This window comes from Lentzea flaviverrucosa (assembly GCF_003350445.1).
GTDB lineage: Bacteria > Actinomycetota > Actinomycetes > Mycobacteriales > Pseudonocardiaceae > Lentzea > Lentzea californiensis.
Window position 1 is genome coordinate 736,534 of the sequence record NZ_QQAU01000001.1, and the last position, 230,686, is coordinate 967,219.

Consider the following 230,686-nt stretch of genomic DNA (forward strand, 5'->3'; position numbering starts at 1 on the left):
GCCTGCCACCGGCCTACGTCGACGTCGGCTCGGTCGACGTGTTCCGCGACGAGGCCGTCGGTTACGCGTCACGCATCTGGCAGGCGGGCGGGGACGCGGAGCTGCACGTGTGGCCGGGTGGCTGTCACGGCTTCGACCAGCTCGTGCCGGAAGCGGCGTTGTCACGCCGTGCCCGAGCCACGCGGATGGCGTGGCTCAGGCGGACGCTCTACTTGTAACGCGGATGCGTGGTGTGCCATTCGAAGCCGCCGCCCATCCAGGCCTTGGTGCCCTTCAGGAACCGGTGCAGCTCCACCGACGGCACCGCGAGCAACGCCTTGTGCCCTGCCTCGAAGTCGCGCACCAGCTGGTTGTGCAGCTCCACGGTCCGTGCGGTGGCCTCGGCGATAGAGCACTCACGGTCCGCGGCGATCTGCAGCACCATGTTGCAGACCGGCTGCTCGTCGGCGGCGTCCTTCTCCACCGACACCAGGTCGTTCACCATCACCGACGCCGTGCCCGCGGCCGTGAGCAGCTGCCGCACGCGCGGGTCGTAGTACAGCGGCGCGGGCAGTTCGTAGCCGCCGACGGCGTCGATCAGCGTCATCGACGTGTAGAAGGTGTCGTGCTGCCTCGTCGCGAGGTACTGCCACGCGGGCGGGTAGTTGCCGGTGTGGCGCCAGGCCGCATAGGCGCCCCACGACACGAACATCGCGAACGTCGAGTAGCAGACCCGTTGCACCACGGTGGCCGTGCTGCGCGAGGTGAGGTGCGCGATGCCCGAGCGGAGGCCGGCTAGCACCGGGTCGGACGCGATCCTCTCCTCCAGGTCCACGGTGAACTCGGCGGCGGGCGCGACCGGGTCCATCGCGGCCATCGCCAGTGCGAGGCGCGGCGGCAGTTCGGTCGGGACCGCGCCCATCTCAGTGTCGTCCGCGTACAGGTCGTCCGCGGCCCACCACGCCGCGTTCAGCCTCGCCGCGATCAGCAGCTGGTCGACGTCGTCGGTGTCGACGTGGGTCAGCACCGCGAGCCGGCCGAACATGCCGCCCAGGAACCGTTCCGGCTCCTCGAACCCGCACTCCCCTGCCCACGCGACGAGGCGCTCGTCCACGGCGGCCGCCAGCAGCGCGTCCTCGCGTTCGAGCACCGGCACGTACAGCGGTGGCGCGGTGCCGTCACCCCACGGGCGTTCCGCGTAGCCGGGTTCGGGCGGCAGTGTGACGGCCTCGGGCCGCCCGAGCCGGGCAGCGGAGGTGCCCAGCCCGGACGGCCCGGTGAGGAGGTCCTTCATCAGATGCGGTCCGCGACGATCAGCAGGTAGTGGAAGCTGCCTTCCTTGTAGGCCGTCAGGAACGGGTCCTCCACACCTGTGGCGACCGACGACTGGGCGCGCAGCTCCCAGTACGGGATGGTCTCCGGCGTCAGGTCGACCACGCTGATCGGCACGAAGCCGTTGTCCGCCAACGCTCGGAAGTACTCGCTGCGCGGGTGGATGTTGCAGATGTAGTGCTGGTCGATCTGGCTGACCGCCCGCGACCGCAGGCCGGTCAGGTCGTTGGAGCAGCCGGTGATGCAGACGTACCGGCCACCGGGCGCGATCAGGCGCGCGAACTCGCCGTACAGCTGCTGCAGGTCCACGTACATCGTGGTCTCGTTGGTCCAGATGCCGTTGAACGAGCCGGTCTCGAAGCCGGTGTCGAGCATGTTCTTGAAGTGGAACCGGACCTGGTCGGCGACACCGCGCTCGACGGCCTGGTTGTTGGCGAAGGCGACCTGCTCCTCGGAGATGCTCACGCCGTCGATGCGGGCACCGAACCGGGCGTTGGCCATGAAGCTGGTGCCGCCGCGGCCGGAGCCGCCGTCCATCAGGTGGCCGCCGGCGGGCACGTCGCCGAACGCGTCGAGCAGCACCTCGGCCTGCGCGGTCTCCAGCCGGTGCATCTCGGCGATCATCGCCTGGTCCCGCACCGCGGCGGGCGCCTCCAGCACCGCGGGGTCGTACTGGCCGAGCCCGTAGTGGTGGTGGTAGAGACCGTCCACCTCACCGAGCTTGATGTTGACCGGGTCCTTCTCCTTGTTCCAGTAGTCCGCGACGGAACGCTGGTAGTCGGTGCGCAGAACCGGCTTCACAGTGGGGCTCGCCATGACCTGAGTGGCTCCTGTTCGTTGGAACGCTCACTGCCGAACAGCAACTGACCTTTGCAGCTTTCGGAGCAACGAACGATCCGCCGTTCAGGCTTGGTTCGGACACGAACGGGTAGGCCCGATGTCGCGTTCCGGTGGGCCTCTTAACCCCTGCTAGCAGGTCGTCATCCCCACCTTCGTGGGTTCTTCGCAACCGACCGGATGAGGGACGGGCCAGAATTCCGGGTCACCTGGACGACATCGCGGTCAAGCGTTCTGCCGCATTCCCCGCACTTCCTCCCGCAGCGCCCGGACCTCCTGCAGCAGCAGGTCGTCGTGCGACGCGGAACGGGGTGCGGGCAGCTGCTGCACGTCCGGTTCCATCGCGCTGCACACCACGGCGATGAACAGGTTGAGCATGGTGAACGTGCCGACCATCAGGTAGCAGAGGAAGAAGACCCACGCGAGCGGCTGGTGCTCCATCTGGTCGCGCATGACGTCCGACCAGCCGTCGCCCGTGGTGATCTGGAACAGCGTCAGCAGCGTCGACCCCAGGCCGGCGAACCGCGGGTCGCCGGAGTCGCCGAACAGGTTGCTCGCGATCACACCACCGACGTACAGCAGCAGCATCAGCAGCCCGGTGAGCGAGATCAGGCCGGGAACGGACTTCACCAGCGCGGACACGACCCTGCGCATGCTGGGCACCATCGCCACGAGGCGCAGCGCCCGCAGGATCCGCAGGGACCGCAGCACGCTGAGCGGTCCGGCGGCCGGCAGCAGCGCCACCGACACGATGACGAGGTCGAAGACGTTCCACGGGTCGCGGAAGAACCGCCAGCCGAACGCGTAGAGCCGGGCGGCGAGCTCGGCGACGAAGACGGCGAGCGCCAGGTGGTCGACGGCACTGAGGAGGTCACCGTGCTCGGCGACGATCGAGGGTGAGGTCTCGGCTCCCAAGGTGGCCGCGTTCACCACGATCACGCAAATGATCATCCACTGGAACCGTGTGCTCTCGACGACCTCGCCGATGCGTGCGCGCAACGTCATGCCTGACTACTCCTTGCCGGGGGGACAAGGGCACTATCGGTCCGCGGAGCCTCCAGCTGATCACCCGGTCGTGTTGATCATCTCCAGCCTGCCGGCGGTACGGGCGAGGTCGCGCGCCTCACCACCGATGATCTCGCCGAGCACGTGTTCACTCACGAGTGTCAGCCTGACGTCCTTGTCCACCAACACGTCCGCGACGTTCGAGAACCGCTGCCCGGCCTCCCGGTCGCGGTCCAGCAGCCGGCACGTCGACGATCACCCAGTCGCACGCAGGGCTCGTGGGAGACCGTGAAGCTCAACGGCCCCAACGACCAACCGCGCCAGTCTCGAACGCAACCGCTGGGCGCCCTGCGCGTGCCCGCCAGGAAGCTCTTGCCGCGGCCGACCGGCCCGTGCAGGTAGACGCCCCGGCGGCGCCGTCCGAGTTCCCCCAGCCGCGCGACGGCTTCCCGCTGTGCGCCGCCGAGCTCGTACCCCCGGTTCGACACATGTGCGTGAAGATCCACTGTTGCCCCCGCGCCAGCTTACGATCGACCCCGTGAGCAATGTCGAGGCCGAGCCCGCAGAAGTGACGTGCACCTCCACCCCAGGCGGTGTCGAGGTCCTGACCCCGCGCGACGTCCCGCTGGGCGGACCGCGGGCGATGTCGGTGCGCCGGACGCTCCCCCAGAAGCAGCGCTCGCTGATCGGGGCCTGGTGCTTCTGCGACCACTACGGCCCGGACGACGTCACCATGGACGTGGCCCCGCACCCCCACACGGGCCTGCAGACCGTCAGCTGGCTGTTCACCGGCGAGATCGAGCACCGCGACAGCCTCGGCGTGCACGCGTTCGTCCGCCCCGGCGAGCTCAACCTCATGACCGGCGGCAGCGGCATCTGCCACTCCGAGCAGTCCACCGCCTCGTCCTCGGTCCTGCACGGCGTGCAGCTCTGGCTCGCCCTGCCCGACGCCCACCGCGACGCGCCGCGCGACTTCCAGCACCACGTCCCGCCGACGGTGGAGGTGGACGGCGCCTCGGTGCGCGTGTTCCTCGGCTCGCTGGCGGGCTCGACGTCGCCGGTGCGGACGTTCACGCCGTTGCTCGGCGCCGAGATCGTGCTGCCCGCGGGTGCGTCGCTGACCTTGGACGTGGCGCCGTCGTTCGAGCACGGCGTCCTGCTCGACACCGGTGACGTGACGCTGGGCGAGACCGCCCTGGAGCCCGGCGACCTCGGCTACGTCGGCACCGGCCGTTCGACGCTGACGCTGTCCTCGGCCGGCGGCGGTCGGGTCGTGCTGCTGGGCGGTGTGCCGTTCGGCGAGGAGATCGTCATGTGGTGGAACTTCGTCGGGCGCACGCACGACGAGATCGCCGCGTTCCGGGAGGAGTGGCAGGCGGAGACCGACCGGTTCGGGCGGGTCGAGGGCTACCCCGGCGCCCGTCTGCCGGCGCCGCCGCTGCCCGGTGGGCGGCTGCGGCCGCGCGGCAACCCGGCCTGACCCGGACATCACTTTCCGTGCCGAAATAGCTACGGAAAGCACCTCCAGCTTTAACTGGAATTAAGGTTCTCCACCTCACCCCATCCCGCCATTCGGGCCGCGAGCCGCCCGTCTCAGCCCGTGATCCCGTCCACAGATGACCGAACCCCACCAGGTCGAATAATGCGAATGGCCTGGTCAGGCCAGGTGAGCGCTCTCGTCTCACCTGGCGGTCGGGGCTGCATGTGAAAAGTCATACTTGAGGACCATTGAAAATCACGTTCCGATCGCTTTTCCTGATCGAGGCATCCACGGAGGCTGCCGGACGTCCAAGGGGGCATGAGGAACGTGACACGAGTGGGCGCCGACTCGACATTCGCCTTCATCGCTCCGTCGGGGCGCCCGTTGCCCGTCGACGTCGAGCTCGGCTACCGCGCCGACGACCCGCACGCCGTGACCATGACGTTCCGCATGGGACGCCAGGAGACCGTGTGGCTCGTGAGCCGCGACCTGCTCGCCGACGGGTTGATCACCACCAGCGGCGCGGGCGACGTGCGGCTGCGGCCCCACAACTCCACGACCGCCGTGCTCGAACTGCGGTCCGACGTGTCGCAGGCCGTGTTCCACGTCCGGTCGTCCGAGCTGCAGGAGTTCCTGAACTCCACCTACGACGTGGTCGCTCCCGGCTGCGAGACCGACTACGTCGACTTCGACGCGGAGCTCCGCAAGCTGATCGACTAGCACGTTTTCACCCGAACGAGCCCGTACCATGGAGTAATTCCAACCCATACGTTCGAAGTCGTGACAGTGACGACTTCCACCGCGTACAGCAGGGACCTGGGCGACGAACTGCGCCGGCTCCGGCAGAGGTTCACCGGGTTGAGGGGCCGCGCGATGGCGCTGCAGCTCGGCTGGGACCCGAGCAAGGTCTCCAACCTCGAGCACGGCAAGATCCGGGGCAGCGACATCGACCTCGCGCAGTACCTCACGGTCTGCGGCAAGGACATCGACTACTTCGAGGACTTCCTCCGCCGCTACCACAACGCCTTCGACCCGTACCTCGCGCAGACGCCGGACACCACGCGCACGCTCGCGATGACGGAGTCGACGGCCACCGGCATCACGGCCTACGACGTGCTGACCGTGAACAGCCTCCTGCAGACGCCGGACTACGCGCGTGCCCTGCAGGCCGCCACCGGGCAGGCCGCCGAGGACCTGGACAGGCAGGCGGTCATGCGCCGCCCCAACGGCCCCAGGTGCGTCTTCTACCTGCACGAGCTGGCGCTGCGGATGCGGCTCGGCGGCAAGCAGGTCATGGAGGAGCAGTACGTGTGGCTCCTGGCGAACTCCGCCGTCATCCGCGTCGTGCCGGAAGAAGCGGCCACAGCGGCGTTCCAGTCGGCGTGCACGCTGTTCGAGTTCGAGAAGGCACCACCGCTCGTCTACGCGGAGTCCGGCCTGGCCAAGGTCTTCGCCCAGGGCGAGGCCGCCGTCGAACGCGGCCGCACGCTCTTCGACCTGCTCGACGAGGTCGCCCTGGACGAGGCCCAGACGCGGCGCAAGCTCGCGGAGTACCGCGGGCCCACTCCGCTACGCGCCCTGGCTCAGTAGCCGTGCACGAGGTCGAACGCGAGCTGCGGGTCGAACTTCCCGGCGTCGACACCCGGCGCCTTGCCGCACCGCCCGTCCGAGTCGCCGGGAACCTTGACCCACAGCAGCATCTCCGCACCGCCACCGGTGCGCGCGGGCGTGCCGAGCTTGCGGCCACCGGGGTTGCACCACTCGCCGTTGTGGCCGTTGCCGTTGCGGCTGGTGTCGATCACGTACGGCTTGGTGTAGCCGGGCAGCGCACCGCTGACCGAGTTGCCGTACGCCGTCGAGGCCGCGGTGGTGTGGTAGTTCGACACGTTGATCGAGAAGCCGCGGACGTTGCGCACACCGGCTGAGTCCAGCCGCGTCGCCATGGTCGCGGCCGGCACCCACTGCGCGTTGCCGGCGTCGAGGTAGGCCCACGTGTTGGGCGCCTTGGCCTTGAACTGCTCGGTGGCGTACTTGATCATCGCCGTCCGCTCGGCGACCTTGCCACCGTCCATGCAACCGAAGTCCGCCAGCGAGTCCGGCTCGATCACCACGACGGCCGGCCGCGAGCCGATCGCCGAAGCGAAGGAGGAGATCCAGGCCCGATAGGCCTCAGGCGTCCCCGCGCCGCCACCGGAGTGGCCACCGCACGCGTCGCGGCCGGGGATGTTGTAGGCGACCAGCACGGGCAGCTTCGTGCCGGTCTTGTTCACGTACCCGCTGACAGCGGTCTTGATGTCGCCGCTCCAGGCACCGAACCAGCGGGCGATCGGCTTGGTCGAGATGTTCGCCTTGATCGCGGCCTGGCGGCCGTCGCCCGCGTGGTCGCGCACCCACACGGCGGGGTTGGAGTCGGGGTCGACGTAGAAGCCGTCGGTCAAGCCGACGGGGCTGGCGGCGTGCGCGGCCGGGGCCGTGGCCACGACGGCCAGCAGGGCCAGCGCGAGTGCTCTGATCATGGCTTCGACCCTCGCGCGGGCCGCTTAAGGAGCGGTAAGTCGGGGTTGAAACGGCAGGGCGGCGCCAGTCACGGCCCGAGCAGTCCGGCCTGCAACGGCAACAACGGCGCGGCCACCCGAGCCAGCGACCCGCTCCGCACCACTCCCCCACCCGGCCCGGCGAACGGCGCGGCCGGGTCCACCGAGTCGGGCAGGCGGGCCCACACGGCCCACCGCTCGTCCCAGGCCTGGATCACGTCGAGGTGCCCGCCGGGGAGGAACCGGGCGAGGTGCACCCCTGCGACCTGCCCGGTGTTCCCCAGCAGCGGGAGCAGCCGGAAGCCGCCTTCCCGCCGCAACCTCTCGATCAGCTCCGCGCTGTCCATCTCATCTCGCCGCCAACTCCGTGTCAGCCCGATAGGTCTCCACAGCCGCGTCACGTTCGGACGAGGACCACCCCAGCGGGCCGGCGATCAGGTCGGCGACCTCGCCTGCGACCGACGCGCCGAAGTCCAGGTGCTCCATCGCGATGCGGGTCCGGCGGGCGAGCACGTCCTGCAGGCCCAGCGCGCCCTCGTGCGTCACGGCGTACACGATCTCCGCCGCCAGGTACCCGGCGACGGGCGTGGCGAGCGACGGGTCCTGCGCGATCATCGCCAGCACGTCGGACACGGCAGAGCCGTAGCGGCGCAGCAGACGTTCCACGGTGGACGTGGGCAGGCCGGACTCCGCAGCGACCCGAGTCCGGTCCGCCCACAGCTCTTGGAAACCGACGGCGCCGCACAACGGCAGCCGTGCGGTCAGGGAAGGCGCCACCGCGCGCCCCAAACCAGAGACCGCGGCGTTCACGACGTCCGCGGCCATCACGCGGTAGGTCGTGTACTTGCCGCCCGCGATCACGAAGAAGCCCGGCTCGGGCTGTGCGACGGCGTGTTCGCGGGAGAGTTTCGACGTGTCGCTCGACGCCCCGGCGAGCAGCGGCCGCAGGCCCGCGTACGCACCCACGACGTCGTCCACCGACAAGGGTGACCGGAGCACGGCGTTGACGTGGTCGAGGATGTAGGCGACGTCGTCGGACGTGGCCGACACGTCCTCGGGCGCACCGGAGTACGGCGTGTCCGTGGTGCCGATGATCCAGTAGGCGCCCCAGGGGATCACGAACAGCACCGACTTCTCGGTCTGCGTGATCAGGCCGCCGTCGAGCTGGATCTTCGACCGCTCCACCAGCACGTGCACGCCCTTGGACATCCGCACGTGGAACGGCGGCGTGCCGGGCGACATCGAGTTCAGCGAGTCGGTCCACACGCCGGTCGCGCTGATCACCCGCCGGGCCCGCACCACATGCGTCACGCCGGTCAGCTCGTCGCGCACCGAAGCACCGGAAACCCGGCCGTCAGTGCGCAGCAACGACGTCACCCGGGCCCGCGACACCACGGAAGCACCGTGTTGAGCGGCCGTGCGGACGAGAGTCGCCACGAGTCGCGCGTCGTCCATCTGCGCGTCGTAGTAGCGGATGGCGCCGGCGAACGCGGCGGAGTCCAGGGACGGTCCGACCGAGGCCATCTTGCGGCGGGAGAGGTGCCGGTGCATCGGCACGGCCCCGGCGCCGCCGATCGAGTCGTACAACATCACGCCCGCGCCGACGTAGGCGCGTTCCCACTGCTTCTTCAGCGGGAAGAGGAACGGCACCGGCCGCACCAGGTGCGGTGCGAGCCGGCGCAGCAGCAACCCGCGTTCCTTCAGAGCTTCCCGGACCAGCTTGAACTCCAGCTGCTCCAGGTACCGCAGCCCGCCGTGGACGAGCTTGCTGGACCGGCTCGACGTGCCCGCCGCCCAGTCGTCGGCCTCCACCAGGGCGACGGAGAGGCCGCGCGACGCCGCGTCGAGAGCAGCACCCGCGCCGACCACCCCGCCTCCGACGACGAGGACGTCGAACTCCGTGCTGCCCAGCGCTTCGAGCGATCGGGCACGGCGAGCCGGATCCAGCCTTGCGAACAACTTCTTCAGCTCCTAAAGAGAGAAGTCAGCGGACGTCTGCGTCGACCCAGTCGAACGACTTGGTGACGGCCTTCTTCCAGTTGCGGTACTCGCGCTCGCGCTCACCGGAGTCGAGCTCCGGCGTCCAGCGCTTGTCCTCGGCCCAGTTGGCGCGCAGCTCGTCGAGCCCGGACCAGTAGCCGACGGCCAGGCCGGCGGCGTACGCGGCACCGAGAGCGGTCGTCTCGGCGACCACGGGACGCACGACCGGCACGTCCAGCACGTCCGCCTGGAACTGCATCAGCAGCTCGTTCGCGACCATGCCGCCGTCGACCTTCAGCTCGGTCAGCGGCACACCGGAGTCGGCGTTCATCGCGTCCAGCACCTCGCGGGTCTGGAACGCCGTCGCCTCCAGCACGGCACGCGCCAGGTGACCTTTGTTGACGAACCGGGTCAGGCCGACGACCGCACCACGCGCGTCCGCTCGCCAGTACGGCGCGAACAGACCGGAGAACGCCGGCACGAAGTACGCGCCGCCGTTGTCGTCCACCGTCTTGGCCAGGGTCTCGATCTCCGCGGCCGAGCCGATGATGCCGAGGTTGTCGCGCAGCCACTGCACCAGCGAGCCGGTGACCGCGATGGAGCCCTCGAGGGCGTAGACGGGAGCCTCGTCGCCGATCTTGTAGCAGACGGTCGTGAGCAGACCGTTCTTCGAGGCGACCTTCTCGGTACCGGTGTTGAGCAGCATGAAGTTGCCGGTGCCGTAGGTGTTCTTCGCGGTGCCCGGCTCGTAGCAGACCTGGCCGAACGTCGCGGCCTGCTGGTCGCCCAGGATGCCCGCGATCGGCACGCCCTTGAGCACGCCGCCGGGGCCGCCGGTGCCGTAGACCTCCGAGGAGGAACGGATCTCCGGCAGCATCGACAGCGGGATGCCCATGTCGGAGGCGATCTCCGCGTCCCACTGCAGCGTGTCGAGGTCCATCAGCATGGTCCGCGACGCGTTGGTGACGTCCGTGGCGTGCACACCGCCGTTGGGGCCGCCGGTGAGGTTCCACAGCGTCCACGTGTCGGTGTTGCCGAACAGCAGGTCGCCGGCCTCGGCGCGCTCACGGGCGCCCTCGACGTTGTCGAGGATCCAGCGGATCTTGGGGCCGGAGAAGTAGGTCGCCAGCGGCAGGCCGACCTTCGCCTTGTAGCGGTCGGCACCGCCGCCGAGGGCACCGAGCTCCTCGACGATCGCCTGGGTGCGGGTGTCCTGCCAGACGATCGCGTTGTAGACGGGTTCGCCGGTGTTCTTGTCCCACACCACCGCGGTCTCGCGCTGGTTGGTGATGCCCACGGCGGCGAGGTCACCGGTGTTCAGGTCGGCCGTGGACAGTGCCTGGCCGATCACGAACCGGGTGTTCTCGGAGATCTCCACCGGGTTGTGCTCGACCCAGCCGGCGCGCGGGAAGATCTGCTCGTGCTCCTTCTGGCCCACGGCGACGATGGAGCCGCTGTGGTCGAAGATGATCGCCCGCGTGCTGGTCGTGCCCTGGTCGACGGCGAGAACGTACTGCGTCATCGAAACTGTCCTTTCCGGATGGTCAGATCAGAACGCGAGCGAGGCGATGACACCGGCGAGCGCGCCGCCGATGATCGGGCCCACGACCGGCACCCAGGAGTAGCTCCAGTCGGAGTCCTTCTTGCCCACCGCTTCACCGTCGGTGCCCTTGTAGGACAGGGGAAGCAGCGCGTGCGCGATGCGCGGGCCGAGGTCGCGGGCGGGGTTGATCGCGTAACCGGTGGGACCACCGAGCGAGGCACCGATGCCGACGACGAGCATGGCCACGGCCAGCGGGCCGAGCTGGGTCGGCGTCTTGCCGAGCGCGAGGACCACGAAGACCAGGACGAACGTGCCGATGATCTCGCACACCAGGTTCCAGGTGTAGCTGCGGATCGCCGGGCCGGTGGAGAACACCGCGAGCTTGAGGCCCTCGTCGGGGGTCTCGTCGAAGTGCGGCTTGTACGCGAGCCACGCGAGCACGGCACCGAGGAACGCGCCGAGCATCTCACCGGCGAAGTAGACGAGCGTCGAGCCCACGCCGACCGGCACACCGGGTGCGAACTCGTCCGCGCCGCTGGTGAGGATGCCGATCGTCACGGCGGGGTTGAGGTGCGCGCCCGACTTGTAAGCGATGTAGACACCGGCGAAGACACCGAGGCCCCAACCGAAGTTGATCAACAGCCAGCCGCCGTCGAAACCCTTCGACTTGGCGAGCAGCACGTTGGCCACCACGCCCGCACCCAGCAACAGCAAGATGCCCGTACCGAGCACCTCGCTGAGGAACACTGTCCCGAGACCCACGCTGGCCTCCCATTCGTCCTTGAACGGCTGATCACCACGTGGTGATTGAGGCGGAACGTAATGACCCAGGTCACGCCTGCTCAACAGGCACGTTTCGACAATGTCGACACCTGCGACCCACGAAGGTGTGACCGAGTGGTCACGCTGCGCGCAGACAAGGCGTTTCAGGCCTGTTTCCAGGGGTGACGGGTGCCCTAGCTGTTCGACATTGCCGACACGGGTCGTCTCAATTACGTTTCACGCGTGCCGGGACCCATCCAGTCGATCGAACGAGCCGCAGCCGTGCTGCGGCTCCTGGCGCGTGGCTCGGGCCACCACGGTCTCACGGAGATCGCCGACTCGCTCGGTCTCGCGCGGGGCACCGCGCACGGGATTCTCCGCACGCTGCAACGGGTCGAGTTCGTCGAGCAGGACCAGACGACGGGGCGTTACCGGCTCGGCGCCGCGCTGCTGCACCTGGGAACGTCCTACCTCGACGCGAACGAGCTGCGTTCTCGATCGATCAACTGGGCCGACACGCTCGCCGCGCGCAGCAGCCAGGAGGTCAGGATCGGCATGCACCACGACGGCGCCGTGCTCGTCGTGCACCACGTGTTCCGTCCTGATGACTCCGTGCAAACACTCGGCATCGGCGCGATGCTGCCGTTGCACGCCACGGCGCTCGGCAAGGTGCTGCTCGCCTACGACCCGGACCTGTCGGCGGCCGCACGCCGGCGGGAGCTCACGTCGTTGACGCGCCGGACGATCACGCGCACCCAGATGCTGGAGCGCGTGCTGACCGAGGTGCGCGGGCAGGGCTGGGCGGGCGAGGCCGAGGAGTACATGCCGGGCGAGGCGAGCATCGCCGCGCCCATCCGCATCCCCGGCGGGCTCGTGATCGGCGCGATCGGCATCTCCGGCGCGGCGGACCGGCTGTGCGACTCCACGGGACGTCCGCGTGCGACGCTGGTGCGCCAGGTCGTGCAGGCCGCGGAATCCGTCACCACTTCGCTTGTCGACGAGAACTGAGGGGCTCGCCGTGCAACGGTTCGTAATGGCGATCGACCAGGGCACGACGTCGACGCGCTGCATCGTGTTCGACCAGAACGCCCGCCTCGTCGCGGTCGCCCAGCGCGAGCACCGGCAGTACCACCCGCGGCCGGGCTGGGTCGAGCAGGACGCCGTGGAGATCTGGCGCAACGTCGACCGGATCGTGCCGCAGGCGTTGCGGCAGGCGGGGATCAGCGCCGACCAGGTCGTCGCGATGGGCATCACGAACCAGCGCGAGACGTTCGTGCTGTGGGACCGGCACACGGGTGTCCCGATCGGACGCGCGATCGTCTGGGAGGACATCCGCACCGAGGACCTCGTCACCGAGCTCGGGAAGAAGCAGGGCATCGAGGAGGTCCGCGACCGCTGCGGCCTGCCGCTCGCGACGTACTTCTCGGCGCCGTCGCTGCGGTGGATGCTCGACAACGTGGCCGGGCTGCGCGCGAAGGCCGACCGCGGCGACGTCCTGTTCGGGACCATGGACACCTGGCTGATCTGGAACCTCACCGGCGGCGTCAGCGGCGGCCTGCACGTCACGGACGTGACCAACGCGTCGCGGACGATGCTGATGAACCTCTCGACGCGGCAATGGGATCCGATGCTGCTGGAGTTCTTCGGCGTGCCGTCGTCGATGCTGCCGGAGATCCGCCCGTCGTCCGAGATCCACGGCAGGACCACGCGGGTGGTGCCGGGCATCCCGATCACCGCGGCTTTGGGCGACCAGCACGCGGCGCTGTTCGGTCAGACCTGTTTCGAGAAGGGGTCGATCAAGGGCACGTACGGCACCGGCGGGTTCCTGCTGATGAACACCGGGAACGAGTTGGTGCGGTCGAAGCACGGGCTGCTGACGACGATCGGCTACCAGATCGGCGGTGAACCGACGTACGCGCTGGAGGGCTCGATCGCCGTGGCCGGGTCGCTGGTGCAGTGGTTCCGCGACAACCTGGGGCTGATCCACAGCGCGCCGGAGATCGAGACGCTGGCGCGCACGGTGAAGGACAACGGCGGCTGCTACATCGTGCCGGCGTTCTCGGGGCTCTTCGCGCCGCACTGGCTCTCGCAGGCGCGCGGGCTCGTCGTCGGGCTGACGTCCTACATCAACAAGGGCCACCTGGCGCGGGCCGTGCTGGAGGCGACGGGCTGGCAGACCCGCGAGGTGGTCGACGCGATGAACGCCGACCTCGGCGTGCCGACGCCGGTGTTGAAGGTGGACGGCGGGATGACCGCCGACCACCTCCTGATGCAGTTCCTCGCCGACGTGCTGGACATCCCGGTGATGCGGCCGCTGGTGGCGGAGACCGTGTCACTGGGCGCCGCGTACGCCGCGGGTCTGGCCGCCGGGTACTGGCCGGACCTGGAGGGGTTGCGCAGGAACTGGCACCTGGCCGCGCGGTGGAACCCGGCGATGGACGCCCGGCACCGCGAGGACGAGTACGCGAACTGGAAGCGGGCCGTGGAACTCACGTTCGCCTGGGCCCGCTCCACTCCGTCCACTTAGGAACGGTGTTCGGCGTCAGGAACGCTGCTTGCGCACCCACGCGGCGACGTCGTCGGCCTCGATCGGCAACGCGTCCGACAGGACGTCCGCGCCGGTCGAGGTGACGACCAGGTCGTCCTCGATGCGCACGCCGATGCCGCGCAGCTCCGGCGGCAGCGTCTCGTCGTTCGGGTGGAAGTACAGGCCGGGCTCGACCGTGAGCGCCATGCCGCGTTCCAGGACGCCCTGCTGGTAGGTCTCCTGGCGGGCGTCGGCGCAGTCGTGCACGTCGAGGCCGAGGAAGTGCCCGGTGCCGCAGACGATGTAGCGGCGGTGGTGCTGACCGGACGGGTCGAGCGCCTTGTCGACGCTGACCGGCAGCAGGCCCCAGTCGTGCAGGCCCTCGGCGAGCACGCGCATCGCCGTGTGGTGGAACGCGCTGTAGTCGTTGCCCGGCCGCACTTCCGCGAGCGCGGCGAGGTGCGACTTCAGCACGAGGTCGTACACCTGGCGCTGCGGCGCGCTGAACTCGCCGCTGACCGGGAACGTGCGGGTGACGTCGGCGGTGTAGAGGGAGTTCATCTCGACACCGGCGTCGAGCAGCAGCAGGTCGGCGTCGTTCACGCGACCGTCGCAGCGCGTCCAGTGCAGGACCGGGGCGTGCGGGCCGGCGGCGACGATCGAGGTGTAGCCGGGGCCCTTGCCCTCGGTGCGCGCACGGCGGTCGAACGTGCCCTGCAGCCAGCGCTCTCCCCCGCCGCGCACGGCCTGGCCGAGCTCCATGGCGACGTCGGCGAAGCCCTTGACCGACGCGTCGACGGCCTGGCGGAGCTGGTCGACCTCCCAGTCGTCCTTGATCCGGCGCAGCTCGGCGAGCACGGTGCGCAGCTCGTCGCTGTGCGAACCGCTCAGCGCGTCGAGCAGCGGGTCGACGCCCTTGGCGACGAGCGTCTCCGGGTGGCGCCCGCGCAGGGCGTTCGCGAGGTCCTCGATCGGACGGGCCGTGATGCCGAGCGCCTGGCCCCACTCCTTCGGACCGGCGGCGGCGCCGATCCAGAACGGGCTGCGGTCGGCGTCACCGAAGAAGTCGACGCTGTGGGTCTCGCTCGGCACCGGCACGAACAGCGTCGCGTCGTCGCCGGTCAGCACCAGCACCGCGCCCTCGACCTGGCAGCCGGTCAGCCACACGAAGTCGCTGTCGGCGCGGAACTCGTGGAACGTGTCGTTGGACCGGACGTGCGCGCGCCCGGCGGCCAGCGCGATCCGCTTGCCGGGCAGCGCCTGCACGAGCCTGGCGCGGTGGGCGGCGGCCGCCTCCGCGGTGCCCTGGGGCAGGTCGACGGAACTGTCCCACTCACCCCAGCCGTCGCGGATGTAAGAGCGGAAACCGTCCGCGTCCACCAGTTTCGCCATGTCGCGGCGTGTCCGAGCCAATTCGCGTCCTCTCAGAGTGGTCCTTCCTGCCACCCTTCCTCCTCTCGGAGGGGTCGCGCCAATCCGGATCGGGGATAGCCTCAGGCTATGGAACTGGAGATCCGGCACCTGCGGGCGATCTGCGCCATCGGCGACGCGGGCAGCCTGTCGCGCGCGGCCACGCAGCTCGGCATCTCCCAGCCCTCGCTCACCACCCTGCTGCAACGAGTGGAACGCCTGGTCGGCGGCAAGCTCTTCGACCGCGGCCGCGCCGGCGCCGAACCCACGGCGCTGGGCGCGCAGATGCTGCAACGGGCCCGGTTGCTGCTGGTCGAGCTGGACGCGTTCGGCTCGGACATGACCCAACGAGACGGACCGTCTCGTCTCGGCTCGGTGCACATGGAGTGCGTCGCCTCGCTGTACACCCGGCTGGAGGAGGTGCTCACGGACATCACGCTCGTGGTCGACCCGTCCTCGACGGGACTGGCGCTGGCGCTGGCGAACGGCCACCTCGACGCGGCGGTCATCGCCGTGGACGAGGACGCCGACCTGGGACTGCCCCGCGGGGTGGCGCAGCGGGTCGTCGTGCCGTGGGTGCCGGTGTACATCGCCATTCCCGCCGCTCACCGACTCGCGTCGAAGACAGAGGTGGAGCTCGCCGACCTGGCCGGGGAGTCGTGGGTGGGGCCGCCCGGTGCCGAGGACGGCTCGTTGACGTCGTTGCGCGCGGCCTGCCGGGCAGTGGGGTTCGTGCCGCGGATCCGGTTCGAGATGCCGAGCGGCGCGGGCCGCCAGCTGATCGCGGCGGGCAAGGCCGTGCAGCTGGTCGAGCCGACGTCGCAGGGCGGTCCCGGCGTGGCGGTGCGGCCGCTGGCGGGGGCGCCGATGCGGATGCGGCTGGTGTTCGCGTGGCGGCGGGAGCGGCTGACCTGGAGCCAGGCCAGCCGCGTGTTCGCCGAGGTGCTCGGTGCCTATTCGGACCAGGCGCTCGCCAGCCCGGTGTTCCGCCCCTGGTGGGAGGAACGGGGCGCGGCCCTCACCGCGTCCGGCTGAACGGCGCGGGTCAGCCGGCGGCCGTCAGCGAGCCGAGCCACGTGTACCAGTCGGCGTCGTAGCGGTTGCCGATCACCCGCGTCAGGTGGTCCCGGGCGCCCGCCCAGTCCCCTGCCCGGTAGTCCGCCAGCACCGCCGCGACGTCGGCCGGGTGCTTCTCCACGAGGTACCTGACCGCCAGGTAACCCCAGTTGTAGACCCGTTTGGTGTCGTGGTCGTAGGTGGTGTCGAACAGCGTGCTCAGCGCGTACGTCCGGTTCTTCGCCTCGGCCAGCGCGGCGGTGTAGGTCTCGCCCCGGTAGCTGTACGAGAGGTGCTCGGCGAAGCCCTCGATCCACCACACCGTCGGCGTGGTCATGTTCTCCTCGAAGTCGCCGTGCATGTCGAACCGGCCGTCGAGGTAGTGGGTGTACTCGTGGTTGAGGTTCCAGATCGCGAACCCGGGCAGCCAGTCGGCCTCGTGCGCGATGAACCGCGCCTGGTTCAGGGCCGGGTCGCCTTCGAGGTACATGCCGCCGTTGTTGGTGGAGATGTCGAACAGCACCCCGGCGTACGTCCGGTAGTCGTTGCCGGTGTTGAAGACGACGACCTCGAGTGACGTGTTCTGGTCTCCGGCAACGGGTCCCGGGTCGCGCACGACCCGGTGGAACGCCGCGTCCTGGCCGGCGAGCGACGAGCAGGTCTGGCGCAGCTGGGTGCTGGTGAGCTGCTGGGCGCGGATCTTCAGCGTGGCACTGCAGGTGTGCCGGACGGTCAGGACGCGGCGGTCGATCTGGGCGCGGAAGTCGCACGTGCCGTACCGGCGGCAGTTCGCCTTGTCGTACCAGTCGACCATCTCCGCGACACCCACCCACAGCGGAGCGAGCCGGCCGACGACGCCACCGCGCGAGACCATGTCCGCGAGCAACGGCCGCACGCGCGGCGCGATGACGTTGTGCTGCAAGAACCTGCCCAGCTCACGGGTCGCGTTCTGGACGAGGTACTGGCGATCGGTGCCGAAGAGGTCCAGGTGCCCCAGCACGAACCGGCGCAGCGCCCGCAGGACCTCCGGCTCGGCGCGCACGGCGGCGAGGAACTCGGGCTGGGCGTGGCCGTAGTAGAGCAGCAGCATGCCGGCGTGCACGGCCGCGTCGTCGGCGCTGGTGTAGGTGTCGAGCAGGCGGGTCAACGCGCGCAGTTCGGCCGGGTAGTCGGCGACGGCGGCGGTGTGGATCGCCGAGTCGGGCCCGGCGTGCAGGATGGTCCTGGCGACGGCGGGCGGTAACAGCGGGCTGTTCGGCGCGCCGGGCACGGCGGCCTGCGCCGCGGCAGGGGCCAGCAACCCGGCCAGCAGAGCCAGGACCAGGGCGAGTGATCTCATCGGGGTTCCTCCGCAGGGTTCGAGGTGCCCCCGAGCGTCACACCGGCCGCCGCCTCGGAATCATCCCTTCCGCTCATAGCGCGCTGCTATGGAAGAGCTCACTGGTCCGGCTTCGCCGGCTCGGCGAACAGCAGGTGCCGCACGTGCGCGGGTCCCTTGGCCAGCGCCCGTGCCGTGTCCTGGTTCTGCTGGTCCACGACGGTGCCGCGTTCGACGTGCTGGCGCAGGTGCTCCTGCCACGTCGCCACGGTGAAGGTCTCCAGGAACGTCTCGGGCTGCTCGGTGTCCCGGAACAACCCCCACATCGTCGCCCCGGTGCGCCGCCGGGCCCTGCCGACGCGCTGCATGGCGTCGATGAACGCGTCCTCGTTCTCCGGCGCCACGGGCCACTCCACGGTGACGAGGACGGGGCCGGCTGCGGTGTCGGTGATCTCCGGCGGCTCCTCCCAGTACGTGGCGGGGCTGACGTCGAGCGGCCGGTCGTTCAGCGGCAGCCACCGGGTCGCCGCGAGCGCCAGCACGACCATCGCCACCGCGGGGGCGATCATGGCCACCTGCAGGCTGTACGCGTCCGCGATGGCACCCCACACGACCGCGCCCAGCGCCTGCCCGCCCATGAGGATCAGCTGGTAGTAGGCCAGCGCCCGCGCCCGTGTCCACGCGGGCAGCAGGACCTGCGCGGTGGCGTTGAACGTCGACAGGGTGGCGATCCAGCAGGCCCCCGTCAGCAGCATCGCCACGATCACCAGCGCGAAGCTCTGCGTCAGCACCGCCGTGCTCGTCGCTCCCGCGTAGACGAACGTCGCGATCAGGACCATCCGGTTCTTGCTCATGCGCCGCAACAGTTTCGGCACCACGAACGCGCCGCCGATGGCCCCTGCCCCGACGCTGCCGAGCAGCACGCCGTACCCGCTGGCGTCGAGTCGCAGCGGCCCGCGCGCGATCGCCGGCAGCAGTGCCCACAACCCGCTGCCGAACACGATGAACAACGTCAGCCGTGTGAGCACTCGCCGGAACAGAGGCGAACTGGCCACGTACCGCGCGCCCGTCCGCATCGCGGTCGTGATGTGCTCCGCGCCGAGCGGCCGGTGGTCCGACGGCCGCTTCCACCGCGTGAGCACGATCAGGACACCGAAGAAGCTCACCGTGTTGAAGGCGAACGTCGCCTCCGGCCCCGCGAGCGCGATCAGCAACCCGCCGAGCGCGGGGCCGATGGCGCGCCCGACGTTCATGTTGACGCCGTTGAGCAGCGCGGCCTGCGGGATCTCCTCGCGCGACACCAGTTCCGGCTGGATCGCCTGGAACGACGGCATCGACAACGCCTGCCCGATCGCCATCAGCGCGAGCAGCCCCAGCAGGCTCGCCGGGGTGGCCCTGCCGGTGCCCGCGAGCAGCATCAGCCCGCCCGCGCCCGCCAGCATCAACGCCTGGCCGGTGATCAGCACCTGGCGCCGGTCGAGGATGTCGCCCAGTGCCCCGGACGGCACCACGAGCAGGAACACCGGCAACGTCGTGGCGGTCTGGACGAGCGCGACCTGCAGGGCGCTGCCGCCGAGGTCGCCCATGAGCCACTGGGCACCGACGGTCTGCGCCCACGTGCCGATGTTGGAGGCGAACTGGGCGAGCCACAGCGCACGGAACGCGTTGCGGCGCAGGGGTGCCCATGAGGAGACGGTCACCCGCTGATCTTCACATCCGCGCCTGTGCCCCGCCGAATGCCGTGACCACTTCTTTTGGTCGACACTGAAGCTATCGAGGGAACTGCACATCGCCCGCCAGGGGTGATTTGGGTCACAGCACTCCGGCGGATCCGGCCGCCGCGGACGTGTGAACGGGCGCCGCACGTCCGCCCTGTTCACGTCCTGAAAGCGCTCTCGGAACCTGGGGAAACAAGCGTTCACACCGCCGGCGTTCGCCCGGAAGCTGCCCGATTTCCCGGACCGCGACGGATTGTGAACATTCGTCTCAACCGGGTGCGCAATCGCTCAATGGTGAACGGTTGCCCCAATTCTGCCTGATACTGCGCGCAAAGCAGGCAGAGCAGAAAGGTTCCGAGCACTCGTGATCACGCCCGAGTACTTGCTGTCGACCCGCGAGTTCGAGGTGCTGTGGCAGACGCTGCGGCTCGGCAGAATGCCGTACCCGCTCGACGTGCCCAGCGAAGGAGCGACCGAGCAGGACGTGAAGGCCCTGCAGGACAGGACCATCGCCGGCCTGCGCCGGCGCGGCATCGCCGACGACGTGCGGCTGGAGGACCTGCTGCGGGTGCTCGGCGACCACGAGGTGTCCGTGGACGCCGTCGCCGGGCTCGACCGGACGGTGCGGGCACTGGCCGCGTCCAGCGGGGACCAGGCAGTTCTCGCCGTCATCGACGGCGACAACGTCGGCCTTTCCGAGATCAGGGCCACCTCGCTCGCCCGCGAGATCGTCCGCGTGCTGCCCGAGGGTGTCGCGGGCCCCGGCAGCGCGCTGTCCGTGCGGCTGGAGACGTTGCAGCAGGCAGTCGCACTACAGGAGGCCGAGCAGGAGGAGGACTCCGAGGACCCGTGGGGCGCGGCCGACGAGGAGCTCGACGACCGCGAGGCGTTGCTGAAGGCCGGGCTGTCCGCGCAGGACGCGCGTCAGATGGACGAGCTGGCGCAGAACCGGGTCGCGGGTGGCCAGTTCGGCGTCACGCACGGGCGGCACCGCGCCGACGTGGTGATCAACTGGTTCGACACCCACCAGGGCCGTTACCTGATGGTCCGCTCCGACGGCTGGCTCAGCCTGTCGCCCACCGACAACGACCGGATCGCGACGCGGATCGACGCGGTGCTGGCCTGAAGGCGAACGCGGTGCGTCGCAGCGCACAACATTGATCCAAAACGGGCAAGACGGGCGTACTCTCCGGAGTGCGCCCGTGCTCTTGTGCGGCTCCGACGATTCAGCCGATCCGGTGAACGCCGAACCAGCTGGTGACGGACCTCAAGAGAGCCCTAAATCCCGGTTAAAGGCCCGTGTGATTTGGGTCACATCGACCCCGCGTCAAGGGCCGTTCCAGGGATGTGAACAGAGATCGAGAGCCCGAGCGGGCAGCACCCCGAGAGCGCTCCCACAACCAGCGCAAACGATCACGGCCGTTACACCATGTTCACCTGTTAGTGGCCCGTTTCGGCCCATGGCAACGCATTGTGAAGACCGGTCTCAATTGGTAACTCGCACGCCGCAAAGTGAGCGTTGCGCCAAAAGACACCCGATACTGCCCGCATGTACATCGTCGGTGACAAAGACGCTGTCCCGCTCGGGGACACCGTCAGCTCGGGTCAGGTGCAGATCGACCCGGACGCGGGCGAGGAACTACGCAAGCAGTTCCAGGCCCAGATCGACCAGGTCGACTCCTGGATCGAACGTGCCAACTCGAGCATCGCCCGTCCGGCGCCGCTCGGAGCGAACCCCGTGGGCGACAAGATGCGCGACAAGTTCACCCATCGTGCCGAGGGTGAGCAGTACTCGTTCGTCAGTGTCATGACCGCGTACCGCACGGTTCTGGAGCAGACGAAGAACTCGATCGTCGAGGCGGTCGGCAACTTCACCAGGCTCGACGAGGACCAGCAGGCCGAACTGAAGAAGCACATGGGTAACAGCTGATCTCGAGGCCAGCTGATCCAACGGAGTGAGAGGCGAGCCGGTCATGCCCCCCGAGACCGACCCGAGCGAAGTCGAGAACGTCCCGGTCCTCACGGACCCGCAGAACTGGGCGTCCCGATCGCACCAAGAGCTGTATGCCGCGGTGCACAACAACAACGACCCCGGTCAGGCCGGCCAGATCAGCTCCGAGTGGGGCAAGTACGGCAACGAGCTGACCGAGGCGTCCCGAGTCATCAACTCGGTCATCACCTCGTCCGAGTCGAAGTGGACCGGTGACGCCGCCGAGGCCGCCCGCGCGGCGATGAAGAAGCTCGGAACCTGGGTCGACGAGACCGCGCGCACGGCCGTCGAGGTCGGCAACAAGGTCGCCGACCAGGGCCGTGTCATGGAGACCGCCAGGGCGCAGATGCCCCAGCCCGTCCAGTTCGACTGGAACAAGGCCGCGGCCGCGCTCTCCCAGCCCGGCACGCCCGCCTTCGTGCTGGCCTCCGCCGACATCGCGATCGCCAACGCCGCCTCGCGCGCGGCGCACGACCAGGCGGTCGGCGTGATGACCAACATGGAGAACAACTCCCGGCAGATCGACTCGTCGACGCCCGCCTTCAAGCCGCCGTTCAACCCGAACACCGGCAAGGTCGAGGAACCGGTCATGGCGGTGCCGCGCTCCGGCGCGGTCGCGCTCGACAACGGTGTGGACGGCCTCATGTCCACCCAGACGGCGAGTGCCGGCACGGCGACGGCCGCCCCGCTCGCCCAGCAGCAGGGTTCCAGCGCCAGCGGCGTGCCCAACAGCGGCGCGGGCAGCGGCTACGGCGGCGCAGGCGGCGGCAGCGGCGTGAACCAGCCCGCCGCGGCGGCCTACACGCCTTCCGCTCCCGGCTACGCGGGACCCGGTGGCGCCGGCGGCGGTGCGGGTGGCGGCAGCAGCTACACGCCTCAGATGGGCAACACGAACACGAACACCGCGGCGGCCTACACGCCGACCGCCCCGGGTTACAACCCCGGCAGCACGTACACCAGCGGCAGCAGCGGTGGCAGCGGCGGTCCCGCGCCCTACACCCCGACCGCGCCGGGCTACACGCCGCAGATGGGTCCCGGTGGCAAGACGAACACCGGTGGCGGCAACCAGAACGTCCCGAAGGCCCCGGTCGTCGGCCGCGACATCGCGAACCCGAACTACACCCCGCAGAACATCAAGGGTGGTCCCGCTCCCTACACGCCGACGGCGCCCGGTTACAACGGTCCCGGTGGCGCGGGCGGCGGCGCCGGTGGTGGCGGCGGTGGCGGTGCCGGTGGTGGCGCCGGCGGCGGCGCGGGCATGAAGGGCCCCGTGCCGTACACCCCGCAGATGGGTCCCGGCGGTGGTGCCGGCGGTGGCGGTGGCGGCGCGTTCGGCGGCGGCGCGGGTGGTACCGCGGGTGCCGGTGGTGGCGCGATGCAGTCCGGCGGCGCGGCCGGTGTCCAGGGCCAGGCAGGCCGTGGCGGCATGCCGATGGGCATGGGTCCCGGTGGCGCCGCGGCGGCCGGTGCCGGCATGGGCGCGGGCGCGCCGATGGGTGGTGCTCCCGGAGCCGGTGGCCGTGGCGAGGATGACAAGGAACACCGTTCCGCCAGCTACATCATGGGCGGCGACCTGTTCGAGGTCCCCGGTGAGAACCTGCCCCCGTCGGTGATCGGTGCCGCGAAGGTCAAGAAGCAGAAGGGGACCGAGTCGTCTTGATCACGCCCGAGTTCCTGCTCTCGCCCCGCGAGTTCGACGTCCTGTGGCACGACCTGCGGCTCGGCAGGGTGCCCTACCCGCTCGACGTGCCGAACGAGGGTGCGACCGAGCAGGAACGCCGCGTGCTCGTCACGGAGACGATGGACGACCTGCGGTCACGGGGCCTCGTGGACAACCACCGCCTCGAGGACTTCCTGCGGCTGCTCGCCGACCACAAGGTGTCCGTGGACGCCGTCGCCGGTCTCGACCGCACGGTGCGGGCGCTCGCCGTCTCCAACGGTGAGCGCGCCGCGCTGGCGATCATCGACGACGACCGGGTCGGGCTGCTGGAGATCCGGGAGACCGGTATCGCCCGCGAGATCGTCAAGGTGCTGCCCGACGCCGTGCCCGGTCCGGGCACGGCGGTGAACGTGCGGGTGCAGTCCCTGCAGGACGCCGTCGCGCTGAAGGAGGCCGAGGAGGCCACCGCGGGCGACGACCTGTTCGGTGACGGCAAGGTGGACGACGAGGACGCGCTGCAGCAGGCCGGCCTGTCCGCGCAGGACGCGAAGCAGTTCGGTGAGCTCGCCTCGAACCGCGTCGCGGGCGGCCAGTTCGGCGTCACCCAGGACCGCCAGCGGTCGGGTGTGGTGATCAACTGGTTCGACACCCACCAGGGCCGTTACCTGATGGTCAACTCGGACGGCTGGCTCAGCCTCTCGCCGACCGACAACGACCGCATCGCCACCCGAATCGACGCCGTGCTCGCGTGATCTGACGCGTCACAGCCGAACCGCAGTTGAACCACCGCCGCCGGAGGACCGTGTGAACCCCGCGAACCCTTATCAGTGGGTCGAAGAGTACGAGGCCAAGCTGGCCGACCTGAAGGAGAAGTCGGAGAACCTCACGGAGAACGTCGCGGCGGCCTCCGCCACCGTGACGTCGAAGGACGGTGCGGTGACCGTGACGGTCGGGCCCAACGGCGGCCTGCAGAACCTGCAGCTGGGGCACCGCGCGATCGAGCTCGGCGGGCCCAGGCTCACCGCGCTGATCCTGGAGACCGCACGGGCGGCGCAAAAGCAGGCGGCCACCCAGGTCCTCGAGCTCTTCAAGCCGCTCGGCGAGGGCACCGAGGCCTACCAGATGGTCTCGGACTCGATCCCGGACGACGAGGTCGAAGAGGACGCCGACCCGTACGACGAGGTCGACGACGAGCCGGAACCTGCTCCGGCTCCCCCGGTCAGCAAGCCGGCGGCGACTCCGCAGCCCGCACCGGTCCGCGGCCGTGGCAGTGCGGCCGACGACGATGACGACGACAACCAGCCCTGGTAAGGAACAGCGATGACCGCGCCTGAAACTCCCCTCCCGTCACCTCCCGGGATGCACATCACCGAGGAGAACAAGCTCAAGGGCTCGCTGTTCATCGAGGCCTACGGCAGCTTGATCGACGGCATCAGCAAGGACGCCGAGAGCGAGACCGAGAAGGCGCTGGACATCACGTTCAACGCCATCGGCGCGGCTTCGGCCACGGTGATGTTCGCGATCGACCCGCTCGGCAGCATCATCGGTGCCGGTGTCGGCTGGCTGATCGAGCACGTGTCGTTCCTGCGTGACGCCCTGAACCAGCTGATGGGCAACCCGGAGGAGATCCAGGCCAACGTCGAGGCCAACAAGGCGCGCGCGGCCGAGCTGCGGGTGCTGGCCGAGGACCACAAGAGCGGCCTCGCGACGTTCGACGGCTGGACGGGCGCGGCGTCCGAGAACTACAAGAAGTCGATGGACGGAATGAGTCAGGAGCTCGACGACCTGGCGAACGCCGTCGAGTCCAAGGCCAAGATCGTCGCGATCATGGGCATGCTCGTCACCGTTCTGCGTGACATCGTGCGCGACCTGATCGCCCAGCTGATCGGTTCGCTGATCGGTGGCGCGATCATCGCCGCCGCCATGATGATCCCGACCTTCGGCACCTCGATCGCGGTCTTCGGTGGCTTCGCGGTCGGCAAGGCCGTCGCGCTGGGCGTGAACATCGCGTCCCGCGTCGCCCGCGTCGTCGCGGCTCTCGGCCGTCAGATGAAGCGCATCGGCGACCTCGACGACATCATGAAGAAGGTCAGCAAGGGCTGGGAGCGCTTCGAGAACTCCGCTGACGTCGCCGAGATCACCTACGAGGGCTACAAGGCCCAGGACGGCGTCAACAAGAAGATCGACGAGGCGATGGAGAACCGGGGCGCCGGCGGTGGCGGCAACACGCCTCCCGGTGCCACCGACGGCAAGACCGCCGCGGACGCCACCGGCACCGCGAGCGCATCGATGGTGAACGCGCGTGTCGGCACGGTCCAGGACGGGACCGTCCAGGCGACGCTCGCCAGCGCTCCTCTGAGGGCGACGGAACAGGGCGAGCCGATGCAGGCCCTCAGGCGGACGGAGGCAGTGGCCGCCGAGCCCATGCAGGCCCTCAGGCGGACGGCCACGACCGAGCCGATGCAGGCCCTCAGGGCGACGCAGGCCGCCGAGCCGATGCAGGCCGTCAAGCGGATGGACGCGGAGCCGCTTCAGCCGATGCTCCGGGGTGTGGCCATGTCCGAACCGGCACAGCCGATGCTCCGAGGCGTGGCCATGTCCGAACCGGCACAGCCGATGCAGGCCGTCCGGGCGATGGACGCGGCCGAGCCGCTGCAGGCCCGCACCGCGGCGGTGTACGCGACCGAGCCGGTGCAGGCGTTCCAGCGGGCCGAGGCGGTTCAGGCTCCCATGGCGTTCCAGCGGGCCGAAGCTGTCGAGGCTCCCATGGCGTTCCAGCGGGCCGAGGCCGTCCAGGCTCCCACGGCGTTCTCCCGCGTGGAGGCTTCGGACTCCACGATGGTGTCGGGCGTGAGCATGACGTCGGGAACGCCGGCCTACGAGGCCGTGCAGCCGATGCAGGCGCGTGAGATGTACATCAGCCCGGAGACGCCGTCGGAGCCGTTGCAGGCCTCGTCGGGTTACGAGCCGCTCGCGCGCACGCAGATGTCGCACGCGTACGACGCTCTCGAGCCGTCGCAGCAGCGTGAGGTGTACTCGCGCGTCGACGCCGAGCCCGTCTACGAGAGCGTCAACCCGCTCATGGCGAGCGAGCCGCTGCAGGCGACCACCGCTTACGAGGCTGCCGGCGGTGCCGCGGCGGAGCCTCTGCGGCCGACCATCGCGCACGAGCGTTCCGTCCGGCCGACAGAGTAAGTCCCAGCCAACAGCCGGGATCCCCGTGATCCCGCCTTGTTCTGACGCAGTTCTGGAGAATCGCCGCTCATGGCCAAGGGGAACGTCAACCCGAACCCGTCGTCGAACCCGGGAGCGAACCCTCCCCCCTCGGCGCCGCCCACGAGCGGAACGGGCGGAGGCGGCCCCACCGGCAACACCGGTTTCTCCATGAACGACTCCTCGATGCAGGGGTTGCAGAACAAGGCGGGTGACCTGGGGTCCCGGCTGTCGAGCATCTCGTCCGGCCTGCGTGGCCTGAACTTCAGCGGCAACGCACTCGGCCCCATCGGCATGTTCGCGGTGCCGGCGCTCAACAACTCGAACGACAACGCCGTCTCGCAGGCGGACCGCGGTGCCAAGGCGTTCACTGACGTCCAGGCCAACCTCAAGGCCACGCACCAGACGTCCACGCAGGTCGACACGACCAACCAGAACAACATGAAGTCGATCGACCCGACGACCGGCGTGAAGAACACGCAGGGCGGCGGCGTCAACTCGACCGGCAAGGCCGGACCCGGCGGCGGCCAGGCCAGCAACGTCAGCAACACCCAGGGCGGCGGCGTCAACTCGACCGGCAAGGCCGGACCCGGCGGCGGCCAGGCCAGCAACGTCAGCAACACCCAGGGCGGCGGCGTCAACTCGACCGGCAAGGCCGGACCCGGCGGCGGTCAAGCCAGCAACGTCAGCAACACCCAGGGCGGCGGCGTCAACTCGACCGGCAAGGCCGGACCCGGCGGCGGCCAGGCCAGCAACGTCACCAACACCAAGGGCGGCGGCGTCAACTCGACCGGCGGTGGGAAGGGACCCGGCGGCGGCGCCGTCGGACCAGTGCCCACCGTTCAGGGCGGTGGCAACACGACTGCCGGCGGTGCCAAGGGCCCCGCGCCCTTCACCCCCACCGCACCCGGCTACACCGGCCCCGGCAACGCCGGTGGCAAGGGCGGCGGCGCGACTCCCGGCGTCAAGGGCCCCGGTGGTGGCGCTGTCGGCGCGGCCCCGAACATCAAGAATGGCGGCGGCAACGCGACCTCGGGCGTGAACACGTCCGGCGGACCCGCGGTCGGGGCGCCTCCCACCACCAGGGGCGGTGGCGGTGCCACGCCCGGCAGCCCCAAGGGTCCCGCGCCCTTCACCCCGACCGCACCCGGCTACACCGGTCCCGGCAACGCCGGCGGCAAGGGCGGCGGCGCCACTCCCGGCGTCAAGAGCCCGGCTGCCTTCACCCCGACCGCGCCCGGTTACACCGGTCCCGGCAACGCCGGCGGCAAGGGCGGCGGCGCGACTCCCGGCGTCAAGAGCCCTGCCCCCTTCACGCCCACCGCACCCGGCTACACCGGCCCCGGCAACGCCGGCGGCAAGGGCGGCGCGACCCCGGGCACGCCCGGCGGCGCGACGCCTCCCGGTGGCAAGGGCACGACCCCCGGCGGTGGCACGACTCCCGGCGGCGGCACGAACTCCGGTGGCGGCAAGGGCCCTGCGCCCTTCACGCCCTCGGCGCCCGGTTACAAGGATCCCGGCACCTCCGGTGGCGCGGCGGGCACCAAGCCCTCCACGTCCGCCCCCGGCCCGCAGAACGCCGTGACGTCGCCTTCGCGCGGCGGTGCGACGCCTCCGGGCATGGCGCCCGGCATGGCCCCGCCGATGGCGCCCGGCGCGACCCCCGGTGCGACCGGCGGCGACCGCGGCGGCAGCAAGTTCAGTCCTCCTGGCGGCGGTGCGAAGGGCGTGTTCGACGCGCCCAAGCCCCCGACCCCGGACAGCACCATCACCAAGGCCCCGCCGGCCACGACGCCCTCGACGCCCCCGCCCGCGCCGAAGCCCACGCCCGTCGTGCCGCCGGCCGGTGGCACGACGCCCGCCACCCCTGGCGGCGCCACCCCTGGCGGCGCCACTCCCGGCGGCACGCCTCCCGGTGGCACGCCTCCCGGTGGCGCCGCTCCTGGCGGTGCGCCGAAGCCGGGTGGGGTTCCCAGCGTCCCCGGTGTTCCCGCCACCCCGGCTCCGACGACGCCCGGCTCGCAGAGCGCCGTCACCTCGACCCCGCCGCAGAGCGCGGGCCCGCGCGGCGGTGCCGTGGCTCCCGGCATGACGCCGCCCGCCTCGGCCGCACCCGGCATGGCCCCGCCGATGGCACCGGGGGCGACCCCTGGTGCGACCGGCGGCGAACGCGGCGGCAGCAAGTTCACGCCCGCAGGCGGCGGTACGAAGGGCGTGTTCGACGCACCCAAGCCCCCGACCCCGGACAGCACCATCACCAAGGCCCCGCCGGCCACGACGCCCTCGACGCCGCCTCCGGCGCCGAAGCCGACGCCGCTGTCCCCGCCCCCGGCAGCCACCACTCCCCCGGCGGCCACCCCGAACACCGCGCCGCCGGCCCAGTCCCGCCCGAGCACGCCACCGGTGTCGACGCCGCCTCCCGCGGCGAACGTGCCGCCGCCGGCCCAGCCGCCCCGCGCCGACGCACCCCCGGCACAGACGCGCCCGGCACCCCCGGCCAACACCCCGTCCCCCACGCCGAACACCAACACGCCCCCGGCCAACCCGACCACCAACGCACCGTCGCCGCGCACGGACACCACACCGTCCGCGCAGCCGCCGCGCACCGACGCACCCCCGGCGCAGACGCGCCCGGCACCGCCGGTGAGCACCCCGCCGGTGAACACGCCGTCGCCCACGCCGAACACCAACACGCCCCCGGCCAACCCGACCACCAACGCACCGTCGCCGCGCACGGACACGACCCCGTCGGCTCAGCCGCCGCGCACCGACGCACCCCCGGCACAGACGCGCCCGGCACCGCCGGTGAACACCCCGCCGGTGAACACGCCGTCGCCCACGCCGAACACCAACACGCCTTCGGCCAACCCGACGACGAACACGCCGCCGTCCAACACACCCGCACCGAACCCGGCGACCAACGTCCCACCGGCGAACACCCCGGCTCCCCGTCCCGAGACGACGCCGTCCACACAGCCGCCGCGCGCCGACGCACCGCCCGCACAGACGCGCCCGGCACCGCCGGTCAGCGCACCGCCGGTCAACACGCCTCCGGTCAACACGCCCTCGCCCACGCCGAACGTCAACACGCCCTCGGCAAACCCGACGACGAACACTCCACCGGTCAACACCCCGCCGGCCAACACCCCGCCGCCGAACGCCGCGACGCCGCCCACGGCTGTGCCGTCGCCGCGCCCGGAGGCGAACGTCCCCCCGGCCAACACGCCGAACCCGAACACCCCCGCGCCGTCGCCGAGGCCCGAGGCCAACGTTCCCCCGGCGAACACCTCGCCGAACCCGAACCCGAACCCGAACCCCGCCCCCAGGCCCGAGACGAGCGTCCCGCCGGCGAACACGCCGTCGCCCACCCCGGCGACCAACGTGCCGCCCACCAACACGCCGTCGCCCGCCCCGGCGACGAACGTTCCGCCGGCGAACACGCCGGCGCCGAAGCCGGACACCGCCGTCCCCGCGGCGAACACGCCGAAGCCCGAGACCAGCGCTCCCCCGGTCCAGCCGAAGCCCACCCCGGACACGGCCACGCCGCCTCCCGCCCAGACGCGGCCGGCTCCCGCGCCTCCCACCGGCGCGGCGCCGAACCCGAACACCACGGCGAACCCCAACGCCACTCCCGACCTCGTCGTGGCGCCGGTCGTCACGCCCGCGCCGAACAGCCAGGGCCCGCGGCCCGGCAACAACCCAGGCAACAACCCTGGCAGCGACACGGACAGCGACACGGACAGCGACACCGAGTCGATGTACGACGACGCCGTCGAGTTCCAGACGGTCGAGCAGCGGGTGGACAGCTACCGGGCGCAGGACCCGAAGAACGACTCGGGCTACTGGCCTGACGCGAACGGCGACCTCAAGCACGGGCCGAACCCGCCGTCGGAGTTCGTCGGCATCAGGGTCGACGAGAACACCACCGTCGGCCTGACGCCGCACATGGTCAAGCAGTGGCTGGCGGACAACGGGGTCACCGTGCCGCCGCGCACCAGTGTCGAGGCGGCGATCCACCCACTGCTCTACGACGCCGGTCTGGGCGGCGGCAACCGCAAGCCCGAGGTCTACGGCGTCGACAACGCCGCGGACTTCCGCGCCGAGATGCAGGGCGTCGCGGCCGAGCAGAACATCCAGGCGCAGCAGAACGTGCTGAACGCGGTGAACGACCTCGCCACCGACATCACGAACAAGTACCCGCCGGAGCAGTTCAACTACGTCGGCCTGGGCCGCAGCCCGGCCGCCGTGGTCGCCGCGCTGCAGAACCAGGGTCACGACGCGGTGTCCATCCCGCTGTCGAACTTCCGGCCGCTGCCCTCCGACCCGAACTCGATCCTCGCCCCGGCGTACAACGGACCCGACGGCAAGCCCAAGACCGAGCCGCTGACCGACCAGCAGCAGGACATGCTCGACCAGCACTTCGACGAGTTCCTGGGCGACCTGCCTCCCGGCAAGGACGTGCTGCTGATCGACTACACGCAGGGCGGTCTGTCGCTGGTGTCGGCGCAGAGCGAGCTGCAGCAGCACATGGCCAACAACGGGTCGGACGCCCACGTGCAGGCGTTCGCGATCCACGAGGCGACCAACCGCAACGACATCAACAAGACGATCAACGCCGCCGCGCAGCCGGGGTCGAGGATCCAGGGCCTCTACGAGCAGTACATCGACGGCACCGGCCGCGCGGACGCCCGCCAGGACTTCCGGGACAGCATCGAGACCCACGAGATCTCCTTCAGGCACCCGCTGGGCGACGCGTTCCGCAACGAGGCCTTCGACGACTTCGCCGAGCACGGGTCGTACAAGATCCTCGACCAGAACCCGGACACGTTCCCGCAGGACCGCCCGCGCAGGGACCACGACGTCGAACCCGGCGTCACGCCGGCCTGGGACGTGCTGAAGGACGCCGTCGCGGAGAACAACCCCCAGCCGAAGCCGGACACCACCGCCAACGGCAGTGGAAACGACAAGGGCAACGACGACGGTCCCCCCGACTCGGGCAGCGGCAAGGACGACTCGAAGGACAGCGGCTCCAAGGGCAACGACCCCAGGGACGGCGGCAGCAGGGACGGCACTCGGCCCGCACCCTCGTCGCCCGGCGACACCGACGGCAACGACAAGGGCGGTTCGAGCAGGGACGGTTCGGGCAAGGACACCGGCGACCAGGGCGGCGGACGCGGGCGCGGTGAGGACGCACCGCCGCCGCCTCCGCCCGCGGACAACGACGCCGGCAACGACTCGAAGGACGACGGGGACAAGGACAGCGGCAACGGCGACAAGGACTCCGACGCCGCGACGGACGCCGACGCGGACACCGGAGTCGACCCGGAGGTCGTCGCCGAGATCAAGTCGCAGCTCGACGACCTGACCACGGACGCGATGGAGAACGCGAGCCCGAAGGCCATGGACGTCGAGGCCGCGCTCGAGAACAACCCCGGCAAGTTCGTCTACAACGAGGCAGGCCTCGACCTGCTGCGCTCGTCGGTCGTGCTCGACACGAGGACCGCGGAGATCTCCGCGATGATCGAGCAGCACGGCGCGGCGAACGTCGCGGAGGCGTTCCGCCAGCAGTTCAACCGCCCGATCATCGAGGGCACCCAGATCGAGGCGTTCAACGACCCGAAGAACGGCAAGCAGAACTTCGAGAGCTGGGCGCACAACCTCTGGGGCACGATCGACAACACGCCCAAGTTCGACAACGACCCAGACGCCCTCGCGTCGGAGATCTTCGACCACGAGAAGGGCTACAACCGGGCGACCAACTTCGCGCAGGACGCCGCCTTCCAGGCGATGATCAACCCGGACGGCCCGCAGCTGTCCACCGAGGTCGAGTCGAAGCCCGCGCCGGCCGCGGACCCGATGTCCCAGGGCACCTGGATGCTCGACGTCCTCGGCAACGCCGGGCTCGTCCCGAAGGGCCAGGCCGTCGGCACGGACACGTTCGTCGACGTCGTCTCGAACCCGGAGACCAAGCACACGCTGGAGACCGTCCTCGGCCCGATCAGCGACGCCAAGATCCAGGAGATCAAGAGCGAGCTGGCCGAGTGGGGCATGCTCACCGAGCCCGGCGTCGACGACTCCACGGACGTCCAGGCGGACACGAACACCGGCACCAACGCTCCGGGCACCGGCACTCCGGGCACCAGCCAGGACCCCCAGGGCAGCCGCGGCGCCCCGCCCGCGAACACCCCGCCGCCCGCTCCCCCGGCACCTCCCGCGCCGGCCCCGAAGACCGACGCGCCGCCGAAGATCAAGAGCGGTGGCGCGCCGCCCAAGCTGGACGCGCCGAACCACCAGGGCAAGGACGTCCTCGCCGACGAGTCGTGGCGGCACGACCCGGCGAAGACCGCGGACTGGTTCGCACCGAAGGACCCGGTCGACCCGAGCACGTGGGCCGACCGCAGGGCCGACGCGCACGTCGGCAAGGTCGACACCGAGGTCGCCGACGTCAAGACGAACAGCACCCCGTCGAACGTCGACTCCTACAAGGGCATCGTCAAGTACGACCTGCGCCGCATCGAGACCTCCCCTGGCAACTTCGTGCAGGAGTACACGGTCAGGATGCACCTCGATCCGGGTGCGAACACGGACGCGAAGGTCGTCGAGGACCTCAAGACCAAGGTCACCCAGGGCGTCGACTCGCTGCTGAACCAGGGCCACCGCATGCCCAGCGGCGACCAGTTCCACGTCAACGTCGAGTTCACCGACAACAAGGCCGACGCGCACGCCCAGGTCACGGTGGGCGACAGCAAGACGAACACCGACCAGGACAACTTCAACCCGAACGCGTCCCCCGAGGTCCTCGCCCACGAGACGCTGCACTACCTCGGCATCCCGGACGAGTACAAGGACACGTCGCGCGTCTTCCAGCAGCACGACACCAACTCCGGTGTGCACCAGAACGACGGCGGCATGATGGGCGCCGACGTCCTCGACAAGAGCAAGGACCCCGGTCTGCGGCCGCGGCACCTGTGGCTGATCGAGAACACCTCCCACAACCAGACCGTGGTGCACGACACCAGGCTGGACACGCCCAGCCCCGCCACGACGCCGCCGCCCGCCCCGAGCACGGACACGAACACCGGCACGGACACGAACGCCGACACCAAGGCCGCCCCGGACGCCGACACCAAGGCCGATCCGAAGTCCGACACCGACTCGCGGCCCGCACCGACGAAGCGCCCCCGTGAGGACGAGGGCGGCGTGAACGTCCCCGCGACCGACGAACGGACGACCAAGAAGCCGCACACCGAGGGCCAGGCGGAAGCAGGTCCGTCCACTGTGGACGGCGACACGGCGATGGAGGTCGACGACACCACCGACTCCCAGGTCGACGCGCTCGCCGAGCAGATGGGCAACATGCGGCTCGACCAGATCGACCCGAACACCAGGTACAACGACGCGTTCAAGAACCTGGGCGAAGGCAAGATCGACGTCCCCACCAGGGACACCTACCTCGGCAAGCTCAAGGACAGCGTCGAGAACAACAAGCCGCCGTCGTTCGTGGTCAACATGATCGTCGGCCACGGCTCGCTGAACAACCCCGACCCGAACAACCCCGACGCCGACATCAACAGCGTCATCGACGCGATCACCCAGGACGCGGGCAAGCACAAGGACAACATGGTCTTCGTCATCGGCGTCAACGGCAAAGCCGCTGACATCGATGCGATGAACGCGGCCATCAACGAGGCCAACTCGAAGATCGCCGGCCGGCCGGAGCCGATCGCGCTGGTGCCGCTGGAGGTGCCCGCCACGGGCAAGTTCCCGTTCGGCGACATGCGCAACCAGACCATGAGCAGTGACGCCAACAAGTTCGCGGTCGGCGCCATGGCGGGCAAGGACACCCACCCGTACCTGTCCATTCAGGACTTCGACACCGGTTCACGGCGTGTCGCGGACGGCAAGACCGACATCTTCAACCACGTCGCCAACTCGATGAACACCGACGCGGGCCCGGTGCGTCCGCTGATGTACACCGGCGGCTACCGCGTGGGCGACCCGCAGGCGCTGGTCAAGGACGTCGAGGCGCGCATCAAGAAACAGCGCGAGAACGACCTGCCCGAGCTCAAGGGCAAGAAGAAGACCAAGCTCGAGAAGGACCTCGCCAAGGCCGAGTTCCAGATCAAGCAGCCGGACTTCGCGCAGCGCTTCGAGCAGGCCATGAAGAACGACATGGATGCTCGCGTGCGGCAGGGCAACGCCAACCCGATGCTGCCCTACGGCCCTGAGCCGAACCTGTTCATCGACGCGGCCGTCCCGCTGGTCGACCCGAACGTGAAGTTCAGCAAGGGCGAGGCCGAGTACAACGGCCTCGGCAAGTCGATGAACGACTTCGCCGGCAAGGAACTCGGCGACATCCACAACAACGGGCTGGCCAAGCCGGAGTTCAACCAGGACCTCAAGGACGCCCGGTCCAAGCTCGTCGCCGACGTCAAGGCCGAGAACCGCCCGCCGACGCAGCACGAGATGGCGCAGTTCAAGCAGCTCACCGACGAGATCAACGCCAACGAGAACGCGGCGGCGGCGGACCCGGGAGTCAAGGACGCGGCCGCGCAGGACGTGGTCGACAGCGCCATCAACGTCGACAGCCAGACGAACCGCAACCCGTACCGCGGCGAGACGTTCAAGAACGACTTCGTCGACGGCGCGGTCGCGACCGACCTGTCCCGTCTCGCACTCGGGTTCGCGAAGACCGACGGCAAGTCCTGGCCGCAGTCGCACGTGGACATGAAGGGCGTCCCGAACCGGCTCTTCGGCGGCGACACCCCGAAGGCGTCGAAGGCGGCCAAGGCGGACGCGAGCCTCGCGTCGATCCGCAAGGAGTTCAGCGGCAAGCCCAACGCACAGCGCGAGGCCGCCCAGATCCACGGCACGCAGTTCGACCCCGAGACCGGCGGGACCAAGACGATCGGCACCGAGTGGAGCCCGACCGTCGAGGACGCGACGAAGCTCGGCTGGCAGGAGAAGAACACCCTCAACAAGGCGGTCTCCGCGCCTCTGCCCGGTGGCATCGGCTACCACGGCATCGACCCCCAGAGCACCTCTCCCGTTCCGGGCAGCGCCGGCACCGACGTCGAGATGCAGGACGCCGACGCCGACAACGACGCGGACGTCGACGAGGACGCCGACATCGACGACGACGCGAGCGACGTCGACGAGACCGCGGACAACACGACGCCGACCGAGGACGTCGACCCGGACACCAAGCACCACAAGATGGCCACGGCGCTCGACGCCGCCATGTCGGAGAACAACGCGAACGTGCAGCGCACGTTCGGCGCGTTGCAGCACCAGGTCCTGCCGATCGCGGGCAACCCTCGCCCGGACGGCATGTTCCAGGCCGTCCACGACGCGATGAGCCCGAAGCCGGCGCCCGGCAAGAGCAAGGCGACCGGCAAGGCCGCACCGCCGCCGCAGGACCTCCGCGGCAGGACGGCGGAGAAGGCCGCCACGGCGTCACCGGACATCACCGCCCAGATCGCGGAGTTCCGGCAGCAGCACGGCATCCAGAACGGCCACCTGGTCAACGCGTTCGCCGAGCCCGGCCCGACGCCGGCCGTCGACATCGACCCGAAGTACCGGCCGAACAGCGGCGAGGTGAAGGTCGACAACAGGGGCACGGAGGGCACGAAGCCCACCGCGGAGGAGCAGGCGAACGAGAAGGCCGCGACCGACGCGGCCAAGGTGGACGACAACAAGGTCGCCGCCAAGGCCGAGGAGCTCGCCGCACGCGTGCTCGCGACGGAGCTCAAGCGTCCTGTCGTGTTCCACCACCCCGACGGCACGTTCACGCAGCACGACCCGTTCGTCGAACGGCCGAAGCCCGCGACCTTGGCCAAGCCCGAACCCAAGGCGCCCAGGGCCGCGAAGCCGGGCCAGCCGATCCACCTCAAGGCGGAGCCCCAGCCGAACGGCAAGACGAAGTACAGCCCGCACGTGCCGCCGGCCCAGCCCGGCTCGTCGAAGAGCAGGCCCGCGCCGGTCGCCGACCGTCCGGTGGACACCGGCACGCGCCAGACCCGCCCGGCACCGCAGCCGGCCCCGCCTGCGAACACCAACGCCGACACCACCACCGGCACGAACCAGAACACCGGCACGGACACGCGTTCGGCCCCCGAGGCCGAGACCCGTCCCGCGCCGCCGAAGCCGACGCCGAACCCGGCCATCCCGATGACCACCACGGCGCCACAGCCGGTCGGCCAGGTCCCGGGCACGAACCTGCCGAGCTTCTTCCAGGACAACAAGGCGCTGGGCTCGATCACGCCGACCGAGGTGCGCGGCGCCGACGCGGTCGTGAACGAGGTCCAGGGCCTCAAGCCGGACGACCAGGCGCGCATCAAGAACGCGCTGCAGAACGACTTCGAGACGTTCCTCGACGGTGGCCGCAACTTCCAGGTGAAGATCGGCGGCACCTGGTTCGAGGCGAACGTCCGCGCCGAGATGCACGCGGACGCCACCACGACCGTGACCGACGCGGCCGACACCAAGGTGGACAAGAACTTCCAGGCCGCCGCGTCCACCGGCACCACGAACAGCGTCTCCACGTCCAACGACGTCGGCGCCTCGGCGACGGCCGGTGTCCCGATGGGCCCGTACGGCTCGCTGGGCGGCAAGGCGGCGCTCGCGACGCCCGCGGTCTCGCAGTCGACCAGCAACTCGATCACCGAGCAGCGCGCGATCAAGGGCTCGGACGACGGCTCCAAGAAGGTCGCCGTCCCGGTCTCCTACGAGATCACGCTGACCGACGCGCACGGCAACCCCAGGCCGTCCACCACGGTCGACGGCGGGGTCACGCTCCAGGTCCCGACGGACCTGACCAAGATCGTCGACTCCGGTAAGTCCTCGAACTCCGTCACCCCGGCCGACGCCGAGTGGGGCGCCAAGGTCGAGAACGCGGTGCCGGAAGCGGTGGTGGTCAAGGACTCCGGCAAGGCGTTCACCGACGTCGCGGCGAAGCTGCACCCGTCGATCACGAAGATCGGCTCGCCCGGCCGCGAGGCGCTGCAGAACTTCCTGGCGCCCACCTCGATCCGCAACAACCTGCCCGCGATGCTCGGCGGCTTCGTCACGTCGCCCGACCTGATCAGCCCGCACGCCAGCAAGGGCGGCGCGGTGCAGATGACCGCGACGCTCAAGGACGCGAAGCTGGTCGGCACGGCGGCCGAGGCCGCGCTGGACCTCAAGGACACCTCCGCCTGGGGCAGCAGTGTGTCCGCGACCACGAAGACCGGGTTCGACGTCACCGCCGGGTTCGGCGGCAACATCGGTGTGCCCGGCCAGGTCGGCGGCACGGTCGGTGCCACCGCGACCTACTCGACGCGCACCGCTGAGGGTGTGAGCGCCGGGTCGAGCAGCAGCCACAAGTCCGGTATCGGCGTGAAGTCCGAGACCGGCCTGTACGAGGTCACGGCCGAGGTCGAGGTCCGCACGCCGTCCGGTGACAGCGTGAAGATGGAGGTCACCACCCACATGCGCATGGGCCTCAACGAGGCCGGTGCGGTGGGTCTGCCCACGCCCGAGGGCACCAGGAACACCACGACCGACCCGGCCACCGCGGACAAGAAGTTCCTGCCGCCGTTCGTCGCCGACACGCTCGCCGCCGGCAACGCCAAGGTCGGCGAGTTCGCGCCCGCGACCAAGGTGCAGGGCCAGGTCGAGGGCAAGCTGCGGGAGCTGCCCGGCTTCGAGAAGTTCCTGCCGAACTGGAACAACCCGGACGCGAACCCGCGCAGCAGCAAGGGTCAGGGCTTCGCGGACGTCGCCGAGCAGCTCGCGAACCAGCGCAAGATCACCGCGACGCTGTCCCCCGCCGCGCTCAAGGCGAACATGGACAGCCTGCTCGGCCCGGGCGTCTCGGTGCAGCTGAAGAACTCCGGCAAGACGACGAACACCTACGTGAACGTCACGGTCAAGGCCAAGGTCAGCAACCCGAAGCACCTCGGCCAGGCCGACGCGCGTCCGGTCAGCGACTCGACGACGACCGGACCGAAGCTCGACGCCAACACCAGCACCACCAAGGGCTGGACCGGCGGGCTGCAGGGCAGGGCCAACATCCCGGTCAAGACCGGCGTCGCCTCGCTCACCCCGACGCCGCAGGCCGGCGTGTCCTACAGCCACTCGTGGACCGACAAGACCTCGGCCGGCCCGGCGGTGTCCAGCACGTCGTCCAACTCCGGCAGCCCGGACTCCCAGGTCTTCTCGAACGACGTGGAGTTCGAGGTCGAGATCACGACCTTCACCCGGCCCCGCACGTGGGTGCGCACCCTCGTGCCCGGCGCGCCCGGCTTCCACTCGCCCGAGGTGACGACGGTCGCCAAGACCGGCGCGGGCCTCGACAAGATCGACGGCAAGGTCAACCTGTGGGTGTCGGACGGCGCCACCCTGGACAACGACCCCGGGGACGGCTTCAAGCCCGGTGACCCCAAGCCCACGCAGCTCGAGAACTCCCCGACCGTCAAGGACCTGCTGAACCCGAAGGACGCCCGGCCGAAGTCGCCGGAGTTCCTCAACGTGGAGGCGGTCGCGAACACGACCGCGTTGCGGGACCAGGCGATCGACGCGCTCAACCGCGCCGCGAACGGCGACTCGGCGCTCACCGTGCCGGGCACCGCGTCGCGTGCCCAGATCGACAAGATGTTCTCCCCGGAGAACATCAAGGCGAACCTGCAGCGGCTCATCGAGACCGGTGTGCAGGAGCAGGGCCTCAAGTACGACCGGCGCGTCACCGACCGGTCCGGCGCCATCGGCATGTCGGTGAAGCTGGGCGAGGCGAAGCTGGTGTCCATTTCGGACACCACCGGCTCGGACAACTCGGTCAGCGGCGGCTACAAGGCCGGTGAGTCGTCCACGACCAGCAGGTCGGTCGACCTCACCGCCGGCATCAACGTGCCGGTGCGCCCGAACGTCACCCCGCCGCCCGCCGGCACCCCGACGAACCCGAGCGGGTCCGGCGGCGCCGCGGTCACCGGCAAGATCACGCCGTGGTCGGACAGCAAGACCACGTCGAACGAGATCGGCGGCACCGTCGACCGCGGCCGCACCACGCCCGGCGAGGCGCGGACCGTGCTGGTCCAGATCGACGCCGAGTTCACCATCGTCGGTGAGAGCCGCGCCGGGAACTTCCTGCACGGCGGCACGCCGAACGCCGAGGGCGTCACGGTGGACATGCCGAAGTCGGTGTTCGTGCGGGTGTCCGAGGACGTCGCGCGCGAACTGGGCGCGCTGCCCAAGGTCGAGTCCAGTGTGCCGAAGCCGGACTTCCCGAAGATGGCGCCGCCGTCGACCGTGGCGGACAACGAGCCCGGTGCTCTCGGTCTGTCCAACGTGGAGTCGGTGCCGAACCTCTCCGGTGTGGTCAACGACCTCACCACTGAACTGTCCTCGAAGACCAAGAAGTTCGGCAGCGACGCGCTGATCCCGGACTCGGTCCTCAAGGACTCGATGAGCAACCTGCAGCGCATCGTCGACCTCAACTCGCCGGCCAGCGTCAAGGCGATGATCGACAGCGCGCTCGACGGCGGTGTGCCGCTGCTGGTGCACCAGCCCGGCACGTTCGGCAAGGACTCCTACCAGGTCACGTTGCGGGCCAAGGCGGGCACGCCGCAGTTCGACCAGGTCGTCAACGACGGCGTGGACATGTCGCACAACGCCGGCGGCTCCCGCAAGGACAGCGACGGAGTGGGTCGCGGCACCGGCTGGGGCGTCGGCGTGCGCGCACCGGGCCTGGCCTCGCCGGGCAGCGCGAACCCGAAGGTCTCGGGCACCGCGGGTGTCAGCGTGGGCGCGAACGTCGGTGCCTCCACGAGCAGTTCGATCACGAACTCGACGAGCGAGTCGTTCAGCCACACCCGCACGGCGAGCGGACCGGCGGCGCAGTACACCGTGCCGGTCGAGTTCGAGCTCGTCGTCGAAAAGGGCGACAAGGAGATCGCGAAGGCCGAGAGCGGCCCGCAGGAGATGAAGGTCCGCACGCACGCGGACAACCAGAAGGTCTCCCAGCCGACCACCGGTCATGGGAATCCGCAGCCCTACATGTCCGCGGCCAGCAAGCGCAGCAGCGATCACGGCACCCCGGCCGCGACGACCGCGTTCCAGGCCGACACCCGCGCCTCGCAGCTGCCGTCCACCGCGTCGGTGGAGAACCTGCGCGGTGCCAAGGACCTGCGCGACGCCGCGGTGAAGGCGATGACCGAGGCGGGCGCGGGCAAGGGCCTGACCGGCAAGGGCACGGGCTCGCTCAACAGCCTGTTCTCCACGCTGAGCCCGGAGAACCTGCAGCCGCACCTGCCTTCGATGCTGTCCGGCCCGCTCGACGTGCCGGGCCTCAAGGAAGCGGCGCTGACGTTCGGGCAGGACGCCGACGTCAAGGTCTACGCGAAGCTGGTCAACCCGCAGCTCGGGTCGCTCAGCGACGACGTCAAGATCGAGAACCCGCTCGTCACGAAGACCTCCGAGACCTCCAGCGAGGCCAAGGTCGCCGACAGCGCCGACGTGTCCGTCGGTCTCGCGCAGGGCAGCGCCGCGATCAAGCAGGGCGCCCCGACCGACACCGTCAACTTCGGCACCGGCGGCGTGGAGCTGCGGCACGCGAACGAGGACTCCTCCGCGGTGTCCGGCGGTCCGTCTCAGGCCCAGGGCGCCAACGTCAAGCCCAAGGACGCGTCCCGCACCGGTCTCGTGCAGTTCGACGTCGAGTACCGCGTGGTCGCGACGATCGGTGGCAAGACCGGTGTCGTCGACCTGACGGTGCCCGGTTCGGCCGGGGTGCGCATGCCCGCCGCCGAGGTCGAGACGATGCTGAACCAGCAGTTCAGCGACTCGCTCAAGGACGCGCAGGCCGACGTCAAGAAGACGGCCGACGACTGGCGCGAGGCCGAGAAGAACGTCGAGAAGGCCCGTCACGACGCTCAGGACAGGATCAACGAGGCCGCGGCCGTGCTGGCGCGGACCGACCAGCCGCTGGCCGCGGCGTCGGTGGACCTGAACACGGCGATCGACGCGCACCTCGACGCCGAGGCCAAGGTCATCCCTCTGCAGACGGCGTTCGACAACGCGATCAGGGACGCGGCGAGCACCCGCGCCACGATCAAGGACATCAACGCCCACGTCACGTCGTTGAGCCAGGACGCCCAGGTGTCCACCAACGCGCTCGAGGACGCACGGGCCAACGGTGCGCCCCAAGCCGAGATCGACCGGCTCACGCAGGAGGCCGACGCGGCGCACACCGCGTTGACCGACGCCCAGCAGCAAGTCGATGACGCGCGCGCACAGCTCGACCTCGACCGGCAGGCAGCGGCCGACGCCCGCACCGAACTGCAGGCGCAGAAGCAGGTCGCCGCCGAGGCGGACGCCGCCCGCACCGCCGCGGAGGACGCCCGCCAGAAGATCGTGGCCGAGCAGACCGCGGCCGAGAAGGCCATCAAGGACGCGGAGACCAAGCTCGACGAGGCCCGGCGCGACGCCGACGCCAAGCAGCAGAAGTGGTGGGACGCCAAGGCCAAGGTGGACCACGAGGTCGACTCGTTCAACACCACCCCGCAGACCCCACCCGCGCCTCCTGCGGACACCACGACCACCACCGCGGACACCGACTCGCCGTCGCTGCCGCCGCAGGACTCGTCCGTCGCGGAGACCAGCCGCAGCGGGGCCGAGACGAGCTCGTCGCGTCCCGCTCCCGCGAACGCCGGCACCCAGGCCGACACCAGGAGCGACGCGCCGCCGAAGAAGGTCCGCGCGGGCGGTGCGCCGCCCGCGATGGTCCCGCCGACCCCGGAGTCCCACCGGGGCAAGGACGTCATCACCGACGAGTCGTGGCGGCACGACCCCGCCAAGACCGCCGACTGGTTCGCCCCGGCCGATCCCGTGGACCCGGCAACGTGGGCCGACCGCCGTGACGGTGCGAACGTCCGCACCGTCGACGTCGTCGTGCACGACATCCGCACCGACAGCACGCCGTCGAACCTGAAGTCCTACAAGGGACTCATCAACTACGACCTGCGGCGCATCGAGACGAGCCCCGGCAACTTCGTGCAGGAGTACACCGTCAAGGTGCACATCGACCCTGCCGCGAAGGTGCACCCGGAGGTCGTCGCGCAGGTCAAGGAGAACGCCGCCAAGGGCGTGAACGACCTGCTGAACCAGGGCCACCGGCTGCCCAGCGGTGACCAGTTCCACCTGAACCTCGAGTTCACCGACAACAAGGCCGACGCCCACACCAGCATCAAGGTCGACCCGAAGAACCCCAACGTCGACCAGACGCACTGGAACCCGAACACCAGCCCCGAGGTCCTCGCCCACGAGACGCTGCACTACCTCGGCATCCCGGACGAGTACAGCGACAAGTCGCGGGTGTTCCAGCAGCACGACACGAACTCGGGCGTGCACAAGGACGACGGCGGCATGATGGGCGCCGACGTCCACGGCAAGGAGCCGGGTCTGCGGCCGCGCCACCTGTGGCTGGTCGAGCGCACGGCCAACAGCCAGGTCATGGTGCCCGACACCAGGCTGGACGCCCCCGGCCCGGCCACCGCACAGCCGAGCGGCACCCCGGGCACCACGCCCGACGGCGACACCCGGCCCCAGCCGAAGCGCGTCGAGCGGCCGGTGGACAGCGACAGCGAGCTCAGCGACCTCGACAGCGACACCGAGCAGGACACCGAGCCGCAGGGCAAGAGGACGAAGTACGACGGTCCCGACTTCGACCCGAACAACGTCGCGGGTCCGTCCTCGGCGGACGTCGAGAACCTGACCGCGCGGCTCGACGAGCTGTCGCTCGGCGAGGTCGACTTCCAGTACAACCAGGCGTTCGCGAAGCTCGCGGAGCACGCCGTGCCGCTGCCCAGCAGGCAGGAGCACATCGGCAAGCTCAAGCAGAGCATCGACGCGGAGAAGCCGCCGTCGTTCGTCGTCAACATGATCGTCGGCCACGGCCAGCTGAACGACCCGGTCAACGGCATCGACCAGGTCATCGAGTCGATCACCAAGGACGCCGGCGACCTCAAGCAGAACATGGTGTTCGTGGTCGGCGTGAACGGCAAGCCCGCCGACAACGCCGCCGTCGAGCAGGCCATCGCGGACGCCAACGCCAAGATCGCCGGTCGCACGGAGCCGATCGCGCTGGTGCAGCTGCCGCCCGCGCCGTCGGCACCGAAGGCCAAGTTCCCGTACGGGGACATGCGCAACAACACGATGAACAGCACCGCCAACAAGTTCGCCGTCGGCGCGATGCTCGGCAAGGACACGCACCCGTACATCTCGATCCAGGACTTCGACACCGGCTCACGTCTCGTGACCGGCAACGAGAAGGACGTCTTCAACCACTTCACCGAGTCGATGACCTCTCCGGAGATCGGCCCGATCCGCCCCCTGATGTACGCGGGCGGCTACCGGGTCGGTGACGTCGCGAACCTCAAGCCCGAGGTGGAGAAGCGGATCGTCAAGGAGGGCAAGGCCCTCGACGCCGAGCAGAAGAAGCTGAACGGCGACCGGGCCAAGGTCGACAGCGGCAAGCACAAGCTCACCGGCGAGAAGCTCCAGAAGGCCCAGGAGTCACTCGACAAGCGGCAGTCCGACATCGACAAGAAGCGCACCGAGCTCGAGACGGCCAAGACGGAGCTCGCCAAGCCCGACTTCGTCGAGAAGTTCGAGCAGGCGATCCGCGACGACATGGACGCGCGGGTCCGGCAGGCCGCCGTGAACCCGTTGCTGCCGTACTCCCCCGAGCCGAACCTGTTCGTCGACGCCGTCGTCCCGCTGATCGACCCCAGCGTGAAGTTCAGCAAGGAGGACGCGGAGTTCAACGGCCTCGGCAAGTCGATGAACCAGTTCGCGGCCAACGAGATCTTCGAGATCCACGCGGCCCAGTCCGTCGCGCAGCCCGACAAGGCCACCCGCATCGCCGACATCCAGTCCGGTGCCGCGGTCGACGGCGCGAACAACCGCAACCCGTTCCGCGGTGAGAACTTCTCGAACGACTTCGTGGGCGGGGCGGTGGGGACCGACCTGTCCCGCATCGCGCTCGGCTTCGCCAAGGACAAGGGCACCTCCTGGCCCCAGTCGCACGTCGACCTCGGCACCGTCCCGAACCGGTTCTTCGGCGGCGAGACCAGCGTCGAGGCGAAGGCGGCCAAGGAGGGCACCTCCCCCACGACGATCCGCAGGGAGTTCCAGGACAAGGCGCACGCGCAGCGCGAGCCCGAGCAGGTCACGCGGCACACCTATGTCCCGAACCCGGACACGGGCCGCCAGACGCACCAGTCCTCCCAGGGTGGCTGGACGCCGAGCGACGGAGACGCGCGCAAGCTCGGCTGGCAGGACAAGAACACGCTCAACCAGGCGATCTCGGCCGACATCAAGCTGGGCGCCGGTCAGTCGGGCATCGACGCGGGACTGCCTCCGAAGGCCCCGGCGGCCACCGCCGGCCCGTCCAAGGCCACGGGCGGCAGGAAGGGCAAGGCACCCGCACTCTCGCCCGAGGAGAAGAAGGCCAAGGCGGCGCTGAAGAAGGCGGAGAAGGCGGCCAAGGAAGCCGCGCTGCCGCCGATCGACGCCAAGACCAAGCAGCAGAAGATGGCCGCGATGGTCGGCCTGGCGTTGTCGGACAACAACAGCAACGTCACGCGCACGTTCGGCATGCTGGAGCACGGCGTCCTGCCCTACGCGGGGGCACCGCGCCCGAACGGCCTGTTCGACGCGGCGCAGCGGGCGCTGGCCTCGGAGGGCGACGTCCAGACGGCGAGCGACCTGCGCCGGCAGACGATCGACCAGGGCGCGGCCGCGTCCACCGACGTCACCACGAAGATCGCGCGGTACCGGCAGCAGCACGGCCTGGAGAACGGCCACCTGGTCAACGCGTTCGTCGAACCCGGCCCCACGCCCCAGACCCGCATCCCGGACAGCTTCAAGCCCCAGGACGGCAACACCCACGTCCCGGTCGACAACACGGGCACGCCCGGTGCCGAACTGGACGCGCAGGAGCGCGCGAAGCAGGACCAGGCCGACGCGAAGGCGAAGGCCGAGGACAACGTCAAGGCCCGTGCGGCGGAGGACCTGGCCGGCCACCTGCTGGCCACCCAGCTCGACCGGCCGGTGGTCATCCACCGTCCCGGCGAGGCGCCGGCGACCCTGCAGCCGTTCACCGGCGACTCGTCCGCGCCCGAGCTGCACCTGAAGGCCGAGCCGAACCCGAACGGCAAGTCGACCTTCGCGCCGCACGACCCGGACGCGATGGACGTCGACGACTCGCCGACCCGGCAGGCGCCGCCGTCCACCCAGGACGCCCCGGCGTGGACCGAGCCCGAGTCCGACGTGCAGACGCGGCCCGCGCCGCCGTCCTCCACGCCGAACCCCGTCATCCCGATGACCGTGATCGCGCCGCAGGGCGTCGGCCAGGTCATGCCGGGCACGCAGGCACTGCCGGACTTCTTCCAGACCAACAAGGCGCTGGGCACGATCGCCCCGACGGACGTCCGCGGCGCCGAGAACGTCACGGGTGCCATCGACAACCTGAAGCCCGCCGATGCCGCCCGCATCCAGCAGGCGATCAAGGGTGACTTCGAGTCGTTCCTGGACAAGGGCCGCAACTTCCAGGTCAAGATCGGCAACACCTGGTACGAGGCGAACATCCGCGCCACCATGCAGGCGCAGACGGACGTCGCCCCGGTCGTCGCGCCGGGCGTCAAGGTCGACGCGACCGCCCAGTCGGGCAACTCGTCCTCGGCCACGCACACCGTCGCCACCGCCAACGACATCGGCGGCGCGGCCACGGCCAGCAACGGGTTCGGCGCGTACGGCTCGCTCGGCGGCAAGGCGCAGTTCGCCACCCCGGCGCAGTCGCAGGGCATGTCGTCGTCGCTCACCGACCAGCGGATCATCCGCGCCGGCGAGGGGTCGACGCAGGCCACCGTGAACGTCACCTACGACATCACGCTGGCCGACCCCAGCGGTGGGATCAGGCCCGTCGCCTCGGTCAGCACCGGCACCGAGGTGACGCTGCAGATCCCGAACGACCTCGCCACGATCACCAACTCGGGCAACACCTCCGCCGAGGTCACGCCGCCGGGTGCCCAGTGGGGCACCAAGCTCGAGCACCCCGCCCCCGAGGCGGTGTCGGTCGACAACCCCGCGAAGGCGTTCACCGAGGTGGCGCGCGAGCTCCACCCGTCGATCGTCAAGATCGGCTCGCCCGGCCGCGAGGCGCTGCAGAACTTCCTGAGCCCCACCGAGATCCGCAACAACCTCGGTGCGATGCTCGGTGGCGCCTACGTGACGTCACCGGACCTGATCAGCCCGCACGCCAGCAAGGGCGCCGCGGTGCAGATGAAGGCCACGCTGCAGACCGCGCAGCTCGTCGGCACCCTCGGCACCGGCCAGCTCCGCCTGCACGAGACCTCCGCGCACAGCAGTGGTGTGTCCTCGACGACCAAGTCCGGTGGCGACATCACCGCCGGGGTCGGCTTCAACGCCGGCCTGCCGAACGTGGTGGGCGGCCAGGCCGGCGTCACGGCCGGCTACTCCGCGCGCACCGCGGAGAACGTCAACGCGGGCATCAACACCGCGCACAAGAGCGGTATCCAGCTCAAGGGCGACACGGGCCTGTACAAGGTGACCGCCGAGGTCGAGGTCCGCACGCCGAGCGGCAAGACCGTCAAGGTCCCCGTCACGACGTACCTGCGCGTCGGCCTGCCCGAGGCGGGTCAGATGGGCCTGCCGACGCCGGACGGCACGCGCGCCAAGATCGTCGACGAGTCGAACAAGGGCACGAAGTTCCCGCCGCCCTACATGGGTGACGCGATCGCCGCGGGCAACGCCAAGGTCGGCGAGTTCGAGGTCGCCTCGGAGGTCCAGACGCAGGTCGAGGACGCCCTGCGGGACGTTCCCGGTCTCGCGAAGTTCCTGCCGAACTGGAACGACACCACCGCGAACCCGCGCAGCAGCAAGGGCAAGAACTTCGCCGACGTCGCCGAGCAGCTCGCGAACCAGCGCAGGCTCACCTCGCAGCTGTCCCCCGCGGCGTTGCGGACCAACATGGACAGCCTCATGGGTCCCGGCGTCCAGGTGCAGCTGAAGAACAGCAGCAAGTCCACCAACACCTACGTCAACATCACGGTCAAGGCCAAGGTCTCCGACCCGAAGCACCTCGGTCAGGCCGACGCGCGCAACGTCCGCGACGCGTCGTCGACCGGCCCGAAGCTCGACAGCTCCTCCAGCACCACCAAGGGCTGGAGCGGCGGCATCGAGGGCAAGGTCGCGATCCCCGGCCAGACCAGCGTCGCCAAGCTGACGCCGACCCCGCAGGCGGGCGTCAAGTACAACCACTCGTGGACCGACAAGACCACCGCCGGTCCCACGGTCAACAGCACCTCGCTCAGCGTCGGCAGCCCGAACGCCCAGGTGTTCCGCGGTGACGTCGAGTTCGAGGTCGAGATCACCACGTTCACCCGGCCGCGCGCCTGGGTGCGGCGCATCGTGCCCGGCGCTCCCGGTTACCACGCGCCGGAGCAGACCACGGTCGCGAAGACCGGCGACGGCAAGCTCGCCCCCATCAAGGGCGAGGTCAACCTCTGGGTGTCCGACAGCTCCACCCTGGACGCCAACCCCGGCAAGGGTTTCGAGCCCGGCAAGCCGGAGCTGAGGACGTTGGAGGACGCGCCGACGGTCAAGAAGCTCCTCAGCACCAGGACCGGGGAGAAGGCACCGGACTTCCTGCACGTGGAGGCCGTGGCGAACACGACGGCGCTGCGGGACCAGGCCATCGACGCGCTCAACCGCGCGGCGGGCGGCGACTCGGCGCTCACCGTGCCGGGCACCGCGTCCCGGGCGCAGATCGACAAGCTGTTCTCCCCGGAGAACATCAAGGCGAACCTGCGCACGCTGACCGAGACCGGCATCCAGGAGCAGGGCCTCAAGTACGACCGGCGAGTCACCGACCGGACCGGCGCGATCGGCGTGAAGTTCGGGCTGAGCAACCCGAAGATCGTGTCGATCTCGGACAACACCGCCACCGAGAACGCCAGCACCGGTGGGTACAAGGCGGCGCAGTCGTCGTCCACCGGCAGGGCGGTCGACCTCACCGGCGGCATCAACGTGCCGATCAAGCCGAACGACCCCGCCCCGCCCGCCGGTGAGCCCACGCCCGCCAGCGGTGCCGGTGGCGTCGCGGTGGCCGGCAAGATCACGCCGTGGTCCGACTCGAAGTCGTCGGGCAAGGAGGTCGGCGGCAGCCACGACCGCAACCACGTGACGCCCGCGGGCGGCCGCACCGTGCTGGTGCAGCTCGACGCCGACGTCACCGTGGTCGGCGAGAGCCGGGCGGCGAACTTCCTGCGCGGCAGCACGCCCAGGTCCGAGGGCGCCACCGTGACCCTGCCGAACTCCGTGTTCGTGCGGGTCACCGAGGACGTCGCGCGGGACATGGGCCTGTTGCCCGACGTGCAGCCGCACGTCGACAAGCCGGACTTCCCGGAGATGGCGCCGCCGGCGACGGTGGCGAAGGACGAGCCGGGCGCGCTCGGTCTGTCCACCGTGGAGAGCGTGCCGGACCTGACGGATGTGGTCGCCAAGCTGTCTGAGCAGGTCAACTCGAAGACGACGAAGCGCTTCGGCGGTTCACTGCTGCCGGACTCGGTGCTCGACGACTCGATGAGCAACCTGCAGCGCCTGGTCGACTTCAGCTCGCCGGCCAGCGTCAAGGCGATGATCGACAGCGCGCTGGACGGCGGTGTGCCGCTGCTGGTGCACCAGCCCGGCACGTTCGGCAAGGACTCCTATCAGGTCACGTTGCGGGCCAAGGCGGAGACGCCGAAGTTCCAGAACGTCGTCAACGACGGCGTCGAGATGGAATCGACGATCGCCGGCTCGCACAAGGTCACCGACGGCCAGGGCCGCGGCACCGGCTGGGCGCTCGGGCTGAAGGCGCCGGGGCTCGCCGCGCCGGGCAGCGCGAACCCGAACGTCTCCGGCACCGCCGGCGTGGCGGCCGCGGCGAACATCGGCCAGTCGACCAGCAGTTCCGTCAGCACCTCGACGACCGACCAGTTCGCGAGCTTCCGCGCGGGCAGCGGACCGGCGGCGCGCTACACCGTGCCGGTCGAGTTCGAGCTCGTCGTCGAAAAGGGCGACAAGGAGATCGCGAAGGCCAAGAGCGGCCCGCAGGAGATGACCGTCCGCCTGCACGCGGACAACCAGAAGGTCGGCGCGACCGCTCCGCAGCCCTACACCAAGGACCAGCAGTCGCGTGGCGCCGACCAGGGCACCGCGCAGGCCGTCACGCAGTGGCGCCAGGGCAGCACCCCCGCGCTCCCGGCGGGCGCGTCGGTGGAGAACCTGCGCGGCACCCAGGACCTGCGCGCGGCGGCGATCGACGCGCTCAGGGAGGCGGGCGCCGGGAAGGGCCTGACCGGCAAGGGCACGGGCTCGCTCAACAGCCTGCTGTCCACGCTGAGCCCGGAGAACCTGCAGCCGCACCTGCCGTCGATGCTGTCCGGCCCGCTGAGCGTGCCGGGCCTGCACGAGGCCGCGCTGACGTTCGGGCAGGACGCGGACGTCAAGGTCTACGCCAAGCTGGTCGCCCCGTCGCTGAACTCGCTCAGCGACGGTGTGGCGCTGGAGAACCCGAAGTCGCAGGTCACCTCGACCAGCACCGACTCGAAGGTCACCGAGAGCGGTGACGTGTCCGTCGGTCTCGCGACCGGTGGCGCGGGCATCAAGCAGAACACCGACCCGCGCGACAACGTCGCGGTCGCGACGAGCGGCGTCGAGCTGCGGCACTCCGCCGAGGACTCCACGGCGAACTCCGGCGGCCAGACCGACAACAAGGTCAACAACCTCAAGCCGAAGGCCACGACCGGCCTGGTGCAGTTCGGCGTCGAGTACCGCGTGGTCGCCACGATCGGCGGCAGGACCGCCGTCGTCGACCTGTCCGTGCCGAACTCGGCCGCGGTCCGCATGCCCGTCGCGGACGCGCAGACCGTGCTGGGCAAGGACCTCAGCCCCGAGCTGGCGGCCGCCCAGGCCGAGGTCAAGTCCGCCGCGGACGCCTGGCGCACCGCGGAGGTCGACGTCGACACCCGGCGGCACGAGGCGCAGCAGGTGATCAACACCTCGGCCGCGGCGCTCGCCAGGAACGACTTCGCCTTCACCCCGGCCCAGATCGACTACAACAACGCGATCGAGGCGCACCTCACCGAGCAGGCGACGCTCGCGGAGCTGGAGGCCAAGGCGGAGACCGCCCGGCTGGAGGCCGCGCGCACGCTCGACGCCATCAACGAGCTGTCCCCCGAGGTCGGTGGCCTCGGGGCGCTCGCGATGACCGCGCAGTTCGAACTGGACGACGCGAAGTCGAACGTCGAGGCCAAGGCGAAGACGGTGCGAGGGCTGGAGGAACGGCTCGCCGCGGCGCCGGACGACGCGGCATTGCAGGGCCAGGTCGACACCGCGCGCCAGGCGCACGCGGACGCCCAGGCCGCGCTGAGGACGGCGGAGAGCACGTTCACCGGCACGCAGACCGCGATGCAGGAGGCCCAGCGCGAGCTGGACGCCGCCAACGCCGCGATCGGCGGCCTCCGGGCGGAAGCCACCGCCCGGCGTGCGGACGTCCTCGTGCAGGAGCAGGTGGTGGCACAGGCCCAGGCCGACCGCCTCGCCGCCAAGGCCGCGCACGACCAGGCCGCCGACCGGATCGCCACCGGTCGCGCGGAGCAGGAAGCCCTCGTCAGGGACGCCGAGACGAAGCTCGACGACGCCCGCAGGGAGGCCGACCGGCGGCAGCAGGAGTGGTGGGACAAGAAGTCGGCGGTCGACCAGAAGATCACCGAGTTCAACACCCCGCCGTCGACGACCACGGCGTCGTCCGCTCCGCCGCCCCCGCCCGCCCCTCCGGCTCCCCCGGTGTCCAGGTTCACGCCGCCCGCCGAGGCGTCCTCGTCCAGCGAGGCCTCGTCGAGCGGTGAGGTGCAGACGCGTCCGGCACCGCAGCCTCCCACTCCGTCCACTGTGGACGAGTCGGGCAGGGCTCCTGCGCGGACCGAGGTCGACGACCGGATCGAGGCGCTGACCGCCGACGCGATGGCGAACGCCTCCGACTTCGCGAAGTCCGTCGAGACCAGGCTGAAGGACGACCCGGGCAGGTTCGTGCAGTCCGAGGCAGGCCTGCACCTGCTGCACGCCTCGGTCGTTCTCGACACCAGGACCGACCAGATCGCCGAGCTGATCACCACGCACGGCGTGAACGAGGTCGCGGCGTCGTTCAACAAGGCGTTCGAGCGGCCCTACGTCGAGGACGCGCAGCTCGCGCAGTTCGCCGATCTGGGCGACCCGGCCAACCGTGCCAAGTTCGACGAGTGGGCGCACCAGCTGTGGAACACCGTCCGGGAGTCCGACGCCCTGATGGCCGACGCGGACAAGGTCGCGGACCTGTTCAACCACGACAAGGGTTACAACCGCGGGTTCAACATGGCCCAGGACGCCGCCCTCGCCGAGATCGTGCCGCCGCCGGCGCTGACCGAGGCCATCGCCGACACGGCAGTCTGGGGCACGGACCTCGACGACCAGGCGATGTGGGTGCAGACGGTCCTCGGCAACGCGCAGGTCATCCCGCCGCGCCAGGTCGTCAGCCCCGAGGTGTTCACCCAGGCCGTCACGGACAACCGCGGGGTGCTCGGGGACGCGCTGAAGGTCACGCTGACCGACGCGAAGATCGCCGAGCTGACCGCGGAACTGCAGGAGCAGGGCATGGTCTCCGCGACCAGCACCCGTTCGGCACCGCAACCGCCGAACGCGCCCTCCACCGCCACCGGCACCGGCACCGACGCCGGCGCGCAGGCGCCGGCGAGCGTGCCGGACGTCGTGGTGGCGAGCCACCTCAAGGCGTTGACGACGGACGCGATGACGAACGCCTCGCCGCTCGCCAGGCAGGTGGAGGCGGCGCTGAACTCCGACTCCGGCAGGTACGTGCAGTCCCAGGCGGGTCTCGACCTGCTGCGGGCCTCGGTCGTGCTCGACACCAGGACCGCCGACGTCGCCACGCTGATCCAGCGGCACGGCGTCGAGAAGGTCGCGCGGGCGTTCAACAAGGAGTTCGGCCGCCCGATCATCGAGACGGCGCAGCAGGCCCAGTTCGGTGACCTCAGCACTCCGGAGAGCCGGACCGCGTTCGACGGCTGGGCGCACCGGATGTGGGACACCATCGGCAACACGCCGTCCTACGCCGCGAACCCGGACAAGGTCGCCGCCGAGGTCTTCAACCACGACAAGGGCTACAACCGCGGCACGAACTTCGCGCAGGAGACGGCGTTCGCGGACCTGGTCGGCGCGCCACCGCTGGCGGACTCCATCGCGACCACCCCGCTCTACGGCACCGACTCCTACAGCCAGGCGCTCTGGGTGCAGAAGGTGCTGGGTGACGCGAAGGTCATCCCGTCCGACGCGATCGTGAGCCCGGAGGCGTTCACCCAGGCCGTCACGGACAACAGCGCGGAACTCGGTGCGGCACTGGGCGTCGAGGTGACGCCGGAGCTGATCACCGAGCTGAAGGAACACCTGCAGGGCGACGGCATGGTGGACGACGACCCGGCACCGGCCGCCGAGCCCGTGCCGCCGTCGGCTCCCGCACCGCGTCCCGAGGCCGAGACGCAGCTCGTGGCGCTGACCGACGACGCCATGGAGAACGCCGGCCCGCTGATGAAGCAGGTGGAGGCGGAGCTCAAGGGGAACCCGCAGAAGTACCTGGACCACAAGGCGGGCTTGGACCTGCTGCGTGCCTCGGTGGTCCTGCACTCCCGTTCCGGCGAGGTCGCGGCGTTGATCGACCAGCACGGCCTGGAGGCCGTCACCAGGGCGTTCAACGAGGAGTTCAAGCGTCCGGTCATCGAGAGCGAGCAGATCGAGGCGTTCGCCGGCGAGCACGGTCCCGGGAAGTTCGACGACTGGTCGCACCAGCTGTGGAACACCCTCGAGGGCAGCCCGACGTTCGCGGCGGACCCCGCCAAGATCGCCTCGGAGATCTTCAACCACGAGAAGGGCTACAACCGGGCGTTCAACTTCGCCCAGGAGACCGCGCTCGTCGACGTGATGGGCGCGCCGCCGCTGTCCGACTCGATCGGTGAGATCGCGGTCTACGGCCCCGACTCCTACAGCCAGGCGCTCTGGGTGCACCAGGTGCTGGCCAAGTCGATGCTCGTCCCGGACGGCCTCGTCAGCCCCGAGGCGTTCACCCGGGCCGTCACGGACAACAGCGCGGAACTCGGTGCGGCACTGGGCGTCGAGGTGACGCCGGAGCTGATCACCGAGCTCAAGCAGCACCTGCAGGGCGACGGCATGGTCGACGACGACCCGGCGCCGTCCGCTCCCCCGGTGGACGCGCCCGTGTCGCACCGGCCGCCGGCCGACCCGAGTCCGTTGCACAGCACGGAGACCAGTGCGGCGTGGTTCGACCCGCGGAACCCCGTGTCCTCCCAGGCGATCGCGGACGTCCGCGCCACGACCCCGGCGACCAGCTGGGTGCGCGGCGAGGACGGCGGTGTCCTCGACTCCACCAAGGTCGGCCCGCACGGCATCTCCATGAAGGCCTGGCGCGGCCCGATCGCCTACGACAACCGCGTGATGGACGTCGACGGCGTACCGGTGCGCGACTTCACCGTCCGGCTGCACCTGAAGAACGGCACCACCGACGTCCAGGACCGCACCCGTGCGGGCGTCGAGGAGCTGTACAACCAGGGCTACAAGCTGCCCGACGGCGAGCAGTTCCACGTCACGGTCGAGTTCACCGACGACCCCGCCGACGCGCACGCCACGATCAACGTCACGAACGAACCCGGCGCGCGCGCCAACCAGCTCACCTGGCCGGCGCACACCGACTCGCGGCGCCTGGCGCACGAGGTCGGGCACTTCCTCGGGCTGCGCGACGAGTACCTGGAGACCGGCGACGTGAAGCCGATCTTCCAGCACCAGGACGGCAGGGGACGCGTCGTCAACGACAACTCCCCCATGACCCAGGGCATCGACGCGGCGGACGCGCGGCTCAAGCCGCGCCACCTGCAGCTGGTCTCCGACCGGATGGCCGCGCTGCAGACGCACAACCCGCCGCAGCCCGCGGTCGAGGAAAGCTCCGAGCTGCCTCCGCCGAACATGCCGAAGCGCGGCAACGAACACCTGCCGAACGACCCGGCCGGGGACGCCGTCAAGCGCACCCGCGAGGACCTCGCCGAGCTGTCCATCGAGGACACCGAGGTCGAGATGACCGAGCCGGAAGCCGCGCCGTTCAACGAGAACGGCGTGCACAACGCGGCGTACGAGAACCTGGCGCAGGGGCACCCGCTCACGCAGATCACCGCGGAGAACTACCTGCGGCGGACGCAGGAGAGCATTGACGCGAACGAGAAGCCGTCGTTCGTGGTCAGCATGATCGTGCGAGCGAGTGAGCTCGGCCAGCTCGACGATGTGATCAACGGCGTCATGGCCGGCACGCAGGACATGGACGGCCGCGTGGCGTTCGTGCTCGGCGTGAACGGCGCGACGCAGGCGGAGATCGACGCCGCGATCGCCACCGCGACCCCGTCGGTCCACGGCCGCGCGGAACCGGTCGCGCTGGTGAGCGTTCCGCACGGGCCCAAGGGCTTCAAGTTCGGCGAGACCCGCAACGCCACGCTGGACAGCGACGCGCACGTGTTCGCGGTGACCGCCCTGGCGGCCACCGGCACGCACCCGTACGTGGCGGTCATGGACTTCGACGCGGGCGACCGCACGACGAGGCAGGGCGGGCACGTCTTCGACCACGTCACGAAGCTCGTCGACGGCACGGTCGGCGACGACGCCGGTGACCCGTCACGGCCGCTGATGATCGGCGGCGGCTACCGGGTCGCCGTCACGCCGGAGCAGCTGCACACCGACGTCCTCGCGCGCATCGACGGCGACTCGAAGACCACGGACGCGCAGAAGGAGGCCCTGCGGGCGAAGCTGGCCGAGCCGGACTTCCACGAGCGGTTCGTGCAGGTGATCGACGCGGACATGCACGCGCGCCGCAACCAGCAGGGCATCCACCCGTTGCTGCCCTACACGCCGGAGCCGAACCTGTTCGTCGACGGCCTCGTGCCGCTGGCGGAGCCGAAGGTGCGGTTCGGCGAGGGCCAGGCGGAGTTCGGGCAGCTGGGCCAGTCGCTCAACCGGTTCTACGCCGCGGAGCTCGCCAAGCTGCACACCCCGGCCGACGCCGCGGACATGGACGCCGCCACCGAACGCGCCAAGGTGGACGTGCAGAACAACCGGCACCCGGTGCGCGGCCAGGCGTTCACGACCGACTTCGTGGCGGGCGACACCGGCACCGACCTGTCCAGGATCGCCTACGGGCTGATCAAGGACGGCAAGCTGCCGCAGTCGCACACCGCGCTGCCGAACGTGTCGGAGCGGTTCCTCGACGGCAAGTCCTCCAAGGCGGGCACGAAGTTCGCCGACGAGCGCGAACGCCTCGCCACCGGGCCGCACGCGACCGTGGAGCCGTTCCTGCCCCCGGCCAACGGGCAGACCACTCACGAGTGGAACCCGCCGCGGAAGATGGAGACCCAGCTCGGCGCACCGCAGAAGAACCGGATGAACCCGGCGGTGTCCGCGCCGATGCCCGCGCCGTTCGAGCAGTTGCAGGCGGGCATCCAGAAGGACCAGAAGGTCGTCGCGGCCCACGGGCTGGTGGCGTCCGACCACGTGAGCACCGCGCGCCGTCAGCTGCGGTTCCTCAACGAGGACCTGCTGGTCCGCCAGCCCACGCCGCCGGTCACCGCCAACGGCCTGTACGCGGTCGTCGGCCAGGCCCGCGGGGTCGATCCGGTGACGCTGCGCCAGCAGGTCGTCGGGCTGGCCGCCGGTCACCAGGCCGTGACCAAGGCCGTGGCGGACTACTCCGTCGGCAGGCCGATGCACCAGGGCCACCTGTACGGGGCGCTGGTGGAGAACCAGAACTGGCACATGCACGCCGACGCCGCCGAGAACAGCGGCTGGACCAACGCCCGTGACCTGCTCGGGCACCTGATCGCGACGCAGCAGAGCGTCAACGTCCGGATCCACCAGGAAGGCCACGAGCCGGTGCTGCTGCGGCCGATGGGCCCGCCGTTCCCCGACACCGTCGAGGTCGAGGTGGTGATGGACGGCCGGCAGGTCACCTACCGGCCGTACCAGCCGGCTGGAGGGCTGCAGCCGGACGTGCAGATGCATTAGCGTGACCAGCGTGGACGAGTTCGCGCAGGCGCTCCGGACGGCGATCACGAATCGCGGTCTCGGTCTCGAGCGCCTGCGCGAGCACCTCTCCCAGAACGGCGTGTCCGTCTCGATGGCGACGCTGAGCTACTGGCAGACGGGCCGCAGCCGCCCCGAGCGGCAGAAGTCGCTGCAGGCCGTCGTCCACCTGGAACACATCCTGCAGCTGCCGCCGGGCCACCTGTCGGAGCTCCTGGGGCCACCGCGCCCGCGTGGCCGCTGGCTGCGCAACGCCCCGGCGCCGATGTCCGCGTTCTGGTCCCCGCAGACGCCCGTCGAGCACGCGCTGAACGGCCTCGACACGCAGTGGGACGACCAGCTCCTGCGCGTGAGCCAGCAGGACTTCGTGACGATCGGGGCCGACCGCACCGAACGGGTCTTCCGGTCGCGGCAGGTGCTGTCGGCATCGATGACCGGGCCGGACCGGTGGGTCGTGATCATGCACATCGACGACCACGACCGGCCGTTGCCGCTGGTCAGCGCCCTGAAGAACTGCACGGTCGGCCAGGTGGTCCGCGAGCCGGCCGAGGGGCTGCTGGTCGCGGAGCTGCTGTTCGAGCGGCCGTTGCGCAAGGGCGAGAGCGTCGTGATCGAGCACGAGCTGGTGAACCAGGACCCGTGTCCGCCCGCGACGAACTACGAGCGCAAGTTCCGGCTGCCGACGCGGGAGTACGTGCTGGAGGTGACGTTCGAGGGCACCGCTCCCCGTTCGGTGGTCCAGCTCGCGGACGGGTCCGCGGTGGCGCCCGGCCACACGTTGCTGGACGTGGCGCTCGACGTGCAGCCAGGCGTGCGCGGCTTCAGCTGGACCTGGTGAAGCCCCTGGAGCTCGGGACCAGTGCGGCGGCCGCGGGGGTGGCGAAGCAGATGACCGCGCAGGCGCCCAGCACGACGCCGGCCCCGAAGGTGTCGATGGCCGGTGCGATGAAGGCCAGGCCGACCGGTGCGAGGCCGAAGGAGAGCAGGAAGTCGAGCGAGGAGACGCGGGCGAGCTTGCCCGGCTCGACCTCCCGCTGGACCGCGGTGAACCACGGGATGTTGAACAGCTCGATCCCGACGCCGCCCACGACGTACACGGCGATCAGCACGACCCAGTGCACCGGCAGCAGCAGGGCCAGCGGGACCAGGCCGTAGCAGGCCAGTCCGGCCAGTGCGGCCCATCCCGGGTTCTTGGGGCGCCAGCGGCCCATCAGCGCGGCTCCCGCCAGCGCACCGAGGGTGTAGGCGGTCGTGGCGGCCACCAGCACCGCTTCCGTGTCGTAGCGGTCGCGGCTCACCACCGGCAGCAGGACGGCCGTGGCGGAGTAGCCGAAGGCGACCATCGCGGTCAGCGCGCCGAGTCCGGAGAGCAGCCACGGGTGCCGGCGCGCTTCGTTCAGGCCTTCGAGGAAGTCCGCCGCGAAGCTGGCCTGGGCGGTGGTGCGATCCGGTGCCCTGGTGCCCTTGGGGGGCACGAACGCGGCGACCAGCCAGAGCGCGGCGGTGATGATCAGCAGTGCCCTGGCGTCGACCAGGAGTGCGGCGAGAGCGGTGAGGCTCGGGGCGGCCAGCGTGGTCACCCTGATGGCGACGGTCGTCGCCGCGTTGGCCTGCTGCCGCCCCGACTCGGGCACCACCTCGGCCACCATCGCCTGGAACGCGGGCCGGCAGCCGCCCTGACCGGCGCCGACGATCGCGGCCGCGGCGGCCATGAGCACCAGCGACCTGCCCATGCCGAGCGCGATCACGGGTGTCATGACCGCGCCGGTGAGGCACGACCAGAAGACCACGGTGCGCCGTGCGTGACGATCGGCGAGCACACCGGCCACGGGTACCGCCACCAGGAAACCGACGGTTCTGGTGGCGAGGACGACGCCGAGCTCGACGGCGGTGATCGACCGTTCGAGAACGGCCAGGCCGAGCACGAACGGCAGTGCCCACATCGCGAGCCCCGACACGGTCGTGCCGATCCACAGCCGCACGAAGGGCACGTTCCGCAGGACAGATGGCGCCGTTGCTTTCTCCGTCACGACGCCCAAGGTTTCACCACTGGCGGACTTCTGACCACACTATTCGCGGTGACCGCGCAACGGCCGGGTGTTCCCCCGCGCCTTGAAGGGAACACCCGGCCGTCGCGGTGCACTGTCCGGAGTGGACAGATCAGCCGATCTTCTCGATCCGCGCGTTGCGGATCAGGAACTTGCCCGGCTCGCGGACCTGTTCGAAGGCCGCGTTGTTCAGCAGCGCACAACTGCCGGAGGCCGACGCCACCTTGACGGTCGTCGACTTGTTGTTGTCGAGGTTCGTCACCTTGAGCGTGGTGCCGATCGGGAACGTGCCGCTGGACGCGGCGGGCGCGCCACCTTCACCGGACAGCGTGACGGTCGAGCCGTTGCAGACCTGCTGGCCGGTAGCGCCGTTGTCGTCGCCCTGGTTCGCGTCGGGCTGCTGGGTCGGCTGAGCCGTGGGCTGGGCGGTGGGCTGGTTGCCCTGGTTCGCGTTGCCCTGGCCGGCCTCGGCCGCGCCACCGTCACCCTTGCAGCCCGCCGCCTTGCGTCGCTGCTGGATGAGGTCGACCACGGCCTGCCTGTTCGCGATGCGCGCCTCGGACTGCGAGTCCGGGCTGGACTTCTGGCCCGCGATGAAGCTCAGGTTGTTCTGCAACGCCTTGTCCAGCCCACCGCAGTCCTCACCGGACGTGGCGGCCTGCCCGGCCTCGGGCTTGGCCTGGACGTTGTTGCCACACCCGGCCGCCGCACGCCGCTGGTTGATGAGGCTCACGACCTGCTGGCGGTTCTGGATGCGAGCGTCCGACTGCGCGTCGGGGTTCGCCTGCTGACCGGCGATGAAGTTCAGGTTGTTCTGCAGCGCGGTGTCCAGCCCGCCGCAGTCCTCAGCCGCGTTCGAGTTGGTGCCGCTGAAGGCGAAGATGCCACCGGCGACAGCAGCGATCGCCAGCACGGCGCCCGCGCCGATCATGGCGGGCTTGCGGTGTCGAGCGCCCATTCTGTGTCTCCTCGGGGGGTCGAACGGTGTTGTACCGATGACTACGGGGAGGTCACGGACGGGGTTCAAAACGGTCTGGACCTTGTTGTTTTTAAATGCCTTTAAGGTTTTCGCGGCCGTGGTGATCTTGCTGGTCAGACTTGGTTTCGGGAGTGGGTGAGCGATTTCGCGGGTGATACCAGTGGGAGCGGTGGTCCGCACCGCCGGCGAAAGCGCACCGCGCCTACATCCGGTCCAGCAGCCTGGTCCGGGCGATCTCCAGGTGCGCCGTCATCGCCGCTCTCGCCCCCGCCTCGTCCCTCGCGACCAGCGCGGCCACGATCGCGCGGTGTTCGGTGATGGTCTGCACCCCGAACGGTTGCTGAAAATTCAGCCGGAACAGGTGCAGATGGCAGTGGGTCTTCGAAAAGGACTGCAAGACCGCGTCATTGCCCGCAATCCGCAGAATCAGCTCGTGCAGGCGTTGGTCGTGCGCGGTGAGGTTCTTGTAGTCGTCGTAGGCGTTGTCGGCGGGGGCCGCCGGACAGGTGGCCAGTTCCTCCTCGATGAGCGTCACGAACTCCGGGGTCATGCGCCCCGCCGCCAGAGCCGCGGAGGGCGGCTCCAGCAGCAGGCGCAGGGCGTAGAGGTCGTCCACCTGCTTGCGGTTCAGCAGGTCCGTCACGCTGTAGCCGCGCAACGGGAGCCTGCTGACCAGCTCTTCGGATTCGAGGCGTGCCAGGGCTTCGCGGACCGGCGTCGGGGACACGTCGAGCCGGCGCGCGAGTTCGTCGATGTTCACGCGCGCGCCCGGCTTCATGCCGTCGCTCATGATCAGGGCGCGGATCTGCTCGTAGACGTCGTCCGCGAGCACGCGCCTGGCCGGTATCCGCAACACCACTCTGGCTCCCGTCAGTTCTTGGCCAGTATCTCCTGTGAGACGCGTTCCATCTCGGGGAACACGTCGTCGGAGCGCTGGCCCGCGAAGTACGCCTCGAAGAGGGGCTGTTCGGCCGACTGGACCGCCGAGCCGTTCGCGTAGGCGCTGGACGGGTGCAGGACGCCGTCCTTCACGTACTGGTTGAACACGCTGAGGTCCACGCCCTGCGACTTCATCGAGGTCACGGTGTTGTCCATGGCGGCGGGGATCGACGGGAAGAACGTGCCGGTGGCGCCCGCCCTGGTCTGGCACTCCTCGCTGCCCATGTAGCTGACCCACTTCCAGGTCAGGTCCGGGTTCTTGGTGCCGGCCCAGATGTTGTTGCCGTTCGAGTTGGACAGCACGGAGCGCTTGCCCTCCGGGCCGAGCACGGTGGGCGCGATGCCGACCTTCACCCCGGGGATCTTGCCGAACGACGCGGCCGACCAGGAGCCGCCCATCGTCATGGCCACCTTGCCCGAGCCGATCAGGTCGACGTCGGAGATGGTGGACTGGTTGCCGGTGGTGAAGGTGCCGAGCTTCGGGGAGAAGCCGCGCTCGGTCAGCGACATGACCCACTTCATGGTCTTCGTGAAGCGCGGGTCGGTGTAGTTGAACTTGCTGGGCCACTGGTCCTTGTCGCCCAGCCGCCAGCCGAGGGTGTTCACGAACGGCGCCCAGCTGGTCTCGCCGATGAAGCTGCGGCCGGCCATCGCGCCGATGCCGTAGGTGGCGATCTGGGTCTTGTCGAAGCCCGGTTCGTCGCCGCGCCTGCCGTTCTTGTCCACGGTCAGGCGAGCGACGACCTTGTCGAACGCACCGCCGTCGTCCGGGTTCCAGGACAGCTTCTGCACGTCCGCCTCGGGCACACCGGCCTTGGTGAGCATGTCGGCGTTGTAGTAGAAGGCGGAGGCGGCCCAGTCCAGCGGCAGCCCGTACTGCGTGCCGTCGGTGAACTTCCACGTGTCCACGCCGACCGAGTACCTCTTCAGGTCCACAGAGGACTTGGTGATGAGGTCGTCCAGCGGCATCAGCTGGTTCTGGGAGGCGTAGGCCTGCAGGAACTGCACGGAGTTCTGGAACGCGTCCGGCGCGGTGCCGGCCACGAAACCGGCCGTGAGCTTGGTGAAGTAGTCGTCGACGTTGTAGCGGGTGATCTTCACGTCGACACCGCTGTTGGCGGCCTCGAACGCCTTCTCGCACTCGCCGTAGGCGACTGCCTGCTTGTCGTCCCAGGTCCACCAGTTCACGGTGTTGCTGCCGGAGCCGGTGTCGGAACTCCCGCAGCCCGCGACCACCAGGGCTGTTGCTGCTACCAGGGCAGCGGCGGTGATTTTCATGGCTTCTCCATCAGACGGGATCGGAAGGCGTCGAGTGCGATGTCGAGGTCGTCGGAGCCGCCCGCCTCGTGGGCGCTGTGCTCCCAGACGGCGATCTCCCGGGGTCCGGCGTAGGCGTGGTAGGCGCCGAACACGGTGGACGGCGGCACGATGTCGTCCATCAGGCCGACCGAGAACCACGCGGGAGCGGTGGCACGGGCGGCGAACCCCACACCGTCGAAATAGGACAGTGTGGAGAAGACGTCGGAACGCCGGTTGTCGGCGATGTACTTGGTCAGCTCGGTGTAGGGCGGACGGCCGCAGACGTTGAGCGCCCGGCGGAAGTCGCAGAGGAAGGGCGCCTGGGTGTGGACGGCCGCCAGGTCGGGGACGAGACCTGCGACGGCCAGCGCGATGCCGCCGCCCTGGCTGTTGCCGATCACGGCGACGTCCGCAGAACCCAACGCGCGCACGGCATCGACCGCACGTACCGCGTCGGTGAAGACGCGCCGGTAGAAGTAGGTGGAGCGGTCGGCGATGCCTCGGGTCATGAAACCGGAGCCGCCGCGCTGGTCGCGCACCTCGACCTGCAGGTGCGCGAACCCGGCGCTGGCCCAGGTCAGGTTCTCGACCGCGCTGCCCCGGTTGCCGCCGTAACCGTGGTACTGCACGACGGCGGGAAGGCCGGACTGTCCCCGGGGAGTCCGCAGCCACGCACGGATCCGGTCTCCGCCGAAGCCGGAGAACGACACGTCGTAGACGTCGAGCGTCCGCAACGGCGTGTCCACCGGCACGGCCTCGACATCGAGAGCGATCGACCGGGCCTCCACCAGTGTCGAGTCCCAGAACGAGTCGAAGTCATCTGGCCGCACATAGGAGCTGCGGTGCTCCCACAGCGCCTCCAAACCGAGATCGGTCAGCATGGAATCCTCCCGCGCACTTCCACGACATCGCTCACGACGACCTCGGTGACCTCGCCGCCGATGCTCACCGGCACGAGCTCCGAGGCGTCACCGGACAACCTCCGCAGCCGCACGGACACATCGCCGTCGTGCCACGTCACGTCGACGGAAAGCCCGCCACGGCACCGCAACCCGCGCGCCGAGCCGCTGGACCACCCGGCGGGCGACGCGGACAGCACGTCGATCACACCCGTGTGGCTCTGCACCACCACTTCCGCCAGCGCGGCGGTGAAGCCGTAGTTGCCGTCGATCTGGAACGGCGGGTGCGTGCTGAACAGGTTCGGCAGCAGCCCGCCCCACTCCGAGCCGTCGAACGGCGCGTCGCGGTGCCGGTCGCCGGTGAACGCCTGCGAGGCCTCGGACAGCAGTGACCGCACCGTCTCGCCGTCGCCCAGCCGGGCCCTCAGCGCCATCTTCCAGGCCCACGACCAGCCCATAGCCCCGTTGCCGCGCCGGTCCAGGACCTCGACGGCGGCGTCACCGGAAGGCGTGCCGGCGACGATCTGGCCCAGCGGGTAGACCGACACCATGTGCGACATGTGCCGGTGCGCCGGGTCTTCCTCCACGAAGTCGCCGGCCCACTCCCCCAGCCGTCCGTCGAACACCGGCACGGGCCGCAGCCGGGGCAGCGCGGCGGCGATCTCCGCGAGCAACGGGTCGGCGCGGCCGGAGGCGAGTGCCAGCGCCAGGGTCCGTTCGAACACGGCGCGGATCAGCACCACGTCCATCGTCACGGACCACGTGAGCGCCTGCGGCTCGCCGTCGACGAGGAACCAGTTCTCCGGCGACGTCGACGGGCACGTGTCGAGGTAGCCGTCGGGGCCTTCGACCAGCCAGTCGAGGCAGAACTCGGCGCAGCCGCGCAGCAACGGCCACGCACGCTCCAAAGTGGACCAGGTGCGGGCGAAGTCGTAGTGGTCCCAGGCGTGCTGGACCAGCCACGCGCCACCCATCTGCCAGATCGCCCACGACGGCGCGCCGTGACCCATGCCGACCGGCAGCGACCAGCCCCAGGCGTCGCTGTTGTGGTGCGCCACCCAGCCGCGCGCACCGTACAGCTCCCGAGCCACCTCGCCGCCGGTGACCGCGAGCTTCTCGAGCAGTTCCAGCAACGGGTCGTGGCACTCGGCGAGCCCGGTGACCTCGGCCGCCCAGTAGTTCATCTGCGTGTTGATGTTGATCGTGTAGTTGGACGACCAGGCGGGCCTCAGGTCGCCGTTCCAGATCCCCTGCAGGTTCGCGGGCGGCGCACCGGGCCGGGACGACGAGACCAGCAGGTAGCGGCCGTACGCGAACAGCACGGACGCCATGAGCTCCTCGTCCTTGCCGCTCACCAGCTCCGGCACGTCGACGACCTCGGGAACCTGGCCGAACCGCACCTCGCAGACGTCCATCAGCGTCCTGTGGTCGCCGTGGCGCTTTCCGGTCCAGCGCGACTCGGTCGTGGTGGAGCTGGTGAGCGTGAGCAGCCAGCGCTCGCCCCCGGTCACCTCGACCGTCACCGTGCCGCGTTCGCCCGAGCCGTAGACCGGCGCCTCGACCTGGGGTTCGTGACGGGGTGCGGAGTCGACCGGGATGTCGATCACGAGGTTCAGCCCGTCGCGCGACACCTCGCGCAACGGCGTCGAGATCTCGACGCCGACGGGCACCGCGCCGGTGATCTCCACGCACAGCGCGGTTTCCGAGGTCCACACCCGGCGGACGACGTCAGCACCGTCGATGGTCATCCGCTCGGTGACCACACCCGTGTCCAGGTCGAGCGTGCGGCCGTGCGACTCGCCTTCGGGCAGCGTGACCCACAGGTCCACGTACGGAAGGAAAGTCTGGCTGTACGGACCTTCGAACGACATCAGCAGCTCGGTGGCGCGGTCCAGGTCGCCGCCGAAGATCGCCGAACGCACCTGCGCGAGCCGTTCCGGGCCCGCCCCGGAGGCCAGCACCTCCGCCAGGGCCAGAGTCGGCCCGTCCGCGGTGCCGGACCACACGGTCGCGTCGTTGACCTGCACGCGGGACCGGCCGGTCCCGCCGAACACCATCGCGCCGAGACGGCCGTTGCCCACGGGCAGCGCCTCGGTCCACTCCGCCGCAGCCGACGGCCAGTGCAGTCTCACTTGATCCCCGTGAAGCCGATGGAGTTGACCAGCCGCCGCCCGAAGACCACGAACAGCAGCAACATCGGCAGCGCCGCGACCAGCGTCGCCGCCATCAGGCCGGCCCAGTCCAGCGACGCCTGCGGTGAGGACTGCTTGAACACCGCGAGCGCGAGGGTGAGCGGGCGGACGGACTCGTCGTTGGTGACGAGCAACGGCCAGAAGTAGTCGTTCCAGGTGGTGATGAACGTCAGCAGCGTCAGGGTCGCCATCGGCGCGACGCTCATCGGCAGCACTATCCGGAAGCACACGCGCAGCGGCCCGGCGCCGTCGATGATCGCGGCCTCCTCGACCTCGTTCGAGAGCCCGAGCATGAACTGCCGCAGGAAGAAGATGTTGAAGGCGGAGAAGAACGCGCCCGGCAGGATCATGCCGCCGAACGTGTTGAGCAGCCCCAGGTCCTTCATCAGCACGAAGTTCGGCAGCAGCGTGAACACCGACGGCACCATCAACGCGGTCAGCAGGACGCCGAACACGACGTCGCGACCCTTCCAGTGCAGCCGGGCGAACGCGTAGGCGGCCAGCGCCGAGAGCACGACCGTGAACAGCGTCAGAAGTCCCGCGTACACAACGGAGTTCCACAACGCCAGGGCGAGGTCGATCTTCGCGCCCGAACCACCCTCCGCGGCCGCCTCCGCAGGCGTCGCGAGGCCGAGGGCGCGCTTGAACGGGCCCCACGTGAAGTCCACCGGCAGCAACGACGACGGGTCCGTCGACATCGCGAAGTTGTTGGACAGCGCCGTTCGCACGATCCAGTAGAACGGGAAGATCGTGATCAGCAGCACGACGACCAGGTAGCCCCAGGCGACGCCCCTGCCGAGCTTCATCGAGAGGAACACCTGGCCTCCTCAGTTCGTGTCGGAATCGCCGGCACGGGCCATCCGCATCTGCGTGAAGGTCACCGCGACGAGCATCAGGAACAGGGCGAGCGACATCGTCGCGGCGTAGCCGAAGTCGAACTGGCCGAACGCCTTGTCGTAGATGTACATCTGCAGCACCAGCGACGCGTCCGCCGGACCGCCCTTGGTGCTGACCTGGACGATGTCGAAGACCTGGGTCGCGCCGATCACGTTGAGGATCACGACCATCACCAGGATCGGCCGCAGCAGCGGCAGCGTCAGCGAGCGGAACATCTGCCACTCCGACGCGCCGTCGATCCGGCCGGCCTCGTAGATCGTCGCGGGGATCGTCTGCAGACCCGCGAAGATGAGCACCGCGTTGTAGCCCATGGACTTCCACACGTTCAGCGCGGCCAGCGTCGGCACCGCCCAGGTGTCCGAGCCGAAGAACATGACCGGCTCACCGGTGACCCAGGTGATCAGCTGGTTCACGATGCCGAGCTGCGGGTCGAGCATCCACGTCCACACCAGCGCCGTGACGACGCCGGAGATGAGGAACGGCAGGATCATCAGCCCCCGCACCGTCGTGCCGACCCCCAGTCGGTGCAACACGACGGCGGTGATCAACGAGATCCCGACACCCAGCACCACGGACAGCACGACGAAGTACGCCGTGACGCCCAGCGAGTGCCAGAACCTGCCGTCGTTGATCAGCTGCCGGACGTTCTCGAGCCCGGTCCACACCGGTGGCGACAGGATGTGGAACTCGGTGAAGCTCAGGTAGACCCCGCGCAGCATCGGGTAGGCGAAGAACACGCCGAACCCGAGGATGGCCGGTGCCACGAGGAGCCACGCGACCCACGTGTCGTTGCGGCGCGAGGCTGGACCGCTGCGCCTGCGCAAGGGCGGAGGCGCCGTGGTGGCAGGTCCACGCACGACCTGGGCGCTTGTGTCTTGCACGGCTGTCACCACGGCACCTCCTGGTCTCAGATGCGGATGCTGTCGACGTCGAACACGGAGTCGTCGGGGTTGCCGAACCGGATGGTGTTGGTGCCCTTCAACAGGTAGATGGGCACGGTGACCTTCTGGGGCGTGTTCCAGTCGTCGTCGTTCGACCCGGCGACGGGCAGCTCGAAGCTGGTGCCGTTCACCGTGACGATGCCGGTCCTGCTGGCGTCGGCGGAGATGTAGGCCAGTTCGACGAGGTAGGTGCCCTCGCGCGGCGCGGTGACCGCCGGCATCGTGAGGATGCCGCTGCCGCCGAGGTAGCCGACCTTGCTGCCGCCGGAGCACGCGCAGCCGTAGACGGTCGCGCCGCCGCCGGGGCTGCCCTTCTCCGCCTCGTACGTCACGCTTTCCTGCGGCGTCACGAAGCTGACGGGCTTCGAGCGGGCGCCGTTCTGCACGACGGTGAACTCGTAGGAGGTCGCCGGGGTGAGACCGGTGACGGTCGCCTTGGTGTCGGTGGTCGTGGCGACCTTCCTGGTGCCCGCGTAGACGTCGTAGCGGACACCGGTCTTGCCGTACCACTTCAGCGAGACGCTGTTCGGGGTGGCCGCGGTGCCCTGCACGACGCCGGGCGCGACCGAACCGCGCGGGGTGATCGTGAACAGCTTCGAGCCGTGCACCGGCAGGTCCTCGGTGAGGGAGCCGGACTTCTGGCCGACGTCCTTCTTGGCCCACACGTCGCGGACCTTCGCGTTGCCGTGGATACCGAGCCGCGCGAAGTCGGCCGTGACCTTCGCGGGCGTCGCGCCGAGGTTGAACAGCGCCACGGTGTAGCTGCCGTCGCGGTTGCGGGCGTACCAGACCTGCTGGTCGGAGGACTGGTCCACCGGCCGGGCCGGCACTCCCGCCTGGTTGATCGCGATGACCTCGTTGTTGGTCAGCAGCCTGTACCCGAAGTCGTCGATCTTGGTGAGGTCGTCGCCGATGTAGAGCGGCGACGAGGAGATCGACCACAGCGTCATGTAGCTCTGCCGCTCGGCCTCGGTGAGGCCGTCCATCTGGCCGTTGCCGACGGCGACGCTGTCGAGGTTGTTCCAGTGGCCGGGGCCCGCGTCGTCGATCCACTGCACGACGTCGTTCCACCGCTGCTTCACCGACTGGTTCCAGGTGACGAGGGTGTCGCAGTAGCACTCGACGTCGGTGTCGACGCGCCAGCCGTTGGTGTTGGCCTTCCACACGTCGGCGTAGCGGTGGCTCAGCGCCCACGAGATGAGGAACTCGATCGGGCGGCCGGTGCTCTTGAGCGCGGAGTTCCACGCCTTCACGTCGGTCGTGTTGTCGTAGCGCTCACCGCCGCGGAAGCTGCCGGGGCCGACGCCGTCGAGCTTGAGGAAGTCGACGCCCCAGCCCGCGAGCGTCTGGGCGAGGGAGTCGATGTACTTCTGCGAGCACGGGTTCGCGAAGTCCATCTTGTAGGCCGAGTCCCAGCCGTTGGTCTTGCGCAGGTCCGGGTAGACGACGTCCTTGGTGGTGCAGCCGGGCGCGTTGTGGATCGGCGTCTTGCCGTCGTTGTACGCCTTGGGGTCCAGGCCTACCGCGAGGTACGAGCCGAACTTCATGCCCTTGCCGTGGATGTGGTCACCCAGCCACTTGAAGCCGCGCGGGAACTTCTTCGCGTCCACCACCGGCCGCCCGTACTCGTCGAACGAGCCGAGCCAGCCCGCGTCGACGTTCACGTGGTCGTAGCCGGCCTTCTTGAACCTCGCGGCCAGCACGTCGGCCTGTGCCACGACGTTCTTCTCGTTCAACCAGCTGGCGGGACCGTCCGGGTTCACCCCGGGGTAGTTGGTCGCCTGCAACGTCCAGCTGCTCCAGCCCATGTACGGTTTCTCGGCTTGGGCGGCGGTCTGCTGGTGCACCTGGGGTGCTTGGGCCACTGCTGCGGGGACCGCGATCAGCGACGCGAGCAGGCCGGCAACGACACCTAACGCTCTCAAGACCACTCCTTTGTGATTTCCGGCGGTGTTTCAGGCGGTGTTTCAGGCGACTCGGAGGTCGTCCATCGCGTCGCGGTCCCAGTCGATGCCGAGACCGGGCGTGTCCGGGGCGAGCGCGTGTCCACTCCGGACGGTCATCTCGCTCTTCGTGATCCCGCGCAGCTGCGGGATGTGCTCGACGAACCTCCCGTTGGGCAGCGCGGCCGCGAGGCTCACGTGCAGCTCCATCAGGAAGTGCGGGCAGACGTCGGCGTTGAACGCCTCGGCGACGTGCGCGACCTTGAGGAACGGCGTGATGCCACCGATCCGGGCGGCGTCGACCTGGATGATCGAGGCAGCACCGCGTTCGAGGTACTCGCGGAACTGGGCCACGGAGTACAGCGACTCCCCCACCGCGATCGGGATGCTCGTCGACTTCGCCAGCCTCTCGTGCCCGCTCACGTCGTCCGCCGGCAGCGGTTCTTCCAGCCAGGTGAGGTTGACGTTCCGGAACGCGTCGGCCCTGCGCACGGCTTCGGCACCGGTCATGGACTGGTTCGCGTCGACCATGATCGCGAACCGCTCGCCGACCGCCGCCCTGACGGCTTCGAGCCGTTCGACGTCCTCGGTCAGGTCCGGTTTGCCGACCTTCATCTTGATGCCCTGCCAGCCCTGCGCGGCCGTCTCCTTGGCGCCCGCGACGAGGTCCTCGGTGCTCAGGTGCAGCCAGCCGCCCTCGGTGTCGTACAGCGGGACCTCCTGGCGGAAGCCGCCCGCCATGCGCCACAAGGGTTCTTGAGCTCGCAGGCAGCGCAGGTCCCACAGCGCGGTGTCCACGGCGGCCAGCGCGAGCGAGGTGATCGCACCGACCGTGGTGGACCGCGTGTACGCGAAGAGGTCGCGCCAGACGTGCTCGATCCGGCGGGCGTCCGCACCTTCGAGGCGGGGCAGCAGGTGGTCCTTCAGGAGAGCGAGGACCGAGCTGCCGCCCGTGCCGATCGTGTAGGCGTAGCCGAGCCCGGTGAGCCCGTCGTCGGTCTCGACCTCGACGAAGACGGTCTCCTGCTTGATGAACTGCTGGACCGCGTCGGTGCGCAGAGTCTCCACCGGGACGTCGACCTGGAACGCCTCAGCTCGTCGGACCTTTGCCACGCCAACTCCTCGGATCTCTGATCCTATAGGATATTTGACGGGGATTGAACGCTGGCGTTACGAGGGTGTCAACCGTCGTTTGGCCACGGTCGCACGCCTTTGAGAGCGTTTTCAACGGGTTCGGGCATCCGGTTCTAGTTCCGGTCCTCCGATGTTTGCAGCTCACAGCTGCACCACACCGATCGATGGGGATGTGTCGGTGTGTTTAAAAGTGAGTGATTCTGTCTGGTTGTCAGACGGACTCGACGGCGAGCTTCAGCCGCTGCAGCGTCGCCTCGATGTTGTGCTGGTTCGTCACGGCGCGGTTGCCCACGCCGGTCGCCAGCCGCGTGATCGGCACGTACCAGCCGGGCCTGCGGTCCCAGGTCGACTCGGTGACGCGGCAGCCCTCGCCGGTCTCCTCGATGTCGTACTGCCAGCGCGACACGGCCATCCCCAGCGACTTCACCTCGAACGCGAACCTCGTCGCGGAGCAGTCGGTCACCGTGGAGGTCGTCGGCCAGATCCGCCAGCCGCGCTTGTTGACGCCGCGGAACCGTGCGCCGACCCGCGGGCCGGCGGCGTTCAGCCACTTGCCGCCGGAGTACTCCTCGGCGCATCGACTGAGCCCACGGAGGTCGCTGACCAGCTCGAACACCCGCTGCGGTGAGGCGGCAACGTCGATGTGAGCGGAAGCGTCCGGCGTCATGAGGCCGAACTTACTACGGGTAGGTTCGCTGCACCAGCCACTCGCGAACGGTCCGGGCGGACGGCACGATCGCCCTCGTGGCGCCGAGGTCGTACGCGACGGGATGCGTGCGCAGCCATCGCCACATCCTCGTCAGGTCCTCGCCGACGAACCTGTGGAACAGCCAGACCGGCATCGGGAAACCCCGCGGCGCACGACCACGGGTCTCCCGCCAGAGCGCACGGCACTCGTCGACGCTCCGCACGTCCGCGCACAGCGGCAGGTCCGCACCCACGAACCGGTCCGGCTCCGCGAACACGCTGGCCGCCACGGCGCCGACGTCGTCGGCCGAGAACCACAGCAGCGGCCGGTCCGCGCCGATCAGCTTCGGCATCAGGTGCCACATGGACACCGGCGGGTAGAAGTCCTTGTCGGTCATCAGTTCCATGAACGCCATCGGACGCAGGACGGTCAGCGGCAGGCCCAGCGATCTCAGGTGGGCCTGGACCACCAGTTTGTTCTCCCACTGCCGCACACCGGTTCCCGGCACTCCCGGCCCCGCCGAGGCGTACACCACGTGCCGCACGCCCTCCGAAGCCGCGGCGTCACCGACCGCGCGGCCCTGGTGGACCTCCTCGCCGAGACCGCTGGTCATCGGGTTCTGGACGCTGAACACCCCGTGTGCGCCCGCGAAGGCGGCGCGCAGCGAGTCGGCGGACGCCATGTCCGCGCGCACCACCTCGGCACCCGCCGAGGCGAGCCGCCCGGCCGCGGGTGACGAGGGGTCACGGGTCAGCGCTCGCACCCGCCAGCCGGCCGCGAGCAGGTGACGTGCGACCGAGCCGCCCTGGCGCCCTGTCGCTCCGGTGACCACGACCAGCCTGGTGTCGTCCACAGCGGACCTCCTGCTGGTCCATCGCCCGAACGCCCGCAGCCGCTACACGACCGGGGTCAGCACCCGGATGGGAGCTCCACGAAGGAACGCGTGGACGTCCTCGACCGCCTCCCGGAAGTACGTGCGGTAGTTCGAGGCGGTGACGTACCCCAGGTGCGGGGTCGCGAGCACGTTCGGCAACGTCCGCAGCTCGTGCGGGACGGGCAGCGGCTCGGTCTCGAAGACGTCGAGGCCCGCACCCGCGATCTTGTTGCCGCGCAACGCCTCGAGGAGCGCGGCCTGGTCGACGATGGCGGCCCGCGAGGTGTTGATCAGGAACGCGCTCGGTTTCATGTGTGCCAGCGCGGCCGCGTCGACCAGGCCGCGGCTGCGGTCGCCGAGTACGAGGTGGACGGACGCGAAGTCGCTCTGCGCCAGCAGGTCGTGCAGTCCCGTGGCCAGCCGGACGCCCTCGGCGCCGGTGCGGTCGGCGGTCAGGTTGGGACTCCAGGCGACGACGTCCATCCCGAACGCCTTGCCGACGCGCGCGACGGCCTTGCCGAGGTGTCCGAACCCGAGCAGGCCGAGGGTGCTCCCGGCCAGGTCGACGCCGACGGTGCTCTGCCAGGGCCCTCCGGCGTGGAAGGCCGCGTTCTCCACGGCGAGGTGGCGGGCGAGGCCGAGGATCAACGCCCAGGTCAGCTCGGCCGGCGGCGTCTTGGCGCTGCCGGTGCCGCAGACCGTCACGCCGTGCGCGCGAGCGGCGTCGAGGTCGATCGCCGCGTTGCGCATGCCGCTGGTGATCAGCAGCCGCAACTCGGGCAGCCGCGCGAACAACGACGCCGTGAACGGCGTCCGCTCGCGCATGATCACGACGCACTCCGCCTCGGCCAGCGCTGCGGCCGGATCGTCCAGGTGCTCGCGCAGCACCGTCACGTCGAGGCCGGACCAGTCCGCGTTCGCGAGGGCCACGCCCTGGTAGTCGTCGAGCACCACACACCGCATGGGCCGATCATGTCAGAGTAGGCGCATGGGAGCCTTCCACCTGGCACAGGCCAACAACTCGACCGGGCGGTGGGCCTTCGACCACTGGAGGATGCGCGGGTTCACGAGCAGGGTCGACGCGATCAACGACCTCGCCGAGCAGGCTCCCGGTTTCGTGTGGCGGCCGAGTTCCGGGCGGATGGCGGACGACCTGAGCCGGCTGGGCCGCGACCCGATGCGGGAGGCCTACAACCTCAGCGTCTGGGAGTCGGTCGAGGCGTTGTGGGCCTTCGCGTTCAGCGGCGTGCACCTCGAAGCGGTCAAGCGCACCAGGCAGTGGTTCGACCCCGAGAGCGTGCTGGACGTGATGTGGTGGGTGCCCGCCGGACACCGGCCCACGACCGAGGAGGGCCTCGCGAAGCTCGACCTGGTCAAGGAGAACGGGCCGACGCCGGAGGGCTTCACCTTCCGGCGCCGGTTCCCGGCTCCTGATTAGCAGTTGGGGCGCGTGGACTTCCCGGCGAAGCGGTCACCGAGCCACAGCATCGCGTTCGAACCCCACGCGCTCACAGCGGTGACGTGCCCGAGCAACGGCAGCGGGGTCCACTGCACGTCGGCGCCCAGCGAGCACCACTGCGAACGCAACTTCTGCCCGACGCCGAACGGGATCAGCTCGTCCAGCGTGCCGTGGTAGAGGTACACGGGCGCGGCGGGCTTGACCGAGCCGAGCGTGTTCTCCTTCAACCTCTGCTGCCACAACGGGTTCTGGATGACGTCCGGCGTGGTCGTCAGCGCGTTGAGGCGCGTGAACGGTGCCACCAGAGCGATCTCGGCGACGCACGCCTCGCGGATCCTGTCGATGACCTGCTTGCCGCGGGCGTTGAGCAGCGACGCCAGGGGCAGTTCGGGGTAGGCGGCGGCGTATCCGGCGGCGGCCGCGAACACGAGGCCCGATCCGGCGTTGCCGTCGTTGAACTTCGCGACCGCGTTCAGGTCGGCCGGCACACCACCGGCGGCCACGCCGACGACGTTGAGCGAAGGCGCGTAGGACTTCCACTGCTCGGCGGCGGCCGACGCGGCCTGACCTCCCTGCGAGTAACCGAAGAGGCCGATGGGCGCCTCCGCGGACAGACCCGGGACGCCACTCGCCGCCCGTGCCACGTCCAGCAGGGCCCGGCCCTCCGACTGCGCCACCGCGTACGTGTGGTCCCCCGGCGTGCCGAGGCCTTCATAGTCGGTCACCGCGACCGCCCAGCCGTTGAACATGGCCTGCGCGAGGAACGCGATCTCGACCTCGGTGCCGTTCTGCAACTGCCGCGACGGCGCGCACTGGTCACCCAGGCCCTGCGTGCCCATCGCGTACGCCACGATCGGCCGCGGCCCGTTGTTCCAGGGCAGCGGCGACACGAGCACCATGCCGGACACGACGGTGGACGCACCCGTCGCGGTCGTCGAGTTGTAGCGGATGTCGTAGGCCTTCACCGGTGCGGGTAGCAGCCTGAGCGGTTCCGGGTGCCACGCCACCTCCCGGCTGCTGACCAGCTCCCCCGGTGCGGCCGCCGTGGCGGGCGTGACCAGGGTGAACAGCAGGAAGACGGCGGCGAGCACGGCACGGAGCTGCATCGTTGGACCCCTTTGTGGTAACCGGCGTTACCGCAATGTAGGGCCGAACGCCGCAACAGGACAATAGTCCGTTCGGCTTCGTGGATTACGAGAGGCCCTGCGGGAACGTGAACACCCGGTCCGGGTCGTACTTGCGGGCCACCTCGCGCAGCCGGGTCAGCGACGAGCCGTAGTAGGCGTTCGCCCAGTCCGGCATCTGCGGGTCGATGTAGTTGACGTACCCGGTGGCACCGAACATCTTGCCGAGCTCGTCCCGCGCGACGCCCATCGCGCGCCGCGCGTTCGCCTGCCCGGCGGCCAGGGTCAGCTCGACCTGGATGCTCGCGAGCGCGGTCCGGTGCGGGAAGGCGGTGGCCGGGCCACGGCCGACCGCGCCGCCCAGGGCGTCGATCATGTTGTAGGAGTTCGGGGTGTTCTTGAAGATGTCCGCGAGCTTCTGCGGGTCGGTGATCGGTTTGGTCAGCATCCGCGACGTGGCGACGTAGCTGCCGCGCGACTGGCTGCCGCCGCCCCCGTTCCAGCTCGGCCGGCACGAGCCGTCGCTGACCCTGCACCACGCGAACCGTTCCATCGCGGCGAGGAAGCCCTGCTCGGTCTCGCGGCGGGAGCTGGGTTGCGAGCCGACGCGGCGGACGAGGTCGTCCAGCAGCGGACGGAGGTTCGCCGGCGTGCCGACGAAACAGCCGCCGACCTCGACGTACGGGTTCGGGCCGCTACCGGCGCCGACGGTCGAGGTGAGGGCGTCCGGCGCCTTGCCCTGCCAGTCCGGCCACGCGCTGAGCAACGAGGCCAGCGCCGCGGACGGGAACTGGAGCGTGAACGTCGTGAGGTCGCGCGCGGGTTCGGTGCGGAAGACGAACGACGTGACGATGCCGAAGTTGCCGCCGCCACCGCCGCGCAACGCCCAGAACAGGTCGGTGTGTTCGGTGGCCGACACCGTGCGGTGCACGCCGTCGGGCGTCACGATCCGCGCGCTGACCAGCCGGTCGCTGGTGAGGCCGAACTGCCTCGCGGTCACGCCGATGCCGCCGCCCAGCGTCAGCCCGGAGATGCCGACCGTCGCGCACGTGCCCGCCGGCATCATCCGCCCGGCGTTCGCCAGCGCGATGTAGAGGTCCATCAGCAGCACGCCCGCGCCGACCTCGGCCGTGCCGTCCGGCCGGACGTCGATGCGGTTGAGACCGCGCACGTCGACGACCAGCGCACCGTCCGCGGTGGAGTAGCCCGGATAGCTGTGGCCGCCGCAGCGAGCGGTGATCCTCGTCCGCTCCTGGCGTGCGATCTCGATGCACCGCTGCACGTCCGCCGGTGACGCGACCCGCGCGATCGCGCTGGGGCGCTGCGCGTCGTAGTGCGTGAAGTAGCCGAGCTTGGCGTCTCCGTAGGCGGCGTCGCCCGGCCTGATCAGCTGGACGTCCATTGTGGACTTACCGGCGAGTGCCGACACAGCTCCCAGAACGGCCGACTGCAGAAGTGCCCTGCGACGCAACATGGCACGAACGTAGGAGCCGGACGAACTGGGGCACAACGGATCCGAGGACCGGGAACGATCCCGGCTACGGGTTCACAGCCAGGAACAGGAACGCCGCCAGCAGCACCAGGTGAACGCCACCCTGCAGGCGGGTCGCCCGGCCCGGCACGACGGTCAGGACACTGACCAGCACGGTCAGCAGCAGCAGGATCATCTGCGTCGATCCGAGGCCGAGCATCAGCGGCCCGTCCAGCCAGATGGTCGCGAGCGCGATGGTCGGAATGGTGAGGCCGATGCTCGCGATGGCCGAGCCGTAGCCGAGGTTGATGCTGGTCTGGATCCTGTCGCGCAACGCGGCGCGGGACGCGGCGATCGTCTCGGGCAGCAGCACGAGCAGGGCGATGACGACACCGACGAACGACTGCGGGAACCCGGCCGCGCGCACGCCCGCCTCGATCGCGGGCGACTCGATCTTCGCGAGGCCGACCACCGCGACCAGGGCGAGGAGCAGGAAGCCGAGCGAGGTCAGCGCGGCCTTGCCGGACGGGGCCTCGGCGTGGTCGTCGGCCTCGATCACACCGTCCTCGTCGACGGGGAGAAAGAAGTCGCGGTGCCGGACGGTCTGGGTGAAGACGAACAGCGCGTACAGGCCGAGGGAGGCGAAGGCGGCGAACGCGAGCTGCGGGCCGGAGAACTCGGGGCCGGGCGTCGTCGTGGTGAACGTCGGCAGCACCAGCGTGAGGGTGGCGAGCGTCATCACCGTGGCGAGCGCGCCGCCGCTGCCCTCCGCGTTGAACAGGATCGTGTGGTGCTTGATCGCACCGAGCAGCAGCGCGATGCCGATGATGCCGTTCGTGGTGATCATGACCGCGGCGAACACCGTGTCGCGCGCCAGCGACGAGGCCTCGGGGCCGCCGGACACCATGAGCGTGACGATCAGCGCCACCTCGATGACCGTCACCGCGACCGCGAGGACCAGGGATCCGAACGGCTCCCCCACCCGCAACGCGACGACCTCGGCGTGGTGCACGGCGGCGAGGACGGTCGCGGCCAGGACCAGGGCGACGAGCGCGACGAGCACGCCCCCGAGGTCGCTCCCCCACGTCAGGGAGAGCAGGACCATGCCGAGCACGGGGGTGATGGTCGTCCAGTGGAGCAGCGGGAAGCGGGGGGCGGCGGCCATGATCCAACCTTCGCATACGGGATGGACCGTCCGCCATTCGGCGCAGCACTCATTCGCGATGCGACAAATGTGGAGCGGAGCGCCCCTGCCGCGCCCCGCTCCACATTTGTCTGAGGTGCCGTGATCGATTCCTAGAAATCGAAGAGGGCACCGGTGTGCGCCAACATGACGCACGAGTTCGGGTAGGTGTGCACTTCACTGACGGGCTCGCCGCGCCAGAAACCGAACATCGCGACTTCAACGGGCGCGTAGTGGAACGTGCACGCCCTGCCGTCGGCCTGCATCGTCTGCAGGTCGGCACCGGCGGAGGCGAGCGTCGCGCAGGCGAGGGCCCTGCGCGGGTGCTGGTCACCTCGCTCGCAGGTCAGGACGGTCGCCTTGAAGGCGCCGCCGTCGAACTCCGAGTACTGGGCGGTGAGCACGAGCGCGGTGCCACCCCGGGAAGCCGGCGCCGCGGGAGTGGCCTGAGCGGTGCCGGTGAAGGCGAAGAGCGACACGAACAGAGCAACGAACGCAAGAATGCGGCCGGACATGAAAGCGGTCCTCCTGAGACCTCACAAAAACGGGCCGGTTCTCGGCCGATGCAGATGTTGCCATCTTGAATAGCCATGGCGAAAGGGGCCAGGAACTGTTCACCGATCACATTTGCCGAACCACGGAAAGCGTCGTTGGTCCGAATGGATGTGGCGCTCGCCACGTTCACCGGGACACAGCTGCCGACGGACTGTTACGGGTTGCTGACAGACGAGGTTGCGCGCCGACGTATTATTCGAATCATGTCCAAGACCTCCAGACGCGTCGTGTTCGGCGTGCTCCTGATCGTCACACTCGTGGTTTCCACCGGCGGCGCACTGGGTTACCTGGGCAGATTGACGCTCGTGTTCGACCGCCATCCGGGAAAGCCGCTCGCGATAATCGAGGAGGTGCCCGGACCACCGGACGGGCCGAACTGCTCGATCGACGCGCGCTACTTCGACGAGGAACCCGAAGGCCTGCGTCCCGAGGTGTTGAAGGCATGGCTCCAGCTGCGCCAGAAGGCTTCTGAGCAGGGCGTCGAGCTCTGCCTGAACGACGGCAAGCGCAGCCGTCAGCAACAGCGGGCCGAGTTCGACGAGGCGGTCGAGAAGTTCGGGACCGAAGAACTCGCGTCGAAGTACGTGCTGAATCCACCCGACCGCTCGATGCACGTGATCGGCTTCGCGGTCGACATCCAGCCGATCGAATCAGCGAAATGGGTCGAGAAAAACGGCAACACCCTCGGCTGGTGCCGCCGTTACGAAAACGAGCAGTGGCATTTCGAGTACAACTCCGACTACCCCACCGGAGGGTGCCCCGCCCTGATCCCCAGCGCGACGGGCGGCTGAACCCCCGCGCAAAGGTCTAGACGCCTGGCATGCGCGTGAGGTTGCGCCGACGTAATCTGACAAGCCCAGTTACCAGATTGGAGCACCCCCCAGGTGGCCCGTGCGTACGGCGGCATCTCACCCGAGCAGCGCAGGGCCGAGCGCCGGGCGAAGCTGCTGCAGGCGGGCCTGGCGCTGTTCACGAGCACGGGTTTCGCGGGCACCAAGATCTCCGGGCTGTGCACCGAGGCCGGTGTCTCCACGCGCAACTTCTACGAGGAGTTCGCCTCGAAGGAGGACCTGCTGCGCGACTTGCACGACCTGATCAACGCCACGGCGTTCACGCGCGTCCGCACGGCGCTGGCCGAGTTGGAGACCGACGACGTGCGGGTCCGGATCACGGCGCTGCTGGACGTGTTCGTGCGCAGCGTGACGGCCGATCCCCGCGCGCCGCGCCTCAACTACGTCGAGGCCGTGGGCGTGAACGCGGAGATCGAGCAGCAGCACGTGCGCTGGGTGAACACGTGGGCGGAGTTCATCGAGTCCGAGGCGCTGCGGGCGGCGGCCGCGGGCGTGGCGCCGCAGCGGTCGTACCGGCTCACCGCGATAGCGCTCGTGGGTGCGATCACCGGCCTGTTGCGCGAGTGGCAGGCGCACCGGCCGCCGCTCGCGGTCGACGAGATCGCCGAGGAGATCCGCGAGCTCATGCTGGCGGCCGTCCTGCGGCCACACGTACCGCAGGAGCGCTGAACCGGTGGGGCACCGCCGTGCGTAATCCCCGATGTGAGCCGATTCGCCGTTCTCGCGCTGCTCGTGTGCCTGGGTGCCTGTTCTGCACCGCCGGAGCAGGATACCGCCTCGCCCGACGCACCGGAGGCCGCTGCCGGTCCGGTGGCGGGGCCCGCCCAGATCCTGCCGGGAGACATCGCGAAACTGCAGGTCGAGGAGTCCCCCGCGGTCGGTGCCGTCGTCGCCGACCGCGAGGGCAACACCCTCTACTTCAACGCCCAGGACGGCCCGTCGAAGCCGAGCTGCCTCGAACCGGAGTGCACGCTCGTGTGGCCGCCGTTGCTGGCCGCGGGCGGCAAGATCGAGGCACCGGGTCTCGACCAGTCGCTGCTCGGCACGACGAAGCGCCCGGACGGGCTGGAGCAGGTCACCATCGCCGGCAAGCCGGTCCACCGGTACGTCGACGACGAGGGGGCCGGCGACACGACCGGGCACGGCGTGGACGACAGGTGGTTCGCCATCTCGCCGGCAGGCACCAAGGCCGGCCGCTAGACGAGAATCGGGCGTCCGGCGCGACCGCGCCGGGTGACACCGGCACGACACACCGGAACCGGCGACCCCGCAGGGTTGCCGGTTTGTCGCGTTCGGGTTACTCAACCGATTCGTTTGTACCGGAAATCAAGAAACCGGTTTCGCCCGGAACCGGTTTCAGGTATCAACTGTGAGAGCGCTCCCATAGACGCTGCCGCCGCACGAGCCCTCTCGGAGACCACATGGATCGCGACGACGTGCCCTACCTCGACGCCACGCTGCCCACCGCAGAGCGGGTAGCCGACCTGCTGGGCCGCATGACGCTGGCCGAGAAGGTCGGCCAGATGATGCAGCTGGACTCGAGGGAGGACCTGGACGATCACGTGCTGCGCAAGCACGTCGGGTCGATCCTGCACACCTCGCCGGAGCGAGTGCTGCGCGCACAGGACCTCACCACGCGGACGCGGCTGCGCGTCCCTCTGCTGATCGCCGAGGACTGCATCCACGGCCACTCGTTCTACGAGGGCGCCACGATCTTCCCGACGCAGCTGGGCATGGCCGCGAGCTGGGACCCGGAGCTGGTCGAGCAGGTCGCCAGGGTCACCGCCGTCGAGGCCGCCGCGACCGGCGTGCACTGGACGTTCTCGCCGGTCCTGTGCATCTCGCGGGACCTGCGCTGGGGCCGCGTCGACGAGACGTTCGGCGAGGACCCGGTGCTGATCGGGGAGCTCGCGGCGGCGATGGTCCGCGGCTACCAGGGCGACGGCCTGACCGACGAGACGGCGATCCTCGCGACCGCGAAGCACTTCGCCGGGTACTCGGAGACCCAGGGCGGCCGGGACGCCAGCGAGGCCGACCTGTCGCGCCGCAAGCTGCGGTCGTGGTTCCTGCCGCCGTTCGAGCGGGTCGCCCGCGAGGGCTGCGCGACGTTCATGCTCGGCTACCAGTCCACCGACGGCGTGCCGATCACGGTCAACTCGTGGCTGCTCGACGAGGTCCTGCGCGGCGAGTGGGGCTACCAGGGCACGCTCATCACGGACTGGGACAACGTCGGCCGCATGGTCTGGGAGCAGAAGCTGCAGCCCGACTACGCGCACGCCGCCGCTGCCGCCGTGAAGGCCGGCAACGACATGATCATGACGACCCCGCAGTTCTTCGAAGGCGCGCTGCAGGCCGTCGAGGACGGGCTGCTGGCCGAGTCGGACCTCGACCGCGCGGTCACCCGCATCCTGACGCTGAAGTTCGACCTCGGGCTGTTCGAGAACCCGCGCAGGCCCGACGCCGAACGCCAGCGCGTGATGATCAACCACGACGACCACGTGGCGCTGAACCTGCAGGTCGCGCGCCGTTCGCTGGTGCTGCTGCGCAACGAGGGCGTGCTGCCGTTCAGCAAGCCGAAGGGCAAGATCGCGGTCGTCGGCCCTCTCGCCGACGACGCCCAGACCCAGCTCGGCGACTGGGCCGGCTCGTCCGGCCAGGCCGACTGGCTGCCCAACGGCCACCCGCGCGAGATGATCACGACGGTCCTGGACGGCCTGCGTGAGCTCTCGTCGCAGGAGGTCACCTACGCCCGCGGTGCCGACGTCCTCACGCTGGAGCCGGACCCCGAGGGCGACACGTTCCCCGACGGCCAGCCGCGCCCGCCGGTCGTGAAGGCCTGCGCGCCGGACGCGAACCTGATCGCCGAGGCCGTCGCGGCGGCCGAGGGCGCCGACTACGTGGTCGCCGTCGTCGGTGACGTGATCGAACTGGTCGGCGAGGGCCGCTCCACCGCCACGCTCGACCTCATCGGCGGCCAGATCGCGCTGCTCGACGCGCTGGCCGAGACCGGCACGCCGCTGGTCGTGGTGCTGCTCGCGTCGAAGCCGCTGGTCCTGCCCGCGTCCGCGCGCAACGCCGCCGCGCTGCTGTGGGTGGCGAACCCCGGCATGCAGGGTGGCCGCGCGATCGCCGAGGTGCTGCACGGGCTGGTCGAGCCCAGCGGCCGGCTGCCGATCTCGTTCGCGGCGCACGCCGGGCAGCAGCCGACGTACTACAACCAGATCCGCGGCCAGCACGGCACGCGCTACGCCGACCTGACGCAGGAGCCGGCGTTCGTGTTCGGCGAAGGCCTGTCGTACACGACGGTCGAGTACGGCGACCTGCACGTGGAGACGGCGGTGCTGCGTCCGGACGAGACCGTCAAGGCGTGCCTCTCGCTCACGAACACCGGGTCACGGCCTTCTCGCGAGACCGTGCAGGTCTACGTCAGCGACGCCGTCACGTCGGTGAGCTGGGCGGACAAGGAGCTCAAGACGTTCAAGCAGGTCGACGTGGAACCCGGCGAGACCGTGCAGGTCGACGTCGAGCTCCCCGTCTCCGCCTGCACGATCGTCGACGCCGCCGGCAACCGGGTGGTGGAGCCGGGTGAGTTCGTCCTCCTGGTGGGCCCGAGCTCGAAGGAGCTGCGCCGGGCGGAGTTCACCGTAAAGCCGCTGCCTTGAAGGGACCGGGGACGATCGTGAGGTAGCGGGGAGGGATCTCCACCGCCTTCGTGATCGCCTTCTTGACCGCCGGGACCAGGTCCGCGTCGACGAGTGCGACAGCGGGCCTGCCCGGCGGGTCGATCAGCAGGCTCGCGCCGCGTGCGCCGGCGGCCAGTGCGGCCTCGACCACCGCGTCCTGCTCCGGATCCGGGTCCTGAGCGCGGTGGTACGCCGTCAACGCCACGCCGAGATCGTCCGCTTCGCGCACGTACGGCTGTTCCACCTGCGGTTCCGGCCGCCGGATCCGGGTGTCGACGACGAGCAGCCGTTGGCCGGGCAGATCGAGCGCCTCGGCCCGCGCCTCCTCGAACCGCTCGCCCGAGAGGTCCTGGAGCGCCAGTTCCACGGCCGCGCTGAGCGCCTCGCTCGCGGACAGTCCACTCCCCCGCGGCAGGTCGACGCTGCACATCAACGCGGCCCCGCCCCTCGCCCGCACGCCCGCCGCCCAGGCCGGGACGTCGTCGGACGGCACCAGGGCGCGCTCGGTCGGCCGGTTCACCGACACGAGTTCGAGCAGGCCGTCGTCGCGCCGGTCCCCCGCCACGATGGCACCCCACTTGGCAGGCACCTTGATCGCACCGCCGAGCAGGTTCAGGACTCCGGGTGCGTACCAGACGCCTTCCGCGGGCCGTCCGAACGTGCGCCGGAACGCGTGCGGCACCAGCCTGAGCTCCGGCGCGAGCTCAGGCCGATCCGCGATGTCGACCGTCATGCCTGCTGCACCAACGCCTTCTGGGCCAGCAGCCGGTAGGCGTTGCCGTTGCCGGTGCGCGCGGCGAGGAACCGGTTGACCGTCTGGTCCAGCCCCAGCGCGACGAAGAACGCCGGGATGCCGAGTGACCACACCAGGAAGCTGCGGGTCCTGCGCAGCCTGACCTTCCCCGGCCGCCACGGCGCGGGCGTGCGGGGCGCCTTGTCGCCCAGCCACAACAGCAGCGCGAGCGTGAAGTCGTTGCACAGGTGGGCTTTCGCGCGTTCGGTGGCCACCGTCGTCAGGCCGCGGTCGGCGAGGGCGTCCTGCAGGTTGCCGATCGGCATCATGTGCTGGTGCTGCGGCTGGAACCACGGCATCCAGTACTGGCCGAACAGCCTGCCCAGCCGCCACTCGGGGTCCGGCAGCTCGATCAGCAGGTAGCCGCCGTCGGGCAGCACGTCCGCGGCGATGTCGAGCTCCTCCCACGGATCGCGCACGTGCTCCAGGTAGTGGTGCATGCTGATCACGTCGTAACGGCCCTTGAGCTCGCCCGCGAAGTCCTTGAAGCTGCCGCGGTAGGAGTTCTCGATCCGGCCGAGCCTGGCCGCGTCCTCGATGGCCGCGCCCTGGTCGAGCCCGTCGAACCTCGTCTGCGGCAGGACCTCCTTGGCCCCCAGGCAGAAGTGCGCGTGCCCTGATCCGACGTCCAGCCAGCGTTCGGGCTTGGTGAACGGCTCGACCATCCGCGCCCGGCCGTAGTAGGGCTCGGTCTTGCCGGAGAACACCGCTTCCGCCGACGTCTCGCCGAGGCCGTCGTAGAAGTCGCGGTAGTAGAAGCCCAAGCCCTCCTCGGTCAGGCGAGGGTTCTGCCAGACGTGTCCACAGCGGACACACCGGTCCATCGTGAACGTGCCGGGCTTGCGCTGCACCAGGTCCGTCGCGGTGACCCAGCGGCGCAGGTCCGCACTCCCGCACGACGGGCAGTTGTCGCGCGGCGCCTCGTGGAAGTTCCGGTCGCGGTTCTGCTCGTACCAGGGCGCGGCCTGCTCGAGGTGCTCGGCCTGGCGCTTCTCGGCCGTCGACTTCTTGCCGCCGGAGGTCGTGAACCACAGGTAGGGCGTGCGCAGGACGCGCGGCACCCACAGGTCACGCGGCTTCAGCGGCGTGCCGGCGAACACCAGGACCGGGTGCACCGAGTAGGCGGCCAGTGCGGCGAGACCCCACTGCCAGTTCGTGATCAGTGCGGCGACCACGGTCGCGTACCCGATGACCGAGCCCGCGATCCACAGCGACGGCCGCTTCCCGAACCGCCGCAACGTCGCCGCGCGGTACCCGAGGTCGTACGGCCCGGCCTTCAGCCCCGGCGCGACCGCGATGTCGACCCGCGCGTGCACGTGGTCCTTGACCCGCCGCACGTACGCCACGAACTCGGTGGGGTCGTCGGGGTCGACCTCCTCGACGTAGGGCTCGCGCACCAGAACGGCCTGCGACGCGCTGATCCCGCGCGCCCACTGGTCGTCGCGGTACTTGCCGGGATCGACCGCGCCGAGCAGGTCCAGCGCGGCCACGGTGGGCAGGTCGCGCGGGACGAGGTCGACGAGGTCGGCGTCGGACTCCCACGAGCCCTCCGGATGGACTCCGGTGGCGGTGAGGAGCGAGTGCCCGCCCACGCCCTGGGCGAGCACCCGCAGCTTGGACGCGCGGGAACGCAGGCGCAGCACGTCCAGCAGGACGACCACCACGACCAGCACGCTGAGGATCACCCGGCCACCACCTTTTCCAGTAGGTCGGCCGCGGCCGCTGCGCCGCCTGCCGCCGAGAACGATTCGCGCACCAGCCCGGCGGAGGCCGCGTACTCCGGCTCGTCCAGCACGGACGCCAGTGCGCTTCGGATGTCTGCCGCCCGCGCCCGCGAGTAGGTCAGCCGCACGCCGGCGCCGGCCTGCACGACCTGGGCGGCGACGGTCGGCTGGTCGTCGCGGATCGGTGCCACGACCAGTGGCAGCCCGTGCGCGAGCGCTTCGCAGACCGTGTTGTGGCCGCCGTGCGTGACGACGGCGTCCAGGTGCGGCATCAGCGCGAGTTGCGGCACCGACGGCAGCATCAGGACGTTCGCCGGGGCGGGCCTCGGCGGAGCGACCATCACGGCCTGCACGTCGAGTTCCGCGACCGCTTCCAGGGCCTGGCCGAGGAAGCGCTCGCCCGCGGGACCGTTCAGGGTGCCCAGGGAGATCAGCACCCGGCGCCCGCCGGTCAACCGCTCCCAGGGGAAGCCCACCCGTTCCACGCGATGGGTCAGCGCGGGTCCGACGAACGCCACTTCCTCGCCGAACTCCCCCGCCACCAACGCCTTCGAGCTGTAGACCAGCACCAGCCGGTCGGAGAACCTGACATCCCCACCGGCGAACTCGTGCAGCAGGTCGCGCACCCACGCGTCGACCTTCGGCATCGTCCTCAGTGGATTGACCAGCTCGGCGGACGTGCTGGCCGACGTCACCCACGGCAGTCCGGCACCGCGAGCCACCAGCGGTCCCGCCAGGGCCTGCTGGTCGGCGACGACCACGTCCGGGGCGAACACCGTGACGGCGTCCGAGACCCCCGGCACCATCGCGTGCCCCAGCGGGATCAGGAACTCCTCCCAGAAGAACTTGAGCACCGCCATCCCGCGCAACGCGAGCCAGCGCTCCCGTTGCGCGCGGATGCCGGTTTCCAGGTGGTCGTCGATCGCGGCGAACACCAGCGCGTCGTCCGGCAGGAGCGGTTCCAGCGTGCCGGGATGCCCGACCCACGCGACCTCGTGCCCGCGCGCCAGCAACTCGCCGCCCACGGAGGCGGTCGGGTTGACGTGGCCCGTCAGGGGCGGCACGACGAACAGGAACCGGCTCATGACGGCAACCAGTCGAACAGCACGTCGAGCAGTTCGGTCGTGGCCTCGCGGAGGACCGTGTGCCCCAGTCCGGAGACCACGTGCAGCCGGCACGACGGGATGCGCTCGCGCAGTTCGGCGGCGGCCCCGATCAGTTCGGACTCGGCACCGTAGACGCCGAGCACCGGGCACTGGACCTGGGTGAGGTCGAGCTTGGCGCCGGAGCCGAGGTCGTCGATCAGCGTCGTGCCGTTGAGCAACGCGTCGGCGTTCACGGCGAGCTTCGCGATCTTGCGCTGGCCCAGTGCCATCAACTGGTCCTGCGTGCGGTCGAACTCCAGGCCCAGTGCGGCGACGGTCAGCGTGTTCGTGATGTCCTCGAACCACGCGTCGCCCACCACTCCCCCGACGGCCGACTCGACCAGCACGACGCCGCCGACGCGGTCGGGAGCCTGGACGGCCGCGTGCATCGCGACGACACCGCCGTAGCTGTTGCCCAGCAGGTAGACCGGCTCGGTCACGCCGATCCCGTCCAGCACGGCGACGAGGTCCTGCGCGCTCTCCTCCGGCGTGTAGCCGTCGGGCGGCCGCTCGGACAGGCCGTGCCCGCGCAGGTCGAACAGCACGGTGCCGTACCCGGCGTTGGCCAGCGGCGCGGCGAGCGTGTAGTAGAAGCTGGACAGGTTGTCCATGACCAGGCCGTGCACGAACACCACGGTCGGCCGGTTCTGGGTGCCTTCTGGGGGCCCGAGCCGCTGCACGTGGAAGCGCAGCCCTCGGGCGTGGACCTCAGACACGGGCCGTGATGTGGTCGACGAGCCGGCCGACGGACATCGCCATGATCTCGTCGATGTCCATGTCCGCCAGGAAGGCCACGAGGTCGACGCCGTAGTGGGCGTTGAGCTTGTCCGCCAGGGCCACGAACTCGATCGACTCCAGGCCCAGGTCGTCGCTGAACGTGGTGTCGCGGGTGATCTCCACGCCCAGCAGGAAGTCGGGCCCGACCACCTCGGTGATCAGCTTCGCGACCTGCTGCAGCACCTCGTCCATCAGATCTCCGTTCGCACGCGGGCCGCGGCTCGCCCTTGTTCTGACATGACTTCGATCCGTGGCACGGCGAACGCGCCACGCACCTGGCCATCGGCGTTCACGGTCAGCTCCGCCGGGTAGACCGGACCGGCTCCGCGCTCCCACAGCCACGAGCGCACGGCGTCCTTCACCGCGATCACGCGCAGCAGCCAGTCCCGCTGGGCGGGCACGTCGAGGCCGCCGTAGTGCAGTCGCTCGGCGGAGTTCAGGTAGCGGCGCATGATCAGGTCGCGGGTCGCGCTGTCGGCCCAGTTCTCCACCACCCGCACCCACTCACCGTCCTGAGCGGACAGCATCTCGGTGCCGGGCTTGAGCTTGACCTGCCAGATCCGGTCGTCCGTGGTGAACCGGCGGGTGGTCCAGCCGGTGATCCGGCACCACAGCGCGCCGTCCACGGTCAGCTCGGCGTCCGCGACCATCACCTGCGCGGTGACCTCGCGGATCCACGCGGTGCAGCGGACGTCACCGGAGGGCGCCGGTCCGTGGAACGTCACCCGCTCGATGCCGGTCGGCAGCACGGTCTGGTCCTCGGTGCGGCAGACCTGCATCCAGTGGCCGATCAGCTGCCCGGCGCTGTCCAGCAACGCCCCCGGCGCGGGCAACGGAGTCAGCACGCCCGCGATCCCGTCGTCCGCCAGACAGTCGATCTTCGTGACGCCCGCGAACGCCGGTCCGTGGAACATCCAGTTGTCCCGGTACAGCTCGGCGGCGGTCACCGGCGCCTCACGGACGCCTTCGAGCTCCCTGCCGACCGGTTCCGGTGTCTGCGGCGACATCAGCACGATGCCCTCGGCGTAGTCGCCGACCTTCACCAGGACCCGGTCCTGACCTTCCGCGCGGGCGGAGATCTTGACGGTCGTCGCGGGCAGCGCGGTGAGCCAGCGCTTGGCCCTGACCTGCGCGAACCCGTGGACCGTGCCGCCGGTGAGGCGGCGCGCGGCGTCCGCGAACACCTCCAGCAGACCGGTCGCGGGCACGATCGGGAACCCGTCCGCGAGGTCCGGCCAGCCCGGTGCCTGCGGGAACACCGAGTGGTCGGCCAGTTCCGGCATGGTCCGCAGCGAGAACTCGCGGGTGAACCCGGCCTCGTTCGGCCTGAGCGCGCCGACGACCTCACGTGCGACCGCGTTGGTGTGGGCCAGGAGCTTGGTGACGGCGGCGGACATCGGGCTGTCGGCGGCCACCGGCACGGGTTCGGTGCCGAGCGCGTCGAGCGTGATCTTCGGGGTGCCGAGCCGGAGCTTGACCTTGTGCGCGGTGCCGCGCTTGAGTCCGAACGCCCACAACGCCTCCGGCGCGATGTCGGCGTTCACGGCGATGTGCGGCCTGTCGTACAGCGTGTCGCCGACGAAACCGGGCAGGCTGCCCTGCCCGATCTGGACGAACGCGCGGAAACCGGCGCCGTGCAGGCGTTCCAGCAGCGGCCGGAACCGGACGGGCTCGACCAGGTGGCGCAGGACCAGCTCGCGGACCTCGCCGGGGGCCATCGGCTCGAGGGAGTTCGCCGACCACACCGGGATGTCCGAGGCACGCACCGGCAGCTGGTCGAGCATCTCCTTGGCCCGCCCCAGGTACGGGGCGAGCGCCGGGGTGTGGAAGCCGGTGCGGAACGGCATCAGCTGCGCCATCACGCCGTTGGCCTTGAGGGTGACGAGGACCTGTTCGAGGCGGTCCACCGGGCCGCAGATCACCGACTGGTGCGGGCAGTTGTCGTGGCTGATCGTCACGCCGTCGACCAGGTACTGCTCAGCGGTGTCGGCGGAGCAACCCAGTGCGGCGTAGGCGATGTCGACGACCGCGACCGCACCCGGCCCGAGCGCCGAGACGAACTCGTCGATCGTCGGGTAGATGCCGCCGACGACCATCGCGGTCCACTCGCCCATGCTGTGCCCGGCGAGCGCTCCCGGCGTGATGCCGAGCGCCATGAGCTCGCGGGCCTCGCGGCGGCCGTCCTGCAACAACCCGACGGCGTGGTCGACGACCTCGCCGCTGAACTCGCGCTCGAAGCCGGGGAACACGAACGCGACCTGGTCGGTGCCGGTCAGCAGCGGCTGCGGGGAGAACCAGATGTCGTGGCGGCCGGGCCACGCCTTGCCCTGGGCCAGCACCCGTTCGGCGAGCTTGAGCTTGCGGTCGTCCGGGTTGCCGATGGCGAGCCGGAACGCCCTGTCGGCGCTCGAGGTGCGGCGTTGCTTCAACGCGTCGGCGAGCTCTTCCGCGGTGTCGGCGGCGAACGTCATGACGGGCTTGCGCGGCTTTGCGATGGTGTGGCCGTCGAGGACGACGTGGGCGTTGATCCCGCCGAACCCGAACGCGTTCACGACCGCGCGATGCCGTCCGGTCCACTCGCGAGCACTCGTCACGGGTGTGAACCTGGTGCCGGCCAGACTGCTGTGCGGGGTGTCGACGTGCAGGGTCGGCGGAAGCGTGTTGTGGTGCAGCGCGAGCGCGGCCTTGATCAGCCCGGCCATGCCGGCGGCGGGCATCGCGTGGCCGATCATCGACTTGACCGTGCCGATGCCGATCTCGTCGCCCTGCCCGCCGAACGCGTTGATCATCGTCTGCAGCTCGGCGGCGTCCCCGGCGGGCGTGGCGGTGCCGTGCGCCTCGATCAGACCCGGTGACTTCTCGCGGGGATCGAGGCCGGCGCTCGCCCAGGCCCGGTGCACGGCGAGGAGCTGGCCGTCCGGGTTGGGAGTCATCATGCTGGTCGCGCGGCCGTCGCTCGCGCTGCCGATGCCGCGGATCACCGCGTAGACGCGTTCGTCGCCGACGTCCTCCAGCCGTTTCAGCACGACCATGCCGACGCCCTCGGACAGCAGCGTGCCGTCCGCGCTCGCGTCGAACGGCCGGATCCGCTCGGTCGGGCTCAACGCCCGGAGCTGGGTGAACACGCTCCACAGCGTCGGGTGGTGGCAGACGTGGACGGCGCCGGCGAGCATGGCGTCCGCGCGACCCTCCTGGAGTTCGCGGACGGCGTGCTCGACGGCGACCAGCCCGGACGCGCAGGCCGCGTCCACGGTGTACGCGGTGCCCTTGAGGTCGAACCGGTTGGCGATGCGCGACGCCGCCAGGTTCGGCACGAGACCGATCGACGACTCCGGCTGCTCCGGGCCGAGGCGGTCGCGAATGGCCTGGCGGACGGCGTTCAGCTCGGCGCCGGCGAGGTTCGGGAAGAGGTCCCCGACCACCGACACGACCTCGTCGGCGAGCCTGACCCGCTGGTCCAGGCGCGCACAGCCGGGCGTGAGGTAGCCGCCGCGTCCCACGACCACGCCGACGCGGTCCCTGGACGGCAGCATCGACTCACCGCCCGCGTCGGCGATGGCTTCGGCGGCGGTGGCGAGTGCGAGCAGCTGGTCGGGCTCCGCGCCGTCCACTGTGGACGGCATGATGCCGAACCTGGTCGGGTCGAACTCCGCGAGGTCGTCGACGAACCCGCCCCTGCGGCAGTAGAACCTGTCACCGGTCCTGCTGTCCTGGTCGTAGTAGGTGGCCGGGTCCCAGCGGCCGGGCGGGATCTGGCCGATCGCGTCGACGCCGCTGACGATGTTGCGCCAGAACGTCGCCGCGTCCGGGGCACCGGGGAAGACGGCGCCGATCCCGACGATCGCTATGCCTCCCATCGGTAGACCACCTGCACGTCCTGACCGTTCGCGATCTCGTTGAGCAGCGCGTCCACGCCCTGCGCCGGCTCGATCATCGGGATGCCGCGCCGCGCGTACTCACCGGCGAGCCCGGACGCCATGCCCGCACCAGCCCAGGGACCCCAGTCGACGGCGACGACACGGCGTTGCGCGCCCCAGAATCGGGCCATCCGGTCGAGCGCGTCGTTCGCCGCCGAGTAGTCGGCCTGGCCGCGGTTGCCGAACACGCCGCTGACGCTGCCGAACAGCACGAGGAACCCGTCGCCGAACGCCTTGGCGCCGTTCACCTTCGTCGCCCAGACCCGGTCGAACGACTCCTGGGTCTTGGCCTCGATCAGCTTGTCGTCCAGCACACCGGCGCCGTGGACGACGCCGTCGAGCCGGCCGAACCTGGCTTTGACGTCGTCGACCACCCTGCCCACGGCTCCGGCGTCGGTGACGTCGCACTCGTGGTAGCGCACGCTCGACGCCTTGGCACGCAAACGTTCCATGGTCTGACGGACCTCGCGTTCGGCGAGGACCTTGCGCGCCTTGCTCGGCACGTCGTCCTTCTCGCCGAGCTCGAACAGCGCCTTCACGAGCTCGGGCTCGGTGGTCGCGTGGCTGAGCCGGTGGTCCTCGGGCGCGATGGGCGTGCGTCCGATCAGCTCGATGTGGCAACCGGTGCGCTCGGCCAGTCCGGTCGCGGCGAGCGCGGTGATGCCGCGGGCGCCCCCGGTCAGCAACACCACGCTGTCGGCGTCGAGGGCGAGCGGCGCGGCGTCGAGTTCGGTCTCGACCGCCTCGATGACCTGGCGCCGGCCGGCGTGGTAGCCGACGACGGCCGGACCGGGCCCGATCTCGGCGAGCAGCGCGGTGGCGATGTCGCGGTGGCTTTCCTTGGGGTTGACGTCGACCGAGCGGACCACGAGGTCCGGGTACTCGAGCGCGACCGTGCGGATCAGGCCGTGCAGGCCGATGTCCGCCGGCAGTTCGTCGGGCTGGTGGTCGAACCCGAACGTGCCGCCGCCCGTGGTCACCACGACGAGCGCGACCCCGTTCGTCACGCACGCCTTGACCTCGCTGAACGCCTCCGGCAGCCGTGCCTGGAGCCGGATCACGACGTCGACGCCGGTCAGGTCGGCCGGGAAGGACGGTTCGATGCGCGGCTGTGCGGTGTGGCGTTCGAGCAGGTCGGCGAGTTCGAGGCCGATCCCGTTGTCGTCGATGATCAGCACGGTCTTGCCGGTGAGGTCGACGGGGGCCGCGGGTTCCGCGGGCACGACCTGGGGCACGAGCCGCACGAGCCGGCCTCCCGAGGGGGCCGGCAGTGCCAGGGCCGGAGCCGCGGTGAGGGCCGGGGTCTCCCCGAACCACGCGACGATCCCGTCGATCGTCTTCAGCTGCGCCAGCTCGTCGACCTCCCCTGCCGCACCGAGTTCCTGGGCCAGCTCGCCCACGATCTCCGCGCGCTTGATGGAGTCGATCGACAGGTCCGCCTCCAGGTCCAGGCCCGGCTGCAACATCTCGGCCGGGTAGCCCGTGCGGGTGCTGATCGTCCGCAGCACGACCTCCCGGACGTCCTTGCCCACGGCGGCGACCGGGGCAGCGGCGCCGAACCAGCCGACGATGCCCTCGATGGTCTTGAGCTGTGCCAGCTCGTCCACCGACCCGGCGGCACCCAGCTCGGCCACCAGCTCGCCGACGATCTCGGTGCGCTTGATGGAGTCGATCGACAGGTCCGCCTCCAGGTCCAGGCCCGGCTGCAACATCTCGACCGGGTAGCCGGTGCGGTTGCTGATCGTCCGCAGCACCACCGCGCCCACGTCCTCCTGCGGCTTGGCCACCGGCTCCGCGACGACGGCGACCGGCTGCTGGTCGATCACCTGCCGGGGCGCCGGAACCGAGGCGGGCTCGGTGCCGAGGTAGCTCAGCAGGACGTCGCGCTGGGCGCTGACGGCGTCCCGCATCCCGTCCAGGAACTTCTCGATGATCTCGTCCCGCCCGAGCCCCGATCCCACTCGCAGCGTCGGGAACTCCGTCGCGGGCCGCAGCCCGCCGGGCAGTGCCTCACCGTTCGCGTCCCGCACGAGTCCTCCATCCACGTACCAGCCCGGCCTCGGCGGCACGGCCGTGGCCGGTTCGGCCCTGTCCTCGAACAGCGGTGCGGTGTCCACCTCGACACCGGCGACCGCGAGCGTCGCCAAGGTGCGCAGGAACGTCACGTGGTCGTCGCAGCGCAACGCCTGGTGCGGCCGGTCGGCGAGGGTCTTGCCGACCAGTGACGTCAGCACGCCGCCGGGTCCCGCCTCGACGAAGATCCGGGCACCCGCCGCGTACATCGACTCGATCTGGTCCACGAACCGCACCCGGCCCGCGAGCTGTGCGGACAACCCTTCGAGCACGTTCTCGTGCGGCGCCGCGGACACGTTCGACCACACCGGGAACCGCGTCTCGCCCAGGGATATCTCCGCGAGACGGGCCGCGAACCGGTCGCGGGCACCGGCCATCAGCGGGCTGTGGAACGCGGCGCCGACCGGGATGTCCTTCACGGTCAGCCCGGCGGCCCGGAGCACCTCGACCGCACGGGCCACGGCCTCGGTCGGACCCGAGATCACGACCTGCTCGGGTGCGTTGTGGTTGGCCACCACGACATCGGCCGGCAGCAGCGCCTCGACCTCGGCCACCGGGGCGGTCACCGCGGCCATCGTGCCGGGGTCCTCGCCGACCGCCTCCAGCATGGCCTCGGCACGCGCTGAGCTGAGCTCCAGCAACTCGGCGGCACCGAACGCTCCGGCCGCCGACAGCGCGACCAGTTCGCCGTAGCTGTGGCCACCGGCCAGGTCCGGACGGACGCCGACGGAGTCCAGCAGCGACGTGACCATGAGCCCGGCGATGCCGAGCGCGGGCTGGGCGTTGCGGGTGTCGGTGATCTCGGCGCGCTGCCGCGACACGTCCTCGGCGGTGAGCGCGGCCGGCGGGTACATCACCCGCTCGTAGCGCGCGTCGAGGAAGTCCTGCAGGCGTGGGAAAGCGGTGACGAGGTCGAGCAGCATGCCCGGCCGCTGGCTGCCCTGGCCGGGGTACAGGAACGCGACCCGGGGCCGCTCCCCCGTCCGCAACGACACGACGTCCGACGAACGCCAGGCCTCGACGTCCTCCAGCGCCTTGCGCAGCGCCGCGTGATCGCTGACCACGAACGCGGCCTGAACCGTGCCCTCACCACAGGCCGCGGCCAGCGAACGCAACGGCGTTCGCGCGTCGGCCAGCCCGGCGAGGCGGGCGGCTTCCCGTTGTGCGGCAGCCTGGTCGTCACCGCGGACGAGGAACAGCTCGGCGGGCCAGGCGGTCAGGCCGTGCCGGGGTTCGTCGGCTCCGGTGTAGCCCGCGATCACGGTGTGGAAGTTCGTGCCGCCGAACCCGAACGCGCTCACGCCCGCGACCCGGTCCCTGCTCGCCCACGTGCGGTGGCCGAACGCGAACGGGCTGGTCCGCGCGTCCCAGAAAGCGTTGGGCTGCTTGACGTGCAGCGTGCCGGGCCGCACGCCGGTGTGCACCGCCAGGGCGGCCTTGATCACGCCCGCGAGGCCGGCCGCGCACTTGGTGTGGCCGATCTGCGACTTGACCGAGCCGATCGTGCACGTGCCGGGTTCGACGCCGGAGAACATCTCGGTCAGCGACGCGAGCTCGGTGCGGTCGCCCACCACGGTTCCGGTGCCGTGCGCCTCGACCAGTCCGACGGCCGTGACCGGCAGCCCGGCGGAGGCGTAGGCGCGGCGCAGGGCCCGTTGCTGGCCTTCCGGACGCGGCGCGGTCAGGCCCAGCGACCGGCCGTCGCTCGACGCGCCGATGCCCTTGACCACCGCGTAGATGCGGTCACCGTCCCGTTCGGCGTCGGCGAGTCGCTTCAGGACGACGGCGGCCACGCCTTCGCCGAGTGCGATGCCGTCCGCCGCAGAGTCGAACGTGGCGCAGCGGCCCTTGGCGGACAGGGCTTTCACCGACGCGAACATCTGGTAGTCGTGCGCGCTGTTGTGCAGGTCGACCGCACCACAGAGGACCATGTCGCTGGTACCGCCGACGAGTTCCTTGCACGCCACGTCGAGCGCGGCGAGGCTGGACGCGCAGGCCGCGTCGACCGTGTAGTTCGCGCCGCCGAGGTCGAGCCGGTTCGCGACCCGCCCGGCGATCACGTTGCCGAGCACGCCGGGGAACGAGTCCTCGGTCAGCGACGGCAGGTGGTCGTCGAGGCCGCTGATGCCCAGGGCGGGCAACGCGGTGCGGACCGTGTAGGCGTTCGCGAGGTCGGCGCCCGCTTCGGCACCGAAGATCACCGACGTGCGTTCGCGGTCGAACACCCGCGTCGCGTAGCCGGCGTCCTGCAGCGCCCGCGCCGACACTTCGAGCGCCAGCAGCTGGGCGGGTTCGATCGAGGTGAGCGAGGTGGGCGGGATCCCGTACGCCAGTGGGTCGAAGGCCGTGCGCGGGAGGAAACCGCCCCACTTGAACGGGCTGCCGTAGCGCTCGGGCGACCAGCGGTCCGGCGGGATCTCGGTGATGGAGTCGGTGCCCGCCAGGACATTCGCCCAGAACTCCGCGACGTCACGGGCTCCCGGCATGATCGCGGCCATGCCGACGATCGCGACGTCCAGCGGTTCGGCCTCGACGATCTGCGTGCCGGTCTCGGGCAGCACGCCGGACACGATGTCCTCGTGCAGCTCCGCGATGGTGGTGCGTTCGGAGCGCAGTGTCGCGACCTGGCCGATCATGAACATGCCCTCGCGGCGCTGCTCGTCCTCGCCGACCGGCTTGAGGCCGCCGTCCTCGCGCACGAGACCGCGGCTGGCGAGCCGGAGCCGTCCCAGGTTGAGCTGTTCGAGCTTCTCCCAGCTCTCCTGCTTGGACAGTCCGGTCAGTTCGGCGCGCGCCTGCTCGAACGTGTCCACATAGGACGTCTGTGCACAGCGGACGGCGTGGCCCGGTGAGGTCTCCAGCAGCGCGGTGTCCTCGCACTCCAGCGCGACCTCCTGGTACACCGGCTGGATCGCGCCGTGCGACACGGCTTCCTCGGTGAACAGGTAGGCGGTGCCGACGAGAACACCGATCGCCGCTCCCCGTGCCGCGATCGGCGCGGTCATCGCGGAGATCATGGCGGCCGAGCGGGCGTCGTGGATGCCGCCCGCGAACAACGCGACGACGTCCTTCTCACGTCCGCGCAGCACGTCGATCTGCTGCTGCCACAACGTGAAGCTGGTGCGGGGACCGGTGTGCCCGCCGCACTCCGAGCCCTCGAAGACGAACTTGCGCGCGCCCTCGTCGAGGAACCGGCGCAGCAAGGCGGGCGACGGCACGTGCAGGAACGCCTCGATGCCGGCGTCCTCCAGTTCGCGCGCCTGCGCGGGCGTGCCCCCGGCGACGATCGCGTACTTGGGCCGGACGGCCAGCACGGCCTCCATCTGCCGGGCCCGCAGGTCCGCCGGGGCGAAGCCGAGCAGGCCGACGCCCCACGGCCGTTCGCCGAGTTTGGCCGCTGTGTGGTCCAGCAGTGCGCGGACCGCCGGGCCCTCCATCAACGCGAGCGCGAGGAACGGCAGCGCCCCGCCCTCGGCGACGGCCGCGGCGAACGCGGGCTGGTCGCTGACGCGGGTCATCGGGCCCTGCGCGATCGGGTACCGCAGGCCGGGGACGCGGTCGCAGAACGGCCCGCCGGACCGGATGGAGCGGTGCTCACCCGCCAGGGTGAGATTGTCCCTCATCCCCCGTTGAATGGCACCGACCACGCCTCCGACCGTGCCGAACGAGGTACGGTAAGAATCAGCCAGGGAACCTTCCTGACCAATTTCGAGCGCGTTTTGACGAACATGAACGCGTAACCCGTCGTTCACGACGGTGTCGGCGCCGTCCATCATCCGGACCGCGTTGACAATTTCGCCGGAAATATGTTTTCGGACCTCTGCGACGAGTGTGAGCTGGCCTTCCAGCACCACTCCGCGAGCACCTCCGGCGACCGCGGCCGCAGCCGTGTCGGGGCCGATCGACCCGGCCACCCAGACCGGCAGATCGGTCAGCGCGAGCACCTGCTGGAGCAACACGAACGCGGGTGAACCACCCACTCGGCCGCCGGACTCGGCACCCTTCGCGATCAGGCCGGTAGCTCCGAACTCGATCGCCGCAACGGCTTCCGCCACCGAGGTGATCACCGCGAGAACGCGGCGTTCACCCAGCTCAGCGAGGTTCGGAGCATGACGAACAAGATCCACCACAACGGTGTCGACGGTGTCCGGCAAGGGCACCGTCAACGGTCCGTGCAGCCGCACCCCGAAGGCGCGCGGGTGACGCGTGGTGACACGACCGAGGTCGGCGGCGGCGTGGGGCCCGAGGTCGAGCACACCGAGCCCGCCGGCTCGTTCGGCCGCGACCACGAGGGCCGGGTTGGGGGTGCTGAAAGGACTCAGGCACAGCACCCGTTCTCGATCCGACAGCATGTTCACTGCGCTCACTTCCTCACCCTGCAGGGGTGGGGAGAAAGGAATTCAGCTAGGGTTACTACTGACCGGTACGGTTACAGCGCGCTCACCGTACGCACAAACCCGAGGCGCCGTCGAGGGGGCTAGTGAAACTTTCTCATATACGTAACCTGACGAATGGACCCGGATGGCGGGGCCTCTTACTCCGGTTCGCGGATAGCGCGACGTGCTATGGCATCAGCAGCACGGGCTTGATCACCTCGCCCGCCTCCGCGGCCCGCATCGCGTCCCCCACTGCGCCGAACGGGAAGTGCGTGACGAGCTCGTCGAACGGGAACCTGCCCTGCCGGTGCAGGTCGACCAGCGTCGTGATGAGCGCCGTGCTCCGCCCCTCTCCGCCGAGCACGCCGACGACTCGCTTGCCCCACAAAGTGCTGAGGTGGTCCAGTTCGACGCGCGCCCCTGCCGGTGCTCCGCCGATCAGCGCGCACGTCCCGCGCATCCCCACCGAGTCCACGGCCTGACGGCACACCGCCACGGCCCCGGTGCACTCCAGGCTGAAGTCCGCGGGCCCGGAGCAGATCTCGTGCACCGCCGCGACGGGGTCGTCCACGGCGACGTTCACCGTGTCGGTGGCGCCGAACCGCCGGGCGAGCGCGAGCCGGGACTCGTGCCGGTCGACCGCGATGATCCGGGTCGCACCGCTGTTGCGCGCGGCCATGATCGCGGCGAGCCCGACCGTGCCGGCGCCGTAGACGACCAGGGACGAACCGGGGTGCGGCTTCAGCACGTTCAGCACGGCACCCGCGCCGGTGGACAGTCCACACGCCATGGGACCGAGCAGTTCCAGCGGGCCCTCGACGGGCACCAGGCCGCGCCACGGCACGATCGCGTGCGTCGCGAACGACGACTGCCCGAAGAAGTGGCTCGCCAGCGGCGATCCGTCGAGTCCGCGCAACGCGGTCGACCCGTCGTCACGGCCGCCGCCGACCAGCAGGTCTCCCAGCCGGAGGCAGTACCGCGGCTGACCGTCGAGGCAGTTGCGGCATTCGCCGCACCACGGCCAGCCGAGCACGACGTGATCCCCCTCGACCACACCGGACACCCCCGGCCCGACCGCCTCGACGACCCCCGCACCCTCGTGACCGAGCACGCCGGGCAGCGGGAACGGCAGGTCGCCGTGCCGGGTGATCGAGTCCGTGTGGCAGATCCCCGCCGCCACGATCCGGACCAGCACCTCACCGTCCCCCGGTTCGTCGAGGAACACCTCGCGCAGCTCGAACTCGCCGTGCCTCTCCCCCACGACGGCCGCCGTGATCCTCATGCCAGCACCTCCGCGATGTCCGCCCGCACGCTCAGGGCACGCCCGGCCAGATCCGCCGGCACCTCGGCGTGGGCGGTGTTGATCCGCACCAGCCGTGCACCCGGCAGTTCGCGCACCACCGACTCGACCGGGGAGCGGATGACACCGGGCGTGCTGTACCCGGCGCCGATCTCGAGGACGAGCACGCCGTCCTCCAGCCAGTCGCGCAACCGTTGCCCGGCAGGCAGGTAGTGGTCGGGCACGTACTCGGGTCCCTTGTGCACGTTCAGGAACACCGCACCCCCGCAACGCGGGCAGGACGGCACGGCGGTGGCCTCGCCCGTCTCCGCGTCGTAGGTGGCGAGCGCGGCCTCGATGATCGGCCTGCTCGGCCAGGTCTCGCGAGTGCACGGCGTCTCGCACTGGTAGCGGCCGTAGTCGCCCTGCGGCGTCCAGACCCGTTCCTCGTCGAACCCGTTGCGCGCGAACAACCCGTCCACGTTGGACGTCAGCACGAAGTGGTCGCGGGTGCCGACCAGCTCCCGCAGCCGCGTGTACACGGGGTTCGAATCCTCGCCGAACCGGATGTCGTCGACGTGCACGGACCAGTAACCCCACAGCAACCGGGGCGGCAGCGGCAGCCCGATCAACTGGTACCGCGCCCACAACCCTTTCTCGTGCAGCACGGGGAACAGCTCGGCGAACCGTTCGGCGTCCGAGTAGTCGTAGCCCGCCGCCGCGGACAGTCCCGCTCCCGCGGCGATCAGCACGCGGTCGGCCTCGTCCAGCCAGCGTTCCAGCGTCACAGAGACTCCCGGTAGAAAGCTTCGTCCTCGGCTTGGTAGGCCACGAACACCACGCGGTCGAACCGGCCGGGGCGTGCGGCGAGCCAGTCCCGGACCGTGTCGGCGGCGATCCGCGCGGCCGGTCGCTTGGGGAAGCCGAAGATCCCCGTGCTGATGCCGCAGAACGCGACCGTGCGGATCGCCGGCACCTCGGCGGCGAGGTCGAGGCACGCCCGGTACGAGTCGGCGAGCGCCGTTCCGTGGGCGGGCACCAGGTCCCCGCGGACGATCGGCCCGACGGTGTGCAGCACGAACGGCGCGGGCAGGTGGTAGCCGCGGGTGATCTTCGCGGTGCCGGTCGGTTCCGGTGTGCCCTGCAACGCCATGATCCGCCCGCAGCCGCGGCCCGGCGACGGCGTGGATCGCGTTGTCGACGCAGGCGTGGCCGGGCTGGAAGCACCCGAGCATGGCGTCGTTGGCGGCGTTGACGATCGCGTCGGCCGCCAGCCGGGTGATGTCACCGCGCCACACCGCGATCGGCGCGGCCAGCTCCAGCGCGTCGGCGGGCCTCGTGCGCTGCCGTTCGCCGCCGAGCAGGGCATCCAGCACGGCGACGAGCTCGGGGTCGAGCGGCGCGGGCCCGCGGATGGTCAGCAGTGCCCGCAGCAGGCGCCGCCGTTCGCCGCCGTTCTCAGGCATCTGGAACCGGCCGACCCACGGGTCGTCATCGAGCATCCGCAGGGCGAGGGTCGTCAGCAGGTCGAGTTCGCGGGCGGGCGCGGGCGCACTGAGCGGGCGGAAGGGCTCGTCCAGTGCGACCGCGTCCCGGTAGCCGGGGAGGGTGGCGAGCACGTCAGAACAGTCCGTTGGCGTGCGGCAGCGCGGCGGGGATCGGCGTGATGACGTCCCAGTGCTCGACGATCCGGCCGTCCTGGACGCGGAACAGGTCCCAGTAGGCGACCGGCTCTCCGAACTCGCCTTCCGACTGCAGCAACACGAGATCGCCCTCGGCCACGACCTGGTGCACGGTCTTGTAGACGAGGTTCTTGCCTTGCTGAGCCCAGGTCGCGGCAGCGGCACCGAACCCGTCGAGCCCGTCCGCGGCCTCCGGGTTGTGCTGCAGGTAGGTCTCGGTGGAGATGTAGTCGGTCAGCACCGAGTAGTCGGCGTCCTGCAGGATCCGCTGCGCGAACTCCTTGACGAGCGCACGGCTGAACTCGGTGTTCTCCTGTGCGGGCTGTGCGGGACCGTCCGTCTGGGACCGTCCACTCGCGGTGTTCTCGACGACGGGCGTGAGCGCGTCCCAGTGCTCGGCGAGCTTGCCGTCCCGCACCCGGAACAGGTCGAACGCGACCAGCGGCTCCGACCCGAACCCGTGGTAGACACCGTGCAGCGCAACGAGATCACCGTCCGCGATCACCCGCGCCAGTTCGTAGTGGAAGCCCTCCGGCAAGTTGGCGACGAGACCGCGCAGCGCCTCAGGTCCGTCCGCGATGAGCGAGCTGTGCTGGCGGTAGCCCGGCGCCACCCAGCGGTCCACAGCGGACGGGTCCTTGTCGCCGAACAGTTCGCCTGCGGCCTTGAGCACGAGTTCCTTGTTGTCCATGGCTCACACAGTGCTCCGCCGGCCGCGTCCGATCGAGGTAGGATCACGCCTCACCATGGTCAAAAGTGGACAGGTAGCGCAGTTCGGCTTCAGCAACCCCGACCGCGGCCAGCTGGGCCTGGAAGCGCTGGACCTGGGTGTCCTCCGCCGCCGCCTCACCGCGGAAACGCTGACGAAGGTGCACCGCACCGACTTCCACCAGCTGTTCCTGTTCACCGCGGGCACCGGCACCACCATGGTCGATTTCGTGGACCACCCGTGCATCCCCGGCACGTTGCTGCACATCAGCCCAGGCCGAGTACTCCGCCTGCCCGCAGGCTCGGCGGAGGCGCTCATGGTGCTTTTCACCCCCGCGTTTCCGCCGCCGGTCCTCAGCCCGTTCGGCCAGGTGCTGCACACGGTCCCTCCGGCGGAACTGGCGGTCTTCAGCCGAGCCGTGCAGGACCTCCGTCAGGAGTACCGCCGCAACCTGCTGACCAACGAACCGGTCGACCTGCTCCGCCAGCTGCTGGGCGCGCTGCTCCTCCGCATCGCCAGGCTGCCGGGCGACGCCCTGGGGCGCGACCCCCGTTTCGAGCGCTTCCAGCAGGAACTCGAACGCTCCTTCGCCACCACGCGCAACGCCGCCGAGTACGCGGCCAGGATCGGCTGGTCGACGCGCAGCCTCAACCGCATCTGCCTGGCCGCCACCGGCCAGTCCGCGAAGGCGCTGATCGACGCCCGCGTGACCCTGGAGGCCAAACGGCTGCTCGTGCACACCGACCTGTCGTCGGCGGCGATCGGGCACCGGCTGGGGTTCAGCGAGGCCACGAACTTCACGAAGTTCTTCGTGCGGGAGACGGGGTTGTCACCTGGGGCGTTCCGCGAGTAGCTGGGTGAGGGCGTGACGGGCCGGCATCAGTCGTCCCACCCAGGGCACAGCTGGTCGAGCGTCCGGCTGGCAATACCCGCGAGGAACAGGTTGGTCTCGCGGTAATACGGCAAAGCAAGCACAGCAAGGTGCAACGCCCAGCCCGCCGCACGGGCCCAAGCGGCATCGTCGTACTCGCTCATCTCCCGCCGAAAAGCCTTGCGCCCACGTTCATCGAGATACAACCAGGCCGTCATGAGGTCCGCCGCCGGGTCACCGACCCCCGAGCTGCCCCAGTCGATCACACCGGTCAGCTCCCCACCGGCGAAGAGCAGGTTGCCCACGTGCAGGTCGGCGTGCAGCCACCGCCCCGGCCGGTCCCAGCGCGGGGCTTCAAGACCGTCCTCCCAGACACCGACCAGCCTGGGATCACCGCCGACCTGCGCGATGCAGGAGCGAACGGCGTCGTCGTTGTCACGGGCGTCGAGACGCCCACGCCCAGCGGTCCACGGCCGCCCGGCGGCGTCCACCTCGTGCAGCGCCCGGATCAGGGCGGCGAGCCGGAGCGGAGTGTCCTCACGAACCTCCTCGACCGGGGCCATCTCGCCCACCACCCAGCGCACCACCGACCACTGGTACGGGTAACCCAGCGCGGGCTCACCCAGCGCCAACGGTTCCGGCACGGCGACCGGCAGGTACGGCGCGACCAGAGGAACGACGACCGCTTCCTTGGAAGGGTCGTCCCGGGCCCATTCGCGGCGCGGCAGCCGCACGGCCAGGTCGCCGCCCAGCCGGTAGAGGGCGTGGCTGGTGCCGCCGTGCACGAGCTCGGTGACCGGCAGACCGTGCCAGCGCGGGAACTGCGTGCGGATCAGTTCGTCCACAAGGGACACGTCGGTGGCGGTCACGCCGTCGAGCATCGATCAACTCCCCCGGATGAGCCTCCCATGCAACACCGCGTCCAGGGCCGCGGCAACTCGTTTATCCGGCGCGGCGGTCCGCCAGGCGCACCACGTTCGGCGAGCGCTCCACGCGGAACCGGCCGCTCGACGCGACCAGGTAGCCGACGCCTCGGACGGTCTGGATGATCTCCGCGGCGTCGCCCAGCTTCTGTCGTACCCGCCGGACGTGCACGTCCACCGTGCGGCCGCCGCTGTAGTCGTCGTCGACGCCCCACACCGCTGAGAGCAGCTCACGGCGGCGGTGCACCCGGTCGGTGTGGGAGCACAGGTGGAGCAGGAGTTCGAACTCCAGCCGCGTCAGCTCCACGGGCCTGGAGTGCACCAGCACCTGCCGCGTGTCCGGCAGGACCCGGACGTCCACCTCCTCGACCGCGGCCTCGACCGCCGGGACCAGGCCCGCGTCGGTCAGCGCGCCGAGCAGCCGCAGTGCGGTGTCCTCGTCCTCGGTGTCGATGGTGATGCTGAACCTCATGTCGCACCTCCTCAGCTCTTCGGCAGACCCTGCGGGTTGATCTCGGACGTCGGCACGGCCTCGTCGGACAGGCCCCAGCGCTTCAGCACCTCGGCGTACTTGCCGTTGGCGATCAGCTGGTTCAGGGCCTCCTGGACCGGAGTGACGAGACCGCTGTCCTTCTTCGTGGTCGCGGCGATCTTGCCCTGGACGGCGGCGCCGCCGGAGAAGTTGCCGATCACCTCGGTCTGCCCGGACGTCGCCGCGTGGTAGGCCGACGTGGGGTTCGGGCCGAGGTAGGCGTCGATGCGCCCGGACTGCAGTGCCAGGTAGTAGTCCGACGAGTTCTGGAAGTACTTGATGTCCGTGGCCTTCAGACCCGCCGAGACGTTCGCCGCACTCCAGTCGACCAGGATCTTCTCCTGGTTGGTGCCCGACGTCACGGCGATCACCTTGCCCGCCACGTCCTTGGGCTCCTCGACCTTCCAGGTGCCGCCCTTCTTCGCCTCGAACGCCAGCGTGTCCAGACGGTAGGTGGCGAAGTCGTACTTCTCCTTGCGCGCCTCGGTCACCGTGATGTTCGACAGGCCGAGGTCGTACGCGCCGCTGTCCAGGCCCACGAACAGGTTCTCCCACGACGCGACCTCGAGGCGGGGCTTCAGGCCCAGCACGTCGGCGACCAGCGAGGCGATGTCGGTCTCGACGCCGATCACGGTCTTGTCGTCGGTGGCGTAGAACCGCAGGGGTGGTGCTGTGCCGGCGGATCCGCCGATCACCAGCTCTCCCTTCGTTCTGAACTTCTCCGGCACCTTCGCCGCGATCGTGTCGTCCTTCGCCGCGGTGACGCGGTTCTGCTGCGGGCTGAGGTTCACGCTCAGGCCGGAGACCTCGGCGGGCTCCTCGCCACCGGCGGTGCCGCATGCGGCCAGACCGAACGCGAGCACGGCGAGAAGTACTTTGCGCACGACGAACTCCTTCTACAGAACCTTGGACAGGAAAGCGCGGGTGCGCTCGTGAACGGGGTGGTCGAGCACCTCGCCGGGTGATCCCTGCTCGACGATCAGGCCGTCGTCGATGAACACGATCCGGTCGGCCACCTCGCGGGCGAAGCCGATCTCGTGCGTGACGACGACCATCGTGGTGCCGGAACGGGCGAGGTCGCGCAGCACGTCCAGCACCTCGCCGACCAGTTCGGGGTCCAGCGCGGACGTCGGTTCGTCGAACAGCACGACCTTCGGCCGCGTGGCGAGGGCCCGTGCGATGGCGACGCGTTGCTGCTGGCCGCCGGACAGTTGTCGCGGGTAGGCGTCCGCCTTGTCCGCGAGTCCCACGCGCTCCAGGAAGTGGCGTGCGTCGGAGAGCGCCGCCACCTCCGCGACGTTCTCCAGCGCGGTGAGGTGCGGGAACAGGTTGAAGTTCTGGAAGACGAACCCGATGTCCTTGCGCTGCTTGAGGATCTCGCGTTCCTTGAGCTCGTGGAGCTTCCCGCCGCGACGCCGGTAGCCGATGAGCTCGCCGTCGATGGTGATGTACCCGCGATCCACCTTCTCCAGGTGGTTGATGGTGCGCAGCAACGTCGACTTGCCGGAGCCGGACGGCCCGAGCACCACCACGACCTCGCCGGCCGCGACGTCCAGCGACACCCCGCGCAGCACCTCGAGCGGGCCGAAGCTCTTGTGCACGCCCAGAACCTCGATCACCTGCGGTCTCCTCGCGCGAAGTAGCGCTCGACGTAGTGCTGGCCGATCGAGAGCAGGGTGGTCAGGATGATGTACCAGACGGTCGCGACCATCAGCAGCGCCACGACCCGCGCGTTGCGGCCGTAGATGACCTGCACCTGGTAGAAGAGCTCGCCGATCGCCATCACGGAGACGACCGACGTGCCCTTGAACAGGCTGATCACCTCGTTGGCGGCGTTGGGCAGGATCGAGCGCATCGCCTGGGGCAGGATGATCCTGCGGAACTGCCGGAACCTCGGGATGCCCAGTGCGGCCGCCGCCTCCAGCTGCCCGCGGTCCACGGAGATCACGCCGGACCGGACGATCTCCGCCGCGTAGGCCGCCTGGTGCAACGCCAGGCCGAGCACGGCCGCGCCCATCGGGCTGATCAGCGCGATCGTCTCGAAACTCACGAACTCCGGCCCGAACGGCACGCCGAGCGAAAGCCGTTGGTACAGGTAGGAGATGTTGAACCAGAACAGCAGCTGCACGATCAGCGGGATCGACCGGAACGCCCAGACGTAGGTCCAGCCCACCGCGCTCAGGAACGGGCTCTTCGACATCCGCAGCACCGCGACGACGATGCCGAGCGCGAACCCCAGCACGGTGCCGAGCACGGTCAGCACGATGGTCGTGCCGACGGCGGTCAGGACCGACCGGGCGGTGAAGTAGCGGGCGAACGTCGGCCAGTCCCACGCGGGGTTCGTGACCAGGCCGTGCACGAACTGCGCGGCGAGCACCAGCACGAACGCGACGCCGACCCAGCGCCACGGGTGACGGGCGGACACGACCGGCAACGAAGCCAGATCATCGTCCTTTGTGGACACCAAAGTCAGCGTGCCGGAGGTCATGGCGAGTCCTTGCTGCGGCGGGGAACGTGAGACGAGCGGGAGAGGTCAGCTCGTACAGGCGGTGCGACAGCGGGAGGACAGGACCAACGAGGCGGCGCCGTACATCCTGTCCTCCCTTCCCTGCGCTCTTGAGGAGAGCACTCACTCAACGACACCCACGTTAGGTACCGGTGGACCAACCGGGCAAGGACGTCCACGTGCTGAACAACTATCGGACACCGAGATGATCCCTCAGCGTCGGACCTGAGTAGTCGGACCGGAAAACGCCGCGCTCCTGCAGCAACGGCACGACGGTGTCCGCGAACTCGTCGAGCCCGCCCGGCGTCACGTGCGGCACGAGGATGAAACCGTCCGCGGCGTCCTGCTGGACCAGGTCGTCGATCTGCGTGGCGACGCTGTCCGCCGACCCGATGAACGTCTGCCGGGCGCTCACGTCGATCACGAGGTCGCGGATGGACAGGTTCTTGGCCGCGGCCTTCTCCCGCCACTCCCGCACGGTCTGCGTGGGGTCCTTGAAAATCCGCACGCTCGCGCGGCCCTTCGCGATGGTGTTCTCACCGGTCAGCGGCTCGACGTCGGGCAGCGGCCCGTCCGGGTCGTAGCCGCTCAGGTCCCGGTTCCACACCTGCTCCAGGAACCGGATGGCCGTCGCGCCGCTGACCTGCTGCCGTCGCACGACAGCGGCCTTCTCCTGTGCGTCGGCGTCCGTGTCGCCGAGGATGAACGTGGCCGCGGGCAGCACCACCAGCTGGTCGTGCGTGCGGCCGTACTTGGCCAGCCGGCCCTTCACGTCGCGGTAGAACTCCTGGCCCGCCTCCAGGGTCCCGTGGCGCGAGAAGATCGCGTCGGCGGTGGCGGCGGCGAACTCGCGGCCCTCCTCGGAGTCCCCGGCCTGCAGGATCACCGGACGGCCCTGGGGCGAGCGCGGAACGCCGAACGTGCCGCTGATGTCGAAGTGCTGGTCGGCGTGCTCGAACGGCCCGACGCCGGTGTCGAACAGCTTCCACGCGGTGCGCAGGAACGACTCCGCGCGCGTGTAGCGGTCTTCCTGAGCGAGGAACCCGCCGCGCCGGAAGTTCTCGCCGGTGAACGCGTCCCACGAGGTCACGACGTTCCAGGCGGCGCGCCCGTCCGACAGGTGGTCGAGCGAGGCGAACTGCCGGGCCACCTCGTAGGGTTCGTTGAAGGTCGAGTTGATCGTGCCCGCGAGGCCGAGCCGGTCGGTGACGGCGGCCAGCGCGGCGAGCACGGTGAACGTGTCCGGGCGGCCGACGACGTCCAGGTCGTAGATCTCGCCGCCCTGCTCGCGCAGCCGCAGCCCTTCTGCCAGGAAGAAGAAGTCGAACTTCGCCCGTTCGGCCGTTCGTGCCAAGTGGACGAACGACTCGAACTCGATGTGGCTGCCCGCCTGCGGATCGCTCCAGACGGTCGTGTTGTTCACGCCGGGGAAGTGCGCGGCCAGGTGGATCTGCTTGGTCATCTCGCTCTCCTCCTAGACGAACTGGTTGGCGGGCCGGGCGAGACCGAGGTGGCCGCGCAACGTCGTGTGCTCGTACTCGGTGCGGAACAGTCCCCGTCGCCGCAGTTCCGGCACGAGCTCACGGGTGATCCGGCGAAGGTCGCCGTGCAGCCGGAAACCGGCGAAACCCTCGTCGTGCCAGGCGATCAGGTGATCGACCGGAGTCGACGCGTCGACATCTCGGAACACGAGCCTGTCCGACGCCGAGGCTTCGTCCGCGAACACGATGTCCCCCAACGGCTCCGAGGCCGCGATCAGCGGATGACCCTGCGGCGGCCGCGGTGTGATCGACGGCCCACGCACCTTGAACCACCGGCCCTCGAAGTCGATGTAGTGCAGTTTTTCGCGGTCGACGAACCGGCCGGTGGCCACGTCGCGGATCTCCGCGTCGTCCTCCCAGCTGTCCCACAACCGGCGCAGCACCTCCGCGTAGTCCGCGGCCTCCTCCCACAGCTCGGCCTCGCCGCCGACCGAACGGCGCCCGAAATGCCTGGCATCGGCGGGATCGGGCGCGACGATCAGCTGAACGCCCGCCCGTCCCTTGCTCACGTAGTCGAGCGTCGCGATCGCCTTCGACACGTGGAACGGCTCGGTGTGCGTCACCACCGCCGCCGGGACGAGCCCGATGCGGGTGCTCAGCGGGGCGATGCGCGCGGCCGTGAGCACCGCGTCCAGCCCCGGCTCACCGCCGAGCGAGTCGCCGAACGTGACGAAGTCGAGCTTGGCCTCCTCGGCCTCGCGCACGAGTTCGGCCCAATGCCTTGCGGTGAAAGCTTCTTCGCCGGTCGCGTGGAGCGCGGCGGCCAGGTGCAGTCGTGTGCCCACCGGTCCCCCTCTCGTCGTTTACCCGCATTCTGTGGGCGGAGGAGGGGCTCGTGCCGGGGCGGCCACTGGGTGGGATTCCGCGCGCGATCGGGAATATTCTCGCGGACTTGCGTTGACGTGAGCGTCAAGGTTTAGCGTTCGGTCATGAGGATCGGCGAACTGGCCAAGCGAGCCGGCACCACGACCCGTGCGCTGCGCTTCTACGAGTCCGAGAGGCTCCTCGAAGCGGGACGGACGTCCAACGGCTACCGCGAGTACGACGAGCACCACCTGCGGCTGGTTCGCGAGATCCAGTCACTGCAGGCGGTCGGGTTGTCGCTGGAGGACACCCGGCCGTTCGTCGCGTGCCTGCGCGCCGGGCACGAGTCGGGCGACTCCTGCCCCGACTCGCGGGAGGTCTACCGGCGCAAGCTCGCCGAGGTGGACGCCTGCCTGGACCGGCTGAACACCGTCCGGGAGTTCCTGCTGGCCAGACTCGCCTTCCAGGACCCGTGCCTCGTGCCCGAACCCAAGGAGTTCCAGTGCAGCAGCTGACCGACGCCACGTTCTCGGACCAGACCCGGACGGGCACCGTCCTCGTGGAGTTCTGGGCGCAGTGGTGCGGGCCGTGCCACATGCTCACCCCCGTGCTCGAGGAGATCGACCGCGAGCGCGACGACCTGACCGTCGTCAAGATCAACGCCGACGAGAACACCGCCACCGCCCGCGACCACCAGGTCATGTCGCTGCCGACGATGCTGCTGTTCCGCGACGGCGTCCCGATCCGCCAGATCGTGGGAGCGCGACCCAAGTCCCGCCTGCTGGCCGAACTGGATGACGCGCTGAGCACCTGATCGGCCTATCTTCTAGCGCATGCTCGGTCTCGAACTCGTAGTGGTGCTGGGTGTGTGCATCCTCGCGAGCAGCATGGTGTCCGGCCGGTTGCGCGTCGCCGCCCCGGTGCTGCTGGTGGTGTGCGGCGGAGTGCTCGGCTTCGTGCCCGCCCTGGAAGAGGTCAGCCTGCCTCCGGAGGCGATGCTGCTGATCTTCCTGCCGGCGTTGCTGTACTGGGAGAGCCTCAACACGTCGTTGCGGGAGATCCGCAGCAACCTGCGCCCGATCGTGCTGCTCAGCACGCTGCTCGTGCTCGCGACGGCCGCCGCCGTCGCGTCCGTCGCCCACGCGCTGGGCCTCGACTGGGGCCCGGTGTGGGTGCTCGGCGCGGCTCTCGCCCCCACCGACGCGACGGCCGTCGCCGCGATCGCCCGCGGCATGCCCCGCCGGACGTCGACGATCCTGCGCGCCGAGTCGTTGATCAACGACGGCACGGCGCTCGTGATCTACGCGATCGCCGTCTCCATCACCATCGGCGAACAGGAGTTCAGCACCGGACGGGTCGGGCTGCAGCTGCTGCTGTCGTACGCGGGCGGCGCGGTGGCCGGGTTGGTCGTCGCGTGGCTCGCGGTGCAGGTGCGCAAACGGCTCGACAGCCCGTTGCACGAGAGCGTGGTCAGCATCCTGACCCCGTTCGCGGCGTTCCTGCTGGCCGAGACGGTGCACGGCTCCGGCGTGATCGCCGTGGTGACGTGCGGGTTGACGCTGGCGCGGGTCGGGCCTCGCGTCGTGCGCGCCGACACCCGCCAGGTCAGCTCGGCGTTCTGGGGCATCGCCACGTTCGTCCTGAACGGTTCCCTGTTCGTCCTGATCGGACTCCAGGCCCACAGCGCGATCCGGTCGCTGGACGGCTCGGAGACCCTCGCGACGTTCGGCGCCATCGGCCTGGTGGCGTTGACGGTGACGGGCACGCGCCTGCTGTGGAGTTACACGACTCCTTACGTGATCCGCGCTCTCGACCGCCGTCCGCAGCAACGGCTGCGGCGCGTCGGCGCCCGCCAGCGACTGGTGTCGTCGGCCGCCGGGTTCCGCGGCGCGGTGTCACTGGCCGCCGCGCTGGCCGTGCCCGAGACCGTGGTGGGCGGTGGGCCCTTCCCGTTCCGCGACGAGATCATCCTCACCACGTCCGGCGTCGTGGTGCTGACGTTGATCGTGCAGGCGGTGCTGTTGCCGTCGATCATCCGGTTCTCGCAGCTGCCCGAGGACACGGCGCTGGACGAGGAGCTGCGGCTGGCCCAGTCGACGGCGTCCGAGGAGGCCTACGAGGCGCTGCCTCGGTTGGCGGACGAGGTCGGGGTGTCTGACGTCGTCTACAAGCGGGTGCTCGCCGAGTACGAACACCACCTGGAGGTCGTGCGCGCCAAGGAGGCCGGTGACGAGGAGGTGGCGCAGTCGGAGGTCCAGTACGCGGCCCTGCGGCTGGAGCTGATCGCGCACAAGCGGGCGACGGTCGTGCGGTTGCGCGACGAGGCCGCGATCGACGACATCGTGTTGCGCACGATCCAGCGCAAGCTGGACGTGGAGGAAGTGCGGCTGTCCAGGCGCGAGGTCGAGGACGACTAAAATTCGGCTTCATGATCACTCCGCGGGAGCGCGTGCTGGGCAGGATCGCCGACCACCTCGTCGGCCTCGGGCGCCCGCTGCGAGTGGCGGTGGACGGGATCACCGCGTCGGGCAAGACGACGCTGGCCCGCGAGCTGACCGCGGCCGTCGCCGCACGGGGCCGGTCCGCCGCGCACCTGTCGATGGACGGGTTCCACAACCTGCGAGCCGTGCGACACCGGCAAGGCCGTGACTCGGCGGACGGCTACTACCTGGACGCCTACGACTTCCGCTCGTTCTCACGGCTCGTGCTGGAACCGCTCGGGCCCGGCGGCGATCACCGGTACCGCGAGCGGATCATCGACCTGCGCTCGGACACTCCCCTGGACGAGCCCCCGATCACCGCGCCGGACGACCTCGTCCTGGTGGTGGACGGGAGCTTCCTGCAGCGAGAGCTGGAGTGGGACGAGGTCGTCTTCGTGGACACGCCGTTCGAGGTGGCCTTCGAGCGCGGCACCCGGCGTGACACCGAGTTGCTGGGCGGGCTGCCGGAGGCGCAGCGGGCCTTCGAACAGCGGTACCACGCCGCGAGCCGCCGGTACCTGGACGAGGTCGGACCGGCGGAACGGGCTTCGGTCGTGGTCGGGAACGCGGACGTCACGCACCCGGTGCTGCACCGGATCGGCGGTGCAGCGGACGCCGTCGTGAACCTCTTCTCCTACGGGACGCTGCAGACCCCGCCGGTGCAGGTCGAGCACTTCGGGCGGACGCTGGCCGGCAAGGAGGACGTGCTGCCCGGCTACCGGCAGGACTGGGTGACGATCACCGACCCCGCCGTCATCGCGGTCAGCGGGACGGACCGGCACCCGATCGTGCGGCGCACCGGCGACCCCGCCGACGCGACCTCGGGGACCATGCTGGAACTGACGACCACGGAGCTCGCGGCGGCGGACGTCTACGAGGTGGACGACTACCGCCGGGCACTCGTGCGGCTCGGTTCAGAAGCCGAGGCCTGGGTGTACCTGGCCGGCGGTCACGGTGCGAACTCGGTGGACGGTTCGGTGGCGTAGTTCTGCCAGATCGGCACCATGGTCTCGCGCGTCAGGGGCTGCCCCGACTCGACCATGGCCTTGAGGTCGCGGAAGTACTGCACGTAGTGGTCGGGCGTGAACGTGGTCAGCATGACCGCCCGCTCGTCGCCCGGGTTGGCGAACGTGTGCGGTGCGCCCGGCGGGACCGTGACCCACGAACCGGCTTCGACGTCGTGGTCGTCCTGCCCGATGGTGAACCGCACGGTGCCCTTGAGCACGTAGAAGCCCTCGTCGTGCTGTGCATGACGGTGTTGCGGAGGGCCTGGGGTGTGCGGGGGGATGACGACTTCGCCGATCCCCAGGCGATGAGCGGTGTTGCTGCCGTCTTCGAGGATCCGGATCTGTGACGGACCGCTGGCGATGAGCTCGCCCTCGCCGGGACGGACGATCGACACCTCGGCCATGAGGAAGCCTCCCTGATGTGATTGCAGCTTGTGCAATCACCGTAGCACCAGTGACTGCACAATGTGCAGTCGCTAGGCTCAGGGCATGCCGCGATGGAAACCGGACGCAGCCGAGCGCCTGCAGACCGCCGCGTTGGAACTCTTCGACCAGCAGGGGTTCGAGCGCACCACCGTCGCCGAGATCGTCGCGCGGGCGGAGCTCACCCAGCGGACGTTCTTCAACCACTTCGCCGACAAGCGCGAGGTGCTGTTCAGGCTGAGTTCGGTGCTCCAGGAGGAGATCGTCCGCGAGATCGCGGCCGGTGACGAGGCCTCGCCGCTCGACGCTGTCGTGCGCGCGCTGGAAGTCGTTGCCGACAGGATGTTCGAGAACCAACGCGCCGTGGTGGCGCGCCGCTACGCCGTGATCGCCGCCAACCCGGAGTTGCTGGAACGCGAGCTCGGCAAGAACGCCGCCCTCACCGAGGCGATCGCCGACGCGCTGCACGCGCGGTGCGGTGATCCCGAAACGGCGTTCCTCGCCGCCGGTGCCGCCATGCTCGCGCAGCAGGCGGCGTTCCGGCAGTGGACGCGACCGGGCGAGACCCGGACCTTGCGCGATCTCCTGTCCGACGCGGTGCGCTCCCTGCGCATGACCGTCGGTTAGCCGACGAGGGACAGACCCCGGCGGACGGGCTCGGCGACCTTGGTCTCGGCCGACGGGACCTCGACCTCCTCGCCACCGATCTCGCGGGTGATCCAGGCGCCGGACTCCACCATGACCTTCAGCGTGCGGGTGTCCAGGGCGTTGACGCGGCCGTAGTACCACTCGTCGGTGGCCAGCGGGCCCATGCGGTCGCCCATGCGCTTCTTGATGCCGATGACGCGCTCGAACAGCGTCTGCACGAGCGCCGCGCGGTCGTACGGGCCCTGGAGGCCCTCGCGGATGCGGTCCTCGATGCCGCGCGGGGTGCCTTCGGAGTCGGGCATGAGCATGGTGGTCCAGGCGCGCGACTTCTCGCGGTACTGGAGCTGCTGCATGATGCCCTCGTGCTGGGCGAAGTCGGCGGCGCGGAAAGCCTTGCCGCGCCAGCGCTTCTGCAGGTTCACGGCGAGCGACAGGGCGCTCTTGAGGCCCGTGTTGAGGCCGCGGCCTGGCCAGAAGTGCAGCGAGTTCGCGGCGTCGCCGAGCAGGAAGCCGAACGTCGACGGCGCGAGCTGCGCGGTGAACTTCGACATCTGCTGCATGCCGAGCGTGAACGAGTTGATGCCGACGACGTCCGCCACGCCGACGCCGAAGAACCGCAGGCCGTCGAGGATCCGGGGCCACAGGTAGGAGAGCTTGTCGACCGACGGCTTGAAGACGGCGCGATGCCGGTCGCAGACGAACCGGCCGTTCGAGGCGGGACGCATGGTGCAGCCGAACTTGCCGATGCACGAGATCGGGCCGCTCTCCCCCAGAGCGACGATCTCGGAGGCCTCCTCGGCGGTCAGGCGCATGTTGATGAAGCCGCCGCCGAGCGAGTTGAAGAGGAACCTGTTCTGCGCCACGGTCAACGGGACGGTGTGCTCGTCGGGCGACTTGGCGGTGACCCGGATGCCGAGCACGCGCTCGTCGAGCGGCGAACCGTCCACGGAGAACAGTTCCCGGCTCGGCGTGCCGAACTGGTCCTTGAACGCCTCACGGGTCGCGGAACGGGCGCCGTCGGCGATCGCGAGCACGTGCAGGCCGTCGAAGCTGGTGGGAGGCGTGTAGGCGCCGGGAACGACCTCGATGCCGTAGACGTCCTGCGCCATGTCGAGCAGGCAGTCCTCGATCCAGCGGATCTTGATGTTGCGCGGACGGCCCTTGGACGCCGGGGAGTCGGGCCCGAGCGGCCACATCTCGGAGAACTTGCCGGGCGTGAAGAGCCGCTCCTGCACCGCGGCCGGCAGCGCCGCCCAGACGTTGCTCTGCAGCGTCACGACCTGCTCGCGGCGGTTGTTGCCCTCGGCCAGGCCCTTCCACACCACCCGGTTGCCCTGACGCATCCAGCGGCGGTCGTGCACGCGGACCGAGACCTGCTCCCCCAGCAACGACTTGATCGAGCACGCGAAGGCGAGGCCGACCGGACCGCCACCCGCCACGTCCACCCGCAGTGGCGTGGACCTGCGCAGCGGAACGATCTTGCTGCCCTGCTTCGGCAGCATGACCGTCGGGCCGCAGCGGCCGATCAACACCGTCTTCTCGTCAGCCATGGCCCATCCCCCTCGTTCCCGTTGTACGGCGGGAACACGTAGGGAGACGGGAGGCGGTTCAACGAGATTCGAGGAAATTTTTCCAGGCGGCAGAACTGAAGGTCAGGGCGCCTGCGGACGGGTTCTTCGAGTCACGGACGAGCGCGTCTGAGGACAAGGAAACCTCGACGCAGTTGTCGTCCTCGGTCGCGCCGCTGTAGCTGCTCTTACGCCAAGCGCGGGCCTCGCTCATTGAGTTCCTCTCGCGGTCGGCCGACGTAGTCCGCCAGCACCTTCCGCGATTGTTCCTCATCCAGGGCCACCTCGGCCAAGCGGTCGAACAGCAGTCGAGTCCTCGCGATGGCGCCCGGATCCTGCACGAACACCTTCGCCAGGTCGGTCGAGGTGAACGCCACGGGCATCGCCTTGTCGTACTCCCACAGCACGCAGCTGGTGGCCACGAGTTTCGCGGTCGCGGGGACGATTCGGATCGTGGGCGCGCCGAACAGCAGCTTGGCGTACTGGTCTTCCATGATCTGTGCGTCGCCGACCTGTGTTTGCAACGCATGCTCGTGGATGTAGAACAAGCAGGTCGGCCGATCGTGCCGGTTCAGGATCACCTGCCGGTCCATCCGGAACTTGACCACCGTGGGAATCCGCTCCTCCACGATGTACCCGCCCATCCGGTACAGGCTGTCGGCGTACTCCGGTGTCTGCGACAGGCCCGGCACCGCTTGCGGGTCGTAGCTGGTGATCATGATGGCGGTCGACTCGGCCATCGCCAGTGTGCGGAGGTTGTCCGACACCTGGACGATGTACTCCTCGAACGCGTAGCGGAAGCGGCGTTTGAAGTCCTCGAAGAAGTCGATGTCCTTGCCCAGCATCGACAGGTACTGCACGAGGTCGATCTCGCTGGGGCGGTACTTGCCGTTCTCCAGCGTGGAGACCTTGCTGGGATCCCAGCCCAGGCGGACGGCCAGTGCGGCGCCCGTGAGTGCGGACGACGTCTCGCGTACTTTGCGCAGCTCGTCGCCCAGATCCCGGCTGTATGCGGTGGAGGGAGTGCTGGTGGCCATTCCTCGACCGTAGGGCTTGCTCGAAGAGCAACAAGGGGCTCGTTCGGGTGAAAACGGACTGGCTACGACCGGTTGGGCCAGGTCCGCTCGTAGTGCTCCTCGGGGAAGTCGCTCGGGCTGGACCCGGTCGCGTGCGCGCGCTGGATCTCCTCGGCATAGCGGTCGTTGCGCGGGCACGAGGGCGCGGCCGGGATGTACATGACGTTGCCCCAGCCCTGCTGGTCCTCGACCGGCGCGACGCTGTGGATCATGTCGCAGTGCCACCAGACCGAGTCGCCTGCCTGGACGTCCGGGATGCCGCTGAGGGCCTCGATCAGGAGCTCGTGGTACTTCGGGTTGACCGGGAAGACCTGGTTGACGGTGACGCCGCACATGTCGTCGTCCGGGACGTCGTCGAGCAGCGGGCGCAGCATCAGGTACGCCATGGCGCCGGGGATCGGGACGGTGTGCAGGACGCCCTGGTCGTGGGCCATGTCCGAGAGCGCGGTCCAGCCCTGGAAGGTGCGGAACACCGAGCACATCGTGGTTCCCGGGTACTGCGGGCCGGTGGTGCGGTGGGCGGCGTCCCACGGGTCGTACTGCTCCGGTGTGCCGTTGAAGAGGTGCCGGAACGCCTGCTGGTACTCCCGCGTCATCCACAGGTCGAGCGTGCCGGGATCCAGGTGGGTGCCCAGGCCGTTCGAACTCGCACCGGGTGGGCGGCGGCGGATGCGGTCCGGGTAGCCGACGTCCGCGGCCGGGTCGAACCAGCCTTCGTGGTGCCACAGGCCGTTGAGGAAGCGCTGGACGGTGGCCATGCGCTGGTGCCGCCTGGCCTCGGTCTGCGCGGGTGACCAGTAGATCGGGTAGATCTCGGGTTTCGAGCCGACGCTGCCGAAGAAGTCGTCGCCGGGGCCGCGGTAGTGCGCGAAGAAGTCGTTGCCCTCCACGTAGTCCACAATGGACTTGTCCCAGGCCAGGGCCTGTTCGCGCTCGAAGTGGTTGCGCACCACCAGGCAGCCTCGGCGTTTCAGGAGCTCGGTGTCCGCCGTGCCGGCCTCGATGTCGGCGTAGTCGATCACGGGCCAGGCCTGACCGGCCTTGACGTCGTCGACCTCGCGCCGGATCTGCTGCTCGACGACGGCGAACACCTCCTCGACGGTCCGCCCGGACGCCTCGATGTTCGCGCGGATCGCCTTCTTCACCTCGCGGACGGCTTTCGGCAGGTCAGCGGGGGTCGTGTCCCAATGCGGCAGCACGGCAACTCCTTCCAGTAAGGCCTCCTAACTTGGGACTGTAGGTGTGTCGAGCCGTTGTGGGCAAGACCCCTAACTAGAATCCGCCGGGTGACCAAGCCGTCCCAGGAGTTGCTGCGCTCGATCTCGGACGAGCACGTGCTGCGCACGCTGATGGCCGCGCGCAAGCTGACGCGGGCCGAGCTCGCGATCGAGACGGGCCTGTCGAAGCCGACGGTGAGCGAGAGCGTGCGCCGCCTGGTCGAGAGCGGCCTGGTGGCCGACACCGGCGAGCGCACCCCCGGCGGCCGCGGCAAGGGCCGCGTCGGCTCGTTCTACAGCCTCGCCGAGGACGTCGGCGTCGCGCTGGTCATGACGATCGCGCCGGACGGCGTGACAGCGGAATGCATTGACGCGTACGGAGATGTCGCCGGTCGCACACACCGCCCGATCGCCTCACCGGCGGAGGTGGCGGCCGTACTGCCCGCCGTCGCCGCGGAAGCCGTTGCGGCGCACCACGTCCGGCTCTGCACGGTGAGCGCGGCCGACCCGGTGGACCGCCGCACCGGCAGGCTCGTCCACCTCCCCGACTCGCCGTTCCTGGTGGGAGAACTGGATCCGGTCGCGATGCTGGGGCCGCTGCTGCGCGGACGGGTCGTGGTGGACAACGACGTGAACTGGGCGGCGCAAGCCGAACACGCCGCCCTGGGCATCGCGGACTTCGCCTATCTGTTCCTGGGCGAGGGCTTGGGATGTGCGGTCGTCTCCGACGGCGAGGTGCGGCGCGGGCACTCGGGGCTGGCCGGTGAGATCTCGCACCTGATCACGGCAGGGCCGTCCGGTGCGACGCCGTTCATCGAGGTGTTCGGCGAGCTCGGGTTGCGCCAGAACGGATCTACGGCGATCGACGTGGCACGGCTGCGGACGGCGGATCCCGTCGTGCTGGCACGGGCGATCGGCGGCGTCGTCATGGCGCTGGTGACTCTGGCCGATCCCGAGGTCGTCGTGATCGGCGGGTCGTGGGGCCCCTCGCTGCTCGACGCGATCAGGGCCGAGTGCTCACGGTTGCCGCGTCAGGTCGACGTGGTCGCGGCGTCCGTGGCGTCCCCGTCGCTGACCGGGGCACGGGCGTCTGCCCTCGACCTGTTGCGGACAGCACTCGTCACGGCGTCGCGTTAGTTCATTTCCTCGCCGCCCACACCGTGCGTTCGGTGCGCAGGGAGAGGTCTTCGCGGCGCACCGCCTTGTCTGCGGCCTCGGGACCGAACTGCCTGCGCAGAACGATGTGGGCATAACGTTCCACCGCCTCGGACCGTTCGACGTGGACGGTGACCGTGCGTTCGCCCTCGACGGTGAACCCGGCTCCGGTCAGCATCGGGCCCCAGTCCGCGCCTCGGTGGGGCAGGCGTTCGTCGGGGCCGTCCGGAGCCTGTTCGGGGAAGAACTGCGGCATGCCGGCCAGTTCGACGACGGCGAGCAGCCCGCCCGGGGCGAGGGTGTCGTGGAGCTGACGCAGGGTGCGGCCGGGGTTCGTCATGTGGTGCAGGGAGGCCGAGGCCCAGATCAGGTCCGGGGTGCCCAGGTCCGGCCAGTCGGACTCCAGGTCGGCCAGGACGGTGTGGATCCGGTCGGCCAAGCCTCGTTCGCCGGCCTTCTCGCGCAGCCGTTGGAGGTGGTCCACCGAGGAGTCGACGGCGGTGATGTGGGCTTCGGGGTAACGCGCGAGCAGGGCGAACGTTCCCGCGCCGGTGCCGCTGCCCAGGTCCACGACGTGGCGGGGGGCCGAGGTGGGCAGCCAGTCGATGATGTCGGCGGTGTGACCGGCGAGGAGTTCGGCGTCGAGGTCCAGGACCTCGGCCTGATCGTCACTGTGGCCGTGTCCGTGCCCATGCCCGTGCCCGTGGCCATGTCCGTGTTCGCTCATGTGCTCAAAGTAGGTCGGCCGTGCGCTAGATGCACAGCGGCTTGCGCAAGACGCAAGAAGGTCGGCCCAACCGGTGCCGACCGCGCAAGATCACGCCTTCTTGTCGGCGTTGTGACCGCGCCGAGCCTCCCGGTCGAAGATGCCGAGGATCTCGCACGGACCGCCCGCCGTGCCGATCGCGTGCGGCAGCATCGTCGGGAACTCGGCGGCCTGGTTCGTCTCCACCCGGAGCCTTCGGTTGCCCAGCAACAGCACCGCCGTGCCCGACAACACCACCAGCCATTCGCGGCCGGAGTGCGCACGCAGGGAAGCGGGGTTGTCGGGCGGCGGAGTGGTCATCCGCTGGCGCATCACGGTCATGCCCGGCTCAGCCTTGATCGGCCAGCGCATGTTGCCGGACGCGCCGTCGAGCATCGGACTGACGATCACGTCGTCGGTGTCGGTCTCGACCAGCTGGTCCAGCGACGTGTCGAGCGCCCTGGCCAGCGTCACCAGCTGGTCCAGGGCGAGGCGGCGCTGGCCGTTCTCGATGCGGCTGAGGGACGACGGGCTGAGCTTGGCGCGGCCGGCGAGCTCGTCCAGGGACCAGCCCTGCGCGACCCGCAGGGCGCGGATTCGTTTGCGGACGAGGCCGTCCAGATCGCCGTCTTCTTGCGTCATGCGCACGACTGTATGCATCTGCGGCAAGCGCCGCCCAGCGATGTCCTCAGGCTTCGACGAGCAGGTCGAGCAGCTTCTGCGGCGGCTCGTCGCCGAACAGGCTCTGGACCATCTCCTCGGAGTCCTCCGCGGTGTGGGCGGCACGCACGAACATCGCCTCCTCGTACTCGGCGAGCGCGGTCTCCACGTCCTTGGTGGCCAGCGCCTGCCCGAGCTCGGCGGCGTCCAGCATGGCCAGGTTGGCGCCCTCGCCGTTGGGCGGCATGAGGTGCGCGGCGTCGCCGAGCAGGGTCACGCGCGGCACCCGTTCCCAGCGGTGCCCGGACGGCAAGGCGTAGTGCGGGCGGAACACCGGCTCCGTGTCGGACTCGGTGATCAGCTTCGTGATCTCCGGCGCCCAGCCCTCGAACTCCCCCACGATCCGGCCGAGGTCGTCGAACCACTCCAGCGGGCGGCTGAACTCCACGTAGGCGTGCAGCGTGCCGCCGCTCTCCCGGTGCGCGAAGATCCCCTTGCCCTGACCGGGGGCGAACATCGAGCCGCCACCGACGGCCTGCGCGACGTCGGGGTGGCGGGTGTCGGCGTCGTAGAGGTAGGTCTCGACGAACGACATGCCGGTGTACTCGGGCTTCGCGTCGGTGACCAACGCCCGCACCCGCGACCACGCGCCGTCAGCACCGACCAGCACGTCAGCGTCGACAGTGCTGCCGCCGGCGAACGTCACGGTCCTGCCCTCGACGCCGGTCACCTTGCACCCCCAGCGGACGGTGCCCGCAGGCAGCGAGTCGAGCAGCATCTGCCGCAGGTCGGCGCGCTGCACCTCGGGACGGCCGCCCGTGCCGTCGTCACCCTTCTCGAACAGCACGGAGCCGCCGGAGTCCAGCACCCGCATGGCCTGGCGGCCGGGCAGCACCAGGCGCTGGAACTCGTCCACCAAGCCCGCGGCCTCGACGGCGATCTGTCCGTTGTAGTCGTGGATGTCGAGCATGCCGCCCTGCGTCCGGGCCGACGGCGACTCCTCGGCCTCGTAGACGGTGGACGGGATGCCGCTGACGTGCAGCACGCGGGCGAGCGTGAGGCCGCCGAGTCCGGCACCGATGATCGTGACGTGCATGTGGTGCTCCCCTGGAGGTCGTGCCGCCTCCCTGACGGCACGACCAGGTTCGCCCGGCCCGCTGGCACCCTCCGCACACCTCACTGGCAGCGGCTGGCAGCCCCTGTCCGCGGCGCCGGAGACTGTCAGACCTCGCCGCTACGATCTTGAAATGGAGCAGGGACCACCCGATGACGACATCCGGTCAAGGCGCAAAGCGAGCGACGTGACAGCCAAGACGGCCGTCATCGAGGTGCACCGCGTGGTGGTGAGAAACCTTCGCTGGTCCTTCACCAAGATCGACGGCGACAACGACTACGGCGTGGATGCCCAGGTCGAGGTCGGCGACGCGTCCGGCAAGCTGCTCGCTCTCCAGATCAAGGGTGGGCACAGTTATTTCAGCCGCCCGGCACCCGAGGGCTGGTGGTACTACGCCTCAGCCGCACACGTCCGATATTGGACCGACTACTCCCTTCCGGTCGTGATGGTCATGCACCACCCCGACTCCGACGTCTGCTATTGGCAGCTGATCAGCCAGGAGACGTTGGTCCGGACCTCGAAAGGCGGCTGGAAGCTGCTGGTGCCGCAGGCCAACCTGCTCGACGAAACGGCGAAGGAACCGTTGGCCGCCATAGCCAACGGCAGCAAGGGGGCCGACAGACGTCTGATCAGGCTCCGGCACCGCGGTTCCGACCTGAGGCAGAAACTGTTCAAGCGCTACGGCACGAGGTGCGCGGTGACCGGCATCTCGCCGGCAGAACTGCTGGAAGCCGCGCACATCGTGAGGCTCGAAGGATCAGCGGAGCACGAGTTGAACAACAGCGCACTGCTGCGCGCCGACATCCACCGCCTGTTCGACGCCGGTCTCATGGCAGTCGACCCCGAAACGTGGCGGGTTGTGCTGGCTCCCAAACTGCACGCCAATCCCGCCTACGCGGAGCTGGCCGGTGCGGCATTCGCCGAAGGACCGTCACCCAAGGCGATCCGCCGTCATTTCAACGAGGTCACCGCGCTCTGGGACTGACTTCACCACTCGGCGAACGAGCCGTCGTCGTGCCGCCAGATCGGCGACCGCCACGCGTGCCCGATCTCGGCCGCCCTGCGCACCGCTGCCTCGTCGACCTCGACCCCCAGGCCGGGACCGGCAGGACGGGCGATCCAGCCGTCCACGACTCGCACCGGCGCCATGTCCACCAGGTACGACGGATCGGAGCCGTTGTAGTGCATGCCCGCGCTCTGCTCCTGGATCAGGAAGTTCGGCGTGGTGAACGCGACCTGCAACGACGCCGCGAGCGAGATCGGCCCGAGTGGGCAGTGCGGCGCGATCGACGCCCCGTACACCTCGGCCAGCGCCCCGATCCGGCGCAGCTCCGAGATACCGCCCGCGTGTGAGGGGTCGGGTTGCACGACCGCCACCCCGGCGTCGAGCACGGGCTTGAACTCCCAGCGCGAGAACAGCCGCTCCCCCGTCGCGATCGGCACCGTCGAGGCCCGCACGACCGACGCCAGCACCTCGGCGGGAAGCTCGGGCAGCACCGGTTCCTCGACGAACATCGGCTGCACCTCCTCGAGCATCCGCACCAGCCGGCGTGCCATGGCGGGCGACACGCGACCGTGGAAGTCGATCGCGAGGTCTCTTTGCGGGCCAAGGGCTTCACGGGCCTCGCGCGCCCTGGCGAGCACAGCCTCGGTGTCGGCGGGCGAGGCGATCGGGCGCATCTCCGCCGTGGCGTTCATCTTCACGGCGCTGAACCCCGCCGCGACCTGCCGCGCTACCGCCTCGTGCACGCCGTCCGGCCGGTCGCCGCCCACCCACGAGTACGCGCGCACCCGGTCGCGGACCGGGCCACCGAGCAGTTCGTGGACCGGCAGGCCGCGTGCTTTGCCCGCGATGTCCCAGAAAGCGTGGTCGTAGCCGGAAAGGGCCGACGACAGCACGGGGCCGCCGCGGTAGAAACCGCCGCGGCGCAGGACCTGCCACAGGTCCTCGACGCGCAGCGGGTCCTGGCCGACGACCAGCTCGGACAGTTCGTGGACGGCGGCGCGGACCGTCTCGGCCCTGCCCTCCACGACCGGCTCGCCCCAGCCGGTCACCCCCTCGTCGGTGCTCACCTTGAGGAACAGCCAGCGGGGTTCGACCAGGAACGTCTCGACCGCCGTCACCTTCATGAGGAGTCCTTCGCCGCGGACCAGCCGCCGTCGACCAGAAGCTCCGCGCCCGTCACGAAGGACGCAGCCGGAGACAGGAGGAAACCGATCACCGACGCCACCTCGGCCGGGTCGCCGAGACGTCCGGCCGGGGTGGATCGGGCACTGCGTTCCCGGTCCTCGGCGGACACCCGGTCCCACGCCGCGGTCAGCACGGGACCGGGCAGCACGGCGTTGAAACGGACGTCCGGCGCGTACTCGACGGCGAGCTGCCGGGTCAGTGCGACCAGCCCGCCCTTCGTGGCCGCGTATGCGCCGTGCCCGGGGATGCCGGAGTGCGCGTGCACCGATGACACGAGCACGACCGAACCGCGACGCTGCCGCAGTGACGGCAGGAAGGCCTGCACTCCGTGGAACGCGCCGCCAAGGTTGACCGCGAGCTGGCGTTCCCATTCTGCGGGGGTCGTCGCGTCCACGGGTTTGACGGTGACGGTGTAGGCGTTGCACACCAACGCGTCCACGCCGCCGTCGCTCAGCTCGACCGCCCGTTGCCAGGTCGCCGGGTCGCTGACGTCTCCCCGCACGGCCACGTCACCGTGCAGGTCGATCCCGACGACCCGGTAGCCGTCGTTCGTCAGGTGCCGCGCCGTGGCGGCACCGATTCCCGCTGCCGCACCCGACACCACCGCGCACTTCATGGTCGTGAGCCTTCCTCGCGCGTGACACAGGCGTCAACAATAATTCGTAATTTATATGCCGTAAGCTGGCGGACGTGAGCTACCGCTACGAGATCACCCAGACAGTCGTGCGGCAGGGCATCATCGCGATCGTCCGCACCGCCGATGCCTCCTCCGCCGTTCGGGCCGCTGTTCCGTTGCTGGACGCGGGGATCACGTCCCTCGAGCTGCCGTTGACGAATCCCGGTGCGCTGGAAGCGATCCGGCAGCTCCGCGCGGACCACCCGTCGGCGGTGATCGGCGCCGGTTCCGTGCTGGACGAGGCCTCCGCCGTCGCCGCCGTGCGCGCCGGGGCGCAGTTCCTGGTGGCGCCCAACCTGAACGCGTCGGTGATCCAGGCCGGGCACCGGTACGGCGCTGCCGTTCTGCCGGGCGCCGGGTCGGTCTCCGAGGTCGCGCAGGCGCTGGAGGCCGGAGCGGACGCGGTGAAGGTGTTCCCGGCGCCCACGCCCCAGTGGGTCAGGGACGTGCTCGCCGTGCTGCCCTACGCGCCGCTCGTGCCCACCGGTGGCGTCGCGCCCGCAGACGTCCCGGCGTGGCTGGAGGCCGGCGCGGTGGCGTGCGGAGTCGGGTCGGCCCTCACCCGCACGCCGATCGACGAGATCAAGGCGCTACTGCGGCGCTGACCAGCGTTCGATGATCCGGGTGGCGTCGGACGGGGAGATCGGCACGAACTCACCGTCGCACCGACCCCTGCCCCAGTCCTCCTGCAAGTAGCTGTCCCGCCATCCCGCACCGGGTGAGTAGCGCTGTTCCCCGCTGCAGACCCCGGTGGGAGTGCGCATCGTTCGCAACAGACCGTCCGGGTCGTTCAACGATGTCGTTGAACGCCTTCACCAGTGCGTCGATCGCCGCCTTGGCCGCAGGCGCCGAGAGGTTCGACTGGATCGTGGCCGTGCCGGCGGTCTGGGTGACCGGGCCGGTGGACGCCGAGGTGGCGCAGGATGCCGTGCCGCTGACCAGCAACCCGGCTCCGGCGGCAGCGGTGACGCGGAGGAAGTGACGCCTGTCCACGGCGGAGAGAGTGCGCGCAGGTCATGATCATGTCAAGAATAATTCATAATTTATGATGTCCCGTATGATCTGACCTCATGAACGAGAAGCGGCTTCGCGGCGTGCACGGCCAGACCGTCGAGGCGCTGGCGTGCCGCATCCTCGCCGGCGAGATCGGCGAGGGCGACACCCTCGACCTCCCGGCGCTGCGCGAGGAACTCGACGTGTCGCTGACCGCGCTGCGCGAGGCCCTGAAAGTCCTCTCCGCCAAGGGCATGATCGACGCCAGGCAGAAGCGCGGCACGTTCGTCCAGCCGCGCTCGTCGTGGAACCTGCTCGACACCGACGTGATGCGCTGGCAGACGCAGACCACCAACACCGACCACGGCCTGTTCGACGAACTCACCGAGATGCGCGTGATCGTCGAACCCGCCGCCGCCCGCCTGGCCGCCGAACGCGCCTCCGACGCCGACATCGAGGCACTCGGCGGAGCCCTGGACCGGATGGCCTCCGCACGCGACCTCGCCGCGACCGTCCGGGCGGACCTGGAGTTCCACCGGCTGCTGATGGCCGCCACGCACAACGCGTTCCTGACCCAGGTCGAGCGGATCATCGCGATCGGGCTGGCGGAGCGGGACAAGCTGGTGCACGGATCGGTGGACGACGACCCGGTCCCCTCCCACCGCGCGGTGCTGGACGCGATCTCGGCCCGCGACCCCGAGGCCGCCTACGAGGCGATGCGGGCGCTGGTCGACAAGTCGGGCGCGGACCTCGACCGCCTCCACTGAGGCGCATCGGCTCTTGATCGATACGACACCTTCGGGTCACCCTCCGACGGTTGTGAAAGAGTTTCACATCCGTCACCATCGGGCCTCATGCGCCTGATCACGCTCGCCGCTGCCGTCGTGCTGACGCTCTCGGTCGCCACCCCGGCGGTCGCGGCCCCCGCTGCCCCGAAGATCGCCACCTACAACGTCTTCATGCTGTCGCGGAACCTCTACCCGAACTGGGGACAGGTCGCCCGCGCCGACCTGATCGACAGCACCGGTGTGCTGAACGGCCAGGACGTCGTCGTGCTCAACGAGGCCTTCGACAACGCCGCCTCGGACCGGTTGCTGGCGAACCTGCGCGACACCTACCCGCACCAGACGCCGGTGCTGGGCCGCAGCAAGACCGGGTGGGACGTCACGAGCGGCAGGTACAGCGACTCGACGCCGGAGGACGGCGGTGTCGCGGTGCTGAGCCGGTGGCCGATCACCACGCGGGTCCAGCACGTCTACCGGGACGGCTGCGGCGCGGACTGGTTCTCCAACAAGGGGTTCGCGTACGTGCGGATCGAGGCGCCCACCGGGCCGCTGCACGTCGTCGGGACGCACATGCAGGCCGAGGACTCGGCCTGCACCAGCGCGCCCGGCGGGTACCGGGCGAAGCAGCGGGCCGAGATCACGGCGTTCCTGACGGCGCGGAACATCCCCGCGGCCGAGCCCGTGTACGTGGCGGGCGACCTGAACGTGGTCAAGGCGAGCGCCGAGTTCCCGCAGGCGGTCGCCGAGCTGGGTGCTCGGACGCCCGAGATCGGCGGGCACCCGTTCTCGTGGGACTGCGCGGACAACAGCGTCTGCCGTGACCAGTACGGGCCGGAGTACGCCTCCGAGCACCTCGACTACGTTCTGACGATCCAGGGTCCGGTGCTGCGCAACGAGACCCGGCGGGTGAAGAGTCCTGAGTGGTCGATCTGGTCGTGGGGGCGCAAGTACACCTTCAACGACCTTTCCGACCACTACCCGGTCTTCGCTAGCTGAGCGCGGGCGCGACCGTCAGGCCGAGCTCGGGCATCCCCAGCCAGTCCAGGGTGGCGCCCGACTCGGCCAGCTTGATCCGCACGGCGTAGACGCTGAGCAGCAGGGCTTGCAGCGAGTCGATGCCGTACGCGGCAGCGACCTCGTCGTCGCCGATCTGATGTGGACATTCCCAGTCGCCGTTGTCGCTCAACGGGTCCGGGCGCGGTGTACCGAACCTGATCACCACCTCGAAGGGTGATCCGTCCGGTGCCCTGCCCTCGATCTGCCGTTCGGCGATGACTGTGCCCAGGTCCATGGAAGTCAGCCTAGTGCGTTCACCAGCCTCCGGGCCTGGACGGCCGCCTTGCTGGAACCCTTGCGGGCCGCCACCTCCGCGAGGCCTTCGACGGTACCGCCGGGCCGCAGCCGCTGGGCCAGTTCGACCGCGAGCTCGACCAGGTCCGCGACCCTGTTGTGCGACCACGTCTTCGGCAGCGTGGTCGTCAGCAGGTCCCAGATCTGGGCGGTGGCACCGGAGCGTGCCGCGTCGCGCAGGCACGGCACCACGCGGTTCAGTGCGAGTTCGCCGCGTTCCAGCAGCAGACCGATGACCTCGCCCAGTGCCTTGCCGTCGAGCTGGTCGCGGGCCGCGAGGACCAGCAACGCGTCGACGGCGTGGGCGCGGCCGACCGTCCCCTCGGCGCCGAGCCCGTAGGCGAGCGCCAGGTGGGTGGCGACACCGATCGGGCCGTCCGCCTCGGCGAGGGCTGGAAGCAAGGCGCCCTCGCTGCCCTTCGACGAGCACCGGTGGGCGAGGTGGGGCACGAGGTGACCGGCTACGACCTCACGTTGCACGGGCAGAACGGCGGGCCAGCACTCGAGCATCTCCTCCCACTCGCTGTACCCGAACCAGAACCAGTCCGGCTCGGGCAGACCAGGCTCCAGAGTCACGAACAGCCGCTTCTCCCGCGGTGGCGGATTGACGTAGCCGGGTCGCGTCTGGCGTGTGCGCTCGACCAGTTCGACCACGGGATCGGCGAGGTCCGCCAGCCACTCGCGCAGCAACCTGCCCGCGTTGCTCGTCAGCGACGCGAAGTCGCCGGGCCGGGTGTCACGCGGCAGCCGGTGGTAGGCCTGCACCAGGTCGCGTGGCCACGGCTCCCAGGCATCCGTCTCCGCCTTCACGAGCCGGTCGAGGAGCACCTCCGGGGCGAGCAGGCCGGACATCTCGGTCGGCGTGGACACCAGCAGCGGGCGTGGTGATCCACCCAGTCCCCTGGCTATCTCGCGCAGTCTCCTGGTGAGCTGCCGACTGACCGAACCCGGCTCCAGGCTTGGGATCTCCTCGACCCACGCCCTGGCGGAGTCCTGCTCCGTGACGGGCACGGAGCCAATAATCATGATCAACATCGACCAGCAGTGGGACGACCGAGAACGGTCGAGGTAGGTCTCCTCGACACGGCGGTTCATGATCCACGGGTGCTTGTCGTAGATCGGCTCGAACGCCTTGGCGACCGCTTCCCTGTCCTGCCAGGTGAACCGGACCACTGCCTCGATGATCTGCTCGGTGGTGACCGGGTCGACGTGGCCCGAGGTGCGGCCGAACAACGCCCGCACCTCGCCGGTCAGCTCGTCCAGCGTGGCGATCGGATCCGGCCACGGTCGTGGCGTGAACGGCGCGAGCTCGAACACCTCCTCCGCCACCGTCTCGGCGCCGAGCTGGGCGGCGAGGTCGGCCGGCAGCTGCTCGGCCAGCACCAGCAGGTCGGTTCTCGTGCCATCGCTGATCTTGGCCTGACACTTGGCGATCAGCTTGACGGCTTGGCCGCGCAGGTCGTCCGACTCGTGCGCGAACAGCTCCGCGACGGTCAGCACGACCTCGTCCGGAGTGGACTTCGCGTGCTTGCCGAGCCACGTGAGCTGGGTGCGGATGAGCTTCTTCTCGGTGCGGCCGAAGACCCACCGGCTCGCGTCGGCGAGCAGGTCGAAGTCGAGCTTCCCCGCTTCGTCCAACGCCTTCAGCCGGTCCTGCGCGAGGGTGGCGACCGGCGACCGCGAGTCGGGCAGCATCGCGACGTAGTCCCGTGCGTGCTCGGCCGTTTCGTCCAGTGTCACGTCGAGAACCTTGTGCAGCGCGAGGAACCCCTCCATCTCCCTGGCGCTGCCGCCCTGCTGGAGTCGCGCGAGGCAGCCGTCGAGAAGAACCTGCCGGTCCGCGCGCTCGGTCAGGAACTGCGGCCACTGCCAGGTGTTCGCGAAGATCGCACCGGCTCCGACGACCTCCAGCATGCGCGGGATCAGCGCGTCGAAGGCCGGCCGCCAGCGCGTGTGGCCGCCGTAGTCCATGAACGCCAGCAGGAACCCGTCGGTGTCCGGCGGGTTGTCGCCGCAGAACTCCAGCACGATCCTCAGCAGGTCGTGCCGGCCGGGCTCGCGGGCCGGCATCCTGGTGGCGATCCGGGTGACCAGGTCCGGCAACCACGCGGGGTTTCGATGCCGCAGCACGTCCAGGGCCTCGAGCGTGCCGTTCTCCTGGCTCACGCGGTGCCACCAGATCTGGTAGCGCACCAGCCACGGCGTGAGCGTGGACGCGTTCGGCAGCAACCCGATGCCCGCGATGTGCAACGCGACGTGGTGCTCCCAGTTCCGGTCGGACACCCGTCTCTTCTTCTCGTACGCGACGAGGTCGGCGGCGCGCTCCTTGCGTTTCTCCGGCGTAAGACTCTTGAGCACCTCGCCCAGCGCGAGCAGCTGGTCCGACTCGATCAGGGCCTGGATCCTGTCGAAGCTCACGCCGTCCCTCCCAGTGCGTTCATCAGTCTGTTGGCCTGCACGACCGACTTGCTCGATCCCTTGCGGGCCGCCACCGCGGCGAGTCCCGGAACCTCACCGCCGGGCTGGAGCAGCTGGGCCAGTTCGACCGCGAGCTCGACCAGGTCCGCCACCCGGTTGTGGGTCCAGAGCCTCGGCAACGCGGCGGCCAGCACGTCCCAGATCTGCCGTGCCGCGCCGGAACGGGCCACGTCCCGCAGACCGGGCGCGACCCGGTTCATCACGAGGTCACCGATGTCGAGCAACTGCCCCAGGAAGTCCCCGAGGGTTCCACCGTCGAGCTGGTCGCGTGCCGCGAGGACCAGGACCGCGTCGACGGCGTGGGCGCGGTTGACGACCAGTTCGGCCCCGAGCCCGTACGACAGGGCGAGGTGCAGGGCGGGGCCCGCCGGGCCGTGGGCTTCGGCGAGCATCGGCAGGAGCGGGCCGTCAACGCCCTTCGACGCCGTGCGCGCCCGCAGGTGCGGAACGAGGTGGGCCGCGACGACCTCCCGCTGGACGGGCAGCAAGGAGGGCCACCACTCCATCATCGAGCCCCAGCCGTCGTTCTCGCGCAAGAACTGCTCGGGCTCCTCCAAGCCGGGGGTGACGGTCGCGTACAGGCCGGTCTCGGCCATGTAGGACGAGTACCGCCAGGGATGCCGGTAGGTGCGTTCCGCGATGGCGACCTCGGGGTCGGTCCTGGTCGCGAGCCAGTCGCGCACCTTCGCGCCCGCCTTGCCGGTCAGCGACGCGAACAGGCCGGGGTCCGTGTCGCGTGGCAGGCGCTGGAGGGCTTGGCGCAGGTCGCGCTGCCACGGTTCCCAGCCCTCGGCCTCGGCCCTGGCCAGGCGGCCGGCCAGTGTCGCCGGGTCGATCAGGCCGGACATCTCGGTGGGCGTGGAGACCAGGGCCGGCTTCGGCAGGTGGACGAGGCCTCGCCCGATCTCGTACAGCCGCTTCGCGAGTTCGTCCCCGACCGCCCCGATGCCGTCTTCCGGCTTCCGGTTGCGAGCGAAGTCCAGTTCGGTGCTCACCTCGTGCTTCAGCGGGCGCGGCTTGTCCCGCGCGTCGAGGACCGCTCCGATGAGCTCGGAACGCGGGGTGTGCTGGGAGTCGTCGAACCACGGGGTGTTCTCGGCGAAGGGCCGGATCGCCTGGGCGAGAGCTTCCCTGTCCTGCCAGGCGAACCGGACCACCGCCTCGACGATGCGTTCCGCTGTGGACGGTTCGACGTAGCTCGAGTTGCGGCCGAACGCGCTGAGCAGCTCCCTGGTGAGTTCGTCGAGGGTGGCGATCGGGCTCGGGAACGGCCTGGGCTCGAACGCGGCCAGCTCAGGGGCTTGTTCCTGGGACGTGGTGCCGCCGAGCTGTGCCGCCAGGTCGCCCGGCAGCTGCTCGGCCAGCGTCCGGATCTCGGCCTGCGTCGTGTCTCGAGCGTTCCCGAGGTGCTTCGCGATCACTGTGACGGCCTGGCCGCGCAGGTCGTCCGACTCGTGCGCGAACAGCTCCGCGACGGTCAGCACCACCTCGTCCGGGTTCGCCTTGCCGTGCTTGCCGAGCCAGACGAGCTGGGCGCGGACGAGCTTCTTCTCGGTGCGGCCGAACACCCACCTGCTCGCCTCGCACAGCAGGCCGAAGTCGAGCCTGCCGGCATCGTCGAGCCGCTTGCACTGGTCCTGGGCGAGGCCGGCGACCGTCGACCGCGAGTCCGGCAGCATGGCGACGTAGTCCCGCGCGTGCGTCGCGATCTCCTCGACCGTGACCTCGATGATCTCGTGCAGGACGAGGAAACCGCCCATCTCGGCGGCCGTTCCGCCCTGCTGCAGGCGGGCCAGGCAGCCGTCGAGCAGCACCTGCCGGTCCGCCCTGTCGCACAGGAACTCGGGCCAATGACGGCGGGCACCCATGATCCCGCCGCTGCCGACGACCTCCAGCATCCGCGGGACCAGCGCGTCGAACGCGGGCTTCCACCTCGTGTGGCCGCCGAAGTCCATGAAGTGCAGCAGGAACCCGTCCGAGTACGGCGGGTCGTCGCCGCAGAACTCCAGGACGACGCCGAGCAGGTCCTGCCGCCAGCGTTCGCGGGTCGGCATCCTGGCGGCGACCCTCGTGACCAGGTCCGGCATCCACGGGAGCTCGCGGTGCCGCAACACGTCGAGCACGACGTCGATGCCGTTGTCGGGCCTACCGCCCTGGAAGAAGATCCGGTAGCGCACGAGCCACGGTGCGAGCACCGCGGCGGTCGGCAGCAGCCCGGCGCCGGCGATCGCGAGCGTTTCCCCGTGGGACCACCGTTGGTCGCCCGCGCGGTGTTGCCTCTCGAACGCGACCAGGTCCTTCACGTACTCCTTGCGCTCCCCGGGCGTGAGGCTTTTCAGCACCTCCCCCAGAGCGAGTTTCTGATCCGACTCGATCAGGGCCTGGATCCGGTCGAAGCTCACGCCTTGCCCCTGACCATGTCCGCGGCCAGCACGTGCTTGCACTTGCCGCGCCCGCCGCGGTACTCGGCCCACCACTGGCAGGTGCACGCCTCGCCGTTGACGCGGTAGGAGCCGACGACCGCGGTGTCGCCGTCCCAGCTGACGGCGTTCTGCGCGACGAGCGCCTTCGCGTTGCGCAGCCTGGGGTTCATGGCCTCGACGTCGATGCCGCCGTAGGGCAGTTCGCGGTGGAAGTACGAGGCCTCGGCGAGGTCGTAGCCCACGCGGCCGGCCGTGCCCAGTTGTGCCAGCGCGTCCCTGACCCTGGCCGGGCTGAGCCCGGACCGGTCGGCCAGGTCGGCGACGTCCACGCGGGGTTCGAAGTCGAGCAGCGCGCCGACCAGTTCGGCGTCGGTGTCGGCGTCCCCGGCGGCGAGTCCGTCCAGGACCGCGCCTTCGCCGGACAGGCCGCGGGTCACCTCGGGCGACAGGACGAGTGTCAGGCGTTGCGCGCCCAGGTCGACCTCCCAGCCGCTCGCGACCGGCTTGCCGTCGGCTGGCGGACCGTAGAGCCGGACTGCCTTCGCGAAGCGCAGCAACGGGATGAGGGTCTCGAGGCGGTTCGGACCCGCCAGGCACACCGCGTTGGCCGAGGCCGATCCGCTGAGCCGCAACGACTTGCCGGACGGCACCGCCCACACCGCCGCACGGCCCTTGGGCAGCGTCTTGAGGAACCGCTGCGCGTCCGCGGCCGAGAGCTCGGCCTTCAGGTCGAACTTCGAGGTGAGGACCTGGGTCTCGGCGAAGCCCCGCAACCAGCGCGGCGGCAGCGGGACCTTCTTCTCGACGACCGCGCCGTCGAGCGTGCCGAACTCGACCTGGTCGGGCCCGACCGTGAGGTGCAGCGGGTCGCCCTTGGTCACGCGGGCGAGCGCGCGCCGCAGCGGCTCGTTGACGTCGACGTTCGTGGTGCCGCGGTCGTGCACCTCGCCGTCGAGGGCGTCGCCGAGGACGTCCAGGCGCGCGTAGACACCGCAGCAGCCGGAGAACGACTCGAAGCGCAGCCGGTCGCCGTTGCAGGTGACGACCGGGTCCCGCAGGCGCTCGGTGGTGGGCTGGAAGTAGCGGGTGCCGGCGATCTTGGCGATGGCGAGCAACGCCGTCGCGGCCTGCTGGGCGTCGCCGAGGAACCCGGTGAAGAAGCGCGGGTTCGGCGCCCGGCCGCCGGAGGTCTGCAGTCCGAGGGCGCGCCGCGTCTCGTCCAGCCGGGAGTCGGCCACGTAGGCGTACGAGTGCATCGCGCCACTCTAGGGAACAGACGTTCGACTCGGCGCCCGAATGATCAAACGTAGCGGCGCAGCAGGTCCTCCTCGGTCTCCCTGCGCACGATCGGCCTGGCGACCCCCTCGCTGACGGCGATGACCGGCGGCCGGCAGACCTGGTTGTAGTTCGAGGCCAGGGCGTGGTGGTAGGCGCCCGTCGCGGGGATGGCGAGCAGGTCTCCCGCGTGCACGTCTCCAGGGAGGAGCACGTTCTCGGCGAGCACGTCGCCGGCCTCGCAGTGCCTGCCGACAACGGTGACGGGCTTGGCTTTGCCGCCGCGGCCCACGAGCCGGACGGCGTACTTCGCGCCGTACAACGCGGGGCGCGGGTTGTCGCTCATGCCGCCGTCGACGGCCACGAACGTCCGGGTCGACTCCTTGACCGCGCACACCCGGTACAGGGTCACCCCGGCGTTCGCGACGATCGCGCGGCCGGGTTCGACGAGCAGACGCGGCGGTGGCACGCGGTGCAGCGCGCATTCGTAGTTGAGGGCGCCCTGGACCCGGTGCGCGAATCCCGCGAGGTCGAAGTCCGTGTCGCCCTTGAGGTACGGCGCGCAGAACCCGCCGCCGAGGTCGAGCTGGTCGATCCTGGTGCCGCAGGACGCGATCAGGCCGGCCATCCGCCGCACGGCTTGTTCGTAGCTCGCAACGTGTTTCACCTGCGAGCCGATGTGGCAGTGCAGGCCCACGAGTGTCAGCGACGGCTGCTCGACCACGCGCAGGATCGCCTCCAGAGCGGCGCCGGAAGCAAGTGAGAAGCCGAACTTCTGGTCCTCCACGCCGGTCGCGATCTTGGCGTGGGTGTGGGCGTCGACGCCGGGCGTCACGCGGATCATGACCTCCTGGCCGCGGGTCGCCAGGGCACCGAGCTGGGTGATCTCGTCTAACGAGTCGACGACGATCCTGGAGACGCCGTGCTCCAGTGCCGCTTTGAGGTCCTCGGCGGTCTTCACGTTGCCGTGCATGATGATCCGCGTCGCCGGGAAGCCGGCGGCCCTGGCCAGTGCGAGCTCTCCGGCCGACGACACGTCCAGCGACAGACCCTCCTGCGCCATCCACCGGTAGACCTCGGGACAGGGCAACGACTTCCCCGCGAACACGACCTCGGCGCCGGGGAGTGCGGCGCGGAAGGCCCTCGCCCTGGTGCGGACCGTCCGTTCGTCCAGGACCTGGCACGGGGTGCCGAAGCGGGCCGCGAGCTGCGTGGCGGGGACTCCACCGATGACCAGGTCCTGGCCGGCGATCCGGGTGCCGTCCGGCCAGAGACCGTCCTCCAGCACCGGTTCGGTGGAGCATCCGGTGCTGGGCAACAACTCCGCGAGTGTCATGCGTCCAGCACACGCCTGCCGCGGGTCCGTGCCCAGGTCCCGGACGAGACCCTGACACGGGCGGGCCCCGCCTTGACGCGATCCTGACGACCGCGGTGGCGGGGACCACATCAGTGCGCGCAGCACCCCGTCGGCGTCGCCGGTGCCTCGACCGGTTCCTGCGCGGCGGCCTCGATCTCCCGCAGGACGCGCGTGCGGTCGGCCGGACCGAGGTAGCGGCCCCGGCTGACGACGGCGTGGACGCGGCCGACGTTCGTGATGTCCCGCAACGGGTCCGCGTCCAGCACGACCAGGTCCGCCTGCTTGCCCGGCGTGACCGTGCCCGACTCGTGCTCCCGGCCGACGCAGCGCGCGGCGTCGCGGGTGGCGGCCTGGAGGGCCTGGGCCGGGCTGAGGCCCGCCTGGACCAGCAACGCCAGTTCGTCGTGCAGGGAGAAGCCCGGGAAGACGTAGGCGAAGCCCGCGTCCGTGCCCGCCACGACGCCCACGCCCGCCTCGTGCATCTGCTGGAGCAGGCGCATGCGGGCATCGCCGAACCTCCGCAGTTCCGCCACTTCCTCGGGCGTGCGGGTGGGGCGGCCGGTCATGATCTGCTGCCACTGCGCGCGCAGGCCGACGGGGATGTAGCGCATCCGTTCGAGCGCCACCGGGTCGTTCGTGATGGTCTCGGGCGAGCGGGACATGTTCCGTTCGACGAAGAGGGTCGGCGACTGCCACGTGCCCTGCCTGGCCATCGCGGCGAACAACTGCCGGGCACGGGCCGGTGAGTGGGTGGCGACGGCCGCGCGTTCGATCCGGCCCGCGTGGCGGCCCCACCAGTTCGGGTCGGCCGGGTCGTCGGGCATGGCACGGAGCTGCGCGTACAGGGCGTCGGCGTTGTCCGATGTGGACGTGAACAGGTTGTAGAGGTGTTCGTGGGTGTGCTGCGCCAGCGCGTCCTGCACCGGCACGCGGGCCGGAACGTGCCCGGCGAACGGGATCCGCAGCCGGCGGGCCTCGTCGGCGACGGCGGCGTGGCACTCCGGCGAGAGGAACGAGTAGACCTTGACGAAGTCCGCTCCCCCGTCCCTGGCCCTGCGCACGGCGGCGCGGGCTTCCGCCGGGGTGCGGACGACGTCCGAACCGGGCCAGATGGAGCCGGGGCCGTCGACGATCGTGCTGGCGACCACCATGCGCGGGCCGAGGATCTCGCCGGTCTCGATGCGGCGGCGGGTGTCGTGGGTCTCGGGCTGGCCCCACATCTCCCGAATGCCCGTAACGCCTTGGACGACGTGCAGTGGCGCGACGGTGTTCTCGTAGAACGTCGCGTGCGTGTGCAGGTCCCACAGGCCTGGGATCACGTACTTCCCGGCCACGTCGATCACCCGCACGCCGCGCGGGACGTCACGGTGACGGCCGGCGGCCAGGATCCGGTCGCCGGCCAGCACGATGGTCGCGTCACGGACGGGCGGGCGGCCCGTGCCGTCGACGAGCGTCGCTCCTCGCAACGCGGTCACGCCGCTCGCCGCCCTCGCGGGTTGCCCCACGGCACCCAGCGCGACCGCTCCGAGTGCGCCCTTCCCCAGCCAGGACAGCACGTCCCGGCGCGCAAGCTCCCCCACCGCTCCACCTTCCCCCGAAGTCCCCTGCCTCCAAGCTAGCGACTTCGGGGCGGTGGAACAGTAGGGCTAGCCGGAGGATCTACGGCCGGGTCCACACCGCCACGTGGTCCACCAGCATCGGCCTGCCCGGTGTCGTCTGCGCGGTCGGCGTCGCCCGGCCCGCCACGCCGTTCGTGAACGGCCAGTAGCCCAGCGCCGCCGCACCGGTGACGTTCGGCATCTGGAGGCGGCTCTCGATGCGCAGGACGCCGCCCGCGGGTGCCTTGGAGTTCGCCCGGCGGGTCTCGATGCGTCCCGAGGTCCACTCGCCGTTCGCCGCGCCCAACGGGGTGATGCGCAGGTTTCCGGAGCCGTCCAGGGCGAGGTTGGCCCGGTCGTTGGTGTAGCGCTGGATCTCGCCGGTGCCCCAGTTCCCGGGGCCGCCGGGGTAGCCGTGGCCGGTGTCGACGATCCAGTTGTCGCCGTTCGGCGCGGTGTTGTTCGCGCCGGTGAAGTCGACCGAGCAGGCCAGGCTTCAGCCTGGCGGGGTGGGCGGGACCGCTGCCTGCTTCCGGTCGACCTCACACCTCGAATCGGTACCCCATCCCCGGCTCGGTGATGAGGTGGCGGGGGCGGGCCGGGTCGTCCTCCAGCTTGCGCCGCAACTGGGCGAAGTAGACGCGCAGGTACTGGGACTCGTTGACGTGCATCGGCCCCCACACCTCCTGCAACAGCTGCTTCTGCGACACCAGCCGGCCGGGGTTGCGCGCGAGGATCTCGACGAGGCCCCACTCGGTCGGCGTCAGGTGGACCTCGCGGCCACCGCGCCGCACCTTCTTCACCGCCAGGTCGACGACGAACGACGCCGTCTCGACCACGGGATCGCAGTCCTCCCGAGCCGCGTTGCGGCGCACCGCGGCCCGCAGGCGCGCCAGCAGCTCGTCCATCCCGAACGGCTTGGTCACGTAGTCGTCGGCGCCCGCGTCGAGGGCCTCGACCTTGGCCGACGAGTCGGTGCGCGCGGACAGCACGATGATCGGGATCGTGGACCAGCCGCGCAGGCCGGCGATCACGTCCACGCCGTCGATGTCGGGCAGGCCGAGGTCGAGCACGACCACGTCCGGCTTGCCCTCGACGGCGACGCCCAGGGCGGATCTGCCGTCGTAGGCCGTCATCACGTCGTAGCCCCGTGCGCTGAGGTTGATCCTCAGCGCACGCACGATCTGCGGTTCGTCGTCGACCACCAGCACTGATGTCATCGGGAACTCTCCTCGTAGGCGGGCAGGGAGATGACGACGGTCAGTCCGCCGCCCGGGGTGTCCTCGGCGCTGATCTCCCCGCCCATGGCGGCGGTGAAGCCCTTCGCGACGCTCAGCCCGAGCCCGACGCCCGGTGTGGCGGAGCGGTCGCCGAGGCGCTGGAACGGCGCGAACAGCTTGTGTCCCGCCTTCTTCGGCAGTCCTGGGCCGTGGTCCACGACCCGCAGCTCGACGGAGGTGCCGTGGCTGCTCGCTCGGATCGCCACCGGGGACGGGCTGCCGTGCCGCAGGGCGTTGTCCACCACGTTCGCGACCACGCGTTCCAGCAGCCCCAGGTCCGCCAGCACGGGCGGCAGGTCCTCGGCCACCACCACCGACACCTCTCCCCCGATGCCGGCGAGTGCCCTGGCCACGACCTCGTAGTAGCCGACCGGCCGCAGCACCGGCTCGACCGAACCGGTCGCGAGCCGGGACGAGTCCAGCAGGTTGTCCACGAGGCCGGTCAGCCGGTCCGCGGACTCCTCGACGGTCGCCATCAGCTCGCCCACGTCCTCTTCGGACAGTGGCAGTGAGTCGTCGCGCAGGCTGCCGATCGCCGCCTTGATCGACGTCAGCGGTGTGCGGAGGTCGTGGCCCACCGCCGACAGCAGGGCCGTGCGCAACTCCGACGTCTCCGCCTTCCGTTGCGCGTGCAGGGCCTCGGCGGCCATCCGTTGCTGCCGCAGTGCCACGAACGTCTGTCCTGCCGCGGCTTCCAGCACCCGCTGGTCGCTCGCGGGCAGCACGCGCCCGCTCAGCCTCAGCCGCACGTCACCGGTGACCGTCACCTCGGTCACGGGACCTAGATCCCTTCCAGTGCGCTCCACACACGTCCACACACCGTCCCGTCGCTCCACGAGCACGACCGACTCCAGGCCGAAGTTCTCCCGGATCTTCTCCAGCAACCGGGTCAGCGGGTACGGGTTCGTGAGCACGGTGCGCGAGTAGGAGGCCAGCAACGCGGCCTCGGTCCGCGCCCGCGCGCCCTGCTCCGCCAGCCGCGCCGCCCGGTCGACCGTCAGCGCCACCACGGTCGCGACGATCACCATGGCCGCCAGCGTGATCACGTTCTCCGGCGTCCGCACGGCCAGGCTGTAGTAGGGCTCGGTGAAGAAGTAGTTCAGCAGCCCGGCCCCGAGGACCGCGCAGAACAACGCGGGCCCCAGCCCGCCCGCGATCGCCACCACGCACGTGACCAGGAGGAACGCCACCAGGTCGGTCGAGAAGTCCAGCTCGTCGCGCCACAACATGCCCAGCGCGGTCACCGCGGCCGGCAACGCCAGTGACAGGCCCCAGCCGATGAGGCGGCGCTGGAACGACAGCGGGTCCACGCCGGTCTTCCAGCGCAGCCCGCGCCGCGACTCGTCGTGCGTGACCATGTGCACGTCGATCGCGCCGGACTCCTGCACCACGGCCGCGCCGATGCCCTCGTCGAACGCCCGCGCGACCCGTGACCTGCGCGAGGTGCCCAGCACGAGCTGGGTGGCGTTGACCCCGCGAGCGAACTCCAGCAGTGCCGTCGGCACGTCGTCGCCCACCACCGAGTGGAACGTGGCGCCGACGTCCTCGGCGATCCTGCGGGAGCGCGCGATGTGCTCGGGTGTGGCGCCGGACAGGCCGTCGCCGCGCAGCACGTGCAGCACCAGGAGTTCCGCGCCCGCCCTCGTCGCGATCCGGCGGGCGCGGCGGATCAGCGTCTCGCTCTCCGGGCCGCCGGTGACCGAGACGACGACCCGTTCCCTGGTCTCCCAGGTGTCGGTGATCTCCTTCTCGCTGCGGTACCGCTGCAACGCGACGTCGACCTGGTCGGCGACCCACAGCAACGCCAGCTCGCGCAACGCTGTCAGGTTGCCGAGCCGGAAGTAGTTGCCCAGAGCGGCGTCGATCCGGTGCGCCGGGTAGACGTTGCCGTGGGCGAGCCGCCGTCGCAACGCCTCCGGCGTGATGTCCACCAGCTCGACCTGCTCGGCGCGGCGGACCACCTCGTCCGGCACCGTCTCCCGTTGCCGCACACCGGTGATCCGCTCGACGACGTCGTTGAGCGACTCCAGGTGCTGGACGTTCACCGTCGACAGGACGTCGATGCCCGCTTCGAGCAGTTCCTCGACGTCCTGCCACCGCTTCTCGTTGCGCGAGCCCGGCGCGTTGGTGTGCGCGAGCTCGTCGACCACCGCGACCTCGGGCCGGCGGGCCAGGACCGCATCCACATCCATTTCGGACACTTCCAGCTCGCGGTGCCGCACCACCCTGCGCGGCACCACCTCCAGGCCTTCGAGCAGGGAGGCGGTCCTGTCGCGGCCGTGTGTCTCCACGAGTCCGACGACCACCTCCGTGCCGCGCTCCCGGCGCCGGTGGGCCTCGCCGAGCACGGCGAAGGTCTTGCCGACGCCGGGAGCGGCGCCGAGGTAGATCCTCAGCTCACCCCGGCGACCGTCAACTGGCGCTGTCGATGGCACGGTTCAGCGCAGTCACGTTGACGGTGGTGGTGAAGGTGCCGTGAGTGTTGGCAGCGACCAGCTCGCGGACCTTCTCCACGGACAGCCCGGACGCGCGGGCCACACGCGGCACCTGCAACGCCGCGTACTCCGGGCTGATGTGCGGGTCGAGGCCAGAGGCGGACGCGGTGACGGCATCCTGCGGAACCTGGCTCTCGGGCACGCCCTCGCGTTGCGCCACAGCAGTTCGGCGCTCAGCGATGACCGACGTGTAGTCCTCGTTCAGCTCACCCTTGTTCGAGCCACCGGACGCGGGCAGCGTCGCGGCGGACGGCCTCGGCACGAAGTACTGGTCACCTTCGCGGGCGACCGCGACCAGCGTCGTGTCCGTGGCCTCGGCGTTGGCGTGCAGGCCTGGGATCCGCGACACGCCCCACACCGACAGCGGGTAGAGCACGCCGAGGAGCACCGTGAGCGCGAGCAGGATCCGCAGACCCGCCCACGACTGCTTCAGGAAGTTGTTCATGGTTCAGCCGATCCCGGGGATGAGTCGCACGAGCAGGTCGATCAGCCAGATCCCGGCGAACGGCGTCACGACGCCGCCCAGTCCGTAGACCAGCAGGTTGCGCCGCAGCAGGGCGCTCGCACTGGACGGCCGATACCGCACACCCTTCAAGGCCAGCGGGATCAGCGCCACGATCACCAGCGCGTTGAAGATCACCGCAGACAGGATCGCGGACTGCGGCGTGGCCAGGTGCATGATGTTGAGCTTGTCCAGTGCCGGGTAGATCGCCGCGAACATCGCGGGCAGGATCGCGAAGTACTTCGCCAGGTCGTTCGCCACGGAGAACGTCGTCAGCGCACCGCGCGTGATCAGCAGCTGCTTGCCGATCTCCACGATCTCGATGAGCTTGGTCGGGTCCGAGTCGAGGTCGACCATGTTGCCGGCCTCCTTCGCGGCCGACGTGCCGGTGTTCATCGCGACGCCCACGTCCGCCTGCGCCAGGGCGGGCGCGTCGTTCGTGCCGTCACCGGTCATCGCGACCAGCCGCCCGCCCTCCTGTTCCTTGCGGATCAGGGCCATCTTGTCCTCGGGCTTGGCCTCGGCCAGGAAGTCGTCGACCCCGGCCTCCTCGGCGATGGCCTTGGCGGTCAACGGGTTGTCGCCCGTGACCATGACCGTCCGGATGCCCATCGCGCGCAGCTCGGCGAAGCGTTCCCTCATGCCGGGCTTCACCACGTCCGACAGCCGGATGATGCCGAGTACCTTGTCGTTCTCGGCGACGACGAGCGGGGTGCCGCCCTGTGCGCTGATCTCGTCCACGATCTCCCGAGCCGTGTCGCTCAGTTCGAACGCGGACGCGGCGCCCTTGCGGATGCTCCGCTCGCCGAGGTCGATGCCGGACATGCGGGTCTGTGCCGTGAACGGGACGAACTCGCCGGTCTTCTCGTGCTCGCTGGCCGGTTCGCCGCCCGCGAGTTCGAGAATGCTGCGGCCTTCCGGGGTGTCGTCGGCCAGGCTTGCGAGCCGGGCGGCCGCGACCAGTTCCTCGTGGGAGGTCGGGCCGACCGGGATGAACTCGGTCGCGCGCCGGTTGCCCCACGTGATCGTGCCGGTCTTGTCGAGCAGCAACGTGTCGATGTCGCCGGCGGCCTCGACCGCCTTGCCCGAGAGGGCCAGCACGTTGCGCTGCACCAGCCGGTCCATGCCCGCGATGCCGATGGCGGACAACAGCGCGCCGATGGTCGTCGGGATCAGGCAGACCAGCAAAGCGGTCAGCACGACCACCGACTGCTCGCCGCCCGAGTAGATCGCGAACGGCTGCAGTGCCACGACGGCCAGCAGGAAGATGATCGTCAGCGTCGACAGCAGGATCGTCAGCGCGATCTCGTTCGGCGTCTTCTGCCGTTCCGCACCCTCGACGAGCGCGATCATGCGGTCCACGAAGGACTCACCGGGCCTGGTCGTGATCCGGACGACGATCCGGTCCGACAGCACGGTCGTACCACCCGTGACCGCACACCGGTCACCGCCGGACTCGCGGATGACGGGCGCGGACTCGCCGGTGATCGCCGACTCGTCCACGGTCGCGATGCCCTCGACGACGTCGCCGTCGCCGGGGATCACCTCGCCCGCCTCGACGACGACCAGGTCGCCGATCTTCAGTTCGGTGCCCGCCACGACATCACCGTTGACGAGCCTGGCGACGGCGTCCTTCTTGGTGCGCCGCAACGAGTCCGCCTGTGCCTTGCCCCGTCCCTCCGCGACGGCCTCGGCGAGGTTCGCGAACAGCACGGTGAACCACAGCCACGCCGCGACGGCGGTGGTGAACACGCTCGGGTCGGTCACCGCGAACACGGTGACCAGCAGCGAGCCCGCCCAGACGACGAACATGACGGGACTGCGCAACTGGTGGCGCGGGTCCAGCTTCTTCAGGGCCTCGAGAAGAGCGGCCGCGAGACCGGGTTTGGTGGTCACAGCAGTGCCTCCGCGATGGGACCGAGAGCGAGTGCGGGAACGAAGGTGAGCGCGGCGACCAGGACGATCGAGCCGGTCAGGAGCGTCGCGAACAACGGCCCGGTGGTGGGCAACGTGCCCGCCGTGACCGGCACCTTCTTCTGCGCCGCAAGGGATCCGGCGAGGGCGAGCACCGCGACGATCGGGACGAACCGGCCGAACAGCATGCACAGGCCGAGCGACGACTGGAACCAGTCGTTCGTGACCGTGATGCCGGCGAACGCGCTGCCGTTGTTGTTCGACGCCGAGGCGTAGGCGTAGAGGATCTCGGACAGGCCGTGCTCTCCCGGGTTGTTGAGAGCGCCTTGCGTGCTCGGCAGGACGGCGGCGATGCCGGCGCCGATCAGCAGCACCGTCGGCATCGCGAGGATCGACACGGCGGCGGCCGTGACCTCCTTGCGCCCCAGCTTCTTGCCGAGGTATTCGGGTGTGCGGCCGACCATCAAGCCCGCCAGGAACATCGCGATGATCGCCATCACGAGGATGCTGTAGAGCCCCGTGCCGACGCCGCCGGGCGTCATCTCGCCGAACAGCATGTTGAGCAGCGCGGCACCGCCGCCGAGCCCGGTGTAGCTGTCGTGCAGGGAGTTGACCGCGCCGGTCGACGTGCCGGTGGTGGCGTTCGCGAAGAGCGCGCTGCCGGGGATGCCGAAGCGGAGTTCCTTGCCCTCCAACGGCCTGATGCCGTTCGCCTCGGCGGCCCAGATCACCGCGAGCATGGCCGTCCAGATGACGCCCATGACGCTGAGCAGGACGTAGCCCTGCTTCCTGTCACCGACGAGGCGGCCGAACGTGCGGGTCAGCGCGACCGGGATGACCAGGATCAGGAAGATCTCGATCAGGTTGGTCCACTCGCCCGGGTTCTCGAACGGGTGCGCGGAGTTCGCGTTGAGGACGCCGCCGCCGTTGGTGCCGAGCTCCTTGATGACCTCCTGGCTGGCGACGGGCGCGTTCGCCACGGTCTGCCCGTCGACGTCCACTCCGGACTTGAGCGACATCGTGACACCGAACGCGATGAGCACGATCGCGCCGGTGAACGCGATCGGCAGCAGGATCCGCAGGGTGCCGCGGACGAGGTCGACCCAGAAGTTGCCCAGCCGGTCGGTCTGGTGCCGCACGAACCCGCGGACCAGCGCGATGGCCACGGCCAGGCCGACCGCCGCCGACACGAAGTTCTGCACGGTCAGGCCGATCATCTGGACCGCGTGGCCCATGACGGCTTCCGGCACGTACGACTGCCAGTTCGTGTTGGCCACGAAGCTGATCGCCGTGTTGAACGCCATGCCGGGACCGACGTTACCGCGGTCGAAACCGAACGGCAGCAACGATTGCGCGCGTTGGATGACGTAGAGGAACACGATGCCGACGAACGAGAAGCCCAGCACGCCGTACGCGTAGGTGCTCCACTTCTGCTCGGCGTCCGGGTTGATGCGGGCGAAGCGGTAGATGGCCCGCTCGACCTTTAAGTGGCCCTTGGCCGTGAAGACGCGGGCCATGTAGTCGCCGAGGGGCCGGTACACGACCGCCAGGGCCGTGAGGAGGATGCCGGTCTGCAGGAGGCCGGCCACGAGGGGTGACATCAGAACTTCTCCGGCCTGACGAGTGCGATGAACAGGTAGACGATCAGCCCGAGTGCGATCACGCCGGCCACGGCGTTCGCGACGAGTCCCGTGCTCACAACTTCTCCAGTCCACGCACCGTCAGGCCCAGCACGACGAAACTCACGATCAGCAGCAACGCATAGGCCAGGTCGGCCATGACGCCGCTCCCTTCAACGAAAAGACGTTCTTGATGACGCCCGGAAGCGTGCATCAGGAAATGCCTGATCAGGGGGTGCCTGACAACGTCCTTACGGGGGCGGGTCCGGCTTTTACGCGTTCTTGAGGCCGGGGAGACCTGGGTCTCATCCGATCGGTCCTGCCGCGGTCACGAAGTGTGAAATCGTGCCGTGGTGCTGAACGAAGTCGCTGATCTGCTGCCCGCACGAGGTCTGGTCGGTGTGGACGGTGTCGACGGGGCGGGCAAGACGACGTTCTGCGACGCCCTGGCCGAGGTGCTGCGGTCCCGTGGCCGCGAGGTCGTGCGGGCCTCCGTGGACGACTTCCACCACCCGCGGGCGATTCGCTGGCAGCGCGGGAAGACCTCGCCGGAGGGGTTCTTCCTCGACAGCTTCGACCACGCGCGGTTCGCCGGCCACCTGCTCACGCCGTTCGCCGACGGGCGGCCGTTCCGCCGTGCCAGCCACGACCTGGAGACCGACGCGTACGTCGACCCGCCTTTCGAGGTCGCGTCACCGGACGCGCTCCTGCTGGTGGACGGGATCTTCCTGCACCGCGACGAGCTCGTGGCGCACTGGGACTTCTCGGTGTTCCTGGACGTCAGCTTCGCGGTGTCCGTGGCGCGCATGGCCGGGCGCGACGGCAGTCCGCCCGATCCGGACGACCCCCGCAACCGCCGGTACGTCGAGGGGCAGCGGCTGTACCTGGCGGCGTGTGACCCGGCCTCGCGGGCCAGTCTGGTGGTCGACCACTCCGAGCATCGACCCCCTAATCGTTACCCGGCGTGATAACGCCTGGTGGCTCCCGGACGACGTAACGGCCACAGCGTCCGAACGGCGTAACGAGGAGGCCTCCATGGCGACCACGTTCTGGGCTTGGATCGTGTCCGCGCTAGTCATCGTGCTGCTCGCGGTGGTGGTCCCCAGCCGCCTCGGCGCGCAGAACGTGCTGAGGGACGGCCGCGGGCGCTACAGCCTCTCGCGGGTGCAGGTGACGGTGTGGACCGTCGTGCTGCTCTCGCTCATCAGCGGCATGGCGTTCGGCCGGTTCGCGGCCGGGCAGGTCGACGTGGCCGGGTTCCAGATCCCGGACCAGGTGCTGTGGCTCCTGGGCATCTCCGTCGGTTCCGGTGTCGTGGCGGGCGCCATCAAGGTCACGAAGAGCGCGAGCCACCCGGACTCCGTGGCCGCGTACCCGCTCGGGGCCGGGGGCGGGCGGTTCTGGGAGATGCTGACCGCCGAGGAGGGTGCGTCGGCGGGCAAGTCGATCGACCTCGCGAAGTTCCAGAACTTCGTGATCACCGTGCTGCTGGTGCTGATCTACGTGGCGCAGGCCGTCTCGGCGTTCAGGGTCGTGGACAACCCCGCCGGCATCGCCGGGCTGCCCGAGTTCTCCGAGGCGTTCCTGGTGCTGCTCGCGGTGAGCCACGCCGGGTACCTGCTGGGCAAGGTGCCGTCACCGGCCGGAACCCCCGAGGGCGGCACGATGGCACAGCGCCTCGCCTCCGCCGCAGCGGAGGAGAATGTGGCGAAGGTCGTCCCGGAGGTCCGCCCCGCGTGATATCCACTCGCGGGTGATCAAGCCAGTGCGCCGCGGCGAGACGTGGCACCGCCCGGCCAGGACCGGGCATCCGGATCCGGTGAAGATGCTCGGCTACGTCTGGCCGGTCGTCGAGGAGCTGCGCGGCAAGCCCCGCGAGGAGTGGCCGGCGCCGGACGCGCTGGCGGACGCCCTGACGGAGCTGGCCGAGTACTTCGAGGAAGCCGGGTGGGACGACTTCGCCCTGCGCACGCACCACGAGGTGCTGGAGTTCCGCCGGGAGCTCGGCGACCCCGCGAAACTGCGGGTCGTGCTGACCTCGTTGCGGGACAACCTCAAGCGCCAGGAGCGGTACGAAGAAGCGCTGGTGGTCGTGCAGGAGGAGCTGCCGCTCGCCCTGCGGCTGGCCGTGCCGGGCGAGCGCAGCACGGGGATCGCCAACACGGCCCGGTACTGGATCACCAACTTCCTGGGCAGGCTCGGCCGGCACGCCGAGGCCGCGGAGAACGCCCGCGAGGCCGTCGCCGAGCTCGACGGCCAGGAGCTGGTACCGCACTCGCTGCCGGGCTACGACCTCGCGCACGCGTGGCTGGAGTACGCGCACCGCCTCGCGGCGATCGGCGAGTACGACCAGGCGGCGGAGTTCACCGCTCTGAACGCGGCCTTCTGGCGGGACCACGGCTCAGGGCGCAACATCAACGGCCACAGCGCGTTCGAGGAGCTCTGCCTCCTGCAGCTGCGCCTGGGCAGGTTCGGCGACGCCCGCGTGTCCGCCGACGAGGCCGTGGCCGTGCTGCGGAAGCACGCGGACGAGGAAGGCGACCGGCAGTCGCTCGACGACCTCGCCGGAGGAGTCCACAACCACGGCAACCGCCTGCACGACCTGGGCTTCTTCGCGGAAGCCGTGGAAGCCGCACAGGAGTCGGCCGACCGGTACCGCGCGCTGCTCGCCGGTGCCGAACGCCGTGCAGTGGTCATGAGGGCGGAGTTGCGGCTCGCGGCCGCGCTCGTCAGTCTCGGCAGCCGACTGCACGACGAGGGCAGGCTCGGCGAGTCGCTCGCCGCCAACGACGAGGCCATCGCCCTCGCGACCAAGCACGACGAGCGCGAAATCGGCTCCAAGGAACTCGCGCGGGCGTTCAACAGCCGGGCCAGCCTGCTGATCACCCGCGGCGAGTACCCCGAAGCCGCGGAGGCCGCCGCCAAGAGCATCGATCTGTACCAGACGGCGGACGGCAAGGCCATGGCGCGCAACACCTTCGCACTTGCCGCCGCTCGTGCGGGCTCGCTCGACGCCGCACTGCCGGCCTCGTCGCAGGCGGTCGCCCACTACCGGGAACAGCACGCGCGGGACCCGTACGAGTACGGCTACCTGCTGGCCGACGCGCTCACCGATCACGCCGTGGTCCGCTCCCTCCGGTCGGAACGCGCCGAGGCGGAGGCCGCGATCACCGAGTCCCTGGCGAGGAACGAGGAACTCGCCGCGTTCCACCCCGCCCGCTACCAACGCGAACTGGACCACGCGCGGTCGGTGGCCGCCCGCGTCTAGAGGTTCTTCGTGAAGAACTCCGCGACCCGCTCGACGACCTGCGGCACGTACCTGTCGTACAGGTCGACGTGCGTGGCGCCGTCGACCCAGTGGAACTCCTTGGGGCCGCCCGCGTTCTGGAAGGCCTCGACGCTCATCCACGACGTGACGGCCTCGCGCCCGGCCACCAGCAGCAACGGCCGCGGCGCGATCAGCCCGACGGCGCGGAACGCGTCGAACGCGGCGATCCTGCCGATGCTGTTCCACGTCAGCGTCTTCGCCGACCGCGGGTGCTCACCGCGCGGCGTGCGGTAGTACTCCCAGCCTTCGAACGCGTGCGGCCCCCCGGCCCGCGCCTGTTCGCCGTCCTCCGGGAACAGCGAGAAGCTCCCCTCCTGTCCCTGGGCCAGCAGTCCTCGCAGGACGGCGGGATCCTGGGTGCCGTCCGCGCCGAACCGGAACTGACGGGCGATGTCGGCCAGGCTCACCGTCGCGATCGCCCTGATCCGCGGGTCGGTCCCGGCGGCGGCCAGGCCGTAGCCACCGGAGGCGCAGATCCCGAGCACGCCGACACGTTCCTCTCCCAGGAACGTCACGGCCGCCCGAATGTCCTCGACCCGTTGCGCCGGGTCCTCCAGTCCGCGCGGCAGTCCCGCGCTCTCACCTTGGTAGGCGGCGTCGAAGGCCAGCGCCAGGAAGCCCTGCCCGGCGAGCCGCCGCGCGTACTCCCCCGCCGTCTGCTCCTTCACGCCGGTGCCGGGATGCCCGACGACGACCGCTCCGCGGGGAGCGCCTTCCGGCCGGTAGAGGTGGCCGGCGATCTCGAGTCCGTTGCTGGGGAAGGTCACGTTGTCCATGACCACCACGTTCGTCCCGCACCGCCCCCGCCAGCCAGGGACAGCCCAGCCCATGCACACCAGTACCAGGCACACGCCTGCGGAAACACGGACACTGGAGGCATGACCGAACTGGGCGAGTTCCTCCGCACCCGCCGCGCCGCCCTGGACCCGCAGCGCGCGGGCCTGCCCGACGACGGCAGGCAACGCCGAGTCCCAGGCCTGCGCCGCGAGGAACTGGCCCAGCTCGCCCACGTGAGCGTCGACTACGTGGTCCGCCTGGAACAGGGCCGCACGAAACGCGTCTCCCGCACCGTCCTCAACGCACTCGCCGACGCGCTCCACCTGGCGACGGACGAACGCGACTACCTCTTCCGCATCGCGGACGTCGCCCCGGCGAGGCAGCCCACCACCCCCGAGGTCGCCGCACGGTTGCAGCAACTGCTGGACGGCATGCCGGACATCCCGGCAATGGTCCTGCACCGACGCATGGACGTGCTGGCGTGGAACCGGGGAGCCTCCGCACTGCTGACCGACTTCGGGGCCCTCCCCGCGCCGGAACGCAACCTGATCCGGCTGACGTTCCTCGAACCGGCGTTCCGCGCCCTCTACGGCGACTGGGAACGCTCGGCGCAGGAATGCGTTGCGGTGCTGCGCATGGAGGCCGGCCGCGCCCCGCACGACTCGGCGCTCTCCGCACTGGTCGGCGAGCTGAGCGTGAAGGACCTGGACTTCCGGAACTGGTGGGCGACACACCAGGTGCGCGGGCCGCGGCAGCTCGTCAAGACCTACCACCACCCGGTGGCGGGCACGCTGGTTCTGGACGTGCAGCAGTTCTCCGTGGACACGCACCCGGATCAGCTGCTCGTCGCCTACACCGCTGCGGACGAGGCGTCGCGGGAGGGCTTGAGGTTTCTCCTGCTCTCGGCACAGGCTCAGCCGTCGGATCACTTGCCGGCACGGTAGAGCAGGTCTTACACGACACGAACCTCATGGGCCGGGAGGCCGTTCCACCACCGCGCGTAACGCTTGTACACCTGAGGCTCCCGATCACCCAGGAGCTTGCACAGAGCCGCCGCCTCATCCGCCAGCCCGGCCCAGTCCTCCTCACCAAGAGCGCGGAACGCAGTCACCTCGACACCCCCGTCCACGGCAGGACGCCACACCCCGGCCACGTACCCGTCGACGAGCACGGTGGGCAGGGTGTCACCGTTGTTCCGGATGACCAGCTTGCGGTACTCCTCCGGAATGATCCGGCTCCGATCCGCGTAGGCGAGCAAAGTGCTGTCCCACATGGCCATCAGCCGCGGCGGAGCAACGACGTCCTCGTCCGGAAGAGTCCGCCCAGGAACGTCGAAGTGATCGCCGTCCCGCACGAGGTCCAGCGACGCCAGCGCTTCCCGGATGGTGGTGCGCGGCAGCATGCTGAACTGGTTCATGTCGAGCACGGTCGCCGGGCCGAACCCGGTGAGGTAGCGGCGCAGCATCTCCGCGACGGCCGCCATCCGCTCAAGGGGCTCGGCGGTCACGGCCAGGTAGGACGGCCGCAGTCCGAACGACCACGGCCCACCTGTCGGCGCGTGCACCAATCCGCCGTAGGTGCGCAGCGCCCACCAGACTCCGGGGTCACCGACGTCGCCGACGTGCGAGTGCAGCAGTTCCTCGATCTCCGCCTTCTGGCGAGGAGTCGCGGCGAACTCGAGCAGGTGTTCCAGCAGTGCGTCGGTCTGCTCGATCGAGACGTTCATCGTCTTGAACCGCTTGTCGTACAGCCGTGACGCCCTCAGGGCGGGCAGCATCGCGTGGTGGAACACCGAGTGGTCCGCGGCCGTCACGGCGTGCAGGGTGATCCGCATCAGCGATGCCTTGCGGACCACCCCGCTCGTGAACGCCTCGTCCAGGTCGGCGGGGTCGAAGCCCTCGATCCGGTTCCACAGCGCGATGTACGGCGACGCGGGTTCCTGCGCCTGGATCGCCACGACCCGGTCCACGGCCGTCAGCAGGTCGACCGGTTCGCGCCCCAGCAGCATCTGCCGGTCGAGCGTGGCGCGGTTGAGCTGACGTGCCGTGGAGGTCATGCCCGAGATCCTGGCTCACCGCAGCTTCGACGGCCACCAGATTCGTCCGCCGACGTCCACCGAGAGTGCCGGCACGAGCAGCGACCGCACCAGCAGCGTGTCGAGCAGGACACCGAACGCGACGATGAACGCGATCTGCGTGAGGAACAGGATCGGCAGCACGGCCAGTGCCGCGAACGTCGCCGCCAGCACCACACCCGCCGACGTGATCACGCCGCCGGTCAGGCTCAGGCCGCGCAGCGTGCCCTCGACCGTGCCGAGTTGCTGGGTCTCCTCGCGCACTCGGGTCATCAGGAAGATGTTGTAGTCGATGCCCAAGGCCACGAGGAACACGAACCCGAACAACGGCACCACCGGATCGGCGCCCGGGAAGTCGAGGACGTGGTTGAACACCAGTGCCGACACGCCCATCGTGGCCGCGAACGACAGCACGACGGTCGCGATCAGCAGCAACGGAGCCAGCAGCGACCGCAGCAGCAGCGCCAGGATCAGGAAGATCACGACCAGCACGATCGGGATGATCAGCATCCGGTCGTGCTCGGAGGTCGTCCTGGTGTCGAGCAACGTCGCCGTCGGCCCGCCCACCTTCGTGCCCTCGATGCCGTCGACGGCCGCTCGAAGTCGTTGCACGGTCTCCACCGCGGCATCGGAGTCCGGCGCGTCCTTCAGCGTGGCCTCGATGCGCACGAGCCCCTCCGCCGTTCCGGACGGCCGGACGTCGGCGACACCGTCCACCTTGGACTTCTGCACGACCTCGGCGGTCTTGTCCTCGGCGGCGATGATCACGGTCGGCGAGCCGGTTCCGCCGGGGAAGTGCCGCGACAGCACCTCCTGTCCCGCAACGGACTCGACCGGGGTCAGGAACACGTCGGACTGGGCGGTGCCGGACGCCTTGAGCTGCGGCAGGAACGCGGCGCCGGCGAGCAGCACCAGCGTGGTGACGATCCAGATCGCCCGCGGCCTGCGGCGCACCAGGTTCGCGACGCGGGCCCAGAGCCCGCTCGTCTCGGGGTGCTTCGAGCCGAACTTCGGGGCGAACGGCCAGAAGGCGCCGCGGCCGAGCAGTGCCAGGGTCGCGGGCAGGAACGTCATCGTGGTCAGCAGCGCGGCACCGATGCCGATGGCGGCGACCGGGCCGAGGCCCTTGTTCGAGTCGAGGTCGCTGAACAGCAGGCACAGCACGCCGAGGATCACCGTGCCGGCCGACGCCGCGATGGGTTCGATCGTGCCGCGCCAGGCCGTTTTGACCGCCGCGAACTTGTCCTGGGTGTCGCGCAGCTCCTCGCGGAACCTCGACACCAGCAGCAACGCGTAGTCCGTCGCGGCGCCGAACACCAGGATCGAGAGGATGCCCTGGCTTTGGCCGTTCAACGCCAGGACGTCGTTCTTCGCGAGCAGGTAGACGACGAAGCTGGCCAGTCCGAGCGCGAACACCGCCGACACCAGCACGACGACCGGCAGCAGCGGACTCCGGTAGACCACCAGCAGGATCAACGCGACCACCGCGCCCGCGACGAGCAGCAACAGCCCGTCGATCCCGCCGAACGCCTCCACGAGGTCCGCGACCTGCGCCGCCGGGCCCGTGACCAGCACGGTCAGCCCCTCAGGTGCACCTCGTGTGCCGTCGCGGAGCTGGAAGATCGAGTCCTTGACGTCCTTGGCCGGGTCGAGCAGCAGGACGACCTGCGCGGCCTGGTCGTCGTTCGGCGAGGGGATGACCGGCGACGCCTGGAAGCCCTTGACCTGGTCGGCGAGGTACCGCTTGTCCTCCTCGGTCAGTCCGCTGGTGCGTTCGACCACGACGATCGCGGGGATCGCCTCCTCGCGCTGGAACTTCTTCTGCAGCTCCGCGACCTGCGTGGACTCGGCGGAGTTGGGCAGGAACGCGCTGCTGTCGTTCTCCGCGACCTCCGACAGCTTGCCCGCGTACGGCCCGGTGAAGCCGCCCAAGGCCAGCCAGACGACGAGCAGGACCCCGGCTAGGACTCGCATCAGATTTCCTTCGATCGTCGAACGTTTCGATGGTCGAAACAGTAAGCTGTGATCGTGAGCGACGCAACCGACTACGAGCTGAGCATGATGCTGCGCGCGCTGGTGATGGAGTCGAACCGGTTCCTGGAGATCTTCAGCGCGGCCCACGAGTTGCATCCCACGGACATGACAGCGCTGAACCTCATCATGACCGCTCCCATGACACCCGGCACGCTGGCGAAGGCGCTGAACCTCAGCGCGTCGGCGACGACGTCCGTGCTGGACCGCCTCGAGAGGGCAGGTCACGTCGTCCGCGATCGCGATCCCGGCGACCGCCGCCGCGTCGACCTCCGGGTGCTCGACACGGCGACGGAACTCGCCTCCACGTTCTTCCAGCCGCTGGCGCGCGGCTACGCCGCCGCGTGGGAGCGGATGACCGCCGAGGAACGGCAGGTCGTCGCGCGCTTCCTCGCCTCGACGATCGAGGCGACGGCGCGGGTGCGCGCGGAGGTCAGCTGAGCCTGCCGGCCGGCAGCGTCCGCCCGCAGACCAGCAGCAACAGGTCCTGGGCCAGTCCCCTGACCGGCTCGCCCTCGCCGAACGTCCAGTCCAGGTCGGTGGCCTCCAGGCGTTTGCCGCCGAGGTCAGCCCCGAAGTACTTGACGTTGGACGGCTTCATGCCGCCGAGGACGTGGCGGAGCCGGTCGTGCGGGACCCGGCGCTCCAGTCCCAGGGCGACGGTGATGTCCAGGCCGTGGATGACGTCGTGCGAGAGCGCGCCGGCCGGGCCACCACCGGGTGGCGTCCACGGATGGTCGATGTTGTCCTTCAGCGACTTCAGCAGTTCGCTCGCCGGGAGCTGTGCGTCCTTGCGGGCCATGCGGTCGGAGGCGTGGTTGAACCGGCCGGCCGACTTCAGCACCTCCAGGACGATCCTCGTTCCCGACGACCGGAACGGCAACGTCGTGTGCGCGACGACGTGCTTCACCGTCCAGCCCTCGCACAGGCTCGGCGCGTGCCACTGCTCCCCGGTGAGTCCACTCAGGAGTTCCGCCTGGTCCCGCCGTTCCGCCGCCACCGCGGCGCGGATGTCTTCGGTCATGCCCTGATGTACGAGCTGGGCGACGGGAACTCATCGGTCCGCGTAGGGTCCAGTGCGTGATCGAGGCGCTGGAACCGTTCCGCGTCGAGCTGAACGGCTACTGCTACCGCATGCTCGGCTCCGGCTTCGAGGCCGAGGACGCCGTGCAGGAAACACTCGTGCGCGCGTGGAAGGCGTTCGACAGCTACGACTCCGCGCGCGCTTCGTTGCGGACGTGGCTCTACCGGATCGCCACGAACATCTGCATCGACATGCAGCGCAGTGCCCAGCGCCGCGCCCTGGCCGTGGACCTGGGCCCGTACGGCGGCGAACTGGGCGCTCCCCTGCTGGAGAACGTCTTCGTGCAGCCCGTGCCGGACGCCCTGGTGCTGCCGGAGGACCAGGCGATCCGCCGCGAGACCGTGCGGCTGGCGTTCGTGGCCGCGTTGCAGCACCTTCCGCCCCGCCAGCGCGCCGTGCTGATCCTGCGCGACGTCCTGGCGTGGCAGGCCTCCGAGGTCGCCGCACTGCTGTCCGTCTCGGTCGCGTCGGTGACCAGCGCGTTGCAACGGGCCCGCGCGACACTGCGGGTGGCCGACGTCGGCACACCGCTGGACCTGTCCGATCCCGTGCAGAAGTCGCTGCTGAGCCGCTACTGCGAGGCGTTCGACCGGCACGACGTGCGGACGCTCGTGGCCCTGCTGCACGAGGACGCGACGATGTCGATGCCGCCGTTCAGCTGGTGGCTGCGAGGCCGCGAGTCGATCGCCCTCGCGTTGAGCGATCCCGGCGCCGCCTGCGCCGGTGCCTGGCTGGTGCCGGTGCGGGCCAACGCCTCACCCGCGTTCTGGCAGATGCGGCCCGGCCTGGAGAAGCCGTTCGGGCTGGTGTTCCTCGACGTGCGGGACGGGTCGGTGACCGGCAACACCACGTACCTGAACGTGGACGAGTTGCTGCCCCTGTTCGGCTCGCCCCCGGTCACACCGATGAGTTCCGGGCCGCCGTCCCGTACGTCCGCGGACGACTAGTTCTGGAGGAAGCCCATGGCTGTGCAGCCCATCATCGTGACGCCCGATCTCGACCGGGTGCAGGCGTTCTACTCGCAGGTGCTCGGCGCGGTCGAGGTGCTCCGCCACCCGGCCGAGGGACCGGTCTTCTTCAAGACGCTGAAGATCGGCGACGGGGAGTTGGGGCTCGTGATCCAGGAGACGGACGTGTCGCTGCCCGCGCGCATCGTCCTGAGCATCGACGTGGAGGACGTGGACGCGGCGCTGACGCTGGTCGAGGCCGCCGGCGGGCGGGTGCGGGGGCCCGCGAACGACATGCCCTGGGGGCAGCGCGTGGCGCACGTCTTCGATCCGGACGGGAACCCGGTCAACCTGACCCAGAAGATCTAGGCCGCAGAGCTAGGCCGCCCCGACGAGGTCGCGACCCCGGCGCCGGGCCGGTTCCGCCGACCCGCGGATCCGGCCCCACGGCTTGAACACGGACAGGAAGTAGGCGAACAGCAGCAGCGTCGGCGCGACCACGACCGGGTGCAGGATGCCGGACGGGATCACCGCGGCCGGGTCGCCGGCCAGCATCCGCTCGCCGATCCCGGCCGCCTCCTCGACGCCGGGCCGCAGGGCGAACGCGATCAGCAACGACATGCCGGCGTTCAGGACGAGCTTGGTCGCGACCCACCAGTACCTGACGAGCCCGTACTTGCTGCCGAGGCCAATCACCGCGCCGGAGATCATGCAGACGACGCTGGCACCGAACATCGGCCAGATCGCGAAGAGGCCGACCGCCTGGATCGCCACGCCGGCGGTACCGGTGTCCTCAGTGGACAGTGCGACCAGGACGAGGATTCCCAGCGCGAGGTCGATGCCGAGCCACGCCCCCGCCGACAGGACGTGCACGAGCAGAACGGCCTTGCGGGCGCGGCCGCCGAGCTTGCGGGTGGTGGTCATCGCGATGCGCTCCTTCTCCCGTGGTGTCGCGTCCCACTCTCGTCACCACGGGCGGCGGCATCATCCGCTCACGTTCTGATCTCGCGTACGTCGGTTTGCGTACCCGGCTGCGCGGCGCGGACGTAGCTGACCTGCAGCAGCGTCAACTGCCGCGCGCTCACCGCCATGGCACCGACGTTCGGCAGCTCGACCGCCTCCTGCCGCCCCGCGGCCCGGTACTGCACCGGCCCGCTGATCGTGAGCTCGCGGTCCGCCACGTCCGCGGCCGACCGGCTGTAGGTGAGCAGCCACCCCGCGACGTACGTGCCGTCCGACAGGTGACAGCCCACGTGCACCCGGCAGTCGGGATGAGCGGTGAACAGGCGCCCCCACGCGGAGAGGAACGGGGCCTCGTCCCTCCTGCCCAGCCGCTCGAACAGCGGTCCCGCGACCAGCACGGCCAGCAGCGTCGCGACGCCGACGAGTCCCACGCCCCAGATCCAGAGCGCCACGTGGTGCCTGACCGCGTAGTCGCCCGGTTTGGTGAGCAACGCGGTGAGGTCGACGGTCTGCTTCGGCAGCACCGACCACACCACCAGCGCCAGGGACAGCACGACCAGGTCGCACACGACGCTCACCACGACCATCGCCACGGTCTCCCGCAGCGCCGAGAACTGCCGCTCAGGCCCCGAGCGTTCCCGCCGCGCGCTGTACGCGAAGCCGGGGGTCAGCAGTGCGATGAACAGGACCAGCCCGACGAGCGTCGTGGGGACCATGCCACCCTCCCGATGGAGCTCCGCGATCTATGATTGTGTCACGAAGATCGTTTGAGCAGCTGGACGGAGCACACCGTGTCGTCACCGCCGGACCCGGACCTCACCGACATCGACTTCTCCGACTTCGGCGAGGACACCGTGCGGGGCCACGCGGTCGCGAGCCACGCGCAGCTGCCTCCGACGGCGGACGCGCCCCCTCCTCCCCCGCCGCCTGCCAAGCCGTAACGAGTTCGTTCGCGCCCGAAGGCCGCGGTGATCGCGCTACGGTCGTTCGGTGGACATCGATGCTCTTCGCGCACAAGCAGCTGATCTGCACGCGAAAGCACGAGAGTCACCCACAGCCGAGGCTGCGCAAGCCGCTGTGGAGACAGCGCGCCTCGTGGTGCTGCACAGCCCGCCGGACGACATGCGCGTGGAGGACCTCTGGTTCCTCGGCTGGGCGCTCATCACGTGGTGGAACGCCGGCGGCGACGATGGCCTCTTCGACGAGGCCATCGCGATGTTCCGCGTCGTCGCGGGCCTTCCGGGTTCGCGCAGGAGCGCGGTGCCGGCGATGGTCTCCGCGTGGGGCATGCGCGCGGAGCGGGACCCGTCGCGGGCCGTGCTGGACGCCGCGCTCGCCGAGGTGAGCACGTACGCCGGCGAGTTCCCCGAGGCGGCGGAGGAAGAAGCGAACCTGCTCGTCCGGCGCTACACCGTCGCGAACAGCCCGTCCGACCTCAACGAGGCGATCGCGAAGCTGACCGCGCAGGCGGGGCGCCCCTCGGCGGATCCGCGGAGGACCCGGTGGCTGCTGAGCAGCATGCTGCGCATCAGGTACGAGTCCTTCCAGCGCGTCGACGACCTGGTCCTGGCGATCGGCCTGGCGGCCGAGGTGATGCTGGAGGACGACGAGGAGGCGAGGCTGGAGTCGGGCGCGCTGCTCGCGAACTGCCTGCAGAGCCTGCCTGACACGCCCGGCGCGGCCGCGGACGCCGTGACAGCGCTGTCCGGCGCGTTGCGGGAGAAGGGTGATCAGCGGTTCCACCAGGAACTGGTCGCCGTGATCGTGACGAGCCGGTACAAGGCGACCGGGAAGCCGAGTCTGCTCAGGGTGTTGTTCGGCCTCTACACCGAGGCCCGGTACGAGGACGCGAGCGGACTCTTCGCGCGGGAGATCGTGCTCGAATGGGCCGGCCACCGGCAGGAGCGGTACGCCCCGCTCGACCTCTCCGACGACGAGATGATCCTTCTCCTCGGTCTGTGCGCGCACGCGATCCGGACGCACACGGCCTTCGGTGATCTCGTGAACTTCCTGACGGGACAGCTCCTGCTGATCGCGGGGGTGTGGAGCTCGGGGGCCGAGCTGCCGGCGGACGTGCTGAAGCGGGCCGCCGAGATCATCGAGCCGGTGGTCGACGCCGTGCCCGCGAACAACCGCAAGGCGTTGCTCGCGACTCTGTCGGAGTTGCACCTCAAGTACCTGAACCGGGTGGCGGAACCCGGTGACGGAAGGGCTTACGTCGAGGTGAACCGGAGGCTCGCCGCCGATGGCGATCGCGGCGGCCTCTTGATGCTCGCGAACGCACTGCTCTCCAACTACCGGCGGGCCGGTGCCGATGCCGATCTGGACGAGGCCGTCCGGCTCCTGGACGAGACCGGTCCCCAGGACTACGCCGACTGCCTGCTCCACGCGAGAGCACTGCTGATGCGGCTGGCCCGCGACCAGGACCCCGCGGACTGGTTCGCGGCCTTGCGACTGATGGACGAGCCAGAGGCCCAGATCCCCGGCAACCCCAGGATCCGCCAGGGTTTCGGCGAGCTGGTGAACCAACTGGCCGAGACCGCGGACACGGACGGCTCGCCACTGCCTCCCGAGATCGTGCGGCAGCTGTGCGGACTGTGCGAACGGGCGGTGCTGGTCGTCGACGACGAGCACCTGTTCGAGAAGCTCCGGTACCTGGCCGGTGAGTTGCGCCAGGAACTGTCCGAACCGCCACCGGCCGACGACGACCACGGGAAGTGGATGCTCGCCCGGTCCCTGGCCGGCACGCACGGGGACGACGTCCCCATGAGCGACCTCGACCGTGCGATCCGGCTGATGGAGGACCTGCTCTCGACGGGAACGGGCCGGCACTTCCGCGCCCAGCTCCTCAACGACCTGGCAGGCGCGCACATCGCGCGGTTCGCGAAGGCGGGGGACAGAGCGGATCTCGACAGGTCGGTCACGGTGATGCGCGAGGCGGTGCGGCTCAAGCCGGACGACGCGCTGATGCTCGCGAACCTGTCGCACAAGCTCACGGAACGGTTCGAGGCCCTCGGCAGCAAGGCCGACCTCGACGAGGCTCTGGCGCTCAGCGAACGAGCCAGGGATCGGCTGGGCGACGACGACACGGGGGTGGCGTTCGTCGTCCACAACGGGCTGGCCGGCCTCTACCGCAAGCGGTCCGTCTTCACCACCGACCCGGTGGACCTCGACCTGGCTCTCGCCGCACTGCGCGCGGCGCTCGGGGCGCTGCCCGACGAGCACCCGGACCGGGTGATGGCCCAGCACAACCTCGGCTCGTTCCTGCTCTACCGGACGATCCAGGGGCAGAGCTCGGACCCGGAGGAGATAGTGGGGCTGATCAGCGCCGCGCTGGAGGCCACTCCCGCCGGGCACCCGGCGAGGACCGGCCGGAGGATGTCACTCGCACAGGCACTTCTCCACCGGTCCGACACGTCCTCCGCGCGCCGGGACGACGAGGCCGAAGCCCTGCGGATCATGCGGGAGCAGCTGGCGGAGTACGGCGCGAACGAACCGAGGCGGTTCGGCGCGGCCTTCGTCCTCGCCACCGCGCTGCTGAGCCGGACGGACTCGCTGGCCGAGGCGGCGCGGTTGCTCCAGGAGGTCGTTCGCGCGCCGCAGGCTCCGGCGGAGACCCGGCTCAACGCCGGAGTGAGCTGGGCGGTGATGACGGAACGCGCCGGCTCCCCCGCCGAGGCGATCGGCGCCTGGGACGAGGTCGTCCGGTTGCTCAGCCACGTCGCCTGGCAGGGGTTGCCGCGCAGTGACCAGGAGCGGTTCCTGGTGCAGTACCAGCACCACGTCGCCCGCGCGGCCACGTTCGCGATCCACGCGGGTGACGCGCGTGGTGCTCTCGGCCTGCTCGAGCACGGCCGGTCGATCCTGTGGCAGCAGGAGGGCTCGGCCGATCCGGAACTGGGTGCGGGCGAGTGGGCGGTGGTGCTCACCGCCCACGGCGAGTCCGGGCACGCGCTCATCGTCGGCCGCGACGGCGTTCAGGCGGTCGGGCTTCCCGGTTTGACGGCGCCCGAGATCGACCGGTGGTGCGGTGCCATGGAGGCCGCGACGAACGCGCTCGGTTCCGCTGACCGGGGGATCTACGCCGAGGCCCAGCAGGCGGCCTCCGCTGTCCTCGACCGGTTGTGGCACGTGGTCGTCGCACCCGTGCTCGCGGCGCTGCCCGAGGGCAGGCCGAGGCTGTTCTGGTGTCCTACCGGACCGTTGGCGTCGATGCCGTTGCACGCCGCGACCGACGCCACGAGCGGGCAGTGCTGTCTCGACCTGGCGGTCTCGTCGTACGTGCCCAGTCTGAGATCTCTCGCGGCGGCGCTCGCCCGTCGTGGTGGCGGGCAGACGATCGAGGAGTTCCTCACCATCGCGGTCGACGACCACCCCGACGAGAAGCTGGCGCTCGTCCACGTCAAGGCCGAGGTCTCCACCGTCGAACGGTTGCTGCCGGGCGCGCGGCACAAGGCGTTGCTGAACCTGCAGGCCACTCGCGCGGCCGCGGCGGCCGAGCTCGCCCGGCACCGGTTCGTCCACGTCTCCTGCCACGGCGCGCACGACCCGAACGCCCCGTCGGGCAGCGGCATCGTGCTGGCCGACGGAGTGCTGAGCGTGCTGGACATCGCGAAGGTGCGCACCGAGGACGCCCAGTTCGCGTACCTGTCGGCGTGCCGGACGGCGATGGGGGCGCCGGAGCTGTCCGACGAGTCGATCCACCTCGGCGCCGCGTTGTTCCTCGCGGGCTTCCGGCAGGTCGTCGGCACTCTGTGGGCCGTGGGCGACCAGCTGGCCGCCAAGATCGCGGAAGCGTTCTACCGCAAGGTGGTGGTGTCGGGGCCGGACGCCGCGGCGACCGCCATCGGTGAGGTCGCGCTTCTCGTCCGTGCGCAGCGCAAGGCAGAACCGTTGCTGTGGGCCGGATACGTCCACATCGGCGCCTAGAGTCGTTACAGACCCTGGGGTCAGCCGCCCGGAGTCACGATCCCTCTCTCGTAGGCGAACACCACGGCGTGCGTGCGGTCGCGCAGGCCGAGCTTGGTGAGCACGCGCGACACGTGCGTCTTGACGGTGGTCTCCCCCAGGAACAACGTCGCGGCGATCTCCGCGTTCGACGCGCCCTTGGCCAGTTCCACCAGCACCTCGAACTCGCGGTCGGTGAGTTCGGGCGGCCGGGTGCGCTCCCTCGGTGCCGTGCTGAAGCGCGCGATCACCCGCCGGGTGACCTCGGGCGAGAGCAACGCGTCCCCGCGTGCGACGACCCGCACGGACTCCACCAGGTCTTCCGGGGAGGCGTTCTTGAGCAGGAAGCCGCTCGCGCCCGCCTGCAGCGCCTCGAAGAGGTAGTCCTCGCGGTCGAACGTGGTCAATATGACGACGCGAGTTCCGTGACCTGCGGAAAGGATCTGACGGGTGGCTTCCAGGCCGTCCATGCGCGGCATCTGGACGTCCATCAGCACGACGTCGGGGCGCAGCTCGGCGACGAGTGCCACTGCCTCGGCACCGTCGCCCGCCTCACCGACCACCTCGATCCCGGGCTCGGTGCCGAGGATGACCCGGAACCCGGCGCGGACCAGGTCCTGGTCGTCGGCCAGCACTACTCGCAGACTCACGCCTTCTCCTCCAACAAGGTCGGCAGCGACGCACGGACCAGGAAGCCCGCCTCGCGCCGTGGCCCTACTTCCAGCGAACCTCCGTGCACGGCAAGACGTTCGCGCATCCCGACGAGACCGAATCCTGAGCTCGTGGAGGTCGAACGGCCACGGCCGTCATCGGTGATTTCCAGCTCCAGCGCGCTTTCCAGGAACCGCATCCGCACGTCGACGTGCTGCGCGTCGGCGTGCTTCACCACGTTCGTCAGTGCCTCCTGCACGACCCGATACGCCGACAACGCGACACCGGACGGCACCTCGCGTGCGTCGCCGTACACACCGTGCGAGACCTCGAGGCCGGCCGCGCGGGCGCTCTCGAACAGCTCCGGCAGGTCGTCGAGACCGGGCGCCGCTTTCAGGTCGGGCTCCGCGTCCGCGCGCAGCACACCCAGCAGGCCGCGCAGTTCGCTGATCGCGGTGCGGGCGGTCTGCTCGACGGTCTGCAGGGCGTCGCGGGCCAGGGCGGGGTCGGAGTCGAGGACGCGGCGCGCGGCACCGGCCTGGATGCCCATCACGGACACGTGGTGCGCGACGACGTCGTGCAGGTCGCGGGCGATGCGCATGCGTTCGGCCGCGATGGCGCCACGGGTGTTCTGCTCCTGCGAGCGGCGCAGTTCCTCGGCCTGGAACTCCAGCTGCGCCCGGCGCCGGGCACCCGACCAGGCCATCTCCCCCACCACGTAGGCGAGCAGGAAGAAGAAGATGTTGAACTCCAGTCCGTAGAGGACGGAGGCGAGCACCGGGTCCATCGGCCCGGCGGCGTCCTCGAAGTCCCCCTTCGGCCCGAGCAGGGCACGCACGAGGCTGAACCCGAGCCACAGGAACATCGCGGTGATCACGCCGATGCGCGACCAGCGCGCGAAGCGGCGGTTCTGCTCCCAGGCGCCGACCGTGTAGATCGCGAGGAACAGGATCGCGGACGGCACCAGGGTGTCGCCGGCCCGGTTCACCTGCGCGGCGATGAACAACGCGGACACCACGAGCATCACGGCGAGCGGGTACCGGCGGCGCACCACCAGCGGCACGGACAGCACCAACATCCACAGCACCTGTGCCAGCAGGCCCGGAGGGTTCTGGAAGACGTACGCGCCCATGCTGTTGACCAGCACCGTGACCTCGACCGCGCACAGCAGCACGATCACGGCGATGCCGATGTCGCGCCGCCGTTGCCCCGCGGTCGGGCCGGGCCGCCGCCACTCGTTCCACACGGGCTCTTCCACGCGATGAAGGTACCTGTCGCGTGTTTCCGGGGACCGGGACGTGATCTACCGTTGACCGATGGACCTCAGCCTGACCGTGCTCGGGTGCGCGACGCCGTACCCGAGCACGGACAACCCGTGCTCGGGGCTACCTGGTGTCGCACGGCGACACTCGCGTGTGGATGGACGCAGGCACCGGCACGCTGGGCCCGTTGCAGCGCCACACGCGGCTGGAGGACCTGGACGCGATCTGGATCTCGCACCTGCACGCGATCTGGATCTCGCACCTGCACGCGGACCACAGCGCGGACCTGCTCACGGCCTACTACGCGCTGCTCTTCGCGGACGTCGAACGCGACCCGGTCCCTTTGTACGGCCCGCCGGGCATCGTTGACCGTCCCGCCGGACTCCTCGCCGTTGTACGGCCCACCGGGCTCCTCGCCGACGAGCGCGGTCCACGGCGTGATCGAGTCAGCAGTTGAGAACACCAGGCTGCGTGTGGCGGTCGAGCCCTGTGCGGCTCGATGCGCCCCAGCCCGCGCGCGGTCGAGCACGACGTCTCGCGTTCGAGGTGTGGGCCGAACCGGACGCGGCGACGACGTATCCGGTGGCGCCATCGCCATGTCTGGTTCTCGCGATCACGGCGATGCCCAGTGCTCCCCCGCGCGATTCCTCCTGACGCAACGCCAGAACCCCGGATTTGGTTCCCGCGCTGTCCACAGGCTACCCGGAACCGGGATAACACCAGGTCAACGTTCTGTCAGCCTGTGGACAACTCGCGATCAAGCTCAGCGGGCCATCCGCAGCGGCCCGGCACGCGGGAAAGTCGGCCACGCCGAGCCACGCGGGGGGAAAAGTCGGCCACGCCGAGCCACGCGGGGGAAGTCGGCCACGCCGAACCGGGCACGACGGTCAAAGTTGGTTGATGCGGACCAGGTTGCCGGCCGGGTCGCGGAACGAGCAGTCGCGCACGCCCCACGGCTGGTCCTCGGGCTCCTGCAGCACCTCGCCCACGCCGGACGACTCGACCCACGCCTTGGCGCGGTCGAACGTGCCCTGCAGGTCCTTCGAGGCGAGCGAGATCGCGGTGTAGACGCCCTTCGCCATGAGGACCGCGATCGTGCGGCGTTCCTCGTCGCTCACGCCGGGGTCGGCGGCGGGCGGGTGCAGCACGATGCCGGTCTGCGGCTGGCCGGGCGGCCCGACGGTGATCCAGCGCATGGTGCCCTTGCCGACGTCCTGGCGGACCTCGAAGCCCAGCGCGTCGCGGAAGAAGCCGAGGGACTTCTCGGGGTCGTCTGCCGGCAGGAACGCCGAGGCGATGATGACTGACATGGCGGTCAACCTAATCGGACGGACCGGCCGCCGCTTCTCGATTCCTGATCGGCCTCATCACGGCCTTGGCCAGGCAGTTCGGGATGCCCTGACCGTCGGTGGCCGCGACTTTGCGGTACTGGCTCGGGGACATGCCGACCAGTTCGGAGAAGCGGGTGCTGAACGTGCCGAGCGACGTGCAGCCGACCTCGAAGCAGATGTCGGTCACGGACATGTCGCCCCGGCGCAGCAACGTCATGGCCCGCTCGATGCGGCGGGTCATGAGGTAGCTGTAGGGCGACTCGCCGAAGGCCGCGCGGAACGCGCGCGAGAGGTGGCCCGCGGACAGGTGCACGCCGCGGGCCAGCGCCGCGACGTCGAGCGGCTGCCGGTACTCGCGGTCGATCCGGTCGCGGACCTTGCGGAGCAGCACCAGCTCCTGCAGGCGCGGGTCTTGGGCGGTCACGATGAACAGCCTAAGCCCCGCGCCTGACAGATCCCTGACTTCTACGACGGACTAGCAGGCACCCTGGTCGCGCCAGACGCCCCACTCACCCGTGGTTCCGGGCTCCTCGTTCTGCGTCCACCACTGGGCCCTCCACTTGCGGCCCTTGTGCGACACCTCGTTGCCACCGTTGTAGACCTTGCCGCTCTCCCAGGCGGGCAGCGCGCACGTCGGCGGCTTCGTCGTGGTGGTCGTGGTCGTCGTCGTGGTGGTCGTCGTGGTCGAGGTGGTCGTGGACGTGGTGGTGGAGGTCGGCGGGTTGCCGCCACCGATGCGCGGGTGGTCCGCGCTGATCGCGTAGGACTGGCCGCCGAACGTGAACACGAAGTTCGACGGCGTCGAGATCGGCAGCTGGTAGCTGACGGTCACCTCGATCGACGCGCCCGGTGCGAGCGACTGCCACGACGGCAGCGTGAGCTCCGCCTTCTGGAAGTCGCCCTTCAGGCCCCCGACGTTGGACCCGCTGTGCCCCTTCGAGACGACCTTCAGGCCGAAGCCCGACTGGTCGCCCATGCTGCCCGGCGCGCTGGTGCCGTAGTCGAACGCGATCTTCGTGCCACCGGGGATGGTGACGGTCGAGCGGTTGGTGAACTTGATCTTCGGCGTGATGGGGTAGTTGTTGTCGCCCAGCGCGAAGCCGTGGACGTCCACGTCGACCGCGAGGGACTGGGTCTGCTGCGTCGAGGCCTTCAGGTTGCCGTAGGGCGCGGCACCGTTGAGGCCGGTGTTGATGGTCGACAGCAGCGTGTCACCGATGAAGTACTCGTTCTTCGCCGAGTCGAACTTGTAGTCGCCCGCGAGCTCCCAGATCATGATGCCGCCGAGGCCCTTGTCCTTGACGTACTTGGCCTTCTCCGCCATCGACTGCTCGGTCTCGGTGGAGAGGAACACCTTCTTGTCGTTGTTCCACAGCCACGGCGACTTCAGCGTCGAGTCGTAGTACGGCGTGTAGGTGCCGGTGAGGCGGTCGGTCGGGTCGTTGACCGGGTCGAGGCCGTACTGCGCGCCGTAGGAGCCGGTGATCTTGGCTTCCAGGTTCTTGGTGTGCCACAACGGGTTCACACCGGATGGAACCTCGGCGCCGCCCGCGGTGACGTCGTGCCAGATGTTGTCGATGCCGGCCGCGCCGTTGCCGCACGGCGTGGTCGAGCCGACCGACGACCCGGTGCCGGGCGGGCACTGCGACTGGTTCGGCAGCGGGGCCTTGCCCCACAGGCCGTTCGTGCCACCGGTGACGCCCTGCCAGCCGCGCGAGTAGAACGGCACGCCGATGTTGATGCGTCCGGCCTGCATGGCACCGCGGTAGTAGTGGTAGGACCAGTCGGTGTTGAGGTAGCCCATGCCCTCGTACTGCGGTGCCGTGTACACGCCACCGGCCGAGAGCTCGCCGTCCTTGCCGTCGTCGTAGAGCGCGGCGTTCGGGCCGACGAACTGGTTCCACGAACCGTGCAGGTCGTAGCTCATGACGTTCAGGTAGTCGAGGTACTTGACGACCTGGTACGCCTCCTGGCCGCGCAGCAGCCAGCCGGAGGCGGGCACGGCGGCGGTCAGCAGGTAGTGCTTGCCGTCGGCGGCACCGGCGCGGTCGAGCTTCTCGCGCAGCGTCTTCATGATCGCCTGGTAGCCGGCCCACAGCGTGCCGCGGTTGGCGTTGGAGATCCAGAAGTCGTCCGGGTTGCCGGCGTGGTTGTTCGACGTCGCGTACTCGTAGTCGATGTCAGCGCCGTTGAAGCCATACTTGCGCAGGAACTCCACGGTGCTGTCGGCGAACGTGTCGATCGCGGCCTGGTTCTGGCCGAGCTTGTAGAAGCCGCCCGAGGCGTTGCGCGAGCCGTCGGCGTTGAAGAAGCCACCGGTCTCCGCCCAGCCGCCGACCGAGATCAGCGTCTTGACGTTCGGGTTCTGCTTCTTGAGCTTCGTGAGCTGGTTGAAGTGCCCCTTGTAGGGCAGCGACGGGTCCATCTCTGCGCCGGGGACGCCCGGCCACTCCATGCCGATGGACGAGTTGTTCGCGTCGTTCGCGCCGACCGAGATCTTGTTCTGGGCGTCGATGTGCGCGAACGCGTAGTTCAGGTGCGTGACCTTGTTCCAGGGGATGTCCTTGGCGAGGTACCCGGGCTGACCGTTCTTGCCGGTCCGCCAGCTGGTGAAGTACCCGATGACACGTCTGGACTTGTCCCCCATGGTCTCGCGGCCGGCGGTGTCGTAGACGGTGCAGTACGGCACCTCGACGCCCGGCGTCTTGTACAGCCCGTCCGGCCGGCAGTCCTCGTGGGCTGCGGCTGCGGACGGTGCATTGGTCACGGCTATCACGGTCCCGGCTAGCAGAGCTAGCACCGGGACCACTCTGGCGAGCAGTCGCAAGGGAAGGACCTCCTGGCTAGGGCGGCGGCCACTGCCGGGAACGGTAAAATGGTCCAGACCTTTGAGTCAATGTTTAGATCACTGACAACGTCTGTCAGGGTTTGCCGCCAAGCTCCCGTGACATGAGCTCAAGCGACTTCGACTTCCTGCACGGACGGTGGCGGGTGGCCAACCGCAAGATCGCCGACATCATCGGGCGCGGCACCGAGTGGACCGAGTTCGAGGCATCGGCCGAGGCCAGACCGCTGCTCGGCGGCGGGGCGATCATCGACAGCTTCTTCGCCGACGGCTGGGAGGGCATGACCCTGCGCCAGTACGACCCCGCCGCCGACGTCTGGCGCATCTGGTGGGCCTCCACCCGCGCCCCCGGCCACCTCGACCCGCCGCTGGAGGGCCGGTTCACCGACGGGCACGGGGTGTTCCTCGGCGACGACGAGGTCGGCGGGCACGCGGTGAAGGTGCGCTTCGACTGGACGCCCGGCGACGAGCCCGTCTGGGAGCAGCGGTTCTCCTACGACGGTGGCGAGACCTGGGAACCGAACTGGGTCATGCGGTTCACCCGCGCCTGAGCCGGTCAGTGGTGGTGCTGGTGGACCACGGCGTGGCCCTTGCCGCGCGCGATCATCCAGCGGTTCACCGGCACCGTCACCACGAACGCGACGGCCAGCGAGAACGCCAGCGCCGCCCAGAAGACCCAGTTCCCCAGGCCCGAGTCCATCGCGCCGGGCACGAGCAGCATGACCGCGTTGTCGACGATCTCCATGACCGCGATCGACACGGTGTCCGCCGCCAGCGCCACGCCGAGCGCCGCCTTGAACGCGAGGCCCGAACGCAGCACCGGGCGGATCGTCAGCGAGTAGCCGAACACGAACGCGAGCACCACGGCCAGCACGATCGTGGCGAGGTTGCTCCAGCCCAGCGCCGTGCCGATGACCATGCCGAGCACCTCGCCGATCGCGCAGCCGGTGAGGCAGTGCAGCGTCGCGGAGATCGCCTGCTTGGTCAGACTCGCGGGAGTGTGGTGGTCCATGCCGTCGGACAATACCCCTAGGGGGTACCCGTATCAAGGCCGTTCACAGTAGGGTGGTCGGCATGACGAGGCGCCGGCTCACCCAGTGGGTGTTGCTGTGCGCGCTCGTCTTCGCCGTCGTCGGAATGCACCACGTGGCCGCCGCGGAGTCCCCGCACGCCGGGCACGCGGTCTCCCACCAGCAGGAACAACCACCGCACGAGCACGACCTGCTGCACCTGTGCCTCGCGGTCCTGGCTGCCGCCGCCGTGGTCGTGCTGGGCTGGTTCCTGGTGCGGACGGCACTCCCCCGGCTCGTGGCGCTGCCCGGTGAAGCGCCGCCGAGCACACCCGCGCGTCCGCCACCGGGCGGAAGACAGCTCCTGACGACTCTCTGCGTGCTGCGGAACTGAGTTCATCAGTCCACTCGGCACTGTCCACACACGCAGAGAGAAGAAGAATCCCGTGAAGAAGTCCCTCATCGGGGCTGTCGTCGGCATGCTCGTTCTGAGCGCCTGCGGCAGTCCCGCGAACACCGCTGCCGACGTCGAGTTCGCGCAGGGCATGGTCCCGCACCACGAGCAGGCGCTGGACATGGCGAAGCTCGTGCCGTCCCGCAGCGGCAACAACGAGGTCCGCGAACTCGCCCAGCGCATCGAGAAGGCGCAGGGGCCGGAGATCTCCCGGATGAACGAGTGGCTCGACCGGTGGGGCGCTAAGCAGGAGCACCAGGGCCACGACATGGCCGGGATGATGAGCGATGACGACATGGCGGAGCTGGAGAAGTCCAGCGGCGCCGAGTTCGACCGGCTGTGGCTGGAGATGATGATCAAGCACCACGAGGGTGCCGTCGAGATGGCGAGGACCGAGCTCGCCGAGGGCCAGGACGAGGGCGCCAGGAAGCTCGCCCAGGAGATCATCGACGGTCAGCAGAAGGAGATCGCCGAGATGAAGGCCCTGCTCGGTTAGCCGATCTGGGTCAGCGCGAGCCCGCCGGCCATCAGCAGGGCGCACGCCAGGCCGTGCACGACGGGGTTGCGCACCAGGAGCGCCACGAACTCCCGCAGGAACGCGCTGGGCACGAAGTACCAGGCCGTCGGCGCGCCGATGACCTGCAAGCGCAGGCCCTGCTTGCGGGAGAGCACGGCGGTGCGGAACACGTGGTAGTTGTTCGTGACCGCGACGACCCGGCCGTTGAGGCCTCGCTCGGCGAGCAACGCCTTGCTGTAGCGGAGGTTCTCCTCGGTCGTGGTCGCCTGGTCCTCCAGGACGATGTCGTCGTCCGGCACGCCGCGTTCGAGCAGGTACTCGCTCATGGCGAACGCCTCGGACACCTGCTCGTCCGAACCCTGCCCGCCCGACACCACGATCACCGGTGACCGGCCGGCCTCGCGGTCGCGGTGGTAGAGCCGCATCGCGCGGTCGAGCCGGTTCGCCAGCAGTCGCGGCACCTGGTCCCCGATCAGGCCTGCACCGAGCACGACGATGCCGTCGAACCCGTGGCGGCGGCCGGTGCGGCCGTAGATCACCGAGTACAGCAGCAGGCTCACGAACAGGAACGCGATGTACGCGGACACCAGGAACAACCCGATCGCGGAGCCGCGGATCCAGTCGTTGGGCTGGGAGATGCCCCACACGAAGTAGACCATCTCGCCGAGCAGGGCCAGGCCCGCGAGCAACGACAACAGGTTGCCCAGCGAGCGGCCCTCCCGGCGGACCATGACCAGGCCGTTGGCCAGCAACGCGAGCGGGAGCAGCAGCAGGCCCAGCACCGCCAGCACGAACGCGAGGAACAGCGGCAGGCTCAGCACCGGGTTGTCCCGCCCGGCCTCCGCCAGCAGCAGGAGCGCCATCACCAACGCGATGCCGAGCCAGACGGCGTTGCTCAGCCTCCGCCGGTCGCGGAACACGCCGACGACGAAGAACATGGCGGGGATGAGGAAGAGCAGCCCGGCTAGCACCGGGCAAGGGTAGTACCGGTGATCACTCGGTGCTGTCGGTGCTCTCGGGTTGCGGCGCGGGCTTCGGACGGGGCCTCAAGCGGACCGCGCCCGCCGTGAGGTCGAGCGGTCCGGTCTCCTCGTAGTCCTCGCCCGTGCCCGCGTCCGTCGCCTCGCGGCGGACCTTGGGGCCGGGGAACAACTCGCCCAACTGTCCCATGCACCCGACCCTACTCTCAGAACAGGACGACGAGCAGCAGGATCACGGCGAGCACGGCGGCGACCACGATCCACATCGAACCCTGCGGCCTGCGGTAGTGGCGGCGGACCGTCGTGGACCCGAACCAGCTGTAGGGGCGGCTGCGGCGGTGCTGGCGAACCCAGGGCATCTCGTCCTCCTCGGAAAGTGGCTGTCAGCCGTGGGATACCCGGGTTCCCGACCGATCCACTACTCCGGCCAGCCCAATCTCGGCCATCTCCTGGTCGCCGATGTCGTTGCCGTGCAGGACTTCGTGCCACGGTCCGAGTTGGTGCCAGATCAAGGCCCTCTCCCGCAGGTCCCGCGTGACGCCGTAGGTCTCGGCGAGGGCACGGGCGAACTCGGGCGGCGTGCAGTGCAGCGCCCACGCGAGGTCGATGGCGGCGTCGCCGACGTGCAGGTCGCCGAAGTCGATCACGCCGGTCAGCACGCCGTCGCGGCCCAGCACGTGCTCGGGACCGAGGTCGCCGTGGACGAGCGTGTCGGCGGGCAGGCCGTCGAGCCGGGCGAGCAGTTCCTCGGCGCCGGGTACGCGCACCTCGGCCCGGAAGCGTTCGATCGGGAGCTGCCGCGGGCCGGCGCCCCGTCCGACGGCCTCGGCGACGGGTGCGGCGTGCAGGGCGAGCAGGAACTCGCCCAGCTGACGGCCCTGGACCGCGTTGAGCGCGTGCTGCTCCTCCCCCGGCACCAGTTCGTGCCGCACGACCACCGGCGCCTCGGACACGACCACGGGTACCGGGACGGGCAGCGGCAGCAGGGGCGCGAGCCACGGCATGACCACCGACTCGCGCAGGAGCTGCGGCCCGATCTCCGGACGGCGCGGCCGCCGTTCCACCCAGCGTCCGCCGACCAGGACGGCCGTGCTGTCCCAGCCTTCACCGAGGTACGTCATCCGCCCAGTCTCACCGGTGACACCCGCACACCCGAAACGACTTCCCCGGCTGAGCTGGAATGGACCGGGCAGAATCCCCGGGGTGGCCGCCACCGTCTCCTCCAAGCTGCTGTCGCTGCTCGGCACCTTCGACAGCCGGCACCGCCGCCAGACCCTGAGCGACATCGCGCGGCGCAGCGGGCTGCCGGTCAGCACCACCCACCGGCTGCTCGCGGAACTGGCGGCGTGGGGCGCGGTGCGGCGGCTGGACTCCGGTGAGTACGTGATCGGCAGGCGGATCTGGCGGCTCGGGCTGCTGGCCGTCGGCGAGGTGGACCTGAGCCGGGTCGCGGAGCCGTTCCTGCACGACATCCACGCGGCAACGCGTGCCGTGGTGCACCTGGCCGTGCGGGAGGGGACCGAGGTGCTCTACCTCGACCGGGTCTCCGGGCACGCGTCGGTGCCGATCGTGAGCACCACCGGGAGCCGGTTGCCGTTGCACGCGACCGGGGTCGGGAAGGTGTTGCTCGCGCACGCCCCGAAGGAGGTGCAGGAGCAGGTGCTCGTGCACGGGCTGACGCGCATCACGGCGTTCACGGTCACGGAACCCGGCCGTATGCGGGCCCAGTTGCACCGGGTTCGGCGCGACGGGTACGCGCAGACGTTCGAGGAGATGACGCTCGGGGCGTGCAGCGTGGGCGTGCCGGTCGAGGTGGACGGGCACGTCGTCGCCGCGCTGGGGATCGTGGTGCCCGACCTGCGCAACGTGCGGGCCCGGCTGGTCGCGGCGTTGCAGGTGGCGGCTCGGGGGATCGCCCGGATGCTGGAGCCCAGTTTCCATCCACCGGAAGCCGGGCTTGGTTGATCAGGTGGTCTGCCGCTTGAATCCCTGACCGTGGCAAGCGAAAAACGTGAGCTCCTCATCGGCGGCGACAGCGTTCCGGCGCTGGACGGCCGCACCACCGACGACCTCAACCCCTTCACCGGCGAGGTCTACGCCGTCGTCGCGGCGGCCGGCCCCGCGGACGTCACGCGGGCCGTCGACGCGGCCGAGCGGGCGTTCGCCGGGTGGGCGGCGACGTCGCCGTCCGTGAAACGCGGGATCCTGCTGCGGGCCGCGGACGGGCTGGAGGCCAGGACGGCCGAGGTCGTGGCCCTGATGGCCGCCGAGGTCGGCGGCGTCGGCGGGTGGGCCGGGTTCAACGTCGTGCTCGCGGCGAACGTCCTGCGCGAGGCGGCCGCGGCGGTCACCCAGCCCGTCGGCGAGGTGCTGACGACGGAGGTGCCCGGTCAGCTGTCGCTCGCGGTGCGGGAACCGCTCGGGGTCGTCGCGGCGTTCGCTCCGTGGAACGCGCCGGTCATCCTGAGCACGCGGGCCGTGGCCGCGCCGATCGCCGCCGGGAACACCGTCGTGCTCAAGCCCAGCGAGGACGCGCCGATCGCGGCCGGGCTGCTGATCGCCGACGTGCTGCGCGAGGCCGGGCTGCCGGCGGGCGTGCTCAACGTCGTCACGAACGCCCCGGAGGACGCCGCCGCGGTCGCCGAGGCGCTGATCACCGACTCCCGCGTGCGCGCCGTGAACTTCACCGGTTCCACCGAGGTCGGCAGGATCGTCGGAACCCTTGCCGCGCAGCACCTCAAGCCCGCCGTGCTGGAGCTCGGCGGCAAGAACTCGTTGCTGGTGCTCGACGACGCCGACCTCGACCACGCGGTGAACGCGGCGACGTTCGGCGCGTTCCACAACGCGGGCCAGATCTGCATGTCGACCGACCGCATCCTGGTGCACCGCGCCGTGGCCGAGGAGTTCACCGCGAAGCTCGCGGCCAAGGTCGGTTCGCTGCCGCACGGCGACCCCGCCGACCCCGGCACCGTGATCGGCCCCGTGATCACCCCACGAGCGGCCGCACGAGTCGCCGCCCTGGTGGAGGACGCGGTCGCGAACGGCGCCACCGTCCGCGCGGGCGGCAACGGCGGCGCGACCGTGCTCGACGGCGTCACGCCGCAGATGCGGGTGTTCCAGGAGGAGATCTTCGGCCCGGCCGTCGTCGTCGTGACCGTCGCGGACGACGACGAGGCCGTGGCGATCGCGAACGACACCGAGCACGGCCTCACCGCGGGCATCCTCACCGAGGACTCCCGGCGCGGACTCGGTCTCGCGCAACGCATCCGCACCGGCATCGTGCACGTCGGCAACCAGACGGTGGACGACGAGCCGCAGGCGCCGTTCGGTGGCGTGAAGTCCAGCGGGTACGGCAGGTTCGGTGGCCGCTGGGGCATCGAGGCGTTCTCCGCGACGCGCTGGGTGACGATCGCCAGCGAGCACGGCCACTTCCCGTTCTAGGAGCTCAGGCCGGCTTCGTGGGCCACGATGGCCGCCTGGACGCGGTTCTCCGCGCCCAGGCGGCCCAGGATCGCGCTCACATGCCCCTTCACCGTGCCTTCGACCAGTTGGAGGCGCCGGGCGATCTGCGCGTTCGACAGCCCCTCGCCGAGCAACGCCAGCACGTCGCGTTCCCGCGCGGTCAGCGACTCCACCTGCGTCCGCGCGTGCCCGACCCGGCCGCCGCGGAACCGCGTGATCATCCTGGCCGCCACCTTGGGCGCCAGGTAGGCGCCGCCGGACGCGAGCGCGTGCACCCCGGCGATCAGCTCGCGCGGATCCCCCGACTTCAGCAGGAATCCGCGTGCGCCGCCGTCCAGCGCCCGTTCGAGGTAGCCGTCGTCGTTGAACGTCGTCAGCATCGCCACGCCGAAGCCGAGCCGGGCCAGTTCGCGGGCCGCCTCCAGGCCGTCGAGGCGGGGCATCCGGACGTCCACCAGCACGACGTCGGGCCGGTGCTTCAGCGCCAGGTCGATCGCCTCGCGGCCGTCCGCCGCCTCCGCGACGACCGAGAGTTCGGGATCGGCGCCGAGGATGGCGCGCACACCCGCGCGCACCAGCACCTCGTCGTCCGCGAGCAGAACCCGGATCACAGCTCCCCCGTGTGCGGCACCGTCGCGACCAGCTCGAACCGGCCCTCGTCGCGGCTGACCCGGAGCGTACCGCCGGCGATCCGCACCCGTTCCCGCAACGCGACGAGCCCGAGCCGGCTGCCCGCGCCCCGGCGCAGCCCCGCCTCGTTCGCCACCTCCACCACGGTGCTGCCCTCCCCCGACGCCACCTTCACCCGCACGACGGACTTCGGCGCGTGCTTGGCGGCGTTCGTCAGCGCTTCCTGCACCACCCGGTGCACCGTCCGTTCCACAGTGGACGGCAGATCACCGTCCACTGTGAACTCGACCCGCATCCCGGACGCCACGGCGCGGTCCACGAGGTCCCGCAGGTCGGCCGTCGCGTGCGGTTCGCCGTCGCGCAGCAGGAACACCAGCGCCGACAGCCGTTCGGTGGCGTCGGAGGCGGTCACCCGGAGCTGCGCCGCAGCCGCCTGGTGCTCGGCGGGCAGGGTCATCTCCAGCGCGCCCGCCTGCAGGGCCAGCAGGCTGAGCTCGTGGCCCAGCGTGTCGTGGACCTCGTGCGCGATCCGGGTGCGTTCGCGCAGGTGAGCGGCCTCCACCTCGGCGGCGGCCAGCGCTGCCTGCTGCCCGGCGACCCGGCCGAGGAACCACGGCAGCGCCACCGCCAGCCCCACGACGATCAACTGCGTGAACCCGATGAACCCCGCCGCGGCGAACATGATCGCGGGCCAGCCGGGCGCCATCCTCCTGCCGAGCAGGAAGGCGGCGACGAACAGCCCCGCGCACACCACGATCGTCCACGGCGGCACGTTGTCCTGCATGAAGTACGACGTGCCGAACGCGGCGGCCACGCAGACCCCGAGCGCCACGACCCTCATCGCACCCACCTCACGACCGCCAGGCTCAGGTTCATCGCGCTGGACACGCCCAACCACGCCACGAGCGGCAGAGAATAGTGCGCCAGCTGGAAGAACGTGATGTCGCGCCCGCCCCCGTACAGCAGTCCGAGCAGCGTGGGCAACGCCAGCAGCACGCCCAGCGGCACCAACCTGAACACCTGCCAAGCCTTGTGGAACCTCCGAGGCCGCCGCAACGCGCGCACCCCCAGCCCGACGGAGAGGAGCGTGAGCCCGGCCAGCACGAGATCGGTCAGCAGCCGGTACGACTTCGGCTCCGGCGGCGTCCTGCCCTCGACGACGTCGGCGATCCCGTTCTCCAGCTCGTACGTGCCCTCGTTGCCGAGCGTGAACCCGCTGTTGGACATGACCGCGATCCCGTACCCCGACGACGTCAGCAGCTGCCCGGCCGTGCCCGTGAACCAGATGCCGTTGTGCCGCAACCTGCCTTGCTGATCGGCTCTCCAGCCCATCCCGTCCTGCGGCTGGAGCCTCGGTTGCGCAGCCAGCCACTTCCCCATGTCCGCCGCCGTGCTGATCACCCCGTCCGAGCCGGTGACGAACCGGTCGGGCTCGGTCAGCGGCACCGAGAACCCGTAGGCGTACCCGTACCCCTTGCGGTAGTCCGGCGGCAGATCCCGTGGCGTCACGTCGATCGCCACGGTGTCCTTCATGTCCAACGGCTCGAAGACGTGCTTCTTCAGGTACGCGTTGAAGTTCTCGCCCGAAGCCTGCTCGACCAGCCGCGCGAGCAGGTGGTAGTTGGTGTTGGTGTACCGGAACTCGTCGTCGGGCACGGCGTTCCGAAGAGCCTCCCGAGCGCGTTCCACGGCCCCTGCCGCGTTCTCGGGCTGGGGCAGGCTCTTCTCGGCCAGCGTCCGGTCGCTGATCCCCGACTTGTGCGCGAGCAGCTGCCTCGGCGTGACCCGGGAGTCGAACACCGGCCGGTCGAGGTCGATCTTGCCGGCGTCCGCGAGCTGCCGGACCGCGAGCGCCGTGAACGACTTGCTGACCGACGCGATCGTCATCTTCGAGTGCTCGGTGATCGGCGTGCCGGACGAGTCGTGGCCGAAGCCCTGAACGGAGATCACCTGGTCCCCCTTGGTGATCGCGACGGCGACGCCCGGCAGGGACGCCTCCCCCGTGTACGTGGACACCAGCAGCGTGAGTGCTGCACCCCAGATGTTCATGGGGAGAACGTATGGATCGGCGCGGGGAGAGACCCGACCTGAAAGACACGGTGGCCCCCTGACGAAAGTCAGGGATCATAGTCGGGATGGGGCGCAGCGAAGCAGATCGCGCCACAGGCGGCAGTTCCAAGCAGTTCGACGCCCCTGAAGGCCGACGCGACCTGCGCGCCTACCTCTTCCGCCTCGAACAGGGCCGCCACCCGCACACCGGCGAACCACTCCCGCGGCTCTGAACGCACCGAGGCCCCCAGACCACGAAGGTCGGGGGGCCTCGGAACAACGGGATCAGTGACCCGCGGCCATCTCCGCCGCCAGCCGGTCGTCACCGCTCGTCTCCTTGAGCGGCTTCTCCTTGATGAACGCCACCGCGAGCAGCGCCAGCACCGCGAACGGCGCGCCCACCAGGAAGATCTCCGCGGTCGCCGTCGCGTAGATGTCGGCGATCACGGCCTTGATCTCCGGCGGCAGCACCGAGATGTCCGGCACGTTCCCCTCGCCGCCGGTGAGGCCTCCCATCGGGCCGAACTTCTCGGCCGCGAGCGACGAGACCTTGTTGGCCAGCACGGCGCCCAGTGCCGAGACGCCGATCGCGCCGCCCAGTGAGCGGAAGAACGTCAGCGTGGACGTGGTGGCGCCGAGGTCCTTGGCCGGCACGTCGTTCTGCGCCGCGAGGACCAGGTTCTGCATCATCAGGCCGACGCCGACGCCGAGCACGAACATGTGCACGGACACCATGAACACCGTGGTCTGCGCGGTGATCGTTGACAGCAGCAGCATGCCGCCGACCATGAACACGCCGCCGGCTACCAGGAACGCCTTCCACTTGCCGAACTTCGTGATCAGCTGACCGGCCACGGTGGACGAGATGAGCAGGCCGAAGATCAGCGGCAGGCCCAGCAGGCCGGCCTGGGTCGGCGTCTTGCCGAGCGAGAGCTGGAAGTACTGCGAGAGGAAGACCGTGCCGCCGAACATCGCGATGCCGACCAGGGCACTGGCGAGGGTCGTCAGCGAGACGGTGCGGTTGCGGAAGATCGACAGCGGCACAATCGGGTCGTGCGCGGTGGCCTCGACGCGGACGGCCGCCACGAGGAGCAGCACGCCCAGCGACACCAGGCCGGCGGTCCAGCCCGACGCCCACTCGAACTTCTGCCCGGCCAGCGACGACCAGATCAGCAGCGTCGAGACGCCGGAGACGATCAGGAACGCGCCCAGGTAGTCGATCTTCGTCTTCTCGTTGCGCACGACCGGGAGGCGCAGCGTGCGCTGCAGCATGTAGATCGCGGCGAGGGTGAACGGGATGCCGATGAAGAAGCACCAGCGCCAGCCGAGCCACGAGGTGTCGACCAGGACGCCGCCGATCAGCGGGCCCGCGACGGTGCCGACGCCGAACACGGCACCGAACATGCCGGAGTACTTGCCGAGCTCGCGCGGCGGGATCATCGCGGCCATCACGATCGTCGCGAGCGCCGTGACGCCGCCGGCGCCCAGGCCCTGCACGACGCGGCTGACGATGAGCATCTCGACGTTCTGCGAGAAGCCCGCGATCAGCGAGCCGACGACGAACAGGCTCAGCGACGCCTGGATCAGCAGCTTGCGGCTGTAGAGGTCGGCGAGCTTGCCCCACAACGGCACGGTCGCGGTCATCGCGAGCAGCTCGGCCGTCACGATCCACGCGAAGATCGACTGCGAGCCCTTGAGCTCGGCGACGATGCGCGGCAGCGCGTTCGACACGACGGTGCCGGCGAGGATGGCCACGAACATGCCGAGCATCAGGCCCCACATGGCCTGGACGACTTCGCGTTTGCTGTGGACCGGTGTCGGTTCTGCCTCGATGCTCATGATCCCCCTTCGTGACGACGTGGTGTGTGAGCCAGCCCGGTGCCGAACAGGTCGAGTGCCTCGGTGACGAGCTCACCCAGCGCGACGCTGTCGTCGCGTGCCCAGCGCGTCACCGCGCAGCGGAACGCGGCGCTCCCGGCGGCGACGAGCAGGCGCGGGTACGCGTGGGACTCGGGCAGCCCTGCCCGCCGTCCCACCGCGTCCGAGAGCAACTGCTCCGACTCTGCGCTGTTCGCGAACGCGCGGACCAGCAGGTCCGGCCGCTGCATCAGGACTTCCTTGCGCAGCAGCCACAGGTCGCGGGCGTTGTTCAGCTCGTCCGTGATCTCCGCGAGCACCGACGACCGGTACGCCTCGAACGGCGTGACGGTGTCGGGGAAGGCGAGGATGCGCTCGGCCATGCGCGGGCCCGCCTCGGGGTCCGCGCCGATGAGCGCCTCGTCCTTGCTCGCGAAGTAGTTGAAGAAGGTGCGCACCGAGACGTCGGCCTCGGCGGCGATCTCCTCCACGGTGACGTGGTCGTAGCCCCTCTCGGCGGCGAGACGCACGGTCGCCCGTTCGAGCGCGGCACGGGTGCGGCGCTTCTTGCGGTCGCGCAGGCTCTCCCCCGGCTGGTTCACGGGGCAAGAGTACAGGATCGTTTTGCAGTCACTGCAACTTTGCAGTGTGTGAACTACAACTCTCGCGGTAGCTATGACCAGGGACTCTTCGGTCGCTCCTGTAGCTCACCGTCGACGAAGAGGTCGACCTTCTCACTGAAGAAGCACGCCATTCCAGCGATTTTCTGACTCTCGGGCAGGGGCGACCGGTAGATCCAGACGAGGTCGTCGTGGGTCACGCCGTTCACCTCCACCGACCAGTACGCGGCGGTGCCCTTGTACGGGCACTGCGTCTGTGTGCCCGACGGCCTGAGCAGATCGAACCGGACGTCGCTCAAAGGCAGGTAGTAGCGCGGTGGAAGGGTCGTCTCGAACAGGATCCGCGGCTGCGACGACGCCGCCAGCGTCACCCCGTCCAGTGCGACCCGCACGTGCCGTGAGCTGCTCAGGACGTCGACGCGCTTGTACGGGTCGCGCGGGTGGACGTAGATCGGCTCGTCCTCTTCGAGCCACTCGTCCATGGCCGCGAAGTCGAGCCGGACGAGGTCGCGCAACCGCGCCGAGTCCGGGTATGTCACCGCCGCGCCCGAGGCCGTGCCGCCGGGTGTGACGACGTCGTGGACCACGCCGTCGCCCCTGGTCTCCCCCGTCGCCCTGAGCTCGGCGCGGACCGAGGCCAGGGGCAGGTAGTAGGCCGGGTAGTGCGGAATCTCCCAGACCAGTCGCGGCGCGGTCGCGTCCGCGACCAGTTCGCCACCGAAGTACGCACGGACCCGCTTCGCCGAGGTCTCCACTCGCAAGTCGCCCATGCACCCATGTCACCACGGGACGAGCGTGCGGGCTTCCCGGACGTCAGGCGTTGCCGTCGAAGAGGCTCGTCACCGAGCCGTCCTCGAAGACCTCCTGGATCGCCCGGGCCAGCAGTGGCGCGATGCTCAGCACGGTCAGGCCGGGGAACCGCTTCCCCGGCGGGATCGGCAGGGTGTCGGTGAGGATCACCTCGCGCGCCTTGCTCGCGATGAGCCGGTCGTGGGCGTCGCCGGACAGCACCCCGTGCGTCGCCACGAGGACGACGTCCTTCGCGCCCTGCTCCAGCAGCTGCCGGGCCGCCGTCGTGCTCGTCAGCGCCGTGTCGATCATGTCGTCGACCACGACGCAGGTGCGGCCCTCGACGTCACCGACGACGCGGTTGGCCACGACCTCGTTGGGACGCAACGGATCGCGCGTCTTGTGGATGAACGCGATCGGGCAGCCGCCGAGCAGGTCGGCCCACTTCTCGGCGAGCCTGGTGCGGCCGGCGTCCGGCGAGACGATCGTGAGGTCCTCGCCCCGGTAACGGCTGCCGACGTGGTCGCAGAGCAGCCACATGGCGTGCAGGTGGTCGACCGGGCCGTCGAAGAAGCCTTGCGCCTGCGCGGTGTGCAGGTCGACCGTGACGATGCGGTCCGCACCGGCGGTCCTGAGCATGTCCGCGACCAGGCGGGCCGACACGGGTTCGCGGCCGGCGTACTTGCGGTCCTGGCGCGCGTACGGATAGGACGGCACGACCGCGGTGATGCGCTTGGCCGAGGCGCGTTTCAGCGCGTCGACCATCAGCAGCTGCTCCATCAGCGAGTCGTTGACCGGCGCGCTGTGGCTCTGCACGACGAACGCGTCCGCGCCACGCACCGACTCCTCGAACCGGACGAAGATCTCGCCGTTCGCGAAGTCGTAGGCGGCCTGCGGGGTGATGGCGATGCCCAGGTACTTCGCCACGGCCTCGGCGAGTTCCGGGTGCGCCCTGCCGGTGAGGAGGATGAGCTGCCGCTTGGCGATGCCGGGCTTGCCGCTGACCATCACACGCTCCACGCTCGTCCGGCCCCGGGCCGATCGTTCAGCATGGCCGCGAGATCACGCAACCGAACGTCCGTCCGCTGAGATTCCACGTTGCCGGTCATCACACGTTAACTCGATCGAGGGCACCCACAGGGGGTCATGTAGCAGGACCGAGGTCCCACGCTGGGTAGAGATAGGGAGAACCCGATTCACCTCTTGGGGTACGACTGGTGTGATTCCTTGATCGGCGTCCTTGAGGCCTCAACGACCATCCCTACGCTCCTTTCATGCCCGACAGCCAGGACGCACCCGCGGCCACAGCGCAGACCCCGCCGACGAGCCCGATCGTGATGGGCACGCCCATCCACGACCAGATCGCCGATCACCTAGGAGTTCGCCAAAAGCATCGACGCTCCGACTGAGCGCGGCTAGGAACGCTCCATGCGTTCCTCCGTGCTCGGCGCCGTGGTGGCGCTCCTGGCCGCACTCACGCCCGCGGCCCAGGCCGCGCCTCCCGCTCCGCTGATCGCCTGGACGGCGTGCGCACCCGCACGCCCCGGTTTCGAGTGCGCCACGTTCACGGTGCCGCTCGACCACGACGAACCGCGCGGCGCGACCACGACGGTGGCGTTGACGCGCAAACCCGCCGCCGATCAGGCAGGGCGCATCGGGTCGTTGCTCTTCAACCCCGGCGGGCCCGGCGCGTCGGGCATCGACTACGTGCACGCGTGGGGCGAGAAGATGTCGGCCGGGGTGCACGGCCGGTTCGACGTCGTGGGCTTCGACCCGCGCGGCATCGGCCGCTCGAACCCGTTGCGCTGCTTCGCGTCCGAACAGGAGCGTGTGGAGTTCCTGGCCGCGGGGCCGATCTTCCCGTACGAGCCGGTGCAGGAACGGCCGTTCTTCGACCGGTACCGCTCGCTGGCGGCGAAGTGCGACCAGCCGATAGCCCGGCACATGAGCACCGCTGACGTGGTGCGCGACCTCGACCTGCTGCGGCGCGCGCTCGGCGACCGCAAGCTCACCTACTTCGGCACCTCGTACGGCTCGTACATCGGCACGACCTACGCGAACATGTTCCCTGGCAACGTCCGTGCCCTCGCGATCGACGGCGTGCTGGACCCCGAGCTCTGGTCGAGCGGGCGGCAGGTCGAGGCAGACCGGACCGCCACGGCGGAGGTGCTCGACGAGTTCTTCCGGCTCTGCGACGAGGCCTCGTGCGCCTTCGGGCCGAACTCGAAGCAGCGGTGGCGGGCACTGCTGGAGTCGGTGCGCGCCCAGCCGGTCACGCTCGGGACCGAGGTGTGGACCTACGACGAGGTGATCGCGTGGGCGCTGTTCGCCGGGTTCGCCTCGGAGGGCTGGACGGACGTCGCCGCCGTGCTGGACCAGCTCGCTGACGCCTCCGAAGCGGGCCTGTCCACGGCGGCGGCGCCGGACTACGACAACTTCTTCGACGCCAACCTCGGCACCATGTGCGCGGACACCGAGTTCCCGCGCACGTTCGGCGCGTACCGGGCGGTGTCCCGTTACGCCGCAGCGGGTTCGGATTTCGGTCCCTACTGGTGGTGGAGCAACAGCGCCTGCGCGGACTGGCCCGCCAGCCCCGACCGCTACGCCGGACCGTGGCGGGCCCGCACGTCCGCGCCGGTTCTGGTGGTGGGCAACCGGTTCGACGGATCCACCGGCTTCCGGGGCGCGCAGGCCGTCGCGCGGCAGCTGCCGAACAGCCGCCTGCTGGAGTACGCGGGCTGGGGGCACATCGCGTACCGGCGCAGCCAGTGCGCGATCGACCACATCCACTCCTACCTGCTCCACGGTTCGCTGCCGCCCGTGGGAACGGTGTGCGCGGCGAACCCGAACCCGTTCCTCGACAGCGCGTCCCAACTGGCCGGTCACGACTTTCGGCGGTCGACGGGGCCGGTCGCGAGCAGGTAGGAAGAGCGCTTCTGCGGACGAGAGGGGAGCTTGTCGATGCGATTCACCGTGCTGGCCGCCGCGGCCGCGCTCATGATCACCGGCACACCCGCCGTACAGGCCTCGGGAGGTGGCGCGCAGGTCCCGAAGATCGACTGGGCGGCCTGCGGACCCGAGCACCCCGGCTTCGAGTGCGCCTCCGTGAAGGTGCCGCTCGACTACGACGACCCGCGCGGCGCCACGACCACCGTCGCGCTGGCGCGCAAGCCCGCGACGGACACCGCCCGCCGGATCGGGTCGCTGTTCCTCAACCCCGGCGGGCCCGGCGGCTCGGGCGTGGACTTCGCGCTCGGCGCCGGCAACGCCCTGTCGGCCAACCTCCAGGGCCGGTTCGACATCGTCGGGTTCGACCCGCGCGGCATCGGCAAGTCCGATCCGCTGCACTGCTTCAAGAGCGAGGCGGACCTCGGCGAGTTCTTCGAGGGCATCCCCGGCTTCCCGTACCAGGCGGCGCAGGAACGGCCGTTCTTCGACCGCTACCGCTCGCTCGGCCCCGAATGCCGCGACGACCAGCGGATCGCCCGGCACATGAGCACCGCCGACGTCGCACGGGACATGGACCTGCTGCGCCGCGCCGTCGGTGACCGCAAGCTCAGCTACCTCGGCTTCTCGTACGGCTCGTTCCTGGGCGCCACCTACGCGAACCTGTTCCCCGGCAACATCCGCGCGCTCGTGATCGACGGCGTGCTCGACCCCGAACTGTGGTCGAGCGGCCGGCAGATCGAGTCGGACCGGATCGCGACGAAGGAGGAGTTCCGCGAGTTCCTGCGCACCTGCGACGAGGCCGCGTGCGTCTTCGGGCCTCAGTCGGAGAAGCGCTGGGACGCGTTGCTGAAGTCGGTGCGCGCCAAGCCGATCGAGCTCGGCGACCAGACGTTCACCTATGACGCCGTGATCAACGCGGCGATCGGCGCCATGTACTCGCCGAGCGACTGGCCGGACGCCGCCGCGCTGTTCGACCAGCTGTCCGACGCCGTCGCCGGGTCGCTCTCCGCCGCGGCGGAACCGGACTACGCCAACGGGTTCGACGCCTACAACGGCAACGTGTGCGCGGACATCGAGTACCCGCGCGACTTCAACTCCTACAAGGCGATCTCCCGTTACGCCGCAGCGGGTTCGGAGTTCGGGCCGGCGTGGTGGTGGGGCAACGCGGCGTGCGCGAACTGGCCGGTGAACCCCGACCGCTTCACCGGGCCGTGGCGCACCCGCACCAACGCGCCGGTTCTCGTGGTGGGCAACTACTTCGACGGCGTGACGGACTTCCGGGGCGCGCAGGCGGCCAACCGCCAGCTCGCGGGTAGCCGTTTGCTCGCTTACGCGGGTTGGGGCCACACGGCCTACGGCGTGAGCAAGTGCGCGACCGACCACACGAACGCGTATCTGCTCAACGGCACGTTGCCGCCCGTCGGCACGGTGTGCCCGGCGAACCCGAACCCGTTCCTGCCCTCGGCCGCCTCAGCAGAGCCGCTGATCAAGCCCGCACGGAGGTAGGTCCGGGCCTGATCCGGAGTCAGAGCTGGCGAGACGAGACGTCTCGTCTCGCCAGCTCCTGGGTCAGTTCGACGGCGGCCCGGGCCGGGTCGTCGCCGAACCGGCTGCCGAACGCGTCGTGCACGCGCCACCCCGCGTGGGTGAGCGCACGCCAGCGAGCGAGATGCGCCCGCACTCCTGAAGGGTGCGGGCGCGTCTCCACCGCGACGGCGCCGTCCTTCTCCCCCACCACCAGGTCCACCCGCCACTGCCCGACCGGGTAGCCCGTGCGCACGGTCAGTCCCGCGGCCCGCAGTTCGTGCGCGAGACGCGCGGTCCACTCGTCCTCGGGTTCGGTGCCGGCGGTCTCGGTCGGCGCGACGTCGGCGTGCCGCAGGTACTCGCCGATCAGGCCCGGCGGTTCGGGCGCCGACGTGATGACGTGCACCTTGCGGCGAGCCCGGGTGGTCAGCACCGCGAGCAGGCTGGGGTCGTTGACGAACCGCCACGCACCCGGCTTGGCGTCCGCGGCCAGGCTGACCACCACCTCGTCGAACTCGCTGCCCTGCACGCCGTGCACCGTGCCGACGCGCACGCCACCGGTGGTGATCTCGTCCAGCGTGAGCTCGCTGAGCAGTGCTTCCTCCAGCGCGTCGGCCTGCGCGCGGAACGGGGTCACGACGCCGATCGACCGCACGCCCGCGGCCACCCGCTTGCGGACGTGGGCGAGCACGGCGCCGACCTCGGTCTGGTTGACGCCCTTCGCGGTGCGGTCGCCGTCGACGCGTTCGGTGTCGATGCAGTCGACGTCCGCGATCGACGGGTGTGTGGTGAGCAGCGCGATCTTGCCGTCGTAGAACTTGGCCGCCGCGAACCCGATCAGGTGCGGCGCGCAGCGGTGGTGCTCGTCGAGCCAGTGCACGCCCGCCGTCGCCGCGCCCGCGTCGAACAGGCTCACCTTCGGCACGTCCAGCCGGTCGCGCAGGTCCTGGGTGCCCTCCGCGTCGACCGCCGCCTGCACCGCCTGGTCGCTGACGAACGACACGTGCCGCAGCTGCCGTGGGTCACCGCCGATCACCGCGGTGCGGCCCCGCAGCAGCGCGGGTGCGGCCAGCGGCTGGTCGACGTGGCTGGCCTCGTCGATGATCACCAGGTCGAACATCCCGGGCACGGGAGGCAGGATGTCCTCCACGTCGGACAGCGTGCCGACCCACAACGGCAGTGCCGCCACCAGGTCCGCGCTGTCGATCTCGGCGAGTCCGCGCCGCCGGGCCGCCCGCCCGGACCGCAGCGCCTTCGCCAGCGCCGCCACCGCCCGGCGCGCGCCGGCACCCCGGCGGCTCACCGAGTACTCCTTGAGCCACGCGGCGGTGGCCGTGCGGCTCGCAGCGTCCTGCTCGGACAGCAACGGCCGCAGCTCACCGAACGCCGTGCCGCCGTTCGCCCCGATCCGGACGGACGCCGCGGTCTGCTCGGCCGCCTCGACCGCGGCGCGGAGGTCCTCGACCGGCGCGTCGCCCGCACCGGCGAGTCCGCGTGCCTTGCGCACCGCCCACCCGGTCCGCAGTTCACCGAGGAACCCGGTGCGGGGCTGGAGGAGCGCGTGCAGTGCGGCGAAATCCGCGCCCGCGTCGAACACTTTCGGTGCCACGGCACGATGTGCCGGCATCAACGCCTGGTGCTTCTTGGCTTCAGCGGCCAGCTGTTCGTCGGTGAGTGAGCCACCGGTCGTGCGTTCGACACGGGCCACAGCGGCGGCGGCCGCACGCCGGACGCGATCGAGTTCGTTCAGGCGTTCGGGATCGCTCGTGGCGGTCAGCCCGTCGCTCAGCTCGCGCGCCATCTCCTGCCGCAGTTCGGAGTCACCGAACAGCACCGGCACCGGCCCGCCCGCTTTCCGCAGCGCGCCACCGAGCACGTCGGCGGCGTTGCGCGTGCGGCTGGCGAGGAGCACGGACTTCCCCGCCGCCACCGCATCGAGCGCCAACGCCGCGAGAGTGTGGGTCTTGCCCGCACCAGGAGGCCCGCCCACGACCGTGATCCGCGCACGGCGAGCGTGCTCGACCGCGCGCATCTGGCTGTGGCTGAGCGGCAACGCCGAACTGATCGGCTCCTCGTGGTGGTCCGGCTCCGCGGCGGCGCCGTACAGGGCCGCGAACGCCGTGCCGTCGATGCCCTTCTTGCCCGACCAGTCGTACAGCGCGGTGCCGTGCTCGGTGTTCACGACGGGCTCACCCGCGTGCAGACCGGCTCCCATCGCGACGACGAGCTCGCTGCCGGAGATCAGCTTCTTGGGGTCGTCGTGCACGATCGGCACGTCCTCGAACCCGGCGAGCCGCAACGTCTGGGTGATCCAGGCCTCGGTCGGCGCGAGCGCGGCCTCCCGCTCGGCGGTCTTCGCCCAGTCGTCGATCAGCGGGAACACCCCGGCGTCACCGGCGACGTGGTAGGCGTAGCCGAGGCCGAGCCCGTGGTGCAGCCGCACCGGCCGCGACACCAGCGGCAGGCACACCCGCCGCCGCTGCCCGCCGATCTGCGCGGGCCCGGCGAGGAACGCCCAGCCCAGCCGCAGCAACCGGTCCTCCTGGTGCAGCGCGTCGTACGCGGCCAGGTGCGCGACCTCGTCGCGGGCCTGCTTCGGCGCCGTCCACGAGACCGGCGTCCAGTGCGGCCCCTCCTGCACCAGCGTGATCGCCCGCCACGACGGCTCGTGGTCGCCGAGCCAGAGCAGCCCGGCGGCCTTGGTGAGGTCGAGCACGAGCTTCTGCGGCTGCTCGGCGGCGCTCAACCGCGCCAGGGTGCGCAACACCGCGGAAACGTTCACGCGGGACATCGTGCCGCATTCGACACGGGCAACCAGCACAGGCGGGGTGAACCGTGAAATGCCCCAGGGCGCTGGAGCTGGGTTACCGTCGCTCGCTGTGAGAGATCTTCCTGCGGGTCTGGCTGATCACGACCTCCGCGCGGGCCTCGCCCAGTTCGGCATCACCGGGCCACCGGTCTACGCCCCCGTCGGCTTCGGCGACTACCACTGGACGGTCTTCGACCGGTGGTTCACCTCGGTCTCGGACCTGACGACCAAGCCGCTGGCCGGTCTGCGGCAGGCGATGGAGACCGCGGCGAGCCTGGCCGAGCAACTGCCGTTCGTCGTGGCGCCGGTGCGATCGGACGACGGCGAGACCGTGGTGCTGCTCAACGACCGCTATGCGCTGAGCGTCTTCCCGTACGTCATGGGGAAAGCCGGAACCTTCGGTGATCCGGTCCACCCCGGCGTCACCGAGCTGCTGACCGCGCTGCACCGCTGTGAACCACCGGCGGGCACCCCGGTCGCGCCGATCGACATCCCGGGCAAAGCCGCGCTGACGGCATTGCTGGACGAGCCGGGTGAGTGGTTCTCGGCCGAGGCCCGCGATGTCTTCCTGGCCCACGAGGAGATCGTCCACGCCGCGCTGACCGAACTGGACCTGCTCGCCGGGCAGCTCCCGGACGAGCGGGTCGTCACCCACGGCGAACCCCACGCGGGCAACGTGATCCGCAGCCCGCAGGGCCTGTGCCTGATCGACTGGGACACGGTCGGGCTGGCCCCGCCGGAACGCGACCACTGGCTGGCCGGCGGTTACAGCGCCTTCTACTCGCTGAGGTGGGCCGTCAACGACATCGCGGACTTCACGCAAAAGCTCCGCGCCCCGCACGAACAGTCGCGGGACGCGGAGCTCACGTTGCGCTACTTCACCGAAACGCTGAAGAGCCTGTAGGTGGTTGTCAGCCGGCGAGCGCGAAGAGATCGTCGCGGTCGCCCGACTGCTTGAGCTGGGCGAGCGACTGCTTCTCCAGCTGACGGATGCGCTCACGGGTCAGGCCGAGCTCCTCCGCCACCTCCTGCAGGGTGCGGGCGCGCCCGTCCTCCAGGCCGTAGCGCAGGCGCATGATCCGGCCCTGCCGTGCGGGCAGGACGTCCAGGAGGGAGCGAACGCCCTCGGTGAACTCCTGCTGCTCCAGCAGGTCCGGCGCGGACACGCCGTCGGTGTCCTGGATCAGGTCGCCCAGCACCGAGTCGCCCTCGTCGCCGACCGGCGTCTCCAGCGACACGCAGGTGCGTGCCGCGTCGCGCAGGTCCTGCACGCGCGTCGGCGAGCACTTGGCCTCGGCGGCGATCTCCTCGACCGTCGCTTCGCGACCGAACGACGCGGACAGCTTCTGCCCGATCTTCTTGAGCTTGTTGACCTCTTCGACCACGTGCACCGGCAGGCGCACGGTGCGGGTCTGCTCGGCCAGGCCGCGTTCGATCGCCTGGCGGATCCACCACATGGCGTAGGTCGAGAACTTGTAGCCCTTGGCGTAGTCGAACTTCTCGACCGCGCGGATCAGGCCGAGGTTCCCCTCCTGGATCACGTCCCCGAACGGCAGTCCGCGGAACGAGTGCTTCTTCGCGACCGACACGACCAGGCGCAGGTTCGCGCGGATCATGTGGTCCTTGGCGCGCTCACCCTCGGCGACGATGCGGCGCAGCAGCCTCGGCTCGCGCGTCGTGTCGCCGCTCTGGAGCAGGTGGGCCGCGTACACGCCGGCCTCGATGCGCCGGGACAGGTCGACCTCTTCGGACGCGGTGAGCAGCGGTGTGCGCCCGACCTCGCGGAGGTACTGGCCGACCAGGTCCGCGTCCTGCTGCCCGGACGCGCGGTTCTTCAGATCTGCGGGCATGCCAAATCCCCCGTATCCGTTGGCAGGTGTGGCAGCCGGAGCGGCTGCACTCGTGTGTAACGGTTCAGACGTCTGCTTCATTCCGCGGTTTCGCCTGTGACCTCAGCCTCACCAGGGTGATCGCGTGGTGCTCCACCTGCCGGACCTCGATGTTCCAGCCGGAGACCTCCACCACGTCACCCGGCTCCTCCGGGATGCGGCCGAGGAGCAGGAGCACCAGCCCGGCGATCGTCGAGTACGGCCCGGCCGGCGCGTCGCGCAGTTCGACACCGACGTCCACCAGGTCGTGGATCGGGAACGTGCCGGGCAGCTCGAGCGAGCCGTCGGGTCCGGCCTTCACCGCCACGACGTCGGAGTCGGTCTCGTCGTAGATCTCACCGACGATCTCCTCCAGCAGGTCTTCCAGCGTCACGATGCCGTCCACCGCGCCGTGCTCGTCCACGACCAGTGCCAGCTGCTCGTGCTCGGCCTTCATCCGCCGCAGCGCGTGGGTGACGCGCAGCGAGTCCGGCAGCACCATCGGCGTCCGTGCCACGTCCGCGAGGGCCACGGTGTCGTCGAGCAGGTCTCGCAGGTGCACGACGCCGACCACGTCGTCCAGGTGCCCGTTCTTGGTCACCGGAGCCCGTGAATGTCCGGACCTCGCCAGGATTTCCCTGGCGGCGGGGGTGTCCAAACCTGATTCGACGATCGTCACCTGCCGGCGCGGTACCAGGACCTCGCGCAGCTTCCGTTCATGGATCTCCAGGGCACCCGTCATGATCGTGCGTTGTTCCTGGTTCAGATGCTGTTGCACCTCAACGAGATCCCGCAGCTCCTCCGCCGACATCTGCTCCTCGTCGGCGTTCGGGTCGCCGCCGAACACCCGCACCACGAGGTCGGTCGACTTGCTGAGCAGCCACACCGCGGGCCGCGAGATCGTCGACAGCAGGTCCAGCGTGCTGGCGACGATCTTCGACCAGCGCACGGCGTACTGCATCGCGAGGCGCTTGGGCGCGAGTTCCCCGAAGACCAGTGTGACGAACGTCAGGACCACGGTCACGAGCGCGATGGCGACCCCGTTCGCGGCACCTCCGAGGAAGCTCAGCAGCGGCACGATCGGTGCCGCCAGCGAGACGGCGGCGGTCGCCGAGGCGAGGAACCCGGACAGCGTGATGCCGATCTGGACCGTCGCGAAGTACCTGTTCGGATCGCGTGCGAGCCGCACCAGCCTGCGGTGCCCTTCGCGTTCGAGCGAGCGCAGTTGACCTTCGCGCAGCGACACGAACGCCATTTCGCTGCCCGCGAAAGCCGCGTTGAGCAACACCAGAACCGCGACCAGCGCGAGGTTGAAGCCATAGCCGTCCACACGTTTGGGGTAGCACGCACGGTGGTATTTCGCACCCTGACGGCCGTCTTGAGCAACCAGGAGGGCCCGGGGAACGAGGTGGGATGGATATGGACACCCCCGAGGTGCTGAGCGCCTCCGCGAGGACCTTGCACACCCTGCCGGAGGACGAGCCGGACCTCGGCGCGATGCGCGCATGGATCGGGACCCTGCTGAGGGATCTGCCGGAGGACGTCGTCCTCGATGTCCTCCTCGTGTGCACGGAGCTGGCGAGCAACGCGTACGAGCACGCTGAAGGACCGCGGGCCGTGCGGGTGCAACGACACACGGACTTCGTCCGGGTGGAGGTCGACGACCACACGCCGGCCGAACTTCCGAGGCTGGGACGGTCACGTCTCGGTGACACGCGGGGCCGTGGGCTGGTGTTGATCGCCCAGATCTCCCGGTGCTGGGGCACCCAGGAGTTCACCGGCGGGAAGACCCTCTGGGCAGAGGTCGACGCATAGATCGCCTGTGCGTTTCGCACGGAGAAGACATGACAGCGCACGGATAGGTCCCGCCGCGAGTCTCCCCGATTCTCGAAGCATGACGACAACGGTTTCTCCGGCGGTTCGGCCGCTGGTGCGCCACGGGGCAGAGATGCTCGTGGCGATGCTGGTCGGGATGGCCCTGTTCGGGCCCCTCTGGACGCCCGGACGGGTCGAGGTGGCCGCCCTGTGGATGGCGGCGTCGATGTCCGTGCCCATGGCGTTGTGGATGCGCTACCGCGGCCACGGCCGGATCTTCGAGATGTGCGCGGCGATGTTCGTGCCGTACCTCGTGCTCCTGGTGCCGTACTGGTTCGGCGTCCTGGACGGGCACGCGGTCGAGATGGGCGGGCACCTGCTGATGCTGCCCGCGATGGTCGCCGTGCTGGTCCGCTACCGCCACGAGCACGGAACACCCAGCACCAACCCGGTGGTCCGGGCGCTGGGTGAACGCTGGCCTGCGGCGATCGCCCTCGCGATCACGTTCGACTTCTGGCAGGCGCCGCTGGTGCCTCCCGTGTGGACCCTGCTGCTCTGCCAGGCGGTCTACCTGTTCTGGGGACGGCGGACACCCCGGACGCAGCTCGTCGTGTTCAGCCTGTACGCGTCGCTGGCCGTCGTGGTGATCCTCGTGTCGCCGCACACCGGCGTGCTGCTGATCGCGCTGGGGTGGGGCGCGCACGCCGTCTGGGATCTGGTACACCACGTGCGCGACGCCGTCGTGCCGCGCTGGTGGTCGGAGTTCTGCGGGGTGTTCGACCTGGTCATCGCGGTCACGATCCTGATGGTGTGGTTCTAGGCTCATGGCGATGAACGATCTCCCGCACGTCGCGTTGCGCGGCACCCTGCACGTGCTGTGGCTGAGTGCGCTCGCCGTGCCATTGATCTCGGTGCTGCGCGAGCCGAGCGCGCTGCGCTGGCTCGGGGTGCTGGGGCTGCTGGTGCTGGCCGTGGCGTACGCGGTGACGTTGCGGGGCGGGCCGCTGTGGGTGCTCGGGGCCGCGACCCTGGCGACGATTCCGCTGGTGGCGCCGGTCGGGCCCGACGAGCTGTCGACGTGGGCGTGGATCGGCGGCGCCGCGGCCGGGTTCGCGCCGCTGCTGCTGAGCGGCCCCTGGAGGTGGCTGGCGGCGATCGGCGCGGTGGTGGTCTCGGGCCTGGTCGGGTTCTTCGTCGGCCGCGACCAGGCGGCGTACCAGATGATCGCGGCCGCGGTCGGCGTGACGATCATCGCGATGGCCGGTCTGCCGATGTGGTTCGCGGGGCTGCTGGGGCAGGCGCGGGCCGGGCGTGAGGCGCAGGCGGACCTCGCGGTGAGCGAGGAACGGCTGCGGTTCGCCCGGGACGTCCACGACCTCCTGGGGCACCGGCTGACGGTGATCGCGCTGAAGTCCGAACTGGCCGGGCGGCTCGCCGCCACCGACCCGGAGCGGTCCGCCGCGGAGGCGTTCGAGGCGCAACGACTGGCGTCCTCGGCGTTGGAAGAGGTGCGTGACGCCGTGCACGGCTATCGCGCCGTGAACCTGCCCGAACAGCTTGAGGCCGTGCGGACCGTGCTGCAGGAGGCCGGTATCCGGTGCACCGTCTCCGAGGTGCCGGTGGAGGGTGAACGTGCCACGCAGCTCGCGCTGGCGTTGCGGGAGGCGTGCACCAACGTGTTGCGGCACAGCCACGCGACCTGGTGCATGATCGACGTCGCGGCCGCGGACGAGGAGGTGCGGATGACCGTCACGAACGACGGCGCCGAGAAGCCTTCGAGTGAGGGCAACGGGCTGCGCGGTCTTCGCGAGAGGCTCGCGGCCGTGGGTGGTCAGGTGTCCGTGGAGAAGTCCGGGGACGTGTTCACGTTGCAGGTCGTGGTGCCCGCGTGATCAGGGTCCTGCTGGCCGACGACGAGGAGCTGATCCGCGACGCGCTCGCGGCGCTCCTCGGCCTGGAGCCGGATCTCGAGGTGGTGGCCCGCGCGGGGGACGGCCGGGCCGCCGTGGAGGCCGCGCGGGCACACCGCCCGGACGTGGCCGTGGTGGACCTGCAGATGCCGCTGCTGGACGGGCTGGAGGTCACCGAGGAACTGGCGCGCGTGCTGCCGTCCTGCGCCGTGGTGGTCCTGACCGGCCGGGGCCGCCCGCCGCACCTGCAGCAGGCACTGCACGCGGGCGCGAAGGGCTTCCTGCCCAAGGGTTCTCCCGGCGGCACGCTGGCCGACGTGATCCGCCGCGTGCACGCCGGTTCGCGCTGGGTGGACCCCGCACTCGCCGCCGACGCGCTCGCCGCTCCCCCGTGCCCGCTGACGCAGCGCGAGCTGGAAGTGTTGCGGCTCAGCGAGTTCGGCACCCCGGTCGCCGAGATCGCCGCGCGCACCTCGTTGTCGGCCGGGACCGTGCGGAACCACCTGTCCGCCGCGGTCACCAAGCTCGGTGTCGCCGGCCGTTCCGAGGCGTTCTCGGTGGCGCACGACCACGGCTGGCTCTAGGGCGTGTCCCGTAAGTCCGTTCGATGAGAGTCACGGTCGAGAGACCCGGAGGCGGTGCCGCCGCGACGCCCTCATACCGGGCGTGTTCGGGTGTTGCGGCGGTGCCGCCTCCGGGGCCCTCGACCGCGACTGTCGCGAACGAGACTTACGGGACACGCCCCAGGGCGTTTCCCGTGAGCGACACGCCCTAGCGGCGCAGGCAGGCCGGCACGGTGAGGGTGGTCGGCTGACCGTCGGTGAGGTTGCGGACGCTCGCGCCGAGCAGCAGCTCGCCCGCCTTGTCGAGCACGGTGCGGGCGACCCGGCTGCGGTCCTCGCCGCGTTCGAACACGCGCATGACCTTCGCGCCCGTCCTGACCGCCGTGGTCCAGCCCCGCGAGCGCGGGACCTCCAGCCAGTCCGCGACCTCCTCGTCGACGACCTGCCGCACCATCGCCGCGACGACACCGTCGAAGGCCTTGCCGGGCACGAACTTCTCGTACAGCTCGACGAGGTTCCTGGTGAGCTCGACGCCTTCCGGCGACGGCGCGTAGGACGCGCGGACCATGGTGTTGCTGAGTTCTTCGGCCTCCGCCAGCGTTTCCGGCATCGCGTCCGGGCGGATGCCGAGCACCGCGCCGGCGACGCGCCAGACGTGGTAGTAGTCCTCGGCCTCGGTATCGGTCACCGAGACGCCGATGCGGCGCATGCCGTCGATCACCTGCACGGAGAAGATCAGCAGCGCGCCGAGCAGGTCCTGCTGGCACACCGGGACGCCGTCCTCGGCGTGGTCCCACTCCGGTGAGCGGCCGACGAAGTAGCGGACCGCGGCGTGGATCAGCCGGGTCTTCTGGATGGTCGGCACGAACGAGCCGCCCGTGCCGAAGGCGTTGGGCTCCATCATGTTCAGCACGAACTGCGACGTCTCCGACAGCCTGCGGTGCGGCTGGTTGAGCCGGTGCGTGAGCGTGAGGACCCGCGACGGCCTGGGCTGCGCGTAGCAGTTGACCATCGCTCCGAACGACAGCACCGACGCCACGTGCACGCCGTCGTCGACGAAGAACTCGTGCGCGCGGGCGACGCGTTCCTCGTCCATCCACTCGGGCGGGTCGTCGGTGGCGACGAGGTAGTCGCGGACCACCGGCGGCAGGTGCGCGGGGATGGGCTCGTCGTTGCCGCGGAACTCCGCGAGCACCTGGTTGACCTCGTTCAGGTTGCCGTTCTCGATCAGGTGCGCGATCACGGCGTCGGCGAGCGGGTCGCCCTCGTACTTCAGCGCGTGCAGGTCCACGGCGCCGAGCGTATGGGCCCGTCCGGGCGGTTGATCGCCGTGATCACCTCTTCGGCCCAGCGAATCCACACCTTCGTGCACCCGCCGGGGCTCAGCCGCCTGAGGTGAGGACGTCGAACGCGTGCCGGCGGTGCTCCGCGAAGAGCTTCAGCGCGCCCTCCACGTTCCCCAGCCGCAGCGCCGCCACCAGGTCCCGGTGCTCGTCGCGGATCTGCTCCAGGTACCCGTCCGTGCTCAGCCGCACCCGCGTGATCAGGAACAGGTGGACCTGCGACCGGATCGCCTCCCAGGCCTGGGTCAGTCGCGAGTGGCCGGCGGCGGCGTACACGGCGTCGTGGAACGCGATGTCGCACCGCACCATCTCGTGCGGCGTCGAGGCGCGCTCCATCTCCAGCGCCGCGGCGGCGATCTTCTCCAGGGACGCGCCCGTGGCCACCACGCGCTGGACGGCCAGCACCTCCAGAGCGCCACGCAGGCTGTCCAACTCGGCGACGTCCTCGAGGGACAGCTCGGCGACGGTGGTGCCCCGGTGCCACTCGGTGCGCACCAGGCCCTCGTGTTCGAGCACGCGCAGCGCGTCCCGGACAGGACCGCGCGAGACCTGCAGGGCCTCGGACAGCTCCACCTCGCGCAGCGCGCTGCCGGGCGGGTAGCCGCCGTCGAAGATGGCCTCGCGGATCATGTCCGCGACCTCGCTGCCCAGACCTCGCCGTCGTGCGGGACCCACTGTCATGTGAGCAATGTTAACAAGACGACATCTTGTCAGGATGTTAACATTCTTACATGCCGAACATTCCCCGTTTCCACCTCGCCATGCCCGTCGACGACCTCTCCGCCGCTCGTACGTTCTACGGCGAGACCCTCGGCCTGGAGCGGGGCCGCAGCTCCGACACGTGGATCGACTGGAACCTGCACGGCCACCAGTTCGTCACCCACCTCGCGCCGAGGACCGAGCGCGTCAGCAACCCGGTCGACGGCCACGACGTCCCGGTGCCCCACTTCGGCCTGGTCCTGACCGTGGACGAGTTCCAGGTGCTGGCGGCCAAGCTGACCGACGCCGGCACGAAGTTCGTCATCGAGCCGTACGTGCGGTTCAAGGGCGAGCCCGGCGAGCAGTGGACGATGTTCCTGCTGGACCCGGCGGGCAACGCGCTGGAGTTCAAGGCCTTCGCGGACGACGCCCAGGTGTTCGCGGTCTAAAGGTCGGTTAAAAATCTTGCACAACGCGCAAGTTTCGGTAGCGTGGACGTGACGCCGAGCCACGGCCCGGTCACACCGGGTCAGACAGGGAGAGGCCATGTCCACGGCCGAGCGGCAGCGCAGCGCGCAGGAGCTCATCCGCCCGCAGTTGCCCGCCGAACTCACCAACCGCGGCAAGTGCCCGTTCGACCCGGCCACCGGGCTGACCGAGCTGAGCGAGCAGGGGCGGATCCACCGGATCGAGCACAACGGCGACACCGTCTGGCTCGTCACGGGGCACGACGAGGCGCGGGCGGTGCTCGCCGCACCGCAGATGAGCTCGGATCGGATCAACAGCCCGCGTGCGAGGGCCCTGATCTCCCCCGAGCTGCACGCGGAGCTGTTCCCGCCGGAGCGCCGGGCCGGGTCGTTCATCTTCATGGACGCCCCCGACCACACCCGCTACCGCCGGTTGCTGACCGGGCAGTTCACCGTGCGCAGGATGCGGGACCTCACACCGCGCGTGCACGAGATCGTCACCGCCCAGCTCGACGCGATGATCGAGAAGGGACCGCCGGCCGATCTCGTGCACGACTTCGCGCTGCCGGTGCCGTCGCTCGTGATCTGCGAGCTGCTGGGCGTCGACTACGGCGACCGCGACGAGTTCCAGCGCCGCACGTCCAAGCTGCTCAGCCTGAACACCACGGTCGACGAGCAGATCAAGAACACGACCGAGCTGCGGAAGTTCATGCACGGGCTCGTTCGCGCCAAGCGGCAGAACCCCGGCGACGACCTGCTGTCCGGCCTCGTGCGCGACACCGACCTCGACGACGACGAGCTCACCGGTATCGCGAACCTGCTGCTCATCGCGGGGCACGAGACGACGGCGAACATGCTGGCGCTCGGCACGTTCGCACTGCTGGAGCACCCGGACCAGTTCGCCCGGCTCCGCGACGACCCCGACCTGGTCGAGAACGCGGTCGAGGAGCTGCTGCGGTACCTGTCGATCATCAGCTCGGGCGTCTCACGGCACGCCAAGGAGGACGTCGTGATCGGCGGCGCCACCATCCGCGCCGGCGAGACGGTCGTGGTGTCGGTGCCCGCGGTCAACCGCGACGACCGCCAGTACGAGGACCCGCACGCGCTCCTGGTCGACCGGCCGCGCGGCCACCACGTGGCGTTCGGGCACGGCATCCACCAGTGCCTCGGCCAGCAGCTGGCGCGCGTCGAGATGGCGGTCGGCTTCGCCGAGCTGCTGCGCAGGTTGCCGACGCTGAAGCTCGCCGTGCCCGCGGACGAGGTGCCGCTGCGCACCGACATGTCGATCTACGGCGTGCACAGGCTCCCGGTCACCTGGTGAACCCGTCACCGAGCTGGTCGATCATCCGGCCGACCAGCTCGGTGACGTCGAACCTGTCCGTGGCCTGGGGTGTGTCGAGCCACCACTGCACGACCGCGCGCATCGACGCGAGGATCGTCGACGCCGTCACCGCCGGGTAGGGGTCGAGCTCGGGGTCCACTCCGCACCGCACCGCGATCGCCGCCGTCAACGCCTGCTCGCGGGCGGAGTAGGCGGCGAACACGTGCGGCAGCAACGCGGGGTCGCGCCTGAGCTGACGCAGCTGGCGCAGGCGGTCGAGGTCGACGTGGCGCGGGTAGATCGTCCGCAGGGCCTCCCGCAGCGCGACCAGCACCGGTTCGCCCAAGGGCCGCGCGGCGAACTCCTCCACGAACGCGAGCGCCGTCGCCGTGTCACCGGCGACGACCGCTTCCTCCTTGGAGGAGAAGTAGTTGAAGAACGTCCGCAGCGACACTCCGGCGGCCCGCGCGATCTGGTCCACCGTCACCCGGTCGAGGCCGTGCTCCACGCACAGGCTCCAGGCGGCGTCACCCAGCGCTTCCCTGGTCGCCGCCTTCTTGCGCTCACGCAGGCCCGTCATGGCGCAAAGATTAAAGCGTGCCGGAAATTGGTGTAGACCTTGTACCGACGTGAGCACCTGACTACGGTCCGTGAGAACGCTCTCACAGACCCCACGGAGGACCGGGTGCGCTTACTCGGAGTCGTCGTGCTGACCGGCGCCCTGCTCACCGCGGGCCAGGCCGGTGCAGCTCCCCCACCAGCCGCGTCGTCAGCGCCCACCGTCACGCTGATCACCGGGGACCAGGTGCTCACCGGGCAGCGCGCGATCAGACCCGCGCCCGGCCGTGAGCGGGTCCTGTTCTCCACCTACACCGCCGGAGGACACGAGTACGTCGTGCCGCACGACGCCATCCCGATGATCGCGGACGGCCGTCTCGACGAGCGCCTCTTCGACGTCACCGAGCTCGCGACGTACGGCGGGGCCCTGCCGGTCATCGCCACCTACCCGGCGGGCACCCTGAGCGCGCAGTCCGGCCTCCAGCTGCGCAGCATCAACGGCGTGGCGTTCGACGCGGCCAAGACCCCGCTCGCCGGCACCCTGTCCGCGTCGGGCGCGAAGAAGATCTGGCTCGACGCCAGGCGCAGGGCGAACCTCGACCGCAGCGTCGCCCAGATCAACGCCCCCGCCGCCCACGCCGCCGGCCTCACCGGCAAGGGCACCACGGTCGCCGTCCTCGACACCGGCGTCGACAACACCCACCCGGACCTCGCGGACCGTGAGATCGGAGAGCGCAACTTCTCGAGTTCCCCGGACAACGGCGACCACTACGGCCACGGCACGCACGTGGCGTCGATCGTCGCGGGCACCGGCGCGAAGAGCGGCGGCAAGTACCGCGGCGTCGCTCCGGACGCGAGCATCCTGGACGTGAAGGTGCTGGGCGACAACGGTTCCGGGCAGGACAGCGGGATCATCGCCGGCATGGAGTGGGCGGTCGAGCAGGGGGCCCAGGTCATCAACCTGAGCCTCGGCGGCTACGACACCCCCGAGATCGAGCCCCTCGAAGAGGCGGTGAACCGCCTCAGCGCCGAGAAGGGCGCGCTGTTCGTGGTCGCCGCCGGCAACAGCGGCCCCAACGCGCGCACGATCGGCTCACCCGGCACCGCCGACGCGGCCCTGACCGTCGGCGCGGTCGACGACCGGAACGGGATCGCGGAGTTCTCGAGCCGCGGCCCGACGCAGGCCGGCACGCTCAAGCCCGACCTCACCGCGCCCGGCGTCGGCATCGTCGCCGCCCTGCACTCCGACGGCAGGATCGGCGCGCCGGTCGCCGACGGCTACACCTCGCTCGACGGCACCTCGATGGCGACCCCGCACGTCGCGGGCGCGGCGGCACTCCTGCGCCAGCAGCACCCGGAGCTGAACGGCACCGCGCTGAAGGCCCGCCTCACCGGCACCACCACGCCGACGGCGGAGCTCACGCCGTTCGAGCAGGGCTCCGGCCGCGTCGACGTCGCCAAGCTGATCAAGCAGAACGTGACGTCGAGCCCGGCCAACCTCAGCTTCGGCGCGCACCCGTGGCCGCACACCGGAGAACCCGTGCTGACCAAGGAGATCACCTACTCCAACGCGGGTTCCGAGCCGGTCACGCTCGACCTCACCACGGAGACGAACGGCACCCTGTTCAGGGTCTCCCCCGCCGAGCTCGTGGTTCCGGCGGGCGGCACCGCGACGGCTACGGTCACCGCGGACGTCACCGAGCAACCGGCGGGCGGCGTGTTCGGCGGCGCGATCGTCGCGAGCGGCGTGCGCACGGCCGTCGTGGCCGACCTGGAGGTGGAGAGCTACGACGTCACGGTCACGGGCGTCGAGCGGTCCGGCGTCACGACGGCGTCGACCTTCGCGTTCCTGATCAACGTCGACACCGGCGCCCGAGTCTGGCCGAACAGCACGACCGGCGTCGCTCGCGTGGCCAAGGGCCGCTACATCCTGACCGGCAGCGTGCTGTCGTCGTCCGGCGCCTGGACCCACGACGTCGTCAACTACCCGAACCTGACCGTCACCGGCGCCACGACGATCAGCCTCGACGCCCGCCAGGCCAAGCCGATCAAGGTGACGCTGCCGGTCACCGCGCAGCTCTCGTTGCTGCAGACCGGTTTCGAGCGGGTCGTCGACGGCACCAGCTACACGATCGGCAACTTCTCGGTCGGCGGTTCGATCGACCACCTCGGCGTCGCGAGCCTCGGCCCCGACTCGAACGAGGTCACCGGCAAGATCGCCACGTTCTGGAACGCGGGCCCGGACTTCTACGGACTCGCCTGGTACCGCAAGGGATCCGCGCCCAACGGCCTGACGAAGACCGTCGCGAAGAAGGACCTCGCGACCGTCAAGGTCGACATGCCCGCGCTCGAGCCGGGCCAGAGCGCGTCGATCGGCCACACCTCCTCGCCCGAGGGCCGCGCCGACTGGACGTACGGTTCGCTGGACAACTTCGTTCCCGGCCAGCGCACCGAGTACTACGGCGGCGAGGGCGGCGACTGGTCGCGCAGGTTCAACCTGTTCGACGAGAGCGGCAACATCGGTGCGCTCGTCACCCCGCTGCGGCACTACAAGCCGGGCAGGTCGTACGTGGAACCGTTCAACCGCCCGGTGTTCGGCCCGGCGCTGCCGCCTGCGCGCGACGTCCCGCACTCGTTCCGCACCGGCGACTTCGTCCGGATCACGGTGCCGCTGTACGGCGACAACGCGGGCAACGAGGGCTACGGCCCGGTGACCGAGGCCCGCACGACCGTGTACCGCGACGACGTGAAGGCCGCCGAGACGGCCGAACCGGGCTGGGCGATGCTCGACGTCCAGCCCGGCGCCGCGAACTACCGCGTGGAGACCTCCGCCGTCCGGAACAACGCCCTGAGTTCGAAGGTGTCCGGCGTGTGGACGTTCCGCAGCGACACGACGGCCCGGCAGACGGCGCTGCCGCTGTCCGTCATCCGCTTCACCCCGCAGCTGGACGACAACGGCTACGCCCGCGCCGGCCAGATGCTCTCGGTGCCGATCTCCACGCAGTCGCAGGTGGACTCGGTGCGCGTGACGTCGGTCGAGGTCTCCTACGACGGCGGCACGACGTGGAAGCGCACGCAGATCACGGCCAACCGCGTGCTGCTCGCCCACCCGAAGGACGCCAAGTCGGTCTCCTTGCGCGCCAAGGCGTCCGGCAGCGGGCAGACCGTGGAGCAGACGATCGTCGACGCGTACCTGCTGCGCTAGTGGTGTGGCTCAGAACGTTGCCGGGCGAATTCGCGGTCAGACGGGTGCATCGTGGTGCCGCCCCCGCATCCTCGTACTGGATGTACGGGGGTGCGGGGGCGGTGCCGCGAGGCGCCCTGCTGAGCGTGAATCACCCAGCCGAGGTTCTGAGCCACACCACTGGCTAGCGGAAGGCGTCCGCGTGCTCCCGAGCCCACGAGGCGAAGGAGCGCGCGGGCCTTCCCAGCACTTCCTCGACGCTCGGCACCACCGTGTACCCCTCGGCGGGCATGTCCCGCTTCCACCCGAGCAGCACGTCGGCGAACTCCGCGGGCCGTCCTGCCCTGAGCATCTCGTCCCGTGCCTCCGCCTCGGACTGCTCGACGTACCTGATCTCCCGGCCGATCGCCGCGCTGATGGTGGCCACCTGCTCCGGCACGGACAACGCCTCCGGCCCCGTCAACGCGTACGTGCGGCCGCCGTGCCCACCCCTCACGAGCACGGCGGCCGCCACCGCGCCGATGTCGCCTTCGTGCACGAGCGCACTCCGCGCGTACGCGAACGGCTCGCGCACCACCCCCTCCCGGCGCACCGACTCGGCCCAGGCCAGCGAGTTCGACATGAAGTCCCCCGGCCGCAACACGGTCCACTCCAGCGGACCGGCCGTCACCGCCTCCTCCATCGGACTCCGGTACCCGTTCCACACCAGCGTGATCCTGCGGACGCCGGCCTTCTCCGCCCGCCGCAGCAGGTCCGGCCCGGTGAGCAGTTCGGCGTAGTCGTCGCCCGCGCTGGCCAGCAGGTGGGCGGCGGTGACGCCCTCGAACGGGATCGTCTCCGGCCTGGTCAGGTCTGCTTCGACGACCTCGACACCGGCCGGGAGCCGTGCCGTCGCCGCGTTCCTGGTGATCGCGCGGACCCGCTGGCCCAGCGCGAGCAGTTCGTGCACCACCTGGGCTCCGGCATTTCCGGTCGCCCCCGCAACGAGAATCGTCATGGCCCCGACCGTAGAACCTGTAGTTAACTGGAGATCAAGAGAAGGGGGCGCGGTGCGGGAACTGACCGACGAGATCACCGCCGGCCACAGCCCGCCGCCGGTGAAGGACGCACCTGCCGGGGTGAGCATCCCGGGCCGTCACGTAGCCGAGGTCGCGAAGCACCCCGGCGGCCGGCTCGCGGTGATCACCTGGTCGTCGCCGGAGATCGACCCCGGCCTGCTGAACCCCGCGCTGCACGTCGTGGAGACCGACGGGACCGTCACCGACCTGGGCGCGACGCCCGCGGACGCCGGTTCGCCGGCGTGGTGGGGCGACGAGGTCTTCTACCTCGCGCTGACACCACCGCACCTGCAGGGCGGCAACGCCGTCTTCGACCAGCGCCACCGCAACCTCACCGAGGGCGTGCCGGCCTGCCCGATCGATCTCGTCCAGGACGACGGCAGCGCGCCGGTCGTGGTCGTCGCGACCGGTCTCGACACCGAGTTCCACCGCCTCGACGGCACCTTCCTCGGCCGTGTCACCGGCTCGCACCTGCCACCCCGCTACCGCGACCTCGACGGCATCGCGTGGGGCACCCAGGAACGCCTCCACTACCAAGCCCGCGACGGGCTCGACCTCGACGGTCTCCTGGTGCTCCCCGTCGGCTGGACGAGACGAGACGGACCGTGTCGTCTCGTCACGATCGTCCACGGCGGGCCGTACGACCGGTGGACCGACGACCTGCAGCTGCACTGGGTGCCGTCGGCGCAGTGGTTCGCGCATCAGGGGATCGCGGCCTTCCTGCCCAACCCGCGGGGAGGGCAGGGCCACGGCCACGAGTTCGCGGCGGCCGTGGCCAAGGAGGTCGGCCAGGAGGAGTGGCACGACATCGAGACCGGTATCGACCTGCTCGTCGGCCAGGGGATCGCGGATCCCGACCGGCTCGGCATCGCCGGGTGGAGTCACGGCGGGTTCATGGCCGCGTGGGCGACGACCAGGACGGACAGGTTCAAGGCCGCACTGGTGGGTGCGGGCATCTCCGACTGGCCGAAGCTGATCGCCACCGGTGAGTGGGGCGCGTTCGAGGCGGCGCTGGGCGACAGCCCCGAACACAGTCCGATCACCTACGCGGATCGCATCTCCACGCCGATGTTGATCGTGCACGGCGCGGAGGACACCAACGTGCCGGTGGAGCAAGCCGAACTCCTGCACGGCGCGGTGAAGCACTCCGAACTCGTCGTCTATCCGGGCGAGGGGCACTCGCTCCGGCAGCGTGAGCACAGGCTGGATCTGCTGAACCGAGCCAGAAGGTTGTTCGCGAAGCTCTGAGAGTTGCGCAAACCTTACGCAAGCCCAGCAAGCTCACAGCAAGCGCTCGCAAGCCGAACCATCGCCCTCCCATCAATTTTTCGGGCAGGTTCGGGCCCGAACCTCCCGCAACACCGGATGTCCAGCTGCTGGTGATCGGCCTTGTGCACGCTGGGACACTGGTCGGACACGGGAACGAACACCCGTCTTTCCTGTTCAGAGCGCTATGTCGCAAATTTGCGCAATCACGTCGAGATATTGCGGTAATCTGCTAGTCACTTCTACGGTGAGGCGCGCCACACCCCCTCGCGTCCCCACCGAGAAGGGCCAAGCACGCCATGTCACCGACGACACGCGTTCGCTCCCTGCTAGCCCCGATTACGGCACTGATCACCGCAGCGGCGACCCTGACCATCGCCCCTGCCGCCCAAGCCGCACCGGTCAGCCTCGACCTGGCCAGGCAGACCCGCATCGACCAGGTCACCCTGACCGCCCCGAAGAACAGCACCGAGACGTTCGCCGTGCAGACGAGCCTGGACGGCAGAGGCTGGTCGACGCTGGTCGCGGAACGACCACACGACTTCAAGAACGGCAGGGTGACGTTCCAGGTCGACCCGACGCTGGTCCGGCACGTCCGCGCCACCAAGACCACGGCCAAGCTCGAGGTGCACGAAGCGGCCGTCAGCGCCCAGCTGCAGGCCACCTACAGCGCGAGCGGCACCAACCAGAACTACGGGCCTGGCAACGCCGGCGACGGCAACCAGGGGACGTACTGGGAGAGCCCGAACAACGCGTTCCCGCAGTGGATCCAGGCCGACCTCGGCGCCGCGGTGAAGGCCGACCGGCTCGTGCTGAGGCTCCCGGCCGGCTGGGGCGCCCGCACCCAGACCCTCGCCGTCCAGAGCAGCACGGACGGCCAGAACTTCACGGATCTCGTGGCGTCCAGGGGGTACGACTTCACCCCCGCCGCGAACAACACCGCCACCATCGACTTCACCGCGGCCACGACGCGGTACGTCCGGCTGCGGATCACCGGCAACACCGGCTGGCCCGCGGCCCAGCTGAGCGAGTTCGAGGTGCAGGGCCCCACCGGCGGTGACACGCAGGCCCCCTCGGCACCGGCGAACCTCGCCCTCACCCAGCCCCAGGCCGGGCAGATCCGGCTGACCTGGAACGCGAGCACCGACAACGCGGGCGTCACCGGCTACGACGTCTACGCCAACGGCACCCTGCGGACCACGGTGACCGGCACGACCTTCACCGACAGCCAGCCCGACGGCCTGCGCGTGAGCTACCACGTCATCGCGAAGGACGCGGCCGGCAACCAGTCCCCCGCCAGCAACACCGTCACGCGTGAGGGGGCGACCGGCACGAACCTGGCGCAGGGCAAGCCCGTCACGGCGAACAACAACGTGCACGACTTCGTCGCCGCCAACGCCAACGACGGCAACGTGGCCTCCTACTGGGAGTCCGGCGGGTTCCCCGGCACGCTGACCGTCCAGCTGGGATCGAACGCGGACGTCGGCTCGGTCGTGGTCAAGCTCAACCCCGACTCCGCCTGGGGCGCCCGCACGCAGAACGTCGAGGTCCTCGGCCGCGAGCAGAACGCCACCGGCTTCACGAGCCTCGCCGCGGCCCGCGACCACCGCTTCGACCCGGCGTCCGGCAACTCCGTCACGATCGGCGCGGCCGGGCGGGTCGCCGACCTGCGGCTGCGCGTCACGTCCAACACCGGTGCGCCCGGCGCCCAGGTGGCTGAGGTACAGGTGTTCGGCACCCCTGCCCCGAATCCCGACCTCACCGTCACCGCGACGTCGATCACGCCGGCCAGTCCCGTCGAGACCGACCAGATCACGCTGAACGCGACGGTCCGCAACGCGGGCTCAGCGGCCAGCGCGACCACCGACGTGACGTTCTTCCTCGGCACCGCCAGTGTCGGCACGGCCCAGGTCGGCGCCCTCGCAGCGGGCGCGCAGGCCAACGTGAGCACCACGATCGCGGCCAGGCCCTCGGGTAGCTACGAGTACACGGCCAAGGTCGACGAGACCAAGAAGGTCGCGGAGCAGAACGAGACCAACAACGCCCGCGTCCACCCGGACGCGCTGGTCGTGACGCCGGTCCCGAGCTCCGACCTCGTCGCCGTGCCGTCCTGGTCGCCGAGCAACCCGAGCGGCGGCCAGAGCACCTCGTTCAGCGTCGCGATCAAGAACCAGGGCACCATCGCGTCCGCGGCCGGCGCCCACGGCATCACGGTCACGATCCTGAACAGCAGCGGCCAGACCGTCCGGACGCTGACCGGCAGCCACAACGGCACGATCAACGCCGGTGCGACGACCGCCGCGGTCAACCTCGGCACGTGGCCCGCCGCCGACGGCCGCTACACCGTCCGCACGGTGATCGCCAACGACGGCAACGAGATCCCTGCCAAGCAGGGCAACAACACCAGTGAGCAGTCACTGTTCATCGGGCGCGGCGCCAGCGTCCCGTGGCAGCACGTCGAGGCCGAGGACGCCACGCCCGGTGGCGGCGCGCAGGTCCTCAGTCCGAACAGGACGATCGGCGACCTCGCGGGTGAGGCGTCCGGCCGCCGTGCCGTCACGCTGAACGGCACGGGCCAGTCGGTCGAGTTCACGACGTCCGCTCCGACCAACACGCTCGTCACCCGGTTCTCCATCCCGGACAGCTCCGGTGGCGGCGGCATCACGTCCAACCTGAACGTCTACGTCAACGGCCAGTTCCACAAGGCGATCGACCTGACGTCGAAGTACATGTGGCAGTACGGCAACGAGGCCGAGCCCGGCAACTCGCCGGGAGCGGGCGGGCCGCGCCACATCTACGACGAGGCGAACGTGATGCTCAACTCGACGTTCCCGGCGGGCACGAAGATCAAGCTGCAGAAGGACGCGGCCAACACCACGAACTACGCGATCGACTTCGTGAACTTCGAACAGGTGACGGCTGCCGGAAACCCTGACGCGGCGCGCTACGCCGTGCCCGCCGGGTTCACCCACCAGGACGTGCAGAACGCGCTCGACCGCGTCCGGATGGACACGACCGGCACGCTGATCGGCGTCTACCTGCCCGCGGGCACCTACCAGACGGCGCAGAAGTTCAACGTCTACGGCAAGGCCGTCCGGGTGGTCGGCGCGGGACCCTGGTTCACCCGGTTCCAGGCCCCGCTCGCGCAGGAGAACACCGACATCGGCTTCAGCGCGCAGTCGTCCGCGAGCGGGTCGACGTTCAGCGGGTTCGCGGTCTTCGGCAACTACACCGCGCGCATCAACGGGCCGGGCAAGGTGTTCGACTTCGCCGGCGTGCAGAACATGACCATCGAGAACATCTGGGTCGAGCACATGATGTGCCTGTTCTGGGGCAACAACGTCGACAACAACGTCATCAGGGACAGCCGCATCCGCGACATGTACGCGGACGGCCTCAACCTGACCAACGGGTCGGCGGGCAACCGGGTCGCGAACATCGAGGCCCGGTCGACCGGTGACGACGCGTTCGCGCTGTTCGCCGCCACCGACGGTGGTGGCAGCGGCCAGCAGAACAACGTCTTCGAGAACCTCTCGGTGCTGACCCCGTGGCGCGCGGCCGGTCTCGCGGTCTACGGCGGCAAGCTCAACACGTTCCGCAACATCTACGTGGCGGACACGCTCACCTACTCCGCCGTGACGATCAGCTCGCTCGACTTCGGTTACCCGATGGAGGACTTCGGGCCGGAGCCGACGACGTTCAGCGGGCTCACGCTCGTCCGGTCCGGCGGTCACTTCTGGGGCGCGCAGACGTTCGGCGCGATCTGGATGTTCTCCGCCTCCAAGAAGTACACGGGGATCCGGGTGAGCGACGTCGAGATCATCGATCCGACGTACAGCGGAATCATGTTCCAGACCAAGTACAACGGTGCGGCCGAGAACGTCTTCCAGGACACGGTGCTGTCCAACGTGAGCATCTCGGGTGCGCGCAAGAGCGGCGACGCGTTCGACGCCAAGTCCGGGTTCGGGTTGTGGGCCAACGAGATGCCGGAAACCGGTCAGGGTCCGGCGGTCGGTGAGGTCACGTTCAACGGCCTCAGGTTCAGCAACAACTTCCAGGACATCAAGAACACCACGTCCACCTTCAAGATCAACATCAACAACTGATACCCCTGCCGCGAAGGACAATTCCATGAAAAACACGCTCATGAAGCGTGCGGTGAGCGCTGCCCTCGTCAGCGCCCTCGCACTGTTCGGATTGACACCCACGGCGGGAGCAGCGGTCGTCAGGCTGTCCGCGAACCTGACCGCGTCCAGCACCAACGGCGCGCTCGGCGCCGGGAACGCCGGTGACGGCAACCAGGGCAGCTACTGGGAGAGCACGAACGGCGTGTTCCCGCAGTGGCTCCAGGCCGACCTGGGCGCCGCGAAGAGCGTCAGCAAGGTCGTGCTGCGCCTGCCCTCGAACTGGGAGCAGCGCACGCAAACGCTTGCCGTGCAAGGGAGTTCCAACGGCTCGCAGTTCAGCGACATCGTCGGTTCCGGCGGGCGGGTCTTCTCCCCCGGCTCCGGCAACACCGTGACGCTGGACTTCGCGGCCACCAGCACCAGGTACGTGCGCGTCACGATCACCGCGAACACCGGCTGGGCCGCCGGTCAGCTCAGCGAGTTCGAGGTGCACGGCGAGTCCGGACCGGTCGACCCGCCGCCCCCTGGCGACAACCTCGCTGCGGGCAAGCCGGTCGAGGAGTCCGGGCACGTGCACACCTACGTGCCGGGCAACGCGGTCGACGGCAACACCGGCACGTACTGGGAGTCCAACGGCCTCCCCGGTCACCTGACCGCGAAGCTGGGCTCGAACGCGGACGTCACCTCGGTCGTCGTCAAGCTCAACCCCGACGGCGCGTGGGGCGCCCGCACGCAGAACTTCGAGGTGCTCGGCCGTGAGGCGAGCGCCACGGCGTTCGGCACCCTGAAGGCACGCGCCGACTACCGGTTCGACCCGGCCACCGGCAACAGCGTGACCATCCCGGTGTCCGGCCGCGCGTCGGACGTGCGGCTGCACTTCTACTCGAACACCGGCGCGCCCGGCGGCCAGGTCGCCGAGTTCCAGGTCTTCGGTGCCTCCGCACCGGCGCCCGACCTGACCGTCACGAACCTGACGTGGGCCCCGCAGAACCCGAGCGAGGCCGACGCGATCAGGCTCACCGCCACCGTGCGCAACGGCGGCACCGTGGCGTCCGGCGCCACGACGCTGAACGTCACGCTCGGCGGCACCGCCGCGGGCACCGCGGCGGTCGGCGCGCTCGCACCTGGAGCCACGGCCAGCGTCAGCGTCGACGCGGGCCGCCGGGGTGCCGGGTCCTACGCGGCCGCGGCCACCGTGGACCCGGCCAACCAGGTCGCGGAGACCAACGAGGGCAACAACACCTTCACCTCCGGCTCTCCCCTGGTCGTCGGCCAGGCACCGGGACCGGACCTGCGGATCACCGGCGTGACGCCGAACCCGTCGTCCCCGGCGGCGGGCCAGCAGGTGACGTTCGCCGTGCAGGTCAACAACCGCGGCACCTCCGCGGCGGGCGCTTCGGTGACCCGCGTGGCCGTCGGCGGCAGCACTTTGAACGCCAACACCGGTGCGATCAACGCCGGTCAGACCGTCACGGTCAACGTCGGCTCCTGGACAGCCACGAACGGCGGCGCCACGGCCACCGCGACGGCGGACGCGACCAACGTGGTCGCGGAGACCAACGAGACCAACAACACCGCGACCCAGTCCATTGTGGTCGGACGTGGCGCATCGACGCCGTTCACGAGCTACGAGGCGGAAGCGGGCCGTTACCAGGGCACGCTGCTGCAGGCCGACGCGGAGCGCACGTTCGGGCACACCAACTTCGGGTCCGAGTCCTCGGGCCGCAAGTCGGTGCGCCTCGACGCGCAGGGCCAGTTCGTGGAGGTCACCTCGACGGTCAGCACCAACTCGATCGTCGTGCGCAACTCGATCCCGGACGCCGCCGCGGGCGGTGGCCAGGAGGCGACGATCAGCCTCTACGCGAACGACCAGTTCGTGCAGAAGCTGACCCTGTCCTCGCGCCACAGCTGGCTCTACGGCACGACCGACGACCCCGAGGGCCTCACGAACCGTCCGGGTGGCGACGCCCGCAGGCTGTTCGACGAGACCTCGTCACTGCTGGCGAGCAGCTACCCCGCCGGCACGAAGTTCAAGCTCCAGCGCGACGCCGGTGACAGCGCCCAGTTCTACGTCATCGACCTGATCGACCTGGAGCAGGTCGCACCGGCCGCGCAGAAGCCCGCCGAGTGCGTGTCGATCACGCAGTACGGTGCCACGCCGAACGACCAGACCGACGACGCGGACGCCCTGCAGCGTGCTGTGACGGCCGACCAGAACGGGGAGATCCCCTGCGTCTGGATCCCGGAGGGCAAGTTCCGCCAGGAGAAGAAGATCCTGACCCTGTTCAACTCCGGTCAGTACAACCAGGTCGGCATCCGCAACGTCACCGTGCGCGGCGCCGGCATGTGGCACTCGCAGCTGTTCTCGCTCACGCAGCCGCAGGACGCGGGCACGATCAACCACCCGCACGAGGGCAACTTCGGGTTCGACATCGACGACAACACGCAGTTGTCCGACTTCGCGATCTTCGGCTCCGGCCGGATCCGCGGCGGTGACGGCAACGCGGAGGGCGGCGTCGGCCTGACCGGCCGGTTCGGCAAGAACACCAAGATCACCAACGTGTGGATCGAGCACGCCAACGTCGGTGCCTGGGTCGGCCGCGACTACACCAACCTGCCCGACCGCTGGAACCCGGGCGACGGCCTGCAGTTCACCGGCATGCGCATCCGCAACACCTATGCCGACGGCATCAACTTCGCCAACGGCACGCGCAACTCCACGGTGTTCAACTCGTCGTTCCGCACCACGGGCGACGACGCGCTGGCGGTGTGGGCGTCGAAGTACGTGAAGGACCAGAACGTGGACGTCGGCAGCGGCAACGCGTTCCTCAACAACACGATCGCACTCCCGTGGCGTGCCAACGGGATCGCGATCTACGGCGGGTCGAACAACCGCGCGGAGAACAACATCATCTCCGACACCGCAAACTACCCGGGCATCATGCTGGCGACCGACCACGACCCGCTGCCGTTCGGCGGGACGACCACGCTCGCCAACAACGCCCTGCACCGCACGGGCGGCGCGTTCTGGGGTGAGGCGCAGGAGTTCGGCGCCATCACGCTGTTCTCGCAGAACCTGCCGATTCCCGGCGTCGTCATCCGCGACACCGAGATCCTGGACTCCACCTACGACGGGATCCAGTTCAAGGGCGGCGGCAGCGGCATGCCGGACGTGCAGATCACCAACGTCCGCATCGACAGGTCGAACAACGGCTCGGGCATCCTCGCGATGGCCCAGGCCCGCGGTTCGGCGCGGCTGACGAACGTCACGATCACCAACTCGCGGGACGGCGACATCACCATCGAGCCGGGTTCGCAGTTCGTTATCGACTAGCACGGCCGTAGATCACATTTGAAACCACCTCCGACCGGGTATGCCCCGGCCGGAGGTGGTTTCTCATGTCCACGGTCGTTGTGGGGTTCGACGGTTCCGACCTGGCCAGACGCGCGGTGCACTTCGGTGCGGAGGAAGCGTCCCGCCGCGGCGCGGCCTTGCAGGTCGTGCACGCCGTACGCGCTCCCCTGCCCGAGCCCGTCTTCACGCCGATGACCATCCCGGTGCCGGAGTTCGTCACCGAGGAGACGATGTCCAAGGCGGCGGAAGACGGCCTCACCGAACTGGCGGCCGACCTCAGGGAGCGCTGGCCGGACCTGGAAGTCGCCACGCACGTGCGCATCGGCCGCCCGGTCGACGTCCTCGCCGCCGAACCCGGCGACCTGCTCGTGCTCGGCTCGTCCGGTCGCACGGGCATCGCGGAGATGTTCCTGGGCTCCACCGCCGTCGAGCTGGTGTCGACCGGCGGACGCCCCGTGATCGTGACCCGCTCCGGCCCCGTCGACGGCAGGGTGGTCGTCGGCGTCGACGGCTCCGAGACCTCGACGGACGCGATCGCGTTCGCCTTCGAGCACGCCGCCCGCCACGGCCGCGAACTGCTCGCCGTCTACGCGTGGAACGACGTCGGCTGGGCCGAACTCCCCGAGCAGGACTTCGACCACGTCCGCGTGGACCTGGCCAAGGTGCTGGACGAACAGCTGGCACCCCACATCGCCCGGTGGCCCGACGTGCACGTGGCACAGGAGGTCGCCTTCGACGCCCCCGCCCGCGCGTTGCTCCAGGCGGCCGATGGCGCGGCTCTGATCGCCGTCGGCAGTCACGGCCGAGGGGCGGTGAGGCGTGCAATTCTGGGCTCGGTGAGCCACGCTGTGCTCCACCACGCGCCGTGCCCGGTCGCCGTGGTCCACCGGAGGTGACGTGACATGCGCGGGTTAACGGCCGTGCTGCTCTGCCTGGTGCTGGCCTCGTGCGGCCAGGTGCCGCCGCCCCAGGTGCCGGCATCGAGCACTCCCACCACCGACACGTCCACGCCGAGCATTCCCGCGCCGCTGCCGCCCTCTTCGGTCCCGCTCCCGACCACGCCGCCCCTGCTGCCCACGCCGTCACGGGCGCTGGATCCGGGCGTGACGACGGTGCGGGGCACGGTGTCGGGCGGTGTCGAGTCCGGCTGCACGCTCCTGAACACCGGTGGTGAGCAGTACCTGCTGCTCGGCGCCGACCCCGCGATCGCGGTGGCCGGCGCCGTGGTGGAGGTGAGCGGGCGGGCTGATCCCGGCGGGATGACCACGTGCCAGCAGGGCACGCCGTTCCACGTCATCCGGACCCAGCGGGGTTAGTCGTTCAGAGCCTTGCGCAGGAACGCCGTGGCCTGGTTGATCGCGGCCTCCGCGGCGTGCGTGCCGCGCAACGCGTTCAGCATCACGAAGTCGTGGATGGCACCCGCGTACCGGACGGCGGTGACGGGCACGCCGGCCTCGCGCAGCTTGTCGGCGTAGGCCTCGCCCTCGTCGCGCAGCACGTCGGCCTCCGCGGTGATCACGAGTGCCTGGGGCAGGCCGGCGAGCTGGTCCCTGGTGGCGCGCAACGGGGACGCGGTGATCTCGGCGCGCTCGACCGGGTTGGTCGTGTACTGGTCCCAGAACCACTGCATGCCGTCGCGCCGCAGGAAGTAGCCCTCGGCGAACTGCAGGTACGAGTCGGTGTCGAAGGACGCGTCGGTCACCGGGTAGAAGAGAACCTGGGCCTTCAGCTCGATGTCGCCGCGTTCCTTGGCCTGCAACGTCAGCGCGGCGGCCATGTTGCCGCCCACCGAGTCACCGGCGACGGCGACGCGGGTGGTGTCGAGGCCGTACGAGGCGCCGGACGCCTGGATCCACTGCGCGGTGGCGTAGTTCTGGTTGATCGCGACCGGGTAGCGGGCCTCGGGCGAGAGCGAGTAGTCGGGGAAGACGACGGCCGCGCCGGCACCGACCGCGAGTTCGCGGACCAGGCGGTCGTGGGTGTGGGCGTTGCCGAAGACCCAGCCCGCGCCGTGGATGTAGAGGACGACCGGGAGCGGGCCCTTGACACCGGCGGGCTTGACCACGCGGACCTTGAAGCCGTCCAGCTCCACCCACTGCTCGTCGATCTCGGGCTTGTCCACCGAACCCGACTGCACCTCGTCGACGGCCTTGCGGCCCTCCTCGGGGGCGATCTCGAACAGGAACGGCGGCGTGGCGGTGGCGGCGGCGAACTCGGCGGCGGCGGGTTCGAGGACGGGGCGCTTCATGGCTTCCTCCTGGCGTTCCGGGGTGATGCCATAAAGCTAGTGCGCGATTAAATCGCACACAACGTAATCACGGCCTCAGCGGAGCCGGGAATAACAACGGCCCCCGCCCGATCAGGGGCAGGGGCCGTCGTCCGAGGAGCCGTCCTAGCCGACGGTGAAGCCCGCCGTGGCGCCGATGAAGCCGGTGATCTTGCCGGTCCAGCCGCTCTTCTCGTCGCCGTGGTGCACGATCCGGTAGGTACCGGCGGGGGTGTCCGCCGGGATCTGCCAGGTGATCGTGGCATTGGAGAAGGCGATGCCGACCCGTTCCCACTTGTAGCGCGTCGCCCAGTCACCGTCGTCGGCGACGCGCGTCCACTGGCCGTTCACCTGCCGCTGCACCTCCAGGAAGGTGTGGTTGCGGTGCAGGTTGTTCTTGGGATGGCCGGTGACGAACACCGACGTCACGGTCTCGCCGCGGCCGTAGGACGCCTTGGGCGCGACCAGGACGTCGCCGTACCTCTTGTCGGCGGGCTTGTCGTCGAGCACGACCCCGGTCTGCAGGTTGAGGTCGGTGAACGGCGGCTTGCCGGGGTTCGGGCCGGCGGGCAGGGCGGTCCCGGCCTTCATCGACGCGGCGAGCTTGGCGAACTCCTGCTGGTAGGCCGGGGTGGTGTTGCGGCCGAACAGGGTGGAGCCGCCCTCGTACTGCTGCGAGTCGTACTCCTCTGGGGTGGTGACGTACTGGCTGTAGTCGTTGGCGTAGCCCTGGATCAGCACGTTCTGCAACGGCACACCGGCCTCGGCGGCCACGGCCTTGCGGATGCGCAGGCCCGCGGTGATCGTGACCTCACCGGGCACCGCGACGAGGTGCAGCTGTCCGATGCGGACGATCTGCAGCGGCACGACGTTCGGCGTCGCACCGATCAGGCCGGTCGGCACCAGGGAGGCCTTGGGGAACTGGCAGTCCCGCAGCCACTGCGGAACCTCCATCTGCAACGGCTCGAAGAGCTTCTTCCACGGCGACTGCATGCCTTCGGAGAAGCCGGGGATCGCGGGGCCGTCCTCGATGCTGCCCGCGATCGTGGACGCGCCGACGACGCCCGAACACGTCGTACCGGGCTGACCGGTGTCGGTGTAGCGGCCCTCGACCCGCACGGCCGACATGTCCACGAACCGCATGCGCGAGTCGACGCCACCGGACATCGCGGACTGCGGGCCGCGGTAGACCTCCTGCGCCTTGCGGTTCTGGCGCTCGCCGATGACGCGGGCGTTCTCCCACTCGTTCTCGGTGGGGCCGGAGCCGGGCTTCAGGTTGAGGTTGGGCGACATGTCGCCCGCGTTGGTGTTCGGGAACGCCGCCACGAAGCCCGCGGTGTTGTCCAGGTACCGGACACCTTCGTCGTCGTGCTCCCACTGGTACGCCGCGTAACCCTTGTTGTCCGGGCTGATCAGCGTGTTGGCGTTGGTGATCGACGTGTTGTGCGTGGCGAACCAGCTGATCGCGCCGACGTTCGCGGCGCCCTGCCTGAACTTCAGCACCGTCATCTGCGGGTCGATGCCGGCGGGGAAGGCGCCCTTGTCGGGGTTGCGGTCGAACGCGACGCGCGAGCGGTTGACCGACGCGTTCGTGAGCTCGCCGACGCCGAGGCTGATCGAGCCGGGCTTCACGTCGTCGTGCGCCTCGACGACGGACTCGGTGATGCCGTCGACCACGGCGGCCAGCGCCTGCGGCTGCATGCCGAGGATCGACAGGTTGTAGGCGAGGTTGTGCGACTGCCCGCCGGGGCCGCTGTGCGTGTGCGTGGCGGAGAGCAGCAGGTTCTCGCGCGTGTAGGTGCTGCCGTACTTCGCCTGCAGCTTGGTGAGCACGCCCTCCTGCACCGCGCGGAAGATCATCGCGAGGTCGGCGTTGACGTACGCGACGCGCTTGTTCGTGGCGCGGTCGACCACGACGTAGGCCCGCGACCGCAGCCGCTGGTGGATGCCCGTCGTCTTCTGGTCGAACTTGGAGTAGCCCATCATGCCGTTCTCGGCGGCGGGACCGGTGACGTCGGAGATGCCCCGGCCCACCAGGTACGGCTCGGGTTCGGCCCACGCGAACGGCCCGCTGACCAGCGCCGCACCGACGAGTGCGGCGACCACCGTCAAGACTTTCGTCCGCATGAGCACCCCGCTAAGTGAATTGGATTCACATTTCGGAGTTGACGGTAGGTGATCCAGACCACTTCGAGCAAGTCACCGCGAGTGCGTTGGCGGTGACGACGAGCAAGATTCCAGCCCAATGGTGGAGTTCGAGCGTCTCCCCCAGCACCACGAGCCCCGCCAGCGCCGCCAGCACCGGGTGCACGCTCATCGCCAGCCCGAACAGGCGCGCGGGCACCTTCCGCAGCGCGATCACGTCGACGGCGTAGGGCACGACGCTGCAGAACACGCCCGCCCCGACCGCGTACAGGATCGACATCCCGGTCAGCTTCCCGTGCAGCACCAGCAGCACCGCGACCGGGACGTAGAGCGTCGCCGACATCGCGGTCGCGACGGCGGGCGCCTGCAGACCGGGCAACCGGGCGCCGACGAGGCGGTTGAGCAGGATGTACGCGGCCCAGCAGCCCGCGGCGAGCAGGCCCAGCCCGACGCCGAGGTAGTCGCTGCTGGGACCCGGCAGCACCAGCACGTACACGCCGACAGCGGCGACCAGCACGAACAGGAAGTCCTGGCGCGTTCGCGACCCGGCCAGCGCGACACCGAGCGGCCCGAGCACCTCCAGGGTGACGGCGAGGCCGAGGCCGATGCGGTCGATCGCCATGTAGAGGCTGAGGTTCATCGTCGCGAACACGAGGCCGAGTGCGATCGTCGGCCACCACTGCGCCCAGGTGAACCTTCGCAGGTTCGGCCGGGCCATCGGGAGCAGCACCGCGGCGGCCACGAACTGGCGCACCGCCACGACACCAGCCGGGCCGATGGCGGCGAACGCGTGGGCGCCCACGGCGGCACCGAGCTGGTTGCTGGCCGCGCTCGCGGTCATCGTGGCGAATCCGCCGAGGCTCTTCATACCGTCCAGCCTGCGGTCCCGGCATCGATGCGGGAAATGCATGAGACGCGCCACCTATACGCTGGACGCATGGATCTGCGGCACCTGCGGGCGTTCGTGGCGGTGGTCGACGCCGGCACGTTCACCGACGCGGCAAGGGAACTCGACCTGACCCAGGCGTCGGTGTCCCGTTCGGTCGCCGCACTGGAGACCGCGCTCGGCGTGCGGCTGCTGCAACGTTCCACCCGTCACGTCGCGCTCACCGCCGTGGGCACCCAGGTGCTCGACGGTGCCCGGCGCGTGCTGGACGAGGTCGCCCACCTGCACCGGATCGCCTCGCAGTCGCTGACCGAGCTGCGGATCGGCTACGCCTGGGCGGCGCTCGGCAAGCACACCCGGCGCGTGCAGAAGGCATGGGCCGCACAGCATCCGGGGTTGCCGCTGGTGTTCGTGCAGTCGAACTCGCTGACCGCGGGGCTCGCCGAGGGCACCGCGGACATCGCGGTCGTGCGCAAGGCCCTCGAAGACCCGCGGTTCGAGACGGCGCTGCTCGGCACCGAACGGCGCTACGGCGTCGTCGCGACCGACAACCCGTTGGCGCGCAAGCGTTCGCTCAAGCTCGCCGACCTCGCGCGCTACTCGCTGGCGGTGGACGACCGGACCGGGACGACCACGCTGGACCTGTGGCAGCCCGGCAAGGCCCCCGCCGTCGTGCGCAACACCCACAGCGTCGACGAGTGGCTGACGCAGATCGCCGCCGGGCAGGCCGTCGGCATGACGTCGGAGGCGACCGCGAGCCTGAACCCGCGTCCCGGCGTGGCCTACCGGGCCGTGGTGGACGCGCCGCCGATCGCGGTGTGGCTCGCGTGGTGGAAGGACCAGCCGCCCCGGCACCTCACCGACCTGATCACGCTGGCGTGCGACGCCTACCGCGCGGTGTGAGGAATCGCCGCCGGACCAGGGGAATGAGTGGAAGTTTCTGCCCTCTCGCCCGCCGGAGAGCTCACTTAGGGTGATCTTCCATGGACGGGCTGATGCAACCCCGGCCGCTCACCCTCGCGCACGTTCTGGAGCGAGCCGAGCGGCTGTACGCGCACAAGCAGGTCGTGACGGCCGGCGTGGAGCGGGTCACGTACGCCGAGGTGGCCGTGCAGACCCGGCGCCTCGCCACCGCGCTCGACTCGCTCGGCGTCCCGGCCGGTGCCCGCGTCGCCACGTTCGCGACCAACACACGGCGCCACCTGGAGCTGTACCTCGCGGTGCCGATCACCAAGCGGGTGCTGCACTCCATCAACATCCGGCTGTCTGCGGAGCACCTCGAGTACATCGTCACCCACGCCGAGGACGACGTGGTGTTCGTCGACCGGGCACTGCTCCCCCGGATCTGGCCCAGCGCGGACCGGATGCCGAAGGTCCGGCACTGGGTGGTGCTGCCCGACGACAGCGACGTGCCGATCCCCGCCGACCCCCGCGTCGTGCACTACGACGACCTGGTCGCGGCGGCCACCCCGTTCGACGGCTCGTTCGAGGACCAGTTCACGCTCGCGGACGAGAACCTGGCCTCCGGGCTCTGCTACACCTCCGGGACCACCGGACCGCCCAAGGGCGTGCTGTACAGCCATCGATCGACGATCCTGCACTGCCTGGGAACGCTCGCGGCCGGCTTCATCGGTCTGTGCGAGAGCGACGTCGTCATGCCGATCGTGCCCATGTTCCACGCCAACGCCTGGGGCCTTCCCTACGGCGCGATGATGGCGGGCGCCTCGCTGGTGCTCCCCGGTCCGTCCTCGGACCCGACCCACCTGTTGCGGTTGATGGAGACCGAGCGGGTCACCGTCGCCGGCGCCGTGCCTACGGTGTGGACGAGCCTGGTTCCCCAGCTGGCCTTCCACGAGCTGAGCGCCACGCGGTTCCTGCTCGGCGGTGGCTCGGTGATCGCCCCGGCGCTGTCCGAGACCTACCGGACCGCGCTCGGCGTGCCCATCACGCACTCCTGGGGGATGACGGAGATCAGTCCTGTCGGGACGATCGGCGGCACCCGCACCCAGCACCGCGACCCGCGGGAGCAGGTGGCGGTGCGGGCCGCGCAGGGCCAGCCGCTGCCGCTGGTGAACCTGCGGATCGCCGACGTCGAGACGGGCGAGGAACTGCCGCGCGACGGCAAGGCCGTCGGCGAGTTGCAGGTGGCGGGCCCCTGGGTGGCGGGCGGCTACTTCCGCGTGGACGCGAAGGACAGCTTCACCGGCGACGGCTGGCTGCGGACCGGCGACCTCGCCACGATCGACGCCGACGGGTACGTGCGGCTCGTGGACCGGATGAAGGACCTGATCAAGTCCGGCGGCGAGTGGATCTCGTCGGTCGAGCTGGAGAGCGCGCTCACCTCGCACCCCGACGTCGTCGAGGTCGCCGTGGTCGCCCGCCCGGACCCGAGGTGGGGCGAACGGCCCGTGGCCTACGTCGTCCTGCGCGACGGCAGCGCCACCACGGGCGACGAGCTGCTGCGGCACATCACGCCGTCGGTCGCCAAGTGGTGGCTGCCCGACGAGGTGGTCTTCCGGACGGCATTGCCCAAGACCGGCACCGGCAAGCTGTCGAAGAGCGCCCTGCGCGACTCGGCCTAGATTTCGCGCAACCGGTGCAGCCGCAGCCCGAGCTGCAGCTCCAGGTCGTTCTCGGTGCGCCAGTCGGCACCGAGGACGTCGCTGACCCGGTCCAGGCGCTTGAGCAACGTGTTGACGTGCACGTGCAACGCGCGTGCGGTCGCCGCGACGTTCGCACGGTGGTCGTAGTAGGCGCTGAGCGTGCCGACGAGATCGGTGCCGCGCCGCTGGTCGTAGTCGGCGAGGGGCCCCACGGATGTGGCGAGGAAGCGGTCGAGCTCGGGGGCGCGGTCGGCGTCGAAGACCATCGCGAACAGGGCGTACCGGCCCGTCGTGACGCCCTTGTCGGTGTGCCCGATCGCCCGCATGACCGCGGCGCAGCGGCTCGTCAGGGAGAACGCGCGCGACCAGTCGTGACCGGCCGCCCTCTCCCCCACGACGGCGACGGGGCCTCCCAGCGAGCGCCGGAGCCGCCTGTGGACCTCCTCGACGGTCCGGTCGTCGTCGGCGCTGGGCACGATCATCGTGGCCCTGCCCAGGTGTTCGCCGGCCAGCCCCGCGCGGTCTCGCGCGATGTCGTGCAGGTGGCGCAGGAGATCGGTCGACGACAGGGAGGCCGAGTCCGCGACGAGGACCAGGTTCAGCCGGTCGGCGTCGATGCCGCGGGCACGGGTGCGGGCGCGCTGGGCCGGGCTGATGCCGGGGCCGCCGACGAGCAGCTCCGTCAGCAGTTCCCCGCTCAGCCGCTCGCTGGCCTCGGCGACCGCCCGTTCCTTGAGGATCAGCAACCCCAGGATGTGCGTGGCCCGTTCGAGCGTGCGCAGGTCCATGTCCTCCGAGACACCGGGACCGGCCGGACGGCTCCACGCCAGCGCGCCGAGCCTGCTGTCGCCCGCCTGGATCGGGGCCACGCTGCGGGCGACCCCGTCGTCGACGGTGGTCGTGACGCGGCCGGACCGCTGTTCGGGCGCCTCGAGCAACGTGACGGTGCCACCGAGCTGTTCGGCCAGGAGCTGCGCGACGTCGTCCGGTGTGCCGCCCTCCAGCACCACACCGGTCAGGGCCTCGTGGATCGCCTGCGCCCGTTCCACGACGGCCACGTGCTCCTCGATCCTGCGGTACGCGACCTGCAGGTCCTGCAACGCGGTCCGGCTCTCCTCGTAGAGCCGGGCGTTGTCGAGGGCCACCGCGGCGTGGTCGGCGAACGCGCTCAGCAGCGCGATCTCCCCCGCGTGGAACGACCGCTCGGAGCGGTACGCGGCGAACAACGCGCCCACCACCTCGTCGCGGATCACCAGTGGCACACCGAGAAGAGCGACCAGGTCCTCGGTGCCGACGAGCCGGTCGAAGCCGGCGTCGTGGTCGATGTGGGTCGAGGCGGCGTAGTTGCGCACCCACTGCGGACGCCGGGTGGCCAGCACCTTGCCGCCGAGCCCGACGCCCGCCGGGATGGTGGCGCTGAGGAACGTGGCGGAGATCGTCCCCTCCGCCGCACGCGCGGACAGCCTGCCGTCCGCGACCAGCGAGAGGTAGGTGAAGTCCGTGCCCATCAGGTCGTGGGCGTGGCGGACGATCGACTGCAGCACCTCGTCGAGCTCGCCGAGGGCGGTCAGCGACTTGGCCGTCGCGTACAACGACGCCAGCTCTCGCTGGCGGCGCACGAGCTCGTGCGACTCACTCGGGTCGATGCTCACGACGCCATTCTCACCCAGCCGCCGGTGGCGGAAAGCCCCACCGAATCGCCCCAGGTGGTGTGTGATCCAGACCTCAGCCGCGAGGGGCCGCCGCCCTAGCATTGGCCGTCATCACCTGCCGGTTCACCGACGAAGGCGGCATGTATGGCAACCCCTCTGGCTCAGCCCGAAGAACAATCCGTGACCCGGCGCCGCGGCTTCCGCAAGCTGCTGACCGTGGGGCTGGTCGGGAGTTCGATCGAGTGGTACGACTTCTTCCTCTACGGCACCGCGGCCGCGCTGGTGTTCCCCAAGGTGTTCTTCCCGGAGTCCTCGGCGCTGACCGGCACGCTGCTCGCGTTCAGCACGTTCTGGGCGGGTTTCGTGGCACGCCCGGTCGGCGGGGTGCTCGCCGGGCACTTCGGTGACAAGTACGGGCGCAAGCCGGTCGTCGTCACGTGCCTCGCGCTCATGGGCGCCGCCACGTTCCTGATCGGCTGCCTGCCCGGCGCGTCGTCGGTGGGAGCGCTGGCCCCGGTCCTGCTGGTGACGCTGCGGTTCCTGCAAGGGCTCGCGGCGGGCGGGCAGTGGGGCGGCATCATGCTGCTGCTCACCGAGTCCGCGAGCCCGAAGCGGCGCGGGTTCGCCGGCACGTTCGGGCAGACCAGCGTCTTCGTCGCCGTGATCATCTCGAACCTGATCTTCGTGGCCGCCAGCGGGCTGATGCCCAACGACGCGTTCCTCAGCTGGGGCTGGCGGATCCCGTTCCTGGTCAGCGTCGTCATGTTCGCCGTGGTCCTGTACATCCAGTCCAAAGTGGAGGACACGCCGGAGTTCCGCGAGCTGCAGAAGGAGGTCGCACGGCCGGAGCGCGCGGTGGTCAGGGCCCCGCTCGCGCAGGTCGTCCGGACCAGGTGGGCGACGATCCTGCTCGCCTGCGGCATCCTCTCCGCCACCAACAGCCTTTTCTACGTCAGCATCGCCGGACTGCTGAACTACGGCACCACGTCGTTGAAACTCGACCGCAACGGGCTGCTCGCCGTCGTGCTGCTGGGTTCCGTGGCGATGCTCGCGGTCCTGCCCTGGGCCGGTCACGTCTCCGACAGGATCGGGCGCCGGCCGCTGATCCTCATAGGCGGCCTGGGTGTCGCGTTGTGGGGCTTCCCGTACTTCGGGCTCGTCAACACCGCGTCGCTACCGCTGATCTTCGTGGCCGTGGTGGTGGGCTTCACCTTCCAGTGCCTCACCTACGGCCCTATCGCGAGCTTCCTGGGCGAGCTGTTCGCCCCCAACGTCCGCTACTCCGGCGCGTCGCTGTCCTACCAGCTCTCCGCGATCATCATCAGCGGTGGCACGCCGTTCCTCATGACCGCGCTCATCGCCGAGACCGGCAGCACGGTTCCCGTCGCCGCCTACATCACGCTCATGGGGCTGATCACCTTCGTCAGCGCGTGGTTCCTGCCGGAGACGAACCCGGCCGAGGTCCGCGCGGACCCGCAGGCCGTTCCCGGCGCACACCTCTACCACTGACAGGAGACCGCTGTGAAGACGTCCGTCGTGCTGGCCACCGCGGTTCTGCTGCTCGGCGCCGATCCCGCTCTGGCGACGACCCCGCCCAGGAACGTCCCGGTGTGCACGGGGCTGGACCAGCTGGAGATCCCGGCCTCCGCCATCAGCCTGCCCACCACCGGTGGCCGGGTGCGGGCGGCCACCACGACGAGCGCTGTCGTGAGCGGACAGACGATCGAGTACTGCCAGGCCGACGCCGACCTCCGCCCGGTCGACCCCTCGGCGCCGGTCATCAAGATGCGGATCGCGTTGCCGCACGGCTGGAACCACAAGGCGATGATGTTCGGTGGCGGCGGGTTCAACGGCACGATTCCCGCCCTCACGGGGAACGTGCCGTTCGCCGCCGCGGACGCGCCTGCTCCCCTGGCCCGGCGGTACGCGATGTTCGCCAGCGACTCCGGCCACCAGCAGGGCCCGGCGGCGGTTCCCTCGCTGGACGGTTCGTTCGGCGTGAACGACGAGGCGGTGCGGAACTTCGCCGCCGGTGACGCGCTGAAGAAGACGCACGACGCGAGCCTGTTCCTGATCCGGCGCGCGTACGGGCTCAGTCCCGCCAAGACGTACTTCGCGGGCGGCTCGACGGGCGGACGTGAGGCCCTCATCGTCGCGCAACGGTGGCCGCGGGCGTTCGACGGCGTGATCTCCGGCTATCCCGCGTGGAACAACCTCGCCGAGGCCCTGTACCTGGGACACCTGACGCGGGTGCTGGCCCGGCCCGGCGCGTTTCCCGGTCCCGCGAAGCAGACGTTGTTGTACGACAGCGTGATCACCGCGTGCGACGGCCTGGACGGCGTTCGGGACGGGGTCGTCTCGAACCTCGCCGGCTGCCACTTCGACCCCCGTGTCCTGCGCTGCCCCGACGGCGCGGACACGGGCCACACCTGCCTATCGGACGCCCAGATCGGGGCGGTGAAGGCGATGTCGGCGCCGTTGCGGTGGCCGTACCGGGTCGCGAGCGGCGAGACCGGGTACCCCGGCTTCCCGTTCCTGTCGGGCGCGGACATGCGGACCCCGTTCCTCGGGTTCGGCACGACCGCGCCGGCCGATCCGATGCCGGCCACGAGCGGGTACGGGATGCAGTACTGGGACCAGTGGGTCAAGTACTTCCTGACCCGAGATGCCAGCTACAACTCGCTCGACCTCGACCCCCTGCGTCCGGGGAGGTGGCTCGACCGGATCAGCCACCTGTCGACCATCCAGGACCGCAACGACGTGGACCTGGGCCCGTTCGCACGCTCCGGCGGCAAACTGGTCCTGCTCCACGGCGCCGCGGACGAACTGGTCTCGCACCGCTCGACGAACGACTACTTCGACCGCGTGCGCGACCGGCTCGGTCCCGTCACGACCCAGGGGTTCCTGCGGTACTACCTCGTGCCCGGCGCCAACCACGCGAACTTCGGCACGCCGTCGTTCGCCGCCGGGTGGGACTCGCTCACCGCGCTCGAACGCTGGGTCGAGAGTGGACGGTCGCCGAGGAACCCGGTGGTGGCCGACATCACCCACGGCCGCACCCGTCCGCTGTGCGAGTACCCGGGCTGGCCCCGTTACCGCGCGGGCGATCCGGACAGCGCGGCGAGCTTCACCTGCACGCGTTAGTGGCGTGGCTCAGAACGTTGCCGGTGTATTCGTGTTCAGACGGGTGTGTCGTGCTGAGCGCGGATACGCCAGCGTTCTGTGTCACGCCACTGATGTTCGAGGAACTCGTGCACCACAGCGATCAGCGCCCTGGCCGCCGCGGCCGGGGCGCGGTCCGCCGGCCTCGCCAGCCCGATGGGCCAGCGCAGGTCGGCGCCGGTCACCTTCAGCGTGGTGACGCCTTTCGCGTCGCCGAGGATGTAGCTGGGCAGCAGCGCGATGCCCAGGCCGTTGCGGACGTAGTCGACGCCGGTGAAGATGTCGGACATCTCCAAGGTCACGCGCCGCGGCACCGCGCAGGCGGCGAACGCCCGGTCGGCCACCGCGCGGTTGCCGTAGCCCAGCGGTGAGTCGATGAAGTCCATGCCGGCCAGGTCGCCGAGGGACACCTCGGCCCTGGCGGCGAGCGGGTGGTCGTCCGGCACGACCAGGTCCATGACCGAGTGGGCCAGCGCGTCGAGGACGATCCCGTCCGGCACCTCTCCCGGCAACGACACGAAGGCGAGGTCGAGCCGGCGGTCCAGCAACTGCTCGACCAGTCCCACCGATCCCGCGGTCGCCGCACTCGTGCGCACCAGCACCCCGGGGTGGCGGCGGTGGAACTCGCCGAGGAGACCGGGCAGGTCGACCAGGGTCATCGCGGTCAGCGTGCCGACCCGCACGGTGCCCTTCAGCCCGCCCTGGACCTGCGCCACCGCGTCCCTCGCCTCGACCACGGCGTCCAGCACCGCCTGGGCCTTCGGCAGCAGCGCCTCCCCCGCGTCGGTGAGCAGGACGCGTTTGGAGTTGCGGTCGAGCAGCGCGGTGCCGAGCTCGCGTTCGAGGGTCTTGATCGCGGCCGAGACGGCGGACTGCACGACGTGCACGCGGGCGGCGGCACGGGTGAAGCTGCCCTCTTCCGCGACCGCGACGAAGTATTCGAGCTGACGGAGGTCCACACCAGCCAGTATCTCAGGAAGTGATGATCGTCAGCTTCAACTTTCGTTGGACGAGATGCTTCCTGGCCCGCAAGGTGGTGGCATGTCGTTGCTCCTCGATTCACCGGTCACCGAACGAGCCGCCGTCAGCAAGCGCCACGGGCGCGGTTTCTGGGCCGTCGCCGGCACGTTCCTCGTCGCGATGGCGTACTCGACCGTTCCCGCCCCGCTGTTCCCGCTCTACGTCGCCCGTGAGGGCTTCTCGACGTTCGCGATCACCGTCGTGTTCGCCGCCTTCGCCGTCGGCGTGGTGATCAGCCTCGTCCTCGCGGGCCACGTCTCGGACTGGGCAGGCCGCAAGACCGTCCTCATCCCCGCGCTGGGCCTGGAGATCGTGTCCGCGCTGCTCTTCCTGACCAGCACGTCGCTGCCGGTCCTGATCGTCGCCCGCGTGGTCAACGGCCTGGGCGTCGGCATGATCGCCGCGACCGCCACCGCCTACCTCTACGACCTGCACGCCCGGCACCGCCCCGGCGCCTCCCCGCGCCGGTTCGAGATCGTGTCGACCGCCGCGAACATCGGCGGCCTCGGCGTCGGCGCATTGGTCGCGGGCGTGCTCGCGCAGTACGCGCCCTCACCGCTGAGCACCCCGTACGTCGTGCTGGCCGTGCTGCTCGTGGTGAGCATCTCCGCGGTCGCCCTCACGCCGGAAACCGTTGCCCGCAAGCAGGTCCCCTACCGTCCACAACGGATCAGCGCCGACCACGGCGACCGCACAAGCTACCTCGCCGCGGCTCTGGGCGCGTTCGCCGCCTTCGCGGTGTTCGGCGTGTTCACGTCCGTCTCGCCGGGCTTCGTGGCGGGCGAACTGCACCACCCGTCGCGCCTGCTGGCCGGGCTCGTGGTGTTCCTCGTGTTCGGTGGCGCCGCGCTCGCGCAGACCGTGACGGGCGGGCTCTCGCCGACTGCCCGGCGCAGGCTCGGCCTGGGCGGGCAGGCGATGGGCGTGCTGCTGGTCGTGGCCGGGATGTACGCGACGAGCTTCCCGTTGTTCCTGATCGGCGGCGCGATCGCCGGTGTCGGCGCCGGTGTGCAGTTCAAGGCGTCGATCGGCGCGGTCACGGCGATGGCGGCGCCCGCGAAGCGCGGTGAGGCGCTGGCGAGCTTGTTCTTCATCGCCTACCTGGGCCTGAGCGTGCCGTCGCTGTCCATCGGGCTGGCGACGCGGTTCCTCGCCCCGGTCACGGTCATGACCTGGTTCGCCGCGATCCTGCTCTTGCTGCTCGCGGGAGTGGCGGCGCTCAGTCGACGATCACGGTGATCGGGTGCCGGGCGTCCTGGGAGCACAGGAAGACGTTGAGCACGCCGTCGTCTCCCAACAGCCACCCGGCGGGTTCGCCCGGTTCCTGCTCCTCGGTCGCCAGTCCCAGCGTCTGCCGCCACGGGGCGCCGCACTCGGAGCACTCCTGCTCGGGCCACTGGGTGTGGTACCAGGCAGTCCAGCCGCCGATCTTCGACCCCCTCGCGACATCCGGCCACTCGTCGTAGTCGCTGTAGTGGGACCCCGGTTCCTGCAAGAAGGAGAAGGTGCCGGCCAGCTCGGCCGGCAGGTCGTCGGGGGCCGGGTACTCGATGGTCCTCACCGGCGCGAACACCCTGCGCTGGAACGAGAACTCCGGGTCGGAGACCACCGGCACGGGCACCTCGCCGATCAGGTCGCCGACCTCGGCGGAAGAACGCCAGTGCAGGAGCACGCCGGGCCCGTTGACCTCGGCGTGGACCACTGTGCACAGGAAGACCTGCAGCAGGTCGGTGCCTTCCGGGAACGGCAGCTCCGGGAAGTCACGCCGGTAGAGCTGCACGGCGCCGACCCACGGCACCCGCACCATGGCCGCGGTCCCTGGCACGTTCTCCGAGGACTCGTGGGACCCGCCTTCGCACCACGGCCATGGCTCATCGGCGGGCCACAGCATCGGGCCGCCGATGTGGCTGTCCGCAGCGGTCGGCGAACCCGGCACCGGGTTCAGGACCACGACCGGCCGCGCCCACTCCTCGATGCCCGGGATGGGCTTGCCGTTGTCGGTGGGCGGTTTCGACTCAATCAACGTGCACCGCGATCGAGTGCCGGACGTCCTCGGCGCACGTGAAGACGTTCAGGTTGCCCTCACGGCCGAACACCCACTCCACGTCGTCCCCGGACGGTTCGTGCGTCGCGAGCGACAGCGTCTGGCGTTGAGCCGCACCGCAGTCCGCGCACTCGAACTCGATGGGCGCGCTCTGCCACCACGGCGTCCAGCCGCCGATCTTCGTGCCGCCGGAGACCTTCGACTCGCGCTCGGCGAACCGGATCGGTTCGAGCACGTTGACCGTGGGGACGTAGGCCTCCTCCTGCACGGACGGCTCCGGTTCCTCCTCGATCAGCTCGAACACCGTCGTGGAGTCACGCCACACCAGCCGCACGTCCGGGCCGTGGGCGTGCGGGAGGTCGTGGTGCAGCGTGCAGAGGAACACCTGGAGCAGGTCCGCGCCGTCCGGGAACGGCAGCTCCGGGAAGTCGCGCCGGTAGAGCTGCACGGCGCCGACGAACGGCTCGGCGCCGCTCGCGGGGTCGTGGGCAGCGCCGTCGCACGTGGGCCACGGCTCGTCGATCGGCCACAGCACCGGGCCGCCGATGTGGCTGTCGGCGTCCGTCGGATCGCCTTCGATGGGGTTCAGCAGCACGGCGGGCCTGGCCCGCTCAGCCTCGGTCGACACGAGCCGCAACACTAGTGGGGTAACGACAGCGGGCCCGGCGCCGACCCCGCAGGCATGAGGTTCTCGATCACAGCCGTACTCCTCGCCGTCCTCGCGGCGGGCTGCACCCCGGAGATCACCGGGTCCGGTTCCCCTTCGGACTCCGAGTCGCCCACCGCTCCGACGACTCCGACGACCCAGCCGGCGACCACCACCACGTCGGCCGCGGCCACCGCGCTGAACGGGGTGCCGCCAGAGCAGTACGAGAGCCTGCCCTCGCAGTACTGCGACAAGCTGTTCCTCGGAGCCCTCAGCAAGCCGATGCTGGCCGTCGTGGTGGAGACCCCGAAGGGCAGGCTGAACTGCGACCAGGCCGGAGCGGTGCTGTTCGACTACTACGCCGAGCGCCTGGAGCCGAAGACGGGACTGCCGCCGATCGAGGTCGGGTCGATGTCGTGCAACCAGGTCGCCGAAGGAATCCTGCCCCAGGTGGTGTGCGCCGACGAGGACAACGTCATCTACTCGATGTGGCCGCAGACCTGACGGTGACAGGGGTGGGCGGTTGATCCCGCCCACCCCGTGCCGTCAGTCCGTGCCGAACTCCATGGCCGCCGCGTCGAGCAGCTCGTCGGCCGCCGAGACCTCACCGCGCGAGGCGATGGCCTCCGCGCCGCCGTCCGGCACCTCGCCGATCAGCTGGGTCGGTTCCGGCAGGGCCGAGATGAGCGCCGACTGGCGGGTGCCGACCATGCCGAGGCTCGCGAAGAGCTCCAGCTTGGCGCGGGAGTCCGCGATGTCGAGGTTGCGCATGGTCAGCTGACCGATGCGGTCGACCGGGCCGAACGCCGAGTCCTCGGTGCGCTCCATCGACAGCTTGTCCGGGTGGTAGCTGAACGCCGGACCGGACGTGTCGAGGATCGAGTAGTCGTCGCCCCTGCGCAGCCGCAGCGTGACCTCGCCGGTGACGGCGGCGCCGACCCAGCGCTGCAGCGACTCGCGCAGCATCAGCGACTGCGGGTCGAGCCAGCGGCCCTCGTACAGCAGCCGGCCGAGCTTGCGGCCCTCGTTGTGGTACGCCGCGACGGTGTCCTCGTTGTGGATCGCGTTCACGAGGCGGTCGTAGGCGATGAAGAGCAACGCCATGCCGGGCGCCTCGTAGATGCCGCGGCTCTTGGCCTCGATGATGCGGTTCTCGATCTGGTCGGACATGCCGAGTCCGTGGCGGCCGCCGATGGCGTTCGCCTCCAGCACGAGGTCGACGGCGTCGTGGAACTCCTTGCCGTTGATCGTGACCGGGCGGCCCTGGTCGAAGCCGATGGTGACGTCCTCGGCCGCGATCTCGACCGACGGGTCCCAGAACTTGACGCCCATGATCGGCTCGACGATCTCGATGCCCTCGTTGAGCAGCTCGAGCGACTTGGCCTCGTGCGTCGCGCCCCAGATGTTCGCGTCGGTCGAGTACGCCTTCTCGACCGACGAGCGGTAGGGCAGGTCACGCTCCAGCAGCCACTCGGACATCTCCTTGCGGCCGCCGAGCTCCGTCACGAACGCGGCGTCGAGCCACGGCTTGTAGATCCGCAGCGACGGGTTCGCGAGCAGGCCGTAGCGGTAGAACCGCTCGATGTCGTTGCCCTTGTAGGTGGAGCCGTCGCCCCAGATCTGCACGTCGTCGTCGAGCATGGCGCGCACGAGCATGGTGCCCGTGACGGCACGCCCGAGCGGCGTCGTGTTGAAGTAGGCGCGGCCACCGGACCGGATGTGGAACGCGCCGCAGGCCAGCGCCGCGAGACCTTCCTCGACGAGCGCGGCACGGCAGTCGACGAGACGCGCGATCTCGGCACCGTACGTGCCAGCGCGACCGGGGACGGTCTCGATCTCGGGCTCGTCGTACTGCCCGATGTCCGCGGTGTACGTGCAGGGCACAGCGCCCTTCTCACGCATCCACGCGACAGCGACGGAGGTGTCGAGACCACCTGAGAAGGCGATGCCGACGCGTTCGCCGGCGGGAAGTGAAGTGAGCACCTTGGACACGTTGAGAATTATGCACGACGATGTATGAGCATGCACGCCGGGGTGGCTGTTAGTTGCGCCTCAACATCGTCACCGCAGCTCAGGGGGCCAGGTCGAGCTCGTCGGCCTTGGCCTGCATGCGCTGGATGCCGCCCTCGTGCTCCGTGGAGCGCATCGCCGTGATCGCCGCGTACAGGTGCGCACCCACGTACGGATCCTGCTCCTTGCGTTCGGAGACCTCGCCGAGGGTGGCGTTGTACATGGCGTCCGTCATCGCCGCGAGCAGTGCCCGTGCGCGCGGAGCGACACCCTTGGGCGCGGAGGCGTCGATGATCGGCGTGACCCGCTCCCACACCTCGTCCGGCGAGGCGGGCGGATACAGCTGGTTGAGGCCGAGCAGACCGTTCTCCAGCGCGCCCATCACGAGCCGGATCTCACCCTCGTCGTCGGGCAGCAGCCGTTCGACGGCCTCGGCGTCACGCAGGCGGTAGGCGATGGCGAGCCGCAGGCCGATGGCCTGGCTGCGATTCTTGCTCGCGGGCTCTTCGAACCACCATTGTTGTTGCGCGGTCCTGGGGAACATGTCCGCAGTGTGCGCTCTCGATCTCGATTCGGCCTGATGACTTAGGCAAGCCTAACCGAAGGTGTACGTTGCGGGCATGTCGCGTTACTCCGCCTTCGACCGGTTCACCCTCAAGGCCGCCACCAAGGCAGCCGAGATGATGATGGCCCCGGCGAACCGCCGCGAGGTCTTCGACCAGTTCGTCATGACCGTCACGGCGGTGACCGAACTCAGCGACCACATGCGCCGGATCACCTTCCACGCGCCGGAGTTCGCGTCGTTCGAGGCGACCGGCCCCGACGAGTACTTCGGCCTGCTGATGGCGACCGGCCGTGAACTGGTCATGCCGGCCGACGACCGCATCAACGTCCGCACGTCGTTGCGCGCGATGCCGGAGGACACGCGGCCGGACCTGCGTTGGTACACGGTCCGCGCGCACCGCCAGGCCGTGGCGGAGATCGACGTCGACTTCGTCGTGCACGGCGACGCAGGCCCCGGCACGCGCTGGGCGAGGCGCGCTATCACGGGCGACAAGGCCGGTTTCCGCGCGGGCGGCTCCGCCTACCTGCCACCCGCAGGCGGATCGGTGCTGCTCGTGGCCGACGAGACCGCACTGCCCGCCCTCGCCGCGATCCTCGAGGTCGAGACGCGGCCGGTGCACGTGTTCGCCGAGGTGCCGGACGAGTCCTACCGCGTCGACCTCGACGTGGAATGGGTGCTGCGCGGCGACGCCGAGCCGGGATCCGCCGTGCTGAAGGCGATCCAGGACAAGGCGCCGTCCACTGTGGAGTACGCATGGGCGTGCGGGGAGTCGGGGCTCGCCACCGGGGTGCGCCGGCACCTGGTCAAGGACCGCGGGGTGGACCGGAAAGCGATCATGTTCAGCGGGTACTGGAAGGTCGGCTCAGCCCGTATGTGAGACGCCGCTGAGCCGCGCCGTCCGCGTCACCACCGGATCGGACGGAACTCCTCGGGACACGTTCGGACTAGGCCCTGTCCTGCAAGTCTCATTCGCGATAGTCGCGGCCGAGGGCCCCGGAGGCGGTGCCGCCGCAAAGCCCGAATACGCCCGGTATGAGGGCATTGCGGCGGCACCGCCTCCGGGTCTCTCGACCGTGACTCTCATCGAACGGACTTGCAGGACAGGGCCTAGGTCCGCGGCAGGTGAACGTTGGGGAATCAACACCGGCCGCGGGGCCTGTCAATTTCCCGGTATGGCAAAGATTTGGCGAAGTACCTAGACGTGAACGTGGTTCATGTACCACCTTTTGCCTCGCAAGCCTCACCCCCTGCACCCCCGGAGGCCGCTGTTGAGGAAGAAACTCCTGTCCGCGCTCGCCGGAGCGCTGCTGATCACAGCACTGTTCCCCGGCATCGCGCTCGCTGACCCGCCCCGGGCCATCCCCGCCAACCACGAGGCGGCCGACGGCAAGTGGCAACCGGCGTTCGACTACGACGGTGACGGCTGCTACCCCACCCCGGCGATCTCGCCGGCCGGTGACATCGCACCCGGACTGAAGAACTCGGGCGCGCTGAACGGCAACTGCCACGACCGGTCCGACCTGGACAACACCAACTCCTACAGCCGTTCCAAGTGCAACAACGGCTGGTGCGCCTACCTGTACGACCTGTACTTCGAGAAGGACCAGGCCGTGCCGGGCTGGGACTGCTGCGGCCACCGCCACGACATCGAGCACGTGGTCGTCTGGGTGCAGAACGACGTCGCCCAGTACGTCTCGACGTCGGAGCACGGCAAGTACAAGACCCACCCGCGCGCCAACGTGCAGTGGGAAGGCACCCACCCGAAGATCATCTATCACAAGGACGGCGTCAGCACGCACTGCTTCCGCCTCGCGGGCGCGGGCGAGCAGGCGGAGAACCACTACGGGGTCTACCAGTACCCCGCCCTGGTCAGCTGGGACCGCTTCCCCGCAGGCGTGCGCGACAAGCTCGTGAACGCGAACTTCGGCAGCGCGTCCCTGGCGATCAAGGACAGCGGGTTCAACCACAACCTCGGTCAGGCCAAGCCGGCCGGGATCGCGTTCGACCCGAACGCGTAGCTCACTTCGCCACCCGGTCGAGCCACTCGGCCAAGAGGACCCGTTCCGCTGGAGACAGCACCAGGGGCGGGTCCTCTTCCAGTGCCGCCCTCAGCGCGATCGCCCGGCTCGGGATGTCCGTGGGCCCGTCCGGCGCGGTGTCCGTCGTGATCGCCCTGATGACCTGCTCGCGCGAGAACATGATGAGCCCCAGGTCGCGGTCCTCCTCCGGCGTCGCGAGCAACGCCAGCACCACGCCCATGCCCGCCGCGTGCACGAACTGCGCCGCCTGCTCCACCGGGACCGTCAGGCGGCCCGCCGCGGCGATGCGGCCGATGATCTCGCGGAGCATCGCGTCCGCCTCCAGCCGCGCCGCGCGCTTGCGCGGCTCGCCGTACATCAGCAGGTAGAACGCGGGCCGCGCCAGGCCGAAACCGATGTGCAGGTCCCACCCGCCGCGCAGGTCGTCGACGGGGTCACCGCCGACCCCCATCGCGTGCTTGGACTCGAGGTAGCCGGAGAAGCCGAACCCCGCCACGGCGTCGAGCAGCCCGTCCTTGTCGCCGAACAGCCGGTACAGCGTCGGCGCCTGCACTCCGGCGGCCGCGGCCACCGCGCGCGTGGACACCGCTTCCTTGCCGCCCTCGATCAGCAGGTCGGCCGCGGCCCTCACCAGACGCTCCCTCGTGTCCATGTATCGACGATAACACGCGACAGGTAGCGATGATTCGATATCGGTGATACGTTGTTTGAGGTAGCGACGGAAACAGCAGCTAGGAGCACTGACATGACTCGCGTTGCGATCGTCACCGGCGGATCGAGGGGCATCGGGCGGGCAGCCGCCGAACGCCTCGCCGCCGACGGAACGGCCGTTGTCGTCGTGTACGCCGGCAACAAGACCGCCGCCGACGAGGCCGTGGAGAAGATCAGGTCGAGCGGCGGCCAGGCCGTCGCCGCGCAGGCCGACGTCGGCGACGAGGAGGCCGTCACCGCCGCGTTCCAGCTGGCCGAGGAGACCTTCGGCGGCGTCGACGTCGTGGTGAACTCGGCGGGCGTCATGCCGCTCGGCACCGTGGCGGACATGGACCTCGACACGTTCGACCGCGTCATGCGCACCAACGCCCGCGGCACGTTCATCGTGAACCAGCAGGCCGCCCGCAGGCTGCGCGACGGTGGCGCGATCATCAACGTCTCGTCGTCCGTGGTGGGCCTGCGCTTCCCCCAGTACGGGGCTTACGCGATGTCCAAGGGCGGCGTCGAGGCGCTGACCCTGATCCTCGCCCGGGAGCTGCGCGGCCGCGACATCACCGTGAACACCGTCGCCCCCGGCCCCACGGCCACCGATCTGTTCCTCGACGGCAAGGACCAGGCGACCATCGACACCCTCGCGAAGCAGCCGCCGCTGGAGCGCCTCGGCTCGACCGGCGACATCGCGGAGGTCATCTCGTTCCTGGCCGGTCCCGCCCGCTGGATCAACGGCCAGACCATCCGCGCGAACGGAGGCATCATCTGATGGACAAGGTCATCGTCGTCACGGGAGCGTCCAGCGGCTTCGGCGCGCTGACGGTCCGCAGGCTCGCCCTGGCCGGCCACGCGGTCTACGCGGGCATGAGGGAGACGTCAGGCCGCAACCTGGCCGCCGTCGCGGACCTCGACGCGTTCGGGTCCGACAACAAGGCCGACGTGCACGCCGTCGAACTCGACGTGCAGTCGCAGGAGTCCGCGGACGCGGCCATCGAGTCGATCATCCGGGAGCAGGGCCGCCTGGACGTGGTCGTCCACAACGCGGGCCACATGGTCACCGGCCCCGCCGAGGCCTTCACACCGGAGCAGTACGCGGACCTGTACGACGTGAACGTC

General features: G+C 70.1%; 185 protein-coding genes (2 of these 185 running past the window's edge). 74 read left to right on the forward strand and 111 right to left on the reverse strand.

The genetic code is table 11. The annotated features are described in order from the left end of the window. Positions 1 to 218, forward strand: the 3' portion of a protein-coding gene (locus DFR72_RS03410) for an alpha/beta hydrolase (RefSeq protein WP_090064084.1). 673 nt of this gene lie to the left of the window's left edge; only the last 218 of its 891 coding nucleotides appear in the window; its start codon lies off the left edge, out of view; it ends in the stop codon at positions 216 to 218. On the opposite strand, the gene DFR72_RS03415 is transcribed toward DFR72_RS03410, so the two are convergent. From DFR72_RS03415 to DFR72_RS03425, 3 genes are all read right to left on the reverse strand, one after another. Next, complete coding sequence (locus tag DFR72_RS03415; RefSeq protein ID WP_090064083.1) at positions 209 to 1,273, reverse strand: family 2 encapsulin nanocompartment cargo protein terpene cyclase; 1,065 nt, start codon at positions 1,271 to 1,273, stop codon at positions 209 to 211. The genes DFR72_RS03410 and DFR72_RS03415 overlap by 10 nt on opposite strands. Then, entirely contained in the window at positions 1,273 to 2,127 is an 855-nt protein-coding gene (locus DFR72_RS03420) for a geranyl diphosphate 2-C-methyltransferase (RefSeq protein ID WP_090064082.1), read from the reverse strand. The genes DFR72_RS03415 and DFR72_RS03420 overlap by 1 nt, the downstream gene beginning before the upstream one ends. Positions 2,128 to 2,373: 246 nt before the next feature. Next, positions 2,374 to 3,153 carry an ion transporter gene (locus DFR72_RS03425; protein ID WP_090064081.1) on the reverse strand — a complete coding sequence of 260 codons (780 nt, stop codon included), beginning with the start codon at positions 3,151 to 3,153 and terminating at the stop codon, positions 2,374 to 2,376. 538 nt (positions 3,154 to 3,691) lie between these two features. On the opposite strand from DFR72_RS03425, the gene DFR72_RS03435 reads away from it, so the two are divergent. From DFR72_RS03435 to DFR72_RS03445, 3 genes are all read left to right on the forward strand, one after another. Next, the gene (locus tag DFR72_RS03435; protein ID WP_090064080.1) at positions 3,692 to 4,633 is read left to right on the forward strand and encodes a pirin family protein; all 942 of its coding nucleotides are present in this window, start codon (positions 3,692 to 3,694) and stop codon (positions 4,631 to 4,633) included. A 318-nt stretch (positions 4,634 to 4,951) separates the two neighbouring features. Continuing rightward, positions 4,952 to 5,353 carry an SsgA family sporulation/cell division regulator gene (locus tag DFR72_RS03440; RefSeq protein ID WP_090064079.1) on the forward strand — a complete coding sequence of 134 codons (402 nt, stop codon included), beginning with the start codon at positions 4,952 to 4,954 and terminating at the stop codon, positions 5,351 to 5,353. Between the two features lie 60 nt (positions 5,354 to 5,413). Further along, complete coding sequence (locus DFR72_RS03445; protein WP_170176105.1) at positions 5,414 to 6,223, forward strand: helix-turn-helix domain-containing protein; 810 nt, start codon at positions 5,414 to 5,416, stop codon at positions 6,221 to 6,223. Here DFR72_RS03445 and DFR72_RS03450 read toward each other — a convergent pair. The 5 genes from DFR72_RS03450 to DFR72_RS03470 all read right to left on the reverse strand — a co-directional run bounded on the left by DFR72_RS03450 (position 6,217) and on the right by DFR72_RS03470 (position 11,452). Continuing rightward, complete coding sequence (locus DFR72_RS03450; protein WP_090064077.1) at positions 6,217 to 7,149, reverse strand: glycoside hydrolase family 6 protein; 933 nt, start codon at positions 7,147 to 7,149, stop codon at positions 6,217 to 6,219. The two genes, DFR72_RS03445 and DFR72_RS03450, sit on opposite strands and share 7 nt — an antisense overlap. A gap of 68 nt (positions 7,150 to 7,217) precedes the next feature. Then, positions 7,218 to 7,514, reverse strand: a complete 297-nt coding sequence (locus DFR72_RS03455; RefSeq protein ID WP_090064076.1) for a hypothetical protein — start codon at positions 7,512 to 7,514, stop codon at positions 7,218 to 7,220. A gap of 1 nt (position 7,515) precedes the next feature. Then, the gene (locus DFR72_RS03460; protein WP_090064075.1) at positions 7,516 to 9,126 is read right to left on the reverse strand and encodes a glycerol-3-phosphate dehydrogenase/oxidase; all 1,611 of its coding nucleotides are present in this window, start codon (positions 9,124 to 9,126) and stop codon (positions 7,516 to 7,518) included. A gap of 25 nt (positions 9,127 to 9,151) precedes the next feature. Then, entirely contained in the window at positions 9,152 to 10,669 is a 1,518-nt protein-coding gene (glpK, locus tag DFR72_RS03465; protein ID WP_090064074.1) for a glycerol kinase GlpK, read from the reverse strand. 27 nt (positions 10,670 to 10,696) lie between these two features. Beyond that, the gene (locus DFR72_RS03470) at positions 10,697 to 11,452 is read right to left on the reverse strand and encodes an MIP/aquaporin family protein (protein ID WP_090064073.1); all 756 of its coding nucleotides are present in this window, start codon (positions 11,450 to 11,452) and stop codon (positions 10,697 to 10,699) included. Positions 11,453 to 11,695: 243 nt separating this feature from the next. On the opposite strand from DFR72_RS03470, the gene DFR72_RS03475 reads away from it, so the two are divergent. Both DFR72_RS03475 and glpK (DFR72_RS03480) read left to right on the forward strand, forming a co-directional pair. Then, on the forward strand, positions 11,696 to 12,460 hold the full coding sequence (locus DFR72_RS03475; RefSeq protein WP_090064072.1) for an IclR family transcriptional regulator: 765 nt from the start codon (positions 11,696 to 11,698) through the stop codon (positions 12,458 to 12,460). A gap of 25 nt (positions 12,461 to 12,485) precedes the next feature. Then, a complete protein-coding gene (glpK, locus tag DFR72_RS03480; protein WP_090064071.1) occupies positions 12,486 to 13,979 on the forward strand; it encodes a glycerol kinase GlpK in 1,494 nt (497 codons plus the stop codon). A gap of 15 nt (positions 13,980 to 13,994) precedes the next feature. Here the strand turns inward: glpK (DFR72_RS03480) and DFR72_RS03485 are convergent, their stop codons facing one another. Next, complete coding sequence (locus DFR72_RS03485; RefSeq protein ID WP_090064070.1) at positions 13,995 to 15,371, reverse strand: aminopeptidase P family protein; 1,377 nt, start codon at positions 15,369 to 15,371, stop codon at positions 13,995 to 13,997. Positions 15,372 to 15,479: 108 nt separating this feature from the next. Here DFR72_RS03485 and DFR72_RS03490 point away from each other — a divergent pair, with 108 nt between their 5' ends. Continuing rightward, a complete protein-coding gene (locus DFR72_RS03490) occupies positions 15,480 to 16,424 on the forward strand; it encodes a LysR family transcriptional regulator (RefSeq protein ID WP_090064069.1) in 945 nt (314 codons plus the stop codon). Between the two features lie 10 nt (positions 16,425 to 16,434). On the opposite strand, the gene DFR72_RS03495 is transcribed toward DFR72_RS03490, so the two are convergent. Both DFR72_RS03495 and DFR72_RS03500 read right to left on the reverse strand, forming a co-directional pair. Continuing rightward, the gene (locus DFR72_RS03495) at positions 16,435 to 17,784 is read right to left on the reverse strand and encodes a collagenase (RefSeq protein WP_090064068.1); all 1,350 of its coding nucleotides are present in this window, start codon (positions 17,782 to 17,784) and stop codon (positions 16,435 to 16,437) included. A gap of 98 nt (positions 17,785 to 17,882) precedes the next feature. After that, a complete protein-coding gene (locus DFR72_RS03500) occupies positions 17,883 to 19,463 on the reverse strand; it encodes an MFS transporter (RefSeq protein ID WP_245982483.1) in 1,581 nt (526 codons plus the stop codon). Positions 19,464 to 19,845: 382 nt separating this feature from the next. Here DFR72_RS03500 and DFR72_RS03505 point away from each other — a divergent pair, with 382 nt between their 5' ends. The 8 genes from DFR72_RS03505 (at position 19,846) to DFR72_RS03540 (ending at position 57,401) form a co-directional block, all read left to right on the forward strand. Then, entirely contained in the window at positions 19,846 to 20,607 is a 762-nt protein-coding gene (locus DFR72_RS03505) for an ESX secretion-associated protein EspG (RefSeq protein WP_090064066.1), read from the forward strand. Positions 20,608 to 21,030: 423 nt separating this feature from the next. Then, positions 21,031 to 21,411 carry a hypothetical protein gene (locus DFR72_RS03510; RefSeq protein ID WP_090064065.1) on the forward strand — a complete coding sequence of 127 codons (381 nt, stop codon included), beginning with the start codon at positions 21,031 to 21,033 and terminating at the stop codon, positions 21,409 to 21,411. Between the two features lie 43 nt (positions 21,412 to 21,454). Continuing rightward, complete coding sequence (locus DFR72_RS03515; protein WP_090064064.1) at positions 21,455 to 23,131, forward strand: PPE domain-containing protein; 1,677 nt, start codon at positions 21,455 to 21,457, stop codon at positions 23,129 to 23,131. After that, positions 23,128 to 23,883 carry an ESX secretion-associated protein EspG gene (locus DFR72_RS03520; RefSeq protein ID WP_090064063.1) on the forward strand — a complete coding sequence of 252 codons (756 nt, stop codon included), beginning with the start codon at positions 23,128 to 23,130 and terminating at the stop codon, positions 23,881 to 23,883. Before DFR72_RS03515 ends, DFR72_RS03520 begins: the two co-directional genes overlap by 4 nt. A 52-nt stretch (positions 23,884 to 23,935) precedes the next feature. Next, entirely contained in the window at positions 23,936 to 24,442 is a 507-nt protein-coding gene (locus tag DFR72_RS03525) for a YbaB/EbfC family nucleoid-associated protein (RefSeq protein ID WP_090064062.1), read from the forward strand. A gap of 9 nt (positions 24,443 to 24,451) precedes the next feature. Beyond that, the gene (locus DFR72_RS03530) at positions 24,452 to 26,326 is read left to right on the forward strand and encodes a hypothetical protein (protein ID WP_143086653.1); all 1,875 of its coding nucleotides are present in this window, start codon (positions 24,452 to 24,454) and stop codon (positions 26,324 to 26,326) included. Between the two features lie 69 nt (positions 26,327 to 26,395). After that, on the forward strand, positions 26,396 to 56,545 hold the full coding sequence (locus DFR72_RS03535; RefSeq protein ID WP_090064060.1) for a hypothetical protein: 30,150 nt from the start codon (positions 26,396 to 26,398) through the stop codon (positions 56,543 to 56,545). A gap of 10 nt (positions 56,546 to 56,555) precedes the next feature. Continuing rightward, a complete protein-coding gene (locus tag DFR72_RS03540; RefSeq protein WP_245982484.1) occupies positions 56,556 to 57,401 on the forward strand; it encodes an XRE family transcriptional regulator in 846 nt (281 codons plus the stop codon). Here DFR72_RS03540 and DFR72_RS03545 read toward each other — a convergent pair. The 13 genes from DFR72_RS03545 to DFR72_RS03605 form a co-directional block, all read right to left on the reverse strand. Then, positions 57,385 to 58,593 carry an MFS transporter gene (locus DFR72_RS03545; protein WP_245982486.1) on the reverse strand — a complete coding sequence of 403 codons (1,209 nt, stop codon included), beginning with the start codon at positions 58,591 to 58,593 and terminating at the stop codon, positions 57,385 to 57,387. The two genes, DFR72_RS03540 and DFR72_RS03545, sit on opposite strands and share 17 nt — an antisense overlap. A gap of 130 nt (positions 58,594 to 58,723) precedes the next feature. Continuing rightward, positions 58,724 to 59,335, reverse strand: a complete 612-nt coding sequence (locus DFR72_RS03550) for a hypothetical protein (RefSeq protein WP_425459873.1) — start codon at positions 59,333 to 59,335, stop codon at positions 58,724 to 58,726. Between the two features lie 457 nt (positions 59,336 to 59,792). Beyond that, on the reverse strand, positions 59,793 to 60,449 hold the full coding sequence (locus DFR72_RS03555; protein ID WP_114773590.1) for a GntR family transcriptional regulator: 657 nt from the start codon (positions 60,447 to 60,449) through the stop codon (positions 59,793 to 59,795). Between the two features lie 11 nt (positions 60,450 to 60,460). Beyond that, positions 60,461 to 61,807 (reverse strand): ABC transporter substrate-binding protein, encoded by a 1,347-nt coding sequence (locus DFR72_RS03560; RefSeq protein ID WP_090064057.1) that lies wholly within the window; start codon positions 61,805 to 61,807, stop codon positions 60,461 to 60,463. Beyond that, the gene (locus DFR72_RS03565) at positions 61,804 to 62,709 is read right to left on the reverse strand and encodes an acetylxylan esterase (RefSeq protein ID WP_090064056.1); all 906 of its coding nucleotides are present in this window, start codon (positions 62,707 to 62,709) and stop codon (positions 61,804 to 61,806) included. Before DFR72_RS03565 ends, DFR72_RS03560 begins: the two co-directional genes overlap by 4 nt. Further along, entirely contained in the window at positions 62,703 to 64,859 is a 2,157-nt protein-coding gene (locus tag DFR72_RS03570; protein WP_211335283.1) for a glycosyl hydrolase family 95 catalytic domain-containing protein, read from the reverse strand. The genes DFR72_RS03565 and DFR72_RS03570 overlap by 7 nt, the downstream gene beginning before the upstream one ends. Continuing rightward, positions 64,856 to 65,737 carry a carbohydrate ABC transporter permease gene (locus DFR72_RS03575; protein WP_211335284.1) on the reverse strand — a complete coding sequence of 294 codons (882 nt, stop codon included), beginning with the start codon at positions 65,735 to 65,737 and terminating at the stop codon, positions 64,856 to 64,858. Before DFR72_RS03575 ends, DFR72_RS03570 begins: the two co-directional genes overlap by 4 nt. A gap of 9 nt (positions 65,738 to 65,746) precedes the next feature. Further along, positions 65,747 to 66,697 carry a carbohydrate ABC transporter permease gene (locus tag DFR72_RS03580; RefSeq protein WP_211335285.1) on the reverse strand — a complete coding sequence of 317 codons (951 nt, stop codon included), beginning with the start codon at positions 66,695 to 66,697 and terminating at the stop codon, positions 65,747 to 65,749. Between the two features lie 26 nt (positions 66,698 to 66,723). Beyond that, positions 66,724 to 68,682, reverse strand: a complete 1,959-nt coding sequence (locus DFR72_RS03585; RefSeq protein ID WP_211335286.1) for an alpha-galactosidase D — start codon at positions 68,680 to 68,682, stop codon at positions 66,724 to 66,726. Positions 68,683 to 68,724: 42 nt separating this feature from the next. Further along, a complete protein-coding gene (locus DFR72_RS03590) occupies positions 68,725 to 69,813 on the reverse strand; it encodes a mandelate racemase/muconate lactonizing enzyme family protein (RefSeq protein ID WP_090064054.1) in 1,089 nt (362 codons plus the stop codon). 232 nt (positions 69,814 to 70,045) lie between these two features. Further along, positions 70,046 to 70,501: an SRPBCC family protein gene (locus tag DFR72_RS03595; protein ID WP_090064053.1), complete on the reverse strand. Its 456-nt coding sequence runs from the start codon at positions 70,499 to 70,501 to the stop codon at positions 70,046 to 70,048. A gap of 13 nt (positions 70,502 to 70,514) precedes the next feature. Beyond that, positions 70,515 to 71,375: an NmrA/HSCARG family protein gene (locus tag DFR72_RS03600; RefSeq protein WP_170176107.1), complete on the reverse strand. Its 861-nt coding sequence runs from the start codon at positions 71,373 to 71,375 to the stop codon at positions 70,515 to 70,517. Between the two features lie 42 nt (positions 71,376 to 71,417). Continuing rightward, the gene (locus tag DFR72_RS03605; protein ID WP_090064051.1) at positions 71,418 to 72,359 is read right to left on the reverse strand and encodes a D-2-hydroxyacid dehydrogenase family protein; all 942 of its coding nucleotides are present in this window, start codon (positions 72,357 to 72,359) and stop codon (positions 71,418 to 71,420) included. A 25-nt stretch (positions 72,360 to 72,384) separates the two neighbouring features. Here DFR72_RS03605 and DFR72_RS03610 point away from each other — a divergent pair, with 25 nt between their 5' ends. After that, positions 72,385 to 72,834, forward strand: a complete 450-nt coding sequence (locus DFR72_RS03610) for a DUF3291 domain-containing protein (protein ID WP_170176108.1) — start codon at positions 72,385 to 72,387, stop codon at positions 72,832 to 72,834. Here DFR72_RS03610 and DFR72_RS03615 read toward each other — a convergent pair. The 4 genes from DFR72_RS03615 to DFR72_RS03630 form a co-directional block, all read right to left on the reverse strand. After that, positions 72,831 to 73,961: a lipase family protein gene (locus DFR72_RS03615; protein WP_090064049.1), complete on the reverse strand. Its 1,131-nt coding sequence runs from the start codon at positions 73,959 to 73,961 to the stop codon at positions 72,831 to 72,833. The genes DFR72_RS03610 and DFR72_RS03615 overlap by 4 nt on opposite strands. Before the next feature lie 85 nt (positions 73,962 to 74,046). Further along, positions 74,047 to 75,453, reverse strand: a complete 1,407-nt coding sequence (locus tag DFR72_RS03620; RefSeq protein WP_090064048.1) for an FAD-binding oxidoreductase — start codon at positions 75,451 to 75,453, stop codon at positions 74,047 to 74,049. A gap of 64 nt (positions 75,454 to 75,517) precedes the next feature. Next, on the reverse strand, positions 75,518 to 76,615 hold the full coding sequence (locus DFR72_RS03625; RefSeq protein ID WP_090064047.1) for a calcium:cation antiporter: 1,098 nt from the start codon (positions 76,613 to 76,615) through the stop codon (positions 75,518 to 75,520). Between the two features lie 131 nt (positions 76,616 to 76,746). Then, positions 76,747 to 77,148 carry an SSI family serine proteinase inhibitor gene (locus DFR72_RS03630; RefSeq protein WP_090064046.1) on the reverse strand — a complete coding sequence of 134 codons (402 nt, stop codon included), beginning with the start codon at positions 77,146 to 77,148 and terminating at the stop codon, positions 76,747 to 76,749. A gap of 243 nt (positions 77,149 to 77,391) precedes the next feature. Here DFR72_RS03630 and DFR72_RS03635 point away from each other — a divergent pair, with 243 nt between their 5' ends. The 4 genes from DFR72_RS03635 (at position 77,392) to DFR72_RS03650 (ending at position 81,701) form a co-directional block, all read left to right on the forward strand. After that, complete coding sequence (locus DFR72_RS03635; RefSeq protein ID WP_177224508.1) at positions 77,392 to 77,979, forward strand: D-alanyl-D-alanine carboxypeptidase family protein; 588 nt, start codon at positions 77,392 to 77,394, stop codon at positions 77,977 to 77,979. A 93-nt stretch (positions 77,980 to 78,072) separates the two neighbouring features. Continuing rightward, on the forward strand, positions 78,073 to 78,708 hold the full coding sequence (locus DFR72_RS03640; RefSeq protein ID WP_090064045.1) for a TetR/AcrR family transcriptional regulator: 636 nt from the start codon (positions 78,073 to 78,075) through the stop codon (positions 78,706 to 78,708). Between the two features lie 33 nt (positions 78,709 to 78,741). Beyond that, positions 78,742 to 79,239, forward strand: a complete 498-nt coding sequence (locus tag DFR72_RS03645; RefSeq protein ID WP_170176109.1) for a COG4315 family predicted lipoprotein — start codon at positions 78,742 to 78,744, stop codon at positions 79,237 to 79,239. 221 nt (positions 79,240 to 79,460) lie between these two features. Then, a complete protein-coding gene (locus tag DFR72_RS03650) occupies positions 79,461 to 81,701 on the forward strand; it encodes an exo-beta-d-1,3/1,6-glucosidase (protein WP_090064043.1) in 2,241 nt (746 codons plus the stop codon). Here the strand turns inward: DFR72_RS03650 and DFR72_RS03655 are convergent. From DFR72_RS03655 to DFR72_RS46200, 10 genes are all read right to left on the reverse strand, one after another. Next, the gene (locus DFR72_RS03655; protein WP_090064042.1) at positions 81,679 to 82,455 is read right to left on the reverse strand and encodes a hypothetical protein; all 777 of its coding nucleotides are present in this window, start codon (positions 82,453 to 82,455) and stop codon (positions 81,679 to 81,681) included. The two genes, DFR72_RS03650 and DFR72_RS03655, sit on opposite strands and share 23 nt — an antisense overlap. Then, positions 82,452 to 84,200 carry a class I SAM-dependent methyltransferase gene (locus DFR72_RS46195; protein WP_211335287.1) on the reverse strand — a complete coding sequence of 583 codons (1,749 nt, stop codon included), beginning with the start codon at positions 84,198 to 84,200 and terminating at the stop codon, positions 82,452 to 82,454. Before DFR72_RS46195 ends, DFR72_RS03655 begins: the two co-directional genes overlap by 4 nt. Continuing rightward, a complete protein-coding gene (locus DFR72_RS03665; protein ID WP_090064041.1) occupies positions 84,197 to 85,324 on the reverse strand; it encodes a glycosyltransferase in 1,128 nt (375 codons plus the stop codon). Before DFR72_RS03665 ends, DFR72_RS46195 begins: the two co-directional genes overlap by 4 nt. Next, positions 85,321 to 86,100 carry an alpha/beta fold hydrolase gene (locus DFR72_RS03670; protein WP_090064040.1) on the reverse strand — a complete coding sequence of 260 codons (780 nt, stop codon included), beginning with the start codon at positions 86,098 to 86,100 and terminating at the stop codon, positions 85,321 to 85,323. The genes DFR72_RS03665 and DFR72_RS03670 overlap by 4 nt, the downstream gene beginning before the upstream one ends. Beyond that, positions 86,093 to 86,353, reverse strand: a complete 261-nt coding sequence (locus DFR72_RS03675; protein WP_036014077.1) for an acyl carrier protein — start codon at positions 86,351 to 86,353, stop codon at positions 86,093 to 86,095. The genes DFR72_RS03670 and DFR72_RS03675 overlap by 8 nt, the downstream gene beginning before the upstream one ends. Next, complete coding sequence (locus tag DFR72_RS03680) at positions 86,353 to 90,018, reverse strand: type I polyketide synthase (RefSeq protein WP_090064039.1); 3,666 nt, start codon at positions 90,016 to 90,018, stop codon at positions 86,353 to 86,355. Before DFR72_RS03680 ends, DFR72_RS03675 begins: the two co-directional genes overlap by 1 nt. Then, the gene (locus DFR72_RS03685; RefSeq protein ID WP_245982487.1) at positions 90,006 to 96,518 is read right to left on the reverse strand and encodes a type I polyketide synthase; all 6,513 of its coding nucleotides are present in this window, start codon (positions 96,516 to 96,518) and stop codon (positions 90,006 to 90,008) included. Before DFR72_RS03685 ends, DFR72_RS03680 begins: the two co-directional genes overlap by 13 nt. 196 nt (positions 96,519 to 96,714) lie before the next feature. After that, positions 96,715 to 97,809 (reverse strand): NAD(P)-dependent alcohol dehydrogenase, encoded by a 1,095-nt coding sequence (locus DFR72_RS03690; protein WP_090064038.1) that lies wholly within the window; start codon positions 97,807 to 97,809, stop codon positions 96,715 to 96,717. Next, positions 97,806 to 98,594, reverse strand: coding sequence for an SIR2 family NAD-dependent protein deacylase (locus DFR72_RS03695; protein ID WP_090064037.1), 789 nt, complete (start codon positions 98,592 to 98,594; stop codon positions 97,806 to 97,808). The genes DFR72_RS03690 and DFR72_RS03695 overlap by 4 nt, the downstream gene beginning before the upstream one ends. Next, positions 98,591 to 98,959 carry a macro domain-containing protein gene (locus DFR72_RS46200; protein WP_211335288.1) on the reverse strand — a complete coding sequence of 123 codons (369 nt, stop codon included), beginning with the start codon at positions 98,957 to 98,959 and terminating at the stop codon, positions 98,591 to 98,593. The genes DFR72_RS03695 and DFR72_RS46200 overlap by 4 nt, the downstream gene beginning before the upstream one ends. On the opposite strand from DFR72_RS46200, the gene DFR72_RS46205 reads away from it, so the two are divergent. Next, positions 98,958 to 99,473 (forward strand): hypothetical protein, encoded by a 516-nt coding sequence (locus DFR72_RS46205; protein ID WP_211335289.1) that lies wholly within the window; start codon positions 98,958 to 98,960, stop codon positions 99,471 to 99,473. The two genes, DFR72_RS46200 and DFR72_RS46205, sit on opposite strands and share 2 nt — an antisense overlap. Here the strand turns inward: DFR72_RS46205 and DFR72_RS03705 are convergent. Further along, entirely contained in the window at positions 99,427 to 100,179 is a 753-nt protein-coding gene (locus DFR72_RS03705; protein ID WP_090064036.1) for a nuclear transport factor 2 family protein, read from the reverse strand. The two genes, DFR72_RS46205 and DFR72_RS03705, sit on opposite strands and share 47 nt — an antisense overlap. Before the next feature lie 55 nt (positions 100,180 to 100,234). On the opposite strand from DFR72_RS03705, the gene DFR72_RS03710 reads away from it, so the two are divergent. After that, the gene (locus DFR72_RS03710; RefSeq protein ID WP_090064035.1) at positions 100,235 to 101,050 is read left to right on the forward strand and encodes a helix-turn-helix domain-containing protein; all 816 of its coding nucleotides are present in this window, start codon (positions 100,235 to 100,237) and stop codon (positions 101,048 to 101,050) included. A gap of 26 nt (positions 101,051 to 101,076) precedes the next feature. Here the strand turns inward: DFR72_RS03710 and DFR72_RS03715 are convergent, their stop codons facing one another. The 7 genes from DFR72_RS03715 to DFR72_RS03745 form a co-directional block, all read right to left on the reverse strand. After that, on the reverse strand, positions 101,077 to 101,949 hold the full coding sequence (locus tag DFR72_RS03715; protein WP_090064034.1) for an aminoglycoside phosphotransferase family protein: 873 nt from the start codon (positions 101,947 to 101,949) through the stop codon (positions 101,077 to 101,079). Between the two features lie 61 nt (positions 101,950 to 102,010). Continuing rightward, positions 102,011 to 102,463 carry a winged helix-turn-helix domain-containing protein gene (locus DFR72_RS47425; protein ID WP_090064033.1) on the reverse strand — a complete coding sequence of 151 codons (453 nt, stop codon included), beginning with the start codon at positions 102,461 to 102,463 and terminating at the stop codon, positions 102,011 to 102,013. Between the two features lie 11 nt (positions 102,464 to 102,474). After that, the gene (locus DFR72_RS03725) at positions 102,475 to 103,407 is read right to left on the reverse strand and encodes an ABC transporter substrate-binding protein (RefSeq protein WP_090064032.1); all 933 of its coding nucleotides are present in this window, start codon (positions 103,405 to 103,407) and stop codon (positions 102,475 to 102,477) included. Between the two features lie 12 nt (positions 103,408 to 103,419). Continuing rightward, positions 103,420 to 104,142 carry an amino acid ABC transporter ATP-binding protein gene (locus DFR72_RS03730; RefSeq protein ID WP_090064031.1) on the reverse strand — a complete coding sequence of 241 codons (723 nt, stop codon included), beginning with the start codon at positions 104,140 to 104,142 and terminating at the stop codon, positions 103,420 to 103,422. Beyond that, entirely contained in the window at positions 104,139 to 105,011 is an 873-nt protein-coding gene (locus tag DFR72_RS03735; RefSeq protein ID WP_090064030.1) for an amino acid ABC transporter permease, read from the reverse strand. The genes DFR72_RS03730 and DFR72_RS03735 overlap by 4 nt, the downstream gene beginning before the upstream one ends. A gap of 208 nt (positions 105,012 to 105,219) precedes the next feature. Beyond that, positions 105,220 to 106,491 carry an NtaA/DmoA family FMN-dependent monooxygenase gene (locus DFR72_RS03740; RefSeq protein WP_090064029.1) on the reverse strand — a complete coding sequence of 424 codons (1,272 nt, stop codon included), beginning with the start codon at positions 106,489 to 106,491 and terminating at the stop codon, positions 105,220 to 105,222. A gap of 12 nt (positions 106,492 to 106,503) precedes the next feature. Further along, positions 106,504 to 107,355 (reverse strand): LLM class flavin-dependent oxidoreductase, encoded by an 852-nt coding sequence (locus tag DFR72_RS03745; RefSeq protein ID WP_090064028.1) that lies wholly within the window; start codon positions 107,353 to 107,355, stop codon positions 106,504 to 106,506. Between the two features lie 144 nt (positions 107,356 to 107,499). Here DFR72_RS03745 and DFR72_RS03750 point away from each other — a divergent pair, with 144 nt between their 5' ends. Genes DFR72_RS03750 through DFR72_RS03765 form a run of 4 tightly spaced genes read left to right on the forward strand, consistent with a single transcriptional unit; the run spans position 107,500 to position 110,840 of the window. Beyond that, entirely contained in the window at positions 107,500 to 107,889 is a 390-nt protein-coding gene (locus tag DFR72_RS03750; protein ID WP_090064027.1) for a MerR family transcriptional regulator, read from the forward strand. Further along, the gene (gene trxA / locus DFR72_RS03755; protein WP_090064026.1) at positions 107,877 to 108,188 is read left to right on the forward strand and encodes a thioredoxin; all 312 of its coding nucleotides are present in this window, start codon (positions 107,877 to 107,879) and stop codon (positions 108,186 to 108,188) included. Before DFR72_RS03750 ends, trxA begins: the two co-directional genes overlap by 13 nt. 19 nt (positions 108,189 to 108,207) lie before the next feature. Continuing rightward, on the forward strand, positions 108,208 to 109,791 hold the full coding sequence (locus tag DFR72_RS03760) for a Na+/H+ antiporter (RefSeq protein ID WP_090064025.1): 1,584 nt from the start codon (positions 108,208 to 108,210) through the stop codon (positions 109,789 to 109,791). Positions 109,792 to 109,802: 11 nt separating this feature from the next. After that, a complete protein-coding gene (locus DFR72_RS03765) occupies positions 109,803 to 110,840 on the forward strand; it encodes a gamma-glutamylcyclotransferase (protein ID WP_090064024.1) in 1,038 nt (345 codons plus the stop codon). On the opposite strand, the gene DFR72_RS03770 is transcribed toward DFR72_RS03765, so the two are convergent. Then, positions 110,804 to 111,265, reverse strand: a complete 462-nt coding sequence (locus DFR72_RS03770) for a cupin domain-containing protein (RefSeq protein WP_090064023.1) — start codon at positions 111,263 to 111,265, stop codon at positions 110,804 to 110,806. The two genes, DFR72_RS03765 and DFR72_RS03770, sit on opposite strands and share 37 nt — an antisense overlap. An 85-nt stretch (positions 111,266 to 111,350) precedes the next feature. Between DFR72_RS03770 and DFR72_RS03775 the strand changes: the two genes are divergently transcribed. After that, a complete protein-coding gene (locus tag DFR72_RS03775) occupies positions 111,351 to 111,911 on the forward strand; it encodes a TetR/AcrR family transcriptional regulator (RefSeq protein WP_090064022.1) in 561 nt (186 codons plus the stop codon). Here DFR72_RS03775 and DFR72_RS03780 read toward each other — a convergent pair. The 4 genes from DFR72_RS03780 to DFR72_RS03795 form a co-directional block, all read right to left on the reverse strand. After that, the gene (locus DFR72_RS03780) at positions 111,908 to 113,482 is read right to left on the reverse strand and encodes a hypothetical protein (protein WP_090064021.1); all 1,575 of its coding nucleotides are present in this window, start codon (positions 113,480 to 113,482) and stop codon (positions 111,908 to 111,910) included. The genes DFR72_RS03775 and DFR72_RS03780 overlap by 4 nt on opposite strands. Before the next feature lie 58 nt (positions 113,483 to 113,540). Next, on the reverse strand, positions 113,541 to 113,774 hold the full coding sequence (locus DFR72_RS03785; protein ID WP_342768630.1) for a DUF397 domain-containing protein: 234 nt from the start codon (positions 113,772 to 113,774) through the stop codon (positions 113,541 to 113,543). Continuing rightward, the gene (locus tag DFR72_RS03790; RefSeq protein ID WP_090064019.1) at positions 113,689 to 114,537 is read right to left on the reverse strand and encodes a helix-turn-helix domain-containing protein; all 849 of its coding nucleotides are present in this window, start codon (positions 114,535 to 114,537) and stop codon (positions 113,689 to 113,691) included. The genes DFR72_RS03785 and DFR72_RS03790 overlap by 86 nt, the downstream gene beginning before the upstream one ends. 62 nt (positions 114,538 to 114,599) lie before the next feature. Continuing rightward, positions 114,600 to 115,775 (reverse strand): YbiU family protein, encoded by a 1,176-nt coding sequence (locus tag DFR72_RS03795; RefSeq protein ID WP_245982489.1) that lies wholly within the window; start codon positions 115,773 to 115,775, stop codon positions 114,600 to 114,602. A gap of 87 nt (positions 115,776 to 115,862) precedes the next feature. On the opposite strand from DFR72_RS03795, the gene DFR72_RS03800 reads away from it, so the two are divergent. Continuing rightward, the gene (locus DFR72_RS03800; RefSeq protein ID WP_245982491.1) at positions 115,863 to 116,930 is read left to right on the forward strand and encodes an ROK family transcriptional regulator; all 1,068 of its coding nucleotides are present in this window, start codon (positions 115,863 to 115,865) and stop codon (positions 116,928 to 116,930) included. A gap of 1 nt (position 116,931) precedes the next feature. Here the strand turns inward: DFR72_RS03800 and DFR72_RS03805 are convergent, their stop codons facing one another. The 3 genes from DFR72_RS03805 to DFR72_RS03815 form a co-directional block, all read right to left on the reverse strand. Next, a complete protein-coding gene (locus tag DFR72_RS03805; protein ID WP_090064017.1) occupies positions 116,932 to 117,675 on the reverse strand; it encodes a class I SAM-dependent methyltransferase in 744 nt (247 codons plus the stop codon). 90 nt (positions 117,676 to 117,765) lie between these two features. Then, positions 117,766 to 118,335: an XRE family transcriptional regulator gene (locus tag DFR72_RS03810; protein WP_170176110.1), complete on the reverse strand. Its 570-nt coding sequence runs from the start codon at positions 118,333 to 118,335 to the stop codon at positions 117,766 to 117,768. Between the two features lie 46 nt (positions 118,336 to 118,381). After that, complete coding sequence (locus DFR72_RS03815; RefSeq protein WP_090064015.1) at positions 118,382 to 119,449, reverse strand: FAD-dependent oxidoreductase; 1,068 nt, start codon at positions 119,447 to 119,449, stop codon at positions 118,382 to 118,384. A 205-nt stretch (positions 119,450 to 119,654) separates the two neighbouring features. Here DFR72_RS03815 and DFR72_RS44845 point away from each other — a divergent pair, with 205 nt between their 5' ends. Beyond that, the gene (locus DFR72_RS44845; protein ID WP_170176111.1) at positions 119,655 to 120,452 is read left to right on the forward strand and encodes a DUF4365 domain-containing protein; all 798 of its coding nucleotides are present in this window, start codon (positions 119,655 to 119,657) and stop codon (positions 120,450 to 120,452) included. 2 nt (positions 120,453 to 120,454) lie between these two features. Here the strand turns inward: DFR72_RS44845 and dgoD are convergent, their stop codons facing one another. Together dgoD and DFR72_RS03830 are read right to left on the reverse strand one after the other, a co-directional pair. Continuing rightward, a complete protein-coding gene (gene dgoD / locus DFR72_RS03825; protein WP_090064014.1) occupies positions 120,455 to 121,597 on the reverse strand; it encodes a galactonate dehydratase in 1,143 nt (380 codons plus the stop codon). Continuing rightward, positions 121,594 to 122,274 (reverse strand): SDR family NAD(P)-dependent oxidoreductase, encoded by a 681-nt coding sequence (locus tag DFR72_RS03830; protein ID WP_090064013.1) that lies wholly within the window; start codon positions 122,272 to 122,274, stop codon positions 121,594 to 121,596. The genes dgoD and DFR72_RS03830 overlap by 4 nt, the downstream gene beginning before the upstream one ends. Positions 122,275 to 122,348: 74 nt before the next feature. On the opposite strand from DFR72_RS03830, the gene DFR72_RS03835 reads away from it, so the two are divergent. Further along, a complete protein-coding gene (locus tag DFR72_RS03835) occupies positions 122,349 to 122,939 on the forward strand; it encodes a bifunctional 4-hydroxy-2-oxoglutarate aldolase/2-dehydro-3-deoxy-phosphogluconate aldolase (protein WP_090064012.1) in 591 nt (196 codons plus the stop codon). Here the strand turns inward: DFR72_RS03835 and DFR72_RS46695 are convergent. Then, a complete protein-coding gene (locus tag DFR72_RS46695) occupies positions 122,925 to 123,098 on the reverse strand; it encodes a hypothetical protein (protein WP_245982492.1) in 174 nt (57 codons plus the stop codon). The genes DFR72_RS03835 and DFR72_RS46695 overlap by 15 nt on opposite strands. A 32-nt stretch (positions 123,099 to 123,130) precedes the next feature. On the opposite strand from DFR72_RS46695, the gene DFR72_RS46700 reads away from it, so the two are divergent. From DFR72_RS46700 to sph, 3 genes are all read left to right on the forward strand, one after another. Then, entirely contained in the window at positions 123,131 to 123,316 is a 186-nt protein-coding gene (locus DFR72_RS46700) for a hypothetical protein (protein WP_090064010.1), read from the forward strand. 88 nt (positions 123,317 to 123,404) lie between these two features. Continuing rightward, on the forward strand, positions 123,405 to 124,094 hold the full coding sequence (locus tag DFR72_RS03845) for a FadR/GntR family transcriptional regulator (RefSeq protein ID WP_090064009.1): 690 nt from the start codon (positions 123,405 to 123,407) through the stop codon (positions 124,092 to 124,094). Between the two features lie 87 nt (positions 124,095 to 124,181). Continuing rightward, on the forward strand, positions 124,182 to 125,108 hold the full coding sequence (sph, locus tag DFR72_RS03850) for a sphingomyelin phosphodiesterase (RefSeq protein WP_090064008.1): 927 nt from the start codon (positions 124,182 to 124,184) through the stop codon (positions 125,106 to 125,108). Here sph and DFR72_RS03855 read toward each other — a convergent pair. From DFR72_RS03855 to DFR72_RS45330, 14 genes are all read right to left on the reverse strand, one after another. Then, positions 125,101 to 125,403, reverse strand: coding sequence for a DUF6968 family protein (locus DFR72_RS03855; protein ID WP_090064007.1), 303 nt, complete (start codon positions 125,401 to 125,403; stop codon positions 125,101 to 125,103). The genes sph and DFR72_RS03855 overlap by 8 nt on opposite strands. A 5-nt stretch (positions 125,404 to 125,408) precedes the next feature. After that, positions 125,409 to 127,880, reverse strand: a complete 2,472-nt coding sequence (locus DFR72_RS03860) for a DUF7824 domain-containing protein (RefSeq protein ID WP_090064006.1) — start codon at positions 127,878 to 127,880, stop codon at positions 125,409 to 125,411. Further along, a complete protein-coding gene (locus DFR72_RS03865) occupies positions 127,877 to 130,342 on the reverse strand; it encodes a DUF6493 family protein (RefSeq protein WP_090064005.1) in 2,466 nt (821 codons plus the stop codon). The genes DFR72_RS03860 and DFR72_RS03865 overlap by 4 nt, the downstream gene beginning before the upstream one ends. Then, the gene (locus DFR72_RS03870) at positions 130,339 to 131,619 is read right to left on the reverse strand and encodes an SWIM zinc finger family protein (RefSeq protein WP_090064004.1); all 1,281 of its coding nucleotides are present in this window, start codon (positions 131,617 to 131,619) and stop codon (positions 130,339 to 130,341) included. Before DFR72_RS03870 ends, DFR72_RS03865 begins: the two co-directional genes overlap by 4 nt. Before the next feature lie 44 nt (positions 131,620 to 131,663). After that, on the reverse strand, positions 131,664 to 132,974 hold the full coding sequence (gene lysA / locus DFR72_RS03875; protein ID WP_090064003.1) for a diaminopimelate decarboxylase: 1,311 nt from the start codon (positions 132,972 to 132,974) through the stop codon (positions 131,664 to 131,666). 110 nt (positions 132,975 to 133,084) lie between these two features. After that, positions 133,085 to 134,575 carry an amidohydrolase family protein gene (locus tag DFR72_RS03880; RefSeq protein WP_090064002.1) on the reverse strand — a complete coding sequence of 497 codons (1,491 nt, stop codon included), beginning with the start codon at positions 134,573 to 134,575 and terminating at the stop codon, positions 133,085 to 133,087. Between the two features lie 79 nt (positions 134,576 to 134,654). Continuing rightward, positions 134,655 to 134,900, reverse strand: a complete 246-nt coding sequence (locus tag DFR72_RS46210) for a hypothetical protein (protein WP_211335290.1) — start codon at positions 134,898 to 134,900, stop codon at positions 134,655 to 134,657. A gap of 235 nt (positions 134,901 to 135,135) precedes the next feature. Continuing rightward, positions 135,136 to 135,813, reverse strand: coding sequence for a response regulator (locus DFR72_RS03890; protein WP_090064001.1), 678 nt, complete (start codon positions 135,811 to 135,813; stop codon positions 135,136 to 135,138). Beyond that, on the reverse strand, positions 135,810 to 138,308 hold the full coding sequence (locus DFR72_RS03895; RefSeq protein WP_090064000.1) for a sensor histidine kinase: 2,499 nt from the start codon (positions 138,306 to 138,308) through the stop codon (positions 135,810 to 135,812). Before DFR72_RS03895 ends, DFR72_RS03890 begins: the two co-directional genes overlap by 4 nt. Beyond that, positions 138,286 to 138,813, reverse strand: coding sequence for a potassium-transporting ATPase subunit C (locus DFR72_RS03900; protein WP_090063999.1), 528 nt, complete (start codon positions 138,811 to 138,813; stop codon positions 138,286 to 138,288). The genes DFR72_RS03895 and DFR72_RS03900 overlap by 23 nt, the downstream gene beginning before the upstream one ends. A 3-nt stretch (positions 138,814 to 138,816) precedes the next feature. Further along, complete coding sequence (gene kdpB / locus DFR72_RS03905; RefSeq protein WP_090063998.1) at positions 138,817 to 140,766, reverse strand: potassium-transporting ATPase subunit KdpB; 1,950 nt, start codon at positions 140,764 to 140,766, stop codon at positions 138,817 to 138,819. Further along, positions 140,763 to 142,385, reverse strand: a complete 1,623-nt coding sequence (kdpA, locus tag DFR72_RS03910) for a potassium-transporting ATPase subunit KdpA (RefSeq protein WP_090063997.1) — start codon at positions 142,383 to 142,385, stop codon at positions 140,763 to 140,765. Before kdpA ends, kdpB begins: the two co-directional genes overlap by 4 nt. Further along, positions 142,385 to 142,483, reverse strand: a complete 99-nt coding sequence (gene kdpF, locus DFR72_RS03915) for a K(+)-transporting ATPase subunit F (RefSeq protein WP_090063996.1) — start codon at positions 142,481 to 142,483, stop codon at positions 142,385 to 142,387. Before kdpF ends, kdpA begins: the two co-directional genes overlap by 1 nt. Then, positions 142,480 to 142,617 carry a hypothetical protein gene (locus DFR72_RS45330; protein ID WP_170176063.1) on the reverse strand — a complete coding sequence of 46 codons (138 nt, stop codon included), beginning with the start codon at positions 142,615 to 142,617 and terminating at the stop codon, positions 142,480 to 142,482. The genes kdpF and DFR72_RS45330 overlap by 4 nt, the downstream gene beginning before the upstream one ends. Before the next feature lie 139 nt (positions 142,618 to 142,756). On the opposite strand from DFR72_RS45330, the gene DFR72_RS03920 reads away from it, so the two are divergent. The 3 genes from DFR72_RS03920 (at position 142,757) to DFR72_RS03930 (ending at position 145,671) form a co-directional block, all read left to right on the forward strand. Beyond that, entirely contained in the window at positions 142,757 to 143,371 is a 615-nt protein-coding gene (locus tag DFR72_RS03920) for a nucleoside/nucleotide kinase family protein (RefSeq protein WP_245982493.1), read from the forward strand. Between the two features lie 67 nt (positions 143,372 to 143,438). Continuing rightward, entirely contained in the window at positions 143,439 to 144,143 is a 705-nt protein-coding gene (locus DFR72_RS03925; RefSeq protein WP_090063994.1) for a hypothetical protein, read from the forward strand. A gap of 13 nt (positions 144,144 to 144,156) precedes the next feature. After that, complete coding sequence (locus DFR72_RS03930; protein ID WP_090063993.1) at positions 144,157 to 145,671, forward strand: tetratricopeptide repeat protein; 1,515 nt, start codon at positions 144,157 to 144,159, stop codon at positions 145,669 to 145,671. Here the strand turns inward: DFR72_RS03930 and DFR72_RS03935 are convergent. Then, entirely contained in the window at positions 145,668 to 146,507 is an 840-nt protein-coding gene (locus DFR72_RS03935) for an alpha/beta hydrolase (RefSeq protein WP_090064533.1), read from the reverse strand. The two genes, DFR72_RS03930 and DFR72_RS03935, sit on opposite strands and share 4 nt — an antisense overlap. A gap of 102 nt (positions 146,508 to 146,609) precedes the next feature. Here DFR72_RS03935 and DFR72_RS03940 point away from each other — a divergent pair, with 102 nt between their 5' ends. Next, the gene (locus DFR72_RS03940) at positions 146,610 to 147,452 is read left to right on the forward strand and encodes a helix-turn-helix transcriptional regulator (RefSeq protein WP_090063992.1); all 843 of its coding nucleotides are present in this window, start codon (positions 146,610 to 146,612) and stop codon (positions 147,450 to 147,452) included. A gap of 8 nt (positions 147,453 to 147,460) precedes the next feature. Here DFR72_RS03940 and DFR72_RS03945 read toward each other — a convergent pair whose 3' ends face one another. Then, positions 147,461 to 148,564: a winged helix DNA-binding domain-containing protein gene (locus tag DFR72_RS03945; protein WP_090063991.1), complete on the reverse strand. Its 1,104-nt coding sequence runs from the start codon at positions 148,562 to 148,564 to the stop codon at positions 147,461 to 147,463. A gap of 15 nt (positions 148,565 to 148,579) precedes the next feature. Further along, positions 148,580 to 150,556, reverse strand: a complete 1,977-nt coding sequence (locus tag DFR72_RS03950) for an MMPL family transporter (RefSeq protein ID WP_090063990.1) — start codon at positions 150,554 to 150,556, stop codon at positions 148,580 to 148,582. A 54-nt stretch (positions 150,557 to 150,610) separates the two neighbouring features. On the opposite strand from DFR72_RS03950, the gene DFR72_RS03955 reads away from it, so the two are divergent. Then, positions 150,611 to 151,054, forward strand: coding sequence for a MarR family winged helix-turn-helix transcriptional regulator (locus tag DFR72_RS03955; RefSeq protein ID WP_245982494.1), 444 nt, complete (start codon positions 150,611 to 150,613; stop codon positions 151,052 to 151,054). Here the strand turns inward: DFR72_RS03955 and DFR72_RS03960 are convergent. Beyond that, the gene (locus DFR72_RS03960; protein WP_090063989.1) at positions 151,047 to 151,637 is read right to left on the reverse strand and encodes a maleylpyruvate isomerase family mycothiol-dependent enzyme; all 591 of its coding nucleotides are present in this window, start codon (positions 151,635 to 151,637) and stop codon (positions 151,047 to 151,049) included. The genes DFR72_RS03955 and DFR72_RS03960 overlap by 8 nt on opposite strands. A 56-nt stretch (positions 151,638 to 151,693) precedes the next feature. Between DFR72_RS03960 and DFR72_RS03965 the strand changes: the two genes are divergently transcribed. Then, positions 151,694 to 152,644, forward strand: coding sequence for an RNA polymerase subunit sigma-70 (locus tag DFR72_RS03965; RefSeq protein WP_211335291.1), 951 nt, complete (start codon positions 151,694 to 151,696; stop codon positions 152,642 to 152,644). Between the two features lie 15 nt (positions 152,645 to 152,659). Then, positions 152,660 to 153,013 (forward strand): VOC family protein, encoded by a 354-nt coding sequence (locus DFR72_RS03970; protein WP_090063987.1) that lies wholly within the window; start codon positions 152,660 to 152,662, stop codon positions 153,011 to 153,013. 9 nt (positions 153,014 to 153,022) lie between these two features. Here the strand turns inward: DFR72_RS03970 and DFR72_RS03975 are convergent, their stop codons facing one another. Further along, positions 153,023 to 153,568 (reverse strand): hypothetical protein, encoded by a 546-nt coding sequence (locus DFR72_RS03975; protein WP_090063986.1) that lies wholly within the window; start codon positions 153,566 to 153,568, stop codon positions 153,023 to 153,025. Between the two features lie 68 nt (positions 153,569 to 153,636). Further along, on the reverse strand, positions 153,637 to 154,323 hold the full coding sequence (locus DFR72_RS03980) for a DUF6338 family protein (RefSeq protein ID WP_090063985.1): 687 nt from the start codon (positions 154,321 to 154,323) through the stop codon (positions 153,637 to 153,639). Between the two features lie 51 nt (positions 154,324 to 154,374). Between DFR72_RS03980 and DFR72_RS45335 the strand changes: the two genes are divergently transcribed. Then, positions 154,375 to 154,548 (forward strand): hypothetical protein, encoded by a 174-nt coding sequence (locus DFR72_RS45335; protein WP_170176112.1) that lies wholly within the window; start codon positions 154,375 to 154,377, stop codon positions 154,546 to 154,548. 136 nt (positions 154,549 to 154,684) lie between these two features. Next, positions 154,685 to 158,536, forward strand: coding sequence for a CHAT domain-containing protein (locus DFR72_RS03985; RefSeq protein ID WP_090063984.1), 3,852 nt, complete (start codon positions 154,685 to 154,687; stop codon positions 158,534 to 158,536). A gap of 20 nt (positions 158,537 to 158,556) precedes the next feature. Here the strand turns inward: DFR72_RS03985 and DFR72_RS03990 are convergent, their stop codons facing one another. Together DFR72_RS03990 and DFR72_RS03995 are read right to left on the reverse strand one after the other, a co-directional pair. Next, complete coding sequence (locus DFR72_RS03990) at positions 158,557 to 159,204, reverse strand: response regulator (RefSeq protein WP_090063983.1); 648 nt, start codon at positions 159,202 to 159,204, stop codon at positions 158,557 to 158,559. Then, positions 159,201 to 160,463, reverse strand: a complete 1,263-nt coding sequence (locus DFR72_RS03995; RefSeq protein WP_245982495.1) for a sensor histidine kinase — start codon at positions 160,461 to 160,463, stop codon at positions 159,201 to 159,203. The genes DFR72_RS03990 and DFR72_RS03995 overlap by 4 nt, the downstream gene beginning before the upstream one ends. Before the next feature lie 161 nt (positions 160,464 to 160,624). Between DFR72_RS03995 and DFR72_RS04000 the strand changes: the two genes are divergently transcribed. Beyond that, on the forward strand, positions 160,625 to 160,924 hold the full coding sequence (locus DFR72_RS04000) for an MBL fold metallo-hydrolase (RefSeq protein WP_211335292.1): 300 nt from the start codon (positions 160,625 to 160,627) through the stop codon (positions 160,922 to 160,924). A gap of 430 nt (positions 160,925 to 161,354) precedes the next feature. Here the strand turns inward: DFR72_RS04000 and DFR72_RS04005 are convergent, their stop codons facing one another. The 3 genes from DFR72_RS04005 to DFR72_RS04015 are packed head-to-tail and all read right to left on the reverse strand — an operon-like array spanning position 161,355 to position 164,565. Then, positions 161,355 to 161,777, reverse strand: a complete 423-nt coding sequence (locus DFR72_RS04005) for a VOC family protein (protein WP_090064530.1) — start codon at positions 161,775 to 161,777, stop codon at positions 161,355 to 161,357. 10 nt (positions 161,778 to 161,787) lie between these two features. Then, positions 161,788 to 162,222, reverse strand: a complete 435-nt coding sequence (locus tag DFR72_RS04010) for a helix-turn-helix transcriptional regulator (RefSeq protein ID WP_245982496.1) — start codon at positions 162,220 to 162,222, stop codon at positions 161,788 to 161,790. A 51-nt stretch (positions 162,223 to 162,273) separates the two neighbouring features. Continuing rightward, entirely contained in the window at positions 162,274 to 164,565 is a 2,292-nt protein-coding gene (locus DFR72_RS04015; RefSeq protein ID WP_245982498.1) for a glycosyl hydrolase family 18 protein, read from the reverse strand. Positions 164,566 to 164,747: 182 nt separating this feature from the next. Here DFR72_RS04015 and DFR72_RS04020 point away from each other — a divergent pair, with 182 nt between their 5' ends. Further along, positions 164,748 to 165,194, forward strand: coding sequence for a hypothetical protein (locus tag DFR72_RS04020; RefSeq protein WP_090063981.1), 447 nt, complete (start codon positions 164,748 to 164,750; stop codon positions 165,192 to 165,194). Positions 165,195 to 165,199: 5 nt separating this feature from the next. On the opposite strand, the gene DFR72_RS04025 is transcribed toward DFR72_RS04020, so the two are convergent. Continuing rightward, complete coding sequence (locus tag DFR72_RS04025; RefSeq protein ID WP_090063980.1) at positions 165,200 to 165,655, reverse strand: DUF4396 domain-containing protein; 456 nt, start codon at positions 165,653 to 165,655, stop codon at positions 165,200 to 165,202. 62 nt (positions 165,656 to 165,717) lie between these two features. On the opposite strand from DFR72_RS04025, the gene DFR72_RS04030 reads away from it, so the two are divergent. Both DFR72_RS04030 and DFR72_RS04035 read left to right on the forward strand, forming a co-directional pair. After that, positions 165,718 to 166,047 carry a hypothetical protein gene (locus tag DFR72_RS04030; RefSeq protein WP_245982499.1) on the forward strand — a complete coding sequence of 110 codons (330 nt, stop codon included), beginning with the start codon at positions 165,718 to 165,720 and terminating at the stop codon, positions 166,045 to 166,047. Between the two features lie 52 nt (positions 166,048 to 166,099). Beyond that, positions 166,100 to 166,603: a DUF305 domain-containing protein gene (locus DFR72_RS04035; RefSeq protein WP_245982500.1), complete on the forward strand. Its 504-nt coding sequence runs from the start codon at positions 166,100 to 166,102 to the stop codon at positions 166,601 to 166,603. On the opposite strand, the gene DFR72_RS04040 is transcribed toward DFR72_RS04035, so the two are convergent. Genes DFR72_RS04040 through DFR72_RS04045 form a run of 4 tightly spaced genes read right to left on the reverse strand, consistent with a single transcriptional unit; the run spans position 166,600 to position 168,725 of the window. Further along, on the reverse strand, positions 166,600 to 167,595 hold the full coding sequence (locus tag DFR72_RS04040; RefSeq protein WP_090063979.1) for a YdcF family protein: 996 nt from the start codon (positions 167,593 to 167,595) through the stop codon (positions 166,600 to 166,602). The genes DFR72_RS04035 and DFR72_RS04040 overlap by 4 nt on opposite strands. Before the next feature lie 22 nt (positions 167,596 to 167,617). Then, positions 167,618 to 167,794, reverse strand: a complete 177-nt coding sequence (locus tag DFR72_RS45340; RefSeq protein WP_170176114.1) for a hypothetical protein — start codon at positions 167,792 to 167,794, stop codon at positions 167,618 to 167,620. 16 nt (positions 167,795 to 167,810) lie between these two features. Further along, positions 167,811 to 167,963, reverse strand: a complete 153-nt coding sequence (locus tag DFR72_RS45345; RefSeq protein ID WP_170176115.1) for a hypothetical protein — start codon at positions 167,961 to 167,963, stop codon at positions 167,811 to 167,813. Positions 167,964 to 167,987: 24 nt separating this feature from the next. After that, positions 167,988 to 168,725, reverse strand: a complete 738-nt coding sequence (locus DFR72_RS04045; protein WP_090063978.1) for a phosphotransferase — start codon at positions 168,723 to 168,725, stop codon at positions 167,988 to 167,990. Between the two features lie 82 nt (positions 168,726 to 168,807). Here DFR72_RS04045 and DFR72_RS04050 point away from each other — a divergent pair, with 82 nt between their 5' ends. After that, a complete protein-coding gene (locus DFR72_RS04050) occupies positions 168,808 to 169,569 on the forward strand; it encodes an IclR family transcriptional regulator (RefSeq protein ID WP_090063977.1) in 762 nt (253 codons plus the stop codon). A gap of 30 nt (positions 169,570 to 169,599) precedes the next feature. Beyond that, positions 169,600 to 171,045: an aldehyde dehydrogenase family protein gene (locus tag DFR72_RS04055; protein ID WP_211335293.1), complete on the forward strand. Its 1,446-nt coding sequence runs from the start codon at positions 169,600 to 169,602 to the stop codon at positions 171,043 to 171,045. Here the strand turns inward: DFR72_RS04055 and DFR72_RS04060 are convergent. Genes DFR72_RS04060 through DFR72_RS04070 form a run of 3 tightly spaced genes read right to left on the reverse strand, consistent with a single transcriptional unit; the run spans position 171,042 to position 173,745 of the window. Beyond that, positions 171,042 to 171,677, reverse strand: a complete 636-nt coding sequence (locus tag DFR72_RS04060) for a response regulator (RefSeq protein ID WP_090063975.1) — start codon at positions 171,675 to 171,677, stop codon at positions 171,042 to 171,044. The two genes, DFR72_RS04055 and DFR72_RS04060, sit on opposite strands and share 4 nt — an antisense overlap. Beyond that, entirely contained in the window at positions 171,674 to 172,537 is an 864-nt protein-coding gene (locus DFR72_RS04065; protein ID WP_090064526.1) for a sensor histidine kinase, read from the reverse strand. Before DFR72_RS04065 ends, DFR72_RS04060 begins: the two co-directional genes overlap by 4 nt. Beyond that, positions 172,534 to 173,745, reverse strand: coding sequence for a serine hydrolase domain-containing protein (locus DFR72_RS04070; protein WP_090063974.1), 1,212 nt, complete (start codon positions 173,743 to 173,745; stop codon positions 172,534 to 172,536). The genes DFR72_RS04065 and DFR72_RS04070 overlap by 4 nt, the downstream gene beginning before the upstream one ends. Before the next feature lie 86 nt (positions 173,746 to 173,831). On the opposite strand from DFR72_RS04070, the gene DFR72_RS45350 reads away from it, so the two are divergent. After that, positions 173,832 to 173,978 (forward strand): hypothetical protein, encoded by a 147-nt coding sequence (locus tag DFR72_RS45350; RefSeq protein ID WP_170176116.1) that lies wholly within the window; start codon positions 173,832 to 173,834, stop codon positions 173,976 to 173,978. A 52-nt stretch (positions 173,979 to 174,030) separates the two neighbouring features. Here DFR72_RS45350 and DFR72_RS04075 read toward each other — a convergent pair whose 3' ends face one another. The 4 genes from DFR72_RS04075 to DFR72_RS04090 all read right to left on the reverse strand — a co-directional run bounded on the left by DFR72_RS04075 (position 174,031) and on the right by DFR72_RS04090 (position 178,019). Continuing rightward, positions 174,031 to 175,584 (reverse strand): MDR family MFS transporter, encoded by a 1,554-nt coding sequence (locus DFR72_RS04075; RefSeq protein ID WP_090063973.1) that lies wholly within the window; start codon positions 175,582 to 175,584, stop codon positions 174,031 to 174,033. Further along, positions 175,581 to 176,204 (reverse strand): TetR/AcrR family transcriptional regulator, encoded by a 624-nt coding sequence (locus DFR72_RS04080; protein WP_090063972.1) that lies wholly within the window; start codon positions 176,202 to 176,204, stop codon positions 175,581 to 175,583. Before DFR72_RS04080 ends, DFR72_RS04075 begins: the two co-directional genes overlap by 4 nt. A gap of 71 nt (positions 176,205 to 176,275) precedes the next feature. Then, positions 176,276 to 176,992, reverse strand: a complete 717-nt coding sequence (locus DFR72_RS04085) for a DUF427 domain-containing protein (protein ID WP_090063971.1) — start codon at positions 176,990 to 176,992, stop codon at positions 176,276 to 176,278. 43 nt (positions 176,993 to 177,035) lie between these two features. Next, entirely contained in the window at positions 177,036 to 178,019 is a 984-nt protein-coding gene (locus DFR72_RS04090) for a ribose-phosphate diphosphokinase (RefSeq protein WP_090063970.1), read from the reverse strand. 420 nt (positions 178,020 to 178,439) lie between these two features. On the opposite strand from DFR72_RS04090, the gene DFR72_RS04095 reads away from it, so the two are divergent. Together DFR72_RS04095 and DFR72_RS04100 are read left to right on the forward strand one after the other, a co-directional pair. Beyond that, positions 178,440 to 179,936, forward strand: a complete 1,497-nt coding sequence (locus DFR72_RS04095) for an alpha/beta hydrolase (protein WP_090063969.1) — start codon at positions 178,440 to 178,442, stop codon at positions 179,934 to 179,936. A gap of 36 nt (positions 179,937 to 179,972) precedes the next feature. After that, the gene (locus tag DFR72_RS04100; protein ID WP_090063968.1) at positions 179,973 to 181,466 is read left to right on the forward strand and encodes an alpha/beta hydrolase; all 1,494 of its coding nucleotides are present in this window, start codon (positions 179,973 to 179,975) and stop codon (positions 181,464 to 181,466) included. Between the two features lie 19 nt (positions 181,467 to 181,485). On the opposite strand, the gene DFR72_RS04105 is transcribed toward DFR72_RS04100, so the two are convergent. Beyond that, on the reverse strand, positions 181,486 to 184,269 hold the full coding sequence (locus tag DFR72_RS04105) for an AAA domain-containing protein (protein ID WP_114773595.1): 2,784 nt from the start codon (positions 184,267 to 184,269) through the stop codon (positions 181,486 to 181,488). Positions 184,270 to 184,366: 97 nt separating this feature from the next. Here DFR72_RS04105 and DFR72_RS04110 point away from each other — a divergent pair, with 97 nt between their 5' ends. Continuing rightward, on the forward strand, positions 184,367 to 185,200 hold the full coding sequence (locus DFR72_RS04110) for a phosphotransferase (protein WP_170176117.1): 834 nt from the start codon (positions 184,367 to 184,369) through the stop codon (positions 185,198 to 185,200). A 7-nt stretch (positions 185,201 to 185,207) separates the two neighbouring features. On the opposite strand, the gene DFR72_RS04115 is transcribed toward DFR72_RS04110, so the two are convergent. Together DFR72_RS04115 and DFR72_RS04120 are read right to left on the reverse strand one after the other, a co-directional pair. Then, complete coding sequence (locus DFR72_RS04115; RefSeq protein ID WP_090063965.1) at positions 185,208 to 186,146, reverse strand: sigma-70 family RNA polymerase sigma factor; 939 nt, start codon at positions 186,144 to 186,146, stop codon at positions 185,208 to 185,210. Between the two features lie 64 nt (positions 186,147 to 186,210). Then, positions 186,211 to 187,494, reverse strand: a complete 1,284-nt coding sequence (locus DFR72_RS04120; RefSeq protein ID WP_177224507.1) for a hemolysin family protein — start codon at positions 187,492 to 187,494, stop codon at positions 186,211 to 186,213. Positions 187,495 to 187,583: 89 nt separating this feature from the next. Between DFR72_RS04120 and DFR72_RS04125 the strand changes: the two genes are divergently transcribed. From DFR72_RS04125 to DFR72_RS04140, 4 genes are all read left to right on the forward strand, one after another. Further along, positions 187,584 to 187,979: an ATP-binding protein gene (locus DFR72_RS04125; protein ID WP_177224506.1), complete on the forward strand. Its 396-nt coding sequence runs from the start codon at positions 187,584 to 187,586 to the stop codon at positions 187,977 to 187,979. 79 nt (positions 187,980 to 188,058) lie between these two features. Then, on the forward strand, positions 188,059 to 188,799 hold the full coding sequence (locus DFR72_RS04130; protein WP_090063962.1) for a hypothetical protein: 741 nt from the start codon (positions 188,059 to 188,061) through the stop codon (positions 188,797 to 188,799). A gap of 10 nt (positions 188,800 to 188,809) precedes the next feature. Beyond that, positions 188,810 to 189,871, forward strand: coding sequence for a sensor histidine kinase (locus DFR72_RS04135; protein ID WP_211335294.1), 1,062 nt, complete (start codon positions 188,810 to 188,812; stop codon positions 189,869 to 189,871). Then, positions 189,868 to 190,473: a response regulator transcription factor gene (locus tag DFR72_RS04140; RefSeq protein ID WP_090063960.1), complete on the forward strand. Its 606-nt coding sequence runs from the start codon at positions 189,868 to 189,870 to the stop codon at positions 190,471 to 190,473. Before DFR72_RS04135 ends, DFR72_RS04140 begins: the two co-directional genes overlap by 4 nt. Positions 190,474 to 190,660: 187 nt before the next feature. On the opposite strand, the gene DFR72_RS04145 is transcribed toward DFR72_RS04140, so the two are convergent. Both DFR72_RS04145 and DFR72_RS04150 read right to left on the reverse strand, forming a co-directional pair. Then, positions 190,661 to 191,743 carry an oxygenase MpaB family protein gene (locus tag DFR72_RS04145; protein ID WP_245982502.1) on the reverse strand — a complete coding sequence of 361 codons (1,083 nt, stop codon included), beginning with the start codon at positions 191,741 to 191,743 and terminating at the stop codon, positions 190,661 to 190,663. A 91-nt stretch (positions 191,744 to 191,834) separates the two neighbouring features. Beyond that, complete coding sequence (locus DFR72_RS04150; RefSeq protein WP_090063959.1) at positions 191,835 to 192,476, reverse strand: GntR family transcriptional regulator; 642 nt, start codon at positions 192,474 to 192,476, stop codon at positions 191,835 to 191,837. 50 nt (positions 192,477 to 192,526) lie between these two features. On the opposite strand from DFR72_RS04150, the gene DFR72_RS04155 reads away from it, so the two are divergent. Together DFR72_RS04155 and DFR72_RS04160 are read left to right on the forward strand one after the other, a co-directional pair. Beyond that, positions 192,527 to 192,943, forward strand: a complete 417-nt coding sequence (locus tag DFR72_RS04155) for a VOC family protein (protein WP_090063958.1) — start codon at positions 192,527 to 192,529, stop codon at positions 192,941 to 192,943. Between the two features lie 97 nt (positions 192,944 to 193,040). Further along, positions 193,041 to 194,282 carry a cytochrome P450 gene (locus DFR72_RS04160; RefSeq protein WP_090063957.1) on the forward strand — a complete coding sequence of 414 codons (1,242 nt, stop codon included), beginning with the start codon at positions 193,041 to 193,043 and terminating at the stop codon, positions 194,280 to 194,282. Here the strand turns inward: DFR72_RS04160 and DFR72_RS04165 are convergent. After that, positions 194,272 to 194,862, reverse strand: coding sequence for a TetR/AcrR family transcriptional regulator (locus DFR72_RS04165; RefSeq protein WP_090063956.1), 591 nt, complete (start codon positions 194,860 to 194,862; stop codon positions 194,272 to 194,274). The two genes, DFR72_RS04160 and DFR72_RS04165, sit on opposite strands and share 11 nt — an antisense overlap. Positions 194,863 to 194,967: 105 nt before the next feature. On the opposite strand from DFR72_RS04165, the gene DFR72_RS04170 reads away from it, so the two are divergent. Further along, positions 194,968 to 198,045: a S8 family peptidase gene (locus tag DFR72_RS04170; RefSeq protein WP_143086650.1), complete on the forward strand. Its 3,078-nt coding sequence runs from the start codon at positions 194,968 to 194,970 to the stop codon at positions 198,043 to 198,045. A gap of 163 nt (positions 198,046 to 198,208) precedes the next feature. On the opposite strand, the gene DFR72_RS04175 is transcribed toward DFR72_RS04170, so the two are convergent. Continuing rightward, positions 198,209 to 199,021, reverse strand: coding sequence for an NmrA family NAD(P)-binding protein (locus DFR72_RS04175; protein ID WP_090063954.1), 813 nt, complete (start codon positions 199,019 to 199,021; stop codon positions 198,209 to 198,211). Positions 199,022 to 199,073: 52 nt separating this feature from the next. Between DFR72_RS04175 and DFR72_RS04180 the strand changes: the two genes are divergently transcribed. The 5 genes from DFR72_RS04180 (at position 199,074) to DFR72_RS04200 (ending at position 209,146) form a co-directional block, all read left to right on the forward strand. Then, positions 199,074 to 200,330: an alpha/beta hydrolase family protein gene (locus DFR72_RS04180; RefSeq protein ID WP_245982504.1), complete on the forward strand. Its 1,257-nt coding sequence runs from the start codon at positions 199,074 to 199,076 to the stop codon at positions 200,328 to 200,330. Positions 200,331 to 200,647: 317 nt separating this feature from the next. Beyond that, entirely contained in the window at positions 200,648 to 204,454 is a 3,807-nt protein-coding gene (locus DFR72_RS04185; RefSeq protein WP_090063952.1) for a galactose-binding domain-containing protein, read from the forward strand. Positions 204,455 to 204,479: 25 nt separating this feature from the next. Next, on the forward strand, positions 204,480 to 207,809 hold the full coding sequence (locus tag DFR72_RS04190) for a CARDB domain-containing protein (RefSeq protein ID WP_090063951.1): 3,330 nt from the start codon (positions 204,480 to 204,482) through the stop codon (positions 207,807 to 207,809). Between the two features lie 65 nt (positions 207,810 to 207,874). Beyond that, positions 207,875 to 208,726, forward strand: coding sequence for a universal stress protein (locus DFR72_RS04195; RefSeq protein ID WP_090063950.1), 852 nt, complete (start codon positions 207,875 to 207,877; stop codon positions 208,724 to 208,726). Positions 208,727 to 208,732: 6 nt separating this feature from the next. Next, positions 208,733 to 209,146, forward strand: a complete 414-nt coding sequence (locus DFR72_RS04200) for a hypothetical protein (protein WP_143086649.1) — start codon at positions 208,733 to 208,735, stop codon at positions 209,144 to 209,146. Here DFR72_RS04200 and DFR72_RS04205 read toward each other — a convergent pair. The 3 genes from DFR72_RS04205 to DFR72_RS04215 all read right to left on the reverse strand — a co-directional run bounded on the left by DFR72_RS04205 (position 209,143) and on the right by DFR72_RS04215 (position 213,109). Further along, positions 209,143 to 210,078, reverse strand: coding sequence for an alpha/beta hydrolase (locus tag DFR72_RS04205; protein WP_090063948.1), 936 nt, complete (start codon positions 210,076 to 210,078; stop codon positions 209,143 to 209,145). The genes DFR72_RS04200 and DFR72_RS04205 overlap by 4 nt on opposite strands. Positions 210,079 to 210,222: 144 nt before the next feature. Next, entirely contained in the window at positions 210,223 to 212,223 is a 2,001-nt protein-coding gene (locus DFR72_RS04210; protein ID WP_090064524.1) for a neutral/alkaline ceramidase, read from the reverse strand. A gap of 25 nt (positions 212,224 to 212,248) precedes the next feature. After that, positions 212,249 to 213,109, reverse strand: a complete 861-nt coding sequence (locus DFR72_RS04215) for an EamA family transporter (protein WP_245982506.1) — start codon at positions 213,107 to 213,109, stop codon at positions 212,249 to 212,251. Positions 213,110 to 213,178: 69 nt separating this feature from the next. On the opposite strand from DFR72_RS04215, the gene DFR72_RS04220 reads away from it, so the two are divergent. Beyond that, positions 213,179 to 214,030 carry a LysR family transcriptional regulator gene (locus DFR72_RS04220; protein WP_090063947.1) on the forward strand — a complete coding sequence of 284 codons (852 nt, stop codon included), beginning with the start codon at positions 213,179 to 213,181 and terminating at the stop codon, positions 214,028 to 214,030. A gap of 80 nt (positions 214,031 to 214,110) precedes the next feature. Beyond that, positions 214,111 to 215,709: a long-chain fatty acid--CoA ligase gene (locus tag DFR72_RS04225; protein WP_090063946.1), complete on the forward strand. Its 1,599-nt coding sequence runs from the start codon at positions 214,111 to 214,113 to the stop codon at positions 215,707 to 215,709. On the opposite strand, the gene DFR72_RS04230 is transcribed toward DFR72_RS04225, so the two are convergent. Continuing rightward, positions 215,706 to 217,382: a helix-turn-helix domain-containing protein gene (locus DFR72_RS04230; protein ID WP_245982508.1), complete on the reverse strand. Its 1,677-nt coding sequence runs from the start codon at positions 217,380 to 217,382 to the stop codon at positions 215,706 to 215,708. The two genes, DFR72_RS04225 and DFR72_RS04230, sit on opposite strands and share 4 nt — an antisense overlap. Before the next feature lie 180 nt (positions 217,383 to 217,562). On the opposite strand from DFR72_RS04230, the gene DFR72_RS04235 reads away from it, so the two are divergent. Together DFR72_RS04235 and DFR72_RS04240 are read left to right on the forward strand one after the other, a co-directional pair. Further along, entirely contained in the window at positions 217,563 to 218,891 is a 1,329-nt protein-coding gene (locus tag DFR72_RS04235) for an MFS transporter (RefSeq protein WP_245982511.1), read from the forward strand. Between the two features lie 12 nt (positions 218,892 to 218,903). After that, positions 218,904 to 220,526: a tannase/feruloyl esterase family alpha/beta hydrolase gene (locus tag DFR72_RS04240; protein WP_090063943.1), complete on the forward strand. Its 1,623-nt coding sequence runs from the start codon at positions 218,904 to 218,906 to the stop codon at positions 220,524 to 220,526. 35 nt (positions 220,527 to 220,561) lie between these two features. Here DFR72_RS04240 and DFR72_RS04245 read toward each other — a convergent pair whose 3' ends face one another. Beyond that, positions 220,562 to 221,503: a LysR family transcriptional regulator gene (locus DFR72_RS04245; protein ID WP_090063942.1), complete on the reverse strand. Its 942-nt coding sequence runs from the start codon at positions 221,501 to 221,503 to the stop codon at positions 220,562 to 220,564. Positions 221,504 to 221,585: 82 nt separating this feature from the next. On the opposite strand from DFR72_RS04245, the gene DFR72_RS04250 reads away from it, so the two are divergent. After that, on the forward strand, positions 221,586 to 222,803 hold the full coding sequence (locus DFR72_RS04250) for an MFS transporter (RefSeq protein ID WP_090063941.1): 1,218 nt from the start codon (positions 221,586 to 221,588) through the stop codon (positions 222,801 to 222,803). Here DFR72_RS04250 and DFR72_RS04255 read toward each other — a convergent pair. Then, on the reverse strand, positions 222,784 to 223,587 hold the full coding sequence (locus DFR72_RS04255; RefSeq protein WP_090063940.1) for a hypothetical protein: 804 nt from the start codon (positions 223,585 to 223,587) through the stop codon (positions 222,784 to 222,786). The two genes, DFR72_RS04250 and DFR72_RS04255, sit on opposite strands and share 20 nt — an antisense overlap. Continuing rightward, positions 223,580 to 224,236, reverse strand: a complete 657-nt coding sequence (locus tag DFR72_RS04260; RefSeq protein ID WP_090064522.1) for a YwqG family protein — start codon at positions 224,234 to 224,236, stop codon at positions 223,580 to 223,582. Before DFR72_RS04260 ends, DFR72_RS04255 begins: the two co-directional genes overlap by 8 nt. Before the next feature lie 54 nt (positions 224,237 to 224,290). Here DFR72_RS04260 and DFR72_RS04265 point away from each other — a divergent pair, with 54 nt between their 5' ends. Then, entirely contained in the window at positions 224,291 to 224,758 is a 468-nt protein-coding gene (locus DFR72_RS04265) for a hypothetical protein (RefSeq protein ID WP_090063939.1), read from the forward strand. A gap of 42 nt (positions 224,759 to 224,800) precedes the next feature. Here DFR72_RS04265 and argG read toward each other — a convergent pair whose 3' ends face one another. Both argG and DFR72_RS04275 read right to left on the reverse strand, forming a co-directional pair. Continuing rightward, positions 224,801 to 226,246 carry an argininosuccinate synthase gene (argG, locus tag DFR72_RS04270; RefSeq protein ID WP_090063938.1) on the reverse strand — a complete coding sequence of 482 codons (1,446 nt, stop codon included), beginning with the start codon at positions 226,244 to 226,246 and terminating at the stop codon, positions 224,801 to 224,803. 79 nt (positions 226,247 to 226,325) lie between these two features. Next, the gene (locus tag DFR72_RS04275; RefSeq protein WP_090063937.1) at positions 226,326 to 226,808 is read right to left on the reverse strand and encodes a hypothetical protein; all 483 of its coding nucleotides are present in this window, start codon (positions 226,806 to 226,808) and stop codon (positions 226,326 to 226,328) included. 76 nt (positions 226,809 to 226,884) lie between these two features. Here DFR72_RS04275 and DFR72_RS04280 point away from each other — a divergent pair, with 76 nt between their 5' ends. Both DFR72_RS04280 and DFR72_RS04285 read left to right on the forward strand, forming a co-directional pair. Next, positions 226,885 to 227,706, forward strand: coding sequence for a siderophore-interacting protein (locus DFR72_RS04280; protein WP_211335295.1), 822 nt, complete (start codon positions 226,885 to 226,887; stop codon positions 227,704 to 227,706). Between the two features lie 391 nt (positions 227,707 to 228,097). Further along, entirely contained in the window at positions 228,098 to 228,847 is a 750-nt protein-coding gene (locus tag DFR72_RS04285; RefSeq protein WP_245982512.1) for an NPP1 family protein, read from the forward strand. 1 nt (position 228,848) lies between these two features. Here DFR72_RS04285 and DFR72_RS04290 read toward each other — a convergent pair whose 3' ends face one another. Beyond that, positions 228,849 to 229,520 carry a TetR/AcrR family transcriptional regulator gene (locus tag DFR72_RS04290; RefSeq protein ID WP_090063935.1) on the reverse strand — a complete coding sequence of 224 codons (672 nt, stop codon included), beginning with the start codon at positions 229,518 to 229,520 and terminating at the stop codon, positions 228,849 to 228,851. Positions 229,521 to 229,613: 93 nt separating this feature from the next. Between DFR72_RS04290 and DFR72_RS04295 the strand changes: the two genes are divergently transcribed. Beyond that, positions 229,614 to 230,339 (forward strand): SDR family oxidoreductase, encoded by a 726-nt coding sequence (locus tag DFR72_RS04295; protein ID WP_090063934.1) that lies wholly within the window; start codon positions 229,614 to 229,616, stop codon positions 230,337 to 230,339. Continuing rightward, a protein-coding gene (locus DFR72_RS04300) for an SDR family oxidoreductase (protein WP_211335296.1) crosses the window boundary here: on the forward strand, positions 230,339 to 230,686 show its 5' portion. 525 nt of this gene lie beyond the right edge of the window; only the first 348 of its 873 coding nucleotides appear in the window; the start codon lies at positions 230,339 to 230,341; its stop codon lies off the right edge, out of view. Before DFR72_RS04295 ends, DFR72_RS04300 begins: the two co-directional genes overlap by 1 nt.

Excerpts from the sequence above, each read along its gene's own strand:
- DFR72_RS04280 (WP_211335295.1), top strand. The coding sequence starts at position 226,885 with ATGTCGCGTTACTCCGCCTTCGACCGGTTCACCCTCAAGGCCGCCACC.
- DFR72_RS03980 (WP_090063985.1), bottom strand. The coding sequence starts at position 154,323 with ATGGTCCCCACGACGCTCGTCGGGCTGGTCCTGTTCATCGCACTGCTG.
- DFR72_RS03625 (WP_090064047.1), bottom strand. The coding sequence starts at position 76,615 with ATGGCCGCCGCCCCCCGCTTCCCGCTGCTCCACTGGACGACCATCACC.
- DFR72_RS04135 (WP_211335294.1), top strand. The coding sequence starts at position 188,810 with ATGAACGATCTCCCGCACGTCGCGTTGCGCGGCACCCTGCACGTGCTG.
- DFR72_RS03455 (WP_090064076.1), bottom strand. The coding sequence starts at position 7,514 with ATGGACAGCGCGGAGCTGATCGAGAGGTTGCGGCGGGAAGGCGGCTTC.
- DFR72_RS03565 (WP_090064056.1), bottom strand. The coding sequence starts at position 62,709 with ATGCTGACCGATCTCGGTTTGGAGGCGCTGTGGGAGCACCGCAGCTCC.
- DFR72_RS03450 (WP_090064077.1), bottom strand. The coding sequence starts at position 7,149 with ATGATCAGAGCACTCGCGCTGGCCCTGCTGGCCGTCGTGGCCACGGCC.
- DFR72_RS03710 (WP_090064035.1), top strand. The coding sequence starts at position 100,235 with ATGGTCAAAAGTGGACAGGTAGCGCAGTTCGGCTTCAGCAACCCCGAC.
- DFR72_RS04215 (WP_245982506.1), bottom strand. The coding sequence starts at position 213,109 with ATGAAGAGCCTCGGCGGATTCGCCACGATGACCGCGAGCGCGGCCAGC.
- DFR72_RS45350 (WP_170176116.1), top strand. The coding sequence starts at position 173,832 with ATGGGGCGCAGCGAAGCAGATCGCGCCACAGGCGGCAGTTCCAAGCAG.
- DFR72_RS03690 (WP_090064038.1), bottom strand. The coding sequence starts at position 97,809 with ATGAGGATCACGGCGGCCGTCGTGGGGGAGAGGCACGGCGAGTTCGAG.
- DFR72_RS04195 (WP_090063950.1), top strand. The coding sequence starts at position 207,875 with ATGTCCACGGTCGTTGTGGGGTTCGACGGTTCCGACCTGGCCAGACGC.
- DFR72_RS04150 (WP_090063959.1), bottom strand. The coding sequence starts at position 192,476 with ATGACAGTGGGTCCCGCACGACGGCGAGGTCTGGGCAGCGAGGTCGCG.
- DFR72_RS03770 (WP_090064023.1), bottom strand. The coding sequence starts at position 111,265 with ATGGCCGAGGTGTCGATCGTCCGTCCCGGCGAGGGCGAGCTCATCGCC.
- DFR72_RS03740 (WP_090064029.1), bottom strand. The coding sequence starts at position 106,491 with ATGACCAAGCAGATCCACCTGGCCGCGCACTTCCCCGGCGTGAACAAC.
- DFR72_RS03790 (WP_090064019.1), bottom strand. The coding sequence starts at position 114,537 with ATGGCCACCAGCACTCCCTCCACCGCATACAGCCGGGATCTGGGCGAC.
- DFR72_RS04185 (WP_090063952.1), top strand. The coding sequence starts at position 200,648 with ATGTCACCGACGACACGCGTTCGCTCCCTGCTAGCCCCGATTACGGCA.
- DFR72_RS04175 (WP_090063954.1), bottom strand. The coding sequence starts at position 199,021 with ATGACGATTCTCGTTGCGGGGGCGACCGGAAATGCCGGAGCCCAGGTG.
- DFR72_RS45340 (WP_170176114.1), bottom strand. The coding sequence starts at position 167,794 with ATGGGACAGTTGGGCGAGTTGTTCCCCGGCCCCAAGGTCCGCCGCGAG.
- DFR72_RS47425 (WP_090064033.1), bottom strand. The coding sequence starts at position 102,463 with ATGAGGTTCAGCATCACCATCGACACCGAGGACGAGGACACCGCACTG.
- kdpA (WP_090063997.1), bottom strand. The coding sequence starts at position 142,385 with ATGTCACCCCTCGTGGCCGGCCTCCTGCAGACCGGCATCCTCCTCACG.
- dgoD (WP_090064014.1), bottom strand. The coding sequence starts at position 121,597 with ATGAAGGTGACGGCGGTCGAGACGTTCCTGGTCGAACCCCGCTGGCTG.
- DFR72_RS04275 (WP_090063937.1), bottom strand. The coding sequence starts at position 226,808 with ATGTTCCCCAGGACCGCGCAACAACAATGGTGGTTCGAAGAGCCCGCG.
- DFR72_RS45330 (WP_170176063.1), bottom strand. The coding sequence starts at position 142,617 with ATGCACGCTTCCGGGCGTCATCAAGAACGTCTTTTCGTTGAAGGGAGC.
- DFR72_RS03830 (WP_090064013.1), bottom strand. The coding sequence starts at position 122,274 with ATGAAGTGCGCGGTGGTGTCGGGTGCGGCAGCGGGAATCGGTGCCGCC.
- DFR72_RS03490 (WP_090064069.1), top strand. The coding sequence starts at position 15,480 with ATGGAACTGGAGATCCGGCACCTGCGGGCGATCTGCGCCATCGGCGAC.
- DFR72_RS03655 (WP_090064042.1), bottom strand. The coding sequence starts at position 82,455 with ATGACGGTCGACATCGCGGATCGGCCTGAGCTCGCGCCGGAGCTCAGG.
- DFR72_RS03735 (WP_090064030.1), bottom strand. The coding sequence starts at position 105,011 with ATGACCTCCGGCACGCTGACTTTGGTGTCCACAAAGGACGATGATCTG.
- DFR72_RS03935 (WP_090064533.1), bottom strand. The coding sequence starts at position 146,507 with ATGGACAACGTGACCTTCCCCAGCAACGGACTCGAGATCGCCGGCCAC.
- DFR72_RS04125 (WP_177224506.1), top strand. The coding sequence starts at position 187,584 with ATGGACACCCCCGAGGTGCTGAGCGCCTCCGCGAGGACCTTGCACACC.
- DFR72_RS04165 (WP_090063956.1), bottom strand. The coding sequence starts at position 194,862 with ATGACGGGCCTGCGTGAGCGCAAGAAGGCGGCGACCAGGGAAGCGCTG.
- DFR72_RS03950 (WP_090063990.1), bottom strand. The coding sequence starts at position 150,556 with ATGCGAGTCCTAGCCGGGGTCCTGCTCGTCGTCTGGCTGGCCTTGGGC.
- DFR72_RS46700 (WP_090064010.1), top strand. The coding sequence starts at position 123,131 with ATGTCGTTGAACGCCTTCACCAGTGCGTCGATCGCCGCCTTGGCCGCA.
- DFR72_RS03440 (WP_090064079.1), top strand. The coding sequence starts at position 4,952 with ATGAGGAACGTGACACGAGTGGGCGCCGACTCGACATTCGCCTTCATC.
- DFR72_RS04190 (WP_090063951.1), top strand. The coding sequence starts at position 204,480 with ATGAAAAACACGCTCATGAAGCGTGCGGTGAGCGCTGCCCTCGTCAGC.
- DFR72_RS03530 (WP_143086653.1), top strand. The coding sequence starts at position 24,452 with ATGACCGCGCCTGAAACTCCCCTCCCGTCACCTCCCGGGATGCACATC.
- DFR72_RS03810 (WP_170176110.1), bottom strand. The coding sequence starts at position 118,335 with ATGACGCAAGAAGACGGCGATCTGGACGGCCTCGTCCGCAAACGAATC.
- DFR72_RS04205 (WP_090063948.1), bottom strand. The coding sequence starts at position 210,078 with ATGAAGCGCCCCGTCCTCGAACCCGCCGCCGCCGAGTTCGCCGCCGCC.
- lysA (WP_090064003.1), bottom strand. The coding sequence starts at position 132,974 with ATGACACTCGCGGAGTTGTTGCCCAGCACCGGATGCTCCACCGAACCG.
- DFR72_RS03615 (WP_090064049.1), bottom strand. The coding sequence starts at position 73,961 with ATGCAGCTCCGTGCCGTGCTCGCCGCCGTCTTCCTGCTGTTCACCCTG.
- DFR72_RS04020 (WP_090063981.1), top strand. The coding sequence starts at position 164,748 with ATGAGCTCAAGCGACTTCGACTTCCTGCACGGACGGTGGCGGGTGGCC.
- DFR72_RS03415 (WP_090064083.1), bottom strand. The coding sequence starts at position 1,273 with ATGAAGGACCTCCTCACCGGGCCGTCCGGGCTGGGCACCTCCGCTGCC.
- DFR72_RS03815 (WP_090064015.1), bottom strand. The coding sequence starts at position 119,449 with ATGCACGTCACGATCATCGGTGCCGGACTCGGCGGCCTCACGCTCGCC.
- DFR72_RS03675 (WP_036014077.1), bottom strand. The coding sequence starts at position 86,353 with ATGGACGAGGTGCTGCAGCAGGTCGCGAAGCTGATCACCGAGGTGGTC.
- DFR72_RS03420 (WP_090064082.1), bottom strand. The coding sequence starts at position 2,127 with ATGGCGAGCCCCACTGTGAAGCCGGTTCTGCGCACCGACTACCAGCGT.
- DFR72_RS04090 (WP_090063970.1), bottom strand. The coding sequence starts at position 178,019 with ATGGTCAGCGGCAAGCCCGGCATCGCCAAGCGGCAGCTCATCCTCCTC.
- DFR72_RS03925 (WP_090063994.1), top strand. The coding sequence starts at position 143,439 with ATGGCGACCACGTTCTGGGCTTGGATCGTGTCCGCGCTAGTCATCGTG.
- DFR72_RS04295 (WP_090063934.1), top strand. The coding sequence starts at position 229,614 with ATGACTCGCGTTGCGATCGTCACCGGCGGATCGAGGGGCATCGGGCGG.
- DFR72_RS45345 (WP_170176115.1), bottom strand. The coding sequence starts at position 167,963 with ATGCCCTGGGTTCGCCAGCACCGCCGCAGCCGCCCCTACAGCTGGTTC.
- DFR72_RS03970 (WP_090063987.1), top strand. The coding sequence starts at position 152,660 with ATGGCTGTGCAGCCCATCATCGTGACGCCCGATCTCGACCGGGTGCAG.
- DFR72_RS04095 (WP_090063969.1), top strand. The coding sequence starts at position 178,440 with ATGCGTTCCTCCGTGCTCGGCGCCGTGGTGGCGCTCCTGGCCGCACTC.
- DFR72_RS03785 (WP_342768630.1), bottom strand. The coding sequence starts at position 113,774 with ATGAGGAACAATCGCGGAAGGTGCTGGCGGACTACGTCGGCCGACCGC.
- DFR72_RS03750 (WP_090064027.1), top strand. The coding sequence starts at position 107,500 with ATGAGGATCGGCGAACTGGCCAAGCGAGCCGGCACCACGACCCGTGCG.
- DFR72_RS04130 (WP_090063962.1), top strand. The coding sequence starts at position 188,059 with ATGACGACAACGGTTTCTCCGGCGGTTCGGCCGCTGGTGCGCCACGGG.
- DFR72_RS04000 (WP_211335292.1), top strand. The coding sequence starts at position 160,625 with ATGGACGCAGGCACCGGCACGCTGGGCCCGTTGCAGCGCCACACGCGG.
- DFR72_RS03715 (WP_090064034.1), bottom strand. The coding sequence starts at position 101,949 with ATGCTCGACGGCGTGACCGCCACCGACGTGTCCCTTGTGGACGAACTG.
- DFR72_RS03605 (WP_090064051.1), bottom strand. The coding sequence starts at position 72,359 with ATGCGGTGTGTGGTGCTCGACGACTACCAGGGCGTGGCCCTCGCGAAC.
- DFR72_RS03510 (WP_090064065.1), top strand. The coding sequence starts at position 21,031 with ATGTACATCGTCGGTGACAAAGACGCTGTCCCGCTCGGGGACACCGTC.
- DFR72_RS03845 (WP_090064009.1), top strand. The coding sequence starts at position 123,405 with ATGAACGAGAAGCGGCTTCGCGGCGTGCACGGCCAGACCGTCGAGGCG.
- DFR72_RS03940 (WP_090063992.1), top strand. The coding sequence starts at position 146,610 with ATGACCGAACTGGGCGAGTTCCTCCGCACCCGCCGCGCCGCCCTGGAC.
- DFR72_RS04025 (WP_090063980.1), bottom strand. The coding sequence starts at position 165,655 with ATGGACCACCACACTCCCGCGAGTCTGACCAAGCAGGCGATCTCCGCG.
- sph (WP_090064008.1), top strand. The coding sequence starts at position 124,182 with ATGCGCCTGATCACGCTCGCCGCTGCCGTCGTGCTGACGCTCTCGGTC.
- DFR72_RS03635 (WP_177224508.1), top strand. The coding sequence starts at position 77,392 with ATGTCCAAGACCTCCAGACGCGTCGTGTTCGGCGTGCTCCTGATCGTC.
- DFR72_RS03680 (WP_090064039.1), bottom strand. The coding sequence starts at position 90,018 with ATGGGAGGCATAGCGATCGTCGGGATCGGCGCCGTCTTCCCCGGTGCC.
- DFR72_RS03960 (WP_090063989.1), bottom strand. The coding sequence starts at position 151,637 with ATGACCGAAGACATCCGCGCCGCGGTGGCGGCGGAACGGCGGGACCAG.
- DFR72_RS03890 (WP_090064001.1), bottom strand. The coding sequence starts at position 135,813 with ATGACATCAGTGCTGGTGGTCGACGACGAACCGCAGATCGTGCGTGCG.
- DFR72_RS03870 (WP_090064004.1), bottom strand. The coding sequence starts at position 131,619 with ATGCACTCGTACGCCTACGTGGCCGACTCCCGGCTGGACGAGACGCGG.
- DFR72_RS04210 (WP_090064524.1), bottom strand. The coding sequence starts at position 212,223 with ATGCGGACGAAAGTCTTGACGGTGGTCGCCGCACTCGTCGGTGCGGCG.
- DFR72_RS04265 (WP_090063939.1), top strand. The coding sequence starts at position 224,291 with ATGAGGTTCTCGATCACAGCCGTACTCCTCGCCGTCCTCGCGGCGGGC.
- DFR72_RS04155 (WP_090063958.1), top strand. The coding sequence starts at position 192,527 with ATGCCGAACATTCCCCGTTTCCACCTCGCCATGCCCGTCGACGACCTC.
- DFR72_RS04250 (WP_090063941.1), top strand. The coding sequence starts at position 221,586 with ATGTCGTTGCTCCTCGATTCACCGGTCACCGAACGAGCCGCCGTCAGC.
- DFR72_RS03485 (WP_090064070.1), bottom strand. The coding sequence starts at position 15,371 with ATGGCGAAACTGGTGGACGCGGACGGTTTCCGCTCTTACATCCGCGAC.
- glpK (WP_090064074.1), bottom strand. The coding sequence starts at position 10,669 with ATGACGCAGTACGTTCTCGCCGTCGACCAGGGCACGACCAGCACGCGG.
- DFR72_RS03765 (WP_090064024.1), top strand. The coding sequence starts at position 109,803 with ATGATCACTCCGCGGGAGCGCGTGCTGGGCAGGATCGCCGACCACCTC.
- DFR72_RS03610 (WP_170176108.1), top strand. The coding sequence starts at position 72,385 with ATGGGAGCCTTCCACCTGGCACAGGCCAACAACTCGACCGGGCGGTGG.
- DFR72_RS04070 (WP_090063974.1), bottom strand. The coding sequence starts at position 173,745 with ATGAACATCTGGGGTGCAGCACTCACGCTGCTGGTGTCCACGTACACG.
- DFR72_RS03665 (WP_090064041.1), bottom strand. The coding sequence starts at position 85,324 with ATGAGCCGGTTCCTGTTCGTCGTGCCGCCCCTGACGGGCCACGTCAAC.
- DFR72_RS04075 (WP_090063973.1), bottom strand. The coding sequence starts at position 175,584 with ATGAGCATCGAGGCAGAACCGACACCGGTCCACAGCAAACGCGAAGTC.
- DFR72_RS04200 (WP_143086649.1), top strand. The coding sequence starts at position 208,733 with ATGCGCGGGTTAACGGCCGTGCTGCTCTGCCTGGTGCTGGCCTCGTGC.
- DFR72_RS04220 (WP_090063947.1), top strand. The coding sequence starts at position 213,179 with ATGGATCTGCGGCACCTGCGGGCGTTCGTGGCGGTGGTCGACGCCGGC.
- DFR72_RS46695 (WP_245982492.1), bottom strand. The coding sequence starts at position 123,098 with ATGCGCACTCCCACCGGGGTCTGCAGCGGGGAACAGCGCTACTCACCC.
- DFR72_RS04085 (WP_090063971.1), bottom strand. The coding sequence starts at position 176,992 with ATGGGCGACTTGCGAGTGGAGACCTCGGCGAAGCGGGTCCGTGCGTAC.
- glpK (WP_090064071.1), top strand. The coding sequence starts at position 12,486 with ATGGCGATCGACCAGGGCACGACGTCGACGCGCTGCATCGTGTTCGAC.
- DFR72_RS03620 (WP_090064048.1), bottom strand. The coding sequence starts at position 75,453 with ATGTTGCGTCGCAGGGCACTTCTGCAGTCGGCCGTTCTGGGAGCTGTG.
- DFR72_RS03650 (WP_090064043.1), top strand. The coding sequence starts at position 79,461 with ATGGATCGCGACGACGTGCCCTACCTCGACGCCACGCTGCCCACCGCA.
- DFR72_RS03975 (WP_090063986.1), bottom strand. The coding sequence starts at position 153,568 with ATGACCACCACCCGCAAGCTCGGCGGCCGCGCCCGCAAGGCCGTTCTG.
- DFR72_RS46205 (WP_211335289.1), top strand. The coding sequence starts at position 98,958 with ATGATCCGCCCGCAGCCGCGGCCCGGCGACGGCGTGGATCGCGTTGTC.
- DFR72_RS03535 (WP_090064060.1), top strand. The coding sequence starts at position 26,396 with ATGGCCAAGGGGAACGTCAACCCGAACCCGTCGTCGAACCCGGGAGCG.
- DFR72_RS03630 (WP_090064046.1), bottom strand. The coding sequence starts at position 77,148 with ATGTCCGGCCGCATTCTTGCGTTCGTTGCTCTGTTCGTGTCGCTCTTC.
- DFR72_RS04100 (WP_090063968.1), top strand. The coding sequence starts at position 179,973 with ATGCGATTCACCGTGCTGGCCGCCGCGGCCGCGCTCATGATCACCGGC.
- DFR72_RS03900 (WP_090063999.1), bottom strand. The coding sequence starts at position 138,813 with ATGAACAACTTCCTGAAGCAGTCGTGGGCGGGTCTGCGGATCCTGCTC.
- DFR72_RS03595 (WP_090064053.1), bottom strand. The coding sequence starts at position 70,501 with ATGACGCCGGACGCTTCCGCTCACATCGACGTTGCCGCCTCACCGCAG.
- DFR72_RS03760 (WP_090064025.1), top strand. The coding sequence starts at position 108,208 with ATGCTCGGTCTCGAACTCGTAGTGGTGCTGGGTGTGTGCATCCTCGCG.
- DFR72_RS03805 (WP_090064017.1), bottom strand. The coding sequence starts at position 117,675 with ATGAGCGAACACGGACATGGCCACGGGCACGGGCATGGGCACGGACAC.
- DFR72_RS04225 (WP_090063946.1), top strand. The coding sequence starts at position 214,111 with ATGGACGGGCTGATGCAACCCCGGCCGCTCACCCTCGCGCACGTTCTG.
- DFR72_RS03560 (WP_090064057.1), bottom strand. The coding sequence starts at position 61,807 with ATGAAAATCACCGCCGCTGCCCTGGTAGCAGCAACAGCCCTGGTGGTC.
- DFR72_RS03855 (WP_090064007.1), bottom strand. The coding sequence starts at position 125,403 with ATGGACCTGGGCACAGTCATCGCCGAACGGCAGATCGAGGGCAGGGCA.
- DFR72_RS04030 (WP_245982499.1), top strand. The coding sequence starts at position 165,718 with ATGACGAGGCGCCGGCTCACCCAGTGGGTGTTGCTGTGCGCGCTCGTC.
- DFR72_RS03945 (WP_090063991.1), bottom strand. The coding sequence starts at position 148,564 with ATGACCTCCACGGCACGTCAGCTCAACCGCGCCACGCTCGACCGGCAG.
- DFR72_RS03775 (WP_090064022.1), top strand. The coding sequence starts at position 111,351 with ATGCCGCGATGGAAACCGGACGCAGCCGAGCGCCTGCAGACCGCCGCG.
- DFR72_RS03495 (WP_090064068.1), bottom strand. The coding sequence starts at position 17,784 with ATGAGATCACTCGCCCTGGTCCTGGCTCTGCTGGCCGGGTTGCTGGCC.
- DFR72_RS04045 (WP_090063978.1), bottom strand. The coding sequence starts at position 168,725 with ATGACGTACCTCGGTGAAGGCTGGGACAGCACGGCCGTCCTGGTCGGC.
- DFR72_RS04005 (WP_090064530.1), bottom strand. The coding sequence starts at position 161,777 with ATGTCAGTCATCATCGCCTCGGCGTTCCTGCCGGCAGACGACCCCGAG.
- DFR72_RS04160 (WP_090063957.1), top strand. The coding sequence starts at position 193,041 with ATGTCCACGGCCGAGCGGCAGCGCAGCGCGCAGGAGCTCATCCGCCCG.
- DFR72_RS04065 (WP_090064526.1), bottom strand. The coding sequence starts at position 172,537 with ATGAGGGTCGTGGCGCTCGGGGTCTGCGTGGCCGCCGCGTTCGGCACG.
- DFR72_RS03425 (WP_090064081.1), bottom strand. The coding sequence starts at position 3,153 with ATGACGTTGCGCGCACGCATCGGCGAGGTCGTCGAGAGCACACGGTTC.
- DFR72_RS03515 (WP_090064064.1), top strand. The coding sequence starts at position 21,455 with ATGCCCCCCGAGACCGACCCGAGCGAAGTCGAGAACGTCCCGGTCCTC.
- DFR72_RS04115 (WP_090063965.1), bottom strand. The coding sequence starts at position 186,146 with ATGCCCGCAGATCTGAAGAACCGCGCGTCCGGGCAGCAGGACGCGGAC.
- DFR72_RS04290 (WP_090063935.1), bottom strand. The coding sequence starts at position 229,520 with ATGGACACGAGGGAGCGTCTGGTGAGGGCCGCGGCCGACCTGCTGATC.
- DFR72_RS03780 (WP_090064021.1), bottom strand. The coding sequence starts at position 113,482 with ATGGCTGACGAGAAGACGGTGTTGATCGGCCGCTGCGGCCCGACGGTC.
- DFR72_RS46200 (WP_211335288.1), bottom strand. The coding sequence starts at position 98,959 with ATGGCGTTGCAGGGCACACCGGAACCGACCGGCACCGCGAAGATCACC.
- DFR72_RS03705 (WP_090064036.1), bottom strand. The coding sequence starts at position 100,179 with ATGGACAACAAGGAACTCGTGCTCAAGGCCGCAGGCGAACTGTTCGGC.